Source organism: Hydrogenibacillus schlegelii, from assembly GCF_001653195.1.
In the GTDB taxonomy this organism is placed as follows: Bacteria; Bacillota; Bacilli; order Thermicanales; family DSM-22653; genus Hydrogenibacillus; species Hydrogenibacillus schlegelii.
In genome coordinates this window covers 1-230,686 of the sequence record NZ_JXBB01000001.1, presented here as the reverse complement: position 1 = coordinate 230,686, position 230,686 = coordinate 1, and the positions used below count along the sequence as shown (strand labels likewise).

210 protein-coding genes, 3 tRNA genes and 7 pseudogenes (1 of these 220 cut by a window edge) are annotated in these 230,686 nt (G+C 66.4%); 186 read left to right on the top strand and 34 right to left on the bottom strand.

Annotated features, from left to right (window positions below; all coding sequences use genetic code 11):
* The 8 genes from SA87_RS01075 to SA87_RS01040 all read left to right on the top strand — a co-directional run.
* Positions 1-892 carry the 3' portion of a PepSY1/2 domain-containing protein gene (locus SA87_RS01075; RefSeq protein ID WP_066197781.1) on the top strand. Its footprint begins 458 nt before the window's first position, so only the last 892 of its 1,350 coding nucleotides appear in the window; the start codon falls outside the window, past its left edge; the stop codon is at positions 890-892.
* Positions 893-1,090: 198 nt separating this feature from the next.
* Complete coding sequence (locus SA87_RS01070) at positions 1,091-1,765, top strand: flagellar brake protein (protein WP_169816873.1); 675 nt, start codon at positions 1,091-1,093, stop codon at positions 1,763-1,765.
* Between the two features lie 250 nt (positions 1,766-2,015).
* On the top strand, positions 2,016-2,705 hold the full coding sequence (gene cmk / locus SA87_RS01065; RefSeq protein ID WP_066197775.1) for a (d)CMP kinase: 690 nt from the start codon (positions 2,016-2,018) through the stop codon (positions 2,703-2,705).
* Between the two features lie 14 nt (positions 2,706-2,719).
* Entirely contained in the window at positions 2,720-3,880 is a 1,161-nt protein-coding gene (gene rpsA, locus SA87_RS01060) for a 30S ribosomal protein S1 (protein WP_066441596.1), read from the top strand.
* Between the two features lie 215 nt (positions 3,881-4,095).
* Positions 4,096-4,812 carry a hypothetical protein gene (locus SA87_RS01055; protein WP_066197773.1) on the top strand — a complete coding sequence of 239 codons (717 nt, stop codon included), beginning with the start codon at positions 4,096-4,098 and terminating at the stop codon, positions 4,810-4,812.
* A gap of 112 nt (positions 4,813-4,924) precedes the next feature.
* Positions 4,925-6,265: a ribosome biogenesis GTPase Der gene (der, locus tag SA87_RS01050; RefSeq protein ID WP_066198052.1), complete on the top strand. Its 1,341-nt coding sequence runs from the start codon at positions 4,925-4,927 to the stop codon at positions 6,263-6,265.
* Between the two features lie 196 nt (positions 6,266-6,461).
* Positions 6,462-7,586, top strand: coding sequence for an NAD(P)H-dependent glycerol-3-phosphate dehydrogenase (locus SA87_RS01045; RefSeq protein ID WP_066197771.1), 1,125 nt, complete (start codon positions 6,462-6,464; stop codon positions 7,584-7,586).
* A gap of 85 nt (positions 7,587-7,671) precedes the next feature.
* Entirely contained in the window at positions 7,672-8,010 is a 339-nt protein-coding gene (locus SA87_RS01040) for a stage VI sporulation protein F (RefSeq protein ID WP_066197769.1), read from the top strand.
* 7 nt (positions 8,011-8,017) lie between these two features.
* On the opposite strand, the gene SA87_RS01035 is transcribed toward SA87_RS01040, so the two are convergent.
* Positions 8,018-8,410, bottom strand: coding sequence for a hypothetical protein (locus tag SA87_RS01035; RefSeq protein WP_066197766.1), 393 nt, complete (start codon positions 8,408-8,410; stop codon positions 8,018-8,020).
* 232 nt (positions 8,411-8,642) lie between these two features.
* Here SA87_RS01035 and SA87_RS01030 point away from each other — a divergent pair, with 232 nt between their 5' ends.
* The 17 genes from SA87_RS01030 (at position 8,643) to SA87_RS00950 (ending at position 23,913) form a co-directional block, all read left to right on the top strand.
* Positions 8,643-9,575, top strand: a complete 933-nt coding sequence (locus SA87_RS01030; protein ID WP_066197762.1) for a hypothetical protein — start codon at positions 8,643-8,645, stop codon at positions 9,573-9,575.
* Between the two features lie 137 nt (positions 9,576-9,712).
* Positions 9,713-11,191 carry a stage IV sporulation protein A gene (gene spoIVA / locus SA87_RS01025; RefSeq protein WP_066197757.1) on the top strand — a complete coding sequence of 493 codons (1,479 nt, stop codon included), beginning with the start codon at positions 9,713-9,715 and terminating at the stop codon, positions 11,189-11,191.
* 158 nt (positions 11,192-11,349) lie between these two features.
* Positions 11,350-11,922, top strand: a complete 573-nt coding sequence (folE, locus tag SA87_RS01020) for a GTP cyclohydrolase I FolE (RefSeq protein ID WP_066197752.1) — start codon at positions 11,350-11,352, stop codon at positions 11,920-11,922.
* Between the two features lie 246 nt (positions 11,923-12,168).
* The gene (gene mtrB / locus SA87_RS01015) at positions 12,169-12,417 is read left to right on the top strand and encodes a trp RNA-binding attenuation protein MtrB (protein ID WP_066197750.1); all 249 of its coding nucleotides are present in this window, start codon (positions 12,169-12,171) and stop codon (positions 12,415-12,417) included.
* A gap of 152 nt (positions 12,418-12,569) precedes the next feature.
* Entirely contained in the window at positions 12,570-13,055 is a 486-nt protein-coding gene (locus tag SA87_RS01010) for a hypothetical protein (RefSeq protein WP_156423487.1), read from the top strand.
* Between the two features lie 139 nt (positions 13,056-13,194).
* Entirely contained in the window at positions 13,195-13,926 is a 732-nt protein-coding gene (locus tag SA87_RS01005) for a heptaprenyl diphosphate synthase component 1 (RefSeq protein WP_066197744.1), read from the top strand.
* 31 nt (positions 13,927-13,957) lie between these two features.
* Complete coding sequence (locus SA87_RS01000) at positions 13,958-14,725, top strand: demethylmenaquinone methyltransferase (RefSeq protein ID WP_066197741.1); 768 nt, start codon at positions 13,958-13,960, stop codon at positions 14,723-14,725.
* Between the two features lie 3 nt (positions 14,726-14,728).
* Positions 14,729-15,631: a UbiA-like polyprenyltransferase gene (locus SA87_RS00995; protein WP_342669815.1), complete on the top strand. Its 903-nt coding sequence runs from the start codon at positions 14,729-14,731 to the stop codon at positions 15,629-15,631.
* Positions 15,628-16,269: a UbiX family flavin prenyltransferase gene (locus SA87_RS00990; RefSeq protein ID WP_066197738.1), complete on the top strand. Its 642-nt coding sequence runs from the start codon at positions 15,628-15,630 to the stop codon at positions 16,267-16,269. The genes SA87_RS00995 and SA87_RS00990 overlap by 4 nt, the downstream gene beginning before the upstream one ends.
* A complete protein-coding gene (locus SA87_RS00985) occupies positions 16,263-17,117 on the top strand; it encodes a menaquinone biosynthetic enzyme MqnA/MqnD family protein (protein WP_066197733.1) in 855 nt (284 codons plus the stop codon). Before SA87_RS00990 ends, SA87_RS00985 begins: the two co-directional genes overlap by 7 nt.
* Positions 17,117-18,097 carry a polyprenyl synthetase family protein gene (locus SA87_RS00980; RefSeq protein ID WP_066197728.1) on the top strand — a complete coding sequence of 327 codons (981 nt, stop codon included), beginning with the start codon at positions 17,117-17,119 and terminating at the stop codon, positions 18,095-18,097. Before SA87_RS00985 ends, SA87_RS00980 begins: the two co-directional genes overlap by 1 nt.
* Before the next feature lie 21 nt (positions 18,098-18,118).
* A complete protein-coding gene (gene ndk, locus SA87_RS00975) occupies positions 18,119-18,583 on the top strand; it encodes a nucleoside-diphosphate kinase (protein ID WP_082718158.1) in 465 nt (154 codons plus the stop codon).
* A gap of 42 nt (positions 18,584-18,625) precedes the next feature.
* Complete coding sequence (locus SA87_RS00970) at positions 18,626-19,531, top strand: CheR family methyltransferase (RefSeq protein WP_425402518.1); 906 nt, start codon at positions 18,626-18,628, stop codon at positions 19,529-19,531.
* Positions 19,532-19,607: 76 nt separating this feature from the next.
* Positions 19,608-20,837, top strand: coding sequence for a chorismate synthase (gene aroC, locus SA87_RS00965; protein WP_066197723.1), 1,230 nt, complete (start codon positions 19,608-19,610; stop codon positions 20,835-20,837).
* Positions 20,838-20,936: 99 nt separating this feature from the next.
* Positions 20,937-22,307 carry a 3-dehydroquinate synthase gene (gene aroB, locus SA87_RS00960; protein WP_066197720.1) on the top strand — a complete coding sequence of 457 codons (1,371 nt, stop codon included), beginning with the start codon at positions 20,937-20,939 and terminating at the stop codon, positions 22,305-22,307.
* Position 22,308: 1 nt separating this feature from the next.
* Positions 22,309-23,109 (top strand): SOS response-associated peptidase, encoded by an 801-nt coding sequence (locus tag SA87_RS00955; protein ID WP_066197717.1) that lies wholly within the window; start codon positions 22,309-22,311, stop codon positions 23,107-23,109.
* A gap of 48 nt (positions 23,110-23,157) precedes the next feature.
* Positions 23,158-23,913 carry an SIR2 family NAD-dependent protein deacylase gene (locus tag SA87_RS00950; protein WP_066197715.1) on the top strand — a complete coding sequence of 252 codons (756 nt, stop codon included), beginning with the start codon at positions 23,158-23,160 and terminating at the stop codon, positions 23,911-23,913.
* Positions 23,914-23,990: 77 nt separating this feature from the next.
* Here SA87_RS00950 and SA87_RS00945 read toward each other — a convergent pair whose 3' ends face one another.
* Complete coding sequence (locus SA87_RS00945; protein WP_066197711.1) at positions 23,991-24,365, bottom strand: thioredoxin family protein; 375 nt, start codon at positions 24,363-24,365, stop codon at positions 23,991-23,993.
* A gap of 72 nt (positions 24,366-24,437) precedes the next feature.
* The gene (gene cynS / locus SA87_RS00940) at positions 24,438-24,881 is read right to left on the bottom strand and encodes a cyanase (protein ID WP_066198043.1); all 444 of its coding nucleotides are present in this window, start codon (positions 24,879-24,881) and stop codon (positions 24,438-24,440) included.
* A 90-nt stretch (positions 24,882-24,971) separates the two neighbouring features.
* On the opposite strand from cynS, the gene SA87_RS00935 reads away from it, so the two are divergent.
* The 7 genes from SA87_RS00935 to SA87_RS00905 all read left to right on the top strand — a co-directional run bounded on the left by SA87_RS00935 (position 24,972) and on the right by SA87_RS00905 (position 33,659).
* On the top strand, positions 24,972-26,312 hold the full coding sequence (locus SA87_RS00935) for a replication-associated recombination protein A (protein ID WP_066198040.1): 1,341 nt from the start codon (positions 24,972-24,974) through the stop codon (positions 26,310-26,312).
* Between the two features lie 147 nt (positions 26,313-26,459).
* Positions 26,460-27,788, top strand: a complete 1,329-nt coding sequence (hisS, locus tag SA87_RS00930; protein ID WP_066197709.1) for a histidine--tRNA ligase — start codon at positions 26,460-26,462, stop codon at positions 27,786-27,788.
* Entirely contained in the window at positions 27,772-29,535 is a 1,764-nt protein-coding gene (gene aspS / locus SA87_RS00925; protein WP_066198037.1) for an aspartate--tRNA ligase, read from the top strand. Before hisS ends, aspS begins: the two co-directional genes overlap by 17 nt.
* A gap of 463 nt (positions 29,536-29,998) precedes the next feature.
* Complete coding sequence (locus tag SA87_RS00920) at positions 29,999-31,162, top strand: cysteine desulfurase family protein (protein WP_066197706.1); 1,164 nt, start codon at positions 29,999-30,001, stop codon at positions 31,160-31,162.
* 491 nt (positions 31,163-31,653) lie between these two features.
* Positions 31,654-31,890 carry a hypothetical protein gene (locus tag SA87_RS00915; RefSeq protein WP_245637589.1) on the top strand — a complete coding sequence of 79 codons (237 nt, stop codon included), beginning with the start codon at positions 31,654-31,656 and terminating at the stop codon, positions 31,888-31,890.
* Positions 31,891-31,918: 28 nt separating this feature from the next.
* Positions 31,919-32,104: a hypothetical protein gene (locus tag SA87_RS00910; protein WP_066197702.1), complete on the top strand. Its 186-nt coding sequence runs from the start codon at positions 31,919-31,921 to the stop codon at positions 32,102-32,104.
* 151 nt (positions 32,105-32,255) lie between these two features.
* Complete coding sequence (locus SA87_RS00905) at positions 32,256-33,659, top strand: AI-2E family transporter (protein WP_066441859.1); 1,404 nt, start codon at positions 32,256-32,258, stop codon at positions 33,657-33,659.
* 283 nt (positions 33,660-33,942) lie between these two features.
* Here the strand turns inward: SA87_RS00905 and SA87_RS00900 are convergent, their stop codons facing one another.
* Entirely contained in the window at positions 33,943-35,496 is a 1,554-nt protein-coding gene (locus tag SA87_RS00900) for a hypothetical protein (RefSeq protein WP_156423584.1), read from the bottom strand.
* A gap of 238 nt (positions 35,497-35,734) precedes the next feature.
* Here SA87_RS00900 and SA87_RS00895 point away from each other — a divergent pair, with 238 nt between their 5' ends.
* From SA87_RS00895 to SA87_RS00880, 4 genes are read left to right on the top strand one after another with little or no spacing between them, the layout of a single operon-like run.
* Entirely contained in the window at positions 35,735-36,667 is a 933-nt protein-coding gene (locus SA87_RS00895) for an ABC transporter substrate-binding protein (protein WP_066197691.1), read from the top strand.
* A 27-nt stretch (positions 36,668-36,694) separates the two neighbouring features.
* Complete coding sequence (locus SA87_RS00890; protein ID WP_066197689.1) at positions 36,695-37,417, top strand: ABC transporter permease; 723 nt, start codon at positions 36,695-36,697, stop codon at positions 37,415-37,417.
* Positions 37,414-38,223: an energy-coupling factor ABC transporter ATP-binding protein gene (locus tag SA87_RS00885; RefSeq protein ID WP_066197687.1), complete on the top strand. Its 810-nt coding sequence runs from the start codon at positions 37,414-37,416 to the stop codon at positions 38,221-38,223. The genes SA87_RS00890 and SA87_RS00885 overlap by 4 nt, the downstream gene beginning before the upstream one ends.
* A complete protein-coding gene (locus tag SA87_RS00880; RefSeq protein WP_066197685.1) occupies positions 38,220-38,492 on the top strand; it encodes a ubiquitin-like small modifier protein 1 in 273 nt (90 codons plus the stop codon). The genes SA87_RS00885 and SA87_RS00880 overlap by 4 nt, the downstream gene beginning before the upstream one ends.
* Positions 38,493-38,597: 105 nt before the next feature.
* On the opposite strand, the gene SA87_RS00875 is transcribed toward SA87_RS00880, so the two are convergent.
* Positions 38,598-40,409 carry an aldehyde ferredoxin oxidoreductase family protein gene (locus tag SA87_RS00875; RefSeq protein ID WP_066197681.1) on the bottom strand — a complete coding sequence of 604 codons (1,812 nt, stop codon included), beginning with the start codon at positions 40,407-40,409 and terminating at the stop codon, positions 38,598-38,600.
* Positions 40,410-41,009: 600 nt separating this feature from the next.
* Here SA87_RS00875 and thiO point away from each other — a divergent pair.
* From thiO to SA87_RS00840, 8 genes and pseudogenes are all read left to right on the top strand, one after another.
* Positions 41,010-42,215: a glycine oxidase ThiO gene (thiO, locus tag SA87_RS00870; protein ID WP_169793319.1), complete on the top strand. Its 1,206-nt coding sequence runs from the start codon at positions 41,010-41,012 to the stop codon at positions 42,213-42,215.
* A 72-nt stretch (positions 42,216-42,287) separates the two neighbouring features.
* Positions 42,288-42,581 carry an Asp-tRNA(Asn)/Glu-tRNA(Gln) amidotransferase subunit GatC gene (gene gatC, locus SA87_RS00865; RefSeq protein ID WP_066197675.1) on the top strand — a complete coding sequence of 98 codons (294 nt, stop codon included), beginning with the start codon at positions 42,288-42,290 and terminating at the stop codon, positions 42,579-42,581.
* 63 nt (positions 42,582-42,644) lie between these two features.
* Positions 42,645-44,099, top strand: a complete 1,455-nt coding sequence (gene gatA, locus SA87_RS00860) for an Asp-tRNA(Asn)/Glu-tRNA(Gln) amidotransferase subunit GatA (RefSeq protein WP_066197672.1) — start codon at positions 42,645-42,647, stop codon at positions 44,097-44,099.
* Between the two features lie 17 nt (positions 44,100-44,116).
* Positions 44,117-45,550: an Asp-tRNA(Asn)/Glu-tRNA(Gln) amidotransferase subunit GatB gene (gene gatB, locus SA87_RS00855; RefSeq protein WP_066197669.1), complete on the top strand. Its 1,434-nt coding sequence runs from the start codon at positions 44,117-44,119 to the stop codon at positions 45,548-45,550.
* Positions 45,551-45,685: 135 nt separating this feature from the next.
* Positions 45,686-45,892 (top strand): annotated as a pseudogene (locus SA87_RS14310) (EamA family transporter); the annotation flags it as partial.
* A gap of 216 nt (positions 45,893-46,108) precedes the next feature.
* Positions 46,109-46,573, top strand: a pseudogene (locus SA87_RS00850) (IS607 family transposase); the annotation flags it as partial.
* A 28-nt stretch (positions 46,574-46,601) separates the two neighbouring features.
* A complete protein-coding gene (locus SA87_RS00845; protein WP_211264130.1) occupies positions 46,602-47,996 on the top strand; it encodes a hypothetical protein in 1,395 nt (464 codons plus the stop codon).
* 499 nt (positions 47,997-48,495) lie between these two features.
* The gene (locus SA87_RS00840) at positions 48,496-50,085 is read left to right on the top strand and encodes a hypothetical protein (protein WP_066197661.1); all 1,590 of its coding nucleotides are present in this window, start codon (positions 48,496-48,498) and stop codon (positions 50,083-50,085) included.
* A gap of 109 nt (positions 50,086-50,194) precedes the next feature.
* On the opposite strand, the gene SA87_RS00835 is transcribed toward SA87_RS00840, so the two are convergent.
* Positions 50,195-50,782: an ECF transporter S component gene (locus SA87_RS00835; protein WP_066197658.1), complete on the bottom strand. Its 588-nt coding sequence runs from the start codon at positions 50,780-50,782 to the stop codon at positions 50,195-50,197.
* Between the two features lie 309 nt (positions 50,783-51,091).
* On the opposite strand from SA87_RS00835, the gene SA87_RS00830 reads away from it, so the two are divergent.
* A complete protein-coding gene (locus tag SA87_RS00830; protein WP_066197655.1) occupies positions 51,092-53,119 on the top strand; it encodes an acetoacetate--CoA ligase in 2,028 nt (675 codons plus the stop codon).
* A 72-nt stretch (positions 53,120-53,191) separates the two neighbouring features.
* On the opposite strand, the gene nikR is transcribed toward SA87_RS00830, so the two are convergent.
* The gene (gene nikR / locus SA87_RS00825; RefSeq protein ID WP_066197650.1) at positions 53,192-53,671 is read right to left on the bottom strand and encodes a nickel-responsive transcriptional regulator NikR; all 480 of its coding nucleotides are present in this window, start codon (positions 53,669-53,671) and stop codon (positions 53,192-53,194) included.
* 298 nt (positions 53,672-53,969) lie between these two features.
* On the opposite strand from nikR, the gene tatA reads away from it, so the two are divergent.
* The 13 genes from tatA (at position 53,970) to SA87_RS00760 (ending at position 66,230) form a co-directional block, all read left to right on the top strand.
* Entirely contained in the window at positions 53,970-54,152 is a 183-nt protein-coding gene (gene tatA, locus SA87_RS00820) for a twin-arginine translocase TatA/TatE family subunit (protein WP_066197647.1), read from the top strand.
* An 89-nt stretch (positions 54,153-54,241) separates the two neighbouring features.
* The gene (locus SA87_RS00815; RefSeq protein ID WP_066197644.1) at positions 54,242-55,357 is read left to right on the top strand and encodes a hydrogenase small subunit; all 1,116 of its coding nucleotides are present in this window, start codon (positions 54,242-54,244) and stop codon (positions 55,355-55,357) included.
* A gap of 114 nt (positions 55,358-55,471) precedes the next feature.
* The gene (locus SA87_RS00810) at positions 55,472-57,193 is read left to right on the top strand and encodes a nickel-dependent hydrogenase large subunit (RefSeq protein WP_066197641.1); all 1,722 of its coding nucleotides are present in this window, start codon (positions 55,472-55,474) and stop codon (positions 57,191-57,193) included.
* Positions 57,194-57,222: 29 nt separating this feature from the next.
* Positions 57,223-58,020 (top strand): Ni/Fe-hydrogenase, b-type cytochrome subunit, encoded by a 798-nt coding sequence (gene cybH / locus SA87_RS00805; RefSeq protein WP_082718511.1) that lies wholly within the window; start codon positions 57,223-57,225, stop codon positions 58,018-58,020.
* Complete coding sequence (locus SA87_RS00800; RefSeq protein WP_066197638.1) at positions 58,010-58,537, top strand: HyaD/HybD family hydrogenase maturation endopeptidase; 528 nt, start codon at positions 58,010-58,012, stop codon at positions 58,535-58,537. The genes cybH and SA87_RS00800 overlap by 11 nt, the downstream gene beginning before the upstream one ends.
* A gap of 1 nt (position 58,538) precedes the next feature.
* Positions 58,539-58,943, top strand: a complete 405-nt coding sequence (locus SA87_RS00795; protein WP_066197636.1) for a Rieske (2Fe-2S) protein — start codon at positions 58,539-58,541, stop codon at positions 58,941-58,943.
* Positions 58,933-59,286: a hydrogenase maturation nickel metallochaperone HypA/HybF gene (locus tag SA87_RS00790; protein ID WP_066197634.1), complete on the top strand. Its 354-nt coding sequence runs from the start codon at positions 58,933-58,935 to the stop codon at positions 59,284-59,286. Before SA87_RS00795 ends, SA87_RS00790 begins: the two co-directional genes overlap by 11 nt.
* Before the next feature lie 5 nt (positions 59,287-59,291).
* A complete protein-coding gene (gene hypB / locus SA87_RS00785; RefSeq protein WP_066197631.1) occupies positions 59,292-59,960 on the top strand; it encodes a hydrogenase nickel incorporation protein HypB in 669 nt (222 codons plus the stop codon).
* Entirely contained in the window at positions 59,939-62,233 is a 2,295-nt protein-coding gene (gene hypF, locus SA87_RS00780) for a carbamoyltransferase HypF (RefSeq protein WP_066197628.1), read from the top strand. Before hypB ends, hypF begins: the two co-directional genes overlap by 22 nt.
* Before the next feature lie 37 nt (positions 62,234-62,270).
* On the top strand, positions 62,271-62,519 hold the full coding sequence (locus SA87_RS00775; protein ID WP_066197625.1) for a HypC/HybG/HupF family hydrogenase formation chaperone: 249 nt from the start codon (positions 62,271-62,273) through the stop codon (positions 62,517-62,519).
* On the top strand, positions 62,519-63,652 hold the full coding sequence (gene hypD / locus SA87_RS00770) for a hydrogenase formation protein HypD (protein ID WP_066197622.1): 1,134 nt from the start codon (positions 62,519-62,521) through the stop codon (positions 63,650-63,652). Before SA87_RS00775 ends, hypD begins: the two co-directional genes overlap by 1 nt.
* A gap of 57 nt (positions 63,653-63,709) precedes the next feature.
* Positions 63,710-64,717: a hydrogenase expression/formation protein HypE gene (hypE, locus tag SA87_RS00765; RefSeq protein ID WP_066197619.1), complete on the top strand. Its 1,008-nt coding sequence runs from the start codon at positions 63,710-63,712 to the stop codon at positions 64,715-64,717.
* A 118-nt stretch (positions 64,718-64,835) separates the two neighbouring features.
* A complete protein-coding gene (locus tag SA87_RS00760) occupies positions 64,836-66,230 on the top strand; it encodes a thymidine phosphorylase (RefSeq protein ID WP_066197617.1) in 1,395 nt (464 codons plus the stop codon).
* Positions 66,231-66,335: 105 nt separating this feature from the next.
* Here SA87_RS00760 and SA87_RS00755 read toward each other — a convergent pair whose 3' ends face one another.
* Positions 66,336-66,776 (bottom strand): hypothetical protein, encoded by a 441-nt coding sequence (locus SA87_RS00755; RefSeq protein WP_066197615.1) that lies wholly within the window; start codon positions 66,774-66,776, stop codon positions 66,336-66,338.
* Positions 66,777-67,162: 386 nt separating this feature from the next.
* On the opposite strand from SA87_RS00755, the gene SA87_RS00750 reads away from it, so the two are divergent.
* From SA87_RS00750 to SA87_RS00710, 9 genes are all read left to right on the top strand, one after another.
* Positions 67,163-67,561: a DsrE/DsrF/DrsH-like family protein gene (locus SA87_RS00750; protein ID WP_066197613.1), complete on the top strand. Its 399-nt coding sequence runs from the start codon at positions 67,163-67,165 to the stop codon at positions 67,559-67,561.
* Between the two features lie 34 nt (positions 67,562-67,595).
* Positions 67,596-67,829 (top strand): sulfurtransferase TusA family protein, encoded by a 234-nt coding sequence (locus SA87_RS00745; protein ID WP_066198029.1) that lies wholly within the window; start codon positions 67,596-67,598, stop codon positions 67,827-67,829.
* A 34-nt stretch (positions 67,830-67,863) separates the two neighbouring features.
* A complete protein-coding gene (locus SA87_RS00740; protein ID WP_066197610.1) occupies positions 67,864-69,003 on the top strand; it encodes an NAD(P)/FAD-dependent oxidoreductase in 1,140 nt (379 codons plus the stop codon).
* A gap of 27 nt (positions 69,004-69,030) precedes the next feature.
* Positions 69,031-69,570, top strand: coding sequence for a helical membrane plugin domain-containing protein (locus SA87_RS00735; RefSeq protein WP_066197608.1), 540 nt, complete (start codon positions 69,031-69,033; stop codon positions 69,568-69,570).
* Between the two features lie 557 nt (positions 69,571-70,127).
* Positions 70,128-70,745, top strand: a complete 618-nt coding sequence (locus SA87_RS00730; RefSeq protein ID WP_066197606.1) for an energy-coupling factor ABC transporter permease — start codon at positions 70,128-70,130, stop codon at positions 70,743-70,745.
* A gap of 157 nt (positions 70,746-70,902) precedes the next feature.
* Complete coding sequence (locus SA87_RS00725) at positions 70,903-71,202, top strand: PDGLE domain-containing protein (protein ID WP_066197602.1); 300 nt, start codon at positions 70,903-70,905, stop codon at positions 71,200-71,202.
* A gap of 48 nt (positions 71,203-71,250) precedes the next feature.
* On the top strand, positions 71,251-71,943 hold the full coding sequence (locus tag SA87_RS00720) for an energy-coupling factor transporter transmembrane component T family protein (RefSeq protein WP_066197600.1): 693 nt from the start codon (positions 71,251-71,253) through the stop codon (positions 71,941-71,943).
* Between the two features lie 177 nt (positions 71,944-72,120).
* A complete protein-coding gene (locus tag SA87_RS00715) occupies positions 72,121-72,993 on the top strand; it encodes an energy-coupling factor ABC transporter ATP-binding protein (RefSeq protein WP_066197597.1) in 873 nt (290 codons plus the stop codon).
* A gap of 181 nt (positions 72,994-73,174) precedes the next feature.
* Positions 73,175-73,738, top strand: a complete 564-nt coding sequence (locus SA87_RS00710) for a DoxX family protein (RefSeq protein WP_066197592.1) — start codon at positions 73,175-73,177, stop codon at positions 73,736-73,738.
* Positions 73,739-74,375: 637 nt separating this feature from the next.
* On the opposite strand, the gene SA87_RS00705 is transcribed toward SA87_RS00710, so the two are convergent.
* Positions 74,376-75,053 (bottom strand): GNAT family N-acetyltransferase, encoded by a 678-nt coding sequence (locus tag SA87_RS00705; RefSeq protein WP_066197590.1) that lies wholly within the window; start codon positions 75,051-75,053, stop codon positions 74,376-74,378.
* A 34-nt stretch (positions 75,054-75,087) separates the two neighbouring features.
* Positions 75,088-75,945: a carbon-nitrogen hydrolase family protein gene (locus SA87_RS00700; protein ID WP_066197588.1), complete on the bottom strand. Its 858-nt coding sequence runs from the start codon at positions 75,943-75,945 to the stop codon at positions 75,088-75,090.
* 1,029 nt (positions 75,946-76,974) lie between these two features.
* Between SA87_RS00700 and alaS the strand changes: the two genes are divergently transcribed.
* The 16 genes from alaS (at position 76,975) to sigK (ending at position 93,707) form a co-directional block, all read left to right on the top strand.
* Positions 76,975-79,605, top strand: coding sequence for an alanine--tRNA ligase (alaS, locus tag SA87_RS00695; protein ID WP_066197584.1), 2,631 nt, complete (start codon positions 76,975-76,977; stop codon positions 79,603-79,605).
* 48 nt (positions 79,606-79,653) lie between these two features.
* On the top strand, positions 79,654-79,926 hold the full coding sequence (locus SA87_RS00690; protein ID WP_066197583.1) for an IreB family regulatory phosphoprotein: 273 nt from the start codon (positions 79,654-79,656) through the stop codon (positions 79,924-79,926).
* Between the two features lie 44 nt (positions 79,927-79,970).
* Positions 79,971-80,399, top strand: coding sequence for a Holliday junction resolvase RuvX (gene ruvX, locus SA87_RS00685; RefSeq protein WP_066197580.1), 429 nt, complete (start codon positions 79,971-79,973; stop codon positions 80,397-80,399).
* Positions 80,396-80,821: a DUF1292 domain-containing protein gene (locus tag SA87_RS00680; protein ID WP_082718509.1), complete on the top strand. Its 426-nt coding sequence runs from the start codon at positions 80,396-80,398 to the stop codon at positions 80,819-80,821. Before ruvX ends, SA87_RS00680 begins: the two co-directional genes overlap by 4 nt.
* A gap of 156 nt (positions 80,822-80,977) precedes the next feature.
* Positions 80,978-82,021, top strand: coding sequence for an endolytic transglycosylase MltG (mltG, locus tag SA87_RS00675; protein WP_082910420.1), 1,044 nt, complete (start codon positions 80,978-80,980; stop codon positions 82,019-82,021).
* Positions 82,022-82,170: 149 nt separating this feature from the next.
* Positions 82,171-82,986, top strand: coding sequence for a metal ABC transporter ATP-binding protein (locus SA87_RS00670; protein WP_066197574.1), 816 nt, complete (start codon positions 82,171-82,173; stop codon positions 82,984-82,986).
* Positions 82,986-83,996 carry a metal ABC transporter permease gene (locus SA87_RS00665; protein WP_322787504.1) on the top strand — a complete coding sequence of 337 codons (1,011 nt, stop codon included), beginning with the start codon at positions 82,986-82,988 and terminating at the stop codon, positions 83,994-83,996. Before SA87_RS00670 ends, SA87_RS00665 begins: the two co-directional genes overlap by 1 nt.
* A gap of 36 nt (positions 83,997-84,032) precedes the next feature.
* A complete protein-coding gene (locus SA87_RS00660) occupies positions 84,033-84,458 on the top strand; it encodes a Fur family transcriptional regulator (protein ID WP_066197570.1) in 426 nt (141 codons plus the stop codon).
* A 183-nt stretch (positions 84,459-84,641) separates the two neighbouring features.
* Complete coding sequence (locus tag SA87_RS00655) at positions 84,642-85,748, top strand: metal ABC transporter solute-binding protein, Zn/Mn family (protein WP_169816872.1); 1,107 nt, start codon at positions 84,642-84,644, stop codon at positions 85,746-85,748.
* Positions 85,749-86,012: 264 nt separating this feature from the next.
* Positions 86,013-87,044: a c-type cytochrome gene (locus SA87_RS00650; RefSeq protein ID WP_066197564.1), complete on the top strand. Its 1,032-nt coding sequence runs from the start codon at positions 86,013-86,015 to the stop codon at positions 87,042-87,044.
* A 160-nt stretch (positions 87,045-87,204) separates the two neighbouring features.
* Complete coding sequence (locus SA87_RS00645; RefSeq protein ID WP_066197562.1) at positions 87,205-88,608, top strand: c-type cytochrome; 1,404 nt, start codon at positions 87,205-87,207, stop codon at positions 88,606-88,608.
* 78 nt (positions 88,609-88,686) lie between these two features.
* On the top strand, positions 88,687-89,910 hold the full coding sequence (locus tag SA87_RS00640; protein WP_066442227.1) for a hypothetical protein: 1,224 nt from the start codon (positions 88,687-88,689) through the stop codon (positions 89,908-89,910).
* 144 nt (positions 89,911-90,054) lie between these two features.
* Positions 90,055-90,357, top strand: a complete 303-nt coding sequence (locus SA87_RS00635) for a FeoA family protein (protein ID WP_169793361.1) — start codon at positions 90,055-90,057, stop codon at positions 90,355-90,357.
* Positions 90,342-92,468 carry a ferrous iron transport protein B gene (gene feoB, locus SA87_RS00630; RefSeq protein ID WP_066197560.1) on the top strand — a complete coding sequence of 709 codons (2,127 nt, stop codon included), beginning with the start codon at positions 90,342-90,344 and terminating at the stop codon, positions 92,466-92,468. The genes SA87_RS00635 and feoB overlap by 16 nt, the downstream gene beginning before the upstream one ends.
* A gap of 106 nt (positions 92,469-92,574) precedes the next feature.
* Positions 92,575-92,856, top strand: coding sequence for a hypothetical protein (locus tag SA87_RS13630; RefSeq protein ID WP_211258111.1), 282 nt, complete (start codon positions 92,575-92,577; stop codon positions 92,854-92,856).
* Between the two features lie 83 nt (positions 92,857-92,939).
* On the top strand, positions 92,940-93,707 hold the full coding sequence (gene sigK, locus SA87_RS00620) for an RNA polymerase sporulation sigma factor SigK (RefSeq protein ID WP_082910429.1): 768 nt from the start codon (positions 92,940-92,942) through the stop codon (positions 93,705-93,707).
* 12 nt (positions 93,708-93,719) lie between these two features.
* On the opposite strand, the gene SA87_RS00615 is transcribed toward sigK, so the two are convergent.
* On the bottom strand, positions 93,720-94,754 hold the full coding sequence (locus SA87_RS00615; RefSeq protein ID WP_066197551.1) for a ThiF family adenylyltransferase: 1,035 nt from the start codon (positions 94,752-94,754) through the stop codon (positions 93,720-93,722).
* Between the two features lie 249 nt (positions 94,755-95,003).
* Here SA87_RS00615 and moaA point away from each other — a divergent pair, with 249 nt between their 5' ends.
* Positions 95,004-96,047, top strand: a complete 1,044-nt coding sequence (gene moaA / locus SA87_RS00610) for a GTP 3',8-cyclase MoaA (protein ID WP_066197548.1) — start codon at positions 95,004-95,006, stop codon at positions 96,045-96,047.
* A 117-nt stretch (positions 96,048-96,164) separates the two neighbouring features.
* Here moaA and SA87_RS00605 read toward each other — a convergent pair whose 3' ends face one another.
* Positions 96,165-97,061: a YitT family protein gene (locus SA87_RS00605; protein ID WP_066197544.1), complete on the bottom strand. Its 897-nt coding sequence runs from the start codon at positions 97,059-97,061 to the stop codon at positions 96,165-96,167.
* 155 nt (positions 97,062-97,216) lie between these two features.
* Between SA87_RS00605 and SA87_RS00600 the strand changes: the two genes are divergently transcribed.
* The 10 genes from SA87_RS00600 (at position 97,217) to SA87_RS14300 (ending at position 105,880) form a co-directional block, all read left to right on the top strand.
* Positions 97,217-97,627, top strand: a complete 411-nt coding sequence (locus SA87_RS00600; protein WP_066197541.1) for a hypothetical protein — start codon at positions 97,217-97,219, stop codon at positions 97,625-97,627.
* An 82-nt stretch (positions 97,628-97,709) separates the two neighbouring features.
* Positions 97,710-98,891, top strand: a complete 1,182-nt coding sequence (locus SA87_RS00595; RefSeq protein ID WP_156423671.1) for an MFS transporter — start codon at positions 97,710-97,712, stop codon at positions 98,889-98,891.
* Positions 98,892-98,951: 60 nt separating this feature from the next.
* The gene (locus SA87_RS00590; protein ID WP_066197538.1) at positions 98,952-100,205 is read left to right on the top strand and encodes an MGDG synthase family glycosyltransferase; all 1,254 of its coding nucleotides are present in this window, start codon (positions 98,952-98,954) and stop codon (positions 100,203-100,205) included.
* 165 nt (positions 100,206-100,370) lie between these two features.
* On the top strand, positions 100,371-100,859 hold the full coding sequence (locus SA87_RS00585) for a YqeG family HAD IIIA-type phosphatase (protein WP_066198013.1): 489 nt from the start codon (positions 100,371-100,373) through the stop codon (positions 100,857-100,859).
* A 92-nt stretch (positions 100,860-100,951) separates the two neighbouring features.
* Complete coding sequence (yqeH, locus tag SA87_RS00580; protein ID WP_066197535.1) at positions 100,952-102,103, top strand: ribosome biogenesis GTPase YqeH; 1,152 nt, start codon at positions 100,952-100,954, stop codon at positions 102,101-102,103.
* Between the two features lie 90 nt (positions 102,104-102,193).
* A complete protein-coding gene (locus SA87_RS00575; RefSeq protein WP_156423670.1) occupies positions 102,194-102,520 on the top strand; it encodes a hypothetical protein in 327 nt (108 codons plus the stop codon).
* A 26-nt stretch (positions 102,521-102,546) separates the two neighbouring features.
* Positions 102,547-102,915 carry a recombinase family protein gene (locus SA87_RS14305; protein WP_211264125.1) on the top strand — a complete coding sequence of 123 codons (369 nt, stop codon included), beginning with the start codon at positions 102,547-102,549 and terminating at the stop codon, positions 102,913-102,915.
* A 111-nt stretch (positions 102,916-103,026) separates the two neighbouring features.
* On the top strand, positions 103,027-104,421 hold the full coding sequence (locus SA87_RS00565; RefSeq protein ID WP_211264123.1) for a hypothetical protein: 1,395 nt from the start codon (positions 103,027-103,029) through the stop codon (positions 104,419-104,421).
* Positions 104,422-105,097: 676 nt separating this feature from the next.
* Positions 105,098-105,514: a hypothetical protein gene (locus SA87_RS12915; RefSeq protein WP_156423408.1), complete on the top strand. Its 417-nt coding sequence runs from the start codon at positions 105,098-105,100 to the stop codon at positions 105,512-105,514.
* A gap of 96 nt (positions 105,515-105,610) precedes the next feature.
* Positions 105,611-105,880, top strand: coding sequence for a Rossmann-like domain-containing protein (locus SA87_RS14300; RefSeq protein WP_082718050.1), 270 nt, complete (start codon positions 105,611-105,613; stop codon positions 105,878-105,880).
* A gap of 111 nt (positions 105,881-105,991) precedes the next feature.
* On the opposite strand, the gene SA87_RS00560 is transcribed toward SA87_RS14300, so the two are convergent.
* Both SA87_RS00560 and SA87_RS00555 read right to left on the bottom strand, forming a co-directional pair.
* The gene (locus SA87_RS00560; RefSeq protein WP_066197521.1) at positions 105,992-107,068 is read right to left on the bottom strand and encodes an FAD:protein FMN transferase; all 1,077 of its coding nucleotides are present in this window, start codon (positions 107,066-107,068) and stop codon (positions 105,992-105,994) included.
* A 13-nt stretch (positions 107,069-107,081) separates the two neighbouring features.
* Positions 107,082-107,576, bottom strand: coding sequence for a hypothetical protein (locus SA87_RS00555; protein ID WP_066197519.1), 495 nt, complete (start codon positions 107,574-107,576; stop codon positions 107,082-107,084).
* Between the two features lie 114 nt (positions 107,577-107,690).
* Between SA87_RS00555 and SA87_RS13830 the strand changes: the two are divergent.
* Positions 107,691-107,878, top strand: a pseudogene (locus SA87_RS13830) (PaaI family thioesterase); the annotation flags it as partial.
* 40 nt (positions 107,879-107,918) lie between these two features.
* Here the strand turns inward: SA87_RS13830 and SA87_RS00550 are convergent.
* The 7 genes from SA87_RS00550 to SA87_RS00520 form a co-directional block, all read right to left on the bottom strand.
* Positions 107,919-109,409, bottom strand: coding sequence for a sensor histidine kinase (locus SA87_RS00550; protein ID WP_066197515.1), 1,491 nt, complete (start codon positions 109,407-109,409; stop codon positions 107,919-107,921).
* Entirely contained in the window at positions 109,399-110,085 is a 687-nt protein-coding gene (locus SA87_RS00545; RefSeq protein WP_066197512.1) for a response regulator transcription factor, read from the bottom strand. The genes SA87_RS00550 and SA87_RS00545 overlap by 11 nt, the downstream gene beginning before the upstream one ends.
* Positions 110,066-110,701, bottom strand: a complete 636-nt coding sequence (locus SA87_RS00540) for a ferric reductase-like transmembrane domain-containing protein (protein WP_066197510.1) — start codon at positions 110,699-110,701, stop codon at positions 110,066-110,068. The genes SA87_RS00545 and SA87_RS00540 overlap by 20 nt, the downstream gene beginning before the upstream one ends.
* A 118-nt stretch (positions 110,702-110,819) precedes the next feature.
* Positions 110,820-111,221 (bottom strand): hypothetical protein, encoded by a 402-nt coding sequence (locus tag SA87_RS13380; protein WP_066197505.1) that lies wholly within the window; start codon positions 111,219-111,221, stop codon positions 110,820-110,822.
* A 235-nt stretch (positions 111,222-111,456) separates the two neighbouring features.
* Entirely contained in the window at positions 111,457-112,452 is a 996-nt protein-coding gene (nadA, locus tag SA87_RS00530; protein WP_066197504.1) for a quinolinate synthase NadA, read from the bottom strand.
* A 66-nt stretch (positions 112,453-112,518) separates the two neighbouring features.
* Positions 112,519-113,352, bottom strand: a complete 834-nt coding sequence (gene nadC / locus SA87_RS00525; RefSeq protein WP_322787497.1) for a carboxylating nicotinate-nucleotide diphosphorylase — start codon at positions 113,350-113,352, stop codon at positions 112,519-112,521.
* An 84-nt stretch (positions 113,353-113,436) separates the two neighbouring features.
* On the bottom strand, positions 113,437-115,014 hold the full coding sequence (locus SA87_RS00520) for an L-aspartate oxidase (protein WP_066197500.1): 1,578 nt from the start codon (positions 115,012-115,014) through the stop codon (positions 113,437-113,439).
* A 452-nt stretch (positions 115,015-115,466) separates the two neighbouring features.
* Between SA87_RS00520 and mtaB the strand changes: the two genes are divergently transcribed.
* The 4 genes and pseudogenes from mtaB to SA87_RS00505 all read left to right on the top strand — a co-directional run bounded on the left by mtaB (position 115,467) and on the right by SA87_RS00505 (position 119,052).
* Positions 115,467-116,816, top strand: a complete 1,350-nt coding sequence (gene mtaB, locus SA87_RS00515; RefSeq protein ID WP_066197497.1) for a tRNA (N(6)-L-threonylcarbamoyladenosine(37)-C(2))-methylthiotransferase MtaB — start codon at positions 115,467-115,469, stop codon at positions 116,814-116,816.
* A gap of 77 nt (positions 116,817-116,893) precedes the next feature.
* Positions 116,894-117,301, top strand: a pseudogene (locus tag SA87_RS13825) (NUDIX hydrolase); the annotation flags it as partial.
* 63 nt (positions 117,302-117,364) lie between these two features.
* Positions 117,365-118,048 (top strand): deoxyribose-phosphate aldolase, encoded by a 684-nt coding sequence (gene deoC / locus SA87_RS12440; protein ID WP_066198007.1) that lies wholly within the window; start codon positions 117,365-117,367, stop codon positions 118,046-118,048.
* 152 nt (positions 118,049-118,200) lie between these two features.
* Positions 118,201-119,052: a prohibitin family protein gene (locus SA87_RS00505; RefSeq protein WP_082718207.1), complete on the top strand. Its 852-nt coding sequence runs from the start codon at positions 118,201-118,203 to the stop codon at positions 119,050-119,052.
* Between the two features lie 129 nt (positions 119,053-119,181).
* Here SA87_RS00505 and SA87_RS00500 read toward each other — a convergent pair whose 3' ends face one another.
* Positions 119,182-120,105 (bottom strand): Na/Pi symporter, encoded by a 924-nt coding sequence (locus SA87_RS00500; protein ID WP_066197494.1) that lies wholly within the window; start codon positions 120,103-120,105, stop codon positions 119,182-119,184.
* Between the two features lie 316 nt (positions 120,106-120,421).
* Positions 120,422-121,150, bottom strand: coding sequence for a DsbA family protein (locus tag SA87_RS00495; RefSeq protein ID WP_169793370.1), 729 nt, complete (start codon positions 121,148-121,150; stop codon positions 120,422-120,424).
* Between the two features lie 185 nt (positions 121,151-121,335).
* Here SA87_RS00495 and rpsU point away from each other — a divergent pair, with 185 nt between their 5' ends.
* The 28 genes and pseudogenes from rpsU (at position 121,336) to SA87_RS00360 (ending at position 148,566) form a co-directional block, all read left to right on the top strand.
* Positions 121,336-121,515, top strand: a complete 180-nt coding sequence (rpsU, locus tag SA87_RS00490) for a 30S ribosomal protein S21 (protein WP_066197486.1) — start codon at positions 121,336-121,338, stop codon at positions 121,513-121,515.
* Positions 121,516-121,757: 242 nt separating this feature from the next.
* A complete protein-coding gene (gene yqfC / locus SA87_RS00485; RefSeq protein ID WP_066197483.1) occupies positions 121,758-122,039 on the top strand; it encodes a sporulation protein YqfC in 282 nt (93 codons plus the stop codon).
* Between the two features lie 25 nt (positions 122,040-122,064).
* A complete protein-coding gene (locus SA87_RS00480) occupies positions 122,065-123,270 on the top strand; it encodes a sporulation protein YqfD (protein WP_066197480.1) in 1,206 nt (401 codons plus the stop codon).
* Between the two features lie 43 nt (positions 123,271-123,313).
* Positions 123,314-124,264: pseudogene (locus SA87_RS00475) on the top strand (PhoH family protein); the annotation flags it as partial.
* Between the two features lie 219 nt (positions 124,265-124,483).
* Positions 124,484-126,622 (top strand): HD family phosphohydrolase, encoded by a 2,139-nt coding sequence (locus tag SA87_RS00470; protein ID WP_066197474.1) that lies wholly within the window; start codon positions 124,484-124,486, stop codon positions 126,620-126,622.
* 69 nt (positions 126,623-126,691) lie between these two features.
* Positions 126,692-127,135 (top strand): rRNA maturation RNase YbeY, encoded by a 444-nt coding sequence (gene ybeY, locus SA87_RS00465; protein WP_066197471.1) that lies wholly within the window; start codon positions 126,692-126,694, stop codon positions 127,133-127,135.
* 108 nt (positions 127,136-127,243) lie between these two features.
* Entirely contained in the window at positions 127,244-127,939 is a 696-nt protein-coding gene (locus SA87_RS00460; RefSeq protein ID WP_066197468.1) for a diacylglycerol kinase, read from the top strand.
* A gap of 349 nt (positions 127,940-128,288) precedes the next feature.
* Complete coding sequence (gene cdd, locus SA87_RS00455; RefSeq protein ID WP_066198002.1) at positions 128,289-128,714, top strand: cytidine deaminase; 426 nt, start codon at positions 128,289-128,291, stop codon at positions 128,712-128,714.
* Positions 128,695-129,831, top strand: coding sequence for a GTPase Era (gene era, locus SA87_RS00450; protein WP_082718551.1), 1,137 nt, complete (start codon positions 128,695-128,697; stop codon positions 129,829-129,831). Before cdd ends, era begins: the two co-directional genes overlap by 20 nt.
* A gap of 125 nt (positions 129,832-129,956) precedes the next feature.
* Positions 129,957-130,262 (top strand): YqzL family protein, encoded by a 306-nt coding sequence (locus tag SA87_RS00445; protein ID WP_169793369.1) that lies wholly within the window; start codon positions 129,957-129,959, stop codon positions 130,260-130,262.
* The gene (gene recO / locus SA87_RS00440) at positions 130,246-131,124 is read left to right on the top strand and encodes a DNA repair protein RecO (protein WP_066197457.1); all 879 of its coding nucleotides are present in this window, start codon (positions 130,246-130,248) and stop codon (positions 131,122-131,124) included. Before SA87_RS00445 ends, recO begins: the two co-directional genes overlap by 17 nt.
* 32 nt (positions 131,125-131,156) lie before the next feature.
* Complete coding sequence (gene glyQ, locus SA87_RS00435; protein WP_066197995.1) at positions 131,157-132,047, top strand: glycine--tRNA ligase subunit alpha; 891 nt, start codon at positions 131,157-131,159, stop codon at positions 132,045-132,047.
* A complete protein-coding gene (gene glyS, locus SA87_RS00430) occupies positions 132,044-134,308 on the top strand; it encodes a glycine--tRNA ligase subunit beta (protein ID WP_066197455.1) in 2,265 nt (754 codons plus the stop codon). Before glyQ ends, glyS begins: the two co-directional genes overlap by 4 nt.
* A gap of 273 nt (positions 134,309-134,581) precedes the next feature.
* Complete coding sequence (locus tag SA87_RS00425; RefSeq protein WP_066197453.1) at positions 134,582-135,091, top strand: MarR family winged helix-turn-helix transcriptional regulator; 510 nt, start codon at positions 134,582-134,584, stop codon at positions 135,089-135,091.
* A 79-nt stretch (positions 135,092-135,170) separates the two neighbouring features.
* On the top strand, positions 135,171-135,830 hold the full coding sequence (locus SA87_RS00420) for an HlyD family secretion protein (RefSeq protein ID WP_169793368.1): 660 nt from the start codon (positions 135,171-135,173) through the stop codon (positions 135,828-135,830).
* Positions 135,831-135,922: 92 nt separating this feature from the next.
* Positions 135,923-137,470 (top strand): DHA2 family efflux MFS transporter permease subunit, encoded by a 1,548-nt coding sequence (locus SA87_RS00415; RefSeq protein ID WP_082910428.1) that lies wholly within the window; start codon positions 135,923-135,925, stop codon positions 137,468-137,470.
* A gap of 156 nt (positions 137,471-137,626) precedes the next feature.
* Positions 137,627-137,875, top strand: coding sequence for a DUF444 family protein (locus SA87_RS13820; RefSeq protein ID WP_066197444.1), 249 nt, complete (start codon positions 137,627-137,629; stop codon positions 137,873-137,875).
* Positions 137,832-138,125, top strand: coding sequence for a hypothetical protein (locus SA87_RS12905; protein WP_169816871.1), 294 nt, complete (start codon positions 137,832-137,834; stop codon positions 138,123-138,125). The genes SA87_RS13820 and SA87_RS12905 overlap by 44 nt, the downstream gene beginning before the upstream one ends.
* Positions 138,126-138,234: 109 nt before the next feature.
* Positions 138,235-138,924 (top strand): nucleotidyltransferase family protein, encoded by a 690-nt coding sequence (locus SA87_RS12435; protein WP_066442305.1) that lies wholly within the window; start codon positions 138,235-138,237, stop codon positions 138,922-138,924.
* A gap of 16 nt (positions 138,925-138,940) precedes the next feature.
* Positions 138,941-139,798, top strand: coding sequence for a cytochrome c oxidase assembly protein (locus SA87_RS00400; RefSeq protein WP_066197441.1), 858 nt, complete (start codon positions 138,941-138,943; stop codon positions 139,796-139,798).
* 41 nt (positions 139,799-139,839) lie between these two features.
* Positions 139,840-141,114 (top strand): molybdopterin molybdotransferase MoeA, encoded by a 1,275-nt coding sequence (locus SA87_RS00395; RefSeq protein WP_066197439.1) that lies wholly within the window; start codon positions 139,840-139,842, stop codon positions 141,112-141,114.
* Positions 141,115-141,256: 142 nt separating this feature from the next.
* Positions 141,257-142,141, top strand: a complete 885-nt coding sequence (locus tag SA87_RS00390; protein WP_066197436.1) for an FAD binding domain-containing protein — start codon at positions 141,257-141,259, stop codon at positions 142,139-142,141.
* Positions 142,138-142,653, top strand: a complete 516-nt coding sequence (locus SA87_RS00385) for a (2Fe-2S)-binding protein (RefSeq protein WP_066197431.1) — start codon at positions 142,138-142,140, stop codon at positions 142,651-142,653. The genes SA87_RS00390 and SA87_RS00385 overlap by 4 nt, the downstream gene beginning before the upstream one ends.
* Positions 142,634-144,985, top strand: a complete 2,352-nt coding sequence (locus SA87_RS00380) for an aerobic carbon-monoxide dehydrogenase large subunit (RefSeq protein ID WP_066197428.1) — start codon at positions 142,634-142,636, stop codon at positions 144,983-144,985. The genes SA87_RS00385 and SA87_RS00380 overlap by 20 nt, the downstream gene beginning before the upstream one ends.
* A 78-nt stretch (positions 144,986-145,063) precedes the next feature.
* Complete coding sequence (locus tag SA87_RS00375) at positions 145,064-146,110, top strand: XdhC family protein (protein WP_066197425.1); 1,047 nt, start codon at positions 145,064-145,066, stop codon at positions 146,108-146,110.
* 14 nt (positions 146,111-146,124) lie between these two features.
* Positions 146,125-146,571 (top strand): SRPBCC family protein, encoded by a 447-nt coding sequence (locus tag SA87_RS00370; protein ID WP_066197422.1) that lies wholly within the window; start codon positions 146,125-146,127, stop codon positions 146,569-146,571.
* Positions 146,572-146,602: 31 nt separating this feature from the next.
* Positions 146,603-147,463, top strand: a complete 861-nt coding sequence (locus tag SA87_RS00365; RefSeq protein ID WP_066197419.1) for an AAA family ATPase — start codon at positions 146,603-146,605, stop codon at positions 147,461-147,463.
* A complete protein-coding gene (locus SA87_RS00360) occupies positions 147,451-148,566 on the top strand; it encodes a vWA domain-containing protein (protein WP_066197416.1) in 1,116 nt (371 codons plus the stop codon). Before SA87_RS00365 ends, SA87_RS00360 begins: the two co-directional genes overlap by 13 nt.
* 17 nt (positions 148,567-148,583) lie before the next feature.
* Here SA87_RS00360 and SA87_RS00355 read toward each other — a convergent pair whose 3' ends face one another.
* From SA87_RS00355 to SA87_RS13815, 4 genes and pseudogenes are all read right to left on the bottom strand, one after another.
* The gene (locus SA87_RS00355) at positions 148,584-149,633 is read right to left on the bottom strand and encodes an XdhC family protein (protein WP_066197415.1); all 1,050 of its coding nucleotides are present in this window, start codon (positions 149,631-149,633) and stop codon (positions 148,584-148,586) included.
* A 180-nt stretch (positions 149,634-149,813) separates the two neighbouring features.
* Positions 149,814-150,446 (bottom strand): response regulator, encoded by a 633-nt coding sequence (locus SA87_RS00350; protein WP_066197412.1) that lies wholly within the window; start codon positions 150,444-150,446, stop codon positions 149,814-149,816.
* 51 nt (positions 150,447-150,497) lie between these two features.
* Positions 150,498-151,661, bottom strand: a complete 1,164-nt coding sequence (locus SA87_RS00345; protein WP_066197408.1) for a GAF domain-containing sensor histidine kinase — start codon at positions 151,659-151,661, stop codon at positions 150,498-150,500.
* Between the two features lie 443 nt (positions 151,662-152,104).
* Positions 152,105-152,362: pseudogene (locus SA87_RS13815) on the bottom strand (transposase); the annotation flags it as partial.
* Between the two features lie 410 nt (positions 152,363-152,772).
* Between SA87_RS13815 and ccpN the strand changes: the two are divergent.
* From ccpN to SA87_RS00260, 15 genes are all read left to right on the top strand, one after another.
* Positions 152,773-153,456 carry a transcriptional regulator CcpN gene (ccpN, locus tag SA87_RS00335; protein ID WP_066197404.1) on the top strand — a complete coding sequence of 228 codons (684 nt, stop codon included), beginning with the start codon at positions 152,773-152,775 and terminating at the stop codon, positions 153,454-153,456.
* Positions 153,457-153,689: 233 nt separating this feature from the next.
* Positions 153,690-154,487, top strand: coding sequence for a pyruvate, water dikinase regulatory protein (locus tag SA87_RS00330; RefSeq protein ID WP_066197982.1), 798 nt, complete (start codon positions 153,690-153,692; stop codon positions 154,485-154,487).
* Positions 154,484-157,171, top strand: a complete 2,688-nt coding sequence (gene ppdK, locus SA87_RS00325; protein WP_281180911.1) for a pyruvate, phosphate dikinase — start codon at positions 154,484-154,486, stop codon at positions 157,169-157,171. The genes SA87_RS00330 and ppdK overlap by 4 nt, the downstream gene beginning before the upstream one ends.
* A gap of 200 nt (positions 157,172-157,371) precedes the next feature.
* The gene (gene dnaG, locus SA87_RS00320; protein WP_066197402.1) at positions 157,372-159,195 is read left to right on the top strand and encodes a DNA primase; all 1,824 of its coding nucleotides are present in this window, start codon (positions 157,372-157,374) and stop codon (positions 159,193-159,195) included.
* Between the two features lie 57 nt (positions 159,196-159,252).
* On the top strand, positions 159,253-160,389 hold the full coding sequence (gene rpoD, locus SA87_RS00315) for an RNA polymerase sigma factor RpoD (protein ID WP_066197399.1): 1,137 nt from the start codon (positions 159,253-159,255) through the stop codon (positions 160,387-160,389).
* Between the two features lie 127 nt (positions 160,390-160,516).
* The gene (locus SA87_RS00310; RefSeq protein ID WP_066197396.1) at positions 160,517-161,284 is read left to right on the top strand and encodes a hypothetical protein; all 768 of its coding nucleotides are present in this window, start codon (positions 160,517-160,519) and stop codon (positions 161,282-161,284) included.
* A gap of 169 nt (positions 161,285-161,453) precedes the next feature.
* Positions 161,454-162,206 carry a tRNA (adenine(22)-N(1))-methyltransferase gene (locus SA87_RS00305; protein ID WP_066197394.1) on the top strand — a complete coding sequence of 251 codons (753 nt, stop codon included), beginning with the start codon at positions 161,454-161,456 and terminating at the stop codon, positions 162,204-162,206.
* A 66-nt stretch (positions 162,207-162,272) separates the two neighbouring features.
* Positions 162,273-163,505: a Nif3-like dinuclear metal center hexameric protein gene (locus SA87_RS00300; RefSeq protein ID WP_066197391.1), complete on the top strand. Its 1,233-nt coding sequence runs from the start codon at positions 162,273-162,275 to the stop codon at positions 163,503-163,505.
* Between the two features lie 98 nt (positions 163,506-163,603).
* Positions 163,604-164,782 carry a S1C family serine protease gene (locus SA87_RS00295; protein ID WP_082910414.1) on the top strand — a complete coding sequence of 393 codons (1,179 nt, stop codon included), beginning with the start codon at positions 163,604-163,606 and terminating at the stop codon, positions 164,780-164,782.
* A gap of 83 nt (positions 164,783-164,865) precedes the next feature.
* A complete protein-coding gene (gene moaC / locus SA87_RS00290) occupies positions 164,866-165,399 on the top strand; it encodes a cyclic pyranopterin monophosphate synthase MoaC (protein ID WP_066197386.1) in 534 nt (177 codons plus the stop codon).
* A gap of 36 nt (positions 165,400-165,435) precedes the next feature.
* Complete coding sequence (locus tag SA87_RS00285) at positions 165,436-166,782, top strand: molybdopterin molybdotransferase MoeA (RefSeq protein WP_066442293.1); 1,347 nt, start codon at positions 165,436-165,438, stop codon at positions 166,780-166,782.
* A gap of 84 nt (positions 166,783-166,866) precedes the next feature.
* Complete coding sequence (locus tag SA87_RS00280; protein WP_066197383.1) at positions 166,867-167,469, top strand: molybdopterin-guanine dinucleotide biosynthesis protein B; 603 nt, start codon at positions 166,867-166,869, stop codon at positions 167,467-167,469.
* A gap of 84 nt (positions 167,470-167,553) precedes the next feature.
* Complete coding sequence (locus SA87_RS00275; protein WP_066197380.1) at positions 167,554-167,952, top strand: Na-translocating system protein MpsC family protein; 399 nt, start codon at positions 167,554-167,556, stop codon at positions 167,950-167,952.
* 512 nt (positions 167,953-168,464) lie between these two features.
* Positions 168,465-170,189 (top strand): proton-conducting transporter transmembrane domain-containing protein, encoded by a 1,725-nt coding sequence (locus SA87_RS00265; protein ID WP_066197374.1) that lies wholly within the window; start codon positions 168,465-168,467, stop codon positions 170,187-170,189.
* A complete protein-coding gene (locus SA87_RS00260; RefSeq protein WP_066197371.1) occupies positions 170,186-173,026 on the top strand; it encodes a putative inorganic carbon transporter subunit DabA in 2,841 nt (946 codons plus the stop codon). Before SA87_RS00265 ends, SA87_RS00260 begins: the two co-directional genes overlap by 4 nt.
* Here SA87_RS00260 and SA87_RS00255 read toward each other — a convergent pair.
* The gene (locus SA87_RS00255) at positions 172,978-174,003 is read right to left on the bottom strand and encodes a TIGR01777 family oxidoreductase (RefSeq protein ID WP_066197368.1); all 1,026 of its coding nucleotides are present in this window, start codon (positions 174,001-174,003) and stop codon (positions 172,978-172,980) included. The two genes, SA87_RS00260 and SA87_RS00255, sit on opposite strands and share 49 nt — an antisense overlap.
* Positions 174,004-174,107: 104 nt before the next feature.
* Here SA87_RS00255 and SA87_RS00250 point away from each other — a divergent pair, with 104 nt between their 5' ends.
* The 5 genes from SA87_RS00250 to SA87_RS00230 all read left to right on the top strand — a co-directional run bounded on the left by SA87_RS00250 (position 174,108) and on the right by SA87_RS00230 (position 180,174).
* Positions 174,108-175,352, top strand: a complete 1,245-nt coding sequence (locus SA87_RS00250) for an amidohydrolase (RefSeq protein ID WP_156423687.1) — start codon at positions 174,108-174,110, stop codon at positions 175,350-175,352.
* A gap of 157 nt (positions 175,353-175,509) precedes the next feature.
* A complete protein-coding gene (locus SA87_RS00245; RefSeq protein WP_066197361.1) occupies positions 175,510-176,103 on the top strand; it encodes a hypothetical protein in 594 nt (197 codons plus the stop codon).
* Positions 176,093-178,351 carry an ATP-dependent DNA helicase gene (locus tag SA87_RS00240; RefSeq protein WP_066197359.1) on the top strand — a complete coding sequence of 753 codons (2,259 nt, stop codon included), beginning with the start codon at positions 176,093-176,095 and terminating at the stop codon, positions 178,349-178,351. The genes SA87_RS00245 and SA87_RS00240 overlap by 11 nt, the downstream gene beginning before the upstream one ends.
* Before the next feature lie 18 nt (positions 178,352-178,369).
* Complete coding sequence (locus tag SA87_RS00235) at positions 178,370-179,704, top strand: GGDEF domain-containing protein (RefSeq protein ID WP_066197358.1); 1,335 nt, start codon at positions 178,370-178,372, stop codon at positions 179,702-179,704.
* A gap of 17 nt (positions 179,705-179,721) precedes the next feature.
* Positions 179,722-180,174, top strand: coding sequence for a CoA-binding protein (locus SA87_RS00230; RefSeq protein ID WP_066197977.1), 453 nt, complete (start codon positions 179,722-179,724; stop codon positions 180,172-180,174).
* A gap of 174 nt (positions 180,175-180,348) precedes the next feature.
* Here the strand turns inward: SA87_RS00230 and SA87_RS00225 are convergent, their stop codons facing one another.
* The gene (locus SA87_RS00225) at positions 180,349-180,996 is read right to left on the bottom strand and encodes a DUF1614 domain-containing protein (RefSeq protein WP_066197356.1); all 648 of its coding nucleotides are present in this window, start codon (positions 180,994-180,996) and stop codon (positions 180,349-180,351) included.
* A gap of 167 nt (positions 180,997-181,163) precedes the next feature.
* Here SA87_RS00225 and SA87_RS00220 point away from each other — a divergent pair, with 167 nt between their 5' ends.
* The 3 genes from SA87_RS00220 (at position 181,164) to holA (ending at position 184,043) form a co-directional block, all read left to right on the top strand.
* A complete protein-coding gene (locus SA87_RS00220) occupies positions 181,164-181,742 on the top strand; it encodes an RNA polymerase sigma factor (protein ID WP_066197354.1) in 579 nt (192 codons plus the stop codon).
* A 113-nt stretch (positions 181,743-181,855) separates the two neighbouring features.
* Positions 181,856-182,758 carry an anti-sigma factor family protein gene (locus tag SA87_RS00215; protein WP_066197350.1) on the top strand — a complete coding sequence of 301 codons (903 nt, stop codon included), beginning with the start codon at positions 181,856-181,858 and terminating at the stop codon, positions 182,756-182,758.
* Positions 182,759-182,963: 205 nt separating this feature from the next.
* Positions 182,964-184,043: a DNA polymerase III subunit delta gene (gene holA / locus SA87_RS00210; protein ID WP_156423685.1), complete on the top strand. Its 1,080-nt coding sequence runs from the start codon at positions 182,964-182,966 to the stop codon at positions 184,041-184,043.
* Positions 184,044-184,191: 148 nt separating this feature from the next.
* Here the strand turns inward: holA and rpsT are convergent, their stop codons facing one another.
* Positions 184,192-184,515 (bottom strand): 30S ribosomal protein S20, encoded by a 324-nt coding sequence (rpsT, locus tag SA87_RS00205; RefSeq protein ID WP_322787507.1) that lies wholly within the window; start codon positions 184,513-184,515, stop codon positions 184,192-184,194.
* A gap of 204 nt (positions 184,516-184,719) precedes the next feature.
* On the opposite strand from rpsT, the gene gpr reads away from it, so the two are divergent.
* The 10 genes from gpr (at position 184,720) to SA87_RS00155 (ending at position 193,015) form a co-directional block, all read left to right on the top strand.
* Positions 184,720-185,889 (top strand): GPR endopeptidase, encoded by a 1,170-nt coding sequence (gene gpr, locus SA87_RS00200; protein WP_066442286.1) that lies wholly within the window; start codon positions 184,720-184,722, stop codon positions 185,887-185,889.
* Between the two features lie 129 nt (positions 185,890-186,018).
* Positions 186,019-187,401 carry a stage II sporulation protein P gene (gene spoIIP / locus SA87_RS00195; RefSeq protein WP_066197340.1) on the top strand — a complete coding sequence of 461 codons (1,383 nt, stop codon included), beginning with the start codon at positions 186,019-186,021 and terminating at the stop codon, positions 187,399-187,401.
* On the top strand, positions 187,398-187,955 hold the full coding sequence (locus SA87_RS00190) for a hypothetical protein (protein ID WP_066197338.1): 558 nt from the start codon (positions 187,398-187,400) through the stop codon (positions 187,953-187,955). Before spoIIP ends, SA87_RS00190 begins: the two co-directional genes overlap by 4 nt.
* 158 nt (positions 187,956-188,113) lie before the next feature.
* Positions 188,114-188,189, top strand: a tRNA-Pro gene (locus tag SA87_RS00185).
* A 160-nt stretch (positions 188,190-188,349) separates the two neighbouring features.
* Positions 188,350-188,434: transfer RNA gene (locus tag SA87_RS00180), tRNA-Leu, on the top strand.
* Positions 188,435-188,437: 3 nt separating this feature from the next.
* Positions 188,438-188,514: transfer RNA gene (locus SA87_RS00175), tRNA-Val, on the top strand.
* Positions 188,515-188,634: 120 nt separating this feature from the next.
* Positions 188,635-189,897 carry an RtcB family protein gene (locus SA87_RS00170; RefSeq protein ID WP_082718541.1) on the top strand — a complete coding sequence of 421 codons (1,263 nt, stop codon included), beginning with the start codon at positions 188,635-188,637 and terminating at the stop codon, positions 189,895-189,897.
* A gap of 140 nt (positions 189,898-190,037) precedes the next feature.
* On the top strand, positions 190,038-191,279 hold the full coding sequence (locus SA87_RS00165; RefSeq protein ID WP_066197334.1) for a glycosyltransferase family 2 protein: 1,242 nt from the start codon (positions 190,038-190,040) through the stop codon (positions 191,277-191,279).
* A 287-nt stretch (positions 191,280-191,566) separates the two neighbouring features.
* A complete protein-coding gene (gene mobA, locus SA87_RS00160; protein ID WP_066197331.1) occupies positions 191,567-192,199 on the top strand; it encodes a molybdenum cofactor guanylyltransferase in 633 nt (210 codons plus the stop codon).
* A 225-nt stretch (positions 192,200-192,424) separates the two neighbouring features.
* Positions 192,425-193,015 carry a phospholipase D-like domain-containing protein gene (locus SA87_RS00155; protein ID WP_066442059.1) on the top strand — a complete coding sequence of 197 codons (591 nt, stop codon included), beginning with the start codon at positions 192,425-192,427 and terminating at the stop codon, positions 193,013-193,015.
* A 272-nt stretch (positions 193,016-193,287) separates the two neighbouring features.
* On the opposite strand, the gene SA87_RS12895 is transcribed toward SA87_RS00155, so the two are convergent.
* Positions 193,288-193,434 carry a hypothetical protein gene (locus SA87_RS12895; RefSeq protein ID WP_156423628.1) on the bottom strand — a complete coding sequence of 49 codons (147 nt, stop codon included), beginning with the start codon at positions 193,432-193,434 and terminating at the stop codon, positions 193,288-193,290.
* A 430-nt stretch (positions 193,435-193,864) separates the two neighbouring features.
* On the opposite strand from SA87_RS12895, the gene ilvE reads away from it, so the two are divergent.
* The 11 genes from ilvE to SA87_RS00090 all read left to right on the top strand — a co-directional run bounded on the left by ilvE (position 193,865) and on the right by SA87_RS00090 (position 206,788).
* The gene (gene ilvE, locus SA87_RS00140) at positions 193,865-194,770 is read left to right on the top strand and encodes a branched-chain-amino-acid transaminase (protein ID WP_066197327.1); all 906 of its coding nucleotides are present in this window, start codon (positions 193,865-193,867) and stop codon (positions 194,768-194,770) included.
* A gap of 161 nt (positions 194,771-194,931) precedes the next feature.
* The gene (ilvD, locus tag SA87_RS00135) at positions 194,932-196,605 is read left to right on the top strand and encodes a dihydroxy-acid dehydratase (RefSeq protein ID WP_066197323.1); all 1,674 of its coding nucleotides are present in this window, start codon (positions 194,932-194,934) and stop codon (positions 196,603-196,605) included.
* Between the two features lie 212 nt (positions 196,606-196,817).
* Positions 196,818-198,611 carry a biosynthetic-type acetolactate synthase large subunit gene (gene ilvB, locus SA87_RS00130; RefSeq protein ID WP_066197317.1) on the top strand — a complete coding sequence of 598 codons (1,794 nt, stop codon included), beginning with the start codon at positions 196,818-196,820 and terminating at the stop codon, positions 198,609-198,611.
* Positions 198,608-199,129, top strand: coding sequence for an acetolactate synthase small subunit (gene ilvN / locus SA87_RS00125; protein ID WP_066197314.1), 522 nt, complete (start codon positions 198,608-198,610; stop codon positions 199,127-199,129). Before ilvB ends, ilvN begins: the two co-directional genes overlap by 4 nt.
* 132 nt (positions 199,130-199,261) lie before the next feature.
* Positions 199,262-200,257, top strand: coding sequence for a ketol-acid reductoisomerase (ilvC, locus tag SA87_RS00120; RefSeq protein WP_066197312.1), 996 nt, complete (start codon positions 199,262-199,264; stop codon positions 200,255-200,257).
* 249 nt (positions 200,258-200,506) lie between these two features.
* On the top strand, positions 200,507-202,078 hold the full coding sequence (locus SA87_RS00115; RefSeq protein ID WP_066197309.1) for a 2-isopropylmalate synthase: 1,572 nt from the start codon (positions 200,507-200,509) through the stop codon (positions 202,076-202,078).
* On the top strand, positions 202,075-203,184 hold the full coding sequence (gene leuB, locus SA87_RS00110) for a 3-isopropylmalate dehydrogenase (protein ID WP_066197306.1): 1,110 nt from the start codon (positions 202,075-202,077) through the stop codon (positions 203,182-203,184). Before SA87_RS00115 ends, leuB begins: the two co-directional genes overlap by 4 nt.
* A complete protein-coding gene (leuC, locus tag SA87_RS00105; RefSeq protein WP_066197304.1) occupies positions 203,181-204,632 on the top strand; it encodes a 3-isopropylmalate dehydratase large subunit in 1,452 nt (483 codons plus the stop codon). Before leuB ends, leuC begins: the two co-directional genes overlap by 4 nt.
* Positions 204,619-205,221, top strand: coding sequence for a 3-isopropylmalate dehydratase small subunit (gene leuD, locus SA87_RS00100; protein ID WP_066197964.1), 603 nt, complete (start codon positions 204,619-204,621; stop codon positions 205,219-205,221). Before leuC ends, leuD begins: the two co-directional genes overlap by 14 nt.
* A gap of 62 nt (positions 205,222-205,283) precedes the next feature.
* Positions 205,284-206,555, top strand: a complete 1,272-nt coding sequence (gene ilvA / locus SA87_RS00095; RefSeq protein ID WP_066197300.1) for a threonine ammonia-lyase — start codon at positions 205,284-205,286, stop codon at positions 206,553-206,555.
* Between the two features lie 20 nt (positions 206,556-206,575).
* A complete protein-coding gene (locus tag SA87_RS00090) occupies positions 206,576-206,788 on the top strand; it encodes a DUF378 domain-containing protein (RefSeq protein ID WP_066197298.1) in 213 nt (70 codons plus the stop codon).
* A 139-nt stretch (positions 206,789-206,927) separates the two neighbouring features.
* On the opposite strand, the gene SA87_RS00085 is transcribed toward SA87_RS00090, so the two are convergent.
* Positions 206,928-208,085, bottom strand: a complete 1,158-nt coding sequence (locus SA87_RS00085; RefSeq protein ID WP_066197296.1) for a glycosyltransferase family 4 protein — start codon at positions 208,083-208,085, stop codon at positions 206,928-206,930.
* Positions 208,086-208,593: 508 nt separating this feature from the next.
* Between SA87_RS00085 and SA87_RS00080 the strand changes: the two genes are divergently transcribed.
* The 7 genes from SA87_RS00080 (at position 208,594) to SA87_RS00050 (ending at position 216,969) form a co-directional block, all read left to right on the top strand.
* A complete protein-coding gene (locus SA87_RS00080) occupies positions 208,594-208,941 on the top strand; it encodes a histidine triad nucleotide-binding protein (RefSeq protein ID WP_066197294.1) in 348 nt (115 codons plus the stop codon).
* Positions 208,942-209,104: 163 nt separating this feature from the next.
* Positions 209,105-210,019 (top strand): hydroxymethylglutaryl-CoA lyase, encoded by a 915-nt coding sequence (locus SA87_RS00075; protein ID WP_066197292.1) that lies wholly within the window; start codon positions 209,105-209,107, stop codon positions 210,017-210,019.
* A gap of 244 nt (positions 210,020-210,263) precedes the next feature.
* Positions 210,264-211,610 carry an acetyl-CoA carboxylase biotin carboxylase subunit gene (locus SA87_RS00070; protein WP_066197289.1) on the top strand — a complete coding sequence of 449 codons (1,347 nt, stop codon included), beginning with the start codon at positions 210,264-210,266 and terminating at the stop codon, positions 211,608-211,610.
* Positions 211,611-211,708: 98 nt separating this feature from the next.
* Positions 211,709-211,927: an acetyl-CoA carboxylase biotin carboxyl carrier protein subunit gene (locus SA87_RS00065; RefSeq protein WP_066197286.1), complete on the top strand. Its 219-nt coding sequence runs from the start codon at positions 211,709-211,711 to the stop codon at positions 211,925-211,927.
* A 185-nt stretch (positions 211,928-212,112) separates the two neighbouring features.
* Positions 212,113-214,104 carry an acetate--CoA ligase gene (locus tag SA87_RS00060; RefSeq protein ID WP_082718445.1) on the top strand — a complete coding sequence of 664 codons (1,992 nt, stop codon included), beginning with the start codon at positions 212,113-212,115 and terminating at the stop codon, positions 214,102-214,104.
* 30 nt (positions 214,105-214,134) lie between these two features.
* A complete protein-coding gene (locus SA87_RS00055; RefSeq protein ID WP_066197283.1) occupies positions 214,135-215,331 on the top strand; it encodes an acyl-CoA dehydrogenase family protein in 1,197 nt (398 codons plus the stop codon).
* A 111-nt stretch (positions 215,332-215,442) separates the two neighbouring features.
* A complete protein-coding gene (locus SA87_RS00050) occupies positions 215,443-216,969 on the top strand; it encodes an acyl-CoA carboxylase subunit beta (protein WP_066197281.1) in 1,527 nt (508 codons plus the stop codon).
* A gap of 101 nt (positions 216,970-217,070) precedes the next feature.
* Here the strand turns inward: SA87_RS00050 and rpoN are convergent, their stop codons facing one another.
* Both rpoN and SA87_RS00040 read right to left on the bottom strand, forming a co-directional pair.
* A complete protein-coding gene (rpoN, locus tag SA87_RS00045; protein ID WP_066197279.1) occupies positions 217,071-218,444 on the bottom strand; it encodes an RNA polymerase factor sigma-54 in 1,374 nt (457 codons plus the stop codon).
* A 51-nt stretch (positions 218,445-218,495) separates the two neighbouring features.
* Positions 218,496-220,466, bottom strand: coding sequence for a sigma-54-dependent Fis family transcriptional regulator (locus SA87_RS00040; protein WP_066197275.1), 1,971 nt, complete (start codon positions 220,464-220,466; stop codon positions 218,496-218,498).
* Positions 220,467-220,754: 288 nt separating this feature from the next.
* Between SA87_RS00040 and SA87_RS00035 the strand changes: the two genes are divergently transcribed.
* The 8 genes and pseudogenes from SA87_RS00035 to SA87_RS00005 all read left to right on the top strand — a co-directional run.
* Positions 220,755-222,890, top strand: a complete 2,136-nt coding sequence (locus tag SA87_RS00035) for a hydantoinase/oxoprolinase family protein (protein ID WP_066197271.1) — start codon at positions 220,755-220,757, stop codon at positions 222,888-222,890.
* A gap of 31 nt (positions 222,891-222,921) precedes the next feature.
* On the top strand, positions 222,922-225,237 hold the full coding sequence (locus SA87_RS00030; protein WP_211264121.1) for a hydantoinase B/oxoprolinase family protein: 2,316 nt from the start codon (positions 222,922-222,924) through the stop codon (positions 225,235-225,237).
* A gap of 96 nt (positions 225,238-225,333) precedes the next feature.
* Positions 225,334-225,849 carry an acetone carboxylase subunit gamma gene (locus SA87_RS00025; RefSeq protein WP_066197265.1) on the top strand — a complete coding sequence of 172 codons (516 nt, stop codon included), beginning with the start codon at positions 225,334-225,336 and terminating at the stop codon, positions 225,847-225,849.
* A 53-nt stretch (positions 225,850-225,902) separates the two neighbouring features.
* A complete protein-coding gene (locus SA87_RS00020) occupies positions 225,903-227,879 on the top strand; it encodes an AMP-binding protein (protein ID WP_066197262.1) in 1,977 nt (658 codons plus the stop codon).
* A gap of 89 nt (positions 227,880-227,968) precedes the next feature.
* Complete coding sequence (locus SA87_RS00015; RefSeq protein WP_066197259.1) at positions 227,969-228,622, top strand: adenylate kinase; 654 nt, start codon at positions 227,969-227,971, stop codon at positions 228,620-228,622.
* Complete coding sequence (locus tag SA87_RS14190) at positions 228,619-228,744, top strand: hypothetical protein (protein ID WP_281180910.1); 126 nt, start codon at positions 228,619-228,621, stop codon at positions 228,742-228,744. The genes SA87_RS00015 and SA87_RS14190 overlap by 4 nt, the downstream gene beginning before the upstream one ends.
* Positions 228,741-229,940: an acetyl-CoA C-acetyltransferase gene (locus tag SA87_RS00010; RefSeq protein WP_066197254.1), complete on the top strand. Its 1,200-nt coding sequence runs from the start codon at positions 228,741-228,743 to the stop codon at positions 229,938-229,940. Before SA87_RS14190 ends, SA87_RS00010 begins: the two co-directional genes overlap by 4 nt.
* Before the next feature lie 189 nt (positions 229,941-230,129).
* Positions 230,130-230,671 (top strand): annotated as a pseudogene (locus tag SA87_RS00005) (transposase); the annotation flags it as partial.
* Between the last annotated feature and the right edge of the window lie 15 nt (positions 230,672-230,686).

The following is a 230,686-nucleotide window of genomic DNA, read 5'->3' as shown; positions in this document are numbered from 1 at the left end:
GGCCGTCTACACCCGGAAGCTCCGCTGGATGGACGTCGAGCAGGCCCTCGCCCAGGCTGAACTTAAGGAAGACCACGGGCTGATCGACGGCCTCCGCTCCCTCGGCAGCGAATCGGAAACGTTTCTCAACATGGACCTGGGGCCGCTTCCGGCGTCCGGCGCCGAACGACGGGAGGCGGCCCTCCGGCGCCTCGGGCAGGAGATAAAGCCGATCCCGCCGGCGGAGGCGGTGGAACGGGCACGGTCGCTCCTCGGGCTTCCGGACGGCATCCGGGGGGAGGCGGTCGCGGTCCACGATGCGGCGCCCCTCTACGACGTGACCTTTTCCCCGGACAAAGACGTGACCGTCACGGCGGAACTTTTGGGCGACGGGCGGCTCCTCTGGTGGATGAAAAGCCGCCCTTTCGGCCCGGCGCGTTATTCGCCGGAGCAGGGGCGGGTTCGGGCCGAGCGGGCTCTCAGGGCGACCGGCCATCCGGCGATGGTTCTCGTCCGAAGCGAGGTGGAAGACGGGATCGGCACGTACACGTTCGTCCCGACCGCCGGCGCGGTGCGCCTCTATCCGGAGGCCGTCGTCGTCGTCGTCGCGCTGGACGACGGGGAGGTGGTCGGCCTCAACCGGTCGGATTACGTCCTCTTTCACCGGGAGAAACGGCCTCCGCTTCGCCCGATCCTCTCCCGGGAAGCGGCTCAGAAGAAACTGGCGCCGGACTTCCGGGTGGAGGCGTCCGAGCTGGCGCTCATCGTCGGCGAGACGGGGAAAGAAGTCCTCACGTACGCCTTCACCGGCTCCCTCGGCGGAAGCCGCTACCGGATCTTCGTGAACGCCGACACCGGGCTCGAAGAGAGCGTGGAAATCCTTTCGGGATCCGGTGAAGGAGAGGAAAGGTAAGCGGGAAAGCGGTAATCCCAACCGAGCAAGCGGAACGGGGAAAAGCGAAACAAGCGGACGAGGGAAGCGGAACGAGCGGGAGATGGAAAACGGAGAAAGCGGAAGGCGTAGACGGAACAGAACCGTTCGGCTACAATGAAATCGACCGGTCGGACAACGGGGCATGCCAAGACGGCGGCCGGTCGGAAGGCGACGGAGATGGAACCGGATATCGGCCAGGTGGTGACCCTTGAGCCGCTCGACGAGCCGACGCGCCGCTACCGAAGCCGGGTGGCCGACCGGGATGCTTCCGCCCTCTATCTCGACATCCCGCTCGATGAAGCGGAAGGCCGCCTCGTCCATCACTGGCCGCGGGGCCTTCGGCTGACGGTGACATGGGTCGACGCATCCGGCGGGGTGTTCCGTTTTCCCACGACGGTCCTCGGCTTTGCTCGGCGCGGGATCCCGCTTCTTAAGGTGGCGCTGCCCGAAGCCGGCACCGTCCAGCGAACCCAGCGGCGGCAGCACCTTCGCGTGCCGGCGCTCATGCCCCTCGCTCTGGAGCTCGGCGACGGGCGGCGGTTCGTCTTGCGAACCCACGACGTGAGCGCCGGCGGCCTGTCGTTTCCTCTCCCGCCGGGGCTGATGCTTGCCCGCGGAGACCGGCTTCAGGTTTACGTCGCCCTTCAGTTCCGAAACGGCGCGGTGGAGCCCCTGAGCGCCGAAGCCGAGGTCGTCCGGCTGTGGGAAGAAGGGGGCGATCCCGTCCGGCGGTTTGCGTCGGTGAAGTTTCTCGGCTTAAGGCCTCGAGACGAGGCGCGACTCGTGCGCTTTGCGTTCGATCGGCAGATCTTTTTAAGGGAAAAGGGCCTGCTCGACGAGCCGCGGCCGTAAAAGGGCCGAAGCCGGAAAGGCGGCCTTCGATGCCGCCGCCCGGCGGACGGCCGGAGTCGGCGGGGCGGACAACCCCCGTTGAGTTCGGCCTTCGAACGTGGTATAATGCGGTTGGAGCAATTGAGAATTGGATAGGGGCAAGGGCGAGTGCGCGGTGCGGCGGGCGTTGGGGAACGTACATAGGCTCCTCGAACAAAGCAGGACCTGCCCTGCTTTTTCTTATTTTTGTTCTGGCACGGAGTGATGAGCGGTGCGGGCTATCGCCATCGACGGTCCGGCTGGCGCAGGGAAGAGTACGGTCGCCCGGCGCGTCGCCGAACGCCTCGGCGCCAAATACATCGACACCGGCGCTTTTTACCGGGCCCTCGCCTTGAAGGCTCGAGAGGCGGGCGTCTCGGCGGACGACGAGGAAGCGCTGGCCCGCCTCTGGGCCGAAAGCGAGATCGCCCTGGAAGGCGCCGGCGGCGCCGTGCGCATTCGACTGGACGGGAGGGATGTGACGGAAGCGATCCGCCGGCCGGAGATCGGCGCCGCCGCGTCCCGGGTGGCGCGGCACCCGGCGGTACGGGCGGCGGTCGTCGCCCGGCTCCGGCATCTGGCCGAGCGGGAGGCGGTCGTGATGGACGGGCGGGACATCGGGACGGTCGTCCTGCCCGAGGCGAGGATCAAGATTTTTCTCACCGCTTCGCCGGAAGCGCGGGCCCGGCGGCGGCACGCGGAGCTTGCCGCGGCCGGGTATGCGGTCCGGTTTGAGGACGTTCTGGCGGAGCTCGTGGCGCGCGATCGGCAGGATATGACGCGGGAGACGGCGCCCCTTCGGAAGGCCCCCGATGCGATCGAAATCGATACGACGGACAAGTCGATCGAAGAGGTCGTCGGCGCCATCGTCGCCCTGGCCGAAGCGCAGCACCAGGCATTTTTGTCCGTGGAAGGACGCTAAGGAGGAACGCAGGCATGATGGAAGAGCACGAAGCGATGCACGGGGGCGAGCTGGCGATTCCGCAGGTCGGGGACCGGCTCACCGGGAAGGTCGTCAAGATCGAGGACAAACAGGCGCTCGTCGACGTCGGATACAAGTACGAGGCGATCCTCCCGATCAGCGAGGTGTCGGCGCTTCACATCGACCGGATCGACGACGTCCTGTCCGTCGGCGACGAGATCCGGGTGCAGGTGAAAAAGGTCAATGACGAAAAGGAAGAGCTCGTCGTCTCCAAACGCATGGTCGACGCCGAGGAGGCGTGGGCGCGCCTCGCGGGATACCGGGACCGGGGCGAGGCTTTTGAGGTGAAGGTGCACGACATCGTCAAGGGGGGCCTCGTCGCCGACGTCGGCCTGCGCGGCTTTATCCCGGCGTCGCAGGTTTCGACGTCGTTCGTGGAAGATTTCAGCGACTACAAAGGCAAAACGCTCAAGGTCAAGGTGCTGGAGCTCGACCGGGAGCAAAACCGCGTCATCCTCTCGCACCGGGCGGTGCTGGAAGAGGAGGCGGAGGCGAAGAAGGCGGAAGTGCTTTCGCGGCTTCGTCCCGGGGACGTCGTCGAAGGGCGGGTGGCCCGCTTTGCCGATTTCGGCGCCTTCATCGACCTGGGCGGCGTCGACGGGCTCGTCCACATCTCGGAGGTGTCCTGGGAGCACGTCGAGCACCCGAGCGAAAAGCTGAAGATCGGCGACGTCGTCAAGGTGAAGGTGCTCAAGGTCGATCCGGAGAGCGAACGGGTGAGCCTGAGCATCAAGCAGGCCGAAGCGAGTCCGTGGGAGCGGGCGAAGGACGAGATCCGGGTCGGCGAGATCCGGGAGGGCATCGTCCGGCGGCTCGCCTCTTTCGGAGCGTTCGTCGAGCTCATGCCGGGGGTGGAAGGCCTCGTCCACATTTCGCAGCTCGCCCGCCGGCGGGTGGCGACGCCGAGCGAGGTCGTCTCGCCGGGGCAGAAGGTGCGGGTGAAGGTGCTGGCCTTCTCGCCGGAGGAAAAGCGGGTGAGCCTGAGCATCCGGGAAGCGGAAGAGGCCGAACCGGCGCCGCGCCCGGAGCCGGCGGCGAAGGAGGAGGACAAATCCGGCTTCGGCGTGACGATCGGCGATCTTTTGGGCGATCGCCTGCCGGATGCGTGGAAGTGAAGGTCCCATAAAGCCGAACCGGCGCTATCGGGCGCCGGTTTTTCGTTGGTCTTGCCCGCGGCGGCCGGGGGTTCCCGGGCAACCGCGGCGATTTCCGGCGGCGGATCCGGCTTCCCGACGGCGGTTTTCGTGCCTTCCTGCGGGTTAACGCCTTCCTGCGGCGGCTAAAATGGTAAAATCAGCCTTCCAGGACAAAGCCGCAGGAGGAGACGGTCGTGCCGGACGGATACGCCTGGCTTTCGCTTGCCGTCTGGTGGGGGCTCTGGCGAAGCGGCGTCGTCGACGGTCGGGCGGGGGGGTGGTTTCTCGCCGCCGCGTTTCCCCTCGTCCTCGATCTCACCGGCCTTTCAGGCCTGAACGGCGCCGCTTCGGCCCTTTTGGTGCTCGGCGCGCTCCGCCTGGCGCCGGACGTTTGGCGGGCGCCGTTTGCGGCCGTCGGCCGGACGCTTTTGGCCGCCGGCCTTGGGATGGCGCTTCTTGTGGCGCTCGTGGAAAGCCCGGCCCTTCGGATCGTGCCGGAGCCCGCCCTGCCGTGGGCGGCCCTTGCCCTCGTCGTCGCCGCGCTCAGCGATTCGGAGGCCGAAGCGTGGGCGCTCGCCACCCTCGCTTGGGCGGCGCTCGCCCTCGCCGTGTCCGCCCTGCGCGCCGCCTTCCCGCAGACGGTCGATTTGCCGGCGCTTCCGCCCGGCGATCGGGGGATCGGAGCGCTTTTCGCCGTCGTCTGGGCGGCGGTCGCCTGGCGGGCGGCCTTTTCGGCGGCCCGTTCCGCCGTGCACCGCTTCGGCGGCCTCCGGCGGCGGACGGCGCGTGACGCCGGCGGGCGGTGGGCGGACGGCGTGTTCGGCGCGGCGGAGGACGGGGTGGGCGCATCGGACGGTTTTTCGGGCGCCTCCGAGGGTTTATCCGGCGCGGCTCCGCGCCTTCGCCGATGAGCGGGACGAGCCGGATCGGATGGAGGGCCGCTTTTTAAGGCCAGACCGGCGGGCGGCTTTTGACCGCCTCCGGCGCCGATGGTACAATACCGCCGGATGCGAGGTGAGGGGAATGCTACCCGTCGTCGCCATCGTCGGGCGGCCGAACGTCGGCAAGTCGACGCTGTTCAACCGCCTCGTCGGCGAGCGGTGGGCGATCGTCGACGACCGACCGGGGATCACCCGCGACCGGCTTTACCGGGAGATCGAATGGCTGAACCGCCGGCTCGTCGTCGTCGACACCGGCGGCATCGAGCCGTACCCGGCGGATGAGATCGGAAAAAACGTCCGCGCGCAGGCGGAGCTCGCCATCGACGAGGCCGACGTCGTCCTGTTCGTCGTGGACGGCCAGACGGGACCGCTCGCGGACGACGTCGACGTCGCCGAGAAGCTCCGGCGTTCCGGCAAGCCGATCGTCCTCGCCGTCAATAAGATCGACCACCCCAAGCATCTGGAGCGGCGGTACGATTTTTACGCGCTCGGCCTGGGCGAGCCCTACGGCATTTCGGCCGCCCACGGGACGGGGATCGGCGAGCTGATGGACGCCGTGCTCGCCGCCCTTCCGCCGGCGCCGGAGGGGGCGCCTCGGGAGGAGGAGGGGCTTCGGATCGCCATCGTCGGGCGGCCGAACGTCGGCAAATCGTCGCTTTTAAACGCCCTCGCCGGAGAAGAGCGGGCGATCGTGAGCCCCGTCCCCGGGACGACCCGGGACGCCGTCGATACGGTGGTGGAACGGGCGGGAGAGCGGTTTGTCCTCGTCGATACGGCCGGCATCCGCCGACGGGGTCGCATTTACGAGCGGGCGGAAAAGTACAGCGTCCTTCGGGCGGAGCTGGCGATGCGACGGGCGGACGTCGTCTTCGTCGTCCTCGACGCGACGGTTGGGGTCGTCGAGCAGGACAAGCACATCGCCGGCGCGGCGGAGCGGGCCGGGCGGGGGCTTTTGCTCGTCGTCAACAAGTGGGATCTCGTCGACAAAGACGATAAGACGTACGACCGGTTCGTGAAGACGGTGCGGGAGGAACTCGATTTCGTCGCCTATGCGCCGGTGGAGATCGTCTCGGCCCGGACCGGGCAGCGGGTGGGGCGGCTGTTCGATCTGGCGCGGCAGGTGGCGGAAAACCACGCCCTGCGCCTTCCGACGTCCCGCCTGAACGACGTGCTTCAGGAGGCGATCGCCCTCACGCCGCCGCCGTCCCGGGGTGGGGCGCCGCTTCGGATCAAGTACGCGACGCAGGTGGGCACGAAGCCGCCGACGATCGCCCTCTTCGTCAACGATCCGGAACGGCTTCATTTTTCATATGCCCGCTATTTGGAAAATCGGTTCCGGGAGGCGTTTCCCCTCACCGGAACGCCGCTTCGTTTCGTCATCAAGCCGAGCGATCCGGCGCGGGCCCGATCGGAGCGCTCGTAGCGGAGCCGTCCGGTCGGAAGGTGGGGAAGCGCCGAAAGCCCCCGGAAAGGGAGCGCCGAAGATCGTCGGAGGGAGAACGCTGAAGGCGCCCGGTCGGGAGCGCCGAGGATCGCCGCGGGGAGCGAAGGTCGCCGCGCCGAAGGCCGCCGGACGGCGGGCCACCGCCGGGCGGTCGGAGCGGCCAAAGATCAAGCCGATGGGAGAGGAGGCCATGGCGGATTTCCGCCGGGTCGCGGTCGTCGGCGCCGGCAGCTTCGGCACGGCGCTGGCGCAACTCATCTTCAACAACGGACACGAGGTCGTCCTCTGGGGTCGGGATCCGGCGCACGTCCGGGCGCTGGCCGAAACGCGGGAAAACCGCCGCTACCTGCCGGGCGTTTTGCTTCCGCCGTTTGCCGTCACCGCCGACCTCGCGGAGGCGGTATCGGGCGCGTCGGCGGTGCTTTTCGTCGTCCCGTCCCAGGCGATGCGGTCGGTGGCGGCGGCGGCGGCGGCCCATCTTTCGCCGGCGGCCCTCGTCGTGAGCGCCGCTAAGGGGCTCGAGCGAAGGAGCCTGAAGCGGATGTCGGAGGTGCTCCGGGATGTCCTCGGCGCCCGCACGGCCCGGATCGTCGCCCTCTCCGGCCCGTCGCACGCGGAAGAGGTCGCCCGGGAGATGCCGACGTCGGTTGTCGTCGCCGGCGCTCGGGAGGACGCCCGGGAGGCCCAGGGGATCTTGTTCCGGCCGACGTTTCGCGTCTACACGAACGACGATCTCGTCGGGGTGGAGCTGGCCGGCGCGCTCAAGAACGTCATCGCCCTGGCCGCCGGCTTGGCGGAAGGATACGGTTACGGGGACAACGCCCGGGCGGCCCTCATCACCCGGGGGCTTCACGAGATCGCCCGGCTGGGCGTTCACCTCGGCGCCGCGCCGATGACGTTTGCCGGCCTGGCCGGCATCGGCGATCTCGTCGTGACGGCGACGAGCGAGCACAGTCGGAATCGCCGCGCCGGCCGGTTGATCGGCCGGGGGGTGCCGCCGGATGAGGCCCTCCGGTCAATCGGCATGGTCGTCGAAGGCGTCGTGACGACGGAAGCCGCCTACGCGCTCGCCGCCCGGCACGGCGTGAGCATGCCGATCACCGAGGCGCTTTACCGCGTCCTTTTTCGGGGGGAAGCGCCGGCGCAGGCGATCGAGGCGCTTTTGTCCCGGGAGCCGACGGAAGAAGGGGCGATGCCGCTCCTCGAGACGTGGGTTCGAGCCCGGCGGGAGAGCGGTCGGCCGTCCGCCGGCGGCACCCGTCCGGCCGGGAAAAACGCCTCGGACGCCCCCGGACCATAGAAGCGCCGCGCCGTCCGGGAAGAGGGAGCGAGCGCCCGAACCGCCTCCCGCCGGGGCGCATACGCTGGACCGAGGAGGGGAGAGCATGAACCTCGGTCAGCTGCTCGAACTCATCGGACAGGCGGCCAGCCGGCCGGTGGACGGCCGGGCGCTCATGGACGTCGCCAAGGACGTCCGGGCGGGCGACCAGGACGACGAAGCGAAGATGCGGGCGCTCGTCCGGCGGCTTTCGGCCCTCATCGGCCTGAAGCTTTCGCCGGAAAAAGAAGAGCGCATCATGCGCTACCTGCGGGAAAACCGCTTTACCGGGCCCGAGTCGATCCGGAAGCTCCTTGAGCAAAAAAGGAACGATGGACCCGCAGCGGGTGAGCGCGCGCCCTCCGCGGCCAAAAAGAACGCCGCGCCGAAAAAGAACGCCCCGTGACGGGGCGTTATTTTTTGCCGCCTTTTTCACCCGCCGCGTCGTCATCGGGAGACCCGTCGGCGAGGAGCGCCCGCACCGCCGGGTGGGAGAGCCAGCGGCGGATTTTTTCCGCATCGATGGCGGCCAAAACGTCGACGATCCGCTCCAGGCGCTCGAGGGGCGTCTTCGAGTTTTGGCCCCTCATCCAGGCGGCTTTCAGGCGTTCCAGGCCTCCGAGTTCGTTGAGCAGCGTGAGGAGGGCGACGACGCTCTCGAGCGTCTGCTCGAACTTCCGGATCGAACCGCCGAGCTCGCCGACGGTGTCTTGGAGCGGCCGGAGGTGTTCGAGGAGCGCGGCGAGGGCGGCATCGGCTCCGGGCGTCTCCGGCTGAGGCCGGTCGGGTTTTGGCGCCTCCGGCATCCGCCTCCCTCCTTTCGGTCCGCCCTTGATCACCGTATGCGGCGACGGTCGCGGCGTTCGGGCGCCGGCGTCCGGAAGCTGTCCGGTCGAAAGGGTTTGACCGCCCCGATGCCGCGCCTTTCGATCGGGGAGAAAAGCCGGTACAATACGGCTAACCGGATGGGCGGCCGCCGAGCGCCGGCCTCTTTAGTTAAAGTCGGCCGGACGCCGGCGGCCGTCGGGAGGGATCGCGTTGCTGGAAGCCATGACGGTGTTCGCGCTCGTCGCCCTGGCGGGCGTCCTCGTCCCCTGGAGCCGGGAACGCCGGGCCGGCCGGCGGCGCCGGGCGGCGTTCGATCTCCGGGCGCTGGCCCGGGGAGGGGCGTCGGCGGCGGCCCTTTGGGCGCTGGGCGGCTGCCTCTCCCCCGGCGCGCCGGCGGTCGAAGATCTCCCCCGAGACGTGGCCCGGGTTCAGTCGGCGGTCGACGCCTATGGGGCCGCTCGGAATGCCCTCCCGGTCGCGCGGCCTCCGGACGATGCCGATCGGATCACGGGCGTCCCGCTCGACATGAGCGCCCTCTATCCGACGTTTTTGGACCCGATCCCGTCGAGCGCTTTTGAACGGGGAGGCGTCTACCGCTACGTCCTCGTTCCGCTGGGCGACGGGATGGCGGTTCGGCTGGCCGATCTTCGCATCGCCGATGCGGTCGAACGGGTGCAGCGGGCCGTGGCGGCTTTTCACCGGGCGACGGGGCGGCTCCCGGTGGCGGAGGAAAAGGGACCGGACGAACTCGTCATCGACTACGGGGCGCTTCACCTGGCCAAGCCCGCGCTCATCTCTCCCTACAGCGGCCACGCCCTCGGGCTCATGCTGACGCGGGACGGCCGGGTGTACGCCGACTACCTGCTCGATCTCGCCCTCCTCCTGCGGGCGCAAGGCGCCCCGCCGGCCGGTTCGACCGCACCGGCGATCCCGGACAGAGCCGGCGCGCCGGAACCAAGCCCGAACGGGCCGGCCGCTCCGGCGGACGCCGGCACCCCCGGCCCGCCGGCAGAGGCTTCGGGCGGCTCGGGCGATCTCCGGCGGCTGTTCGTCGAGCGGACGCTCTTCGTCCCGGTGGCCTCGGTCCCGTACGGGCTCGAGGGCGGCGAACCGGTGCTCCGGCCCGACGGGGCGCTTCGATAGCCGACGGGCGCTTCGATCGGCGGAGCGCCTCGGCCGCCCCGGTCGGAATCTCCGCTCGCCACGCATAGCCGGCTTCGGCGCGCATATATTGGGGATATCCAAGCCCGTTTCCGGGGATGGGACGAGGAGGGAAGGCCGTGGTGGAGCTGGATGTGTTCAAGGATCTCGCCGAGCAGACGGGAGGGGACGTCTACCTCGGCGTCGTCGGTCCGGTCCGGACGGGGAAGTCGACGTTCATCAAGCGGTTCATGGAGCTCGTCGTCATCCCGCGCATCCTGCATCCGGAAGATCGGGAGCGGGCGATCGACGAGCTGCCGCAGAGCGCCGGCGGCCGCCAGATCATGACCACGGAGCCGAAGTTCATTCCGAATCAGGCGATCGAGATCGAGGTGGCGGACGGGCTTCGGGTGTCGGTGCGCCTCGTCGATTGCGTCGGCTATCCGATCCCGGATGCCCGGGGCTACGAAGATGAAAACGGCCCCCGGCTCGTGCACACGCCGTGGTTTGAAGATCCGATCCCGTTTGAAGAGGCGGCGGAGATCGGGACGCGGAAGGTGATTCAGGATCATTCGACGATCGGCATCGTCGTGACGACCGACGGGACGATCGGCGAGCTTCCCCGTGCGGCCTATGAGGAGGCGGAGGCGCGGGTGATCGAGGAGCTGAAGGCGGTCGGGAAACCCTTCATCGTCATCTTGAACTCGACCCGGCCGCAGGCGCCGGAGACGGAGGCGCTCCGGACGGCCCTCGTCGAGCGGTACGACGTGCCGGTGCTGGCCCTGTCGGCGCTCACGATGGGCGAGTCGGACGTCCTGGGCGTTCTCCGGGAAGCGCTCTACGAATTTCCGGTGCACGAGGTGAAGGTGAACCTGCCGAGCTGGGTGATGGTGCTCGACGCCGATCACTGGCTTCGGAAAGCGTTCGAGCAGGCGGTGGCGGAGACGGTCGAGGCGGTGGAGCGCCTGCGGGACGTCGAGCGAATCGTCGGCCGGTTCGAAGACTACCCGTTCGTCGCCGGCGCGCGGCTGGCGGAGATGCACCTGGGGCAGGGGATCGCCGAGGTCGACCTCGACGCCGCCGAAGGGTTGTTCGAACAGGTCGTGCACGAGGTCGTAGGGCGGGAGATTCGGGGCAAGGATGAGCTTCTGGAGATGCTGATCGAGTTCGCCCACGCGAAGCGGGAGTACGACCATTTTGCTTCGGCGATCGAAATGGTCCGGGCGACCGGCTACGGCGTGGCGCCGCCCCGGATGGAGGAGATGGAGCTCGCGGAGCCGGAGATCATCCGGCAGGGGGCGCGCTTCGGCGTGAGCCTCAAAGCGAAGGCGCCGTCGATCCATCTGATCAAGGTGGACGTTGAAGCGGAGTTTTCGCCGATCATCGGCACGGAAAAGCAGAGCGAGGAGCTGGCCACGTTTTTGATGCAGGATTTTGAAAAAGATCCCCGGTCGATCTGGCAGACGGAGCTCTTCGGCCGGTCCCTGTACGCCATCGTCAACGAGGGCATCCAGGCGAAGCTGCATATGATGCCGGAACAGGCGCGGCACAAGCTCCGGGAGACGCTCACCCGGATCATCAACGAAGGCTCCGGCGGGTTGATCGCGATCCTGCTCTGATCCAGTCCCGCTCTGTTCCGGTCCCGGCGCGGTCCAATCGCCTGTAATGAAAGAAACGCCCGGTCGACCGCCTGCCGGCGGGCCCCCGAGGCCCGGCGGTGTTTTTTTTTGTCCGAAAGAGCTGTTATACTAGGGGCGAGCGAGAAGGAGGCAGAGGGATGGCGGTCGACCACGAAAAGATTGAACACGCCGTCCGCCTCATTCTCGAGGCGATCGGCGAAGATCCGGACCGGGAGGGGCTTCGGGAGACGCCGGCCCGGGTGGCCCGGATGTATGAGGAAATTTTTTCCGGGCTCCACGAAGACCCGGGAAAGCACTTTTCGGCCATTTTCGGCGAAAGCCACGAAGAGATCGTCATCGTCAAGGATATCCCGTTTTATTCGATGTGCGAACACCATCTGGTGCCGTTTTTCGGCAAGGCGCACGTCGGCTACATCCCGCGGGAGGGCCGGGTCGTCGGCCTGAGCAAGCTCGCCCGGGCGGTGGAGACGGTCGCCCGCCGTCCGCAGCTTCAGGAGCGGATGACGGCGGAGATCGCCGATGCGATCATGACGCATCTCGAAGCCCACGGCGCGATCGTCGTCATCGAGGCGGAGCATCTGTGCATGGTGATGCGGGGGGTGAAAAAGCCCGGTTCGAAGACGGTGACGTCGGCCGTCCGAGGGGTGTTCGCCCACGACGCAAAGGCGCGGGCGGAGGCGATGGCCCTCATCACCGGGCGGCTGTCCTAGGCGGCGGTTCGGGCCGGCGGCGGGGCGGAGGGGAGCGCGCCGGCCGGGACGGCCGCCGGTCGGCCGGTCGGCCCGGCCCGTCGACGAAGACGGCCGGCTCCGTCTCCCGCGGCGGCGAAGACCGCCGGTCAGGCCCGTCGCTCTGGCGGAAACGGCCAGCGGTCGGGTTCGCGTCCCGCGGAGACCGTCGGCCGCCGGCGCCCCGGAAGAAGGCGCAAGCCGGTGGGATCGGAAGGGGGGAAGGCGATGGGCGAAGGCGGACGCGTCTCCGACTGGACGTCCCGGGAGTACGTCGTCATCAAGGCGAAGGAAAACGGCGTGCACGTGATCGGACTCACCCGGGGCGATGTGACGCGGTTTCACCACACGGAAAAGCTCGACAAGAACGAGGTCATGATCGCCCAGTTTACCGAGCACACGTCGGCGATCAAGGTGAGAGGCCGGGCGGTCATCTATACCGCCGTCGGCACGATTCACACCGATCGGGACGATTGAACCGTCGCCGGTCGGCCCCGGCGCCGGGGCGACGCGGACATACCCGGCCTCCGGTCCGCATAAAGGTCGGAGAAAGGACGCGCTTCGGGATCGACCGGCCGGCCGGCCGGCCTTCGGTCCGGGGCGATGCGGGCGGCCAGGAGGGGAGGCCGGTGCGGCGGCTGATCAGGGGTTTCATCCGATGGAGCGTGCCTTTGGCGCTGTTTTGGGGGGCGATCGGGCTCTGGATCGGCGTGTCGGGAGAGCGCTCGGTAATGACCGGCGGCGCCGCCGGCGTGCCGGAAGAGGTGCGGATCTTGATCGCCCGGTTGGCGTCGGCGCCTCTCGCCGGGCGGCTCATCGATGTCCGACTGGAGGAGGGCCGCGTGTCGGTCGACCTCGGGGTACCGGCTGGCGCTGCGGAAGCCGTGGTGCTTCGGGATGTGCTTGCCGTCTACCGGGCGGCCGGCGGCGGTGGGCGGGAAATCTGGATCCGGGCCCTCGAGCGGCGGCCGGAGGGGGAGGTCGTCCGGGTGGCGGTGGCGGCGCCGGCTCCGCGGCGAACGCCGCCGCTTCCGGATCGTCCGGATCGGGCGACGTTTGAAGCCGCGTTCGACCCGCCGGCGACGATCTCCTGGGGCGGCGCCGATGCCCCCTGATGTCGGGCCGAGGGGGCGGGCCGGGCGCGCTGGGCAAACGGGACGTTTGACGGCTGCCAAACGTCGGAAAGCCAAGCGTCTCCGCCCTTTTTGTGCTATACTGGGCGAAGTAGCGCTTTTGTCGGAATGAGGGTGGAGCATGCGATTTGAGCCGGAAATCGCCGGGTGGGTGGCCCGCGCCCGGGAGGCCGTGATCGCCGAGTGGCCGGAGGCCGCCTGGCTTCCGGAGGTGCCGGAGTGGCGGATCGCCCTTTTTCATGCGGCGATGCGCGTCGGCGGAATGCGGACCGAGGAGATCGCCGTCGTCGGGCAGGCCGCGCTTTTCGTCGAATGGGGGCTTTGGCTTCACGAGGCGATCGACGATGCGAAGCGCCTTTCCCTCCCGGTGCCGCTCCGGGTCCTGTACGGGGACGTTTTGAGCAGTCGCTATGTGCGGCTGCTCGCGGAGGCGAATCAGGGAGCGATGATCGGCCGCATCGCCCGGGCGCTCGAGACGATCCACGCCGCTCGGGCAATGCGCTACGTCCTTTACCGGGAGCCGGAGGCGGACCGGGAGCAGGTGTTTGAGCTCGAGGTGGACATCCAGTCGGCCCTGCCTCTGGCGCTGGCGTCTCCGGGGTCGCCGATCCGGCCGCTCATCCCGCGGGTGGTCCGGTACATGCTTCTGTGGGACGCGCGGGTCGGCGGGCGAATCTACGGGGGGGAGGCGCGCTTCCTCAAGTTCGGCATGCAGCTTTGGGAGGACCTCGAGGCGCTCCTTCGGGCGGTGATCGACGACGGGGCGCGTCGGTCGCTTCGGGCGCTCGTCCGGCGGCTTCCGTCGATCCGGACGCCGGAACTTTCGTTGTCGGAGCTTTCGGAGGGGCTGTAACGGCGGTCGGAAGGAAGGGCGAAGAGGACGGGTGGAGCGGACGGACAAGCGGGCGTTTGTGTATCGCGTGTTCGAGTCGATCGCGCCGGCGTACGACCGGATGAATACGCTCCTTTCGTTTGGGGCGCATAAGCGCTGGCGCCGGATCATGCTGGAGATGATGGCCGTCCGGCCGGGGAGCCGGGCCCTCGACGTCGCGACGGGGACGGGCGACCTCGCCCTGGCCCTCCGGCGGGCGGTCGGCGCGGCGGGAGAGGTCGTCGGGCTCGATTTTTCGCCGGCGATGCTCGCCCGGGCCCGGGAGAAGGCGGCGCGGGCGGGGCTCGCCGACATCGTCTGGGTGGAAGGGGACGCGCTGGCGCTCCCGTTTCCCGACGGGCGGTTCGACTATGCGACGATCGGGTTCGCGCTCCGGAACGTGCCGGATCTCGACCGGGCGCTCGCCGAGATGGCGCGGGTCGTCCGGCCGGGGGGGCTGGTCGTGTCGCTGGAGCTGTCGAAGCCGGTCGTTCCGGGGTTTCGGGAGATCTATTACGTTTACTTCGAGCGGATGCTGCCTCTTTTGGGCCGCTGGTTCGCCCGCCGGTACGAAGAGTATCGGTGGTTGCCGGAGTCGCTCCGGGGCTTTCCGGATCACAAGGGGCTGGCGGCCCGTTTCGTGCGGGCGGGGCTTACCGACGTCCGGGTGCGGCTTTTGTTCGGCGGGATCGCGGCGGTTCACGTGGGACGAAAGCCGGGCGGCGAGGCGCCCGGCGGCGCCGTGGGCGGCTCGGCCGAAGGGGGCACGGTGCTTTTTTGACCGGTGGGGAAGGCGGTCGAGGAGGGTTTTTTGCGGATGGGGAAGTTCCGGGCCTTTTTGGAGATGATCAAGTTTGAACATACGATCTTTGCGCTGCCGTTTGCCTATCTCGGCCTCATCTTCGGCCGCGTCGAGGCGTACGGCGGCTGGCCGGACCTTTGGCTCTGGTTCTGGACGACGATGGCGATGGTCGGCGCCCGGACGGCGGCGATGGCGCTGAACCGGCTGATCGACCGGGCGATCGACGCCCTGAACCCCCGCACGAAAGACCGGCCCCTCGTGACGGGGAAGGTCACGGTGCGGGAAGCGTGGGGGTATACGCTCCTTTCGCTGGCGCTCCTTTTTGTGAGCGCGGCGATGCTCAACCCGCTGGCGGTCAAGCTCCTGCCGATCGCGGTTTTTTTTCTGGTCTTTTATTCATATACGAAGCGCTTTACGTGGCTTTCGCACCTCGTTCTCGGGGTGACGGACGGCCTCGCGCCGCTCGGCGGCTGGGTCGCGGCGACCGGTCGGCTCGATCACCCGGCGGCGTGGTGGTTGTTTCTTGCGGTCGTCTTCTGGATTGCCGGCTTTGACATCCTGTACGCCACGCAGGACCTCGAGTTCGACCGGCGGCACGGCCTCCATTCGATCCCGGTCCGCTTCGGGCTCCGGCGGGCGCTCGGGATCGCCCGCGGGTTTCACGCCCTGACGGTCGCCTTCCTCGCCGCGACGGGGCTGGCCCTCGGCCTCGGCGGGGTGTTCGGCCTCGGGGTCGTGGTGGCGGCGGGCATCCTGGCGTACGAGCACGCGCTTGTGTCGCCGACGGATTTGAGCCGGCTCAACACGGCTTTCTTTACGATGAACGGGGTGCTCGCCGTCGTCGTGTTCGTCTTTGCGCTCGTCGCCGTCGGGGTGGGGCGATGAGGGGCGGGCGGCGGTTCGTCGTGGCGCTCACCGGGGCGAGCGGCATCCGCTACGGGCTCCGGGCGATGGCGGCGCTGCTTCGTCTCGGCCACGAGGTGCACGCGATGGTGTCGGACGGCGCCCTGCGGGTGGCGGCGGAGGAGGAAGACGTGCATTTCGAGGGGGGCGCCCGGGGGCTTCGGACCCTTTTGGCGGCGGAGGGGGCGGCGGAGCGGCTTTTTGTGTACGACGTCCGGGACATCGGCGCCCGGCCGGCAAGCGGAACCTTCGTCCACGACGGGATGCTCGTCATCCCGTGCTCGATGAATACGCTCGCGGCGATCGCCCACGGCCTCGCCGACAACCTGATCACCCGCTCGGCGGACGCAACGCTCAAGGAGGGCCGTCCGCTCGTCCTCGTGCCGCGGGAAACGCCGCTTTCGGCGGTCCATCTCGAGAATATGCTCAAGCTCGCCCGGCTCGGGGTCCGGATCGTGGCGGCGATGCCGGCCTTTTATCCGCGGCCGAAGACGGTGGACGACATCGTCGACTTTGTCGCCGGCCGGGCGCTGGATGCGGTCGGGGTGACGGACCACGGGCTTTTTCCCCGGTGGAAGGATCTTCCCCGCCAGGGGGAAACGGAGGCGACGGAATGCTGACGGTCGGCCACATCGACTATATGAATACGCTGCCGGTGTTTTATTACTTCGATCCGGCGGCCATCCCCGGGGTGCGGGTCGTCCGGTCGACGCCGGCGGAACTGAACCGCCGGATGCGGGAGGGGACGGTCGACATCGGGCCGATGTCGTCGTTTGCCTACGGGCTGGATGCGGACCGGTACGTTCTTCTGCCGCACCTTTCGGTGAGCGCTTACGGAGCGGTCGGATCGATCTTTTTGTTTTCTCACCGGCCGCTTCACACGCTCGCCCGGCCGCACGTGCTCCTCACGACCCGGTCGGCGACGAGCGTGCAGCTTTTAAAAATTTTGCTTGAGCGCCATCTCGGGCTTCGGCCGACGTATGCGTGGGCGGAGCCGGACCTCGAGGCGATGCTCGGCCGGGGCGATGCGGCGCTTCTCATCGGGGACGAGGCGATGCTCGCCTACCGGGAAAATCGCCGCTATTACGTCGCCGACCTCGGAGAGCTGTGGCGACAGTATACGGGGCAATGGATGACGTTTGCCGTCTGGGGGGTGCGGCGGGAGGCGCTGGCCGAAGATCCGGAGGGGGTGGCCCGGGTGTATCGGGCGTTTCTCCGGAGCAAGGCCCGGACGAAAGCCGACCCGACGCCTCTCGTCCGGGCGGCGAAGGCCCGGCTGGGCGGAAGCGACGCCGAGTGGTACCGATATTTCGCCGGGCTTGCCCATGAGCTCGATCGGCCGCAGCTTGAAGGGCTCCGGCGTTTTTTTGCCGAGGCGGCGGCCATGGGAGCGCTTCCTCGGGTGCCGGAGATCGCCTTTGCGACGCTGCCGCCGGTCTACGGCCGGGCGGCGGGGGAGGGCGGATGATGCGGATCGTCGAGGTGTACGACGCCTTTCAGGACGATCTGGGGGCGGTCGAGGACCGGCTGGAGCTTTTGCTCCGGTCGGAAAGCCCGCTGCTTACGGAGGCGGGCCGGCACCTCCTGGACGCCGGAGGCAAACGCCTCCGGCCGCTTCTCGTGCTCATCGCCGGCCGCTTCGGGGACGGCGGGGCCGAGGCGGCGGAGGCCCTCGTCCGGGCGGCGGCGGCGGTGGAGCTCATCCACATGGCGACGCTCGTCCACGACGACATCGTCGACCGGTCGGATCTCCGGCGCGGCCGGGAGACGGTTCGCGCCCGGTGGGATGATCAGGTGGCGGTGTACGCCGGGGATTTTTTGCTCGCCCGGGCGCTTTCGGAGCTGGCTGCGTTTTCCGATCCGGCGGTGGACCGGGCCCTCGCCCGGACGGTGCACGAGATGAGCCGCGGCGAGGTGGAGCAGCAGGGGGACCTCTTCCGGCCGGACGTGACGATGCTCCGGTATTTTCGGCGCATCCGCCGGAAGACGGCGCTCCTCATCGAGTTTTCGGTGTTCCTGGGTGCGCGGATCGCCGGGACGCCGGAGGCGGTCGTCGGTCGACTCCGGCGGTACGCGTTTTATACGGGCATGGCGTTTCAGGTGACGGACGATCTCCTCGATTTTACCGGGACGCCCGAGGTGCTCGGCAAGCCGTCGGGAAGCGACCTCGCCCAGGGCAACGTGACGCTGCCGGCGATCTTTACCCTCTCCGAAGGCGATCCGGCGGTGCGTTCGGCGCTCCGAGCGGCCCTCGAAGGGCGGAAGACGGAGGCGGAGCGGGAGGCGCTCCTCGAGGGCATCGGCCGGAGCGGGGCGTTTGAGCGGACGCATGCCGTGGCGGAGCGGTTCGTCTGTCGGGCCAAGGCGGTCTTACAGGGGCTTTCGGCGTACCCGGCGGCCCGCTACCTGGAGGCGCTGGTGGCGTTTATTGAAAAACGGACGTTCTAGTGTTACACTGGTCGTGGTCGAATGCGAAGGAGGGGCGCTTTTGTGGAGCGGACATTCGTGATGGTCAAGCCCGACGGCGTCTTGCGGGGCCTCGTCGGGGAGATCCTCGCCCGCTTCGAGCGCCGGGGGCTCAAGCTCGTCGCCGGGAAGCTCATGCAGGTCACCCGGGAGCTGGCCGAGGCGCATTACGCCGAGCACCGGGAAAAGCCGTTTTTCGGCGATCTCGTCGCCTTCATCACGTCGGGCCCGGTGTTTGCCTTCGTCCTGGAAGGGCCGAACGCCATCGGCGTCGTCCGGGAGATGATGGGAAAAACGAATCCGAAGGAGGCCGCGCCGGGGACGATCCGGGGCGACTTTGCGCTCACGATCGATAAAAACGTCATCCACGGTTCGGATTCGCCGGAAAGCGCCGCGCGGGAGATCGCCCTCTGGTTCGGCGAAGAGGCGCTGCTTTCTTACGATCGCCCCGTCGACGCCTGGCTGTGACGAAGGCGCCCGCTTCGGCGGGCGCCTTCGTCGTCGGCACCGGTGCCGGCGACCGAATCGACCGGGGCGAGCCGGGCGGGAGCGTTCGAGGCGCGGCGGGCGGATTCGTCCGGGACGGGGCGAAAAAAGAAGCAGGGAAGACGGGGACGGATGGAGCGGCAGGTGGAAGAAGCGTACGACCGGTTCGTTGCCCGGGTGCGGAGTGTGTTCGGCATCGAGCTTGGGCTGTACAAAAAACCGCAGATGATGCGGCGGCTCATGTCCCTGATGCGGCGGCGGGGTTTTGACGATTTCGATCGTTTTCTTGAGGCGCTGATCGCCGATCCGAAGCTCCGGGCGGAGTTCGTCGATCGGGTGACGATCAACGTCTCGGAATTTTTTCGTAATCCGGAGCTCTGGGCGCTGCTCGACCGGGAGGTGCTGGCGTCGCTTTCGGCGCAGCCGAAGCTTCGCCTCTGGAGCGCCGCCTGCTCGACGGGGGAGGAGCCGTACACCCTGCTCATGCTCCTCCGGGAGCGGCGGTCGCTTCGGGGCGTCGATCTTCTGGCCACCGACATCGACGAACCGGCGCTCGAAAAGGCCCGGGCGGCCCGTTACGAGGCGCGGAGTCTCGTTTCGGTCCCGCCGTCGTTCCGGGAACGTTACTTCGTCCGGGACGGGGACGGCTACCGGGTCGTCGACGAGCTCGTCCGGGCCGTTCGGTTCGAGCGGCACGACCTGCTTCGAGATCCCTATCCGCCGGGGCCGTTCGACGTGATCGTCAACCGGAACGTGGCCATCTATTTTACGGAAGACGGCAAAGCGCATCTGTACCGGTCGCTTGCGGCGGTCCTGCGGCCGGGAGGGTACCTGTTCGTCGGCGGGACGGAGCAGATCTTTTCGCCGGAGCGCTACGGGCTCAGGCAGGTGTATCCGTTCATTTATCAGAAGCAGGAGGTCCGGCCGTAGGCGGGCCTGGGGCGCTTTGGGGGCGGCGTGAGGCGACCCGGGGCGGCCGGTCGAGAACTTCCATGGAGGGGTCGGGGTGCGGTATCTGACAGCGGGGGAATCCCACGGCCGGGCGCTCGTCGGCATCCTGGAAGGGGTGCCGAGCGGGCTCGAGCTCCTGCCGGCGGACATCGACCGGGCGCTCGAAAGGCGTAAGAAGGGATACGGCCGCGGCAAGCGAATGAAGATCGAACAGGATCGGGTGGAGATCTTAAGCGGCGTGCGGCACGGCCGGACGACCGGGGCGCCGATCGCTCTTTTCATCGAGAACCGGGATCACATCAGCTGGCAGCACGTGATGAGCGTCCTCCCGGTGGAGGAGCCGGAACGGGGGATGCGGCGGCGGACGCGGCCGCGGCCGGGGCATGCGGATCTCGCCGGCGCGATCAAGTACGGCCACCGGGACGTCCGGGACGTCCTTGAGCGGTCGAGCGCCCGGGAGACGGCGATGCGGGTCGCCGTCGGGGCGGTGGCGAAAAAGCTCCTTCAGGCGGTCGGCATCGACGTCCTCGGCTACGTCCGGGCCCTGGGCGGGGTGTGGGCGGACGGGGATCCGCTCGCGGAAACGTGGCCGGCGTACGAGGTGGCGGAGGAGGACCGGGCGGCGGAAGACGCGCTCCGGGCGGCCCTTCAAGCCCTGGCGGCAAAGACGGAGGCCTCGCCCGTCCGGACGTTCGATCCGGCGGCGGAGGCGGCGATGATCGCGGCGATCGACCGGGCCCGGGAAGCGGGAGATACGCTCGGCGGCGTCGTCGAGGTCGTCGCCGTCGGGGTGCCGGTCGGGCTCGGCAGCCACGTCCACTGGGACCGAAAGCTGGACGGCCGGCTGGCGCAGGCGGTGATGAGCATCCAGGCGATCAAAGGGGTGGAGATCGGCCTCGGCTTCCGGGCGGCGGACGTGCCGGGTTCGGCCGCCCACGACGAAATTTTTTACGCGCCCGGCCGGGGCTTTTTCCGCCGGACGAACCGCGCCGGCGGCCTGGAGGGCGGGATGACGACGGGGATGCCCCTCGTCGTCCGGGCGGCGATGAAGCCGATTCCGACGCTCTACCGGCCGCTTCGAAGCGTCGATCTTGTGACGAAGGCACCGGAGGAGGCGTCGGTCGAGCGGTCGGACACGACGGCGGTGCCGGCGGCGGCCGTCGTCGCCGAATACGTCGTCGCCTTCGAGCTCGCCCGGGCGCTCCTCGAGACGTTTCCGGCAGACCGGATGGCGGCGCTCGTCCGGGCGGTGGCCGAACACCGGGCGTATGCCCGGGATTTCTGATGCCGGGCCGTCCGAAGGAACCGGCGCCGCCCGCACCGCCCCGGTGCGCGGACGGCGGTGCCGGCCGGGGGGCGGCGCCCGGAAAAGGAGGCGGGACGGATGACGACGCTCTGGGTGGCGTATGAAGGCGTCCGCTATCCGGTCGTCGTTCGGGCGGGGCTTTTTCAGGAGCTCGGCCGGGAACTCGACGCCCTCGGCGTCGATCGGGCACGGCCGCTTTTTGTGCTGTCGGACGAGGCGGTCGGGGCGCTCTACGGCGCTCGGGTGGAAGCGGCGCTCCGGTCGGCGGGCTACGCCGTCGCCCGGTACGACGTGCCGGCCGGCGAGCGGTCGAAGTCGCTCGCGACGCTGAAGGCGGTGACCGGGGCGATGCTTAGGGCGGGCATCGACCGGCGGGGGGTGCTCCTTGCCCTGGGCGGCGGCGTCGTCGGCGACCTCGGCGGTTTTGCCGCGGCGGTTTATATGCGGGGGATCGAGTATGTGCAGCTTCCGACGACGATCCTCGCCCACGACGCGAGCGTCGGCGGAAAGGTGGCGGTGAACCACCCGCTGGCGAAAAACATCCTCGGGGCGTTTTACCCGCCCCTGGCGGTCCTCTACGACGTCGCCGCCCTCCGGACGCTTCCCCCGCGAGAGGTCCGGTCCGGGTACGCGGAACTGATCAAACATGCGCTTTTATCGGACGCGGCGTTCGTCGCCTGGCTCCACCAGGCGGCCGGGGCGCTCCTTCGCCTCGATCCGATCGTCACGGCGGAGGCCCTCGTCCGGGGGATCGCGGTGAAAGCGGCGATCGTCGCCGACGATCCGAAAGAGAGCCGCGGGGTGCGGGAGCGGCTCAACGTCGGCCATACGGTGGCCCACGCCCTGGAGGCGGCCGAGGGGTTTGGCGGGCTTTTGCACGGCGAGGCGGTCGCCGTCGGCCTCGTCTGGGAGACGGCGCTGGCCGTCGAGCTCGGCCGGGCGTCCCCGGCGCTCCTTACCGAGGTGGTCCGGCTCGTTCGGGCCTTCGGGCTTCCGGCGACGCCGGCCGAGGCGGCGGCGGCCGGCCTTTTGCGCCGGGCGGCCGATGCGGCGGCGTGGGCGACGTTTATGCGGTACGACAAAAAAAATCGCGGCCGCGGCGTCCGCTTTGCCCTGCTTTCGGCGCCGGGAGCGGTGGCGCTCGTCGACGTATCGCCGGAGGCCCTAACCGACGCGCTCGCGGGGGCCCTTCGGCGGGCGGAGGAAGCCGCCCGGGCCATCCCGGCGCCGGAAGGGGCGGTGCGCCTCGCGCCGCCTCACGGCGGGCCGGATGCGGCCGTCGACGGGACACCGCTTGGCAGCGGCTCGGAGCCGGCCACCGGCCGAATGTCCACGGGCGGCAGTCCGGACGCTGCCGCCGGCCGGACGCCTGCCGCCGGGCCGGGCTCCCCCGCCGGGGCGTCCGCCGAGCGGGCGCCCGCAGGGCCCGTCGCGGAGGAGGAGGGATAGCGTGTGCGGCCGATTCGTCCTCGAAGCCGACGCCGCCGAGATCGCCCGCCGATTTCTGGCGCGCCCGGTGGCGGAGGCGGAAGGCATCCGGCCCCGGTACAACATCGCGCCGGGGACGGCGGTGGCCGCCGTGGCGCCGGGCATGCCGGGGGAGCGGCGGCTCGGGCTTTTGCGCTGGGGATTGAAGCTGAGGACGCGGGACGGCGTTCGGACGCTCATTAATCTCCGCATCGAAACGCTTACCCAAAAGCCCGCGTTCGGGCGCCTCTTGCCCCGGCGGCTCATCGTGCCGGCGACGGGGTTTTACGAGTGGGGGGCGGACCGGCGGCCCCGGCTTTTTTTCCGGCCGGCGGGCGCCGGGGCGCAAGCGGCCGGGGCATCGGACGCCGGGGAGCGGGCGTTTTTGGCGCTGGCGGCCGTCTGGGACGACGATCCGGACGGCGGCGGCCGGGGGCTCGCGCTGCTCACGGCGCCGGCGGCGGGCGCCGTTTTGGCGATCCATTCCCGAATGCCGGTCGTCCTCGCGCCGGGGGATGAAGGGCGCTGGCTCGATCCCGCCGCCGATCCGGGGGTCCTCGCGGCGATCCTCGGGCGGCCGGAGGCGGCATTTTCGGTGCGGTTTGCCAACCGGAAGGTGGGCGACCCGCGGTTTGAGGGACCGGCCTGTCTTACGGCGGACGACGACCGGGAGCGGGGGGCCGAGGACCCTGCCGAAGGAAGCCGGGATGGATCGGAAAGCGGCGTCCGGCCCGGGGGAAAGACGTCCGGAACGAGAGAGGCGCGGGACGTTCACGACGCTTGAGTCGAAGAGAACCGCCCATAGATCGAAATGCGGTAAGGAGGAGAAAAGATGCCGGCAGCGGCGGGGATCGCGGAGGCGGCGGAGCGGCTGGCGGAATGGCTCGTCCGGACGCGGGAGGCCGGTCGGCCGGCCGTCGTGCTCACCGGCGCCGGGGCGAGCACCGAATCGGGGCTGCCGGATTTTCGCTCCGCCGGCGGGCTCTGGCGGGAGGTGCCGGAAAAGCTCGCCTCTGTCGAAACGCTCCTCGACGATCCGGACGCGTTTTACGATTTTTACGACCGGCGCCTCAAGGGGCTTCGGGGCGCCCGGCCGAACCGGGTGCACGAGGTTCTCGCTCGATGGGAGACCGAGGGCTGGATCCAAGCGGTGCTTACTCAGAACGTCGACGGGCTGCACCAGGCGGCCGGAAGCCGGAACGTCGTCGAGCTCCACGGCAGCCTGTCCCGGGTGCGCTGTCACGTCTGCGGCCGCCTTTATCCGCCGGAGGCGCTCGAGGAAAGGCGCTGTCCGGCCTGTGGCGGGCCGCTTCGGCCGGACATCGTCCTCTTCGGCGAGTTTCTGCCGGAGGAAGCGTGGCGGTCTGCCGAAGCGTGGACGGAAGCAGCGCACCTTTTCCTCGTCGTCGGCTCGTCCCTCACCGTCTATCCGGTGGCGGGACTTCCCGAACGGCACGCCCGCCGGGGACGGCCCCTCGTGATCGTGAACCGGGATCCGACGCCCCTCGACGATCGGGCCGCCCTCGTCGTCCGGGAAACGGCCGGAGAGGTGCTCGCGGCGGCCGATCGGATCCTCCAAAGCCGGTAGGTGGCCCGTTCGGCCGAGACGAGTCGCCGGCGACTGCCCCCGGCCGGGGTGTCCCGATCCGGGGAAAGCCCGGGCGGTTACGCCCGGGCATCGGGGGAGCGTTCGGCAAGCGTTTCGTCGAGGGCATGGGCGATCTGGACGACGCGGGCGAGGAAGCGTTCGAGCCCCTCCCGGCTCTTGGGCGTACCGCTTACCCAGCGGGCGATCTCGTATCCCCGGTGAAAGGCGACGAGACTCGGCACGCCGAAGATGCCGAGGCGCCGGACGAGATCGGGGGCGTCGTCGACGTCGACGGGGTAAAAGGCGAGGTCCGGGAAACGGGCTTCCAGCGCCGGGAGAAGGCGGGCGACGGCGGCGCAACCGGAACAGAAGCGCTTTTGGAACACCCAGACCGTCGTCCCTTGCCGAATCCGGGCGTCGAACTCGGTCGGGGGTACGGGACGGCCGCCCATTGAAAGCCTCCTTTCCCCGGCGTGCTTTCGGCGGAACCGGAAGGCCGACGCCTTTCTTATGCCATCATAACCTCAAAACCGCCGGAACGGAAGCCACTTTCCCCGCCAGGTGAGGCTCGCCCAGTCGGCGCCGTCCTGGCGCTCTTTTTGAAGTTCGAGCGTCATATCGACGGCGCTGATGATGCCGTCGCCGAACCATTCGTGGGCGACATCTTTGATCGCCGGGGCGTAGAGGAGGACGATCTCGTACATCCGGGCGACGAAGGGGTCGGTCGGCGGCCAGGGCTGCCGCGGAACCCGGAACGGAACGCGGCGAAACGCCGCGGCGGCTTCTTCCGGCAGGCCGAGCAGCCGGACGAGGGCGTCCGCTTCCTCCCGGGTGGCGGCGGCATAGCCGTAGACGAGAAGCGCCGCACCGACTGGGGTGCGGCCGACGGCGCCGGCGATCGCCTCCCACGTCAGGCCCCGTTCGAGCTTGGCGCGGAGGGCGAGGCGCGCCGCTTCGCGCTTGTTCATCCGCATCACCTCCTGGATCGTCATTCTCGGATGTATTTCGCCCGGCCGGCGGGTATGCCGGAAGTCGGCGAAGAGGAGGCGCGTTCGGCCATGGATCTTTTTGACTTTGCTCGGGAGAAGCGACGGACGGCGTACGAGCCGCTCGCGTCGGCGATGCGGCCGGAGACGCTCGATGAGATCGTCGGCCAGGACCACATCCTCGGGCCGGGGAAGCTCCTCCGGCGGGCGATCGAGACGGATCGCCTGTCGTCGGTCATCTTCTACGGTCCGCCGGGAACGGGGAAGACGACGATCGCCCGGGTGATCGCCCGGACGACCCGGGCGCACTTCGAGGCCTTGAACGCCGTGACCGCCGGCGTGGCGGATCTCCGGCGGATCGTCGAGGAGGCCCGGACGCGCCTCGGCATGGAAGGGCGCCGGACGGTCCTCTTCATCGACGAGATTCACCGCTTCAACAAAGCGCAGCAGGATGCGCTTCTTCCCCACGTCGAAGACGGGACGATCGTCCTCATCGGGGCGACGACGGAAAATCCGTTTTTTGAGGTCAATTCGGCGCTCCTTTCCCGCTCGCTCATCTTTCCGCTGCATCCGCTTTCGCCGGCGGACCTCCGGACGATCGCCGAACGGGCGCTCCGGTCGGAAAAGGGGCTCGGCGCGCTCCGGATCGAGGTGGAGGAGAAAGCCCTGGAGCATCTGATCGCCCAAAGCGACGGGGACGCCCGGCGGCTTTTAAACGCCCTCGAACTCGCGGCAACGTCGACGCCGCCCGACGAAGACGGCGTCATCCGCATCACCCTCGCCGTGGCCGAGGAGTCGATCCAGCGCCGGGCGGTCCGGTACGACAAGACCGGCGACAACCATTACGACACGATCTCCGCCTACATTAAGTCGATCCGCGGCAGCGACCCCGACGCGGCGCTTTACTGGCTCGCCCGGATGCTCGACGCCGGGGAGGATCCGCGGTTCATCGCCCGGCGGCTCGTCATCGCCGCCGCCGAAGACGTCGGGAACGCCGCGCCGGAGGGGCTTTCGCTGGCGATGGCAGCGTACCTCGCCGTGGAGCGGATCGGCCTTCCGGAAGGGCGGATCCCCCTCGCCCAGGCGACGGTCTACCTCGCTCTGGCGCCGAAGTCGAACGCGAGCTACAAGGCGATCGACGCCTACCTGGAGGAAGTGCGGAAAAACGGCCACCGGCCGGTGCCGCCGCCCCTTCGGGACGCCCACTATCGCGGCGCCGAACGCCTCGGCCACGGCGTCGGCTACCTTTACCCGCACGATTTTCCCGGCCACTTTGTCCGGCAGGCGTACCTGCCGGAGGGCGTGCCGCGGCTTTTTGTGCCGACGGAAGAAGGCCGGGAGGTAGAGCTTGCCGCCCGCTACCGCCGGCTCTGGGGCGAGGGCGCCGCGCCGGGGGCGGCGGGAACGACTTGATTTTTGCCGGCCGGCAGGCTATAACTGTCATGAACGGTGAAGGCCGAGCCCCATTCCCGTCCCGGCGGCGGGTCCGGTGGACGGGTTTTTTCGTGGGCCGGCGGTTGGGACGACGTTTTGGAAGACGAAAGACGGTGGAACCAGGCGATGCGCTATCAGGCCCCTCGCGGGACGGCGGACATTTTGCCGGACGAGGCGGCGCGCTGGCAGGCGGTCGAGGCCGCTTTCCGGGAGGCGTGCCGGCGGTTCGGTTACGGCGAAATTCGGACGCCGATCTTCGAACAGACGGAGCTGTTCGCTCGGTCCGTCGGCGCATCGACGGACATCGTGCAAAAAGAAATGTACACCTTTACCGACCGCGGCGGCCGGTCCCTCACCCTCCGGCCGGAGGGGACGGCCCCGGTCGTCCGGGCGGTGATCGAACACAGGCTGTACGGGACGGCGGAGCTTCCGCTTAAGCTCTGTTACCTCGGGCCGATGTTTCGCTACGAGCGGCCCCAGTCCGGCCGCCAGCGGCAGTTTCACCAGTTCGGCGTCGAGGCGATCGGCGTCGAGGCGCCGGAGCTCGACGCGGAAGTGATCGCCCTGGGCTGGACGTTTTTGCAGGATATCGGCCTGAAGGGCGTGACGCTCGTCTTAAACAGCCTCGGTTGCCCGGTCTGCCGGCCGGCCTACCGGGAGGCCCTCGTCGCCTTTCTCCGGCCGCATCGGGAAGCGCTCTGCCCCGACTGCCGGCTCCGGCTCGAACAAAACCCCCTCCGGGTGCTCGACTGCAAAATCGACGGGCCGACGCCCCTCGTCGCGTCGGCCCCTCGGATCACGGATCACTTGTGCGATGCCTGCCGGGCGCACCACGCGGCGGTGAAGGCGGAGCTCGACCGGCTCGGCATCCCGTACGTCGAGGACCCGCACCTCGTCCGGGGGCTGGACTATTATACCCGGACGGTGTTCGAGTTCGTCGCCGAAGGGCTCGGGGCGCAAAACACGGTCCTCGCCGGGGGCCGGTACAACGGCCTCATGGCCGCCCTCGGCGGGCCGGACCTGCCGGGGATCGGTTTTGCCCTCGGGGCGGAGCGACTGCTTCTTTTGCTCGACGAACCGGCCGAAGGGCGCGTTGGGGCGCCGGCGCCGGATGTCTACGTCGTCGCCTTCGGCGCCGGGGCTGAAAAAAAGCTTTCCCTGCTCATGCGGCTTCGGGCCGCCGGCCTTTCGGCCGATGCGGATTTTGCCGGGCGGGGCCTCAAGGCTCAGCTACGGTCCGCCGATCGCCGCGGCGCCCGGTACGCGGTCATCGTCGGCGACGACGAAGCCCGGGCCGGACGGGCGGCGATCAAGCATCTCGCCACCGGCGCGCAGTGGACCGTCGCCGAGGAGGAGCTGGCCGCGTTTCTCGCCGGACGAATCGCCTCTCCGAACGAAAAGGAGGCCGGAGATGGAAACGACGCGCACGTCGGAAACCATGCACCGAACCCATGACGCCGGGACGCTTCGCCGAAGCGACGCCGGCACGCGGGCGACCCTCGTCGGATGGGTCCACCGCCGGCGGGACCTCGGCGGGCTCATCTTCATCGATCTTCGGGACCGGAGCGGCATCGTCCAGCTCGTCGTCACGCCGGAGGCCAAGGAGGCGTTTCGCGTCGCCGAGACGCTCCGGAGCGAATACGTCATCGCCGTCCGGGGGACGGTGAAGGCGCGGGCGCCGGAGACGGTGAACCCGAAGCTTTCGACCGGCGACGTCGAAGTGGCGGTCGAGGCGATCGAAGTGCTCAACACCGCGAAGACGCTTCCGTTCGGCTTGGCCGACGATGCGCCGGTCGATGAGGCCCTTCGACTCAAATACCGCTACCTCGACCTGCGCCGGCCGGCGCTTCAGGAGACGCTCCGGCTTCGGCACGAGGTCACCCGGATCGTCCGGGACGTCCTCTCCCGCCACGGGTTTCTCGAAGTCGAGACGCCGATCCTCTCCAAAAGCACGCCGGAGGGGGCGCGGGACTTTCTCGTCCCAAGCCGCCTTCGGCCCGGGACGTTTTATGCGCTTCCCCAGTCGCCGCAGCTCTACAAGCAGCTTCTCATGGTCGCCGGCGTCGAGCGGTACTTCCAGATCGCCCGCTGTTTCCGGGACGAAGACCTCCGGGCGGACCGGCAGCCGGAGTTTACTCAGATCGACATTGAGATGAGCTTCATGTCGCTTCCGGAGTTCCAGGCGATCGTCGAGGAAATGATCGCCGAAGTGTTTGAAAAGACCCGGGGCATCCGCCTGGAGCGGCCCTTTCCGCGGCTTTCGTACGACGAGGCGATGGACCGCTACGGGACGGACAAGCCCGATCTTCGCTACGGCCTCGAGATCGTCGACGTCGGGGAGATCTTCCGGGAGACGGAGCTTCAGGTCTTCCGGCGGGCTCTCGCCTTGGGCGGCGTGGTGCGGGCGATCCGGGCCGACGGGGCGGCGGCCCTCAGCCGGAAGGACATCGCCGCGTTGGAGGCGGAGGCGAAGGCCCACGGCGCCCAGGGGCTCGCCTGGCTGAAGCTGGAGGCGGACGGGGCCTCCGGGTCGATCGCCCGCTTCGTCCCGGAACCGGTGCTCGCGGCGCTCCGGGCGAAGACCGGCGCCGAACCGGGCGACGTGCTCTTTTTCGTCGCCGACCGGCGCGAGGTGGCCCGGGCGGCCCTGGGGGCGGTCCGGCGGCTCCTCGCCGAGCGGCTCGGGCGAGTGCCGGACGGGGCCTTTCGCATCCTGTGGGTGACGGATTTTCCGCTTCTCGAGTACGATCCCGACGAAAAGCGCTACGTCGCCCTGCACCATCCGTTCACCCGGCCGAAGGCCGAAGACTGGGACAAGCTCGAGACGGAGCCGCTTCAGGTCCGGGCGGAAAGTTACGACCTCGTCCTGAACGGGTACGAGATCGGCGGCGGAAGCCTCCGGATTTACCGGAAGGAAGATCAGCTTCGTCTCTTCCGCCGCCTCGGCCTCGACGAGGCGGAGGTGGCCGAGAAGTTCGGTTTCTTCCTCGAGGCGCTGGAATACGGCGCGCCGCCTCACGGCGGCATCGCCCTCGGCCTCGACCGGATCGTCGCCCTCCTCGCCGGCCGGTCAAACATCCGGGACGTCATCGCTTTCCCGAAGACGCAAAGCGGCGCCGACCTCATGATGGAGGCGCCGTCCCGGGTGCGGCCGGAGCAGCTGGCGGAGCTCGGCATCACGGTCCGAGCCCTTCAGGGGTGAAAAATTCGCGGCGGGTCTTGCGAATTTCACCCCGGTGTGCTAAGATAAAATCACAATTCATCCTGGTGTGTGCGTGCGGCCAGTGTGTTTTGGAACCGAACACCAACGTTCAAGGAGCCTTACATTGCGCCGTCTGACGCTAAGCCGCCGAACGCCGGAGCCGGACCCCGGATCGCGGGTCGTCGCGGGGATGGGGATGGAAGCGGTTCCATCGCTCGGGCGTTCCGGTCGAACGAAGGGCCGCGAGCGGACAGCGGAGGGCGGCGCTGCGGGCACCACCGTAGGAGAGGCGCGGGTTCAAAAACCGCGGAGCACGGCACATCGGGAGCCTGAAACCGCGAATGGGCAGCCGATCGGCTGCTCATTTCTGCTTTTGTATTTTTTTCACCGCATAGGATTCAAAAAAATGTATTTACATTCTGCGCCGTTCGCGGTATAGTGGACATGGAGTGAGGCCCCATCCATGCGGACGATCTATCTCGACCACGCGGCGACGACGCCGCTTATCCCCGAAGTGCGGGCGGCCCTGGCCGCCCTCTGGGAGGAACCGCTCGGCAATCCGTCGAGCGCCCACGCCCTCGGCCGGGCGGCGCGCCGACGGCTGGAGGCGGCCCGGGAGGACGTCGCGGCGCTCACCGGCACCGAGCCGCGCGGGTGGGTGTTTACGAGCGGCGCGACGGAGAGCGTGCACCTCGCCCTGTTCGGCGTGGCGCTTTCCGCTCGAGGGGGGGAAGAAAAGCGGCGGCGGATCGTCGTTTCGGCGGTCGAGCATGCCGCGGTTCGGGAGAACATCCCGCGGCTTCGAGCGCTCGGCTTTGACGTCGTCACCGTCCCCGTCGATGCCGGCGGACACATCGACCCGGAAGCGTTCCGGGCGGCGGTCGACGACGGGACGCTTATGGTGAGCCTCATCTACGGCCAGAATGAAGTCGGCACGCTGCAGGACGTTCGGTCCCTCGGCGCATGGGCGCGGTCAAAGGGGGCGATCATCCACCTCGACGCGGTCCAGGTGCCGGCGTCGTGGCCGTTTGCGCCGGCGGAGCTTCCCGCCGACTTGATCACGCTTTCGGCCCACAAGCTGGGCGGCCCGGTCGGCGCCGGCGCCCTCTACGTCCGTCCCGGGACGCCCGTCGAACCGCTCTTCGCCGGCGGACGGCAGGAGCGGGGGCTTCGGAGCGGAACGGAAAACGTCGCCGGCGCCGTCGGCTTCGCGACGGCGCTCGCCGTCTCCGTCCGGGAGGCGCCGGTGCGCCGGGAGCGGTACGAAGCGTTCCGCGAACGGCTCCTTTCGCGCCTTCGGGAAAGCGGCCTTCCGTTTCGCGAAAACGGGGCGCCGCCGCGCCTGCCGCATATCGTGAACGTGACGTTTCCCGGCGTCGCCGCCGACGTGCTCCTCATGCGGCTGGATCTGGACGGCGTGTGCGCCTCCGCCGGCTCGGCGTGCGCCACCGGCGCCGCCCGCCCGTCGCCGGTGCTCCTTGCGATGGGGCGGACGCCGGAGGAGGCGCGGTCGAGCATCCGGTTGAGCTTTGGCCCCGGCCTGGCGGAGGCGGACATCGACGAGGCGGCGGAACGCCTCGTCCGGGCGGTCCGGTCCTTCCTGCACGCCGATCGGTCCGCCCGATGAAGAAAAGGCATGCCGGCACGGGGCGGGAAGAATGCGCCGGGAAGATCATGACGGCGGAAACCTCCGGGGGCGCCGGTGCCCTCGACAGACGGCGCCGAGCGGAGTTGAAGCAGGCTCGTTTGGGATTGAGCGCCGCCGGCCGGTTGGCTCGGACGGGCTTCAAGCCGGGCCCCGATGCCGGCGAATGCCGAGGGAAATCGAAGGAACCGGGATCATGCGATGCCGGACGGAAGGCGGCCGACGTCTTTTCCAGGGTAGCCGGCGGGCGTTCGGCGCATGCTAAAGGCGGAAAGGGGTCGACCCGACGCGCCCGCTCGATCGGCCCAGCGCCGGTGCCGCCGGGCTGCGCTTGAAAAAGACGCCGGCTTCCCTTCCGCATCCCTCCGGCGCGGTTTTATGCCGGGCGTTTATCCCTGGCAGCGGTCGGTTAAGCTATACGCGGGGAAGATCGGATCACGAGACCTGAAGAGGTCAGGAGCCGGAAGGGTGCCATGAGCAAGAGGAAGGGAAACGGGATGTCCATCGTCTGTCCCAACTGTAAGGGGAAAAACATCGGCAAGATCGGCACCAACCAGTATTTTTGCTGGGACTGCCTGATTGAGTTGAGCGTGAAGGGCGACCACCTTTCCGTGTACGAGATCGAGGAGGACGGCACGCTGAGCTCCCTCGACGACCTGTTCACGGAAGAGGAGATGCGCATCGAGCCGGCGGCCGGCAACTCGGCGTGACGGAGGTCCCGACGAAAGGGGCGAAACGATGCGGTCCAACGCGCTCAGGCTGGTGCTTTTGGGCGGCGCCCTGGCGATCGCCGGCGCGATCATCGCCCAAAACGAAGTGCGGCGGCGCTACGGCGTGTTGACGCCGGTGGTCCGCTTTTTCCGCGAGGGGCGCCTTGTGCGCTGGCTTCGGGACGGCCGGCGGCTTCTCGGCCGCTGGGCGTAAGGCGCTGCCGGATACACCGCACGACCGAAGGCGCTGCTTCAAAACCGCTCTCGCCGCCCCCGCCGCCCCCCAGGAGGGGGGCTTTTTTGTCTTCGGGCCGTTCGAACTGCATGCCGCCCGGGCGGCGGTCGCACACTAAGGCGGTGAGGAGGTGCACCGCACGGTGGAACACCGCCCCCTGGAGCGACGGGCCGGGATCGGGCTCCTGTGGATCGTCGGCGTGCTTGTCATTCTGTGGCTCTGGCAGCACGTCGGCGCGGGGGTCTTTGAGCTGCTCGGCTTTGTCGGCCGGCTCCTTTTGCCGCTCTGGTTTGCCCTCATCCTCACGTATCTCATCCACCCGATCGTGCGCCGGCTGGAGGGGTGGGGGCTCGGGCGGAGCGCCGCCCTGCGCCTGACGTTTTTGCTCGTTCTGCTCGGCGGCGCCGTCTCCGTCGCCGCCGCGGCGCCGGCCGTTATCCGGCAGGTGGAGCTCTTTGAGCGGGCCCTTCCGACGGTCTTTACCACCCTGTTTGAGGAGCTCGAGAAACTCGAGACCCGGTTTGACGACGGCTGGCCGACGGGGGTGCGTCGGGGCTTCGAGCGACTTCAGGGGCTCGTCAACCGGGCGGTCGAGCGGGGCATCGTCCATCTTTCGACGCTCACCGACGATGCGTTCGAATGGCTGATGACGTTTAGCCTCTCGCCGTTTATCGCGTACTACCTGCTGAAAGATTCCCGCGGCTTTCTCGAGCTCGTCGCTTCGCTCTTTCCCCGACGCCTTCGGCCCCGCGTTGTCGAGATGCTGGTGGCCGTCGACCGGGACATCGGCGACTACGTCGCCGGACAGCTCCTGATTTCGTTTTTGCTCGGCGCTTTGACGCTCATCGGCTACCTCATCATCGGCTTTCCGTATCCGCTCGTCTTCGCGGCGATCAACATGATCGCCAATCTCATTCCGTTCATCGGCCCCTTTCTCGGGGCGCTCCCGGCCCTCGTCATCGCCGCCACGGTCGGCTGGCCGATGGTGGTCTGGGTCCTCGTGGTGAACGTCGTCGCCCAGTTCGCGGAAAACAACGTCCTTTCTCCCCTCATCACCGGCCGGGCGACGGAGATGCACCCGCTTGTCGTCATTTTCGCCGTCCTCATCGGCGGGGAGGTCGCCGGCATCCTCGGGATGATCTTTGCCGTGCCGGTGGCGGTCATCGTCCGGCACGTCGTGCGGGCGTTTTGGCCCCTTTTGGTCGGAGAGGCCGAGGCGCGAGAGGCGGCCGAGGGCGGGAGGGTGGCCGAAGGGGATGGGCCGGCCCGGGCGGCCGCAGGCAGAGCCGCCGGGGCGGCGGGGTCGGATTGGGGGAAAAAGGCGGCCGGTGCACCGGATGCCTCCGCATGGGCGGACGCCCGGCTTCCGGGGCGGTTTTCCGGCCCTGCCTTTACGCCGGCCGCGGCGGGCGCCGGCATCGAGGCGGCGACCGAGTTTATCGTCCGGGAAAACCGGCTTTCGGGGCGCCCGTTCAGCCGCTCCGATGTTCCGGGGAACCCGGATGCGAAACCGGATTCTCCTGACGGCTCCTGACTTCGGGCCCTCGGGAGGACCGGGCCCGGCGTCGGGCCGGGGAGGAGCGTCTCCCGAAGCGGAGACGGCCGCCGTTCGGAGGAGCGGTCGCCCGTGGGATGGTCGATCGCGCGGCGCCTCGCCCCCATGGCCGGGCAAAACGGTCATGGCCGAGCCAAAAGGAAAAAGCCGTGAAGGCGGCCATCGGCGGACCTGGGGCGGCCGCTCCGGCCGGTTGGCGAACGCAACGGTCGTTTGGCGGTCGTTACGTCGTTTGGCCGCTGCTCCGGACGTTGGGCGGCCGCTACGGCCGGATGCCCCGGCGCGCCAGATACGATTCTTTCTGTTCGATGAGGGCGGCGAGCGCGGCGCTCGGCCGCCCGGTGATCCGGGTGACGATCGCCTGCGACAGGCGCAGGTCCTTGAGCGTGAGCGTCGGGTAGTCTTCAAGGCCGAAGGAGCCGTCCGGCAGCCGGGCGTAGTGGAGGTCGCCGTTCGCCTTCGGCCAGCGGTCGGCGGTGTCCTCGACGGCCCGAAGGAGCCGGTCGGCGGCGGATCGAGCGTCCGCCCGCCCGGCGGCCTCAAAGAGCAGATAGAGAAAATTCATCTCCGCGAGCAGGTGGTTGAGCGACGTGTGGGTGCGCACTTCCGGCCGGTCCGGATGGCCGTAGTCGTAGACCAGGGCGCCGCCGGACGGCGTCGGGTCGTGATGCTCCCGAACGAAGTCGATGAGAAAGTTGCCGTAGCGCTCCGCCGCCTGAAGATACGCTTCATCGCCGAAAGTCCGGTAGCCTTCGAGGAGAAAGAGGGCGGCGTCGGTGCTCCAGCGGGTGTCGTAGTAGCCGGGGCCGATGCCGTAGTCCCGATACAGCCATTCGGAGCGGGTGGTGATCGGCCAGTAGCCGGCGGCGTTTTGCGTCCGGACGGCGTTGTCGAGGGCGAGGAGGACGACGTCGCGGAAAAACGTGCCGCGGTCCATCAGCTGCAATAATTTTTCGCCGATGTGCTGCGCCGGGTTGACGTAATAGCATCGGTCGCAGTGGGGGGTGTAACCGTCCGGCGTTCGGTAGCGGGGGCCTTCGATCGTCCACGGCCGCTCCCGGTCGAAATCCGCCAACCGAAGAATCTCCCGCGCGTCACCGTCCGCCCAGTCGACAAACGGGGCGGCCGCCGCTTTCGTCCGGAGAAGCGCCCAGGCGTCCAGCCGTTCCCCGGCCGAAAGCCGGGCGGTGGTGTAAACCCCGCCCTCCATGGGCGCCCAGGTCGGCCGCGCCTCCGGGGGATCGACCGCTTCCAGCACGCCGTTTTCCCGCACGCGGGTGCGCTCGACGGGAGCGAAAAAGGCGGCCCGCTGCCCGCCCTCCGGCGCGTCCGCCTCCAGCCAGACCGGCGCCGGCGGAAGCGGCGTCCCGTTCCAGACGCGCTCGCCGAAGGCCTTCCCGGTCCCGCCGGAAGCCCTCGACGCCGGCGTTCTCAGCGTGGCGCCGTCAAAGCCGGGGGCGGAGAGGGCGAGCCGAAGGTCGACCGGGCGCTCGACGAGGACGGCGATCTGAAGCGCCTGTTCGCCGTCCGGAAACGTCCACCAGAGCCACGTCACCCGTCCGATCGGCCCTCCTCCGATCTCCAGCCGTTCCCGGACGAGGCGCCGGACGCCGCCGCGGTAGCGGGCGGTTTCGTCGTCGACCGGCACCCTTTGCACTTGCGCCGGCCCGGAGCCGTCCGGCGTCTGGAAGGTCAGGTCAAACGGCCTGCCTGGGTCGGGAACCGGCCACATCCCCCGGGCCGCTCCGGCGACGGCCCAGAGAAAGAGCGCCATGCCGGCGGCGAAGAGCGCCGCCAGGCCCGCGCCGATCGTCATCCGGGTCAATCCGGTGGGCCGTTTTTGGGGGGTCATGCCAAACCTCTTCTCTCCGTATTCGCGGGGGATTCGACCGGGACCGATCGGCCGGTCGCGGGAGAACGTCCGAAGCCAAGGGACGTCCGGCATCGATGAGGGACTACCGCGATTATGGCATGAACGGCGCTGCATTGCAAATGCGCCGTGATCTCTGTAAAGTAGAATAAAGCCTATCACGAGAAGACGGGGGGAGTCGGGCATGTTCCTCGCGCAGCGCTTATTCCGGCGGCGCGGCCGGGCGTTCCGCCATACGGCGGGGGTGGCGTTACTGGCGCTTTTTATGGGGCTTTCCGGTTGCGGAGCCAGGCCGGATCAGGGCGCCGACGCGACCGCCGGGACGACCGGAGCGCCGGAGGAGGCGAAACCGGACGCGCTGGCGGCGGGCGTCACCGACGTCATCCTGGCGACGACGACGAGCACCCAGGATTCGGGGCTCCTGGACGTTCTCATCCCCCGCTTTGAACAAAGTGCGCCCTACCGCGTCAAGACGGTCGCCGTCGGCACCGGGCAGGCGCTCAAGATGGGCGAGCAGGGCGAAGCGGACGTGCTCCTCACCCACGCGCCGGAGGCGGAAAAGCCCCTCGTTGAAGCCGGCGTTGTGACGAACTACCACCGGGTGATGTACAACGACTTCATCCTCGTCGGGCCCCCGGACGATCCCGCCGGCGTCGGCCGGGCGGACGATCTGGCGGCGGCGTTTCGGGCGATCGCCGGCGGAAAGACGCCGTTCGTCTCCCGGGGCGACGATTCGGGAACGCACAAAAAGGAGCTTGCCCTCTGGAAAGGGGCCGGAATCGACCCCCACGGTGCCGACTGGTACATCGAGAGTGGGACGGGGATGGGCCAGACGCTCCTCATCGCGAGCGAAAAGGGAGCGTACACGCTCACCGACCGCGGCACCTACCTCGCCTACCGGGATAAACTCCATCTTGCCGTCGTCCGGGAGAAGGATCCGGAACTCCTCAACGTTTATCACGTGATGCAGGTGAACCCCGAGCGCTTCCCGCAGGTGAACGCGAAAGGCGCGGCGGCATTCGTGCAGTTTTTGATCGCTCCGGAGACGCAGGCGCTGATCGGCGACTTCGGCAAGGACCGCTTCGGGGAGCCGCTCTTTTTCCCGGATGCTGACTGACGTGCGGGTCGGGTCGGCCGAGACGGCATGGATCTGATCGGGATCGCGCTTCGAGAGGCGTGGGGACTCGTCCGGTCGGGCGACGCGGAGCTGTGGGAGATCGTGGCGCTGTCGCTCCGCCTGGCCGGCTGGACGATGGGCCTGACGCTCCTTTTGGGGCTTCCGGCAGGGCTTTTTCTCGGCTTCGGCCGCTTTCCGGGGCGAAGGCCGCTCCTTTTTCTCGCCCACGTCGGCATGGGGCTTCCGCCGACGGTGGTGGGGCTTTGGGTGGCGCTTCTTTTCTGGCGGAGCGGGCCTCTGGGGGAACTGCGGTGGATTTATACCCCCCGGGCGATGGTCGTCGCGGAAGTGATCCTGACGCTCCCGATCGTCGTCGCCCTGGTGGCGACGGCGATCGAAAGCCGGCGGGCAAAGTTGTTACCGCTTCTTCTTTCGCTGGGCGCAACGCCGCTGCAGATGTTGTGGCTGACGCTCCGGGAGATCCGGCTGTCGCTTTTGACCGCGGTGATGGCGGGTTTTGGGCGGGTGTTTTCCGAGGTGGGGGCGGCGATGATGGTCGGCGGCAACATTAAGGGCGAGACGCGGACGATGACGACGGCGATCGTGCTCGAGGTCTCCAAAGGACAGTTCGACCGGGCGCTCGCGCTGAGCTTCGTCCTCCTCGGGGTCTCGCTCGCGATCACCCTTTTACTCACCGCCGTCCAGCGGGCCGGCGGCGGAGAGGGCGAAGGGGGAGGCGGGATGGGATGAAGGCGGATTCCCCGGTGGTCGTCGCGGAAGGGGTGGGCCGGGCGGTCCGGGGCCGGTCGATTCTCGACGGCATCGATCTCGTCGTCCGCGCCGGCGAGCGGTGGGGGATCGTCGGGCCGAACGGCGCGGGGAAGACGACGCTTCTTCACCTTCTTGCGCTCCTCGTCCCGCCGACCGCGGGGCGACTCGCCGTCTTCGGCCTGCCGGCCGGCGGGCGGATCCCCGTCGCCGTCCGCCGCCGGCTTTCGGTCGTCTTCCAGGACGGCCGCCTTTTAAGCGGTTCGGTGCTTCGAAATGTCGCCCTCCCCCTTCGCCTTCGGGGGGTGCCGCGCCGGGAAGCGCGGCGGCGGGCGGAGCGGTGGCTGGAGGCATTCGGGCTTCTCGCCCTCGCCGGCCGGCGGGCGGGAAGCCTCTCTGGCGGCGAGCGGGCCCGGCTCAACCTCGCCCGGGCCCTCGCCGTCGAACCGGAGCTCCTGCTTCTGGACGAACCGTTTGCCGCGGTGGACGCGTCGTCGCGAAAGCCGCTTCAGACGCTCCTCCGGTCGATCGTCGAGCGGGAAGGGACGACCCTCGTCCTCATCAGCCACGACTACCGGGATCTTCTGGCGCTCACGGATCAGGTGCTCGTCCTCGCCGGCGGCCGGGCGGTCGATCGGGGGCCGACGGCCGCCCTCTGGGCGCGCTCGTCCCGGGTGCAGGCGCTCTTTCCCGACGGCTTCGGGTCGATCGCAAAAGCGGGCGGGCCGGGACCGGCGACGGATGCGGCCGCCGGAGTCATCGATGAAGGAGATGAAGGGGGCCGATGAAGGTCAGACTTTTTGCCACGCTCCGAGACGTAAGCGACGTCGCCGAGGTGGACGTCGCACCGGCCGGGGAGCGGGTGCGGGACGTCCTTCAGGCGCTCGTCGAGCGGCACCCGGCGCTTCAGGCGGAGCTTTTTCTGCCGGACGGAAGCTTAAAACCCCTCGTGCAGGTGTTCGTCAACGGACGTAACATCCATTTCACCGGCGGGCTGGAGACTCCGGTGGGGGAAGGGGATGCCATCGCCGTCTTTCCGCCGGTCGCGGGGGGATAGCGGGGGAGAGGGGCACGTCGGGATCCGTCACGGTGCGATCCCCGGTCTTTCCGCTCGGCACAAAAGGCCGCCGGAATCGATCATTCCGGCGGCCTTTTCGCGGCCTCAGGCGATGATGCCGAGCTCCCGGAGCTTTTCTTCCGGAACGACGCCGTCTTTCCAGCCCCGGACGCGGTAGTATTCGTCGAGCATTTCGCTCAGGTGGCTCACCGCGCCGCTCGAGTGACCGGTGCCCGGCTCTTTGAGGAAGCGTTCCGGCAGCAGGTCGTCTTCCCGGCGGTTGAAGCCGGCGAGGTTGTTGTAGTAGCGCTCAAGGTTGTAGATCCGTTCGCCGGCCTTGAGCAGTTCGTCCACGGTCATCGGAATCCCGGTCATCGCCGAATACTGTTCGGCATAGTGCTCGGCGCTCTCGGCAAAAGCCGAGAACTTGCAGATGTCCATCGAGTCGGAGAAGGCGTGGAGGTCCTGGAACATCTTGAGGAGGGCGCCCTTCCCCGCCACGGCGAGGCGATCGACCGGCTCGGGGATGCCCATGATCTCCGCCGCGACGCTGTAACCCCGCAGGTGGCAGGCGCCCCGGTTGCTCGTCGCATAACCAAGGCCGATGCCCTGGATCCCGCGGGGATCGTAGGCGGGAATCGACTGGCCCTTGACGGACATGGAGATCTCCGGCGCCCCGATTTCCCGGGCGAAGCGGGCCGGTCCTTCGGCGAGCCGGTCGCCGAGGCCCCGGCGGAAGGCGATGTCGTCGATGAGGGCGATCATCTTGTCGGCATCGCCCCAGCGGACCTCTTCGTCGATGAGGCCTCGTTCGTACGCTTCCATCGCCGTCGAAAGCGCGTGCCCGACTTCGATCGTGTCGATGCCGTAGTCGTTGCAGCGGTCGATCATATAGGCGATCGCCTCGGCGTCGCTCAGGCCGCAGTTGGCGCCGAGGGCCCATCCGGATTCGTATTCGAAGCTTTCCGTGCGGGTCCTGTACTTGCCGGATTTGACTTCGACTTCTTTCTTGCAGGCGACCGGACAGGCGTGGCACGTGTTGTCGGCGACGAGGATCGTCGCATTGACCCGCTCGCCGCTGTGGCCTTCAGCGCCGTCGAAGTGGGTGTAACGGGAATTCATGGTCGGCAGAGCGCCGACTTCGTTGATGATGTTCGTGAGGACGTTCGTCCCGTAGACGGACAGGCCGCCTTTCCGGGGGGCGGTGACGGGGCTTTGGACGATCGCCTTCATCGCCCGCTGGGCGGTCCGGCGGCTCGCTTCGGGATCGGCCGGGCGGGGGAGGTTCCCCTTTTCCGACGCCTTGATGACGATCGCCTTCAGGCGCTTGTAGCCGGCGACGGCGCCGGTGCCGCCGCGGCCGGCGGCCCGGTCGTGTTCGTTGATCCAGCCGGCATAGCGGACGAGGTTTTCCCCAGCGGGGCCGATCGCCATGACGCTCAGGTCGTCCGCCCCGTGGCGATCCTTGAGCCGCCGGATCGTCTCCCGGACGCCAAGGCCCCAGAGGTCGGAAGCGTCCCGAAGCTCCGCCCGACCGGCTTCGATGTAGAGGTAGACGGGATGAGGGCTTTGGCCTTTGATGAGGATGTTGTCAAAGCCGGCCCACTTGAGCCGCGCCGCGGTCCAGCCGCCCATGTGGGAGTCGGTGACCGTGCCGGTGAGCGGCGATTTGGTCACGACAGCGAGCCGGCCGCTCATCGGGTGAAGGGAGCCGGTGACGGGCCCGGTCATGATGCAGAGGAGGTTGTCCGGGGAAAACGGTTCCACCTGCGGGCCGTTGTCAAAGACGTATTTGACGCCGAGGCCCCGGCCGCCGATGTACGTGCGGGCCAGGTCTTCGTCGAGGGGCCGGACGTCGACGCGGCCGGCGGTGAGGTCGACGACGAGCTCCCGATGGGTGAATCCGCCGAGGGGCATCGTTCTTCCTCCCAAAATGAAACATTTTTCTTGCTGGATTTATTATACGCTTGAAGCAAGAGTAACGCTAGACGAAAGATGTTGCAGCCGTTCGGAGGCCGCGGGACGAGGGCTCCGTCTCGCGAGGCCAAAAGGGGCGCCGTCGCTCGATGGTCGGCCGGGCCGGGAAGTCGGAAAGGGGCGTCTCCACCGGGACGATGCGACCGAAGGCCAGGTCTGCCGAGACACGCGGCGCCGGTACACGGCGTCGTTTTCCAGGCGGATGCTTCGTCGGGTCGTCATCAGCCCGACGACGTGGTGCGGTGGGCGGCGTCGAAGCCAGAGGTCGGCGGCCTCCAGATGGGCGGCGACGGCGAGGAGGAAGTCGGATTGGGCGCGGAAGGCGGCCATCGTCTCGGCGGCGGCGTCCCGGCGGTTCAGGGCGTCGGCGGGAAGCCGCCGGCCGAGCTGAGCCAGAAGGCGCGCCTTCGGTTCAAAATCCGCCGGGAAGCGGTAATTTCAAGAGATTCCAAAGATAAGGGAGGTCTTCCTTATTGTGATAGGATAGAGGCGTCAACGTGGACAAACCCGATGAACCGTGAGAAAGGAGACAAGAGCCCGATGACGGAGGGGCACCACGGACAGACGCAGACCGGCGGGTCGGTCCCCGACGCGGCGGACGTTCTGGTCGTCGGCGGGGGAATGATCGGCCTCGCCATCGCGCGACAACTGGCGGTCCGAGGGGTTCGGGTGATCGTGGCCGAGCAGGCCGGCGTGGGATCCGGCGCCTCACAAGCGGCCGCAGGAATGCTGGCGGCGCAGGTGGAAACGGAGGAAGACGGCCCCTTTTTCGACCTGCAGGTGGCCAGCCGGAGGCTGTGGCAAAAATGGGCACACGTCCTTCCGGAAGAGACCGGCGTGGCGATCGGCTACCGGAAGACGGGCATGTACCGAATTGCCGGGACGCCGCACGAGGCGGAAATGCTGCAAAAGCGGCTCGAATGGCAAACGCAAAAAGGGCAGAGCGTCACTTGGCTGGACGCCGAGCGCCTTCGTGCGGCCGTGCCAGGGCTCGGCCCGGAGGTCTACGGCGCGCTCTACGCGCCGGAAGATCACCAGGTCGACGCCGTTCTGGCGTTAAGGGCCTTGCGCCTGTCGGCCGTTTGGCACGGGGCGCTTGTGATGGAAGGGACCCCTGTGATCTCGCTCCTAAAAGAGGGCGCGCGGATTTACGGCGTTCGCACCCCGAAGGGCGTCCTCACCGCCGATCGCGTCGTCCTCGCCGGCGGCCTTTCGGTGCCGGCGCTCCTTGAGCCGCTCGGCTTTACCTTCCCGCTGGAACCCGTCCGCGGGGTCGCCTGTGCCCTGCTGGCCGATCGGCCGTTCCTCCGCGAAACCCTTTTCGGCACGGGATGGTATCTGACGCCCAAGGCCGACGGCCGGCTGATCGTCGGCGCCACCGAGGAAGGGGGAGCCGCCGCGGCCTACGTCCCTGCCGAATCCCTCATGCGAATTCTCGAGCGGGCCATGCGGGCGGTTCCGGAGATCGGGCGTTTTCCCTTCCGATCTGCTTGGTCCGGCATCCGCACCCGGACGCCCGACGGTTTGCCGGTGATCGGCCCGGTTCCAGGCGTCGAGGGGCTGTTCGTCGCGACGGGCCACCACCGCAACGGCATCCTGCTGGCGCCTGTGACCGGCGAAACGATCGCCGAGTGGATCGTGGGCCAAAAGCCGCCGGCGGTCGCCATGGCCTTTCTGCCCGAGCGATTTCTCAAAAGCGGAAGCGATCCGACCGAACGCCGGGAACGGGACGTTCAATCCCGCTAGCGCTCAGTCTATGGTATCATAAGAGCCATGTGCGGGCGGCGGACATCGCGAAACCGCGAGGAGGGATGGTGGATGGTGGCGATTACCCGCGAGCAGGTGGAGCACGTCGCCGACCTGGCGCGCCTTTCGCTGACGCCGGAGGAGGCGGAGCGGCTCACGGAGCAGCTCAACCAGATTCTCGCCTTCGCCCATAAGCTGAACGAACTCGACACCAGCGGCGTGGAGCCGACGAGCCACGTCCTGCCGCTGGCCAACGTGATGCGCGACGACGAGGTGCGGCCGTCGATTCCGCGCGAAGAGGCGCTGAAAAACGCGCCCGACCACGCAGACGGCCTGTTCCGCGTGCCGAAGGCGATCGAAGGCTAGCCGGGCGGCAGGAAAGGCCACGCGCCCGCCGGGCGAGGCATGGGCAGCAAAGGGGGATGTGGCGTGTCGCTGTTGGACCGGCCGATTCAGGAGATCCACGACGGCCTGCGCAAAAAGGATTTTTCCGTTCGCGAACTGGTGGAAGCGTCGCTCCAGCGCATTCGCGCCGTGGACGAACAGGTCAAGGCCTTCCTCACCTTGGACGAGGAAGGGGCGTTGAAGAAAGCCAACGCGCTGGACCGGCGCCTGGCCGCCGGAGAGGCCGGGGGGCTTCTTTTCGGCATTCCGGCGGGCATCAAGGACAACATCGTCACGAAGGGCGTGCGCACCACCTGCGCGTCGAAGATCCTGGCCCACTACGAGCCGATCTACAACGCCACGGTCATGGACAAGCTCGACGCCGCCGATGCGGTGATGGTCGGCAAGACGAACATGGACGAGTTTGCCATGGGATCGTCGACGGAAAACTCCGCTTTCTTCCCCACGCGCAACCCGTGGGACCTCGAGCGCGTTCCCGGGGGTTCGAGCGGGGGATCGGCGGCGGCGGTGGCGGCCGGGGAGGTCGTCTTCGCCCTCGGCTCCGACACCGGCGGCTCCATTCGCCAGCCGGCGGCCTACTGCGGCGTCGTTGGCCTCAAACCCACGTACGGCCGCGTGTCCCGCTTTGGCCTCGTGGCCTTCGCCTCGTCCCTCGATCAGATCGGCCCCATCACGCGCACCGTGGCCGACGCCGCCTACGTGCTGCAGGCGATCGCCGGCCATGACCCCTACGACTCCACGTCGGCCGACGTCGAGGTGCCGGACTACACGGCGGCCCTCACCGGCGACGTGAAGGGGCTGAAGATCGCCGTGCCGAAGGAGTATCTCGGCGACGGCATCGACGAGGGCGTTCGCCGGCGGGTGCTGGAGGCGCTGGAGGTGTTCGCGTCGCTGGGCGCCGAATGGGAGGAGGTCTCCCTGCCGCACAGCGACTACGCCGTGGCCTGCTACTACCTGATCGCCCCGTCGGAGGCGTCGTCCAACCTGGCCCGCTATGACGGCGTGCGCTACGGCGTGCGCGCCGAGGCCGACAATCTCCTCGACATGTACAAGCAGACGCGCAGCCAGGGCTTCGGCCCGGAGGTGAAGCGCCGCATCATGCTCGGCACCTTCGCCCTCAGTTCGGGCTACTACGACGCCTACTACCTGAAGGCGCAGAAGGTGCGCACGCTGATCAAGCGGGATTTCGAGCGGCTCTTCGAACGCTACGACGTGGTGATCGGCCCGACGGCGCCGACGCCGGCCTTCAAGCTCGGCGAAAAGGTGGACGACCCGCTGACGATGTACCTCAACGACATCTGCACCATTCCGGTCAACCTGGCCGGCCTGCCGGCGATCAGCATCCCGTGCGGCTTTTCCGACGGCCTGCCGGTGGGGCTGCAGATCATCGGCAAGCCTTTCGACGAACTGACCGTGCTGCGCGCCGCGTACGCCTTTGAAGTGCACACCGACCACCACAAGGCGCGCCCGGCGCTGTGAGGGAAAGGGAACGGACGATGAACTTCGAGACGGTCATCGGGCTGGAAGTGCACGTCGAGCTGGCGACGAAGTCGAAGATCTTCTGCGGCTGTTCCACGGCCTTCGGCGCCCCGCCCAACACCAACGTCTGCCCGGTCTGCCTCGGCCATCCGGGTGTTTTGCCCGTGCTCAACCGTCAGGCGGTGGAGTACGCGATGAAAGCGGCGCTGGCCTTGAACTGCGAGATCGCCGAAGTGTGCAAATTTGACCGCAAAAACTACTTCTACCCTGACCTGCCCAAGGCGTATCAGATTTCCCAGTACGACCAGCCCTTGGCCAAAAACGGGTGGGTGGACATCGAGGTGGGCGGGCGTAAAAAGCGCGTCGGCATTGCCCGCCTGCACCTCGAGGAGGACGCCGGGAAGTCGTTCCACGCCGAGGGCGGCCACCATACCCTCGTCGACTTCAACCGCGTCGGCGTGCCGCTCATCGAGATCGTCACCGAGCCGGACCTGCGCTCGCCGGAAGAGGCGCGGATCTTTCTCGAAACGCTGCGCCTGATTCTCCTTTACACCGGTGTCTCCGACGTGAAGATGGAAGAGGGCTCGCTGCGCTGCGACGCCAACATCTCCCTGCGTCCCGTCGGCGCCGACGCCTTCGGCACGAAGACGGAGCTGAAAAACCTCAACTCCTTCCGCTTCGTCCAGAAAGGGCTGGAGTATGAGGAGAGGCGCCAGCGGGAGATTCTCACCGCCGGCGGTGTCGTGGAGCAGGAGACGCGGCGCTGGGACGAGCAGAAGGAGATCACCGTGCCCATGCGCGGGAAGGAGGAGGCCCACGACTACCGCTACTTCCCCGAGCCGGACCTCGTGCGCCTCGTCATCGACCGCGCGTGGGTGGAGCAGGTGAAGGCCGAGCTGCCGGAGCTGCCCGACGCGCGGCGCGAACGGTACATGCGCGACTACGGCCTGTCGGCGTATGACGCGGGGGTGCTGACAGCCTCGAAGGACCTGTCCGATTACTACGAGAAGGTGGTCGAGCACTGCCGGGATCCGAAGGCGGCGGCCAACTGGGTGATGGTCGAGCTCATGGGCCACGTCAACGCCCAAGGCATCGAGGTGCGCGACGTCAAGCTGTCGCCGGCCAACCTCGGCAAGCTGATCACCCTGATCCACAAGGGGACCATCAGCGGGAAGATCGCCAAAGAGATCTTCAAGGAACTCTTGGAGACGGACCGAGACCCCGAGGCGATCGTCCAGGAGAAAGGGCTGGTACAGATCGCCGATCCCGAGGCGCTGCGGCCGATCGTCCTCCAGGTGCTCGACGCCAACGCGCAGTCGGTCCTCGATTACAAGAACGGTAAAGACCGCGCCCTAGGCTTCCTCGTCGGCCAGGTGATGAAGGCGACGAAGGGGAAGGCCAATCCCGAGCTCGTCAACCGGCTCCTCCTGGAAGAGATCGCCGTACGGTGAGGGCCCGTTCGTCCAAATCAATCCCTTCACTCCCGCCGGCGCTAATGACCTTGGGGCTCGTCCAGACGACGGCCGTCTACGACTGGTCAACGCCGCGATGCTCAAGCTTCCGGCCGAGCAAACCTCGCTGGGTTTTCTCTCTGGTTTTGGCTCCTCGATCGCCTCAATATGGCGACCGCCCCCCGATCGGTGCCTTACGTCCCGGTTCCCGGTCTTTTCTTCGGCGCGCTTTTCCTCGGGGAATGGCTGACGGCGCCGCTTTGGGTCGGAAGCGCGTTGATCCTTGTCGGCGTCGGACTGGCCCACGCGGCTCTGACGGATCCACGTAACGGCTTCGCGTAAAATGGCCGGGTCCGAGTGAAGTGCCGAGAAGGACGTCATTCGGGCGGGGCGTGTAGGCCGGCAAAGGGACTGTCTTGTTCTGATCCAACCAGCAGTTGCCTCTTTTCCTAATCAATGCTATTCTTAAGCCATGAGACGTGATCCGGAAGAACACTATCCGCTCCGCAAAGCCGCCGAAATCCTGGGTGTGCACCCCATCACTTTGTATCTTCGGCCAGGCAGGCCGGAGCGGGTAACCTGGAACGCCAGAGGCAGCGCCTGGAGGAACACTGCCGGGCCAGGGGTTATGAAGTGGTCGCCGTCATCGCCGAACAGGGCTCCGGACTCAATGAAAAACGCAAAGGATTGGCCCGGCTTTTCAAAATGGCCCGCGAAGGCCAGATGGACCGGGTGGTGGTCGAATTCAAAGACCGCCTGGCCAGGTTCGGCTTTTCCTACATCGAACGCTACCTCAATGCCTTCGGCGTGAAGGTCGAAGTGGTGAACGGAGACGAAGCAAAGTCCCCGCAGGAAGAACTGGTGCAGGACATGCTCTCCATCCTCACCGTTTTTTCGGCCAAACTGTACGGCTCACGCAGCAAGGAGTTTCGCCAAAGGGTGCGGGAGGCCATGACGGATGCGGCTGAAGCCAAGAAAACCCGCCGACATGGTGACAATCCCGGGCCGGATATACCCGAATGAGACGGCAAAAGCCGAGCTCATTTCCTTCATGAGTCGATACCAGACGGCCCGGCGCACCGCCTACCAGGCGCTGAGGCGGGGAAAGAAGACGGGCGAAATCGTCAAGGACCTCTATCAAAAGTTCTTCCCCAACGCCCGCTGGTGCCAGTGGGCCGTGGAGGACGCAAAGGCCACCCTCGAGAGTCAGAAAGATCAGGTGGACATGCACGTTTCGGACCTGGAGGCCAAGATCGAAAAGGCCGCGGAGAAGCTGGAGCGTACGAAGGATAAACTCCGCCGCCGGGGCATCCAGATGCGGCTCGATCGGCTCCGGGCCAGACTCGCCTCCTGGAAAGCTTTTCAGGACCGCGGTGAAGTTCCGCCTGCCGTCTTCGGCGGCAAGAAGAACCTGCTCAAGCTTCAGCGGGGAAAGCTCTCCCGGGAGAAGTGGCGGGAACTGAGATCGAACGCTTTCTACTCCGTGGGCCAGGCCAACCAGAAGGGACTGGAAGGTCAGCACGGCAATGCGAACACCGAAATCGTCCATGATCCGCTGACCGATTCCTTCCGGCTCAACGTCTACCTTCCTCCGCTGCCGGGAAGGAACCCCGGTCGTCGAAGGGATGAGGCGGACTGGGTCACCGTGCCGCTTGAGGTCCCGGCGAGGTATAGATCCCTTCTTCAGAAACACCTGGATGCCGGCGAGGCTTACACCGTTCGGGTCGTGCGGAAAGACGACCGATTCGACTGCTTCATCTCCTTTCCCCTGAAAAGCGATCCGCTCCCTGTCCCGGACAGAAGCCAGGCTCTGGCCGGGATCGATCTGAACCCGGATGTAGTGGCCGTCACCGTGGCCTTGCCGAACGGCAACTTTAAGGTTTCCCGCTGTTTCTGGAGTCCGGATCTGGTGCATGCCTCCCATGAAAAGCGGGAGTGGATCGCCGGCAACCTGGCCGGTGAGGTGGCCGAATGGCTCGCGTCCTTAGGCGTAAGGCAGGTGGCTCTGGAGGAACTTTCCTTCGCCCAGGACCACGATACCAACAAGGTATTCAACCGCATCACCCACAACTTCGCCAAAAAGCTGCTTTTTACCCGTCTCATCGTCGCTTTAAGAAAACGCGGCATCGCCGTATTTACCGTTCCCGCGGCCTACACTTCGCTCATCGGCTTTTTCAAATACGCCGAGACTTACGGACTGAACGCCCACCAGGCGGCGGCCCTGGTCATCGCCCGCCGGGCGCTGGGGTTCAAAGAGAAGGTGCCGAAGGGCTTGCTCCAGAAGCTTCTCGGACGTTCGCCCGGGGAAGGATGGACGCACGGGAAGCTCTGGGGAAAGCTCTACGGGATGTTTAAAGCGACCCGAAAGAAAATTGCCCGTTCCTTCAACATCAAGGGTTTCACCCCTTCCGTCTGGGTCGAAACGATCTTCGTTGAATCGGGTTAAGATTTCTTTCTTAAGCCCGCCGTTCTTCCCTGCCGGGAGCGGCCCGGGTTTCCGGCAACACCAGGGGGTGGGGGCAAAGGGGCGGCGGGTAGGCGGGGTCACTCCCCCTCCCGGTATGAGCCCGATGGCGAAGCGCCTGAGGGACGGAAAACGCCGGGAAGCGGCCCGGCAGCCGTGGGTTCGAACCGGGCAGATATGGCCCTCCCCGCAGCAGAGATGCCGGGCCGGCCAGACGGCAGTGGAGGGAGCCGTCGGCAAAGGCGAAAGGCCTTTGTCTGCACAGCGAGTACCTGGTACAAAGCTAGAGTTTGTTTAGCTTTGTATAGGGAAAGTTGACCTCCGCCCGGCGGCGCTCCAAAAGGCCGGCCCATCGCCGGACGTGAGAGGAAAACGCGGCGCCAGGGCGAATCACGATGGCAGGGGAGACCCCGAAGAGGGGAGAACCTGAAGCAGAAATTGGCAGGACGAAAGGGCGATCGGCCGGACAGGAGGGATCGGGGTGCGAAAAGCGTGGCGGCCGTCCGTGAGGCGCGTCGGGGTTGCGGGGGTGCTCTGGCTGCTGTTTGCGGCGGCTTTCGGTTTGATCGGATGTCAAAAAAGTCCGGCGACCTCCGAGCGGCCGGAGGCATCTTCCGGCGAGGGGATCCGAAACGAGGCTTCGCCAAAAAGGCCGCCCGGCTCGTCCGGCGACTCAGACGGAACGACCGACCGATCGTCGGCAGCGCCCGGCGCCGTCGGGGGAAACGCGGGAGCTCCCGGCGGAAACGAGGCGGCCCGGCCGCCGGAGCGAAGCGATCACGCAGCCGGCGTTCAGGCCGTCGTCCCCGGCATCGAGCGGCTCTTCCTTCCGGGAAGGCTCCTTGCGGCGCCGGCGGCGCCGAGGGACGGCACGCTCGTTCTCGCCGTCGAGCTGGAAGGCGGCGCATCGGCGGTTGGCCTACCGGGGGTAAGGTCAGGGACCGGGGCAGCGACCGCCGCCGATGCGCCGGCCGCCCAGATGCCGGCCGACCCGGAAGAGCGGAAGGCAGCCGAGGAACCCAAGGGCGGATACGCCCTCTTTCGCTACCGGCCGTTTGCTCCGTCCGTGACGGAGGCGTTTGAGCCTCTGGCGTCGTTGTCGCTCGAACCGGCCGCCGTCCGCCCGGACGGTGGGGCGGTCGTCGCCGGCGCGCCGGTGTGCTTCGACAGGGGTCTCGCCCTCGAGAAGGCCTCGGTCGGTGCCAAGGGCGTGAGCGGGCTTTCGTGTTCCCTGGCGTTCATCGACGTCTCGACGGGCGAGCGGCGACCGCTTCTTGAAGCGGTGGCGCCGGTTTTTTCCGTCGTCTTTTCGCCGGACGGCGGTCGGGTGGCCATCGCCCACCTCGCCGGGGTCGACGTCGTCCCGATCGACGACCCGGCCGGCGCCCGACGGGTCTACCGGGCCCGCGGAGACGGCGGTGGCAGCATCGGGCCCTTTCAATACATCATCCACGTTGCGGAACTTGCGTGGCCGGTCGAGGCGGTCCTCTTCGGCCGGGAAGAGGCGAGCGTTTATGCTTCCGAGCCGAGCCGGGGAGGGATCGTTCGCTTCGACCTGAGGCAGTCGGACGGCGCCCCGCAAACCGTCCTCGACGAACCGGTCATCGAGACCGCGTGGGCCGTCGCGCCGGATGGCCGGACGGTGGTGGCGTCGGCATCGCGCGAAATCTACCTCATGGACGTCGGCCCGTCGTCGTTTTCCGTCTGGCGCGCCGAGCTTCCTGCCGACAGGGCAGCAGGGGTTCGGAAAGCGCGGCTTCCCGTGCCCATCGCTCCGGATCGGCTGCCTCTGGTAAAGACGTTTGCTCCGGACAGGACGACTCTCTGGGGCGTGAGCCTCGACGGCCGCTCCCTGCCCGAGCGGCCGCCGGCCCTCTTCCGCCTGCCGCATATCGATTCGACCGATCGCATCACCTGGTTCGCCGCCTCCGGAGAGCTCGGGGAACCCGGGACCTGGTTCGGTGGCCTCTGGGGAAGCGGCGCGGACCTCTTCCTCCACGCCCCGAGCTCCGCCGGCGACGTCTTGTATGCCCTGCGGCCGGATCGGCTCTCTGCTTTCGACGACCGCTGACGGCCGATCCGAAAGTGGACGGGAACGGGGGCCCGAATGGAGATCCGCCGGCGCCGAGGGAGACCCGCCCCGGTGGATCGTCGTGCCGGCGGTGCCGGAGAGGTGGTCGTTATCGCCTTTCCGCCGAAACTTCCGTCGCTCGCCGTTCGCGAATCCATCCGTGCAGCCGGCTGTAGAGGGCGAAGGCGACGATGCCGATGAGCCCGCCTTTGACGAGGTTGAACGGGAAAATGGCGGTCAGGATGAGCGGCAGGATGTCTTCCCGGGCGATCGGATAATGGAGAACGGCGATGTAGAGCGGAAAGAGGAAGAAATAGTTCGCCGCGGCCATGGCGACGGCGGTCAGCAGGGAACCCAGCGCAAGCCCCACCGCAAGACCGGCCGCGTCACTCCGCCGGCCGTACGCCCAGGCGGCGACGGAGACGTACACCGATCCGGCGAGAAAGTTCGCCGCTTGACCGATCGGAAGCCCCGCCTCGCCGCCCCGGATCAAGTAGTGCAAGACGTTTTTGATCCCTTCGATGCCGATCCCGGCCCCGGGGCCGTAGAGGAGGGCGGTCAAGAGGGCGGGAAGATCCCCGGCGTCGACCTTTAAAAACGGCGGAAAGGGCGGAAGCGGCACTTCGAACAGCATGAGGATGAACGAAAGCGCCCCCATCGCGGCGAGGAGCGAAAGGCGCGAAAGGCGCCGGTCCATCGGGCGTCCCCCTTTCGGCCGAGGCCGTTTCGGCGCGTGGTGGCCCCGGTCTGATTATCCGGACGATCTTCCCTTGCCCGCTATCATAGCAAAAACGGCCGCAGGGGCGCATGCGGCCTTTCCTCGATCGCCGAAATATAAAATCCCATTCAGCGCCGGAAGTCCGGCCGCGCCGCGGCGTGTCGCGGTTTTAAGACGGCGGCCGTCTAGGCCGCCAAAGTCGCCGAGCGCCGATCGATGAAAAGTCTGAATGAATAAAAGTCTCGAACGAAGAAAAGCCTTGAATTAAGGTAGACTGGAGGGACGGCGATGACCGTTCAGGAAGGGACGCTCCTTTGGACGCCGCCGACCGAGCGGGTCGAAGCGTCGACCTTGCGCCGTTATATGCGCTGGCTCAAGGAGAGCCGAGGGATGGAGTTTGACGATTATTTCGCCCTCTGGCGGTGGTCGGTCGAGGATCTGGAAGCGTTCTGGGCGTCGGTCTGGGAGTTTTTCGCCGTTCGGGCGCATCGGCCGTACCGGTCGGTCCTCTCCGCCCGGACGATGCCCGGCGCCCGGTGGTTTGAAGGCGCCGAGCTCAACTACGCGGAGCACGCCTTCCGCCACGCCCGAGAGGGGGGGCCGGCGGTCCTCGCCAAGACGGAAGGGCTCCCCCTGGAGACGCTCTCCTGGGAAGAGCTCAAATGGGCGGTCGCCCGGGCGCGGGCCGGCCTCGAGCGCCTCGGCGTCCGGCGGGGAGACCGCGTCGCGGCGGTGGCATCAAACGGCCCGGAAGCGCTCATCGCTTTTCTCGCGGCGGCCTCCCTCGGCGCCGTCTGGTCGTCGAGCTCGCCCGACTTCGGCGCCGAAGGGATCCTCGACCGCTTCGGTCAGATCGAACCGAAGGTGCTCTTTTTTGTTCCCGCCTACCGGTACGGCGGCCGGCGGCATGACCGCCGGGACATCCTCCGGGCGCTTAGACACGCCCTCCCTTCGCTGGAAGCGACGATCCTTTTGCCGGTGCGCCTCGGCGAAGCGGACGACGGCGCCTTTCCGGACGTCGCGCGGCGGGAGGCATTGGCATCCGGCGGCCCCGGCGCCGTGTTCTTGTGGGACGACTGGCTTCGTCTCGGCGGCGACGATCCGCCGCTCCGGTTCGATCCGGTGCCGTTCGACCATCCCCTCTGGATCCTGTTCAGCTCCGGGACGACGGGCCTCCCGAAGCCGATCGTCCAGAGCCACGGCGGCATCCTCCTCGAACACTTGAAGGCGCTCGCCCTTCAGCTCGACGTTCAACCCGGCGATCGGTTTTTCTGGTACACGACGACCGGCTGGATGATGTGGAATTTTCTCATCAGTGGACTTCTCGTCGGCGCGGCGGTTCTCCTCTACGACGGGTCTCCCGCCTTCCCCGACCTCGGGGCCCTCTGGCGCTTTGCCGAAGAGACCCGGATGACGGTCTTCGGCACGAGCGCGCCGTATCTCATGGCTTTGCAAAAAAGCGGTTTTGTTCCCCGGGAGCGGTTCGATCTTTCGGCGCTGAAGACGATCGGTTCGACCGGCGCGCCGCTTCCGCCGGAAGGGTTCGCCTGGGTGTACGCGGCGGTCAAGGACGACGTCTGGCTCGCGTCCGTAAGCGGCGGAACGGACGTCTGCACCGCCTTTCTGGGGGGCGTCCCGCTCCTTCCGGTTCGCGCCGGGGAGCTGCAGGGGCCGGCCCTCGGGGCGGCGGTGGCGGCCTTCGACGAGGCGGGGCGAAGCGTCGTCGGGGAAGTCGGCGAGCTCGTCCTCACGGCGCCGATGCCGTCGATGCCGGTCTTTTTCTGGCACGACCCCGACGGGACGCGCTACCGGGAAAGCTACTTCGACGTCTTCCCCGGCGTCTGGCGCCACGGCGACTGGGTGAAAATCACCGAACGGGGAAGCGCCGTCATCACCGGCCGCTCCGACGCGACGATCAACCGGCAGGGCGTCCGGATGGGAACGAGCGACTTTTACCGCGTCGTCGAAGCGCTGCCGGAAGTGGCCGACAGCCTCGTCATCGACCTCTCCCGGCCGGACGGCACACCGGAACTCGTCCTTTTCGTCGTGCCGGCGGAGGGCGCCGCGGTCGATTCGTCCCTGGAGGAGAAAATCCGGCTGGAGATCCGCCGGCGCCTTTCGCCGCGGCACGTGCCGGATCGGATCGTCGCCGCCCCCGGCGTCCCCCGGACGTTGAACGGCAAAAAGATGGAAGTGCCGGTGAAAAAACTCTTCCTCGGCGTGCCGCCGGAGCGGGCGGTCAATCCCGGGTCGATGCAAAATCCCGAAGTTCTTTCTTTTTACATCGAGACGGCGGCGGCGTGGCGCCGCAGGTGAGGCATGGGCTTGAGATGGCTCGGTGCGCGTTCCGAGCAGCGGGGCACGGACGGTTTGACGCAGGAGGAGCCGTCAGGATGACGGATCGGGCGGCCTTCCATCGCCGGTGCCCCGCTCTTCAAAGTAGGTCACCGACAATTCTGCGTAAAAAACGCCTTTCAACACTTGAATGCGCTGGTGCAGATCGCGGAGATGGGAGATCTTTCCCCGCACGGCGATGACTTCCATGCAGAGGGCGTGGTTTAGGTGGATGTGCATGGTCGCGATGATGTTTTCGTAAAAGCCATGTTGAAGCTCGGTGAGTTTCTTCGGGATCTCGCTCAAATGATGGTCATAAACCATCACAATCGTCCCGGCCACCCGTTGATCGGCGGAAAAGCGCGAAGGTTCAAGGATAGCCCGTCTGGCGAGATCCCGGAACGCTTCTGAACGGTTGGTATACCCTTGTTCCCGAATGTAGCGATCGAATTGCTCAATGAGGATGGAGGGGAAAGAAACTCCGAAGCGCACGAGTTCGTCTTTCTCGGGGGTGGGATGATCGACCTTGTCCATTTTGTGCTCCCGTAAGGGCAGTGTTTTTGGGATTGGCCCAATGATATCACTTCACAAGGACCGCGCTCAAGCGTGTCGAAGGCGGACGCGTGGGCCCGCTTCCGTGCCCTCCGTCCGCCGGCGTGCTTCATGTTATCAATGGATTCAGGTCACAAATGGATTTTCGTTGGATCGTGAATCGTGATCATGATGTTGACACAGAATGTTCGCCGGGTCGAGCGGATTGCCCTCTTGATATCGAGGCCTATTGTAGTAAAATACTTTTCGGATGATGATAAGGGGAAAGGAGGGAAGGGCGATGGGTATTCAAAACATCGGGATTCCCGGCCTTTTGTTGATCCTGTTGTTGGCGTTGATCATTTTCGGTCCGAATAAACTTCCGGAAATCGGGAGAGCGTTCGGCACGACGATCAAGGAATTCAGAAAATCTGCGCAAGAGTTGACCGAGGATCCGTTGAAAAATGAAGGGACCAAAAATTAAGCCTCCTTTAGAAAACGCATTCATGGCGGCGCCGGTCTAAGCGCTTGGAGAGAAAGCGCGATAGAACCTGGAGAAAGGAAAGGGATGCGATGGCGACGGCGGTAAAGCGCAAGACCATTTATGAAGAACTGCGCGAACAGGGCGTCACGCGCCGCGAGTTTTTGAAAATCGCGACGGCCATCACCATGGCGCTCGGCCTGAAACTCAAGATGGTGCCCACGGTCGTCCATGCGATGGAGACGCGGCCGCGCCTGCCGGTGATCTGGATGGACTTTCAAAGCTGCAGCGGTCCGACCGAATCGTTCATCCGCTCATATCAACCGAGCATGCAGAAAGTTTTGTTCGACATGATTTCGCTGGAATACAACGGGGCCTTGATGGCCGGTTCGGGAACGGCGGCGGAGGAGCACATTTTAAAAATCATGAACGAATACCCCGGGGAGTATATTTTGGCGGCGGAAGGAAGCCTTCCGCTTCTTCCGGGAGCGCTTACGATCGCCGGTCGTCCGGCGGAGGAGACGTTTCGCGAAGTGGCCGCCAAGGCGAAGGCGGTCGTGGCGATGGGAAGCTGCGCGACGTGGGGCGGCATTCCGGCGGCGAAGCCCAATCCGACGTTGGCCAGGGCGGTCACCGACTTCGTCCCGCCGGGCGTGCCGTTCATCCGCATCCCCGGTTGCCCGCCGATCGGGGAAGTGATGACGAACACCCTGGCGCACATCGTGATTTTCGGCACGCTCCCGGAAGTCGATGAACTCGCCCGGCCCAAGGCATACTACCGCCACCGGCTGCACGACAAATGCCAGCGCCGCCCGTTTTTCGACGCCGGCCTGTATGCCGAGACGTTTAACGACGAAGGCGCCCGGCAAGGCTATTGCCTGTACAAGCTGGGCTGCCGCGGCCCGACGACGTACAACGCCTGCGCGGAACTGCGCTGGAACGGGGGGTTGAGCTGGCCCATTCAGTCCGGACATCCGTGCATCGGCTGTGCGGCGCCGAATTTCTGGGACGAAGCGCCGTTTTACGCCCGCGTCGTCCAACTCCCGGGCGCGCAGACGACGATCAATCCGGAGCGCGTCGGCGCCGTGATGGCGGGCGCGCTGGCGGCCGGAATCGCCGTGCACGCGGCGGCGACGGTCATCGCCAAAGGGCGGATCGCGAAGAAGCCCGACGTCAAGGCGCTGAAGGACATCGAAATCGGGCAGTAAAGTACAATCGGGCAGTAAAGTACGTTGAAGCAAGCGGACCTCGCCGGGCGCCACCGCGCGCGGCGAGCGCAAATCGCGAATAGGATATCGGGCGGGAAAGCGAGGGGAACTTCATTGGCGGATGAGCGCGTCGTGGTCGATCCGATCACGCGGATTGAAGGACACTTGCGCATCGAAGCGGAAGTGAAGGACAAAACGATTCAAAAAGCATACAGCTCCGGCACGGCCGTAAGGGGCATCGAGCTCATCGTCAGAGACCGCGATCCGCGGGACCTGTGGGCCTATACGCAGCGCATCTGCGGCGTGTGCACCAGCGTCCACGCGCTCGCTTCGGTTCGGGCGGTGGAGGATGCTCTGGGCATCCGCATTCCGCACAACGCCCATTTGATCCGGAGCATCATGGATGCGACGGTGATCGTTCACGATCACGTCGTGCACTTCTATCACCTGCACTCGATGGATTGGGTCGATGTGCTTGCGGCGGCCGGCGCCGATCCGAACGAAGCGGCGCGCATCGCCCAGTCGTATTCGCGCTGGCCCAAATCGACGGCAGGCTACTTCAAAGACATTCAAGACAAGATCAAGAAACTGGTCGACAGCGGCCAGCTCGGCATCTTCGCCACGGGATACTGGGGGCATCCGGCGTACAAGCTGCCGCCGGAAGTCAACCTCATCATGGTCGCCCATTATCTCGAAGCGCTGGACTGGCAAAAAGAAATCGTCCGCATCCACACGATCTTCGGCGGCCGCAACCCGCACCCGAACTATGTCGTCGGCGGCGTGCCGTGGCCGATCGACCCGAACATGGACAACGCCTTAAACACCTCCCGGCTCACGGAAGTCGACCGGCAGATCGACATGGCGCTCGAGTTCGTCGAGCAGGTCTACCTGCCGGACGTGCTCACGCTCGCCAAGTATTACCGGGACTGGACTTTCGGCGGTGGACTGAAAAATTACCTGGCCTACGGCGACTTTTCCCCGACGAGCATCTACGACGTGGATTCGTACCGCTTCCCGCGAGGGGTGGTGCTCGACTTCAACTTAAACGAGGTGCACGACGTCGACCCGCGGGATTTGGCGCAGATCCAGGAGTTCGTCGATCATTCCTGGTATACCTACGACGGCAAACCGGGCGGCATCGGCAAGCACCCGTGGGAAGGGGAGACGACGATCGCTTATGAGGGGCCGAAGACGTTTGCGACGCTCAACGTCGAAGGCAAGTACAGCTGGGTGAAATCGCCGCGCTGGATGGAAAAGCCGATGGAAGTCGGGCCCCTCGCGCGCCTCATCGTCGGCTACGCGAAAAAGAACGACCGCATTCGCGAGGCCGTCGACCGGGCGCTCAAAGAAATCGGCGTGGACATCACCTGGATGCACTCCGCCATCGGACGGACGTTGGCCCGGGCCATCGACGCCTCGTTGGTCGCTCATTTTGCCCGCGAAGACATGGATCAGTTGTTCGCGAACATCCGAAGCGGCAACCTCGCTACGTTTGACAACAGCAAATGGGATCCGAAAACGTGGCCGAAGGAAGCGAAGGGCGTCGGCTGGGCTGAAGTCCCCCGTGGGGCGCTCGGCCACTGGGTGATCGTCAAAGACGGCAAGGTGGAGCGCTTCCAGGCCGTCGTGCCGACGACGTGGAACGCCTCGCCGCGCGACCACAAAGACAACGTCGGCGCCTACGAAGCTTCCCTCGTCGGTGCGCCCCTTGAAGATCCCGCGCGGCCGGTGGAGATCATCCGCATCATCCACTCCTTCGATCCGTGCATGGCGTGCGCGGTTCATCTGACGGATCTCACCGATCAGCGGCAGTACGACGTGTTCTTGGACATGTGAGCCGGAAAAAAGGAAGGGGGGAGCTGCCGATGGCGGAGCCGACCGGCGCCGGCGTTCAGGCGCTGCCGGGAAAGACCGGCAGGAAAAGAAGGCGGGACCCCATTTATCACGCCGCGGAACCGGAGACCGTGAAAGTGTACGTGTGGGAGCTTCCCGTTCGAATCTGGCACTGGGTCAACGCCCTGTCGATCTTCGTGCTTTTCGTCACCGGTATTTACATCGGCAACCCGTTCGTTCATGCGGCGGGCTCAGGCGATGCCGACGCGTTCCTCATGGGATGGGTGCGCATCGTCCATTTCGTCACGGCGTTCGTCTTTACGCTCGGGTGGGTTTTCCGCCTCTACTGGAACTTTTTCGGCAACCGCTACGCGATCGAAAATCCGTTTCGCCGCCGGTTCTGGTCGGGCATGTGGGAGACGGTAAAATATTACCTCTTCCTCCCGAACCGGAAGCCCCATTACGTGGGGCACAATCCGCTGGCCATGCTTTCTTACTGGTTGTTCGGCGTGATGTCGCTCATCGTCATCCTCACCGGCTTTTTCCTGCTCTTCGAACCGCATCTGGATACGGCCTTTGGGCGGCTGGTCTCGTGGATGTTCCTCGTCTTCGGCGACAGCTTTTCGATCCGCTCCTGGCACCACGTCTTCGCCTGGTTGATCATCCTTTTCGTGATCGTCCACGTGTACATGGCCGTGCGTGACGACCTCGTGGAGCGTTCGGGGACGATTTCCTCCATGATTACCGGCTACAAGACGGCAAAGCGCGCGCACCTCATCGAAGCGGACGAGGACGCCGCCGGCGAAAGGAAGACGCTGGATGTCGGATGACCGCGCTGTCCGTCCGCCGGGTCGTCCGCCGCGCATCACGATTCTGGGCTTGGGCAATACGCTGTTTTCGGATGAAGGGGTGGGGGTGCACGCCCTCCCCCTCCTCCGAGAGGCGCTCCTGGGCACGCCCGGCATCGAGTTCATCGACGGCGGCACCGACGGGATCCGGCTCCTCGTCCCGGTTGAAGCGGCGGAGGCGCTCCTCGTCGTCGACGCCGTGGACGCGAAGCGGCCCCCGGGGACGGTGCTCGTGCTGGACGCCGAAGACATCCCGGCGGTGATGACGCCGAAGCTCTCCGTGCATCAGGTGACGTTTTCGGAAATCTTGTTCCTCACGAAGCTGCGCGGGACGACGCCCCGGCGACTCAAGATGATCGGCGTCCAGCCTGAGTCGCTGGAGCTGGGGCTTACGCTTTCGGACGTCGTCCGCGCGCGCCTCGGCGACGTCGTCGCCTTGGCCAAGCGGATCGTCGACGAATGGATGAACGAATATGAATCGACGCGAATTCTGGCATGAGATGGCCAAAAGTCTGCTTGACACCGTGAAAGCCGTGGCTGCTCCCTGGGTGGAGATGTACGCCGAGCGGATTGAAGACACGGTCGACGGACTGAGCGGCCTCACGTGGGTCCCCGTATCCGACCGTCCGGCGCGCTCCCCGGGGGCAGCCGAGCTTGTTTTCGTCGGACGCGAGGCGTATTATCTTTACGTTAACCGGCGCGGAGAGCTGAAGGCGTTCGAAAACCGCTGCAGCCGATGTGGAGAACTTTTGACAAACATCGCGGATGCAAAAAAAGTTAAGTGTTTTACGTGCGGCGCAGAGTGGGACGTCTTGCGCGAGGAAGGAACGCTGAAGCCCCGGGAAGTCCTCGTGAAGGTCGAGAATGGACGGCTGTACCTGGGAGTGAAAGCGCATGAGCCATGAAGTGGCGCTGATGGGGGATATGCTGAATCTCGTCGCCGAAGACATGCAGAAGCGCGGGCTGTCGAAGGTCAAAAAGCTGAAGCTGCGCGTCGGGACGTTCTCGCATTCGGTGCCGGACGCCCTGGAGATGGCGTTTGAGATCCACAAAGCGATGAAGGCCCCCATTTTGACGGAAGAAAGCACGCTGGAGATCGAAGTCGAGGAAGCGCGCGCCCGGTGCGTGATTTGCGGGCACGAGTACGTCCCCGATCATCGCGTCGCGCTTTGCCCGAATTGCGGCGTGCCGGGCGGGAAGCTCATCGCCGGCGATGCGATCCGGATCCTGTCCTACGAGGGGGTGTAGCGTCGGTGGCCGAAATCATCCTGTCGCAAGATGCGCTCGCGAGCAACAACCGCGCCGCCGCGCACAACCGTCGGCTGTTCGAACAGTACGGCGTGCTGGTGATCAATGTGATGAGTTCGCCCGGCGCCGGGAAGACGACGCTTCTGGAAAAAACGATCGAGGCGCTCGGCGATCGATACCGCATCGGCGTCATCCAGGGCGACCTGGCGACGCAGATCGACGCCGACCGCGTCCGCGCGCGGGGGGCCAGGGCCGCGCAGATCAATACGCACGGCGTCTGCCACCTCGAGGCGGCGATGGTGAACAAGGTCCTGCCGCAGCTGGATCTGGAGGCGCTTGATCTCCTCTTTATTGAAAACGTCGGCAACCTGGTCTGCCCCTCGGGCTATGACCTCGGCGAGCACCACCGCATCACCGTGCTGAGCGTCCCGGAAGGGAACGACAAGATCCTCAAGTACCCGGTCATGTTTTTGCGGACGGAACTTGTCCTGCTGAACAAGATCGACGTCCTGCCGTATTTCGACTTTGACGTGGAACAGGCGATCGAAGATCTCCGGACGATCAATCCCAAGTCGCGTCTGATTCCCATTTCCGTCAAAGCAGAGACGAACCTGGACGAATGGTACCGGTGGATCGACGAGGTGTACGCGCGGTGGTCGAAGGCCGGCGCATAACCGTCCGCGGGCGCGTCCAGGGGGTCGGGTTCCGGCCGCACGTCGCGCGGCTTGCCCGGCGACTCGGCATCCGCGGCGGCGTGCAGAACACCATGGACGGGGTGCTGATTCGGGCGGAAGGGACACAAGAAGCCCTTGAGGCCTTCATCCGGGCCATTGTGGCGGAAGCGCCGAAGGCGGCGCGGATCGACGCCATGGAGGTGGCGCCGGATCGGCCGGAAGGGGCGCTCGATTTCCGGATTCTTCCGAGCCGCGCGGCGGGCCGCTCGACGTCCGTCATTCCCGTCGATACGGCGGTGTGCGAGGCGTGTCTGGCGGAGATGCGCGATCCTCACGACCGCCGCTACCGCTATCCGTTCATCACCTGCACCCAGTGCGGGCCGCGGTACACGGTGATCGAGGCCCTTCCGTACGATCGCGAGCAGACGGTGATGCGGGCTTTTTCGCTGTGCCCCGATTGCGCCCGCGAATACGGCGATGCAGAAGACCGCCGGTACCACGCGGAGACGATCGCCTGCCCGGCGTGCGGCCCCGCCGTCCGCCTGATCGACGCCGGAGGCCGGCCGATTCCGGGGGACCCGATCGCCCAGGCGAGCGCGCTCCTTCGGGCGGGGAAGATCGTCGCCGTCAAAGGCCTCGGCGGCTATCATCTGGCGTGCGACGCGACCCGGGAGGAGGCGGTCTTCGAACTTCGCCGGCGAAAAAGGCGGCCGCGGAAGCCGCTGGCCGTGATGGCCGCGTCCGTCGAGGCGGCGCGCGGCGCGGTCCGGCTTTCCCCCGAAGAAGAGGCGCTTCTTGCGTCGCCGGCGGCGCCGATCGTCGTCGCCGAGCGCCGGGACGGCGGGCCCCTTGCGCCGTCCGTCGCCCCGGGGCTCCGGACGGTCGGGGTGATGCTGCCGTATACGCCGCTTCATCATCTCCTCTTCGATGCGGGCGCGCCGGCGCTTTTGGTGATGACGAGCGCCAACCTTTCGGGCCTCCCGATTTTTTATCGTGATGAAGAGGCGCTGGAAGGATTGCGGGAGATCGCCGATGCCTTCCTCGTGCACGATCGGCCGATCGCCCATCCGCTGGACGATTCGGTCGTCCGCCTGGTGGGCGGGGACATCGATTTTCTCCGCCGCTCCCGGGGATACGTCCCGGATCCGCTCCCGAGCCCGTTTGACGTGGACGGCGTCGTCGGCCTCGGCGCTGAGGAGAACAATGCGTTTGCCTTCGGTCGGGGGACCCAGCTCTTTGTCGGCCCGCACATCGGCGACATGGAGACGGTGGAGGTCGAGGAACGGTACATCCGCGAGTTTGAACATTTTCACCGCTGGCTGGGCGTGGACCTTAACATCATCGCCATGGACCGCCATCCGCTGTTTGCCACGCGCCGGATCGCCGAGCGGCTGAAAGCGGCTTTTCCGGACGTCGAAATCGTCGAAGTCCAGCACCATCATGCGCATATGGCGGCCTGCATGGGGGAAAACGGCCTTGAGGGCCCGGCCTTCGGCATCATCCTCGACGGAACGGGCTACGGCACGGACGGCGCCATCTGGGGCTTTGAGGTGCTGTACGGGTCGTACGACGGTTTCCGGCGCGTGGCCCATCTGCGCTATACCCCGCTCCCGGGCGGCGACAAGGCGGTGCGGGAGCCGTGGCGGAACGCTCTGGGGATGCTCGTCCGCCTTTTCGGCCGGGAGGAGGCACTGAGGCTGCTGGAAGCGCGCTTTCCGGAGCGGCGGACGGCGCTTCCGATCCTCGCTTCCCTGGTCGAGCGCCGGGAGCTCGTGGCCGAGGCCGGAACGTGCGGGCGGCTGTTCGATGCGGCAAGCGCCCTTCTCGGTCTCGCGGAAGTCGCCGGGTATGACGGCGAACCGGCGATTTTGCTCTCCGAGCGGGTGGACGCCGACGCCGAATACGCCCCGTATGCGTTCGCAATCGAAGAAGGCGATCCGATGGTCATCGATATGACGCCCATGCTTCGCGCGCTGCTTCACGAGTACGGCGAAGGGCGGCCGATAGAGGCGATCGCCGGCCGGTTCCACGCCACGATCGTCGCGAGCCTGGTGGAGGTGATCCGGCGGGCCCGGATGCGGCATCCGGCGTGGTCTCGGGACGTCGTGCTCTCCGGCGGGAGTTTCCACAACCCGTATTTGCGCGTCCATCTGCGCCGGGCGCTTCGCGCCCTCGGGATGAACGTCTACACCCACCGCCTGTTGCCGCCGGGCGACGGCGGCCTTGCGGCGGGGCAGATCTGGGTGGCCGCCCGGACCAAAAGGGCGCGATGAGGGCATGCGCAAGGTCAGAACAAGGAGGGAGAACGCTATGTGCGTCGGCGTACCGGGTAAAGTGATCGAGCGGGACGAATACACGGCGATCGTCGAAGTGATGGGGTCGCGCATGAAGGTCGGCATCATTCTCGTGCCCGACGTTCAGGTCGGCGACTATGTTCTCGTCCACGCGGGAAAAGCGCTTCAGATCGTCGATGAGGAATATGCCCGGGCGAGCGTGGAAGCGTGGGCGCTGATCGGCGAACTCCGCGAACAAGGCGTCCTCGAGGAGAGTGACCGCTGATGGACACGGCGGTGCGCTCGCCGCTTGCGGCGGCGCTGGCCCAAACGAAGGACCCGGTCCTCGCGCGGAGGCTCCTCGATCGGGTCAAGGACCTGGCCGAACGCTTCATCGCCCGGCACGGCCGGCCGGCGGCGATCATGGAGGTATGCGGATCGCATACCCACGCGCTGGCGGAAACCGGCGTTAAAGACGCCCTCCGCGGGGCGGTCCGGCTGATTTCCGGACCGGGTTGTCCGGTGTGCGTCACCGATCAGGCGGAGATCGACGCGATGATCGCCCTGGCCGAAGGACAGGGCCGCATCATCGCCACGTTCGGCGATATGCTGCGGGTTCCCGGGTCCAGAGGATCGCTCATGAAGGCGAAAGTGGAAAAAGGGGCGGACGTCCGCGTCGTGTACTCGCCTTCGGATGCCGTGCGGATCGCCGCCGAACATCCGGACCGAGAGGTCATTTTTTTGGGCGTCGGGTTCGAGACGACGATTCCCATCCTCGCCGCCGCCGTCGCCGAAGCCGAGGCGCTCGGACTTCGCAATTTTTCCCTGTGGATGTCGACGAACCTCGTCGAGCCGGTGATGCGCCATCTCCTGGAAAGCGGAGAAGTCCGCATCGACGGGTTTTTGCTCCCGGGGCACGTCGCGACGGTGATCGGACGGCAGGGCTTTTTGTTTCTCGCCGAGGAATACCGAAAGCCCGGCGTCATCGCCGGCTTTGAAGTGAACGAGCTTTTGAGTTCGCTCTACCTGCTTCTCGAGTTGCTCCTCGCCGGCCGCGCCGAGGTCCTGAACAATTACCCGAGCGTCGTCCGCGAGGACGGCAATCCGGCGGCGCGCCGCTTGATGGAACGCTATTTTGTCCCCGTCGACCAGCCGTGGCGGGAGATGGGGATCATCCCGCAAAGCGGAATGGACTTTCGGGAAGCATATGCCCGGTTTGACGCCAAGCGGAAGTTTCCCGTCCGGGTGGGCAAGCCGAAACCGACGGCCTGTCGCTGCGGGGAGGTCATTCGAGGGCTCATCGAGCCGGATGCGTGTCCCCTTTTCGGCCGCGCGTGCACGCCCGAACACGCCATCGGGCCCTGCATGGTCTCTTCGGAAGGGGCCTGCGCGGCGCATTACAAATACTTGCGCGCCTGATCGCCGCTCGCGCGGCCGGTATCGAACGGCCGAAGGCGCAAGAAAGGCGGTGGGTCGATGTCGAGCCAACAGGTGAGCCTCGAGCACGGCGAAGGGGGGGAGCTCAGCCATAAGCTCCTCCGGGAGGTGTTCGTCTCTCGTTTCGGTCATGCCGAAGAGAGCAAGTGGGACGCGGCCCGCCTGGCGGTGCCGGAAGGCCGGATCGCGCTCACGACCGATACGTTTACGCTGCAGCCGCTTTTTGTGAACGGATGCAACATCGGTAAGCTCGCCGTCGCCGGCACGGTGAACGATCTTACGGTGAGCGGCGCCGTCCCCCGCTATCTCACGGCGGGGTTTGTGATCGAGGAAGGGTTTCCCGTCCGGGATCTGGTGACGATCGTCGACGCCATGGCGGCCGAGGCCCAAAAAAGCGGCGTGCGCATCGTCGCCGGCGACACGAAGATCGTAAAGCGCGGCACGATCGGCGGCGTGATCATCAATACGGCGGGCGTCGGGGTGATCCCCCCGGAGTTCGACCTTCATCCGGAAGCGATGCGGGAAGGGGACGCCGTCATCGTCAGCGGCCCGATCGGGGACCATGCCGTGGCGGTGCTCGCGGCGCGGGGAGAGCTCGGGGTGATGACGGATCTTCCGAGCGATTGTACGTCGCTTTATCCGATGATCCGCCGGGTGCGGGAGACGGGGGCGGCGATTCGCTTCATGCGCGATCCGACGCGCGGCGGTCTGGCCACCGCGCTGGTCGAGATCGCCGAAGATTTCGGCGCAGAGATCGAGATCGAGCAGGAAGCGGTCCCCATCCGCCCGGAAGTGGAAGGGGTATGCGAGATACTCGGGTATGATCCGCTCTATTTCGCCAGCGAAGGGAAGGCCGTCCTGATCGTCGCCGAGGCCGACGCGCCGCGCGTGCTTCAAGCCTTGCGGGAGACCGAGGAAGGGAAAGAAGCGGCGGTGATCGGCCGTATCGTCGGCCGGGGCGAGGGCAAGGTCCTGCTGAAGAGCGCCCTCGGTTCGCGGCGCCGCGTGTTGAGGCTGCAAGGTATGCAGCTCCCGCGGATCTGTTAGCCGGAGATCCGGAGCCGGGGATCTGCAAGCCCGGGATTTCGGCGGGTTTCTTCCGGGCGCTCCGGCGGGCGCCTTCCCTCGAGGGGCGCCTTACTGAGCGGCGTGAAGGGGGATGCGGATGCATGCCGTAGACGTGGTCCGGAAAAAAGAGCGCGGAGAGACGCTTCAGGTCCACGAGATCCGCCGGATGGTCGAAGGGCTGGTGGACGGCACCCTGCCGGAAGCGGAGACGCGGGCGTTGATCCGGGCCGTATCCAGGCGCGGACTCAGCGAAGACGAAACGCTGGCCCTGGCGCGGGCCATCGCCGAGACGGGAGACACCTTGGACCTGTCTTCCGACCTGTCTTCCGTCCCCGGGGTGAAGGTGGGCAAGATCACGACGGGGGGCGTCGGGGACAAAACATCTTTGGTGGCGCTTCCGGCGGTGGCCGCGCTGGGCCTGCCGGTCGCCCACGTGTCTGCCCGCGGGCTCGGGCCGCATGCCGGGTCGGTCGACAAGCTCGCGGCGATCCCCGGCTTTCGGAGCGCCATCGGCCGGGAAGCGTTCCTCACGCAGGTGCAGGACATCGGCCTTGCCGTGATGGAAAAGCCGGCGTCGATGGCGCCGGCCGCCGACCGCCTGCTTGCGGTCGTCTACGACGCTTTCCTGGAGGAAATCGGTCGGACGTATGGCGCGGAGGGAACGGACGGTGCCGGGCGCAAACCGGATGCCGGTGCCGAGGGCAGCGCGCTCCTTCCGCCGGCGCTGGGCGTGGCCGTTTTCATGGGGCGCCTGCTCGCCGCTGGTTACGAGGCGCTCCTTGTGGACGTCAAGGTCGGCGCGGGGGCGCTCTTCCGTTCGGAAGAAGACGCCCGGTCGTTTGCCGAGCTTTGGGTCCGCTTAAGCCGGCGGCTCGGGAAAAAGGGCGCGGCCGTGATCGTCAATATGAACCAGCCCCACGGCCAGGAGGTCGGCACTGCGAATGAAGTGCGCGAAGCCGTGGAGGTCCTGATGGGCCGCGGCCCGGACGACGTCCTGGGGTTGAGCATGCGCCTGGGGGGCGAGATGCTTCTGCTTTCGGAAACGGCAAAGACCATTGAGGAAGCGGTCAACCGGGTCTATGAGGCGATCCGCTCCGGCGCGGCCCTGCTCAAATTCAAAGAGTGGGTGGAGCGTCAGGGGGCGGACGCGGCGTTTATCGATGAGCCGGCCCTCCTTCCGCAGCCGGAATATGAGGCCGTCATCGGCGCGCAGGCGGAAGGGGTGCTTCTTCCGGTCGATGCCGGCTTGGTCGGCGCGGCGCTCCTGCTCGCCGGCGGCGCTCGGCGTCGGTTGGATGCGCCGCTCGATCCCGCCTGCGGGGCGACCCTTTACTACAAAGAAAGCGAAAAAGTCTCCCGCGGCGAGGCGCTCGCGCGCCTCGTCGCCGGCCGCGACATCCCCGACGAAGCGGCGGAGATGCTCGCTTCGGCTTTTCGGATGACGGATCAAAACATCATGTACAGCCATACGGTCATCGATGTGGTCAAATGAGCGAAAGAGTCGACGAAGCGTCCAAAGGCCCGATGCGGCGGCATCGGGCCTTTTTTGCCGGGCGGGGCCGTCGGTTCCGAACGCGACCGTCGGCGATGAGGCAGGTTACGGCTTTTCGATGCGAAAGGCCAGACGAAGCGCCTGCGCCTCGTCCATCCCACGAAAAGCGGCACCGTAGGCAATCCGCTCGACGGCGTCGATGATGGCCAGCGCTTGGATCTCGGTGAGGCCGCGCAGCTTTTCGATAAGGGCGGCGCCGTCGACGCGGTACACCTCATCCAGCCGACGCTCCAGGATGGCCCCGCGGATGTTGGCCGCAAGCAGCGCGGCCGCATGGACAAGCGGCACTTCCGATGACACGCCTTTGTACGCTTCGTAAATGAGGCGGGCCTCAGGCTCCGTCAGGCCGACCTCGTCTAGGGCGCGCTGGTAAAGCTTGTACAATCGGCCGAGGTCGCGGCTTACGACGAGATGGCCGGGCCCGCGTTCTTCGACCTGGCGCAAGATCGCGGGCGTCAACTGGACGCCGGGCGCTTCGCGGGACACAGGATCACTCCTTTACGCTCACCGGAGACGGTCGAGACGATCGGCTTCGCTCGAACATCCCTGCCGACGAAGATCTTCATTCGATCCGATTCTCACAGGGAAGGATGGTCATAAGTCGATCATATGCGGGCAAACGGCGGGCGTCAAGCAAAAACTACGCGAATCTGGGGTATTCACAAAACGCTCACGGCGCATTCACAGGAAGATCATACCTTTGTATCAACATTGTGAAATACATCACCTGATCCTTGTCGCTCCATGATCGTGGCTTTATGATAAGGGTGCAACTACCCTACCCGGGAGGGTAATAACCTGCGGTTTCGGATCCGCCGTCTGAGCCTCGGGGATCGTCATTGCCGAGCCGCTTGCGAAAGGAGGAAAAGCCCATGACGAAAAACGCGCAAAAGCTCTCGATCGTGCTCGCGTCAGAGGAGCTGGAGAAAGTGCATGCCGCGTCGCTCATCGCCTCGGTCGCGGCGATGTCGGGGATGGAGGTTCACCTGTTCGTGACGATGAACGGGCTCGTCCCGTTCCTCAAATCGACGCAGGCGGAAGGGCGCTTCCGCACCGGGGTCGTCGGCGAAGCGCTGCGGGCAAAAGCGCAGCCGTTTACGGAGCTGATCGCGAACGGAAAGGAACTGGGGACGCTGAAGGTTTACGCTTGTGCCCTGGCGATGGACGTGATGAACTGGTCGAAGGCGGACCTGATCGACGTGTTCGATGACGTGATCGGCGTGAGCGCCTTTTTCAACATCGCCGCCGGCGGCGCGATCGTCACGATGTAATCGGCCGAGATCCATGATTCAGGAGGGATGGAAGATGGCGCAAGCGACGAAGACCATCGATGCTCGGGGATCGTTTTGCCCGGGACCGCTCATGGAGTTGATCAAAGCGACGCGCGCGGCGGAGGTCGGCGACGTGCTCGAAGTGCTTTCCAACGATGCCGGGTCGGCCAAAGACATCCCCGAATGGGCGAAGAAGATGGGCCATACGGTGCTGTACGTCGAAGAAGCCGAGGGATACTGGAAGATCGCGATCAAAAAAGAGCGCTGATGAAGTGCCCGATTGACGATCAGAGGGGGTGGCCATGGCCATGCGCATTGTCGTGCTCGGCGGCGGGACGGCCGGAACGACCGTGGCCAACCGACTGGCGCGGGCGCTTCGCCCGGAAATACGACGCGGCGCCGTCGAAGTGACGGTCGTCACCGATCGCGATCGACATTGGTATCAGCCCGGGTATTTGTTCGTCGTGTTCAACGAGCGGCCCCTTGAAGATTTCGTCCGCCCCGAGCGGGCGCTCCTTCTTCCGGACGTCGGCATGGTGGTGGATGCGATCACGCGCATCGATCTTGAGCGCAAACAACTGATCTCGCCGCACCGGCACTATCCGTATGACGTGCTCGTCATCGCCACCGGTTCCTATCCCGACTTTCAGAGCGTCCCCGGGTTGGCCGAGGTCACCTACAATTTTTATACGCCCGAAGGGGCCGAGCGGCTGCGCGATCGGTTGACGACGTGGACGGGCGGGCGCATCATGATCGTGCAGGACGTTCCGCATAAATGTCCGGCCGCTCCGGTCGAAGTGACGCTCATGTTGGACGATTATTTTCGCCGTCGACGACTGCGCGATCGGGTGGAGATCGTTTACACGTATCCGATCGGCCGGGTGCACGCCGCAGAACCGATTGCCGATTGGGCGAAACAACAGTTCGATGCCCGCGGCATCCGGTACGAAACGTTTTTCAACATGGAAGCGGTCGACCCGAAGCGGCAGGTCGTCTTGACCATGGACGGAGGCGAGCATCCTTTTGATCTTCTGATCTCGATCCCGGCGCACAAAGGCGCCGGGGTGATCCTAAACTCCGGCATCGGCGATGAGTCGGGCTTCATTCCGACCGATCGTCATACGCTCAAGATGATCGGCCAGGATGACGTCTATGTGCTCGGCGATGCGACGAACCTTCCGATCAGCAAGGCGGGGTCGACGGCCCACTATCAGGCGGAGGTGCTGGTGAAAAACCTCGTCGATCGCGTGCGCGGCCTTCCGGAGACGCACCTTTACAACGGAAAGGTGGCTTGCTTTTTGGAAAACAGTTTGGGGGACGCGAGTTTCATCACGTTCGACTACGACCGCCCCCCCAAACCGGCCGCGACGTCCGAGCTCCTCCACTGGTTCAAGGGGATGTATAACGACCTGTACTGGCTGACGGCCCGCGGTCTGATGTAGGGGGGAGAGATGTAGGGGGGAGAGGCGATGGAAGTCGAATGGACGAAGAAAGACGTCGAATGGACGGAGAAAGCAGTCGGCGCGCTTGAAAAGCTGGACGACTGGCTGACGGAAGAACGCCTCGCGCGGCTTGAGGCGCTCTTACGGCGGAGCGAGGAAGCGGCGCCGCTTCTCGATCGACTTCAGGCGATGCACGAGCGGGGCACACTCGATGCGCTCTTCGAGATTGCGGAATTTGTCGCCGTTGCCAAGTCGTCGATGACGCAACCGATGATCCAGGACGTGACGGGGCTTTTCGTGCGGGCGGCGATGGCGCTCGACGATGCGGTCTCGGCCGGCCTCATCGACGACCTCAAGGCGCTGGGCGAGGCGTACCGGACGGTCAAGTTGGGCAAAGAAACGCCTCCGGAGCCGAAGTCGACGCTCGCGCTGCTTCGGGCGCTTTCCGATCCCGAAGTCCGGTCGGCGCTCGGTTTTGGGCTCGCGCTTTTTAAGCACTGGGCGCGCGTGAGGCGCGAGCGGTCAGACGCCCAGGACCGAACAGGCGTACATGAGGCGGGCGTGTGAAGCGGATGATGCGGATCGACACAGATCCTGGCACAACGGCTCATGTCCTATTAAGGCGTCAATGAAATTGACGTATCGTCCGTCATTCCGTCTTGCCGTTTTGCCGAGGACGCCGTCTCGTCAATGGAACGCTCCTGCTTTTCATGGGCTTTCTTCCGTCTTCGCAGGCCCGCCTGGGCAGGGCCGGTGCATCAAGGGAAAAGGCATTGCCCTCGCTGCGCGGCTCCATATCAAGAAGTGTGATCAGCGGATCGCGGCCGGCGCTTTTGCCCGACGCTCGGTGAGGTCTGCTTCGTTTTTGCGAAGCGGCCGGCGGGGAAGACGGTGGCCGGCGCGTCAGACCGAGCGCGTGTCCATAGACGGTTTCATAGGCGGTCAGAGCCTCCTTGGGATGGGGTGTGGTGTTGGGGACGATCCCATGAGCGCTCTGACCGCCTTTTTCCTGCTTGAGCAACCACACTTTTTAGCTTAGAGCCTCGCTGCGCTTGACAAGGTCTTCGTGATACGGTATAGTGAAAACAATCCCGAGTCATGACACGTTTTATGGAGGTTGTGCTATGCATGTGCCGGACGGGCTTTTAAGCCCGCCTGTCGTGATCGGAACGAACGCCGTGAGTCTGGCGGTGCTCGCTCAAAGCGTGCGCGCGGTCAGACGGGACCTCGAACCGGAAAAACTCCCGGCCATGGGCGCCGCCGCCGCGTTTTTGTTTGCGGCTCAGATGGTCAATTTCCCGCTGCTCGGAGCGGCCACCTCGGGGCATCTCATCGGCGGCGCCTTTGCGGCGATCTTGTTTGGTTTTTATCCGGCAACGCTGATCATGGCCGTCATTCTCTTCCTGCAGGCGATTCTTTTTCAGGACGGCGGGATCACGGCGCTTGGACTGAACATCCTGGCGATGGGCATCGTCGCACCGCTGGTCGGGCGGGCCGTCTACGGCGGTCTGTCGCGTCTGCCGGATGCCGTGAGGGCCTTTGTCGCGTCCTGGCTGAGCGTGGAGGCGGGAGCCTTCATCATCGCCCTGATGCTCGGGCTGTCCGGTGTCGTTCCGTATGGGCCGGCCATCGCGACGCTCCTTTTCTGGCATGCCTGGATCGGGATCGGGGAAGGGTTGATCACGGCCGTCATCTTGCCGTTTGCGCGCCGGTCCGCGTACCGGCTGGTCGATGAAGCCTAGCGAACGGCGCTTCGGACGTGGCGCCATGAAGCTCGCATCGGATGCATCGGATGAAGCGAGGGGCGTGTCGGGCCCTTGGGCTGAAGTAACGCGAAGCGTGCTGAAGTGGGAAGCGCCTCTCGGATGAAGGAATGACGGCGGGGAAGGACGATGAAAGGTGAAGCGCATCGCCGTGTGGCTGTTCATCGCGCTTATCGTCGGCGGAGGCTTATCTCTCTGGGCTTCGACGGATCCGGACGGGTTCGAACGGGCGGGCGAGGATCTCGGATATCTGGAACAGGAACGCGTGTGGTATCATGCGCCGTTTGCCGATTATCACGTGCCGGGTCTTCCCGCGTGGCTTTCGCAAAGCCTTGCGGGGATCGTCGGAGTGCTTCTGGCGTTCGCGCTGTTTTGGCTTATCGGCCGGTGGTTGGCGTCGCGGCCGACAAGGCCGGGCGGTTCGTTTCGCCGGTAGATAAAGCGATGACGGACTGGCGCAAAAGAGAGGGGTGTCCGTTCGCCGGTGCGACTTCGTCATCCGCCGCTGAAAGCGGCCTTTTTCTTTGTTTCGGCGTTTTTGGGGGCGTTGCTCGGGCGGCTTGAGTCGATCTTGGTGTCGGACGTGTACGGCCTCATCCTTCTGGCCGCGGCGGCGGTACCGCCGGCGCACGTGTGGCAGCGCCTGCGGTATGCGCTGTGGATCGTGCTTTTGATGTTTCTCTTTTTTCCGCTGATCGCTCCCACGCCAGGCGCGGGGCTCGTCCAGGCGGCGCGGTACGGCGGGCGGCTTCTGTTCATCGGCTTTATGCTGGCCTTCCTGTTTCACGAGCTCCCCCTCGACCATTTTTTTCGGGCGCTTCAGGCGCTGCGCGTGCCCGGCGTGATCGTCTGGCTCCTCCGTTTTACCGTCCGCTTCGGGGAACTGGCCAAAATCGAGGCTGCCCGGATGCGCATGGCCTTGCGCGCCCGCGGATATCGCGAACGGTCGTTCTTTTCGCTTTCCGCGTACCGCGCGCTGTCGCGCCTTTTGGGCGCGCTTTTGCTCCGGACGCTGGCGCGAAGCGAGCGGGTGACCGTTGCCCTCCGCGCGCGCGGTTTTACGGGCGACGAACGGTTGCCGCCTTTTCCGCCCGGTCCGCCGGGGGAGCGGTGGATCGCGGCACTTTGGCTTTTGCCCTTGCTCTTGCTCCTGGGGTGGGAGGGGCTCGTCCGTTGACGCGCTTGGGGGCGTTTGTTCGGTGGTGACCTTGGAGGCGTATCGCGGCCGGATTGATATCGTGAGCACTTGGGCGGTTTTTAGAAACAGCTCGTCCACGGCGGGCTCCGGCAGGTGTCCGTCCGTCGTCGGTCCGGGGCGCGTGCCGGCGATTCAGAGACGTGAAGGAGGCAGGCGATGTCCACACCGCTCTTTCAGCTGGACGGCGTTTGTTACCGGTACCGGCAGGGGGCGCCGTATGCGGTGGAGGCGCTCACGCTGACGATCGAGGCGGGGCAGCGGACGGCGATCGTCGGTGCCAACGGCTCGGGCAAATCGACGACGCTCATGTTGATGAAAGGGCTGTTTCGCCCGGAGTGCGGGAAGGTACGCTACCGCGGTCGGCCCGTCTACGAACGGTCCAAAGCGGACCGACGTGCGCCCGTTCTCCCTGAGGTCGGGATTGCGTTCCAGGAGCCTGATGATCAGCTCATCTCGCTTACGGTGTGGGAAGACGTGCTCTTTACGCCGCTTCAGCTCGGCCTTCCGCTCGAAGAGGCGGAAGAGCGAGCGCGCTGGGCCCTTTCGACGCTGTCCATTTCCCACCTGGCCGATCGGCCGCCGCATGCGTTAAGTTACGGGCAGAAGAAGCTCGTCGCCATCGCGGGGGTGCTCGCCGCCCGGCCAGAGACGATCCTGTTTGATGAGCCGACGGCTTTTCTCGATCCGGCCGGGAGGCGACGCATCCATGCGGTGCTTGAGACGCTCGGCGAACAGGGCGTCCAGCTCATCGTTGCCACCCACGACATGCAGTTCGTTGCCGACTGGGCCGACCGCGTTGTCGTGCTCAAGGAGGGCCGATTGCTCGGGCATTGGACCCCGGAGGCGTTTTTTGCCGACGGGGAAAAAGTCGAAGCGGCCTCCCTCGAGCGGCCGCCGGTGGCCGAGCTCATCGCCGATCTCTACGACGGCGATTCCGGGTCGCTTCCGATTCGCACCGACGCGGCCCGGGAATGGCTGCGCGCAAAGCTTTCCGCGTCCAAACGCACGTCGATCGAACCGTCCTGGTGAGCCGGCGGTGGTTGGGGGAAGCGGCGGCTTCTTTGGGCCGCGATGTCAGGGGGAAGGTGCCTCTTCGCAGCCCGCTCCTTTCCTTGTTGACAGCTTTGTGAAACATTTCACTTTCCGCTTGTGATGCCGTCTCCGGCGCTGTTATACTGGAGATGGAAAAAGACGAAAGGAGGGAAAGAAGATGGGATTTGACGAACGCTGGACGCGGGGCGTGGCGGCGGCGCAACCGGTCGCTCCCGTCGTCCTCTGGCTTCGGGAGAATTTTTACGCGTCCCTGGGGCTTTTCGTCATCCGGCTCTATCTGGGATGGACGTGGTTGATGGCAGGGGTGCATAAGCTGAGCGGCTTTGATGCGTCGGGCTACCTCAAGGGCGCTCTGGCGAAGGCCACCGGCGACCACCCCGACGTCCAGTGGTGGTGGGCCCGTTTTCTCGAGGGTTTCGCCATCCCCAATGTCGGGCTCTTCAATTTCCTTGTGCCGTGGGGGGAGGTGCTCGTCGGCATCGGACTGCTTCTTGGGTGTTTTACGACGGCAGCGGTCTTTTTTGGAGCGGTGATGAACTTCTCCTTCATGTTCAGTGGCACGGTGAGCACCAACCCGCAGATGATCCTGCTCAGCATCTTCCTCCTCATCGCCGGCGCCAACGCGGGACGCATCGGCCTCGACCGTTGGATCGTGCCGTACATCCGGGACGCCTGGGCGAAAGCGCGACGGAGCGGAAAAAGCGTTCCGGTCGGCAATTAAAGCGCTTTCGGGCGGGAGGCACGTTGGCCGGGACCGCGAATTGCCGGCTTGCCGGATGCCGCCGCGGCCGGTGGCGCACCGCGGTCGATGGCGGAGATCAAGGTTCGGAATCCGCGGACGCGTCGGCGCCTTCGGACGAAGCGCTCAACACCGGCGATCTCGCCCGTTCGCTTTTCCGCCGGGACGGGGGATGACGACGGGGAACGCCGTCGGAAAAGGCCGCGGTCGGAAACGGCGGGAAGGGGGCCTTGGACGACGCGTTTGAAAGCGCTTTATACGGGCGCCCGAAAGGGTGAAGGCGGCAGGACCGACCGCATCGGACGACCGCCGGGGTGAACGGCCGCCGGCGGTCGTCCGCGTGCGAAAACCGAGGACGGAAGAAGCGTGGTGGGGGCATCTTTAGCGCTGCGGGCGCATCTACTGGAGCGGGTCGAAGCCGAACAGCGGCAGATCGCCGCCCTCCTTCGATGTTCGTCCAAGAGACGATCGGTCGCCGTTCGGCTTGCTCGATGGGGCGGAATAATAACGCATCCATAATTTCCTTCGTGAACAATGCTCGGATCTTCTTCAGGAGAGAATACGTATGGCATCAACGGGTGCATTTGTTTAAGCAAGGGATCCTGAATACTCGTACTCCTTATAAAGAATCGGCGGCGAAAAAGGGATTTTTCCATTCCATAAGCACTGCATAATTGCATGATTCTTCATCTTCAAGATAGTTCGCGATCACTTTTACGGGCGTTCGGCCACAGCGAAGCAGGAAGGTGATCACCGGGTCCTTCAATTCCCCTTTGACGACCGCTTCGAGGTATTGTTCCGCGGTCATCTCCGCCGCTTTTTTATGATAGCCGGGCATTCTGCCTCCGCCCAGCAGCCGTTTAAGCCCTTTGTGAATCACGACGTCATACATGGAAAACATCAACCATTTTCCCAATCCTAATTTGCGATAGGCGGGGCGCACGGAAATGTCGACGACGTAAAGGGTATCCCCGTTGGGCCGATGGTTGCGAATATATCCGTTATCGGTGATCTCTTCCCATGTATGATCCGGATGATCGGGATCAAAGTCCACGATCATCCCCGTCATCGATCCCGCGATTTCACCGTTCACCTCCACGCACAAGGCGCCCTCCGGAAACAGCGTCACATGGTTTTTGAGCTGTTCCGTGTTCCACCATAACTCGGACGGGAACGGCGGAGGAAAGCTTTCCTGTTGAATGCGGATTAAATCCGGGAAGTCCCGTTCCGTATAATTTCGGATGACCGCCGGGACCGGCCGGTCCCGGTCAAAAACGTAAAATGTTTTCCGGTACAATTTTCTCTCTCCTTCAAACCGCGGGGTTTTTCACTTATGCCCAGTCCGGGTAGAGATCCGTCCGCCGGTCGCGCCATGTGGTGACGGACCCGCTTTGGCGAACTCGGTCTAACAGTTCCAAATCGAGGTCCGCGGTCACCACCATATCCTCATTGATTTCCCCCTCCGCCAGGATACCCCGGGGCGGAAACGGAATATCGTTGGGCGTGATCACCGCCGCTTGCCCAAAATTAGCCCGCATAAAGTCGACCGTGGGAAGGGAACCGACGGTCCCCGTCGTCACGACATAGACCTGGTTTTCAATCGTTCTCGCATGGCAGCTGTAACGGACCCGGTGGAATCCGTGCCGATCATCGGTACAGGACGGGCAGAAAATCACATCCGCGCCTTTGGCTCTGGCCATGCGAGCGATCTCGGGAAATTCGATGTCATAGCAGATTAAAATGGCGACCTTTCCTTTGTCGGTTTCAAACACTTGCAGGCTGTCGCCGGGCGTGATCGTCCATTCTTTCACTTCCGTCGGCGTGAGATGAAGCTTCGGTTGTTCCGCGATCCTTCCGTCCGGATAGAACAGATGCGCGACGTTGTATAACCGGCCCCCTTTGCGAACGACGTGGGTTCCTGCGATAATGTGCATCTTCGTCTCAATTGCCAAGGATGAAAACAAATCCCGATACTGCTCCGTGAAATCGGGCAAATCGTGGATGGTTAAGGCGTTCCCGCGTTCGTCACCGATGGACAGGAGTTGGGTTGTAAAAAATTCGGGGAACAAGACAAACTCGGCGCCGAATTCTGCGGCCGTTTTAATGTAATGCTCCACCTGTCTGGCGAAATCTTCAAATGACCGGATCGTATGCAGGTGATATTGGACCGCCGATACTCTCATTTTCATCCTTTAAGATCCTCCACGTGAGCGCATGCCGGTCGCCGGGACGGAAAAAACGCTTCATGATGCGCTTCTTTATTGGCGGGGAAACAAGTTATAATGGGCGACACGGTCATTATGAGGGATATGATCGGCATGCGCAAGGGGGTGCTTTTTTGTAACTGAGGATGCACACATAAACGAAGGTCAAACAGATCCGTGGAGGCGTTCAAGATCCCATGGGCGATCTGGAATTCAAAGCGGATCAATGCGGTCAATGATCCGGCTTAGCTTAGAGCCCCGGCCGACTTGCACCGCCGCCGCCCGCACGGTATACTACGCTTAAGCGCCGGATGAGCGGCGACGGCGATGGTTGCGCCGGATCGGATCCCTGGCGCGGGAATTCGATAAGGGAAAACGAAAAGAAACGAAAAGGCAAAAACGAACGCGATGACGGACCGAAGCGCGGCGCTCCGCCGCCCAGAGAGGGCCCTCCCGGCATCGCCGGTGGCTGCAAGGGGCCCCGGCGGGACCGCGCAGGCCAGTCCGGAGCGCAGGCGAAGTCCGGTTCGCCGTTGCGGCGGAAGCCGGGGCGTCGATCGGACGCCGGTGGACCCTGTTTGGACCGGACGCCGGTGGGCCCCGGTTTCGGCGGAGATCGATGCCGGTAAAGCCGGTGTCGGCCGAGTGTCGGCTCGGCGACGATCGCCGGTTTTCGTCCGGCGGGATCCATCGGTCCAGAGCCCCCGCTCGCCCGAGGACCGGAGGGAAGCCTGACGGCGGCGGCCGTTATTCGCCGAGAGCGGTTCGGAAGGCGAAGGGCGCGGCACACGGAGAAGGCGAAGCGCGCCGAAGGTCGGCGTGGCGGTGTCGGCCCGGCCGTGCGGCGGTGACCCGTCTCGCCCATTCCGGACAAGCAGGGTGGTACCGCGAGCGAGCGCTCGTCCCTGAGGGACGGGCGCTTTTATGGTGATAAAGATGAATTGGGGATAAAGAATTTGACAAAGAAGGGAGGAGCGGCCCGGCCGGCGACTCTGGCGCGCCGGGCCCGATCGAATGAAAGGTCAGGAGATCCGCGAAAAGTTCCTCTCGTTCTTCGAGGCCAAAGGCCACCTCGTCGTCCCGCCGGCTTCCCTGATCCCGGTCGACGATCCGAGCCTTCTTTTTATCAACTCCGGCGTGGCGACGCTCAAAAAGTACTTCGACGGCCGGGAGGCGCCGCCGAATCCACGGCTCGCGAACGTCCAGAAGTCGATCCGGACGAACGACATCGAAAACGTCGGCAAGACCGCCCGGCACCACACCTTCTTCGAGATGCTGGGGAATTTTTCGATCGGCGACTACTTCAAGCGAGAGGCGATCCGTTGGGCGTGGGAATTCCTCACCGACCGCCGGTGGATCGGCTTTGACCCGGACCGCCTGAGCGTGACGATTCACCCGGAAGACGACGAGGCGTACGCGATCTGGCGGCATGAGATCGGCCTTCCGGAGGAGCGGATCGTCCGGCTGGAGGGGAATTTCTGGGACATCGGGGAAGGGCCGTCAGGACCGAACAGCGAGATTTTCTACGATCGGGGGCCGGCGTTCGGCGACGATCCGAACGATCCGGAGCTATACCCCGGCGGGGAAAACGAGCGCTACCTCGAGATCTGGAACCTCGTCTTCTCCCAGTTCAACCACAATCCCGACGGGACGTACACGCCCCTTCCGAGCAAAAACATCGACACCGGCATGGGCCTCGAGCGGATGGCGTCGATCCTCCAGGACGGCGAGACGAACTTCGACACCGACCTCTTCCTCCCGATCATCCGCCGGACGGAAGCCCTCTCCGGCGTCCGGTACCGCTCGAGCCGGGAAGCGGACGTCGCCTTCCGCGTCATCGCCGACCACATCCGAGCCCTCACCTTCGCCATCGCCGACGGGGCGCTGCCGTCCAACGAAGGTCGGGGTTACGTCCTTCGGCGGCTCCTCCGGCGGGCGGTCCGCTACGGCCGGAAGCTCGGATTCGACACGCCGTTTTTGCACCGGCTGGTCGGCGCCGTCGAGGAGATCATGGGGGCGTTCTACCCCGAAATTCCGGCGCGGAAAAGTCACGTCGAAGACGTCATCCGGCGGGAAGAAGAGCGGTTTTACGAGCGGCTCGACGAGGGGATGCGCCTCATCGAGGAGACGATCGCCCGGGCGAAGCGGGAAGGTCGGTCGGCGCTGAGCGGCGAGGAGGCGTTCGTCCTCTACGACACGTACGGCTTTCCGCTCGACCTCACCGTCGACGTCGCCGCCGAACATGGCCTCGCCGTCGATCGAGAAGGCTTCGAACGGGAGATGGAGGTGCAGCGGGAGCGGGCCCGCCGCGCCCGGGCGGCGATCGATTCGATGCAGGTGCAGGGCGGCGAGCTCCGGACGTTCAACGCCGAAAGCCGCTTCGTCGGCTACGACGTCCTCGACGTACCGGCGGCGCGGGTGATCGGCCTCTTCCGGAACGACCGGCGGGTGCCGGCGCTCGAAGCCGGAGATGAAGGCCTCGTCTTCCTCGACGAGACGCCCTTTTACGCCGAAAGCGGCGGTCAGGTGGCCGACCGGGGGACGATCGAAGGCGACGGCGTCGTCCTCGACGTCCTCGACGTGACGAAGGCGCCTCACGGTCAGCACGCCCATCGGGTGCAGGTCCGAAGCGGCGCCGTCCGGGAAGGGGACGTCGTCCGGGCGACCGTCGATCCGGAGGCGCGGGCGGACGTGATCAAAAACCACACCGCGACCCACCTCCTCCATCAGGCGCTCCGGGACGTTCTCGGTCCCCACGTCGCCCAGGCCGGCTCCCTCGTCGCGCCGGACCGGCTCCGGTTCGACTTCTCTCATTACGGTCCGCTTACGCCGGAGGAGCTCCGGGCGATCGAGGCGAGGGTGAACGAACAGATCTGGGCGGCGCTTCCGGTCGACTGGTTCCTGAAACCGCTCGACGAGGCGAAAAAGATGGGCGCGATGGCGCTCTTCGGCGAGAAATACGGCGCGATCGTCCGCGTGGTGAAGGTCGGCGATTACAGCCTGGAACTCTGCGGGGGTTGCCACGTCCGGAACACGCAGGAGATCGGCCTCTTCGTCATCACCTTTGAAGGCGGGATCGGCGCCGGCGTCCGGCGGATCGAGGCGGTGACCGGCCGGCACGCTTATCGCTACGTCCGCGAGCGGCTTGATCTCCTCGCCCGGGCGGCCGACGCCCTTCGGGCGGAGCCGGCGGAGGTCCCGGCGAAGATCGACGCCCTCTGGCAGGAGCTCAAGGCCGCCCTGCGGGAAAGCGACCGGCTCAAAGACAAGCTCGCCACCCACGAAGCCCTCGCCCTCTGGGACCGGGCCCGAACGGTCGCCGGCATGACGGTGCTTGCGGCCAAAGTCGACGCCCCGGACATGGACGCCCTCCGAAAGACGATCGATGCCCTTCGGTCGAGCCCGAAAGGCCAGGCGGGGGCGGTCATCGTGCTCGGCGCGGCGGCGGAGGACAAGGCGCTTTTTGTCGCCGCCGTCTCACCGGACCTTGTGCAAAAAGGCGTGCATGCCGGGGAGATCGTCAAGCGCATCGCGGCGATCGCGGGCGGCGGCGGCGGCGGCCGACCGGAGATGGCCCAGGCCGGCGGAAAGCGGCCGGAAAAGGTCGATGAGGCCCTTCAGACCATCTTTACAATCCTTGGCTGAAGCGGTATGATACGGTTGAAGCGGTCAGGGGAGCGGGGAGGGACGGCCATGAACGACGAGACTCGGAAGTTCGACGCCGCGCCCGGCGGCGACCCCCAGTCGCCGCACGAAGTCCTCGTGGCCGTCTACCGGGCCTTGGAAGAAAAAGGCTATGACCCGATCCGCCAGCTCGTCGGTTACCTCATTTCCGGTGAACCGGCGTACATCCCGCGCCACAACAATGCCCGGGCGATCATCCGGAAAGTGCCGCGGGATGACTTGATCGAACATCTGCTCACGTATTACCTCGAGCGGGAAGGGTTGGGCGAGGCGCGTCGCTAGACGCCCGCCCTACATATTTTTTGCGCGGGGGAACACGTTAAAAGATGAGGATCATGGCCCTCGACGTCGGGACGAAGACGATCGGCGTGGCGCTGTCGGATCCGCTCGGAATCACCGCCCAGGCCCTCGAGACCGTCCGCCGGAGAGGCGGCGGCGAGTTCGACCGCCTGGCAGAGCTCATCGCGCGCCACGGCGTCGAAGCCGTCGTCGTCGGCCTGCCGAAAAACCTCGACAACACCCCGGGGAAAATGGCTGAGCAGGCCCGGGCGGTCGGGCGGCACATCGCCCGTCGGTTCGGCCTCCCGGTGATCTACTGGGATGAACGGCTCACGACGGTCGCCGCCGAGCGGGTGCTCCTCGAGGCGGATTTGAGCCGGAGGCGGCGGAAAGACGTCATCGACGCCCTGGCCGCTCAGTTCATTTTGCAACATTATCTCGATGCCCGCCGGGCACAAGGAGGTCCGCCGCAATGACCGATCACCGGGATGAACACGAGCACGTCCACGCGCACGGCCGCGATCACGCGCATGATCGTGGTCACGACCGCGCCCATGCCCATCTTCACGACCATGATCACGATCACGACCCCGAATTCGACCTCGACTTCGACGACATCGAAGAGAACATCATTTACATTGCCGACGAAGACGGCAACGAGCAGGCGTACGAGATCCTGACGGAGATCGACGACGAAGATTCCGGGAAGCGCTATATCCTCGTCTCGGCCCTCGACGACGGAGAAGACGACGGGGAGGAGGAAGCGGACGAGGTGCTCGCTTTCCGCTACGAAGAAGACGAAGAGGGCGGCATGACCCTTTACCCGATCGAGACGGATGAAGAGTGGGCCCTCGTCGAGGAGGCCTTCCAGACGCTTGTCGACGAAGGCCAAGTGTGACCCGGCGAAGCGCCGGAAGAAATCGAGCCGCCGGCGCCACGGCCGGATCGGCCGCCGGGCGGTCCGCGAGCAAGCGGCCGGGGGCCGCCGGTCGGCAGGCGTCGGATGAAGGGGGCGGGGAGACCGCCCTTTTTTTCGTGGGGGAGGAGAGGCAGGATGAAACGGCGCCGGGTGCTCTGGGGAGGGCTGGGCCTGATCGCCTTCGTCGCGGCCGGGATGGTCGCCGCTTTCGGGTGGGTGCGGGCGGAGTTGCGCCCGCTTCCGCCGGGGCCGGAGGTCGAGGTGACGGTGCCGGCGGGGGCGGACGTCCGCGCCATCGGCCGGGCGCTTCAGAAGGCCGGCCTCATCCGGAACGACATCGTCTTCTGGGCCTACGTCCGCCTGATGCGACCCGACGCGGCCGGTCGCCTTCAGGCGGGGGTGTACCGCTTCCGTCCGGGGATGACGCTTGAGGCGATCGTCGACGCCCTCGCCCGGGGGGACGTCTACCGGGAGACGGTGACGTTTACGATTCCGGAAGGGTTTACGGTGGAGGAGATCGCCGATCGGCTTCAGACGCTCGGCCTCGTCGATCGGGATGTCTTTTTAAGGGAAGTGAAGGAAGGCGACTTCGCGTTTCGCTATCTGGACCGAATTCCCGTCTCGCCGGAGCGCAAGTACCGTCTGGAGGGCTATCTCTTTCCCGACACGTACACAGTGGACAAAAACGCTTCGGCCCATGCCATCATCGAACGGATGCTTCGGCGTTTTGAGGAGATGTTTCCCGAAGCTTGGGCGGAACGGGCGGCGGTGCTCGGCCTTTCGGTCGATCAGGCGGTGACGCTCGCGTCGATCGTCGAACGGGAGGCGGTGCGGGACGATGAACGGGCCCGGATCGCCGGCGTCTTTTATAACCGCATCAAGGCCCGCTGGCGGCTCGAGTCGTGCGCCACGGTCGAATACGTCCTCGACGTGCATAAGGAGCGGCTTACGCTCGAAGACTTGAAGGTGAACGATCCGTACAACACCTACCTTCACGACGGCCTCCCGCCCGGGCCGATCGCCAACCCCGGGAAAAAGTCTCTCGAGGCGGTGCTCTGGCCGGAAGAACACGACTACTTTTTCTTCGTCGCCAAAAACGACGGGAGCGGCGGGCATTATTTCAGCAAAACGTACGAGGAACACCTGAGGCATAACGCCAAAAGCAGCGGAAATTTTTAATCCACTTGGGAGGTTTTAAGCCGCTTGACAGAAGGGGCGGGCAGATCTACAATAAAACGGAATCATTCCGATTCTGAGTGAGGCCGCCAAAAAGAGGGGGGCGCATCCCGGCGCGAAGCCCGACGTCCTGACGGAAAGGAGGGTGGGCGATGGGCGCCTTGTTCGAAAAGGAACGCGTTCTGGAGGCGGAAAACATCACCTTTCGGTATGAGGCGGAACCGGTGCTGAACCATGTCTCACTCACCCTGCACCGGGGAGAGCTTCTCGGCCTCGTCGGTCCGAACGGTTCCGGAAAGTCGACGCTGCTTAAGATCATCCTCGGGCTTTTGCCGCTTCAGGAAGGATCGGTTCGCTGGTTTGGAACGCCCATCGAGCGCTTCCGCGACTGGGGGCGGATCGGCTACGTCTCGCAAAAGGCGGCGAGCTTCAACACCGGCTTTCCGGCGACGGTGGAAGAAGTTGTCCGAATGGGGCTTACGGCGCGCCTCGGACTCTTTCGCCGGCCGGGACGGCGGGAGGCGGAGAAAGTGCTCGAAGCGCTCGATTTTGTCGGCATGGCGGATGTTCGTCACCGGCACATCGGCGCCCTCTCCGGCGGCCAGCAGCAGCGGGTGTTCATCGCCCGGGCGCTCGTCGGCGATCCGGACGTGCTCATCCTCGACGAACCGACGGTCGGCGTCGACGCCCGGTCGGAGGAGCGGTTCTACGCCCTTCTGGAAAAGCTCCACCGGGAGCGGGACCTGTCGATCATCCTCGTCTCTCACGACCTCGGCGTCGTCTCGGAGAAGATGGACACCATCGCCTGCCTCAACCACGAGCTCTTCTACCACGGGAGTGCCGCCGGCTTTCGCGCCGAGCGGGAGGCGATCGTCGGCCGGACGTACGGCCACGGGATGGCGATCCTCTCCCACGGCCACGCATCGGAGGCGCTTCGGGCCGGGGCGCGGGAGGAGGGGAGGGCGTGATGGGCGTATTGGGTGAGATGGTGGCGGCGTTCTGGACTTATCCGTTTTTGCGGCATGCGCTCCTGGCCGGTCTGATTGCCGGTTTCGTGGCCCCGCTCATCGGCGCGTTCGTCGTCGTCCGGCGCCTTTCGATCATCGCCGACGCGCTGGCGCACGTCATGCTGGCCGGCGTGGCCCTCGGCTATCTCCTGGGGGCGACGTATCCGGCCTTAAGCCGCTTTCCGGTTGTCGGCTACGGCACCGCCGTCGCCCTCATCGCGGCGCTCCTCATCGAACGGCTGCGGACGACATACCGTTCGTATTCTGAGCTTGCGATCCCGATCATCATGTCGACGGGGATCGGGCTCAGCATCGTTCTCATCGGCCTCGCCCGGGGGATCAACGTCGACCTCATCGGGCTTCTGTTCGGGAACATCTTGTCGGTCACCGCCGGCGACGTCCTTCGGATCGCCGCCCTCGCGCTCGTCGTCGTCGGGACGGTCGCTCTGTTTTATAAGGAGCTTCTCTTCCTTTCGTTCGACGAGGAGGCGGCCCGCGTCTCCGGCGTGCCGCATCGGGCGCTCAACTTCATCTTCAGCGCTCTCATCGCCCTCGTCATCAGCGTGGCGATGCAGGTGGTCGGGACCCTGCTCATCTCGGCCCTGATCACGCTGCCGGTGGCGGCGGCGCTCCGCCTCGCGAAAAGCTTTCGGGTTCTGATGCTCTTAAGCATCGTCTTCGCCGAGACGAGCGTCCTCGTCGGCTTGACGGCGTCGTACGCCTTTGACCTCGCCACCGGCGGGTCGATCGTCCTCGTCGCCGCCGGAATTCTTCTCGCCGTCCTCGCCGCCGAACGCCTGAGACTCGGTCATCGGCGGAGGGCCGGCGCCCTTCGCCGCCGGCCGATCGGCGTGGAGCGCGGTTCGGCGTCCGCCCGGCCGGATGAGGCCGGTCGGTCCGAGGAGTGCGGGCGCTCGGCGCCGCCCTCGCCGGCGCCGGCGAAGCGGATTTCCGCGCAACGTCTTCGCTGATGCCGTTGGGGGCCACCCAAGAAAGGGGGGAGAGTCGTGACGGTCGAAGAGGCGCTCCGCATCCTGGGAGAGAAGGGCTACAAGTCGACCGGCAAGCGGGAGGCGCTCCTTCGCCTCCTGGCCCGGGAAGATCGGTACCTCACCGCCAAAGAAGCCCTTCGCCTGATGCACCGGGACTATCCGGATTTAAGCTTTGATACGATCTACCGCAACCTGGCGCTCTTTCACGAGCTCGGCATCGTCCACATGACGGAGTTCGACGGCGAACGGCGCTACCGCCTCCGTTGTCCGATCGAGGGCCATCACCATCACCTGATCTGCCTTTCCTGCGGGACGACGCAGGAAATCCTGGCCTGTCCGCTCGACGCGATGTGGAGTCAGCCGGACGGCTTCATCATCGCCGGGCATAAATTTGAAGTCTACGGCTACTGCCGGTCGTGCGCCGAGGCGACGGCCCACTAGGCCGGTCGCCAGCCGACCCCCGCCCGGCAGAATCGGAAGGAAGTCCATCCCGGCCGTCCGGTCGGTCCGGTCTTTGAACGGAGGCCGTTGGGGGTGCTTTCAAAAACCGGAGGGGAGGGATCGCCGCACATGCGTTCGCCCAAAAGCACGCATGCCGTCTTATTCCGCTTGTCCCGGCTGCTGGTGCTTGTTGCGCTGGTGGCGTTCGTCGCCGCCGGATGCGGCACCGGCGCCGGGACGCCGAAAGAGGGCGCCGGAGAAGGAAAAACGAACGCGGCGGATGCGACGCCGAAGGCCGCGGCAAAGCCGATTCGCGCCGTGGCGACGATTTATCCCCTCTATGACCTCGTCAAGCAGATCGGCGGCGACGGCGTTCTGGTGGAGCAGCTCGTGCCGCCGGGGGCCGCGCCCCACGACTTTGAGCCGACGCCGGGAGACATTCGGAAGATCGCCGATGCGGACGTCTATTTTTACGTCGGGGCCGGTTTTGAACGCTGGCTCGATAAAGTGCGGGCCAACGTCGATCCCGCCAAGACGAAGCTCGTCGACGTGAGCGTCGGTCTGGATCTTTTGCCCGGCCATGCCCATGAGGACGGCGACGAGCTCGATCATGGGCACGGCGACGAAGCCGATGCCGCTCAAGGTTCCGGGCCCGCGCCCGGCGACGCCCACGGAATGGCTGCACCGGGCCAGGCGAGCGAGACGACCCAAGAGGCCGGCCATGATCAAAGCGACGAAACGCCGGCCGCAGCTCCGTCGTACGATCCGCACATCTGGCTCAGCATCGCCAACCTCAAGCAGATCGGCCGGACGATGGCCGCGGCGTTGGCGGACCTCCGGCCGGAGGACAAAGCGACGTTTGAGGCGAATTACGACGCCCTCGCCCGGACGCTCGACCGGATCGATCAGGCGTTTCGCGACGGGCTCAAAGCGGCGAAGACGCGGCAGTTCGTCGTCTCTCATCAGGCGTTCGGTTACCTCGCCCGAGATTACGGTCTGGAACAAATTTCCATCAGCGGGCTGATGAACGAAGATCCGACGCCGAAAGAGCTGCAGGCGATCATCGACGAGATCAAGGCCAAGGACATCCGCTACATCGGGTTTGAGTCGCTTACGGAAAACAAAATCGCCCGGCAGGTGCAAAAGGAAACGCAGGCCAGGGCGGTCGAGCTCTCCACGCTGGAGAACATCACGAAGGAACAGCTGGCCCGGGGCGTCCACCTTCAGGACCTCATCGAGCAGAATTTCGACACGCTCCTCGTCATGCTGGGCGCCCGAGAAGGCCGGTGAGCGCCGCGCCATTCGACTTGTATCGCGCCGATGGTTTCAACTCCGAGCGATTGAGCGGCATCGCTCGGTTTTTTTTTATGCTCGGTTTTTTTCATCGTTGAGCTTATCGAATCAGAGTTTCCCCCTAAGACAAAAAGCGGTCAAAATCGTTACCGGGTGTCTTGAATTAACAACGCTTTCACAGTATAATGGGGGTGACCGGTCATGGGGGTACCGGTACTTCCGGAGGGGGTATAGAGAAAAACGGAACGAGGAGGGGAACCGATGGGCAAGTGGGGCAAGGTGGCCCTTTTCCTCGCCATCGCCGGCCTGATCGTCGTCGGCTATGTCGGTTGGAAAGCGGTGGCCAGCTACCCGACGTCCAACGTGATGGCCCAGCTGGCGTCGATGCCCCCCGTGCCGAGCCTGGACGAAGTCCCGCCGGGGCCGGAAGGGGAGTCGATCAAGCGGGGCCATGAGTACTTTGTCAACACCGCCGCGGCGCTCCCGGAGTATGTCGGGAACAAACTCTCCTGTGCGAGCTGCCACGCCGACGGCGGCACGGGCCCGAGCCTCAATCTCGTCGGGATCCAGAACGTCTTCCCGCAGTACAACAGCCGTTCGGGGACGGACATCGTCCTCGAAGACCGCATTCAGCAGTGCTTCGAGCGGAGCATGAACGGCATTGCGCCGGATAAGGACAGCCAGGTCATGAAGGACATGGTCGCTTATCTGGAATTTATTTCTAAGAACGTTCCTAAGGATATGAAAAATCGGCCCTGGGTTCCGAAGCTGGCGCTGTCCGGTCCGCTCCCGACGCCGAACCTCGCCAACGGCGAGAAGCTCTACCAGCAGGCCTGCGCTGCGTGCCACGGCGTAAACGGCGAAGGGAGCGGCTTCGGTCCGACCCAGGGGCCGGCGCTCTGGGGCGACGATTCGTTTAACGTGGGCGCCGGGATGGCCCGCATCCGAACCGCGGCCGGCTTCATCCAGAAGTACATGCCGAAGATCGCCATGGGCACGAAGGCGCCGGGGACGCTCACGACCCAGGAGGCTGTCGACCTGGCGGCGTACATCCTGTCGCATCCGCGGCCGGACAAACCGCAGCCGGGTGCGAAGACGGTCAACGGCGCGCCGACGTGGGAGGTCGACTGGCCGAAGGCGGAGCAGCCGGACGACGTCGCCTACATCACTCAGGCGATGCGGGAAAAAGGCCTCGACAAAGGGCCGCTTCCGTGGTACACCGCCTACGCCGAGCGGATGATCCAGGCGGCGAAGGCCAAGGAAGCCGAGCAGAAGGCCGCCGAAACGCGGTGAGATGCTTGGGGGAGAAGCCTCCGTCCGCCCGGGGAAGCGGCCCGGGCGGACGGGGTTTCCAACCGCTGCGAAGAAGAACGTGCCGTAACCAAAGCCCCCTCTTTACCCTGGCTGGCATATTCGTCCATGAGTTGCGGAACGGACTGAAGGAGGGACGCGCATGGGACAGGATCTGCTGGGCTTTTACCCGCAGTGGTACGTGCCGAACTTCGGCAGCGGCTACGTCGTCGCGGCCATCGCTTCGACGCACGTTCTTTTCTCGCACATCTCCGTCGGGGCGTCATTTTTGCTCGCGTACTTGCTCTATAAGGCGTATAAGGGGAATCACGAGGAGATCTATGCGTATGTCAAGCGGTATTTTCTCGTCCTCCTTCTGACGTCGTATATCGTCGGATCGCTCACGGGGCCCGGGATCTGGTTCTCGACGACCGTCTCGAACCCCCGGGGGATCTCCGCCCTCATCCACAACTTCGTCTGGGCGTGGGCGGCGGAGTGGGTCTGGTTCGTCACGGAAGTAGCGCTTGTCTATATCATCTACTACATTTTTGATAAGATCGACCGTCGAACGCTCATGCACATCTCCTGGGTGTTCGCCGTCGTCTCCTGGGGGACGCTGCTTCTGATCGTCGGCATCCTTTCTTTCATGATGTCGCCGGGAAGCGAAAAGTGGTTCCACACCGGGAACATCATGGACTCGTTCTATAACCCGAACTACTTCCCGCAGGTGGCGGTCCGGACGTCCTTTACCGTGGCGCTGGCGGCCCTCATGGGGCTCGCGATCGCCACCCGCATGCGGGAGTCGAAGCTCCGCCAGGAGCTCGTCCGGGAGGTCTCTCTCATCGGCATCGGCGGCCTCCTTTTGGCCGGCATGTCGATGATCTGGTATCTCGAAACGCTGCCGGATCGGGCGAAGACCACGCTCGACTTTGCCATTCCGGAGGCGTTTAAAAACACGATTTTCATCTCGATCATTCTCGTCGCCCTCGTCTTCGCCTTCTTCTATGCGCTGCCGAAGGCAAACCGGTCGCTCGCTTTCCTCGCCCTTCTGATGGTCGTCGTCCTGGGACTGACGATCTTCCCGCAGGAGCGGATCCGGGAGTGGCTCCGGAAACCGTATATCGCCGGCGATTATCTGTACGTCAACCAGATTGTCGCCCGGGATGTTCCGGCCAAGGGCGTAAAAAGCGAGATTCCGTTCATCGACGAGCACGGCTTTTTGAAGGTCCATCCGTTCGTCCCGGCGAGCGCGAAGACGGTCACGCCGGGGAACATGCTCGAGGCCGGCCGGGCGATGGCGATGATCAGCTGCGCCCACTGCCACAGCCTCGATCCGGCGGGGCCGCGGCCGCTCGTGCAGAAGCTGGAACAGGTGTCGACACGGCCGGACGTGATCTATCAGTTCATCGAGCGGCGGCTTTCCGGCGATCCGCATCAAGGGGCGGCCCCGTACATGCCGCAAATTGCCGGAACGGATGAGGAGATTCGGGCGCTCGCGGCGTACCTCGCGGACATTACGAAGCAGTACGTCGAATCGAAGCGGGCGACGGAGCAGGCGGCCCGCTGAGGCGCCTGTTCCGGGGTCGCCCGGTGAGCGGACCGTCGGTTTCGCGGGTGGGATTTTGGCAAAAAGGAGGGCGTTGCGATGCCCGTCGATACGACCGAACTTCTGAACGTGCTCCGGTCGCCGAGCGGCATCGACTTTTACCCGGTCGTCATCCAGGTGCTGATGGTCCTCACGTGGGCCATGCACATGTTTTTCATCAACATCACGATCGGAAGCCTGCTGATGACGATTGTCGGGTATGTTCAGCGGGATCTGAAATGGCGGAAGCTCAGCCAGAAGACGATCAAGATCGCCATCATCTCCCTTTCGCTCGGTATCGTCTTCGGGGTGGCGCCGCTCCTCTTTACCCAGGTCATCTACGACAACCTCTGGTATACGGCGAACAACCTATCGGCCTGGCTGGTCATTCTGTTCGTCCCGATCGTGATCCTCGCCTACTACGCGGCGTACTTCTTCTACTTCCGGAACCGGGATCGGAGCCCGTCGTGGCTGGTCCTCTTCCCGCTCCTTTCGTTAGCCGGGATCCTTTACGCCGCGGCGGCGATGCACATTTTCTCGTATCAGGAGCTCTTCCCGGATAAGTGGGTCGACTGGTACACGAACGGCGGCACGACGATGAATACGAGCGGGTGGCACGTCTACGCCTTCAGCGTGCCGCGGTACCTGTTCTTCATCTTGCTTTCGCTGTTCGTCTTCGGGATTTACATGAAAGGATACGCCTGGTTCTTCTCCAAGCGGGAGGACATGGATCAGAGCTTTGTCGCCTGGTTTGGCCAGGTCGGGCAGAAGCTCGCCGCCGTGGCCGGCGCGCTCCTCGTCCTCGACGCGATCCTCTACAATGCGCTGCAGGGGACGCTCGGGCACCCGGTCATCTGGGGAACGGTCGGTTTCGTCGCCGTCGTCTGGGCGCTTCTTATGGCCTGGAGCCGGTCGTCGGCGGGCTGGGTGGCGCCGACGCTCGTCGGGCTCGCCTTCTTCTCCGACCTCGCCGTCGGCATCATGCGGGAAGCGATCCGCATGATCGAGCTGGCGAAGTTCAACCACACGATCTACGATTACCCGATGCACCTCAACATCTTCGGTCCGGTCCTCTTTTTCGGCACCCTCGGGGTGGGCATCGCGGTGTTTGCCTTTGTGCTCTACGTTCTGTACAAGGGCGGCCGCCGGGCCGGCGTATACGAGGCCAGCAAAGTCGAGACGGCCAACACCCTCTGGCGCTTTGCTTGGTTTACCGTCGTCATGTGGCTCGTCATCTTCTGGGGCACCGGGGTGATCGTGCTGGCGAATTTGAACAATTACTGATCTTTTCTGGGTGTGGAACGTCCACCCCATCATCCCGTTGCAACCTGGACCTCCTGTCGGAGCCGGCCGAAAGGCCGGTTTCTTTCTTTTGTACTTTTGTATTGACGGCCGCCGGGCGGCGGTGGTAAAATGAAAACGCAAACGATGAGAATGAATATCAATGATAAGGCGGTGGAGGCGATGTTCGCCTCGGATCGTCCGCACCCGCTTTCGGACGTACCGGTCGGGCAGACGGTGCGGGTGGAAGCGCTTTTGAACCTGTCGGCGCCGCTAAAAGCGCGGCTCACGGCGCTCGGCCTCGTCCCCGGAACGGAACTGGTCGTCGAGCGGCGCATGCCGTTTGGGGGACCCGTCGTCGTCCGCTTTGCAGACCAGCGGTTTGCCCTCCGGCGGACGGATGCCGGGGGCATCGTCGTCCGGGGGGAACCGAGATGCGAATTTTGCTGATCGGGCAGCCCAACACCGGGAAAACGACGCTGTTTAACCGGCTGACGGGGCTTCAGGCCGCGGTCGGAAACTGGAGCGGCGTCACGGTGGAAGAAACCGTCGGTCGGATCCGGCGGCTCGGGTATGCGCTCGTCGATCTTCCCGGCATCTACGATCTCGTGCCGATCTCGCACGATGAGGCGATCACCGTCCGGGCGCTCGCTTCCGGAGCGTACGACGGCATCCTCAACATCGTCGATGCATCGCAGCTTCGGCGGAACCTTCAGCTGACGCTGGCGCTTCTTTCGATCGAGCGGCCGATCGTCGTCGCCCTCAACATGGTCGATGTCGCCGAAGCCGAAGGGAAGGCCGTCGATCCCGAGGCGCTGGCCGATCGGCTGGGCGTGCCGGTCGTGCCGGTCGTCGCCCGGACGGGGGCGGGCTTAGACGCGCTCCTCGAGGTTCTGGACGAGACGATGGTCGGGAGGGCGTACGCCGGTCGTCCGGCCGGAGAAGAAAGGGAGGCGGCGTTTGCCGAGGCGGCCGCCGTGGGCGGCGAATCGGCCCATGTCTCCGGCGGGACGGCGGTTCTTCTGAAACGGTCGGATGCCCCGGTCCTGCGGCGCCGGCCCGAAATCGATGTTGGGCCAAAGCTCGAGGCGGCCCTTCAGGCGGTGGAGCCGGCCTTTTCGGACCCGACGCTTCGGCGCTTTCTCGCCGAGCGGTACCTTGAAGGCGTACCGGAGATCGTGAACGACGTCGAACGCCGTCGGCCGGCGCTCCGGTCGGTCCGGGAGCAGCTTGCGTCGGCGCTTCATGCCGGCGGAACGGAAAGCGTGCAGGCGGCCCTCGTCGAGCGGCGGTATGCGTGGATCGATGCGCTCATTCCGGCGGTGGTGCGACAGGCGGCACCGCGGCGCCGGCCGGCCAGCGAGCGGATCGACGACATCGTGACGCATCCGATGGTCGGCATCCCGCTTTTTATCGCTCTGATGCTCTTCATCTTTCAGTGGACGTTCGACTGGCTCGGGACGCCGCTTTCGGAGGCGCTGGATGCGTTTTTTTCCGGTCCGCTTACGGAGGCGGTCGGCCGCGGGCTGGAGGCGATCGGGGCGGCGCCGTTTTTCCGGGCCCTCATCGTCGAGGGGATCATCGCCGGCGTCGGCGCCGTGCTGGTGTTTGTGCCCCAGATTTTTATCCTGTTTTTCTTCATTTCGTTGCTGGAGGATTCGGGGTATCTCGCCCGGGTCGCGGTCTTGATGGACCGGTTGATGGACCGCTTCGGGTTGAGCGGCAAAGCGTTTATCCCGCTCATCATCGGCTTCGGCTGCAACGTCCCGGGGGTGATGGCCGCCCGGACGATCGAATCGTCCCGGGAGCGATGGGCGACCGCGCTCATCACGCCGTTCATGTCGTGTTCGGCGCGGCTCGTCGTGTACGCGCTGTTCGTCGGGGCGTTTTTCAGCCGGGGGCAGGGCCTCGTCATGCTGTCTTTGTATCTCGTCGGCATCGCGATGGCGCTCCTTACGGCGCGGCTCTTGACCCGCACGGTTCTTCGCGGGGCGCCGTCGATGTATCTGGTGGAGCTTCCGCCGTATCGCGTGCCGAACGTCCGGACGCTGCTTCGAGGCACGTGGGAAAAAGGCAAAGGATTCATCATCAAGGCCGGAACGTTCATCTTCGGCGGCAGCGTCGTCATCTGGCTGCTTGGCGCCGTCGGGCCGCACGGAACGGCGGCGTCGATCGAGGAAAGCGTGCTCGCCCTGCTCGGTCGGGCGCTTCAGCCGCTCTTTCAGCCGCTCGGCTTCGGCACCTGGCAGGCGGCGGTCGCCCTCATCACCGGTTTTCTGGCCAAGGAAGTCGTCGTCGCCACCCTCGGCATCGCGTTTTATGCCGGGGAGGGAACGGCGCTCACGGCGGCGCTCAAGTCGGCCTTTACGCCGCTTTCGGCCTACGCGTTTTTGGTGTTCGTCGCCCTGTACGTGCCGTGCCTGGCGACGACGGCGGCGCTCTTTCGGGAGGTGCCGAGGCGGCGGTGGACGGTGCTCATGATGGGGTATTCGTTTGCGCTGGCGTATGTCCTCGCGCTGGTCATCTATCAGGGGGGCCGGTTGCTCGGGATGGGCGGATGAACCGGCTTCGCGGATGGGCCGGTCCGACGGCCGGGCCAATCCGGCGGATGGCGCGTTCCCGGTCGGCGGCCGAGCGTGGGACGTGGGGGGGAAGGAGGCCGGCACGATGGCGTCCCTTGTGATCAACGGGCTTTTGGCCGTGCTCATCTTCGGTTACGCCGGGTTCACGCTCTACCGGGAGGTCCGACGTCGTCGACAGGGGACCTGCGAGGCGTGCGCGCTCCGGACGGCGTGTGACGGTCGAAGCTGCCGCATCGGCGGGGAGCCGGTGTCGTCCGGCGGCCTCTCGGCGCGCCAGACGGTCGCGCTTCAAACGGCCGCGCTTCGGCGCCGGAAGGACGAAGGCTCCGTTTTGGACCCGGACCGCTCGGACCGTCGCCGGCCGTAACCTCGAAGATGCGCGGACTGGCAAGCGCCTCTCCTTCCGGACATAGACTTTAAGACCAGGACCGGGAGGTGGGGCGTTTGTCGCTGCTGGGCCTTTTTGCCTATTTGCTTAAAGAAATCACCGTTCTCATCTCGCATCTGAAAAACAACGCTTTTCCTCAGCCGCTTTCCGAAGAGGAAGAGGCGGAGGCGCTCGAGCGGCTCCGGCAGGGCGACCCGAAAGCACGGGAAAAGCTGATCGTTCACAACCTCCGGCTGGTCGCGCATGTGGTGAAAAAATTTGATTTAAAAGATGAAGAGTACGACGAGCTGATCCAGATCGGCGCGTTCGGCCTCATCAAGGCGATCGACACGTTTCAGCCGGAAAAGGGGACGAAGCTGGCCACGTACGCCTCGAAGGTGGTGGAAAATGAAATTCTCATGTACCTTCGGGCGAAAAAAAAGTCCCGCCGGGACATCTCGCTCAGCGAGCCGGTGGGCGTAGACAAGGAAGGCAACGAAATTGCCCTCATCGACGTCCTGGCCGCCGACGACGTCGACGTGGACGAGAAGGTCGAACAGAGGATCGAACGGGAGCGGATTCGGCGGTATCTGCATCTTCTGGAGGATCGGGAGCAGGAGATCCTCACGCGACGGTTCGGCCTGGACGGCGGTCCGGAGACGACGCAGCGGGAGATCGCCCGCGCCCTCAACATTTCGCGCTCGTACGTCTCCCGGATCGAGAAGCGGGCGCTCAACAAGCTCTACCATGCGATCGCTCGGGAAAGCCGTCGGGGGCGGGCGGGTTCGGAGGAAAAGTGGGATCGGGAAACGGGAGAACGCCGGGAGGATGGGCCCGAAGGGGCGCCCTGATCGGAGGACCGTTCAGCGGCCGACGAGTTCGGCGTAGATCCGCTCCGCCCGGTGGACGTCGGCGGTTCCCTGGACGATCAGCCGACCGTCCCGAAAGAGGGTGAGGACGAGCCCCTCGTATTCAAGGCGGAGGAGGTGCTCCGTCTCTCGGAGTTGTCCGAGGGCGGCCCAGCGGCGGCGCACCGCGTCGAAATCGATCGTCCCGGGCGCTTTGACCTGGACGGCGTTCCGGCCGCAGAGAAAGCTTGCCGTAAGCTCTCCCCGGCGCTCGTCGAGGAATTCGAAGCGTCGCATTCCGCAGGCGGGGCAGTTCGGGTTTTTCGCCCGGGAGATGTCGATGGAGGCGTAGGCGTTTTCCCAGAGGTCGAGGTCGACGAGGGCGGTCGGAATCTTGTCTTCGGCGCCGACGAGCCATTTTAAAGCGGCGGCGGCTTCGAGGGAGGCGATGACGTCGACGACGGGGCCGATGATGCCGACCGTGTCACACGTCTCGCCGCCCTCCGGCGGTTCGGGGAGGAGGCAGCGGTAGCAGGGCGTCTTCGGAGGGCGGAAAAAGGCGTGCATGCCCCGAGCCCGGACGACGGCACCGTGCACCCATGGGATGCCGTATTTGACCGAGACGTCGTTGATGAGGTAGCGGACGTGAAAGTTGTCGGTGCCGTCGAGAATGAGGTCAACGTCGGTGAGGAGCGCCTCGGCATTTTCCGCCGAGAGATGATCGACGACCGCCTCGACGGCGATGGTGCGATTGATCGCCGTGAGCTTTTCCCGGGCGGCGATCGCCTTCGGCAGGAGGCCCTCGGCGTCGGCCTCGTCGAAGAGCATCTGCCGCTGGAGGTTGGAGCGCTCGACGAAGTCCCGGTCGATCAGGCGGATGAAGCCGACGCCGGCCCGGGCGAGATGGTTGGCGACGGCGGTGCCGAGGGCGCCGACGCCGACGACGGCGACGCGGGCCCGGGCCAGTTTTTTTTGGCCTTCGCGGCCGATGCCGGAAAAGAGGATCTGCCGGGAATACCGTTCCCACGGGTCATCGAAGTGAAGCCCCATTAGCTTCCCTCCCTGTTCAGAAGTATTGTAACACGTCGGGCGACCCGCAGAGGGCGACGTCGACCTCGGCTGGGCGGATCGGCGCCGGAAGGCCGGCAGAGGAATGAGCCCGGGGGATCGGAACACCGCCCCGGGGCTTGCGCTCTCGCCAAAATTGTGCGATGATAAGACTATCTTATGGAAGCGTCATCACCACGACGTCTCCGGCGCTCCGGCGCGTCGCGCCGGCGTCTTGCGGAGGGATGGACGATGAGCGGGATCGAGGGGGCCCGAGCGGTCGATCGCCGGGGACGACCGCTCCGGGATCTGAGGATCTCGGTGATCGATCGATGCAATTTTCGCTGTACGTACTGTATGCCGGCCGAGGTGTTTGGCCCGGGATATCCGTTCCTCCCGCCGTCGGCGCTTCTTTCGTTTGCGGAGCTTACGCGCCTCGTGCGGGCGTTCGTCGCCTTAGGCGTCGAGAAGGTGCGGATCACCGGCGGGGAGCCGCTCCTTCGGGCGGGGCTCGAACGGTGGATTGAAGATCTGGCGGCGATCCCGGAGATCCGGGATATTGCGCTCACGACCAACGGCGTGCTCCTCGCGAAAAAGGCGAAGGCGCTGAAGGCGGCCGGGCTTCGGCGGGTGAACGTGAGCTTAGATAGCCTCGATCCGGTCACGTTCGGTCGGATGAACGGCCGCGGGACCGCGCCGGACGTCGTCCTTCGCGGGATCGAGGCGGCCATAGATGCGGGCCTTCAGGTGAAGGTCAACATGGTCGTCAAGCGGGGCGAAAACGAACGGGACATCCTGCCGATGGCCCGCTATTTCAAGGCGCTCGGCGTGACGCTTCGCTTTATCGAATTCATGGACGTCGGCACCGCCAACGGCTGGGAGATGCGCGACGTCGTCCCGAGCCGGGAGATTCTCGAGCGGATCCATGCGGAAATGCCGCTTGAGCCCCTCGAACCGGCGTACTACGGCGAGGTGGCCAAACGGTACCGGTACAAGGACGGAACGGCGGAGGTCGGCTTCATCAGTTCGGTGACGCAGGCGTTTTGCAATACTTGCACACGAGCGCGGCTTTCGGCGGACGGAAAGCTGTACACATGCCTGTTTGCCGCCGACGGCTTTGACCTCCGGCGCCTTCTTCGGGAAGGGGCGGACGACGAAACGCTCCGGGCGGCGATCCGGTCGGTCTGGGCGGGCCGGACGGACCGCTATTCGGAGCTTCGGCTTCAGGCGACCGAAGCCGCTCAAAAGGCCGGCGCGGCCCGGAAAAAGATCGAGATGTTTTACATCGGCGGCTGAAACAGTCAAAACGCGGCCGACGGTCGGGTCGGGACGGCGTCGGACGGCTCATCGCCGTTGAAAAGGCGGCATCCGGCGGAAGGTGCCCTGCCGGGCCGTCCGGGCGCTTTCCGGCCTTCAGGACGGCGGCGCCGGCCCTCGTCGTCCCGGGTCCGGTCGGAGCTCGGCGTCAAGAGGAAGGCGGGTAAAAGCGCCGACGACTTCGACCGTCTGCAGAATGTTGACGAAGGCGTGCGGGTCGGCCTGGCGAATGAGGGATTTGATGAGCGGAAGTTCATAGCGCGTGGCGACGGTCATGAGGACCGTCTTTTTTTCTTTGGAGTAGGCGCCGATTCCTTCGAGGACGGTGATGCCGCGAACGATCTGCCGGAGGAGGGCTTCCCGGACGGCTTCGCCGCGGCCGGTCACGATGAGGAGGGTGAGTTTGATGTGGCGGGTGAAGATGACGTCGACGATCCGGCCTGAAACGTAGATCGACAGCATCGTATAGAGGGCCTGATCCCAGGAAAAAAGAAACCCGGCAACGAAAATGATCAGGGCGTTCGTTGCGCTCATCAGCATGCCCATCGGAAAGTCCATGCGACGGGCGATGAACATGCCGATGATGTCGAGGCCGCCGGTGGAGCCGGAAGCGGAAAAGATCATCCCGGTGGCGAGCCCGACGACGGCGCCGCCGAACACGCTCGAGAGGAGGGCGTCGGTGGCGATCGGTTCGACGGGGAGGACGTTCATCGCCAAAGCAGTGAGGACGACGGACAGAATGGTCCGAAGGATGAACAGGCGTCCGAGGGTGAAGAAGCCGAAGACGAACAGGGGGAGGTTCAGGAGGAAAATCAGCGTCCCCGGGTTCAGCGGGGTGAGAAGGCCGATCATCATCGCGATGCCGGAGACGCCGCCGCTTAACACCTTGTGCGGCAAGAGGAAAAAGTTGTATCCGACGGCGAGGACGACGGAGAAGACGGCGATGAGGCCGAGGTCGAGGGCGGCGCGGACCCGCCGGAAGGCATAAGACATCGAAAACCCCCTTTCGCTTGGGAAAAGGTACGGGCGGGTGGCCGGCGCGCGTTGTCGGAGAGCGTTTTTTTCGGTACAATGTGGACGATCGCGGTAAAGACCCGCGGGCCGCCGGGGTCGGTGGGCCCCGCGGGGCGCTTGAGGAGCGACAGAGGATGACGGAAAGGGCGGTACCGGGCCCCGGTTACTGGCTGTCCCGCCTCGTCCTCGGCCGGGAGGAGTCCCGGGACGATGCGCCGTATCCGGCGCTCAGGACGCGGTATTATCGGGAGCCAAAGCGCCGGACGTTCGAAGCGGCGAAGGTCCTCGTCGAGGCGGGCGTCTTCGGCCTTCGGCCGGTGCACGTCGACGGGGAACGGGGGGAGATCGTCGCCCTGCGGCGGACGCGGTGGGGGACGATCGACGTGACGCTCACCGTCTACGCGCTTCAGCCGTTTGAAAGCGCGGTGGACATGCTGACGGCCCGCCGGGGGGCCCTCGGCGACTTCGGTGCCGGCTATCGGTTGATTGCGGCGATGTTCCGCGCTTTAGACGGCCGCCTTCGGCCGGCGGAGCCACTGAGGTAGACGTGCTTCGGACATTGAGCCGGGTGATGCTCGGAGGCGGTTTTGGAAAAGGGAGATCGGCGTGAGCGAGGGAGAAAGCTCGTTGAGTCGGGACGTTCGGTCGTTGGTTCGACTTCCGCACGGCTTTTTGGAGGTCGTGCTGCTCCTTTTTTTCGTCGAATTTGTCCGCGGGGCGTTCATCTACGCGTACCTCCCCGTCTACGGGGGAGAGGTCCTCGGCCTGGACGTGGGAGTGATCGGCCTGGCGATCACGGCGCATTCGCTCGTCGATCTGTTCGGAAAAAGCCTCGCCGGCTTTCTCCTCGACCACCTGCCGATCCGGGTCGTCATCGGCGGAAGCATGACGCTGGCGCTCGTCGGGCTGATCGGCGCCATGCTGGTGCACGGGCCCGTCGGATTGATCGCGTCGGTCGCTCTCTTCGGCGTCGGCATTTCGCCGGTGTGGCTGGTCGGCATGAGCCGGGTGGAGGAGGGCGCCCGGAGCACCCAGATGGGGTTTCTGTACGCGTTCTGGCTTGTCGGCACCGGCCTGGGCATGATCTTAACGAATCTCGCCCTCGACCACAAGTTGGAACGGCCGATCTTCGGCATCTTCCTCCTCTGGGCGGCGGCAACGGTCTGGGGGTGGATGCTTCGCGGAGCGCCGGGCGGGGAGGGGCATTACCGGACGCCGTCGGTCCGGGCGCAGCTTGCGGCCCTTCGGCAGCAGGTGGTGGCGATGCGCCCTCTCGTTCCGGGGATGCTCCTTCCGACCCTTGCCGCCGGCATGCTCCTCCCGATTTTGCCGAATTTCGTCTCCCGGGAACTCGGCTTTTCGTACACCACCTACTCGTTCATGCTCATCGTCGGGGGGGCGTTGGCGTGGCTCGGCCTCGTGCCGATGGGCCGGCTGGCGGATCGTCACGGGAAAAAAGGGTTTCTCATCGGCGGATTTCTCGCGCTCGGGCTGGCGCTCCTGGCGGCACCGTCGTCCCGGTCGGTGGGGATGGCGGTGGCGCTGGCGGCAATTCTCGGCCTCGGGTATGCGACGATCCTGCCGGCGTGGAATGCGCTTCTGGCGCAGTACGTGCCGCGGGAGTATAAAGGAATCGGCTGGGGGCTTTTTTCCAGCATCGAAGGGATCGGCGTCCTGATCGGGCCGAGCGTCGGGGGGTTTCTGGCCTTACATACGTCGACGTCGTTTACGGTGCGGCTGGCCGGCTTGGCGCTTCTTGTCATCGCGTTTTATTACGCGGTGGCGCCGATTCGCTTCGAAGAGCGCTGAGGCGGGGGTTCTGAAACGCTTTTTTCGTCCCGCGGGCGGCGTTCCGGGAGGGGGCTCGGGATGGAAGAGCGGATTTGGCGGGTGCTTGTCTTTTACAGCGATTACGGCGACGGCCACCGGCATGCCGCTCAGGCGATCGCCGAAGGAATCCGGGCGCGCGACCCGGCGGTGGACGTGGTCGTGCATGATTTTATGCGAGAGACGCATCCTTTTTTGCATCCATTGATGCAGCGGGCGTTTCTCGGAGCGCTGAAGTTTTTTCCGAAGGTGTACCGGCTGGCCTACCGGCGGACGCAGGAGCAGACCGAAGCGCCGCTTCTCGACTGGCTGACGTCCCTGGGGGAAAAGCGGCTTTTGGAACACGTCGCCAAGACGAAACCCGACATCGTCGTCTCGACGCACCCCTTTGCCGCCCGAGGGATGGCGCATCTCGTGCGGGAAGGGTGGGTGGATGTGCCGGCGGTGACGGTGATCACCGACCACAGCGATCACCGGTACTGGCTGGCGGAGGGAACGAGCCTTTATCTTGTCGGGTCGGAGACGCTGAAGCGGCGGCTGGAGGAACTCGGCGTGCCGGAAAGCGAAGTGGCGGCGACGGGAATTCCGGTGAGCCTTCGCTTCGGGGAGGCGCCGTCCCGGACCGCTGCCCGGGCGCATCTCGGCCTTCCTGCCGCTCAGCCGGTGGTGATGGTCATGGGCGGCGGGTTCGGGCTTTTGCACGACGCGCTGAAGCTCCTCCGGGCGCTCCAGGCGACCGGGGCGGAGATCCTGCTCGTCGCCGGGCGGAACGAGCGGCTCAAGAAGGAAGTGGAACGACGGGTCCGCCGCGGCCGGCTCCGGGTGCGGGCATACGGCTATGTGGAACGCATCGAGCGGTTGATGGCCGCCGCGGATGTGCTCGTGACGAAGCCCGGCGGGCTCACGACGGCGGAAGCCCTCGCTCTGGGGCTGCCGATGGTGCTCTACAGCTCGCTTCCCGGCCAGGAAGAGGACAACGCCCGTTTTCTCGTAAGCGGCGGTGCGGCGGTGCGGGCCGAGACGCCGGAGGAAGCGGCGGCGGCGGTCGGTGCCCTGCTCGCGTCGCCGGAGCGCCTCGCGGCCCTTCGCCGGGCGGCGGCGGCCCTCGGCCGGCCGGAAGCGGCCCTGGAGGCGGCCGATAAGATCTTGCAGCTCATGCGGAACCCGCGGTCGGTTCCGGTTCGCCTGCGACCGCGGCGATCGGCGGCGAAGACACCGGTCCGACCGGCCGCGCCGTGGCCGGCGCCGGAGTGGCCGGCGCCGCAGCTTGAGGGGACGCCGCGGTTTGCGCATTAAGGCGGCGGTTTGCCCGTTTGAGCGGCGGTTTGCCCGTCGGGGCGGCGGGTCTTCCCGTTGGGGCTGCGGTTTGCCCCTCGGGATGAAGGAAAGGCCTCGGCCGATAGAGGCCAGAGGGTGCGAGGGAACGGCGGGAGAAAGCGAGGCAAAGGTCAGGAGCAGGCGATGCGAGGATGGCTTCGACCGGACTGGGTGGTCGATTCGTTTTTTGACCTCAAGCCGGAGGGGCTCCGTCGGGCGGGGATCCGGGGACTCATCGTCGATCTCGACAACACGCTCGTCCCCTGGAACAGCGCGGAAGAGACGGCGGAAGCGCTGGACGGCGTCCGGCGGCTGATCGATGCGGGCTTCCGCATCGTGATCGCTTCGAACAACCGCTCGCCCCGGGTCGGGCGGATCGCGGAGCGGCTCGGGGTGCGGGCGGTGTCGTTTGCGAAAAAGCCGCTTCCCCTCGGCCTTCGGCAGGCGTTTCGCTGGCTGGAGCTGCCGAAGGAGGCGGTGGCGGTCGTCGGGGATCAGCTTTTGACGGACGTCCTCGGGGGGAAGCTCCTCGGCGTGCGGACGATTCTCGTGCGGCCGCTCGTCGAGACGGACGGCTGGGCGACGCGGGTGAACCGCCTGATCGAGCGGCGGCTTTTGGGACGGAAGCCGTAGGCGGCGCGGCGGAAGGGGCCGCGTCCGGATGCGGCGTTTTTCGGCCGCCGGTCGAAGCGGGCGGATCTGGGCGAGGAAAAGAGGGACGGCCTTTGGAACGGGAAAACGAAACGGCGTCCGTCGAAGCCGGGAACACGGAAACGGTCCGGACGTGTCCCGGCTGCGGCGCGGTGCTTCAGAAGGACGATCCGAATCGGCAGGGGTATGTGCCGCCGGAACAGTGGGAGCGGAAGGCCCCCCTCTGTCTCCGGTGCCACCGGCTCCTCCATTACGGTGAAGTCGTGCCGGTGAAGCTGGAGGCGGACGAATACCGCCGGCAGGTGGAGGGCCTCGGAGCGACTCACGCGATCCTCCTCGTCGTCGATCTGTTCGACGTCGAGGGAAGCGTGCTGCCCGAGCTCCATCGCTTCGTCGGGACCCGCCGGGTGATCGTCGCGGCGAACAAGGTCGATCTTCTGCCGCAGGCGCACAATCCGGAGCGGATTCGGGCGTGGCTGATCGGTCGGCTCCGGGAGCGGGGGTATGACCCGGAGGAGGTCTTTCTCATCAGCGCAAAATCGGAGACGGGGCTTCCGGAGCTTTTTCGGCGTCTGGAGGCGGAAAGGCGGCCGGTGGCGGTTGTCGGAGCGGCGAACGTCGGGAAATCGTCGCTCTTAAACCGCCTCATCGTCCGCTACGGCGTGAAGGAGCGGGTGCGGCTCACGACGTCTCGCCTTCCGGGGACGACGCTCGCCCGGGTGACGATCGCCCTTCCGAACGGGAAGACGGTCGTCGACACGCCGGGGGTGCTACCGCCGGGGCGGCTTACGCCGCTTCTTTTGCCGGAGGAGCTGAAGATCGTCCTTCCCCGCCGGCGGATCGATCCGCGGATCTACCAGCTTCAGGCCGGGCAGACGCTGTTTTTGGGTGGCCTGGGCCGGGTCGATTTCGTCGAGGGGGAGCGGCAACCTTTCGTCCTCTACGTGTCGAACGAGCTGTACGTGCACCGGACGAAGCGGGAGCGGGCGGAGGCCGTCTACGCCGCCCATCGGGGGCGCCTTCTCCGGCCGCCGGCGGAGGGGCGGGTGCCGCCGCTTCCGGAGTGGCGCCGGCACCGGTTCGTGATCCGCCCGAAAGGCGCTCCGGAGAAGCGCGACCTCGACCTCGGCGGCATCGGTTGGGTCGTCTTAAACGGCGTGCCGGCGGTCGTCGACGTGTATCTCCCCCACGGCGTGGCGCCGGAGTTGCGGCCGGCGATGATCTAGGCCGCCTCGCGGGGCCCGCCGTGCTTAGGGCGTTCGATCGCGCCTGGGTCGGAATTCAGTTGGCCCCGGTCGGTGGTATGGCACGGACTGATGAGCCCCGTGAAGGATGCCCGCATCGTGCGGCGGATGGGGAAGGACGGGTGGCGGTACTACGTTCGGCGGGTTCTGGAAGGCGATGCTTTCCGAAAGCCGCCGGTTCCGGGTTCTGAAGCGATCGGCGGGATGGACCCCGGTCCGAGGCAAATCGCCTGGTTTGACGGCGAAGAAGCCGAGATCACTCCGCTCATCCCCCCGGCGCTGAAAGAACACCGGCGGGAACTTCGGCAACTTCACCGCAAGGCCGATCGCCGGCGCCGGGCGGCGAGTCCGGAAAACGACCTCCCGGACGGTCCAACCAACAGTTGCCTCTTTTCCTAATCAATGCTATTCTTAAGCCATGGGACGTGATTTGGGAAAAGGCGGGCAAAATCCGCTGCATCCGAACGCCTTCCGGCCAGAGGCGCTTCCCCAGGAGCGAAATTCTGCGCCTCCTCGGTGAAGCTCTGCCTTCCGGCCGCAGGGCGGTCCTCTACGCCCGCGTATCTTCGGCTAAACAGGCCGGAGCGGGTAACCTGGAACGCCAGAGGCAGCGCCTGGAGGAACACTGCCGGGCCAGGGGTTATGAAGTGGTCGCCGTCATCGCCGAACAGGGCTCCGGACTCAACGAAAAACGCAAAGGGTTGGCCCGGCTTTTCAAAATGGCCCGCAAAGGCCAGATGGACCTGACGGTCCACGCAGCAGGGCGTTTCGCCAAAGGGTGCGGGAGGCCATGACGGATGCGGATAAAGACAATGCGGATAAAGTCAAGAAAACCCGCCGACATGGTGACAATCCCGGGCCGGATATACCCGAATGAGACGGCAAAAGCCGAGCTCATTTTCTTCATGAGTCGATACCAGACGGCCCGGCGCACCGCCTACCAGGCGCTGAGGCGGGGAAAGAAGACGGGCGAAATTGTCAAGGACCTCTATCAGAAGTTCTTCCCCAACGCCCGCTGGTGCCAGTGGGCCGTGGAGGACGCAAAGGCCACCCTCGAGAGTCAGAAAGCGCAGGTTGACATGCACGTTTCGGACCTGGAGGCCAAGATCGAAAAGGCCGCGGAGAAGCTGGAGCGTACGAAGGACAAACGCCACCGCCGGGGCATCCAGATGCGGCTCGATCGGCTCCGGGCCAGACTCGCCTACTGGAAAGGTTTTCAGGACCGCGGTGAAGTTCCGCCCGCCGTCTTCGGCGGCAAGAAGAACCTGCTCAAGCTTCAGCGGGGAAAGCTCTCCCGGGAGAAGTGGCGGGAACTGAGATCAAACGCTTTCTACTCCGTGGGTCAGGCCAACCAGAAGGGACTGGAAGGTCAGCACGGCAATGCGAACACCGAGATCGTTCATGATCCGCTGACCGATTCCTTCCGGCTCAACGTATACATTCCTCCGATGCCGGGAAGTAAACACGGTCGTCGTAGGAAAGAAACGGATTGGGTCACCGTGCCGCTTGAGGTCCCGGCGAGGTATAGAACCCTTCTTCAGAAACACCTGGATGCCGGAGAGGCTTACACCGTTCGGGTCGTGCGGAAGGACGACCGATTCGACGGTTTCATCTCCTTTCCCCTGAAAAGCGATCCGCTCCCTGTCCCGGACAGAAGCCAAGCTCTGGCCGGGATCGATCTGAATCCGAACGTGGTGGCCGCCACCGTGGCCTTGCCGAACGGCAACTTTAAGGTTTCCCGCTGTTTCTGGAGCCCGGATCTGGTGCACGCCTCCCGCGAAAAGCGGGAGTGGATCGCCGGCAACCTGGCCAATGAAGTGGCCGACTGGCTCGCGTCCTTAGGCGTAAGGCAGGTGGCTCTGGAGGAACTGTTCTTCGCCCAGGACCACGATACCAACAAGGTATTCAATCGCATCACCCACAACTTCACCAAAAAGCTGCTTTTTACCCGTCTCATCGTCGCTTTAAGAAAACACGGCATCGCCGTATTTACCGTTCCCGCGGCCTACACTTCGCTCATCGGCTTTTTCAAATACGCCGAGACTTACGGACTGAACGCCCACCAGGCGGCGGCCCTGGTCATCGCCCGCCGGGCGCTGGGGTTCAAAGAGAAGGTGCCGAAGGGCTTGCTCCAGAAGCTTCTCGGACGTTCGCCCGGGGAAGGATGGACGCACGGGAAGCTCTGGGGAAAGCTCTACGGGATGTTTAAAGCGACCCGAAAGAAAATTGCCCGTTCCTTCAACATCAAGGGTTTCACCCCTTCCGTCTGGGTCGAAACGATCTTCGTTGAATCGGGTTAAGATTTCTTTCTTAAGCCCGCCGTTCTTCCCTGCCGGGAGCGGCCCGGGTTTCCGGCAACACCAGGGGGTGGGGGCAAAGGGGCGGCGGGTAGGCGGGGTCACTCCCCCTCCCGGTATGAGCCCGATGGCGAAGCGCCTGAGGGACGGAAAACGCCGGGAAGCGGTTCGGCAGCCGCAAACCCGACCGGGTCCTGTCGGGTTTTCTCCGCCAGGGGATGCCGGACCGGCCAGACGGCGGCGGAGGGAGCCGTCGGCAAAGGCGAAAGGCCTTTGTCTGCACAGCGAGTACCTGGTACAAAGCCGGAGATCGTTTAGCTTTGTATAGGGAAAGTTGACCTCGCGTCAAACCGGGGCCGAAATTTTGGCGCAAGACAGAGGCCCTTCTCAGGACCGAAGCGCGCATCACGCTCCGGGCTGGGAGCGTTCGTGAGGATTCTGACCCGCAAGGCTGAGAGGGGCGGCGGGTGGGTCTTGCCGTTCGACCCCGGAAAGCCGAAACTGTCGCGGTATTCGTTGATCGCGATCATGCCCTTCACGTGGACGAGGCTCAGAAAGCCTGGCCGGACGCGGGCCTGCGTCTTCTGGCGGCGTGGAGGGCGGCTGGACGGTCGGATTCAATATGAGTTTGCGTATTCAGACTCGTATAAGGAACAGGTAATTTAAGGAGGACTCAGGGATGCCGATCGAAACAATTTACATAAATTTCGCATATAAGCTTTGGGATTTTTGGGATATAGCGGGTCCGTTATCCTTGGTCGTCTATGCAATGGTGATGCTCCTTTCGATTTACGGTTGGAGAAAAGGGAAACCCGCATTGGTTTTTATAGGTTCAACGGTAGGTGCATCTATTTCACTTATTTTTATCTGGTCTATAGGAAAGTATTTAATAATTGCCCCGATTATCCTTGTTGTTCTTTTTTCTATTTATAGTTGGAGAAAAAAAGCGTCGTTATCCCTTTTTTTAAGCGCAATACTGAGTGTGTTAATTTCTTATTTCTTCTTTTGGTCCATAGGGAAATACATAGTCATAGTACCTATTTTACAGTTAATTGCAACAATCTATATCCTAATCATTAATGCTTTTGCAAAGTAGCCATTTGATCCAAATAATAACGGGTTTGCATGACAACAGACGACCCTTGAAGGCCGGTAAAAAAATCTTTGTTACGAAGGAAAACCGGACTCATGGATCGAATTCGTTCAATCTCCGCAAGCCAGCATCCCTTTCTCAAAGGAGATTAAAATCACATCCTGGCTCGTCAACAAAACGCTGCCGCGCCTTCTCGCCCTTTCGCGGAAGGCCCTCGGCATCCTCGTCGGGCCGCCGGCGCCGCTTTCGCCGGCGCTATTTCATTGCGGCGTCGACCCCGACGCTGAGGGACGGGGCGCGGCTCGGGCGAACGATCGAAGAAGGACGGCTCCACGGCGCCGCCGGCGCTTACGACCTGGTCGAGCTTGAGCCGCCGGTTGAGGCGGCGGTGCCCTCGGCCGCCGGTTCGGTTGGGGCCGCCGGTTCGGTTGGGGTCGACGGATCGGGGGGCCGTCCGGCCTGAAGAAACGGAGGCCGGGTTCAGGCGTCACCGGGGGGGCGCCGGTTCGGCGCCGGGGGCGTCGGGGCAAAACGGCGGACGTGCCAGCGGCCGTCGACGGTGAGGAGGACGACGAGGCCGCTTCGGCGGTCGCGCCGGGCGTAGGCTTCGAGCCAGGCGATGCCGTCCTTTGCGCCGAGGACGATCGGGATTTTGGCGAGCGCTTCCGCTTCGACGGGATCGGCGGCCAAGACGGTCGCCTGGAGGACGTCGCTTTCCGCGGGTCGCCCGGTGCTCGGGTCGATGAGGTGGTGCTTGGGACCGTCGGCCGTCCACCGGCGCCGGTGGACGCCGGACGTCGCGGCGGCGCCGCGCCTCAAGCGAAACGGACCGGGGGGCGGATCGCCGTCGAAATCGGCGGGCGGCTCGATCTCGACGGTCCAGGGGAGGTCGTCGGCGTCGTTCCAGACGACGAGGTCGCCGCCGGCGCTCAGGGCGCCGAGGCGGACGCCGGCGCGCCTGAGGCGGAAGGCGACCTCCCGCCCGACCCACCCTTTGGCGATGCCGCCGAGGTCGACGGCGACGTCCGGGCGCCGCTCGATGCGCCGGCGCCGGACGTCGAAGCGGAGGGGCGGCGCCTTCGGGTCGAATGAACCGGGCGCGGGGAGCCGTCCGCCCCTCGTTCGCGGCTCGGAAGCCGGAAACGGGGGCGCCGGCGGCTTGACCTCGCCCGGCGCTTCGCCGGTCGCCGGCGTTTTCGGGCGGCCCGGGGCGCCGGCGGAGGGCCGCATCGCGGGACGGTTTTCCGATCGGAGGGCGTCGAACGGCCGGTCGTAACCGGCGGCGAGAAGGGCCGGAAGGACGTAAGGAGAAAAAATCCCTTCCGTCCGGCGCCACCATCGATCCGCCGCCCAGAGGAGGCGAAAGGCGAGCGAAGAGACGGGCGTCCAGGAATGGCTTTGATTGAGGCGTCCGATGTCGCTCTCCGGCAAAAACCGGGAGAGGCGCCGCTCGGCGGTGCGAAAATATCGTTCGATCGTCGAAAAGATCGGGCGAGCGGATTCCGGGGCGACGAGCTCGTTCTCGGTGCCCATGGCCGCCCACCGGGCGGAAACCATCGGCTCCGCCCCTTCAGTCATGGCGCTTCGCCTCCCGGGAGGGCTCGTCCGGGCGCCAGATTTCGTCCGCTTCTTTTGTTCGTTCGTTTTCGTCTTTTTCGCTCGCGACTTTTTCGCTCGATGCGCGATCGCGTTGGTCGGATTCGGGCTTTTCGTCCGCGTCCGCCCCGGCCTTTTCGCGGTCCTTTTGTTCGCTCTCCCGTTCGTCTTCCCCGGCGGACCGGTCGGCCTCTTCCGGGCGCCAGACGGCGGATCCGACGATCGCCTCGCTCCCTGCCGGCGCTCCGCCCGGGAAAAGGGCCGCTTCTCCCGGAGCTCGCGCGGTGGGCTCCGGAGACGGAACGGGGGCGGGTGCGGCGGCGGGGGGCGCTTCGGAGGGGCTTTCGTTCGGCGGAGGCGGGGGGAGTACGGCGGTGCGGAAGGATGGAGCGTGCTGGACGGCGGCGAACAGGGCGATCGCCGCCGCGACGGCGATGCCGCCACCCAGCCAGCGGATGGGCGCCTTCATGACGCGGTCCTCCTTGATTTCACTTGGTTTCACCTGAATTGAGGGCTGGCGAAAGCCGGTCGGGGATGCAGGCGAAAGGAGCGATCGACGGCGGAACCTCTCCGTTCTCCGTACGTGCAGGACCACCGTCCGGACGACTTTGCGCATTGTTACGGCTGCGGCCGGAACAACGGCGCTTCGCTCGGCTTTCGCGCCCGCTGGGACGGCGAGGAAACCGTGACGGAGCATCCCTCCGCCCGGAACACCTCGCGCTTCCGGGTTTCGTCTACGGCGGCCTCATCGCTTCGCTGATCGACTGTCACAGCGGACGATCCGACCGGGGCGTAGCCGCGTCCGGCCCGATTACGACCGCTCGCCGCTTTCACCGGGCGCCGGCCGCGAGGGGGCCGGGGCCGGATCGGCCCGCGGCAGCCGAACCAGGATGCGGGTCCCCTGCCCCGGAGCGCTGTCGACGTCGATCGTGCCGCCGTGGTCCTGGACGATCGCCCGGACGATATTCATCCCGAGGCCGGATCCGCTTCCGGCGCTGGTGCCGCGGTAAAAGCGGTCGAAAAGCCGTTCCAGGGTCTCCCCGTCCATCCCGGGCCCGGTGTCCCTCACGGTGAGGACGACCGCCTCGGCCGTTTCGGCGAGGTCGACGTCGATGCGGCCCGGGGCGGGCGTGTATTTGATCGCGTTGTCGAGGAGGTTCCCGAAAAGCCGCATCAAATCGTCGCGATCGCCGAGGACCCACGCGCCGCCGGCGGGCGAAACCGCCGGCCGCGCGGCGTCGGGGGCGCTCGCCGTTTCGCGAACCTTTTCGCGAAAAACGAGCTCAAGGCCGCGGGCTTCCGCGAGCGGTCGGAAGCGGCGGATGGCTTCGCGGGCAAGCGTCCGAAGGTCGACCGGCCTCTTTTCCCTCGGCGCCTCCGTCTCCCGCCGGGCGAGCCAGAGAAGCCCGTCGGCCGTCCGCTGGAGCCGGGCCACTTCGTCGCCGAGGTCGCGGAAGACGTCCTGGTAAAACGGCGGCCAGTCGGGGCGAATTTCTTCCAGCACCTCCAGCACGGCGCCGATCACCGCAAGGGGCGTCCGAAGCTCGTGCGCCGCGTCGGCCGTAAAGCGCCGTTCCCGTTCCCGGGCGTCGAGGAGCGGCCGGAGGGCGAGGCCGGCGAGGACGGACCCGACCACCGCGCTCAGAAGCAGAGCGACGAGGGCCAGCCCCCCGGCCCGGCCTTTGAGTTCCCGCAGGAGGAAGTAGTAGTCGCTCGTCTCTTCGCCGACGATGAGCCAGCCGCCGAAGGCCGGGACGGCGAGGGCCGCGTAGACGGCCTGTGGCCGCTCAGCGGTCGGATAAAGGAGCCAGAGGAGCTGCCCGGCCGTCGGCGTCGCGGGAACGGTGCGAAGCACCCACGCGACGTCGGCGCCGCCGGCCGACGGGGCGGTCGGCTCCGGCGCGGCCGGAGACCCGGCCCCGAATTCCGGCCGGCGATCGTTCGCTGCCCGACTCCCTTCGCTTCCGGCCGCCTCCGGCGCGTCCCGGAGAGGGAGGCGGTCGGTCCAGAGATAGAAGTGATGCCGGAGCGCGCCGTAGTCCGTCGCCTCGGTCCGGACGTCGAAAGTCGGCTGTCCGCCGGTTTCGCGCCGGCGGTCGATCCAGTCGGCGGCGAGGCGGGCGAGTTCCGTCGTCTCGTGGCGGACGATCATCCGTTCGACGGCGATCGCGAGGAGGACGACGATCAGGAGGGCGACGGCGCCGACGACGCCGCCGAAGAGGAGGGCGAGCCGCAGGCGGCTTCGCGCCCAGGGCGACGGCCGGCGGCGGAGAAACGGGATGCGGTTTCGATCAGCGCCCATCGCGCGCCTCCCGCAGCCGGTAGCCGACGCCGCGGACGGTTTCGATGGCGGGCGCCTCTTCGCCCAGCGCTTCGAATTTTCTCCGGAGGCGGGCGAGGTACTGGTCGAGGACGTTCGGCGTCACGTCCTCGTTTCCCCACACGCGGGCAAAGAGTTCGTCCCGCGACACCGCCTCGCCGGGGCGGCGAGCGAGGGCGAGCACGATGTCCGCTTCCCGCGGCGTGAGATTCAGGGCGCGGCCTTTCCAGCGGACTGTTTTCGTCCGCCGGTCGATGGTAAGCTCGCCGATCGCCAGCCCGTCTCCTTCCCACCGGGGCGGCCGCCGGAGGAGGGCGTGAAGGCGGGCGGCGAGCTCCGCGAAGGCGAACGGCTTGACCAGGTAATCGTCGGCGCCCGCTTCCAGGCCCGTCACGCGGTCGTCGACGGCGTCCCGGGCGGTGAGCATGAGGATCGGCGGGGCAAAGCCGGCCTGCCGGAGCGACCGGAGGACGTCCAGGCCGCTTCGGCCGGGGAGGCGCCAGTCGAGGATGACGATGTCGAACGGCTCCGCCTGCGCCCAGGCCAGGGCTTCCTCGCCGTCTTTCGCCCACTCGACGCGGAAGCCGTGGTCGCGGGCGAGCTTGTGCACGATGAGCCGCCCGAGTTTTTCGTCGTCTTCAACGAGGAGCACCCGCATGGCTCACCTTCCTTTCCGTCGCGCGTTCCGGAGGACGCCCGCGTCCCTCGGCGCCGCGACGGGAGAGGGCGATGAGGAAAAGAAGCCCGACGATGCCGGCGGAGGCGCCGTAGAGGGCCGAAACCCACGGCGTATGGGCGTCGGTTCCGGCGAGAAGGCCGTGCAGGAGTGAAAGGACGTAAACCGGATAGGCGAGCCGGTGCAGGCGCCGGAAACGGGCGGCGCCGAGGCGGGCGGCCAGATCCGACGTGAGGAGGAGCGCCGCCAGTCCGTACAGGGCGAGGATGCCGAGCCCGTAGGCGACGTCCCGACCGCTTGCAAAAGACGGCAGAAAGAGGCTGAACCACGGAAACGCGACGAACGGGTCGACGATGAGGAAAAGGGCGTGGCCGAAGCCGAAGGCGAGGGCCAGCCACCCGGCCGTACGGTGGACGAGGGCGAGGACGGCTTTTGGGGGGCCGGCGAAGACCGGAAGCGCCGCGAGGAGGCCCGCGCTTACGGCGAGCGAAAGGAGAATAAAGGCGACGAGGCCGGAGGCGCGGATGATCTCCCACGTCGGCAGGGCGACGATCGCCGCCGCCAGCCGATCGACGAGAAAAATGAAAAGGCGGTCCACGACGTTCCTCCTTTCTGGCGGTCGGCGGTCCTCGGACGATCGCCCGGGCCGGCGGATCGGATTTTCCTCAACTTCCAATGAAGGCAGACGGCCCCCTCGGAGGAAAGCGGACGGCCGTCTAGGAGACGCGGGTGCGCACGGTGCGGGAGGCGTTCGGCGCAGGCGTTCGCGAGGGCGCGTCGGTCGGGGCCGCGCTGAGCGCAGGCCGGGGTGCGAGGCGATGAGAGCGGTCGTCCTCGTCGTCCTCATCGTCCTCGTCATGGTCGAAGATCCGGACGAGGGAGGTCGTCCGCCGGTCGGCCTCCGGCTGGGCGGAGGCGACCGGGATGGACGGCCCCCGCTCGCCGGCGTCGGCGGCCGGGGAAGGACCCGGGTCGTCCGAACTCGCCGTTTTTTCGCCCGTCGGCTCGCCTTTTCCGCCCGTCGGCTCGCCGTAAGCGGCGATCGCGGCGAAGATCGCGACGAACAGAAGGAGCGATCCGCCGACGACGATCCGCCGAATGCGGGTCGAAAGGCGCATGGTTTTCCCTCCTCGGGACAAACTGGTGGTTTGGCTCGCCTAAAGTCTAATCGATCCGATCTGAACGCCGCCTGAAAAGCCGCTCGGCAAAAAAGCCGGCAAAAAAAGCCGCCGCATCGTCGGCGGCAGGGCCCTTCGATCCCCAACACGGGCGGCCGGTTCGGAGCGAGGAGGCGGAACGCCGGCCGATCCGCCAAAGCGGACGGCCGGTTCGGACCGAGTGAACAAAACACCGTCACGCGATCGCGAGCATGCGCTCGAGCGCCCGACGGGCCCGGGAGCGGACGGGTTCCGGCACCTCGACGGGATAGCGGAGTTCCCGGAGGGCTTCAAGCGTCGCTTCCAACGTGATCATTTGCATGTAAGGGCAGCGGCGGCATGAGAGGCGCAGAATTTCCTTATCCGGGTTTTCCGCGGCGATGTTGTCGCCCATGGCGCACTCGGTGAGAAGTATCACCCGCCGGGCGGGATGTTCGCGGACGAAGCGGATCATCGCCGCGGTGCTGCCGGAAAAATCGGCGGCGGCGACGACGTCCGGCGGGCATTCCGGATGGGCGAGGACGACGACGTCCGGGAACTGCCGCCGCGCGGCGGTGACGTCCTCCACGGAGAATTGTTCATGCACGATGCAGCGGCCGGTCCAGGCGACGATCGTTTTGTCCGGAACCTCCCGGGCGACGTTGGCGGCGAGGTACTGATCGGGGATGAAGATGACCGTCTCGGCGTCGAGGGAGGCGACGATGCGGGCGGCGTTGGAGGAGGTGCAGCAGATCTCGCTTTCCGCCTTGACTTCGGCGGACGTATTGACGTAGGCGACGACCGGCGCTCCGGGGTAGGCCGCCTTGAGTCGCCGGACGTCGTCGGCGGTCAGGCTTTCGGCAAGAGAGCAGCCGGCCCCGAGGGCGGGGATGAGGACGGTTTTGTCGGGGTTTAAGATTTTGGCCGTTTCGGCCATGAAGTGAACGCCGAGGAAGACGATGATCGGCCGGTCCGTCTCCGCCGCCCGCCGGGCGAGCTCGAGGGAATCGCCGACGAGGTCGGCGACGGCGTGATAGAGGGCCGGTTCCATGTAGTTGTGTCCGAGGATGAGGGCGTTTTTTTCTTTTTTCAGGCGGTTGATCTCGTAGGCGAGTTCCGCCTTCAGAAAAAGCTCGGCGTCCGGATAGACGTCCGCGAGGCGGCGCTTCAGCTGTTCGTACAGCGCGGCGACGCTTTCCGCTTCGATCGCCATCTTCCGTTCCTCCCGGACCGAACGGCCGCCTCCGGGCGGCCGCCCGCGATGATCGGATGGAATTCATCATTCCAGGTCAAAAGCGATGTCGAGCGCACGGACCGAATGGGTCAGCCAGCCCAGGGAGATGAGATCGACCCCCGTTTCGGCGACGGCCCGGACGTTCTCCGGCGTGATGCCGCCGGACGCCTCGACGATCACCCGCCGCCCGGCGCGCCGGACCGCTTCCCGCATTTCGGACAGCGTCATGTTGTCCAAAAGGACGGCGGTGACGCCGGCGGCGACCGCTTCGTCGACGTCTTCCGGCCGCTCCACTTCCACCTCGATCGGCACGAAGGGGCCGACGTGCCGGCGGACCCGGGCCACCGCCTCCCGGATCGAGCCGGCGACGGCGAGGTGGTTGTCCTTGATGAGGACGGCGTCGTCGAGGCCGAAGCGGTGATTGGCGCCGCCGCCGACGCGAACGGCGTATTTGTCGAGCACCCGGAGAAGCGGCATCGTCTTTCGGGTGTCGACGATCCGGACCGGGAGATCGGCGACCTTTCGCACGATCTCCCGCGTGGCGGTGGCGATGCCGGAGAGGCGCATGAGGAGGTTTAAGGCCACCCGCTCGCCGGAAAGGAGCGCCCGGCCGCGGCCGGTGACCCGCATGAGCGCGGTGCCGGATTCGACGTCGTCGCCATCTTTGACCCACAGGGTCGTCTGAACGTCGGGATCGAGCAAAGCCAGCGCCCGAGCGGCGACCGAAAGGCCGGCGATCCGGCCGGACGTTCGGGCGACGAACACGCCGGTGAGCCGGACGTCCGGCGGCACGATCGCGTCGGTCGTCCGGTCGCCCCGGCCGATGTCTTCGGCGAGCGCCCGGCGGAGGAGGTCATCGACGAGCCACGGATCCATCATGCCCCAGCCCCTTTCGCTGCGTTTGAACGGCTGGCCGGTCGGAAACGGTCGGTCCGATCCGGAGTGAAAACCGGCCTCACCGGTTTACCCGGAACCGGATCGGACGTCTTCCAGCACGAGACGGGCGGCGGAGGCGGCGAGAGCGTCAAAGACGGCCTCCGGCGGGAGCGCCTCGGCGAGGGTTGACAGCGCCTGAAGGGCCCGTTCGACCGCCTCCGGGGTTCGGGCAAGGCCGGCGCCGGCGTCCAGAATCGCCCCGAGGGCGGCCAGGGTCTCCGGCGCCGGGGTGAGGCGCACCCGACCGGCGTCGAGGCGCCCGAGCGCCTTGGCGGCGGCCGCCTCCGCCGCCCGCCGTTCGGCCAAAGAGAGCGGCGGTTCGTCCAGAGCCGCTTCCGCCGCCCAGCCGCCGAAGGCCGCCGCTTCGAGAAGACCGTTGCTCGCCAGGCGGTTGTGGCCGTGAAGGCCGGTCCAGGCGACCTCGCCGGCCGCGTACAGCCGCGGCACCGTGGTCCGGCCGGAGGCGTCCGTCACGATCCCGCCCATCGTAAAATGCGCCGCCGGAACGACGGGGACCGGCGTCCGGTCGGGGTCAAACCCTCGCGATCGAAGGGCGATGTCGATGGTCGGAAAACGGTCGGCGAGCCTCCGCACCGGCCGGAGGTCGAGCCAGACGCCGCCGGTTCGCCGTCGCTCCCAAAAGACCGCTCGGGCGACGACGTCTCGCGGCGCGAGCTCCGCCGCCGGATCGTAGCGGGGCATGAACCGTTCGCCGAAGGCGTTTAAAAGCCGGGCGCCTTCCCCCCGAAGGGCTTCCGTGAGCAGGGGAAGCGGTCGCTCCGGGACGTCCAGCGCCGTCGGATGAAACTGAATCCGCCCGAGGTCTCGCACCGTGGCGCCGACGCCGGCGGCCAGCGCGATGCCCTCGCCAAACGCTTCCGGTGGGTGGGTCGTCCGGCCGAACAGGGCGGTGACCCCGCCGGTCGCGAGGAGCGTCGCCCGAGCCCGGACGACGAGCGGGCGCACGGTTCGGGCGCCGGTGCCTTCGCCTGAGCCGGCGGAGCCGTCGGCCCGGAGGGCCACGGCGCCCAGGACGGAGGAGCCGTCATCGAGGAGCGCGAAGGCGGCCGTCCGCTCGAAGACGGAGACGGTCGCGGAGGACCGCACCCGGACGGCCAGCGTGTCGACGATCGCCCGACCGGTCGCGGCGCCGCCGGCGTGGACGATCCGCCGGCGGGTGTGGCCGCCTTCGAGGCTGAGGTGAAAGGCGCCCGCCGTCGTTCGGGCGAAGGGGACGCCGTAGGCGGCGAGGCGCCGGACGATCTCCGGCGCTTCTTGGGTCACCCGCTCCACGATCCGCCGGTCGTTCGCGCCGCGGCCGGCCCGGACGGTGTCTTCGGCGTGCCGGGCCGGAGTGTCGTCCTCGCCGACGGCGGCGGCGAGGCCTCCCTGGGCGAACCGGCTTGCCGAAGCGCCGAGGGCGCCGCGGGTCAGGAGGATGATCCGGGCTGCCTTCGCCCGCTCGGCCGCCCGAAGGGCGGCCATGAGACCGGCGAGGCCGCTTCCTAGGATGAGGAGATCGGCGTCAAGCCGGTCGCCCTGAGCCAAGAAATCGTCCGGTGCGAAGAAGAAAGCGGCATCATGGTTCGCGTCGATCGGTCTCATGCCCGTATTATTACATGTGTCAAGACAAATGTCAACGCCGCGGACCGCTGCCGCCGGCTCCGGCGTCGAAACCACTCATCGAATCGAACCGAAGGGTGAAGCGCCGGAGAGGACCGGCCCAAGGGGCGATCCGCCGGATGCCCTATCATTGAACCGGAGGCTCCGAAGGCCGTTCGTCAAACGGCGGACGGCGGAGCCAAAGACAAACGACCGAGGGCGAGGATGCCGGATCCGGACGGGCGATCGGGCTCGCGCTGCTTCTCGTCGTCGCCGTCTTCGCCGCCGACGGCCGTCGTCAGAAACTGGCCGCCTTCCCTCGGCCGGCGGGTTTTATGTTATAATCGCGCTGTCCGGAGCGCCCCGGGCTCGTGCGCCCGATGGGCGTCGTTTTGCATGAACGTCTTTTGTCTCGCGGACGGGCCGGACCGCCCGGCAGGAACGGAGGGTTGGCGATGCCGACGGTCGCCTTTTACACGCTCGGCTGCAAGGTGAACGCTTACGAGACGGAAGCGATCTGGCGCCTCTTTGAACAGCGCGGCTACACCCGCGTCGACTTCGAGGACGAAGCCGACGTCTACGTCATCAACACGTGCACGGTGACGAACACCGGCGACCAGAAGAGCCGCAAGATCATCCGCCGGGCGGTGCGGAAAAACCCCGACGCCGTCGTCGCCGTGACCGGCTGCTACGCCCAGACGTCGCCGGCAGAGGTGCTCGCCATCCCCGGCGTCGATGTCGTCATCGGCACGACCGGCCGGAACCGGCTCCTCGAGTACATCGAGGAGGCCCGGCGGACCCGCCGTCCGGTAAACGCCGTGACGAACATCATGAAGGTCCGGGAATACGAAAACCTCACGGTGACGAAGTTCGCCGAGCGGACGCGGGCCTTTTTGAAGATCCAGGAAGGGTGCAATAATTTCTGTACTTTTTGCATCATCCCCTGGGCGAAAGGGCTTGCCCGGAGCCGGCGGCCGGAGGACGTGCTGGCGGAAGCCCGGGCGCTGGCGGAGGCCGGCTACCGGGAGATCGTCCTCACCGGCACCCACACCGGGGGATACGGCGAAGATCTCGACGGCTACCGGCTGTCGGACCTGCTTCGGGATCTGAGCCGCATCGATGGGATTGAGCGCATCCGCATCAGCTCCATCGAGGCGAGCCAGCTCACCGACGACGTCTTCGAAGCGATGGCGGCTTCGGAAAAGCTCTGCCGCCACTTTCACGTCCCGCTGCAGGCGGGCGACGACGCCGTCCTCCGGCGGATGCGCCGGAAGTACACGACGGGCGAATACGCCGCCCGCATCGAGCGGCTCCGGGAGATTTTTCCCGAAGCGGCCATCACGACCGACGTCATCGTCGGTTTTCCCGGCGAGACGGAGGCGATGTTTGAGGCCGGCGTCCGGTTCGTCGAACAGATCGGCTTCAGCGAACTCCACGTCTTCCCGTACTCCAAGCGGAGCGGTACCCCGGCGGCCCGCATGCCCGACCAGGTTCCGGAGCCGGAGAAAAAACGCCGCGTGCAGACGATGCTCGCCTTGAATGAACGGCTCAAAGCCGCCTACCGGAGAAAGTTCCTCGGCCGGGTGCTTTCGGTCCTGCCGGAAGCCCGGGAGGCGAAACCGCCGGCGGACGCCGACGCCGGAGAGGTCTGGCTCGCGGGTCTGACCGACAACTACCTCCGGGTGTCTTTCCCCGGCGATCCGTCTCTCATCGGCGAGCTCGTCCGGGTTCGCCTTGACGCCCTCGACGGGGAAGTCCTCCGCGGAACGCCGGTGCGCCTGCTTTCTCCGGTTGCCGGCGCCTGATCAGTTCCTAATCAGCGGAAGGTGGCGTTTCGTGGGCGGAGGATCGCCGTTTCGGCGGGGGTCCGGCGGGGAGACGGGTGGATGAGGGGCGAACCGAGAGCCGAGGCGAAAGGAAAGGAGGCGCGCGGTTGAACGATATCGCGGCCGGCGGTGTCGTCTACACCGTCGAAGGCGGGGCGCTCCGCCTTTTGTTCATCGACGACCGATTTGGCTATCTTTCTCTGCCCAAAGGGCACCCGGAGCCCGGGGAATCGCTGGAGCAAGCGGCGCTTCGGGAAATCGAAGAAGAGACGGGCATCCGGGGGCGCATCGTCGCCCCGCTCGGTGAGGTCGCGTACGCGTTCCAGAGCGGAGACGGCCAGACCGTTCACAAAACGGTCCATTACTATTTGATCGAAAAAACCGGCGGCACCCTCCGGGTGCAAGAAGAGGAAATCGCCGGCGTCCGCTGGATTCCGGCGGACGGCGCGCTCCCGGCGCAGGAAGCGGCCGGCTATCCGAACAACCGGCCGATCCTCGTCCGGGCCCTTCAGGCGCTCCGGCGGGAGATCGCCCGGCGGATCGACCATACGCTTCTCAAACCCGAAGCCACCAAGGACGACATCCTCCGCCTGGTCGAAGATGCCGTCCGGTACGGGTTTGCCGCCGTCTGCGTCCAGCCGTGGTGGGTGCCCCTCGTCGCCGACCGGCTCCGGGGGACCGGCATCCGGCCGTGCGCCGTCGTCGGCTTTCCCCTCGGCGGGACGCTCCCGGAGGCCAAGGCGTACGAGGCGTACCAGGCCGTCCGGGCCGGGGCCGAGGAGATCGACGTCGTCGTCAATCTCGGCGCCCTGAAATCCGGCGACGAAGACGGCGTCCGGCGGGATCTCGAGGCCGTCATCGAGGCGGCCAAACCCCAGGCGGCGGTCAAAGTCATCCTGGAGACGGCCCTCCTCACGGAAGAGGAAAAGCGCCGGGCCGCCGAATGGGCGGTCGCCGCGGGGGCCGACTTTGTGAAGACGTCCACCGGTTTTGGCCCCGGCGGGGCGACGGTGGAGGACGTGCGCCTCCTTCGCTCCGTCGTCGGCGATCGGGCCGGCGTCAAAGCGTCCGGCGGCATCCGGACGCTTTCGGCGGCGCTCGCCTTGCTGGAAGCCGGCGCCGACCGCCTCGGCACCTCGAGCGGTCCGGCGATCGTCCGGGAACTGCCGGCGCCGGAAGACGCGGCGTCCGATGAGAAGGCCGTCCCGTGAGCGGAAGGCGGCCGGTGCCGGTCCGTCCGCCGAAGCCGGCCCGGCCGCCGAGGCCGATGGACCGTCGAAGGCGGTCCGCTTGCCGAGGGCGGCCGCTCTGCCGGCGCCCGGCGCCGGGCGCATGTTTTACACAATTTTCCAAACGCGGAGGGATGACGGTGTTCCAAGAAGCGCGGGAAAACGTCGTCGAAGTGAAGGGGCCGAAGCCCCCGGCCGTCCGGCTGCTCGCCGTCCTCATCGGCATCGTGGCGGTGGCGGCGGGCCTTTTGGCCTTGTCGGTGACCACGGTGCCGGCGGGGCACAAAGGCGTCCTTCTTCAGTTCGGCGCCGTCCGGGGAGTTTGGGACGAAGGGCTGCACTTCAAAATCCCGTTTGCCCAGAACGTCGTCCTCATGGACGTCCGGGTGCAGAAGAGCGAAACCGACGCCGCCGCCTCGAGCAAGGACCTGCAGGTCGTCAAAAGCACCGTCGTCCTGAACTACCACATCGACCCGGAACGGGCGGCGGACGTCTACCAGCGCCTCGGCGTCGACTTCGCGTCCAAGGTCGTGAACCCCTCGGTGCAGGAAGTGTTCAAGGCGATCACCGCCCGCTACACCGCCGAAGAGCTCATCACCCTGCGGCAGAAGGTGAGCGAAGAGACGAAAGCGCTCCTCGCGGAACGGCTTCGGCCGTACGGCATCGTCGTCGACGGCTACAACATCGTCAACTTCGACTTCAGCGACGAGTTCAACAAGGCCGTCGAAGAAAAGCTGACCGCCGAGCAGAAGGCCCTGAAGGCCCAGCGGGACCTCGAACGGGTCAAGGTCGAGGCGCAGCAGAAAATCGAACAGGCCAAGGCGGAGGCCGAAGCCCTTCGCATCCAGCGGGAGCAGATCACGCCGGAGCTGCTTCGCCTCCGGGAGATCGAGGTCCAGCGCATGGCCGTCGAAAAATGGGACGGCAAGCTTCCGAACGTCACCGGCGGCGCCGTGCCGTTCCTTCCGCTGCCGGAGGGGCGCTGACCGTCGGCCGGGAACCGGCCCGCCGGGCGCCCCGCGGGCGGCGAAGCGGGGCGCCGCCCCGTCGCGTTTGGCAAAGCGGGCTTCCGGGCGTCCCGCGTCCGGCGCCCGTCCGCGTCGGCGGCGGTTCGTTCATGCGCGGGGTGGAAAGAGCCGCCGGTCGACGGCCCGAAGCAGGCGGGCGGCCGGGTTCATCAGAGGAAAAAAGGCCGCCGCCGAAAGGGCGTTGAACCAGAACTGCACCGCGGCGACGGCGGCCAGCGGCGACGGCGCCGTCGCCGCGGCCCGGGCCAGAAGATCGACCGCCGGCAAGAAAAGAACCGCTCCGACGGCGTTGACCGCGACGTGCCAGGCGGCTACGAGCCGCCCCTCTCGGGGGCTCAAGAGGCCGGCGGCGGCCGTGTCGAGGGTGGTGCCGACGTTGGCGCCGAGGAGAAAGGCCGTCGCCGCCTGAAGGTCGGCCTGACCGGCCGCGAGCCAGGCGGCGGAAAGACCGCCGGCGACGGTGCTGCTCTGGAGGATCGCCGTGAGGACGACGCCGGCGACGAACGCCCGAAGCGGATGCTCCGCCATGGCCGCCGTCACCGGCGCCCCCACGGCCGCCGCCGCCCGGCCGAGGGCCCGGAGGCCGAAAAGCGCGCCGAGCAGGCCGGCGAGGGCCGCTCCGATGGCCCGGGGCGTCCGGCGGGGAAGGAGGGCGAGCCCGCCGGCGAGCGCAAGAAGCGGCGCCCAGGCCCGATCGAGCGGCAGGGCGAAGACGCCGAGCGTCACGGCGGAACCGACGTTGGCGCCGAGGACCGCCGGCATCGCCGCCTCCAGGCGCAATAGCCCGGCGCCGGCGGCGCCGACGAGGAAGATCGTCGCCGCGCTGGAGCTTTGCAGCGCCGCCGTGACCGCCCCGCCGGCGATCAGCGCGGAAAGCGGCCGGCCGTCGAGGGCTTCGAGGCGCCGGGCCGCCCACGTGCCGGTGAGAGCCTGAAGCCCCCGCCGGAGGACGCTAAGGCCGAGCAGCAAAAGCCCCAAACCGGCGATCAGCCAGGCTCCGGTCTCGCGCACCCTTCCGCCTCCTCCCGTCGCATCCGGATCGCGCGGGCCGGGCCTGTCCCGCCCGCTGCCCGCCGGGCGTCGTCCGGGTCCCCCCGCTTTCCGCCGGCGCCGGGGTTTCCGCGGGTGCGGCCTGGAGCCGGAACGCGGCATCGTACCGGAAACGTCCGGCCCGCACGGCCCGCGTGACGCCCGTCCGGCGGGGCCGTTTCAGCTTACGCTCCGTCCCCCGAACGCTAGAACCGACCGGGGGCGGGCGCTCGGCTCGTCCGCCACGTCAAACGCCGACCGGACCTCCGGTCGGCGTTTGACCTCGAAGCGACGGGCATCACCGGCTTCGGCTTGCTTCGACCGCCGTCCGGATGGCGTTCAGATCGAACGGGTCGACCGCTTTCCCGGCGACCAAAAGGGCCGGCACCCCTTCCACGCCCCAGGCCCGGGCGAGCCGGAAGGCGTCTTCGATCCGGGGATCGTCCCGCTGGGCCGCCTCCATCACCGCCTCTTGGTCGATCGCCGGGTCGGCCGCTTCGGCCAGTTCCGCAAGCCGCGCCGGCGTCGCCCACGCCTCTTGGACCGGTCGCTGGGCCGCATACAATTTCTCGGCGTACGCCCAGAAGGCCTCCGGCTTTTGATCGAACACGAACAGGGCCGCCCGGGCCGCGCTGACCGCATCGCCGCCGAGAACGGGGAGGGGCACGTAAACGAGGCGGGCCTGTCCGCTTTCGATCCACTGCGCCTTCAGCCGGGGAAACACGGTCGTTTCAAAGTCCTTGCAGTGCGGGCATTTAAAGTCGGCAAACAGGACGAGTTCCACCGGGCGCTCCGCCCGCTTCCCGGCCGGAGGCTCAAGGGTCGGAAAGGCGGCGAGCAGGCGCTCCGCCTCTTTGGGCGACACGGCCTCCTTTTCCGTCTGCGACGCCGGACCGGCGGGGCCGGAGGCGCCGTCGGCCGGTCGATCGGTTCCCGCAGACGGTTCCCGATCGCCGGCTCCGGCGCACCCGGCCAGGGCGAGGAGGGCGGCGAGAAGGAGTGCCGCGATCGTTTTGGCGTGTCTCAACATGCATCCCCCTTTTCCATCACCGCGAAGTTTCCCGTCATCGCGAATATATCCGACCGCTTCCGCCCGATCAACGGGACGGCCGCTTTTCCGATCCATTTACATCGACCGGCATTTATGATACGATGGCCCGGAAGACTGGGCGTTCCCGGTGCATCGGGGTTCGCCGGGAGGGAGGGAGAACGATGCCGGAGATCCGGGTGCACGACCACGATTCGCTCGACAGCGCGCTCCGTCGGTTCAAAAAAGATCTGGCGAAGGCCGGTGTGCTGAAAGAGCTGAAAAAGCGCCGTCACTACGAAAAGCCGGGCGTCAAGCGCCGGAAGAAGGCGGAGGCGGCCCGTTCCCGGAAGCGTCGCGGCTGAGAACGCGGCGGCGGGGGCGCTCCCTCCCGACCGGCAGCCCCGGCCTTCGGCGGGCCGGGCGGCCCGGCCCGGTTTTCCGGTTCGCATTCCCCGGATTTGCCGAAAGCCGGATCGCTTTCATCCGGTTCATCGCCGACGAACGATCCGTCCGACGTCGACCGCCTGCAGCAGGGCTGCAGGCGGTTTTATTTTGCCGCCGGACGGCATAGAAGGACAGAAGAACGAGGGGAGGTTCGCCGTGGATGCGAAGGCTTAGGCGCTGGTTCGAGGCCGGCGTGCGGGTGGCCGAACTTCCGCCGGATGTCGTCCTCGACGTGCCCCGGGTCACGGCGATCGGAACGGTCCACCTCTATCTCGAAAACCACCGCGGGCTCGAAGCGTTTTCCGCCACGGAAATCCGATTTCGGACGGCAACGGGCCGGCTTGCCGTCCGGGGGGAAGAGCTCGTTCTGCGGGCGCTCGACCCGAGCGAAGCCCTCGTCGAAGGTCGCATCCGCTCCGTCGACTGGGATCGGAGCGAATAGCACGGATGGCGGAAGGGAGAGCACCATGGAGCGGCGCGATCGGCTGTGGGGAGCGTACGCCGAGGTTCGCCTCATCGGCGACCGGTCGGCCGTCGGGCGGTTTCTCACCCGGGTAGCGGCGGACCTTCCCCTCTGGGACGTTCGAGAAAGCGAAGACGGCCTCCGGATCGTCGTCCGGGCCGGCGACGTCAAGAAACTGAGGCGGCCGGCTCGGGAAGCCGGCGTCCGCGTGCGGATCGTCGGGCGCCGGGGCGGTGCGTTCTGGATCTCCGGCCTCCTCCGGCGGCCGGGGATCATCGCCGGCGTTTTTTTGTTTTTCGCCCTGTTCGCCGTTTTATCCAACCTCATCTGGTTTGTCGACGTCGCCGGGGTGACGGGAGAGGAAGCCGAAGCCGTCCGGGCGGCGGCCGCCGCCCTCGGTCTTAAGCCCGGACGGCCGGCGTCCCACCTTCCGGAACCGGCGGCGATCGAGCGGGCGCTCAAGGCGCGGCTTCCTTGGGCGGCGTGGGTCGGCGTCGAACGCACCGGCGTCCGCGTGACGATCACGGCCGTTCCCCATACCGTCCGGGAAAAAGACGCCGTTCCACCGCCCCGCCACCTCGTCGCCGACCGGAAGGCGGTCATCGTCGACTACGTCGTCGCCCGCGGGCGCCCGGTCGTCCGGCGGGGGGAAGTCGTGGAACCGGGGCAGGTCCTCGTCTCCGGCCTCATCGGTCCGCCGGATCGCGCCCTCGCCGTCGCCGCCGACGGGAAGGTCTACGGCGAAGTCTGGTACGACGTCCAGGTGACCGTGCCGAGAAAACGGGCGCTTTTCACGACCCGGGAACCGGAGCGCCTTGCGGTCGCGGTGGCGCTGGGCGGCCGGCGTTTGCTCCTCTACGGAAAGCCGCCGGCGTCGGGGGACGTCCTCGTCGATCGCCGCCGGTGGCGCCTGGCCTTCGGCCCGTGGTCTCTGCCGGTGGCCCTCGAGATCGATCGCCTTCGGCCCCTCGCCCGAGAAACGATCGACATCTCCGAAGAGGCGGCGCTCCGGGCGGCGCTTCAGGCGGCCCGGGCGGAGCTTTACCGGCGGGGGCGGGACGTGCAGGAAATCCGTGCGGAAACCGTTTTGCAACGGGTCATCGAAGATGATAAAGTGTATGTGAGCGTCCACTACGGCGTGGTGGAGGACATCGCCCGTCCCGCGCCGATTGACGCGGCGGACGGGGCGAGGCCTGGCGGAACGGAGTGACCGATCAAAAGGAGACGCCTTCAAAGGAGACGGATACGACCGGATGCCGACGGTTTCCCGCACGCTGACGCTCCGGACGACGAGCGAAGGGCAGCGCCTTTTCGGCCCGCGCGACCGGTTTTTAAAACGGATCGAAGCCGCCTATCCGGTGGCCATCCACAGCCGCGGCGATGAGCTCGTCGTCGTCGGCGAAGAGGCGGCCGCCGAAGCGGTGATGCGGCTTTTGGACGTGCTTCTGAAACTCATCCGGCGGCAGGAACTCATCAGCGACGTCGATCTCGACTACGCCATCCGCCTGAACGAGGAGGGCGACGTCTACCGCCTCCTCGACCTTTACGACGACGTCGTCGCCCGCACCGTGCGGGGGCAGCCGGTCCGGGCGAAGACGCTCGGGCAGAAACGGTACCTCTCCCTCCTCAAGACGCGGGATGTCGTTTTTGCCGTCGGACCGGCGGGGACGGGGAAGACGTTTCTCGCCGTCGTCTTTGCCGTCCTCGCGCTCAAGAACCAGACCGTCCGGCGGATCGTCCTCACCCGTCCGGCGGTCGAGGCGGGGGAGCGCCTCGGCTTTTTGCCGGGCGATCTCCAGGAAAAGGTCGACCCGTATCTTCGGCCGCTCTACGACGCGCTGTACGAAATGATGGGCGCCGAACAGGTCGCCCGGTCGATGGAGCGCGGGCTCATCGAAATCGCTCCGCTGGCGTACATGCGCGGCCGGACGCTGGACGGCGCCTTCATCATTCTCGACGAGGCGCAGAACACGACGCCGGAGCAGATGAAAATGTTCCTCACCCGCCTCGGCGAGGGATCGAAGATGGTCATCACCGGCGACCTCACGCAGGTCGACCTGCCGCCGGGGCAGAAGTCCGGCCTCCGGGACGCGCTGGAGACCCTGCGGGGGATCGAGGAGATCGGCATGGCCGAGCTCACGGAGACGGACGTCGTGCGGCATCCGCTCGTGCAAAAAATCATTCAGGCCTACGAAAACCGCGGAGCGGGCGGAGAAGGCCGCGGCGCGGCGAAAGGCGGCATCGGCGGCTCCGGCGAGCGGGAGCGGAGCGGACGGGGCGAGCCGGGCGACGGCCCGGCGGAACCGGGCCTCGGGCGATCCGGCGAGGCCGCCTTCGACGCCCCGGCGACGGCCGGCACCGACGGTGGTCGGCCGAACGTCCGGTCGGCGAAGGGGGCCGGGCGGCTGCGGAGGTGAAACGGCGTGGCTAAACGGCGCGTCCGGCCGCCGTTCTGGCGCCGGCTGGCCATCTTCGCGGTCGCGGTGCTCGCCTTTTTGCTGTTCAAGGATGCGGTGCTGCCCCAGAGCTTTCACGACCTCAAGCTCGGCGCCCGCTCCACCGAGCGGATCTATGCGCCAAAGACGGTCTACGATGCGAAGGCGACGGAACGGGCCCGGCAGGAAGCCATGGCGGCCGTGCCGAACGTCTACAAGGTCGACGAGTCGGTGACGAAAATGCAGCTTGCCAATCTCGACCGCATCTTCGAGGATATCGCCGCCGTCGACCGGGATGAGACGCTCACCCGGGAAGAGCGGATCGAAAAGGTAAGACGCCTCATCCCGTACGATCTGACGCCGTCCGTCTACGAGACGCTGGCCTTCCTGCCGCCGGAGACGCTCCGGACCATCCAGTACTGGACGAAGTCGATCGTCGAAGGCATCATGCAGGCCGGCGTCGACGAACGGGAGCTTGCCGCCGCCCGGGCCAAAGTCAACGAACAGCTCATCCTGGCGGAGCTTTCGGCGCCGAACCGGCTCGTCATCCAGGAGCTCGCCCGCCACAGCATCGTGCCGAACGTCAAGCTCGACCGGGAAAAGACCGAAGAAAACAAAAAGGCCGCCGCCGATGCGGTGGAGCCGATCTACATCTATGAAGGGGACATCGTCCTCGACTACAACCAGGTGATCAACGCCGAGGTGCTCCGGAAGCTCGAGCTCCTCGGCCTTATGCAGCAGGACAAGACCCGGCCCTACGCCGGCCTCGCGCTCATCATCGGGATGTTGGCCGTTTCGCTCGACGTCTACCTCGGCCGGAGCCGACTGTTTTTGGCCGCGGGCGGGGAGAAGTTTGCCCTGATGTGGCTCCTCATGCTGGCCTTCGATCTTCTCCTCATCAAGGGCTTCGCCCTTCTCACCGTCGCCGGCGGCTTTCGGGACGGCCTCTACCTCCTCCCGGCAGCGGCGATGCCGCTTATCGCCGCCATCCTCCTTTCGGAGGGGGCGGCGTACACCCTCGCCCTCTACGGGGCCATCGCCGGCGGCATCATGTTCAACGAGCGCATCGGCACGCTGATCGAATTTCGCGCCTTCCTTTATCTTCTCGCCACCGGCCTCGCCGGCGCCTGGGCGATCGGCACCGCTCCGTCCCGCTCCCGCACCCTCCGGGCGGGAACGGTCGCCGCCGGCGCAGGCATCGTCGCCGTCTTTACGGTCGCGCTCCTCGGCGGCGACGACCTCACGCTCCTGAGTGCCGCCCGCTGGACCGGCGAGGCGGTCGTCCAGGGGCTGGCCGCGGCGGTGCTCACCCTCGGCCTCATCCCGCTGTTTGAGGCGGCGTTCGGAATTTTGTCGCCGATGCGCCTTTTGGAGCTCGCGAATCCGAACCAGCCGCTTTTGCGCAAGCTCCTTTTGGAAGCGCCGGGGACGTACCATCACAGCGTGATGGTGGCCAATCTCGCCGAAGCGGCGGCCGAAGCGATCGGCGTCGATGGGCTTTTGGCCCGGGTCGGATCCTATTACCACGACGTCGGAAAGACGAAGCGGCCGCGGTATTTCGTGGAAAACCAGCTGGGCGAAGAGCGTCCGCATGACAGGCTCTCGCCGTGGGAGAGCCGGGACATCATCATCGATCACGTCTTCGATGGCGTGAAGATGTTGCAGGAGATGCGCTTTCCCCAGGCGATCATCGACATTGCCGCCCAGCACCACGGCACGACGGTGATCAAATATTTTTACCACAAGGCGAAGGAACGGAAGCCCGAGACGAAGCCCGAGGAGTTTCGTTATCCCGGGCCGAAGCCGAAAACGAAGGAAGCGGCGATCGTCATGATCGCCGACACCGTCGAGGCGACGCTCCGGGCGATGAAGGCCCCGACACGGGCGGAGATCGCGGCGCTCGTCGAACGGACGATCCGGGAGAAGATCGACGACGGCCAGTTCGACCACTGCGACCTCACGATGCGGGAGCTCGACCGCATCCGGGAGGCGATCCTCGCCACGCTGTCCGGAAGCTTTCACGCCCGGATCGAGTATCCCGAGGAATCCGCATCCGGTGCGGGTTCGACCTCCGGGGGCCCGGAAGGCGAGGGGGTCGAAGCGGAGCGCCGGAGCTCTGCGCAATAAAACCGAACCGCGGTCGAACCGAATTGGAGGGCGAAGCGACCGAATCGACGAGAAAGCGGGGGCAAGAGCGTGGGACTCGTCATCGACATCGATTACCGCGGCACGGATTTTCGCCTGTCAGAATCCGATCGCGCCCGGCTCCAGGCGATGTTTGAGCGGGCGCTCGCCGAAGAGGGGCGGCCGGTGTCGGGAGAAGTGTCGATCGTCCTGACGGACGATGCGGAGATCCACCGGCTGAACCGGACCTTTCGCGGTGTCGACCGCCCGACGGATGTCCTCAGCTTTCCGATGGAGGAGCCGGAGCTTTTGGGCGACATCGTCGTCAGCATCCCCCGCGCCCGGGCGCAGGCTGAAGAATACGGCCATTCCTTTGAGCGGGAGCTCTTTTTCCTCCTCGTGCACGGGTTTTATCACCTGCTCGGCCACGACCACGAGACGGAGGACGAGGCGCGGGTCATGTTTGCCAAGCAGGAGGCCCTGCTTCAGGCGTTTGGCCTGACGCGGGATCCGTAGCGGCGGGCGTAGCGGCGGGCGGGAACCCGGTTCGGACGGGCGCCCGACGCTCGAGAAGGCCGGGCAAACGGCATCGGGCAAAGCAGCAAAAAGGGGGCGCGGACCGCGGTGCGATCTGGGGCCGCCCCTCCGCCGGAGGGACGGCGCTTCATCCAAAGCGTCGGCCACGCCGTGCGGGGGATTTACACCGCGTTTCGGGATGAGCCGAACATGCGCATCCACGGCTGGATGGCCGCCTTTGCCGTCGGCCTCGGAGCGGCGGTCGGCCTCACGCCGGCGCGCTGGCTCCTCCTGGCCGGGACGATCCTGGGGGTGTGGTTTGCGGAACTCATGAACACGGCGGTGGAGCGGGCGGTCGATCACGCCGGTGCCCACCGGTCCGAAGCGGCCCGGACGGCAAAGGACGCCGCTTCGGCGGCGGTCCTCCTTTCGGCGTTGTGGAGCGTCGCCGTCGGCTTTTTTTTGTTTTACGCGCCTCTGATCGACCTCGCGGCGGCGCTCCGCCAGAGCGCCGGAGGGAGGCAGTGGGGGGCGTTTGCCCTTTTGGGCTTCGTCGGGTACGGGCTTTTTGCCCGACTTCGGCCGGCGGCCCGCCTGAGTCCGGCGCTCGGGCTTTTTTTCGCCGCCTCTGCCCTCGCCTTTTGGGGCGCTTGGCTTCCGCCGGTCAATATGCTAACATTTGTGCTACCACCGCTGGCCGCCGTTTTCACCCGTCGAAGCGCCGGCACCTGGGCGGCGCTGGCGGCGTGGGCGACGCTTTTTGGCTTCGCCGGATGGGCCGCTCCCTTTTGGTGGCCCCGGTAAGCGAAGGGGGCGGAAGCTGAAGGCGCTTTTTCGCGGCGGAGGGGCGCCCCCGGCGAAGCCCGCCGGGGGGCGCACCGGCGAAGCCGGCGAGGGTCATAGCCGTCGTGTTTGCGGGACGCCCAGGCCAAAAGGGGCCGGCCCGTCCGGGGGGCGTCGTCCGGCGGCCGTTCGGGAGGCTTTCATGCGCAAGGAGACGTCGAGCGAGGGTCAAAATCCGGCCGATCGTCGGCCGTCCGGACGCGAAGACCGACCGGTCGGGCCGGAGGACGGTTCGCGGGAAGCCGGCGAACTTCCGTCCGGTCCGAAAGCGCGCTCCCCCGACCGCGGCGATCTGCCGGAGGCCCGGTGGATCCGGGAGGCGCCTCCGGCAGCGTGGGCCGAGGCGGCCCGGTCCGCCCGGGATCGCGCCTACGTGCCGTATTCCGGCTTTGCCGTCGGGGCGCTGGTCGTGACGACGGACGGGCGGGCGTTTTTTGGTGCCAACGTGGAAAACGCCGCCTATCCGGCGTCGATCTGCGCCGAGCGGGTCGCGCTCGTCAAGGCGGCGACGGAGGGAGAAACGCCCCCCGCGGCCCTCATCGTCGTCGCCGACTCGGCGGAGCCGGTGACGCCGTGCGGCGTCTGCCGGCAGGTGATGGCGGAGCTTTGTCCGCCGGAGATGCCGGTCTACCTCGGCAACCTGGCCGGCGACTGGATCCGGACGACGGTGACGGCGCTCCTGCCCGGGGCGTTCGGAAAGGAGGCGTTATCCGGCCATGGCGGACGGGCCGAATGAGCGGGAGCTCAAGCGCGAGGCCGCGTCCTTCGCTGCGGAATCGGGCTCGGATGGCTCGGTCGCTCGGGAGGAGGGGGCCCCGCCGAAGATCGGGGCGGAACCGCCGCTTCCTGGAGGGGCCGCGGCCCCGGGGTGGGATGCGCGCGGCACGGCGACGGAGGCCGTCCGCCCGGACGCCGCTTCGGGCGGGCCATCCGAAACGGGTGCCCCGGCGGAAGGCGGGACGCGCGCGTTTCGCTCCGGGTTCGTCGCCATCATCGGCCGGCCGAACGTCGGCAAATCGACGCTCCTCAACGCCTTTCTCGGCGCGAAGGTGGCGATCGTCTCGCCGAAGCCTCAGACGACCCGGAACCGCATCCGGGGGGTGCTGACGGAGGACCGCGGGCAGATCATCTTCATCGACACGCCGGGCATCCACCGCCCCCGGACGGAGCTCGGCCGGCGGATGGTCGACTACGCCTACGGGACGCTTCGGGAAGTGGACGCCGTTCTCGTCGTGATGGACGCTTCCGCCGGCATCCGCCCGGAGGACCGGGAGATCGTCGCGCGGCTGCCCCGGGAGCGGGAACGGGTCTATCTCCTCATCAACAAAGTCGACCTCGTGCGGAAAGCGACCCTCCTTCCCCTGCTCGAGGAGGCCAGGACCCTCTACCCGTTCCGGGAGTTCATTCCCGTCTCGGCGGTGACCGGGGAAAACCTCCGGTCGGTGCTCGACGTTCTCTTCCGGGATCTGCCGGAAGGCCCGGCCTTCTACCCGCCCGACGTGCGGAGCGATCACCCGGAGACGTTTGTGGCGCAGGAGATCATCCGGGAGAAGATCCTCCACCTCACGGAAGAAGAAGTTCCCCACTCGGTGGCGGTCGTCGTCGAAGGGTGGGAGGAGAAGCCCGCCATCATCGTCGTTCGGGCGACGATCGTCGTCGAGCGGGCGTCGCAAAAGGGGATCCTCATCGGCAAGGGCGGACGGATGCTCAAGGAAATCGGTCGCCTCGCCCGGGAAGAGCTGGAGGCGATCTTCGGAACCCGATTTTATCTCGAGTTGTGGGTAAAGGTGCGGGAGGACTGGCGCAACCGACCGGGGCTTTTGCACCACCTCGGCTACCGGCGGGAGCCGTAGGCGCCGGGCCATCCGGCGCCGGCGTCCTTCGGCAACGATTGCTAGGCTGGCGAAGCGTCTGCCCGGTCAGACTAAGCATGCCGCACGCCGGATCCGAGGCCGATCACGGCAGCCGGAGGGGGATCATGCAGCGGATGCGGGATCTTTCGTGGAGGCTGTTTGAGCAAACGGGTTCGGTGGCCTCGTATCTGCTCTACCGGCGTTTTGAGGCCGGCGCGGCATCGCCGCCGCCCACGATCCGCGCCATGCTGGAAGAATTCGGCACGCTTGAGCTTCCGGTGGACGACGATCCGGCCGGGGAAGGCGGTTTTCGACCGGGGGTGGCCGCGGCGGCATCCGGTGTTGAGGGCGGCCGGCGGACCGGCGGACGACCGGCGCCGGAAAGCGTGAACGCCGGGAGGCACGGAAAGGTCGATGGAGCGACCGACTGACGTCCGGGTGGAGGGGATCGTCCTCCGGACGATGGCGTACCGGGAGGCAGACGTCATCGCGACGCTTTATACCCGGGAGCGGGGAAAGATCGGCGTCATCGCTTACGGCGCCCGGAAGCTTCGCTCCCGGGCCAAGTCTGCCGTGCAGCCGTTCCAAAGCGGTACATACATCCTCCGGCCGAGCGGGTCTCTCTATCGGTTCGTCCAGGCGGAGACGGTCGGAGCGGCGGCCCTCTGGGGCGACGTGGAGCGAATGGCCCAGGCCTCGGTCGTTGCCGAGTGGATCGTCAGGGGGGAAGAAGAGGGGCGGCCCGACGAAGCCCTTTATCGGCTCGTCCGCTGGGCGCTCGATCGACTGCTGGCGGGCGACGAAGCGGAGACGGTCGTCCGGACGTTTGAGCTCCTCTATCTCCGGAAGGCCGGGTTCGGTCCGGAATGGGGGCGCTGCGTCCGCTGCGGCCGGGCGGCGGCGCTTACGGATTTTTCTCCGGCCGAGGGGGGCGTCGTCTGCCGGGCGTGCCGGAATGCGGTGCCGGACGCCCGGCCGGTGCCGTCGCCGCTCCTTGCGTTTGTCGGTCGACTGCTCGCGGTGCCGCCGGGTCGCCTCGGGCGGGTGACGCTTCGGCCGCCGCAGCGGCAGGCCCTCTCCCGGCTCCTCGACGCCTTCATCGAGCGGCACGTTGCCCTCGACCTTCTCTCCCGCCGGATCATGGCGGGCCGGGAGGACCTGGCGGCGGCCGCGGCGGCCCTTCGGGAACGCCGGCTTAAGCGGCGCGGAGCGGGCTTGGGCGGCGAAGGGCCGACCGCGGAAGCGCCGGCGGAGGCGTCGCCGGCGGATTCGGACTTCGCCATGGGGAGGTGAAGGCCTGGCCCGGCGTCGGGCCAGGCGGCGTTTTGTTTGATGCGGCCTCGTCGTTTCAGGGCCTCGTCTTCGCCCTGAAGGCGTTCTGGGCGGAGCAGGGCTGCCTCATCGCCGAACCGTACGACGTCGAAAAAGGCGCCGGGACGATGAACCCGCACACGTTCCTGCGCGCCCTCGGCCCCGAACCGTGGCGGGTGGCGTACGTCGAACCGTCCCGGCGGCCGGCGGACGGTCGCTTCGGGGAAAACCCGAACCGGCTCTACCAGCACCACCAGTTTCAGGTGCTCATCAAGCCGTCGCCGGACGACATCATCGACGTCTACTTGAAAAGCCTCCAGGCGCTCGGCATCGATCCCAGACGACACGACATCCGATTTGTCGAGGACAATTGGGAGTCGCCGACCCTCGGCGCCTGGGGGCTCGGCTGGGAAGTGTGGCTGGACGGGATGGAAGTGACGCAGTTTACGTACTTCCAGCAGGTCGGCGGCATCGACGTTCACCCGGTGTCGGTGGAGATCACCTACGGGCTGGAGCGGTTGGCGTCGTATTTGCAGGAAAAGGACAACGTCTTCGACATCGTCTACGCCCCCGGCGTGACGTACCGGGACGTCTTTTTCCAGAACGAGGTCGAGCAGTCCCGCTACGCCCTCGTCGAAAGCGATCCGGCGCTGCTTCGCTCGCTGTTTGACGCCTACGAGGCCGAAGCCGGGCGGCTGCTCGGGCTCGGGCTCGTCCTTCCGGCGTACGACTACGTCTTAAAATGCTCCCACACGTTCAACCTGCTCGACGCCCGGGGCGCGCTTTCCGTCGCCGAGCGGCAGGCGATGATCGGCCGGGTGCGGAAGCTCGCCCGCGCCGTGGCGCAGGCGTATCTCGCCGAACGGACGGAAACCGCGGCCGTCGGAGAGGAGGGGAGCCGGTGAGCCGGACGTTTCTGCTCGAGATCGGCCTGGAGGAGCTTCCGGCCGACTGGGTGGTGCCGGCCCGCGATGCCTTACGGGAGCGGGTCACCGCCCATCTCGAAGCGCACCGCCTTCGGCACGGGGAAATCCGGGCCTATGCGACGCCCCGGCGGCTCGCGGTGCTCGTCGACGCCCTCGCCGAGCGGGGAGAAGATCACGTCGACGTCGTCCGGGGGCCGAGGCGGAAGGCCGCGATCGCGCCCGACGGGTCGTGGACGTCGGCGGCGATCGGCTTTGCCCGGGCCCGAGGGGTCCCGCTCGAGGCGCTTCGGTTTGAAGGAGAAGGGGAGGAGGCGCCCCTCGTCGCCCGGGTGACGACGCCCGGCCGCTCGGCGGAGGACGTCCTCGCCGAACTGGACGCGGTCATCCTCGGCCTCCCCTTCCCGAAGGCGATGCGCTGGGGGAACCTCGACGTCCGCTACGGCCGGCCGATCCGCTGGCTCGTCGCCCTCTACGGCGAGGCGGTCGTCCCGCTCACCGTCGCCGGCGTCCAGAGCGGCCGGCGGACGTTTGGCCACCGGAGCCTCGGCGGGCCGATCGACCTTCCGTCGGCGGACGCCTACGCGGCGGCCCTCGAAAAGGGGTTCGTCCTCGCCGACGTCGAGGCGCGCCGGGCGCGGATCGTCGCCGGCATCCGGGCGGCAGAGGCGGCCTACGGCATCCGGGCGGCGGACGACCCGGACCTCCTCGACGAGGTGACGTCGCTCGTCGAGTACCCGACGGTGTTCGTCGGCCGGTTCGACCCGGCGTACCTTGAGCTTCCGGAAGCGGTCCTCGTGACGACGATGCGGCGCCATCAGCGGTATTTTCCGGCGTACGGGCCGGACGGCCGGCTCCGGCCGTATTTCATCGGCGTGCGGAACGGGACCGACGAAGCGCTGGAGGTCGTCGTCCGGGGGAACGAAAAGGTGCTCGCCGCCCGGCTGGCCGACGCCCGGTTTTTCTACGCGGCGGACCTCGCCCGATCGATCGATGCCTTCAACGCAAAGCTCGCGGAAATCGCCTTCCATGCCGATCTCGGGTCGATGGCGGAGAAAAAAGACCGGCTCGTCCGGCTCGCCGATGCCCTCGCCCGGCGCCTTCAGCTCCCGGAAGCGGATGTCCGGAAGATCCGCCGGGCGGCGGAGATCGCGAAGTTCGACCTGGCGACGCAGATGGTGTACGAATTTACCGAGCTGGAGGGCGTCGTCGGCGAGGCGTACGCCCTTCGCTTCGGCGAAGATCCGGACGTCGCCCGGGCGATTCGGGAGCATCGGCGTCCCCTCGGCCAGGGCGACGGACCGCCGGAAGGGACGGTCGGCGCCGTCGTCGGCCTGGCGGACAAGCTCGACACGCTCGTCGGCTTCTTCGGCCTCGGCCTCATCCCGAGCGGATCGGAAGACCCGTTTGCCCTCCGGCGGGCGGCCCTCGGCGCGATCGCCATCCTCCGGGCGCACCGCTTCCCGTTCGACCTCCGGACGCTCGTCGATCTGGCGCGGGCGGCGTACGGGCCCCGACCCGTCCGGACGGCGGACGGCCAGGCGGCGCCGTTTCCCGTCGACGGGGAAGCGCTCGGCGAGGCCCTCTGGGCGTTTTTCGCCCCGCGGATTCGGGCGCACATGGAAGAGGAGGGCGTGCGCCACGACGTCGCGGCGGCGGTGACGCAAGACGCGGGGGCGCCGATCGTGCGGCTGTTCGAGCGGGCGGCGGCGCTTCAGGCGCTCGCGGCGACGGACGGCTTCAAGCCGGCGGTGGAGGCGTTCGTCCGGACGGCGAACATGGCCCGGAAGGCGGAGCGGGAAGGGCTCCTTGCGGCGGAGGGAGCGCCCGCTCCGGCGGACGGTGGGGTCGCCGACCGGCCTGGCGCGGAGAGTCCTACGGCGTCGACCGGTGCGGCGCCTTCTGCCTTTCGGGCATCGAAGGACGGAGAAGGGGCGGAACGGACGCTTCGGACGGCGTTTTCCGCCCTCGAAGCGGCGCTTCGGGCCGGGCGGCTTTCGGAGCCGGCCGAGCGGGCCCTCGCCGAGGCGGCCCTTCGGGCCCGGGTGGCGTTTCAGGGAGCGGCGGACGGCGCGGCGGAGCTCGAGGCGCTCCTTTTGCTGGTGGAGCCGATCGACCGGTTTTTCACCGACGTCCTCGTCATGGCGGACGACGCCGACGTGCGGGCAGCGCGGCTTACCCTCGTCGCCGCCGTCGATCGCCTCGTCGGGCGGTTTGCCGATTTTCGCCAGATCGCGGTGTGACGGTGGGGGCCTTCGGTCCGAAGCGAGGACGAAGCCGGCGCGATGCGATGGAGGACGCGGAGCACGAGCGGTGCATGATTAAGGTGCATAATTAAGTTGCATCATTCAGTCGAAACCACGCGCGGGCGGCCCCCGCGCGTTTTGGCTGCAGGGAGGCGGCGCCCGCCGGCCTTCCGGCTTTCCCGCGTGTTCGCCGGCGCGTGCATCGCCGGAGGCGATCTCCCTCCTCTTGCACGCAAGCGGTTGGGGCGTTATAATGATCGCTGTTCGCCGATGATTAACCTGGTTAAGCTTCTCGGGCGGGAGGGAGCGGGGATCGACGCGGGGGAAGGGCGGCGGCAGGCCGTCGAGGAGCTCATCCTGCTCATCCGGGAGCTTTCCCGGCGGTTCAAGTACGGCATCCAACTCCCGGAAGGGCTTTCGCTCATGGACGGGTGGTTTCTCCGGATGCTGGCCGACGGGACGCCGAAAAGCGCCGGAGCGCTCGCCCGGCACTTCGGCGTCTCGCAAAGCTACGTGACGAACTGGGCGGAACGGCTCGTGCGCCGGGGGCTCGTGCGCCGGGAGCGGTCGGCGCTCGATCGGCGGATCGTCTACCTTGCGCTCACCGAGGCGGGCCGGCGGACGGTGGACAACTTGGAGGCGGAGCGGCGGCGGCTGGCCGAGGCCCTGTTCGGCCACGTGACGGACGAAGAGCTTTGGGCGCTCGCCGACCTGTTGCGCCGGATGCTCGCGCGTTTGGACGGCGGTTCGGCCGATCGTTTGCCATCCGGGCGGTCTTGAGCCGCATTGTGTTTCATGAGGATCCAGCGGTGATTCAGCGGTTATTGTTCCACGACGGATCTCAGGAGGGATGCGATCGATGAGACGGCGTCGGGTGCTCGGGGTGATCCTCGTTCTCTTCCTCCTCCTCGGCGGGGCCGGCGCGTACGGCGTTCGCGTCTGGAGTGAGGGACAAAAATACATCATCACCGACGATGCCCAGGTGAAGGGCAAGCCGATCCCCGTGAGCGCTCCGGCGTCGGGGAAGCTCGTCGACTGGAAGGCGAAGGTGGGCGAGACGGTCGACAAAGATGTGATCCTCGGCGAGGTGGAGCTTCCGCCCGGGCCGACGGGCGCCGGGGTGACGGTGCCGGTCGTCATGCCGGAGCGGGCGACGATCGTCAGCGATTCGGCGGTTCCCGGGACGATGGTCGGCGCGGGGATGCCGCTTGCCGAGGCGTTCGACTTCGACGATCTGTGGATCGAGGCGATGGTCAAAGAATCGGATCTCGCGGCGGTGAAGATCGGGAGCCGGGCGGAGGTGACGGTCGACGCCTTCCCGGGACGCACGTTCGTCGGCCGGGTGGCGGAAATCGGGCTTTATACGGCGGACGTGTTTTCGCTCCTCCCCGATACGAACCGAACGAGCGGCAACTACACGAAGGTGGAAAAGCGGATCCCGGTGAAGATCCGCCTCGACGGGAAGCCGGGCGTGCGCCTCATCCCGGGCCTCAATGCCGCCGTCCGCATCGCGAGGTGAGGGCCGTGGCGGAAGAAGTCCGCGCCAAGAGAGCGGGCGCCGAAGGGCCGGAAACCGGCCGGCCGGGGGCGTCGGCGTCGCCGCTTCGGATCATGGCGGTCTTTCTCACCGGCGCCTTCGTGGCCATCCTCAACCAGACGCTCATGAACGTGGCGCTGCCGCACATGATGAACGACCTCGGCGTCGATGCGGCGACGATTCAGTGGCTCATCACCGGTTACATGCTCATCAACGGCGTCCTCGTCCCGGTGAGCGCCTACCTCGTGCAGACGATCTCGACGCGACGGCTCTTTTTCTTCACCATGGGGGTGTTTACCGCCGGGTCGCTCATCAGCGCCTTTTCTCATTCCTTCGCGACGCTCCTCGCCGGCCGGCTCGTGCAGGCCGTCGGAGCGGGGATCATCATGCCGCTCATGATGAACGTCATTCTTTTCATCTTCCCGCCGGAAAGTCGCGGCCGGGCGATGGGCATGATGGGGCTCGTGATGATCTTCGCGCCGGCGATCGGGCCGACGCTTTCCGGCTGGATCGTCGAAAATTATCACTGGCGGTATCTTTTCTTCCTGTCGCTCCCCTTTGCGGCGCTGTCGCTTATGCTGGCGTATTTCTGGCTCGGCGACGTCCTGCCGCGGCGATCGCTCCGGCTGGATCAGGGGGGCGCCCTCTTTTCCGTCGTCGGCTTCGGCAGCCTGCTGTACGCCTTAAGCCGGGCGGGTAGCGTCGGCTGGTCGTCCCGGGAAGTCCAGCTCATGCTTTTGATTGGGATCGTCTTCCTGTTTCTTTTCGTCGTGCGGGAGCTTTCGGTCGAGGCGCCGCTTTTGGAGCTCCGGGTGTTCCGCTACGACGTCTTCGCCGTGACGAGCGTTGTGAGCGCCCTCATGACGATGGCGATGTTTGCGGCGATGGTGCTTCTGCCCATCTACCTGCAGAACATCCGGGGCTTTACGCCGGTTGAGGCGGGGCTTCTTCTCCTTCCGGGGGCGCTTCTCATGGGGCTCATGATGCCGATCGCCGGGGCGCTGTTCGATCGCTTCGGCGCCCGGCCGCTCGCCGTCGTCGGGCTTCTCATCACGCTGTTTACGACGTGGTCGTTCACGGGGCTCACGGCGGAGACGACCTACCGGCACATTCTGTTTCTCTACACCGTCCGGAGCCTCGGCATGTCGCTGATGATGATGACGGTGATGACGGAAGGGCTGAACCAGCTTCCGCCGGCCTTAAACAGTCACGGGACGGCGGTGGCGAACACCGTCCGGATGGTCGCCGGCTCTCTCGGGACGGCGCTCCTCGTCACGGTGATGACGAACCGGGCGACGTTCCACGCCGAGGCGATGCGGGCGGCGATGAACACCGCCGATCCGGCGTGGCAGGCGGCCTATGCCCAGGCCAAAAGCGCCCTCGCCGCTTCCGGCGTGACGGACCAGGCGGCGGATCGGGTGCTCGCGCTCCTTCTTTTCGGGACGGTGCAGAAAGAGGCGATCATCCGCGGCATCAACGATGCCTTCGTCTGGGCGACGGCGATCACCGCCCTGGCGCTCGTGGCAAGCTTCTTCATCCGCCGGGCGCGGCGTCCGGCCGTCCGGTCGGTCGGCGCGCCGACCGACCGGACGGGCACTGCGCCGGCCGGGTCGTCGATTTAGTCGTCGATCATGCTGAGGGGGGAGAACCCGGGGACATCGTCGCCTGCGGAGATACCGGCGCCGCCGGCGGGGCGGGCGGCGCCGGCGACGCGCCGGACGCTCCTCAACGCCCTTCGCCGGGCGCAAAAAGCGAAGGCGTTCGGCGGTAGGGCGGCCTTGGCCGGGCCGCTCGCGATCCGTCCGGACGATCTTCGCTTCCGCGCGTGGGGCGAAGACGTCGAAGAAGAGGCGAGGGCGGTCGTCCTGGCGATGACGTCGATGGGACCGTATGAGAAATATATGACGATCGTTTTCTTTTTCTTGATGACGCGCTTTTTAAAACGTTCTACGCCTGCGTCGCGCCTTGCGCAACTAAAATTTATTGAGGAAAGAAATCGCGGAAACGCTCGATTTGTGCGCCTATAATGATTATAATAAAGCAGGGCGACGACTGGCGGGGAAAGAGGACCGACGGAGAGGCGGTGGCGAGGCGCTCATCCGCCGGCGGACAAACGGGGGATCCCCCACGATCGTCGTCGAAGACGGCGACTTTGAGCGGAGGGAGCTTCTCCTGCGCCGCGTCTACGACGCCCTGGAGCTCGCCGTGCGGTACATCGAAAAACGCTACCGTCCGTTCATGCCCTCTGGGACCGTCCGGTGCCCCTGGAGACGGTGATCGACGGCAAGACGAAGCGTTTTTCGTACGACGGGGTGGCGCATCCCCGGGTTCTGGCGGGATAAAAGCGGGGCGATCAAAACGGTTTGGACGAAAGGAAGATGGACCCTTGGCGAACGGCACGTCGCTCCGGATCGGCGGGGTGATCCTCGCCGCCGGGCTGTCCAGCCGCATGGGCCGGCCCAAGCAGTGGCTGCCCCTCGGCGGCAAACCGCTCTTTCGGCACAGCGTCGAGGCCGCGACGCAAGCCGGACTCGATCCGGTGATCCTCGTCGCGGGAGGCGACGCGGAACAAATGGCGCGGGCGGTGGCGGATCTTCCGGTGGAGGTGATCGCAAATCCCGATTTTCGGCTGGGCATGTCCACCTCGCTGAAACGGGGCCTCCGAACGATGCAGGGGCGCGCGGATGCCTGTCTGATCCTTTTGGCGGACCAGCCGCTCGTTTCGCGGCCGTTGATCGAGGCGCTGTGCCACGCGTACCTGGCCCGTCGCGCCCACGGCACCAAAATCGTGCGACCCTTGTTTCAAGGGGTTCCGGGTCATCCGGTGCTGGTGGACGCTTCGCTCTTCCCCTATTATGAGGCGTTGGAGGGGGATGTCGGGGGCAAGGCGATCCTCGAGCGTTTTCGCGAAGCGATGGCGCTCCTCCCCTGGGGCGACCATCGGGCCGGCGTCGACGTGGATACGCCGGAGGATTACCGGACGGTTCGGCGCTGGCTGGCGTCGGAAGAAGGCGAGCGGCCCGACGTTCAAAAAGGGGATCAAAAACACAGAGAAGATCAAAAAGACAGGGAATGAGGAGGGGGGCGTGCGGTTGGGAGGGTGGGAACTTCTGGCCGGAAGCGGCTCGTGGAACCGGCCTCTGCTTTGGCTCACGATGGGGCTCACGGCGGCTTATGTCCTCGCCGTGGGACCGCTCCAACCGGCGGGCGCGGGGGTCGAGCGCGTTCCTTTCATTCGGAAGGTTTCTTTTCTGGCCGGCCTCGGCCTGCTTTACGTTTGCTGGGGAAGTCCTTTGCTCGTCCTCAGCCATGTTTGGTTCAGCGCGCACATGGCCCAAATGAGCTTGAGCTATTTTATCGTTCCGCCTCTTTTGCTCATCGGTCTTCCGCAACGGGCGCTCCGCCCGCTTGTCGGCCGGCGGCGGGGACCGTCCGTTTTCCGGCGCCTGTTCGATCCCAGGGCGGCGCTGTGGTCGTTCAACGGGCTGTTCGTGATCTACCATCTTCCCTCCGTGTTTGACCGTGTCATGACGCATGCCGCGGCCCACATCGCTTTTCTGACCGCGTTGTTCGCCCTGGCCGTTTGGATGTGGTGGCCCCTCGTCGGCCCCATCCCCGAGCAGCGCCTGCCGGAGGCCGGCAGAAAGCGTTACATTGCGGCGAATGAACGCCTGCTGATGCCTGCCTGCCTGCTTTTACTGCTTGCGCCCCTCGCGGTGTTTCGGACGTACGTGGATCCTGTTTATCGGTGGAAGGCGCTTGGGGTTTGCTTTCCCCCTTCTGTGGCCATGGAGGCGGCTTTGTGGCCGGCCTTCGGTTCGCCGCTTCAGGATCAGCGGCTCGGCAGCCTCATCATGCTAGCGCTGCATGCCGCGGCGTTCGCGATGATGCTGAAGTTCGAGCGATATGTGACAAGCAAATCGGAACAAAAAAGGTTTGTCTCGGAATAAGTTTGTCCTGTTCTGATAAATAACGGAGGGGCGTGAGGGACATGGCCGTTCGAGAGGCGGAACCGATCGCGGTCGAGGAAGCCCGGCGGCGGTGTTTCGAGTGGGCTTCTCCCCGCGAAGTCGTCCGCGTACCGCTTGTGGAGGCCGTCGGATGTTACCTCGCCAGGGGACCGGAATTGCCGGAAGATGTGCCGCCCTTCGACCGGTCCCTGAAGGACGGATACGCCGTCAGGGCGGCCGACACGGCCGGGGCGTCCGACGGTACGCCGGTCTCTCTCATCGTCATCGAAGAAGTGGCGGCGGGAGGATGGCCGACCCGAACCGTGGAGCCGGGCACCGCCGTTCGCACCATGACCGGCGCGCCGGTGGCTCCCGGGGCGGATGCCGTCGTTCCGCTGGAAAACGTTCGCCTTCCGGAAGGCTCTGCCGGGCGAGAAGGGGATCGGATCGAACTGGTGATCCCGGCGCGCGCGGGGGACGAGATCCAACGCCGAGGCGACGATCTGCCGAAAGGATCGTCTCCGGTCGGCGCCGGCGAGCGCCTCGGTCCCCGGGAGGCGGCGGTCTTGGCGACGGCCGGCGTCCTGGAGGTCGAGGTCGTGCGGCGCCTTCGCGTCGCCGTCCTTTCGACCGGCGATGAATTGTTAAGCGGCCCGGGGCCTCTCAGGCCGGGACAGATCCGAAATTCGAACGGCCCGATGCTTGCGGCGATGATGCGGATGGAAGGATGGGACGTCCGGGATTTGGGGCAGTGTTCCGATCGGGTCGAGTCGGTCGTTCAGGCGGTGCGTGGCGCTCTGGAGTCCGGTGACGTCGTCGTGACCACGGGAGCGGTCTCGGTCGGCGATTACGATGTCGTTCCGCACGCCATGGAGCGATTGGGGATGAAGCTCCTTTTCCAGAAGGTGGCCATCCGTCCGGGAAAGCCGATGACCGTCGGAGTGAAAGGCGACCGGATATGGTTTGCGCTGCCGGGGAATCCGGCGTCCACGTTTGTGACGGCGCATCTGTTTTTGCTTCCGACCCTGCGCAAGATGGCGGGCGCCCGGGTGTGGGACGCGCTCCGAACGATCGCCGTGCTCAAAGGCCGGCCAAGCGAGGGCCCGATACCGCTTACCCGCTATTGGCGGGCGCGGGTTTGGCTGGAAGCGGGGCGGGCGGTGGTCGACGCCGGACGGGAGCAGCTCTCTGCCGCCATCTCCAGTTTTCTGGGCGCCAACGCGCTGGTGGAAGTGCCTCCCGGGGAAGATCCGCGCGTCGGGGAAGCGGTCGCGGTGTGGTGGCTCGATGTCCCTCCAGCACCGATCGGGTATTGAAAAACACCCGATTTGGTGTATTGCGCTCCTATTGTAGGCATTATACAATCGATTTAGGAAACGGATTGACCGCTGTGCAATCGTTTCCCTTTGCCGAGTCCCCCTTTCCCCACCCACCCTGCTGGTCTAAGGAGGTTAAGCGGTGTTTCCCAATGCGTTCAAGTACGAGGCGCCGGCATCGGTCGACGAGGCCGTCCGTCTGCTGGCCGAGTACGGCTACGACGGAAAGGTGTTGGCGGGCGGGCAGAGCTTGCTCCCGATGATGAAGCTGCGCGTCGCGGCGCCGGCCGTGCTCATCGACATCAACGGCATCGATGCGCTCCAGGGGTGGCGCGAGGTCGACGGGAAACTGCGGGTGGGCGCGATGACGCGCCACGCCGAACTGGAGCATGCCAAAGAGCTCCGCGACACGTATCCGCTGTTTTTCCAGACGGCCCGATGGATCGCCGATCCGCTCATCCGCAACCGCGGGACCATCGGAGGCTCGCTCGCGCACGCCGATCCCGGCTCCGACTGGGGGGCGGCGATGATCGCGCTTCGGGCCGAAGTGGAAGCGCGAGGCCCCCAGGGAAGCCGGCTCATTCCCATCGACGAATTTTTTGTCGATACGTTTGCAACCGCTTTAAATGAAGACGAACTCGCCGTCGCGGTGCACGTGCCGACGCCGAAGGGGCCGGCGGCCTCCCGGTATATGAAGCTGGAGCGCCGGGCGGGCGATTTCGCCATCGCCGCGCTCGCCGTCCACGTCGCCCTCGGAACCGACGGCCGCGTGTCCGAAGCCGGCATCGGCATTTGCGCGTGCGGTCCGATCCCCCTCCGGGCAGCCAAAGCGGAGGCGGCGCTCATCGGCCGGCCGCTGACGGAAGAGGTCATCGTCGAGGCGTCGAGGCTGGTTCCGGAAGATGCCGAGCCCGCCGACGATCTGCGAGGAAGCGCGGAATATAAGCGCGACGTGTTGCGGGTGTTTGCCGCGCGCGCCCTCCGCGACATCGCCAAAGAGCTGCAAGGAAAGGTGGGGATCCAATGAAGATCCGGGTCAAAGTCAACGGGACGCTGTACGAGGCGGACGTGGAACCGCGGACGCTTCTGGCGTACTTTCTGCGCGAGGAATTGAAGTTGACGGGCACGCACATCGGCTGCGACACGACCACCTGCGGAGCTTGCACGGTGCTTTTGGACGGGAAGGCGGTCAAGTCGTGCACGGTCCTCGCGGTGCAGGCGAACGGACGCGAGGTCATGACGGTCGAAGGGCTGGAAAAAGACGGCCAGCTGAATCCTCTGCAAGTCGCGTTCTGGGAAGAACACGCGCTTCATTGCGGATATTGCACGCCCGGTATGTTGATGGCCTCTTACGCGCTGTTGCAAGAAAATCCGATGCCCACCGAGGAAGAGATTCGTTTTGGATTGTCCGGGAACGTCTGCCGTTGCACCGGTTACATGAACATCGTCAAGGCCGTTCAATCCGCGGCGCGCAGGCTTTCCGGCGCGTCTGGCGAAGCCGTTGGGGAGGTGGCGACCAGTGGCACTGCCGCAGACTGAACTGCGCCCGATGGGCAAACCGATTCTCCGCAAGGAGGATCCCCGGCTGATCCGCGGGAAGGGCCGGTTTGTGGACGACATCCTGTTGCCGAATATGCTCCATCTTTGCATCTTGCGGAGCCCGTACGCCCACGCCCGCATTCGCCGCATCGATACGTCGAAAGCAGAAGCCGCGCCGGGCGTCAAGCTGGTGCTCACGGGAGAAGATCTGGCCAAGATGAACCTCGCCTGGATGCCGACCTTGGCGGGGGACGTGCAGATGGTGCTGGCGACGGACAAGGTCCTGTTCCAGTACCAGGAGGTCGCGGCGGTCGTCGCGGAGACGCGCGCCCAGGCCGAGGACGCGATTCAGCTGATCGAGGTCGACTACGAGCCCCTGCCGGTGGTGGTCGATCCGTTCAAGGCGCTGGAGCCGGACGCGCCCATCCTCCGGGAGGACAAGGAGAAAAAGTCCAACCACATCTGGCACTGGGAGGCGGGCGACCGGGAAGAGACCGACGCGATCTTCCGCGAAGCGCCGGTCGTCGTCAAGCAGAATGTGCGTTTTCAGCGCGTCCATCCCTCGCCGCTTGAGCCGTGCGGCTGCGTGGCCGACTACAACCCGGCGACGGGGAAGCTCGTGGTCTACGTCACGTCGCAGGCGCCGCACGTCCACCGGACGGCGATCGCTTTGACGACGGGCTTCCCCGAACACATGATTCAGGTCATTTCGCCCGATGTGGGCGGCGGGTTCGGGAACAAGGTGCCCCTCTACCCCGGCTACGTGGTGGCGATCGTCGCTTCCTTGAAGCTGGGAGTCCCCGTGAAGTGGATCGAGACGCGGACGGAAAACATCGCCAGCACCCACTTCGCCCGCGATTACCACATGACGGCGGAGATCGCGGCGACGGAAGACGGCAAGATGCTGGCGCTCCGCGTGAAGACGATCGCCGACCACGGCGCGTTCGACGCGACCGCCAACCCGACCAAATACCCCGCCGGATTGTACAGCATCGTGACGGGGTCGTACGACTTCAAGGCGGCGTTCGTCGAAGTGGACGGTGTTCATACGAACAAGCCGCCGGGCGGTGTGGCCTACCGCTGCTCGTTCCGGGTCACGGAAGCCTCCTATCTGATTGAACGCGTCGTGGACGTTTTGGCCCGACGGCTCAAGATGGATCCGGCCGAGTTGCGCCTGCGCAATTTCATTCGCAAGGAGCAGTTCCCGTACCGCAGCCCGACGGGATGGGTGTACGACAGCGGGGATTACGAAAAGACGTTCAAGCTCGCGCTGGAGCGCATCGGATATGAAGAGCTGCGCAAGGAGCAGAAGGAGAAGTGGGCCCGGGGAGAATTCATGGGCATCGGCATCTCCACCTTCACGGAGATCGTCGGCGCGGGTCCGGCGCACTCCTTCGATATTCTCGGCATCAAGATGTTCGACAGCGCGGAGATCCGCGTCCATCCGACGGGCAAGGTGATCGCCCGGCTCGGCGTGCGCCATCAGGGACAGGGGCATGAGACGACGTTCGCCCAGATCATCGCCGAGGAGCTGGGGCTCAGCGTCGACGACGTCGTGGTCGAAGAAGGCGATACCGACACGGCCCCCTACGGGTTGGGCACGTACGCCAGCCGTTCCACGCCGACGGCCGGGGCGGCGGCGGCCCTCTGTGCGCGCCGGATCCGGGACAAGGCGCGTAAGATCGCGGCCCATTTGCTGGAGGTCAACGAAGACGACGTCGTCTGGGACGGCGCCGCCTTTTCGGTCAAGGGACTTCCGGGCCGTTCGGTGACGATGAAAGATGTGGCCTTTGCCGCCTACACGAACGTGCCCGACGGCATCGAGCCGGGCTTGGAGGCGTCGTACTACTACAATCCGCCGAACCTCACCTTCCCCTACGGGGCCTACATCGCCGTGGTCGACATCGACAAGGGAACGGGCGCCGTGAAGGTGCGGCGGTTCTTGGCCGTCGACGATTGCGGCAACGTGATCAATCCGATGATCGTCGAAGGTCAGGTGCACGGCGGCCTGACGGAAGGATTTGCGATCGCGTTCATGCAGGACATCCCGTATGACGCCGACGGCAACTGCCTGGCGCCGAACTGGATGGACTACCTGGTTCCCACCGCTTGGGACACGCCCCGCTGGGAGACGGATCGGACGGTCACGCCCTCGCCTCACCATCCGCTTGGCGCCAAAGGGGTCGGCGAGTCGCCCAACGTCGGTTCGCCGGCGGCGTTTGTCAATGCGGTGCTGGACGCGCTGTCGCCGCTCGGCGTAGAACACATCGACATGCCGATCTATCCGTGGAAGGTGTGGAAGATCTTGCGGGAGCACGGCATTACGGAGTGATTCGATGGCCATTCCTGCGTCATTCCAGAGCGCGAGGAGGGAAAAGCCCGGAGGCGGTATAGCCTCCGGGCCCATCAAATGGACAACCTCTGGGAGACAGCGAGGGCGTTGGATGAACGCGCGGAGCCTTACGTCTGGGTGACGGTTGTCCGCCGCGTGCGCCCGAGTTCGGCGACGGTCGGCGATAAGGCGATCGTCACGTCGGATGGGGAGATGATCGGCTTTGTCGGCGGCCACTGCACGCGGGATCTGGTCATCGGCCAGGCCAAGGAATGCCTCAAGACCGGTGAGAGCAAGCTCCTCCTGGTGACGCCCCATCCGCCGGCCCATATCGAAGAGGGCGTCACCGTCGCGTCGATGACGTGCGCCTCGGAAGGAACGGTGGAGCTGTTCTTGGAACCCCGGCACATCGAACCGTTGCTCATCATCGTGGGGAATTCCCCGGTCGCGACGGCGCTGGAAGCGCTGGCGCCGCGGTTTTCCTTCGTGCCCCGCCGGATCGCCGTGGAAGAGATGGACTTGAGCGAGGAGACGGGCGATCCGTTCGAGCGGCTGCGGCACCAGGTGTCCGTTCTCGCCCGCTCGGCGGTGTACGGCGTGGTGGCTACGATGGGGCTGTACGACGCCGAAGGGCTTTTGGCGTTTGCCCCTCTTTCGCTCCGCTATCTCGGGCTGGTCGCGAGCCCGAAACGGTGGAATGCGGTGCGCGCCGAAATGGAAAAGGCGGGGGCACCGGAAGCGTTTCTCGATTTTATTACGGCGCCTGCCGGGTTCGACATCGGCGCCGTGGGGGCCCAGGAGATCGCCCTGAGCATTCTTGCCGAGATCGTCGAGCGCCGTCGCCGGAAGGCGGACGTGCGGTGGGAGGGGCAAGCGACGGAGGCGGCGGTTCCGACCGGTGAGGCCGCCGGGGCTGGCGCAAAGGCTGGCGCGAAGGCGGGCGCCAGGGCCCGCAAGGCGGAAGAACGCCGGTTGGTCATCGATCCGGTCTGCGGGATGACCGTGGACCTGGCGACGACGCCGCACCGCCTGGAATGGAACGGAACGATGTACGGATTTTGCTGCGCCGGATGCAAAAGCGCGTTTGAACGAAATCCGGAAATGTACGTGACGAGTCAGCGGTAGAGGAGGCCGTGTGGATGCGGACGTACGAAGGAGAATTTAAGATCGAACTGCCGCGGGAGAAGGTGTGGAATTTCATCACGGATTCCAACAAAGTGGGGCCTTGCGTCCCTGACTTGATCGAACTGAACGTCGAGAGCCCGAATCGTTTCAACAGCCGCGTGAAGGTCGGCGTAGGCCCGATTCGCGGCAAGTTCGACCTCGCCGTCGAGCTTTCTGTGGTTGAGCCGGGATCGGTGATGGCCATGACCGTCAAGGGCGGGGGCATGGGCAGCGGCGTCGACATGAAGGCCGAAGCGACGCTGAGCGACGTAGAGGGGGGGACCCTCCTGAAATGGCGGGCCGACACGTCGATCAGCGGTCCCATCGCGAGCCTCGGCGGACGGCTCATCGATAACGAGGCGCGCAAGATCATCGAAAAGGTCTTCGCCAACCTCAAATCGGCGTTGGACGCGTCGGCATAAGCAGTCGGCATAAGAGCAGGAGGACCACCGGATGAACGAACAGGTGCGTCGACTGCAGGAAGCCTTGCGTCGCGCCCACTATGTGGCGGAAGAAGGGCTGGCCACTGTCCTGCATCTGGCACAGCGGCTGGCCCGTCCGCTTTTGTTGGAAGGGCCTGCAGGCGTGGGGAAGACGGCGCTGGCCAAGGCGCTGGCCGACGTGCGCGCCGTGAGTCTCGTGCGACTGCAATGTTATGAAGGGCTGGACGCAAGTCAGGCGCTGTACGACTGGGATTATCCCAAACAATTGCTGACCGCCCGGACGGCGTTCGCCGAGGGCCACGTGGACGAGGCGGCGCTGTACAGCGAGCGCTTTCTCATCGAGCGACCGCTGCTCCGCGCCCTGCGTGAAAAGCCGGCGCCCGTTTTGCTCATCGACGAAGTGGATCGCGCCGACGAAGAATTCGAAGCGCTGCTTTTGGAGTTTTTGTCGGAATTTCAAATCACCATTCCCGAGCTGGGGACGTTTCGCGCCGAGGAACCGCCGGTCGTCATCCTGACCTCCAACCGCACGCGCGATCTGTCCGACGCGCTGCGCCGCCGCTGTCTCTATCTCTGGCTGGATTACCCTTCGATGGAGCAGGAGGCGGCCATCATCTCCTTACACGTGCCGCGCATCGCGCCGGAACTGGCGAAGCAGATCGCCCGCGGCGTGCGCCGGCTGCGCAAATTGTCGCTGCTAAAACCCCCGGGGATGGCGGAGTCCATCGATTTCGCCCGCGCGCTGACGGAGCTGGGAGCGGAGCAGCTGGACGAAGGCGTGGTCCGCCGGACCCTCGGGTGTTTGTTGAAGACGCAAGAAGACATCGATTTGGTGCGCGAGAGGGGTCTCGAGTTGTTATGGAACGCCTGACGGCTGACGATCTCGGTCGGTGGACGGGCGACATCGTGAAGCAGGTGAGCGGTTTTGCGCCCTGGCTCCGGGCGCGCGGATTTCGCGTCGGGATTCCCGAAACGCAGGCGGCGTTGAACGCCTTGGTCGAGCTGGACCTCGAACGCATGGAAGACGTCTGTGCCGCCTTCCGGTCGATTTACGCGCGCACGCCGGCGGAATGGGGTCTCTTTCCGAGTCTGTTCGAGCAATATTTCCTCGGACGGAAAGCGGGGCTGGAAGAAAAACGCCCCCTCCCCTCCGAGTCGTCGACAGACGGCCCGGGTGGCGGGGAGCGGGCCGAGCGGCCGCCGCTGGAGGTCGAGCACGGTTTTCTCGCCGGTTATCATCCCGACGACGGGGAGCGGTATGCGCTCCGGGCGGATGAAGCGGCGCTGAAGGAAGTCGTCCAGCTGACCCGGCTGGCGGTCCGGAAGATGGCGGCGCCGCGCGGGCGCAAGTGGCGGTCGCACGGGAAGGAAAAAATCGATCTGCGCCAGACGCTGCGACACGCCTTGCGCCGCGCGGGGGAGCCTTTCGTGCTCAAGCGGCTCAAGCGGCGGAGAGACAAGCCGAGAATCGTTCTTCTGATCGACATCTCCGGGTCGATGAAGCCGTACGCGCCGTTCATCACGGCGCTCGCCTGGTCGTTCACGCGCGTCCGCGCGCGAACGCAAATTTTTCTTTTTTCCACGCGCTTGCTCCGGGTGACGTCGCTCATCGCGCGGAAAGCGATGACGGGCATCCTCTACGCCGATCTGCCGGGACTGCGGGGCGGGACGCGGATCGGGAGATCGCTTCAGCAGTTGCTGGAGCGATACCCCAGCCTTCTCAATCGACACGCGCGCGTCATCATCGTTTCCGACGGGTTTGACGCGGGACACCCGCAGGTCCTCCACTCGGCCATGCGCGACTTGGACGCGCGGGTCGGGCGGATCGTGTGGATCAATCCGTTGCTCGGCGAACCGGGTTACGAGCCGACGGCAAAAGGGATGTCGATGGCGCTTTCGTACATCGACGCGTTCATCGACGTCCACGATGTGCCCACATGGAAAAAGGCCGTCATGAGCGGGGCGCTGCAATAAGCAGCGCCTCGCGTTCGTCAAGTGTGGATTTTTTCTTTCCCGTGGAGTGGTTTTCCCGTTTGGCCGGACCGTACGGCGACCAATTCGGCCACGATCGAGACCGCCACCTCCTCGAACGTTTCGGCGCCGATGCTCAGCCCGACGGGCGCATGGATCGGCCCGCTGCTCAGGTCGGCGCCGATGTTCTCCAGCATCTCGCGCGTTCGCGCGAGGGGGCCGAGCACGCCGATGTATTTCGGCTGCGCACCCAACGCCAGGCGGAGCGCCGCTTCATCGCGCATTTGCAGGTGGTTCATGATCAGCCACCAACTCCCCGCGAGCGGCGCCGGATCCGCCTCATCCGGCTCGACCACCAGATGCTCGGCGCCGGGGAAGCGGGCGCTCGAGTTGAATTCTTTTCGCGGATCGAGCACGGTGACGCGGAACCGGCACTTGGCGGCGAGCGCCGCCACGGGCACGGCGTCGTGGCCGGCGCCGCAGATGATGAGCCGCTCGTTCGGCCGCATCGTGTCGATGTAAAAGCGCCGGCCGTCCACGGTGGCCACCTCCGCCTTGGTGCGGTCGTGAAGGCGGCGTTCAAGCTGCTCTCGGACCGATTCCGGGAGCCGGTCGATGTCTCCGGCGATCGGCGTCGTCCCGTTGAACAGCACGCGAACGCCTTCCGGCAATTCGATGGCCAGGGAAATGAGGCCGTCCCGGGCGACGGCTTCCCGCACGGCCCGCCAGAAGGGATCGTCGGGATGGATCGGAAAGATGGCGACTTCCATCGTCCCTTTGCAGCCGATCCCCAGAGTCCACATCTCGCTTTCGCTGAGGTCGTACTGCACGAGACGGGGTTTTTCTTCTTTGATTGCTTTTTCCGCCCAGCCGTACAGGTCCGACTCGAGGCACCCGCCGCTTAAGGAACCGAGCATCTTTCCGCTTTCCGTCATCATCATTTTGGCACCGGGAAGGCGGTAAGACGAGCCCTTGACCTGGGTGATCGTAAGGAGCGCCGCCCGTTCTCCTTCCGACCAGGCTTCCTCGATGCGCTGAAACACCTGGCGCGCCTCGTCGATGTGGGACATGAAGGATCCCCTCCTTAACAGTCGGTCGTCATCATCACAAGGTCGTCATCATCACAAGACAATTATATCTTTTGAGGACAGAATTTTGATACACCCAATCGGGTGTTTCTGAATACCCGACTGTCCCACATCAGGCGGGCCGCCTTTGGCGGACCGTTCAGAGCGTGAAGGTGGAGGGGTCTACAGGAGTCCGTGACGGTACGCTTCCATCACCGCTTCTACGCGATTTTTGACGCCGAGCCGGCGGTAGATGTCGTTGACGAGAGCCTTGATGGTGTTTTCGGACAAGTGCAGGTACTTTCCGATGGCCTGGTTGCTCCAGCCTTGGGCCATGAGGCGCAGGATCTCCACATCCCGCAAGTCGAGCACTTCTTTTTCGGCTCCGCTCTCTTGCCGCATCTCCAGCCATTTTAAGGCATACCCCGTGACGGTCGGGTCGAGAACCGCTTTGCCGGCCAGGATGTTTTGGATCGCCCGGAGGAGCTCCTCTGCAGGCAAATCTTTCAAAAGATAGCCCTGCACCCCCGTCTGGATACAGGCGTGAACGACGTTTTTGTCCATCAGCGCGGTGAGGACGGCCAGCCGCGTCGCCTCGTCGGTTTTGCGAATCTCCTGGCACACCTGGATGCCGCTCATGTCCGGAAGGCGGATGTCGATCAGGGCAAGATCCGGCTTTAAGGAACGAATCAGGTCCAGGCCTTCCGCGCCGGTTGCGGCCTGGCCCGCCACGTCCAACCCGTGTTCGGTGAGAAGGGCACGGAGGCCGATTTGTACCAGTTCGTGGTCGTCGACGATCACGATGCGTCCTGTCATGGGTTCACCTTCTTTTGCGCCCCTCGACGTTTATGCAACGTCGACGTTGATTCAAAAACGCGGGCCGGCGTGGATCGGGAGGGTGCAGCGCACGGTGGTGCCGCCGTCTTCATTGCGAAAAATTTCAAATTCCCCGTTTAGCCCGGCGACCAAACGCGCCATTGAATGCAGTCCGAAATGGCCGGAAGGATGGCTCACAAAGCGGAGCGCTTCGTCCGATATGCCGATGCCGGCGTCCTGAACGACGACGTGAACCTGCTCTTCGGCGACGAGGACGTGAACGAAGGCGACCGGGCTGTGGGCGTGGCGGTAGATGTTGGTCAGCGATTCCGCGATGATCTTGAGGATGGTCTGGCGGATGGGGAGGCTCAGGCGCTCGAAGGGGCCGCGGATGACGAGTTGGGTGGAAATGCCGCTTAAGCGTTCGAATTTTTGAACGAGATGGGTCAAGGCCGCCGTCCTCGGGTGGACCTCGTCGTTCATGAGGCGGAACAAGATGGCGCGCAGCTCTGACTGGCACCGCACCGCCAATTCGCGCAAACGCGTGATGCGCGCCCGCACGGCGTCTTTTTTCTCCGCCGTCGGCAGCGCCTGCTCCAGGGCGTCGATTTCGCGGGCCACCGCAAACAGCGTTTGCGACAGCGAATCGTGCAGTTCTTCCGCGATTCGCCTCCGCTCTTCCGTTACGATGTGAAAACGTTTGTCCTCCTTCTGATAGATCCAGGAAATTGCAATGGCGCACATGGCGGCAAACCCGTTCATGATCTCCTCGTCATTCTGGGAGAAGGCGCCTTCGCTGGGCGCCTTGCCAAAAAAGACGCAACCGATCGGCCGGCCGCGGTGTTTCAGGGGGATGGACAGCAAGGCTTCGACGGGCGGATGGTTTTGGGGCACGCCGACCGACTTCGGATGCCGGGAAATGGATTCGATTCGAAGCGAACGGCCGGTCTTCGCGGGGAGGATGTATAGACCATGCCCTTTCGGGAGTTCGGAGGCTTTTAACGACCAGCCGGACACCTTAAAATACCGGATGGTGGACGGATCGCCCGGATCCGTGATGACGAGCGCGGCGAAGGAGGCGCCGACCATTTTGCGGGCGTAGTCGACGACGGCTTGCAAGAGAGGTTCCAGCCCTTCCTCCATCCACGGTTCCAAGAGTTCCATCGTTTCGGACACGATCTGCGCGACGTTCAGGTCAGCGGAACCTTCACGCATGTGCGGTCTCCCGTCCTTTCCCCAGCGGTCTGGCAGGAGAACAGCGACATACCGACCGGGTTTTGGAGAAGCGTCTTCCGGTGTAATTTAACAATCGGAAATAGACGGAATTAACCTTTGCGGCGTTTCCCGCCCGGCCTTCTGCTTCGCGGCGATCGTTCCTTCGGTTTCTTTGGCTGAACGTTCTTTGGCTGAACGCCCGCAGCGGGCCGCTTTCGACGATTGAAAGCCCTTACATCTCGTCCCTTCCCGCAGTCGGCACCCGCGTCGATCGACAGGTTCGACGGCCTCTGCAGGAAGAGGTTCGGCGCGACGAGTTGCGGGTACTTTTCGATCTTCTTGTGTCAATTATATTACAAGTCGACGCGGATTTCCACCCTTCGTCGATGAAAGGTATGCGTCAAGCGGTTCTCGGAGGTCCAGTCATCTTAAGGGACGATCAAGTCCGATGCTTCGAGCATCGTCCGTACCCGACCATGGACCTCTTCCTCCAGCGTTTTCGGTGTGGCATCGAGAAGGTTGCGCCCAAAGGGCATCTGGCACCGCTGCCAGGTGGCGCCCTGAACGTGCCGCCGAACGGCGTGTACGCGTCCGCGATGGTCATCCGACACCACCACATCGACGCCGTGCAGCCCGCGGCTTTTCAGCCAGCTGTAAAACTCGCCCCGGCGGGTTTCCGACTCGCCGTCGCCAAGCATTACGGGCCAACCGCTCTTTCGAGAACTTCCCGTGAGCTTGGCGAGCGCATCGTCTTTCGCGCCGCGGAGAAAAAGTGGAGGCAAACGCTGTGCATCTCCGGTGATCTGCTCGTGAGCCATTTCGATCCCCTCTCCCTTTTTGGTCTGTGTTGGTTAAGCTCCATTCCGACCGAATTTTTGAGTCACGGTTTGCGACCTCCTGACCGAATCCCTCGCGGTCAGGGGGGGAGGTCTCCTCTTGCTTGGCAGGGCCGGGAAGAAGATCGTCGCCCGGCAGAAAGCCTGGCGTCTTGGTGCGATGGATCAGGGAGGAGGCGCCTGCCGAACCTTGACCCGTCCTTGCCTCGGGACCCTCTTGCAAACCGACGGCCGGCGTATTAGGATAAACAATATACAGAAGCCGGCAAAGCGGTATGTCACATTGGCCGATCGGGGTGATTTATATCGAGCTCACGCCGCGGCAGAAGCAGATCCTTGCCATCGTCAAGGAAAAGGGGCCGATCACCGGCGAGCAGATTGCGGAGTTTTTGGGCCTCACGCGGGCCACAATCCGTCCCGATCTCGCGATTTTGACCATGTCGGGCTACCTCGAGGCCCGACCGCGGGTCGGCTATTTTTACGCCGGCGATGAAAACCGCTCGCTCTGGCTCAGGCGGCTTCGGGCGATCCCGGTGCGGGCCCATCACGCGCCGCCGGTCGTCGTCGGCGAGGCGGACAGCGTCCGGGAGGCGATCGTCAGGCTTTTTCTCGAGGACGTCGGGACGCTCTACGTCCTCGGCCGGGAGCGCCTGCTCGCCGGCGTCGTCTCCCGCAAGGACCTTCTTCGGGCCGCGATCGGCCGGCAGAACCTCGACGAGGTGCCGGTCGGCGTGATCATGACCCGGATGCCGAACATCGTCACCGTCTCGCCGGACGACTCCGTCTACGACGCGGCGGTGAAGCTCCTCGAGTACCAGGTCGACTCGCTGCCGGTCGTCGTGCCGCGGGGGGAGAACCGGCATGCGCTGGAGGTCGTCGGGCGGTTCACGAAGACGACGGTGACCCGCGTCTTCGTCGCCCTCGGCCGGGATGAGCCGTGGGTAGGAGGCGAGTCATGAGCCCCGAGACGAACAAACATGCCGAAACGCACGCGGGCGCCGAGACGAAAAAAAACGTCCGGACGCCAAACGAAACCGAGCCGGTCGCCGGCGCGGACGACGGCGCCCATCCGCCGGGAGACGCGTCGGACCACGAGGATCCGGACGCCGTCGGTGGCGTAAACGTCGGAAGCGCCGGGGACGAGGCCGCCCCGGGCGCCCGGGCGGCGCCGGGCGACGGGAAAAAGACGGTCATCTACGTCCTGTCCGACTCCCTCGGCGAGACGGCGGAGTACGCCGTCCGGGCGGCGGTGAGCCAGTTCGACTACGACACGATCGACATCCGCCGCATCCCGTTCGTCGACGACATCTCCACCCTCGATGAGGTGCTCGTCTCCGCCAAGGAAAACGAAGCCCTCATCGTCTACACGCTCGTCGTGCCGGAGCTTTCGGCCTATCTCCGGGAAAAGAGCGCCGCCCTCGGCCTCGAGGCGATCGACCTCATGACGCCGCTCCTCGAGCGGATCGCCCGCCGGACCGGCCAACGCCCGAAGCACAAGCCGGGGCTGGTGCACAAGCTCGACGAGGACTACTTCAAACGGGTGGAGGCGATCGAGTTCGCCGTCAAGTACGACGACGGCAAAGACCCCCGGGGGATCCTCCGGGCGGACATCGTCCTCATCGGCGTCTCCCGGACGTCGAAGACGCCCCTTTCGATGTACCTCGCCCACCGGCGGATCAAGGTGGCGAACGTCCCCCTCGTGCCGGAGGTCGCGCCGCCGAAAGAACTCTATCAGGTGTCGGCGAACCGCATCATCGGCCTCACCATCCATCCGGAAGCGCTGCATCAGATCCGGACCGAGCGGCTCAAATCCTTAGGCCTCGGCCTTTCGGCGAGCTATGCCCGCATGGAGCGCATTCTGGAGGAACTCGAGTATGCCGAAAATCTGATGAAGCGCCTCGGCTGTCCGGTGATCGACGTGACGAACAAGGCCGTCGAGGAGACGGCCAGCCTCATCCTACAGATGATCAGGGGAGGACGGATCCGGTGAAACGGGTGTACCACTTCCACGAAGGCGACGGAACGATGAAAGCGCTCCTCGGCGGCAAAGGGGCGGGGTTGGCGGAGATGACCCGGGCGGGGCTTCCGGTGCCCCCCGGCTTTACGATCACGACCGAAGCGTGTCGGGAGTATTTTGCCGCCGGCGGGGTGCTCGCGCCGGATCTTCTCGCCGAGGTCGACGCGGCGATCGCCGACCTCGAGGCCCGGACCGGGAAGCGCTTCGGTGATCCCGCGAACCCGCTCCTCGTCTCGGTCCGAAGCGGGGCGCCGATCTCGATGCCGGGGATGATGGACACGATCTTAAACCTCGGCTTAAACGACGCCGTCGCCGACGGGCTCGCCCGCCTGACCGGCGATGCGCGCTTCGCCTACGACGCCTACCGGCGGTTCATCCAGATGTTCGCCAACGTCGTCCTCGGCCTCGAACACGCGCGTTTCGAGGCGATCATCGAGGACGAAAAACGCCGCCGGGGGGTCGAGACGGATCCGGAGCTTCCGGCGGAAGCCTGGCAGGCGGTCATTCGGGAGTTTCTCGCGCTCGTGGAAAAAGAGACGAAGCGGCCCTTCCCGACCGAACCGCGGGAGCAGCTCGTCCTGGCCATCCGGGCGGTGTTCGACTCGTGGAACAACCTCCGGGCGATCGTCTACCGGAAGCTCCACAAGATCCCGGACACCCTCGGCACCGCGGTGAACGTCCAGATGATGGTGTTCGGCAACATGGGCGACACGTCCGGGACCGGCGTCGCCTTCACCCGCAACCCGTCGACGGGAGAAAACGTCCTCTACGGCGAATTTTTGCTGAACGCCCAGGGCGAAGACGTCGTCGCCGGCATCCGGACGCCGCAGCCGATCGCCGCCCTCCGGGAGGTCATGCCGGAGGTGTACGCCGAGTTCGAGCGGATCGCCCGGCGGCTCGAGGCCCACTACCGGGACATGCAGGACATCGAATTTACCATTGAAAAAGGCAAACTCTATCTCCTTCAGACGCGAAACGGCAAGCGGACGGCCCGGGCGGCGGTGAAGATCGCCGTCGATATGGTGAAGGAAGGGCTCATCGACGAGCGGGAGGCCCTCCGGCGCATCACGCCGGAGATGATCGATCAGCTCCTGCACCGGCGGATCGACCCGAACGCTCCGCGGACCGTCCTCGCCAGGGGCTTGCCGGCGTCGCCGGGTGCCGCGACGGGGATCGTCGTCTTCGACGCCGACGAGGCGGAAGCCCGCGGGAAGCGGGGGGAGGCGGTCATCCTGGTGCGGCCGGAGACGACGCCCGACGACATCCACGGCCTCGCCGTCGCCCAGGGCGTCATCACGAGCCGGGGGGGCATGACGAGCCACGCCGCCGTCGTCGCGCGGGGAATGGGCAAACCCGCCATCGTCGGCGCCGAAGGCCTGAAGATCGACCTCGAGGCGGAGACGTTCCGCGCCGGGGACGTCGTCGTGAAAAAAGGCGACGTGATCTCGATGGACGGGGCGACCGGAGAGATCCTCCTCGGCGCGGTGGCCCTCGTCGAGCCGGAGCCGGATCCGGAGTTTGAGACGCTCCTCGGTTGGGCCGACCGCTTCCGCCGCCTCGGCGTCCGGGCGAATGCCGATACGCCGGAGGACGCCGCCCGGGCCCGGGCCTTCGGCGCCCAGGGGATCGGTCTTTGCCGGACGGAGCACATGTTTATGGCGGCGGACCGGCTGCCGGCGGTCCGGGAGATGATTCTCGCCGAGACGCCGGAGGAGCGGGCGGCGGCGCTGGAGAAGATCCGGCCGATGCAAGAAGAAGATTTTTACGGCATCTTCAAGGCGATGGCGCCGTATCCCGTCACGGTGCGGCTTCTGGACCCGCCGCTGCATGAGTTTTTGCCGAAGTACGAGGAGCTCCTCCTCGAGGTCGACCGCCTCGCCCGGGACCCGCAGGCGGACCCGGCCCGGCTTCAGGAAAAGCAGGCGTTCCTTCGGAAGGTCCGGGCGCTTAAGGAAGAAAACCCGATGCTCGGCCTTCGGGGCTGCCGGCTCGGCATCCTCTATCCGGAAGTGTACGCGATGCAGGCGGAGGCGATCTTCCGGGCCGCCTTCCGGCTCCGGCAGGAGGGCGTGCCGGCGAACGTCGAGATCATGATCCCCCTCGTCGGCCACGCGAACGAACTGGCGCGCCTCCGGGAGGTCGTCGACGCTGCCTACCGGAAGGTCGCCGAAGCCTTCGGCGCCGAGATGCCGTACCTCGTCGGAACGATGATCGAGGTGCCCCGGGCGGCCCTCACCGCCGACGAGATCGGCCGGGTGGCGGACTTTTTCTCCTTCGGCACGAACGACCTCACCCAGACGACGCTCGGCGTCAGCCGCGACGACGCCGAGGGGAAGTTCCTCCACGTCTACGTCGAGGAGAAGATCCTCCCGGACAACCCGTTCGTCACCCTCGACACCGGCGGCGTCGGGAAGCTCGTCGAGATGGGCCTCCGCCTCGGCCGGGAGGCGAACGAGAGGCTCAAAGTCGGCGTCTGCGGTGAGCACGGCGGCGACGCCCGGTCGATCCGCTTCTTCCACGGCGCCGGCCTCGACTACGTGAGCGCCTCGCCGTACCGGGTGCCGCTCGCCCGCCTTGCGGCGGCGCAGGCGGCGATCGAGGCGGAAGACGCCGCCCGGGAGGAAAAGGTGGCCGGCGCCGGCTCGTCCGGCATGTAAGCGCCAAGCGCCGGCGAGCGGCTTTTTCGGGATCGACGAAAGGCGAAAGCGAGGAAAAAAGCCCTCCCCGACGGGGAGGGCTTTTTGTCGAATGCCGAAATCGGAAAACTATGGCTTTCGTTTTCGGACGGTCTCCTTGCAGGAAAACGACAACCTATGTAGAATAAATTTTATGTGCGGGGACGAGGGAGGGGTGGCCCATGGCACGCCTTCCGGAAGAGCTGGTCGAACGGGTGCGGGCGGCGTCGGATATCGTCGACGTCGTCGGCGAGTACGTCGCCCTCAAGAAGCGCGGCCGGTCCTACATGGGCCTCTGCCCGTTTCATCCGGACCGGACGCCGTCGCTTTCGGTCGTCCCGGACCAGCAATTTTTCCACTGTTTCGGCTGCCACGTCGGCGGCGACGTCTTCCGGTTCATCATGGAGATCGAAGGGATGAGCTTTCCGGAAGCCGTCAAACACCTCGCCGATCGGGCAGGAATTCCGCTGCCCGATCTCGAATACGACGATGAGGCCGGGAGGCGAAAAAATCGCCTGAAGGAAGCCCACGCCCTCGCGACGCGCTATTACCATTATGTATTAAACGCCTCGCGGCATGGAGAAACTGCAAAAGAATACGTACACGGTCGGGGTATCCGCCCGGAGACGGTCGAGCGCTACCGGCTCGGCTATGCGCCGGAGACGGGCGATGCCCTCGTCCGGTTTCTCCAAAAGCGGGGCTTCGGCCGGGAAGAGATCGTTGCGGCCGGTCTCGGGGTGGAAGAAGGCGGGCGCCTCGCCGATCGTTTTGTCGGTCGGCTCATGATTCCGCTGGAGGACATCCACGGGGCGGTCGTCGGCTTTAGCGGCCGCCGGCTCGACGGCGGGTCGCCGAAGTACGTGAATTCGCCGGAGACGCCGATCTTTAAAAAGGGCCGTTTTCTCTTTCACCTCGGCCGGGCCAAAGCGGCGATCCGCCGGCTTCGAGAGGTGGTCGTCGTCGAAGGGCCCCTCGATGCCCTTCTCCTCGCCCAGGAAGGGCTGGAAAACGTCGTCGCCGCCCAGGGGACGGCGTTTACGCCGGACATGGCGGAGCTCCTCGGGCGTTATGCCGAGCGGGTCGTCCTCGCCTTCGACGGCGATGAGGCGGGGGAGCGCTCCGCCGAGCGGGCCGCCCCTATTTTACTACAACGGGGCCTCGATGTAAAAGTGGCGCGCCTTCCGGAGGGGCTCGACCCCGATGCGTACGTCCGGGCCTCCGGCATCGACGCCTTCCGCCTGCGGGTGCTTCAGGGGGCGGAAAGCTACGGGGCCTTCCGGCTCGAGCGGCTCAAGCGGGGGCTCGACCTCGGCGACGCCGCGGACCGGGCGCGGTATCTGGAGCAGGCGGCCCGGGCGATCGCGGAGCTTTCGAACCCGTTTGAACGGGAGGCGCACATTGAGGCCATCGTGAAGGCGTACGCCGTACCGAAGGATCTTTTTCAAGCGAGCGTCCGCCGCCACCTGGAGGCTCAGGCGCGAAAAGCGGCCGAGGCGCCGCCGTATGATCGCTTCGCAGGCCGCATACATTCGAGTGACGCCGGCGGGCGAAGGCGCCGGCCGCGAACGGCCTACGAAGCGGCCGAGGCGCGGCTCCTCCAAGAGATGCTGGCCCGGCCGGAGCGCATCTCGGAGATCATGGACGCCGTCGGCGGGGGCTGGATCACGCCGGAGGGGACGGCCCTCGCGGCGGAGCTGTACGCCCTTTTCTACGAGGGGATCACCGGGCGGGAACTCGTGCCGAAGCTCATGACCGCCCTGGAGGATCCGGCGCTCAAAGATTTTTTGACGGAACTTCTCCTCGAGGAGGCGCCGCCGCTTTCACCGGCGGCGCTCGCGGACCTGGTGGCGACGCTTCAGGTGTATCCGAAGGAAAACGAGCTCAAGGCGCTCTACGCCGAACGGTCGAAGGCCCTCGATGCCGGCGATTTTGCCCGGGCGCGGGAGATCGAAGCCCGGGCCCGGGCGGTTCGATCGGAGATCGAGCGGCTACGCCGGCGGGCGTAAGACGGCGCCCCGGCGCGGGAAGACGGTGGCAGGCCCAGGAAGGAGGGCTTCGGATAGATGAGCAAGGTCGATCCGGACGACAAGACGCTGGAACAGGCCAAGGAAGAGGTGATCGAACTCGGCAAAAAGCGGGGGTATCTCACGGTTCAGATGGTGGCGGAGAAGCTTTCGGCCTACGAGATGGAACCGGAGCAGATCGAGGAGTTTTACGACGAGCTGGCGGAGCAGGGGATCGAGCTCCTCGGCGAGGATGAGGAGCCGGAGAAGGTCGGCGGCGAAGCGGCGGACGACGAGGCGTTCGATCCCGAGGCGATCGAAGAAGAGGTGCCGACCGATCTGGACGACCTTTCGCTTCCGCCGGGGATCAAGATCAGCGATCCGGTCCGGATGTACCTGAAGGAGATCGGCCGGGTGCCGCTCCTTACGGCGGAAGAGGAGATCGAACTCGCCAAGCGGATCGAGCAGGGGGACGAAGAGGCGAAAAAACGGCTGACGGAGGCGAACCTCCGCCTCGTCGTCTCGATCGCGAAGCGGTACGTCGGCCGGGGCATGCTCTTTTTGGACCTCATTCAAGAAGGGAACCTCGGGCTCCTCAAGGCGGTTGAGAAGTTCGACTACCGGAAGGGATATAAATTCAGCACCTACGCCACGTGGTGGATCCGCCAGGCGATCACCCGGGCGATTGCCGACCAGGCCCGGACGATCCGCATCCCGGTGCACATGGTCGAGACGATCAACAAGCTCATTCGGGTGCAGCGCCAGCTCCTGCAGGAGCTCGGCCGGGAGCCGACGGCGGAAGAGATCGCCAAAGAGATGGACATGCCGGTGGACAAGGTGCGGGAGATCCAGAAGATCGCCCAGGAGCCGGTGTCGCTGGAGACGCCGATCGGCGAGGAAGACGACTCCCACCTCGGGGACTTTATCGAGGATCAGGAGGCGATGTCGCCGTCGGACGCGGCCGCCTACGAGATGCTCAAGGAGCAGCTCGAGGAGGTGCTCGACACCCTCACCGATCGGGAAGAAAACGTCCTCCGGCTTCGCTTCGGCCTCGACGACGGTCGGACGCGGACGCTGGAGGAGGTCGGCAAGGTCTTCGGCGTGACGCGGGAGCGGATCCGCCAGATCGAGGCGAAGGCGCTCCGGAAGCTCCGGCACCCGAGCCGGAGCAAGCGGCTCCGGGATTTTCTCGACTGAGCGGGCCGGGAAAAGCCGACGTGAGGCCGGGCGCCGTAGGCCGGTCCACCGGGGCGCCCGGCTTAAGCGGTCGGCCCGCCTGGACGCGGGGTCGATGCGGCGCTTGGGCCGGAACGGGGGAGCCGGGATGGACAGACGGCGTTCGATCATCGTGCGGGAGATCGAGGCGTGGCGGGAGCACCGCCTCCTTCCGGAAGCGCAGGCGCTTTTTTTGCTCAGGCTCTACGGCGAAGGCGGACGCCGCCGGCCGTATCGCCGGCGGATGGCGGCTTTTTTCGCCGGCTTTGTGGCCGGCGTTTTGTTTGCGGCGCTCCTTGGGGGACTGTGGTGGGCATGGGGGGGACGGCTGCCGGCCGAGCCCCGTTGGACAGGCGTCGAGTCCGCCCCGGCGGTCGCGGCGGATGGGGAAGGGGCGAAGCCGGCTTACGGACCGGCAGAGGAGGCGGTCGGGCCGCCTGGGCCGTCCTCCCGGCCGGAGCCAAAGGGGCCGCGGCCGCGGTCTCCGACGGGCGGTTCCGAGGGGTTGGCCGGGGCCGGAGGGCCGCCGGGGCTCGTGGGGGAAGCCCTCCGCTCGCCGCCGGTGCTGTTCGGCCTGGCCGTTCTGGCGGCGGCGCTGGCCCACGCCCTCCGCGGGCACCCCGGCGCCGCCGGCCACGTGAGCGCCCTTTTGTTTCCCTTGTTTCTGTTTGCCGGCATCGGCGCGGCGATCCCGGCGGCGAGGGAGCGCTGGCCGTGGACCCCGCCGGTTCTCGTGGCCGGCGGATTTTTCCTGTGGCTTTGGGCGGCCCGGCGCTGGGGGAAGCGGTATCACGGGTGGCTGGCCGCTTTGGCGCTCCTCGCCGGGATCGCGCTTCAGGTCGGGCATCTGTGGGGTCTGTGGGGCGGTTTTCGTTGAAGGGGGGCGGGGGGCCGAGGACGCCCCGCTCCGATCGGGCATCGGGCCGATCGGTGCCCGGTCACGGGGTCCGGCCGATTCGATGCGCTTTTGCGGATTCGGTCGATTCGGTACGCGCCCTTCCGGAAGCGGTCGATTCGATGCGCGTCTTAGGAGAGGACGAGGGACCGTGCCCGATCAAAAAGCGGCTCGGGCGGCGCGCCTCCGAGCGGTGGCCGCGTTCGTCCCGCCCGGACGGACGGTGGCCGACATCGGCACCGACCACGGACAGCTCGCGATCCTGCTCGTCGCTTCGGGAAAAAGCCCGTCCGTCATCGCCACCGACCTTCGCCCCGGGCCGCTGGAAGCGGCGCGGGCCAACGTCGTCCGGCACGGGCTTCTGGATCGGATCGAGCTTCGGTTGGGCGACGGGCTTTCGCCCCTTCGGCCGGGAGAGGTGGACGTCGTCGTCGTTGCCGGCTTGGGAGCGGAGCGGATCGTCGCGATGCTCAAAGCGGCCGGGGAGAAGCGGGCGACCTATCCGCTGTGGGTGTTTCAGCCTCAGACGCCGGCGCGGCCGCTCAGGGCGTTTGGCTACGGGGCGGGGATGGAGCTTTGGGCGGAAGACGTCGTCCGGGCCGGCGGCCGGTCTTACGAAATCGTCGCCTTTCGCCGGGGCGACGGCCGGGCGCCGTACGCCGGTCTGCCGGTGCCGCCGGAGGTGGCCTTCTGGCTCGGACCGCACCTCCTCCGGCGGCCGACGGAGGCGTTCTGCGCTCACTGGCGTCGGGAACTCGCCCGCTGGGAAAGGCTCGCCGCCGCGCTTCGCTCGGCACCGAGCGCGGCGGGACGCGTCAAAGGGGAGTCCCTTGCGGCGCGGATCGCCCGCCTGCAGGCGGCCCTCCGGGTCTGCGGCGGCATCGATGCCGTTTTCGGCCCGTAGACGGTCGGCGCCGCAGGCGATCGCCGATGATCGGCGGGCCAACCGATCGAACGGGGGGATGCCAAGATGGACGTGCGTACGGCCGTGCGACTTTTGGAACGGATCGCGCCTCCGGAGCGGGCGCTTCGGGACGACCCGATCGGGCTTGCTCTCGGCCGGGAGGACCGGCCGGTCCGGCGGGTGATGTTTGCCCTGGAGGCGACGCCGGCGGTGGTGGAGGAGGCGCTCGACCGGGGGATCGACCTTCTCGTCGTGCATCATCATCCCCTCTACCGGCCGACCCGGACGATCCGGACCGACCGGGCCGACGGGCGGGCGCTGGCCCGGCTTCTTCAGGCCGATGTCGCCGTCTACGTGATGCACACGAACGCCGACGCCGCCGACGACGGCCTGAACGACGTGTTTGCGGCGCGGGTCGGCCTGGAGGCGCCGGACGTGCTCGAGGTGACCGGTCGGGAAGCGCTCTTCAAACTCGCCGTCTTCGTCCCGGCGAGTCACCACGAGGCGGTGCTTCAGGCGATCGGCGATGCCGGCGCCGGGTGGATCGGCAATTACAGCCACTGCACGTTCAACACGCCGGGCACCGGGACGTTCTGGGCCCGGGAAGGGGCCGATCCGTTTCTCGGCAAGATCGGCGAACTCACCCGCGCCGACGAGATCCGGCTGGAGACGATCGTGCCGGCGGGGCGGCTCGACGCCGTGCTTCAGGCGATGCTGGCCGTCCACCCTTACGAAGAGGTCGCCTACGATCTGTATCCGCTGGCGAACGAAGGGCGGCCGTACGGCCTCGGGCGGATCGGCCGGCTTCGGTCGCCGATGACGCTGGCGGCGCTGGCGGCGCTGGTCGCGGAGCGGTTCGGCCTGGAGGGCGTGCGGATCGTCGGCGATCCGGAGCGACCGGTGACGCGGGCGGCGGTCTACTCCGGAAGCGGGGCCCGAGCGATTCCGATGGCGGCCGCCCGAGGCGCCGACGTCCTCATCACCGGGGACGTCGGCTATCACGACGCCCGGGAGGCGGAGGCGCTCGGACTGGCGGTCATCGACGGCGGTCACCACATGGAAAAGTGGTTTGCGCCGCATTTTGCCGGGCGTTTTCGGGCGCTCCTCGCCGAGGCGGAGGGGGGCGAATCCGGCCCCCCATCCCGGTCGGGAACGCCGTCCGGCGCAGGGGATCGGGCCGGTGAAGGGCGTTCCGTTCGGACCGATCAAGAAACGGCGGCCCCCGAAAGCGTCGCCGTCGTCGTGGCCGAGGCCGATCGCGATCCGTTTCGCTTTATGGTGCGGTCTTTAGCACCATAGGACCGTTTTGGCGGGATGGCGGGTCACGGCGGGCGGCCTCCGTTTGTCCTCCGCCCGGGCAGATCTGTTATAATGAATTTAAAGTAAAGAGAGGCTGGATGGCGCCGCAGTTGGCGCATGGAGCGGGGCGAGGGTTGGCCATGGGGGAGAAGACCTGGGAACGGCTCTTTGGCGGGGGACGGCGGTCCGGCGGCCGGTGGCTCATCATCGCCGGTGCGGCGGCGATTGCCTTGGTGGCGGGGTTCATCGGTTTTCGGCTGGCGATGATCATTCAGGGCGGCCCCTCGCAGCCTTCGGCGTCGCCGCCGACGGCGCCGCTTTCGACCTCGGAGCAGATCGTCCAGACGGTGGCGGACATCGAGGGTCTCGTGGTGGGGGTGACCGCGTACCGGCACAAGAAAGCCGGTGACGACGGCTCGTCGGGCTCGGCGGTGGTGATCGCCCGGAAAAAAGGGATGGCGTATCTTTTGACGAATCACCACGTCATCGAAGGAGCGGACCGGATCGACGTCACCACCGGCGACGGGGAAACGGTCCCGGCGGAGCGGGTCGGCGTCGATCCCTATACGGATCTCGCGCTTCTGCGCATCCCGCAGCGGTACGTGGACAAGGTCGCCGTCCTGGGGAGTTCCGCCAAAGTGCGAAAAGGGGAGATGGTGATCGTCGCCGGGAACGCCCTGGGGATCTATGCCGACACGGTCAACATCGGCTTCATCTCCAGCCTGCATCAAAAGCTCCCCATCTATTTTGGCGACGGGGCGGAGCCGGACTGGGAGCTCGACGTGCTTCAGGTCGACGCGGCGATGAACTACGGCAACAGCGGTGGCGGCCTGTTTAACCTCCGGGGGGAACTGATCGGCATCAACAATGCCAAGGTCGTCGAGCCGGGGGTGGAGAACATCGGCTTTGCCATTCCGATCGATCTGGCACAGGCGGTGGCAGCGGAGCTGGAGCAGTACGGCAAAGTCCGGCGGCCGGACCTCGGCATCGTTCCGGTCGGCCTGGCCTACGTCGCCGAGGACATCTACCGGAGCTTGAAGCTTCCGCCGACGGTCCACGAAGGAGTCCTCATCCGGGACATGCCGGAAGGGCCGGCGAAGGCGGCAGGACTTTCGGCCTACGACGTCATCGTCGCCCTCGACGACCGGCCGGTGTACGACAAGGTGAGCTTCCGGCAGACGCTCTTTCAGCATAAGATCGGCGACACGGTGAAGGTGACGTACTACCATGCCGGCGAACGAAAGGAGCGGCTGGTGACGCTCGGCGAGGCGCCGTAGGCGGTCTGCGGCGCCCGTGAATCGGTGCCCGAGGGGAGCGCGGGCGGCAAAGCGCGGACAGACCCGTCGCAGGCAAAGGGGGCATGGCGGTGGAACTCACCCATCTCGACGAAAGCGGCCGTCCCCGGATGGTCGACGTTTCGGAAAAGCCCGATACGGACCGCCGGGCGGTGGCGGAGACGACGCTCCGGATGCGGCCGGAGACGCTCGAGGCGATCCTCTCCGGCGGCGGGCCGAAGGGGGCGGTGCTCGAGACGGCGCAGGTGGCGGGGGTGATGGCCGCGAAGCGGACGTGGGAGCTCATCCCGATGTGCCATCCGATCCCGATCACCGGCGTTTCGCTTTCGTTTCTGCCGGAGCCGCCGGATCGGCTCGTCATCCGGGCCGACGTCCGGACGACGGGGAAAACGGGCGTCGAGATGGAGGCGCTCACGGCGGTGTCGGTCGCGGCGCTCACCGTCTACGACATGGTCAAGGCGATCGACCGGGGGATGGAGATCGGCCCGACGCGGCTTTTGCAAAAAAGCGGCGGAAAAAGCGGCGATTTTCGCCGCGAGGATCTCGAAGGGTCCGGAGCCGACGGGGCTCGGTCGCCGGATCGGCGTCCGGGAAGCTGAACGTTCGAGGATGCTGACCGATGAGGAGGGAGGCCGGTGGAACGGACGCCGGTGTCGATGGAGGAAGCTTTGGCGCGCATCCTTCGGCACGTGCCGCCCCCGCTCAAGGAGCGGGTGGGGCTCGCCGAGGCCGCCGGCCGCATTTTGGCGGAGCCGCTCGTGGCGGAGGCCGACGTGCCGTCCTTCCGGCGTGCCGGTGTCGACGGCTATGCCGTGCGGGCGCAGGACGTCTTAGGGGCGGCGGCGGATCGCCCGATCCGGCTTCGGGTCGTCGGGGCGGTGCAGGCCGGCGATCCGCCGCTTGATCGACCCGTCGGCCCCGGGGAGGCGGTTCGGGTGATGACGGGAGCGCCGGTGCCGGACGGCGCCGATGCCGTCGTCATGCTGGAGCACGTCGAGCCGGAAGCGCCGGCGGACGGGGGGGATGAGGCGGGCGGCGCCTCGGAGGCCGGGAAGGCCGGGGTGTTTTTCAAGGCCGAAAGCCGCGGGGCGGGCGGCCGGCGGGCGGAAGCGCCCTCCGCCGTCATCGTCGTTCGCCGACCGATCGAAACGGGGAAAAACGTCATCGAACCGGGGGAAGACGTGCGGCGGGGAGAGCGGCTGCTTTCGCCCGGGGAACGGCTTCGGTCCGGGGCGATCGCGCTTTTCGCGGCGTACGGTTATTCCTCCGTCGCCGTCTTTCGGCCGCCACGGGTGGTCGTCATCTCGACCGGCGACGAGCTGCTCGAGCCGGGCGTGCCGCCGGCGCCGGGGAAGATCTACGATTCGAACGCGCCGATGCTCGTGGCGGCGCTTCGGATGCTCGGCGTTCCGGCGGATCGGTACGGCATCGTCCCGGATCGGCCGGAGGCGCTCGGGGCGGCGTTTCGCCTCCTTGTCGACCGGTACGACGTCCTCATCACGACGGGCGGGGTATCGGACGGGGATTATGACTGGGTGCATCCGCTCATCGCCGAGCTGGGCGGGGAAGTGTTCTTCAGCCGGCTTCAGATGAAGCCGGGGCAGCCGACGTCGGTCGCCCGGCTGGGGCGGGCGATGCTGTTTGCGCTGGCGGGGTACCCCGTGGCGAGTTTTGTCGGCTTTCATTTGTTTGTGCGACCGTTTGTCCTCTCCGCCCTCGGGGTACCGCCGGAGCGGGCCCGCATGCCCGAGGCGGAGGCGACGCTTGAAGTGCCTTTCGGGCGCCCGTCGAAGCTGCCGCGGGTCGTCCCGGTGCGCTATCGCTTCGACGGCCCGCGGCTCGTCGTCCGGCCGACCGGCCGCGGGCGTTCCTCCCACATCGCCGAGCTCGCGCCGGCAAACGGGCTGATGGTGGTGCCGCCGGGAGAGGGGCTTCCGGAAGGGGCGGCGGTGCGTCTTTTTGTGTTGGACGCGCTTGACTGAAAGACCGTGGCCAGATCGGCCCGACGGAGCGGGCCGGATATGTCCGGCGGAGGAGCTGCTGTGGTTCGGAACGGAGCGGAGCGGATGGAGCGCATCGTGCACGTCGCCGGTTTTTCCGGAAGCGGCAAGACGACGCTCATCGCGCGGCTGATCGAGCGGGCCGCGGCTGACGGCATCCGGGCGGCGGTGATCAAGCACCACGCGCATGCGGGGGCGGTGCCGCCCGATCGGCCGAGGAAGGACACCGCCGCGTTCCAGGCGGCCGGGGCGGTGCTCAGGGGGCTTTTGGCGCCGGAAGGGGCGCTTTTGTACTGGACCCCGACCGGAGCGGAGGCGCTCCCGGCGCCGGCGGAAGCGGCGGCGCCCGCCAAGCGGTTCTGGCCTCTGGCGCGGGCGTTTGGAGCGGACTGGCTGTTCGTCGAAGGGTTCAAAACGGCGCCGGGGCCGAAGCTTGCCCTGCTCCGGTCGGCGGACGATCTTCCGGCGGCCCTTACGTGGCCGGACGTGATCGCCCTCGTCGCGCCGGCCGATCACCTTGCGCGGGTTCGGGCGGTCGGCAACGAAGCGGCGGTTCGATTTCCGCTTTTCGCACGGGAAGACGCGGAAAGGATTTACCGCTGGGTGATCGCCGAGAGGCGGTTTCGACCGGAAGCTTCCGTCGAGGGGAAAAGGGAAGCGGAATGTTGATCACGTGCCGGCCTTTGGGCTCGCCCTTCAAAGGGCTCCCCCTCTTGTGGCCTGCCGTTTTTTCCGGTATAATGGCCAACCGAGATGAATCGAACCAAAGGCTGGCTGGAAGCGGAGATCAGCAAGGCGCTCACGCGCTGGGAAAAGGAGTATCTCGGCCGGGGGTCGACGGCGGCGAAGACGGACATCGTGCGGGACATGATCATTGTCTCGCTGAAGGTGACGCTCACGCCGGCGGAACAGGCCCTCTGCGAAACGGAGGAAGGCCGGCAGGCGGTCAAAGTGATGCGCAACCGCCTTCTGGAATCCGGCGCCGAGGCGCTTTGTTCGTTGATCGAGCGGCTGACCGGCATGCCCGTCCGGAGCCTCCATACCGATCTCAGCACCCGAACCGGCGAACGGATCATCGTCTTCCGCCTGAACGACGATTTGGAGCGGCGGCTTATGAACGGCGACGGGTTCGGCGACGAGGCGGGGGCCTGAGATCGGGAGAACGGTTGACCGGCAGGCGGACGGCTCGCCGTTTTGCGGAGGCTGGCGTGACGGCTGAAGCAGGAAGCAACCGGGCAGGGATCTCCTCAGATGGGGTCGTTGCCCATGGGTTGCAGAACGGTTTTGAGGACGGGAAAACAAGCCGTAAGGCGGCCGCTTTTCCCGGTCGCCGTCCGTTTGATCCGGTCGAGGGTTGGACTTTCGCCGCGGCGGACGGGACGGAAACCGGGAAAAGCGCGGTCCGGGAGCCTTCCGATCATCCGCTGGGCGGACGGGTCGGAAGAAAACCGGCGAAGCCGCGCCTTGGTCACACGGTCCGGGGACCGTGGGGCGAGGGCGGTTTCGCCGGTTTTTCTTTTGCGATCGGCGGCGGACCGCTTGGGGCGTTTGCCGCTGGTTCGATCACGCGGAACATGCGGTGGGTTTGGCCCATCGCGTCCGGGTGAGGCGGCAACGAAAAAACAAGCGAGCCGAAAGCAGTAAACCGGAAGGGGAGAGGCCGGTTGAACGGGCTTTGGTTCTGGCTGTGGGTGCTGGCATGGGGGACGTCCGGCGGCTATACGCTTGCCTTTTTGATCAAGATTCGGCGGATCGGCCGCCGGCGCCCTCCCGTGCTCCTGGCTCCCCTGCCGTGGGACGAAGGGGCGGGGCCGGGAGCGGGAACGTTTCCGGAGGAGCGGTGGGCGGCCTGGCAGGTTCGGCTGCAGGCACTCCCCCTGATCGCCGCCCTCGGCGGGGTGGGGAGTGCGCCGGCGGAGGCGGTGACGGTCGGACCGTGGCTTCTGGACCGTCTGGGATGGGTTGCTGCGGCGCATGCCGCCGGGATGAATTTTCTTTTGCAGCGTTATGCCCGGCACCATCTGCGGGGAGACCGGCGCTTTGCGGAACATCTGGCGGGGCTTTCGTTCGTGTCGCTGGCGGTATCGCTCACCTGGCTGGCGGGGGACGGGCGGCTGTTTCTCTTCGGCTGGACGGCGACGGCGGCGGCTGTGCTCGCGCTGATCGCCCTCCGGCGTGAGCGGCCGGATGGGGCCGGGTGGTTCCGGGAGGCGGCGGCCACCTTCGGAATCGCCTGGGCCGCGGTGGTCGCGGCGGTCGTCGGGAGTGCGGATCTGGCGCGATCGTGGTCGTTCGAGGAGATGGCGCGCGTCGCGGCGGCCGGCCCCGGGGCGACGGCGCTTTGGGGGGCGCTGGCCGTCGGGGCGATGGCGATGGCGGGTGCCTATCCGTTTCACCGCTGGCTGCTTGCGTCTCCGGCGGCGCCGACGCCGGTTTCGGCGGTGCTGCACGCAGGGGTGGTCAACGCCGGAGGGCTTTTGTTCGCCCGCTGGAGCGGCCTCGCCTTCGGGGAAGGGGCGACGGCCGTTTCTCCGGGGGTCGAGGCGGTGTGGGACGGGGTCATCGTCTGGGCGTGGGCGTCGGCGATGCTCGGTTTCGGGATGATGGCGGTGGCGGTGGACGTGAAGCGAAAGCTCGCCGCATCGACGATGGCCCAGATGGGGCTCATGATGACGCAGGCGGCGCTCGGGGCGTCGATTGCGGCGGTGCTGCATCTTTTGTTTCACGGCTGGTTTAAAGCGACGCTGTTTCTCCGGGCGGGGGAGGCGGTTCGGCCGCCGGGGGCGGCGGCGTATCCGGAGCGGGCCTCGCTTCCGTTCGGGGAGCACCGGGTTCGGGATGCCCGGCGGCCGGTGGCGGCCGAAAACGGCGGCGCCGGAGACGGATTCGGGCGAACGGCGGCGACGGACGGCCGGCGGGCGGTCGTCGGGCGCTGGACGGCGGTCGTCGCCGGCGCCGTCGTCTTCTGGGCGACCTGGCGCTTCGGGTCGAACGGGCCGGGGGCGCTTTTGGGGGCGTTTTTTCTGGCCGGGACAGCGGTTTTCCTCGTACGGGAAATGAGCGGCCGGCCGGGACGGGCAGCCGTCGCCCTGGGAACGGGGCTTCTTTTCCCGGCGGTCATCTCGGTGCTGGCTCGGGAAGGGCTCGGGCGGGTCCTGGAACCGGCGGTCGGGGAAGGGGCCGTTCGCCCCTTCGCGGAAGGTCTGGCCTTGGTCCTGTACGCCCTAGGCTCGCTGGCCTGGCTCGCGGCGCTTTCGGACGGCGGACGGTGGCTTTCGAATCGTCTCGGGCTTCGGCTGTATGTCGGGCTGGTGCGGCTGGGGGAGCCGCGGCCGGCGTCAATGGCGGTCTGGCCGTACGATCCGTGGCGAAAGGAGGCAAACCAATGAGCGACAAGCGGTCGGCGACGCCGACGGAGGAAGCGATCGGCCGGGTCGGAGCACCGGATTCGGTCGGCGCGTTCGAGACGGTCGAAGCGTTAAAGGACCGAACCGTCTCGGCGAAGGCATCGGTCGCCGAAGCGGGGGATCGAGGCGCGGCGTGGGCCGGGGAAAGGGCCGGCGCGGCAGCGCCGAGGGGGATCGCTTCGGAGGAAGCGGAAGCGCTCGCCGCGCTCGTCCGGGAGGCGGCGGCCTGGATCGCGCCGCTCTGGCCTCTGGCCACCTGGGCGCCCCGGCAACCGCTCGGCGGTCTGGAAGGACGGCCGTTCGCGGAGGTGGTGGCGGAGGCGTTCGAGTGTTACGGCGTCGATCTGCTTCCGCCGGAGGCCGTGCTCCGGGCGGCTTGGGCCGCCGGGGAGGTGGCTCCGGAGGCGCTTTGGGCGGCCTATTCTCGCTATGCGGCTTGGGAGCGTTCCCGGGGGACGCCGCCGGTGGCGCTTCAGGGGCTCTGGGCGTCCCTGCCGTGGTCGGCGGGGGCGGCGTCGGTGGTTCGACCGGCGGCGGATGCCGAAGGGGATGGCGCGGCGAAGGGCGCCGGCACGGCGGTCGAAGCGATTCGTCCAGAGGTGGGTGCCGGCGCGGCATCATCGGGGTGGGCTCGATCGGGGGACGGCCGAAAGCAGGGGCTGAAGCGGCGGCGGGAGCGGCCGGAGGAGCGCCTGGAGCGGCTCGTCATCCGGTGGGCCAAGGCGGTGCTCGGGGCGGATGGGGCCCTTCTCCCCCTCCCCGTCCGGGAGGATTTTTATCGTACCGTGCGGGCGCTTGCGGCGGTCGACCCGGATCTTTCTCCGGAGGCGCGCCGGAGCATCGCCGTGTGGCCGGAGACGGCGCCGTCGGCCCTCGCCTACGGCCTTCGGCGGCTTGGCCTCTGGCCGGATCGGTCGGAGGCGGCCCGGGCGGTGCTCATCCGCCATCTGCTCCGGCTTCCGGGGTGGGCGGGGATGTTCGCCTGGCGGGAGCGTCACGGGGAAGCGGGAGCGCTTCTTCATTACCTCGCCGCCCGGCTCCTCATCGCCGACGCCGTCGGGGCGGCGTCGTTTTTTGTCGCGCCGGATGGGGGAGTCCAAAAGGAAGCGCGGCTTTCGCCGCGGGCGCGGTTTTTCGCCTACGGCCGTCGGCTGGTGTGGCTTTCGGCCTGGGAGGAGACGCTCACGGAGCGAATCGCGGGCCGCCTGACGGTCACCGGTGCCGGACGGGATCGGCGGATGCCGCGGGGAGACGGTGCGGAGGTGCAGCTCTTTTTCTGCCTCGATGCCCGATCGGAGCCCCTCCGCCGGGCGCTCGAGAAGGCGGGCGATGGGAGGATCGAAACGGTGGGGGTGGCGGGGTTTTTCCACCTCCCGCTCTGGGTCGTCACGCCGGAGGGGCCGAACGGCTACTTGGCGGCGCCGCCGGGCGTCGCGCCGATCGGCATCCTTCGGGTCGAGGACGACGGGCCGGCGGCGGCTCGACGGGCGCTTCACCGGGCCGAAGAGGCGATGAAAGGGGATCCGCTGGCGGGGTTTGCCGCTCCCGAGCTGACAGGGCTTGCGTATGCGCTGGAGGCCGCCCGTCGCAGTGTCGGGCCGGTGATTCGGGCGTGGAGCGCCCGGAGACGGGAGTTCGGGAAGGAGGGGTCGTCGGTCGCCGGAGGAGTGGGGTCGGCCGCCTGGGCGTGGAGCGCCCGGCGAAGCGCCGGGCGGGAGAGATCGCCGTTTGCCGGAGGAGGCAGGGCGGCCATCCGGTCGTTTTCGCCGGAAGCCGTTGCCCGCGAGGCGGAGCGGCTGTTCAAAGCGGCCAGCGTGCGGCGGTTTGCGCCGTACGTCGTGTTCGTCGGTCACCGGAGCCGCTCGGTGAACAATCCTCACGCGTCAGCACTGGAATGCGGCGCCTGCGGCGGCACCGGCGGCGGGTGGAACGCGTGGGCGCTCGCGGAGGCGCTCAACGATCCGGCGGTGCGGGCGGCGCTTTCGGCCCGCGGCGTGGCGATTCCGCCGGAGACGGTGTTTGCCGCGGCGGAGCACGAGACGACGACGGACGGCTGGGCGTGGCTGACGGCGCCGCCGGTCTCAGGGCCGGCGCGGAAGGCCCATGAGCGCCTTTCGGCGCATCTTGAGGCGGCCCTTTCAGCCGCCCGGGCCGGCCGGGCCCGCCGCCAGCCGGTTCCCGACCCGGAGGAAGCGTTTCGCCGGGCGGCGGATTTTGCCGAGGTGCGGCCGGAGTGGGGCCTTGCGGGCCATCTCGGCCTCGTCATCGGTCGCCGGACGCTGACGGCGGGAGCGGATTGGGGCGGAACGGTGTTTTTGCTGAGCTACGACTGGGAAACGGATACCACCGGAGCGGCGCTCCAGGCGCTTCTCGCTGGCCCCGGCGGGGTTTTCCGGGCGATCGGGTGGCAGTATTTCCTGTCAACGGCGGCTCCCGGCCGGTTCGGCGGAGGGGATAAGACGACCCTCACGGTGTTGGGCGGGATCGGGGTCATGCAGGGGAACAGAAGCGACCTCCTGCCGGGGCTTCCGTGGCAGTCGGTGGCGCTCGGGGAGGAGCTCGTCCATCGGCCGCTTCGGCCGCTCGTCTTGATCGAGGCGCCGCCGGAGCGGGTTCGAGCGATCCTCGCCGTCGATCCGGAAGTGCGGGCGCCCGTCGAGGGAGGCTGGCTCAGGCTTCGGGTGCTCGATCCCCGGACGGGACGATGGGTGACAGTGAGCGACGGTTTCGGTAAAATGACAGAAGAACGCGGGGAGGCTTCCGCCAACGTTCACGCCGGTGGGCCCGATTCCGCCTTCGGTGGCGAAAGGAGATCCTGAAGCGCCGTTTCGACGGTCGGGAAGCGGAACGCATAGCCGCGAGCGAGGGCTTCTTCCGGGAGGACGCGGTGGCCCCGGATGAGGAGGTCGCTCATCTCGCCGAGGGCGAGCCGGAGCGCGAAGGCCGGCACGGGGAGCCAATGCGGCCGCCGGAGCCGCGCCGCGACGGCGCGCCCGATCGCGTCCATCGTGGCCGGGTTGGGGGCGGTGACGTGAAGCGGACCGACGACGGTGGCGTCCTCCAGGGCGAGGCGGATCAGGCCGACGACGTCGGCGATGTGCACCCACGAGACCCACGCCCAGCCGCCGGCGATCGGTCCGCCGGCAAAGAGGCGGTACGGAAGCACGAGGCGAGGGAAGGCGCCTCCCTCCCTGGCGAAGACGACGCCGAAGCGGGCAAAGACGGTGCGAAGGCCGAGGGCTTCGGCCCGGCCCGCCGCCGTCTCCCAGCGGCGGGTGACGGCGGCGAGAAACGAAAGTCCGCGCTCCCGGAGAACGGCTGCGGTGGGGCCCGTTTCGGCTTCCGGGGGAACGGGGAGGCGGGCTTCGACGGCGGAGGCGCTGATGAGGACGCGAGGTCGCGCTTCGGCGGGGAGGCGCGCGAGGAGTTCGAGGAGCACGGCGGTCGCCCGAAGGCGGCTTTCGAGGATGTGCCGCTTTTTGGCCGGCGTCCAGCGGCCGTCGATCGGGGTTCCGGCGAGGTTGACGGCGGCGTCGAGGGGAGCGTGGCGCTCGAGTTCGTCTTCCGGTCGGGCGTCGGCCGCAAGCCAGGAGACGGGGATCGGTCCGGGGCGTGAGGCGCCCGATCCGGAGAACGAGCGGGTTGTCCGCTCGGCCGGTGGTGGGGCGGCGATCACCGCCCGGTCGGAAAGGCGCGGATTTCGCGTGAGCCACAGGACGGTGTGGCCGTCTTCCAGCAGCGATCGGGTGAGGTTGCGGCCGATGAGGCCGCTTCCTCCGGCGATGACGATGCGCATGTTTGCCCTCCTTTGATTCGATTCGGCGATGGGACGTCCGGGGCGAAGCCGGTCCGCTCCGGCGGAAGGCGGCGGTCGCGGGCGGAGGCGAAAGGGGGACGGCGATGCTGAAAGACCTGTATGCCGCGCTGGACGGGCTGTTCGGTGAAATGGTCGCCTGGCGGCGGCACCTTCATCGGCACCCGGAACTGTCGTTTCACGAAGAGGCGACGCCGGCGTTCGTCGCCGAGACGCTACGCTCGTTCGGGGTATCGGTCCGAACCGGCGTCGGCGGTCGGGGGGTCGTCGGCCGGATCGAAGGGGGACGGCCGGGCCGGACGGTGGCGCTTCGGGCGGACTTTGACGCGCTGCCGATCCAAGATGAAAAGTCGGTCTCCTACCGATCGACGGTCCCGGGGGTGATGCACGCCTGCGGCCACGACGGCCATACGGCGACGCTTCTCGCGGTGGCGAAGGTGCTGGCGGCGCGGCGGGCCGACCTCCCGGGGACGGTCGTCCTCATCCACCAGTTCGCGGAGGAGGTGGCGCCGGGAGGCGCCCGGCCGATGATCGAAGACGGGGCGCTCGACGGCGTCGACGTCATCTTCGGGACGCACCTCTGGGCGGGGCTTCCGATCGGCGTCATCGGCTACCGGGCCGGGTACGCCATGGCCAACGTCGATGCCTTCACGATCGAGATCGTCGGCCGGGGCGGGCACGGGGCCGCGCCGCACCAGACGATCGACAGCCTGCTGATCGGAGCCAATCTTGTGGTCAAACTGCAGCAGATCGTCGCGCGGCGGGTGGATCCGCTGAAAGAAGCGGTCGTCACCGTGGGCACGTTTCACGCCGGAACCGCCTTCAACGTCATCGCCGAACGGGCGGTGCTCATCGGAACGGTGCGGACGTTCGACGAGGCGGTCCGGGCCCAGGTGGAGGCAGAGATCCGGCGCCTGGCGGAAGCGGAGGCGGCGGCCTTCGGCGCCCGGGCGGAGGTGCGCTACGAGCGGGGGTACGACGCCGTCCACAACGATCCGGCGGTGACGGCGCGCTTCGCCGAGGCGATGCGCGCGGTGTACGATCCGGCGCGGGTCGTGGAGGTGCCGCCGAGCATGGGCGGGGAAGATTTTGCTTATTACCTTCAGAAGGTCCCGGGGACGTTTTTCTTTACCGGCGCCGGAAATGCCGGCGTCGGCGCCGAATATCCGCACCATCATCCGCGCTTCGACATCGACGAGCGGGCGATGCTCATCGCGGCGAAGGCGCTCGTGACGGCGGCCGTCGACGCGCTCGACGAGACGGGGGCGGCGGTGGCGGCGGCCCGCGGGGCGCTCCGGCCGGTGGACGCCCTGAAGCACGTCCAGGTTTAGGAGGGTGGACGGAAAAAGCGGCGCGTCCGGATGCGCCGTTCTTTCTTTTTTATGCTAAAATAAATTGAAGTGACGAGCAACGACGCAAGGACGAGCGGCTACGCATGCGACGCATGTAAGGTTGGCAGGTGACGACTGAAGGTTGGCAGGTGACGACATGGCCGACCGCAGCAACCGGAAGGCCAAATGGGAAGCGATCCGCCGCTTTGTCGAGACGGGGGTGCAAGACCCGGGGCGGCTCGCGCTGCTTTCGTTTTTGGCCGGACGGCTGGAACGGGTCCGGTTGATGCATTCGCTGGAGTTTTCCGATATCGGGGTCAAGCTTTCGACGCGCCGAAGCGGCCTCTGGCCCCGGGTGCTTTACGAGGGCTTTATTCGGGGGGTGCCGATCCCCGATCCGATTCTATTCGTCGCCGCCATGGTGGACGACGATGCGCCGATCGACGTCGTGCTTGACTTCGACGGGGTCGAAGAGGCGGAATGGTACGCTCGCGTTGCCTACCGGGACGCCCGGGACCCCCGCCTCGATCCGGAGCGGGCCAAAGTCGAACTTCGGGCGGCGATCGACCGGGCCCTCGACATCTATCAGGCGGCCCGGGAACAGCTCGATTCATCGTTCATCGAGATGGCCCGCCGGGACATCGAGCGCCTGTCGGCCGAGCTTCGAAGTTTGAGCGCGGCCGGGACCGGCCCGGCCGCCGAGGGGAACGCCGGCGCGCCCCGCGAGGAGGGACGGGACGATGGAACGTAAGGTCGCCGGCGAGCGGCCGGAGGTGGGCGCCGCCGGCGAACGGGATGCTTACGAGGCCGCGCGCCGGACGCTTTTGGCGATTTTTGCTCCGGACGGCCCGCTCGGCCGGTTGCTTCCGGGATACGAGCGGCGGAGCGAGCAGGTGGAACTCGCCGAAGCGGTGCTCGAGCATCTGTTCGCCGGTCGGCCGCTTCTGGCGGAGGCGCCGACGGGGACGGGAAAGTCGCTGGCGTATCTCGTCGCCGCGGCCATTTATGCCGTCCAAAGCGGGGAGCTCGTCGTCGTCTCGACGCAGACGCTCACGCTGCAGGGGCAGCTCATCGGAAAAGACCTCCCCCTCGTCGCCCGGGCGCTTCAGGCGGCCGGGGTCGAGGACTTTCGCTATGCGCTTGCCAAGGGACGGAGCCATTACGTCTGCCTTCGGCGGCTCGACCGGTTCGTCGAGCGGGCCGGTCGGGAGGGAGGGGCCCTGCAGGCGGCAGCGGAGCGCCTTCGGTCGGCGGTCCTGGCGGCCCTGGCCGCCGGCGGGGAGGGAGAGCGCCGGACCCTCGGCGTGTCGGTGCCACCGGACGTGTGGGCGGAGGTCGCCGGCGATGCGGAGGACTGCCACCAGAAGCGGTCGCCGCATTATGACCGGTGTTTCATCCAGCAGGCCCGCCGGGCGTGGGGGCGGGTGCATCTTTTGGTCGCCAACCACGCCCTCGTGTTTGCCGATCTCGCCCTCCGGGCGGCCGGGGAAAGCGCCGTGCTGCCGAAGTACGGCCGGCTGGTCCTCGACGAGGGGCACCGCGTGCCGGAGGCGGCGATGCGGTATTTTGCCGCGAGCGTTTCGATCGAACGGGTGGAGGGGTGGTTCCGGGAGATCGAGCGAAGGCGGCAGAGCTGGATGGAGGACGTCTTTTCGGCGGCGGTGTTGGAGGAGGTCCGGGGGCACTTTGACCGGCTCGTCGCGGCGCTGGAGCACGTTTTTCTCGCCCTCGAAGCGGCGCTGTTTCCGCCGTCGCCTTCTCCTACCGGGTTCTCCGGCGGATCGCCGGTTTCGGCGGGGGAACGTCCCGCGGAGCGTCCGGCGGTTTTCGGAGAGGCCCGACCGATTGAGGGGCCGATCGCCGTGCCGCGGGGCGATCGGGCGGCGGCCGAGGCGTTGCTCCAGTACCTCGACCGGCTTCAGGCGGCGGAAGGGTGGGAGGAGCCGACGATTCGGGGCCTTCGGCGCCTCAAGGAAAAGATCGCCGGCGTGGTGGCGCTCCTCGATCGGGCGACGGAGGCGGCGGACGGGACGACGGCCTTTTGGGTCGAGCGGACGATGCCGCCGGGGGCAGCGTGGATCGACGGGGCGATCCCTTCCGCCCGAGCCCGGTGGCTCTCTCTGCACGGGGAGCCGATCGACGCCCGGGAGATCCTCGCGCCGTTTTTTCAGGAGGTGCCGCCGGTCATCGTCTCGGCGACGCTTTTTCCCGACGGCCGAAACGAGGCGGATCGCCGGGCGGTCGCGGACGCTTTCGGTCTGGGGGCGTCGGCGACGGCGCTGGTGCTTCCGAGCCCGTTTGACACGGCGTCGCAGATGTTGTACGTCTTCAGCCGCTCGGGTCCGGATCCCCGGGAAGAGGGAGCGTATCTCGCCTACGTCGCCCGGGCGCTGAAACAGGTGCTGGAAAAAACCGGCGGGCGGACGCTTGCCCTCTTTACGAATTTTGCCCACATCCGCGCCGTCGGGGAGATGCTCCGGCCGTGGGCGGAGGGCGAGGGAATCGATCTCCTTTTGCACACGCCGGAGGCGGACCGGGAGGCGCTCGTCGCCCGCTTCCGGGCGACGCCGCGGGCGGTTTTGTTCGGCAACGAGACGTTCTGGGAGGGGATCGACCTGCCCGGGGACGGGCTGGTGTGCGTCGTGGTGACGAAACTTCCGTTCGCCAATCCGGCAGATCCGCGCGTCCGGGCCCGGGAACGGGCGCTCCGGCGGTCGGGACAGGATCCGTTTACGGCGTTTTTCCTCCCCGAGGCGCTCCTTCGCCTCCGGCAGGGCATCGGCCGGCTGATCCGGACGAAAGACGATCGCGGAGCCGTCGTGTTCCTCGACGGGCGGCTTCTCACAAAACGGTACGGCCGGAGAATGATCGCCGCCCTGCCGCCGGCTCGCGTCGGGTCCCTCGATGCCCTGCGGGCGTATGTCCCGTCGCAGACGGCGGTGACGCCGGAGAGGCAGGGCGCTGAGTCGACGACGGGCGACCCGAGCGAAGGGCGGTAACGGTGGAGGGACCCCCCTGTGACGGAATGGGCGATGTGGCTCGGGCGGCTTCGAGAGGCGCTCAGCCGTCTGCGCCGGACCGGCGATGCGTCGCCGCTCATCGAGTTCGGCCAGGCGTTGCTTCGGGAAACGGCGTTCGAGCCGACGGCGGACGGTCGGGAGGGGATGCGGGAGGCGTTTTTGCCGATTTTATCGGAGCTGCATCTCATTCAGGAGGAGCTCGACCGCCTGAAGGCGCAAAACGCCGTCGCCGACGAGGTCTTCCGGCTTTCGCTCAAGCTGTTCCGCACGTTTGATCCGGAGGCGATCTACGCCGAGGTGCACCGGACGGTGGCGCGGCTTATTCCGGCGGACGTGTTTTTCGTCGCCCTCGTCGACCGAAAAAGGCGGGTGACGGTGCCGTATTTCGTCGAGGGAGGGCGGCGGTACGACCCGGTGACGCTCTGGCCGGGTCAGGGACTGGTCGGGCTGGCGCTTCGGGAAGGCCGGCCGTTTCTGTTCCGCCGGGCGGAGGAGATCGCCGGCACGCCGCACCTCCGCTGGGGAGAGGCGGACAGTCGGATCGAGTCGGCGCTTTTTGTGCCGCTTTATTACAAAGACCGGGCGCAGGCGGTGGTGTCGGTCCAGAGCACCCGGCCGGCCGCGTACGGCGAAGAGAGCATCCGGCTGCTCGAGATCATCGGCGGGCAGATGATCGCGGCGGTGGCATCGGCGGAGCTGTTTCAGGAGGTCGAGCGGCTGTCGTATTACGACGAGCTCACCGGCCTGAAAAACCGCCGGGCGTTCGAACGGGACCTCCGGGCGGCGCTCCGGGACGCGGCGGCCCATCCGGTCGCCCTCGTCATGGTCGACTCGGACGACCTGAAGCGGGTGAACGACCGGTACGGCCATTCGGCCGGCGACCGGCTGCTCATCCTCATCGCGGAGCTCCTCCGGCGGATGGAGGATGAACGGGTGCAGGCCTACCGCTACGGCGGCGATGAATTTTTGCTCATTCTGCGCGGTTTCGATCGGAAGGGGGTGACGGCGCGGCTTCGGGAGCTCCGGCGGCGGCTGGCCCGGGCGACCCTCCTGCTGGAGGACGGGGAGCATCCGCTTTCGGTGTCGATCGGGGCGGCCCTCTTTCCGGACGACGCTCGGAACCTTCAGGAGCTCATCCGGCGGGCGGACGAGGCGCTCTATGCGTCGAAGACGCGGGGGAAAAACTGCGCGACGCTTTATGCGTCGGACGGCGGGATGCCGCGGATGAGGCCCCTGGCGTTATCCGAAGAAGGGGGGGTGAGGGTGGAAGACGAGGGAATCGGAGAGCATGAAGGAGAGAAAGAAGGGGAATGCGGGGACTCCGGATCGTAAAAAGAGGAGGCGAGGTTATGAACCAAACGGGATCGGAAGCGGCGCGGGTCGGGCGGTGGCTTCAGGAAGACGGAGAGATTGAGGCGCTTCTCCGGTCGGCGCGGCGGATTGCCGTCGTCGGCATCTCCGATAAGCCGGAGCGGGACAGCTACCGGGTGGCGCTTTACCTGAAGGATCACGGCTATGAGGTGATCCCGGTCAACCCGCGACTCGAAGCGTGGCTCGGCATCCCGGCGGTGCCCCATCTTCAGGCGATCGACGGGCCGGTGGACATCGTCGACGTCTTCCGTCGGAGCGAGGAGACGCCGCCGATCGCGGAGCAGGCGGTGGCGATCGGGGCACGGGCGCTCTGGCTTCAGCTCGGGGTCCACAACGATGAGACGGTCCGCATCGCGACGGCCGGCGGGCTCGACGTGGTGACGAATCGCTGCATCAAGATCGAACACGGGCGGCTGATTCTCGGCCGGTGAGCGAATGGCTGCGCGCAAAAAGCGGCAGAAAAGGCGCTTTTTGCGCTTGTATTTGGACCTTCGACCGTCGTCGGTGGACATGACCAAACCGCCCGGACCTCGTCCGGGCGGTTTGGATGGTTCGCGCCGGCTTTGTCGTGCCGTTGATCGGTCGCCCCGGTTTTGTCGCGCCGTTTAAGCGAGAAAGGCGGCGATGATGCTCGTGAGGAAGATGCCGTCGAAGACGCCGGCGCCGCCGATGCTCAGGATATGGCCGCCGATGTCCCGGAGGCGGTGGAGGTTTAAGAGGTCGGCGCCGATCAGCGTGCCGAGGACGCCGGAGACATAGGCGATGGCCGCGGCGTGGTTTCGGTCGATGAGGAGGGCGACGGCGGCGGCGACGAGCGGCGGGATGAAGGCGGGAAGAGCGATTCCGACGCCCGGAACGGGCCGGGCAAGGGCCTTGGCGACGGCGGTGACGACGGCGGCGCCGATGAGGGTCGGAAGAAGCGGCGCCCGGGTGAGGAGGAGGTAGAGGCTGAAGAGGAGGGGGATGACGGCACCGCCGACGTTGACGGCGATGATCTGTTCATCCACCTGCGGCGGGTAATAAAAAAAGTACCGGGAAAAAAACGGCGGGGCTTCCGGCCGGTAGACGACCGTCCGCCGGCGGCTGACCGGCAGGTTGATCATGCTGCCGACGACGGAGAGGGTAAGGAGCGTCGTCGCGCCGATCGGGGTCAGGCCGAGCTTCGTGAAGGAAAAGGCGGTCACCTGAAAGAAGAGGGTGACGGCGAGAAACGGCAAAAGGAGAAGCAGCAGAAAAAACGCAAAAATAGGCATCGAAAGGCCTCCTCGGGGGAACTTACTCCGATTATACCGGCTTCGGAAGGCCGAAAAAAGGAGCGATAAAATTTGCCTTTTCCGAACCGATGCTGTAAGATATACATATCCGGAGGTGCAACCGGCGGCATTTGTGCACGTCAAACGGGGCGAGAGGGGTCGGCGAGATGGAGGAGTTCGGAAAACGGGACGGCTCCGGAAAGGTTTCGGCCGAGCTCATCCGGCGGGCCCGGCTGGGGGACGAGGATGCGCTGTACGAACTTTTAAAAACGGTCGAAAAACCGCTGTATCGGCGGGCCTATTACTTTCTCGGCCATCCGGAAGAGGCCCTTGACGCGACGCAGGAGGCGCTCCTTCGCGTGTACCTCAGATTGTCTGAATTTAGAGGCGAATCGGCGTTTGAGACGTGGGCCGTCCGGATTGTGACGAACGTCTGCCTGGACCGGTTGCGGGGGCGGGCGAACCGGCCGAAGGAAGCGGAAGCGGCCTGGGAGGGGATGCGGGATGCCTCGGCGGACGTCGAGGCGGAGGTTCTCGCCCGAGAGGCGGCGGCGACGCTCTCCGAAGCGCTGCGGCGGCTTCCGCCCCATCACCGGGTGCCGCTCCTTCTCAGGCTCTGGGACGGCTGGTCGTACGAGGAGATCGCCGAGGCGCTCGCCGTTCCGGTGGGTACCGTCAAGTCGCATGTGCACCGGGCCCGCCTGCGGCTGAAAGAGGCGCTTCGGCCGCTTTGGACGGGCGGATGAGGGCCGGTCGTCGCTCCGGGGGGATCGGCCCGCCGGCGGTTCTCCGGACAGGTCGGCCGCCGGGCGGATCGGCCGTCGGAACGGACGGATTCGGGGCCGGAAGGGGGAGGGGCATGACGCTTTGCCGGGACGTCGAACCGCTTCTCGTTGCCGGACTGGACGGGACCCTGACGCCGGCGGAAGCGGAGATCGTGACGACGCATCTCGTCGTCTGCGCCGAGTGCCGGCGGACGAAGGCGGCCCTGGAAGCGCTCCACGACCGCCTTCGGGAGCTGCCTGAGGTGCCGATGCCGGTGTCGGCGGTGGACCGGATCTGGCCACGCATCCTGGAAGACCGGGCGACCCGCCGGCGGCACCGCCATCGCCGTCTGCGGCGCCTGATTGCCGGCGGAGCGGTCGCGGCGGCGGTGGTCGGCTTCGCGTGGGGAACGGGGCTGTGGGGCGCGCCGGAAGGCGGCGGTCGAAGCACCGGCGGTCCGGGGGCGGAAGAGCGGGAGGCCGTTCGGGCGTCGACGCTCGCCGCGGCCGCATCGGTGCCGGAGGATCACGCGGAGGCAACCGGCGATCTTACGCCCAAAGCGGTCGGAGATCCTGAGATCGAGGCTTCGGGCACCCGGGCCGGACCGGGTGCGCTTCCGGCCCCGGACGTCGGCGTGCCGTCCGCCCCGGCTTTGGATGCGGCGGGTTCGGGCACCCCTTCCGCCATGAAAACCCTACCGACCGTTCGCCTCGAGGCGGTGGAGAAGGCGCCGGGTTCGGCCGTGCGCCCCTCGGGAAGCTTCGGGGAAACCGCCACTCCGGACAGGGCCCTGATCGCCCGCTTCACGACGACGGCGCTCGTCGTCGTCGGCGACGACGGAAAGACGCGATACCGGATGACCCTGCCGGAGGGGAGCATCGGCCGGGTTCGGTGGGACGGTCGCCGCCTTCTGTTCGAAGTCGGGGGGCGCCGGTACGCGGTCGATTTTTCAAACCCCGACCGCCCGGTGGAGTCGACGGCATCGACGTTGCCGTAGGCCCAAGCGGCGGCGCCGCCGTTCATGCACCAACCATGGCCGTCGGGTATACCCTATGGACGGCACAACGCTTCCCGCTTGAAGGCCGGACCCGGGCCGGGCCCTTTAAGCGTTGAGATAGATGTGAAGCGTTGTCGGCAGGCCGGCCCGCGGCCTGCTTTCCTTTTGTCCGGCCTTCTGCTAAGATGTCGGCGGAGGGGACGACATGCGACGCCGCAAAGGGCAAGGCGGGATGACCGGCGGAGGACGCCTGCCGGTGTACGTCCTTGTCGGCGCCGACGAAGGCGCGCTTTTGCAGCGGGAACAGGCGCTCGTTCAGAAGCTCCTTCCGCCGGACGCCGATCCAACGGTGGCCGTCCTTCCCGTCGACGTCGAGGCGGAAGGGATCGAGCGGGCGCTGGAGGCGTTCGAACTGGGGACGCTGTTCGGCGGGCCGACGGTCGTCGTCGGGCGGCGGGTGCACTTTCTTACGGCCCGGGGCGGCAGTCGGCGGGGGGGAAAGGCCGCCGAAGGAGAGCGGGAGCGCCTCGAGCGGTTTCTCGCCGACCTGGCCGCGTCGGGCGAAGCCGGAACGGCGCCGACCGGCGGAGGGTCGCCGCTCGCCGGCCGGGCCCTCGTCCTCACGGTGCCGGCCGACGGCCTCGACGGTCGGTTGAAGGTCGTCGAGCGGCTGAAAGCGCTGGGGACGATCGAAACGGTGTCGGCACCGACGGCGGACGAACGGCTGAGGCAGGTGCAGGAGGCGCTCCGGGCCCGGGGCCTTTCGCTGCCGCCGGAGCGGCTCGAAGCGCTCGTCGCCCGGCTGCCGGAGGAACCGGCGGCGGCGACTCTGGAGCTGGAAAAGTGGCTCCTCTACACCGAGGCGACCGGCGCGCCGCCGGACGAGGAGGCGGAGGGGTGGCTTTTGAGCGAAGCGCCCGAAGGCGACGCCTTCCGGCTCATCGACGCCCTCATGGCCGGAGAAGGAGCGCAGGCCCGGGCGATCCTCGCCCGGCTGAAGGGAGACGAAGAGCCGCTCCGGCTGATCGGACTCATGCTTCAGCAGGTGCGGCTCATGCTCATCGTTCGAGAGGCGGCCGAGGCCCCGGAGGCGCTGGCGGCGACCCTCGGCGTCCATCCGTTCGCCGTGAAGATGGCCCGGCGCCGGTCGGCCCGCGTCGCCCCGGAACGCCTAACGGCGATTTTTCGCGAACTGGCATGGATCGATCGGGGGCTGAAAACGGGCGCCGTCCCGAGGGAGTCGGCGGTGGAGCGGGCGGTGCTCGCGTTTTTCCTCCCCGCATGATCGGATGCCGGTGGGTCCGGATCCGGCCGACCGGACGCGGCGGTTCGCCGGGTGCCGCTTCGCCGGGTCGAAGCCCCAAAAAAAAAACGACCTCGAAGGAGGTCGTTTTTTTGGCTTTCCGACGCCGTCTGGCCCGGGTTGGAGCGGGTTACGCGTTGTTTTCCGCGCCTTCCGAACCGCCGGTGGCCGCCAGCGCCTTTTTCAGCTCGTTGATTTTTTTCATCAGCCGCGACTTTTTCCGCGCCGCCTTGTTGCGGTGGATGGCCCCTTTCGACGCCGCCTTTTCCAGCGCCTTGGCCGCTTCGTTGTACTGGGCCAGCGCTTCCTCGACGGACTGCCCTTTGAGGGCCCGCTCGACGCGCTTGACCGCAATGCGGACCGTTTTCCGGATGGCGAGGTTCCGGAGCCGGCGCTTTTCGTTTTTCTTGATCCGTTTGATCGCCGACTTGGTGTTGGCCATGCGGGTGTTCACCTCCTCTTCCGACCGGACGGCCGCCGGGCACCCGGCGGCCTGTGTCCCGCGTGCGAGACAACACCCGTCATTCTATCATGATATGGGTTTTTCTGCAACGGATCGAAAGGGGCATGAAACGTCGTCCGCTCGACAGACTAACGCCTGACGGAGCCAAAAGGGACCTTCAGCGGAACCTTCAAGCGACGGAAAGGGGCGCGAAGGGTGCGGCAAAGCGATCGGTCGGATGCGGCGGGGGTCGTGCCGGCTTACGGACGGACGGACCTCGCGCTGGAGGCCCATGAGGCGCTGTTCGGCCGGGCGGGCGCGGTGGGCGCCGAGACGGCGCCGAAGGCGGCGGCGCCGGACGTCGAGGCGGGCCTCCGCAAGGAGACCGAGGAGGCGTTCGGCGGCCGGATGCGGGTCGTCCGCCTGGAGATCGTAAGCGATGCGGCCGCCCAGGCCCTCGGGAAGCCGGTGGGAAAGTACGTCACCTTTGAGCTGCCCGAGCTTCTCACCGGAGAGGCGGCGTACCGGAGCGAAGCGGCGGATCTCTTCAGCCGGGGGCTGGCCCGGTTTTTCAAAGAGATCGGCCTCGGGGACGAGGATCCGGTGCTCGTCGTCGGCCTTGGCAACCGGCAGGTCACGCCGGATGCCCTCGGGCCCGTCGTCGCCGAACGGGTGCGGGTGACGCGGCATTTGTTTCAACACGAGCCGGGTCTTGTGGAAGACGGCGTGCGCTCCGTCGCCGCCCTCGCCCCGGGCGTGATGGGGACGACGGGAGTCGAGACGGGAGACATCGTCGCGGCGGTCGTCGGCGCCATCGGCGTCGCGGCGGTCATCGTCGTCGATGCCCTGGCCGCCCGTTCGCTCGCCCGGCTGTACACGACGGTGCAGATGAGTGACGCCGGCATCCAGCCCGGCTCCGGAATCGGAAACAAGCGCCGGCCCCTTACCCGGGAAACCCTCGGCGTGCCGGTGATCGCGATCGGCGTGCCGACGGTCGTCGAAGCGTCGACGATCGCCGGCGAGGCGATCGATCTTTTGATCAAGCATCTCGGTCGGCAGCTTCACGAGGCGTCGCAACCGAAAGCCCGGGAGAGGCTTGTGCCGCCGGGGGCGCCCCCGTACGACCGGCCGCCCCGGTTCACCGAGGCGGATCTTCCTCCGGAGCCGGCCCGAAAGGTGTTCTTCGGCCTTCTCGGCACGCTGACCGAGGAAGAAAAACAGGCGTTGCTTCGGGAAGTGCTCGAGCCTCTCGGCATGAACTGGATCGTCACGCCGAAAGAGGTGGACGCGTACATCGACGACCTCGGTCAGTTTCTCGCCGCCGGCCTGAACCGGGCGCTTCACGGACGAATCGACCGGGAAAACGTCGCGCACTTCACCCACTGAAGGCCGGGCGGGTTGCGGTTCGTCCGGCAAACTCGGCGAACGGGCGGAACGGGAGATTGGGCCAGACGTTCAGGTTCGGTTCTACTTCCCTGCTGCCGGTCATAGCGTAGAGGCAGGGAGGGAACGCCGATGTCGCGCCGTCTGACCACGCCACCGTTTTGGGCCGCGCTCCTCATGCTCCTCGTCGTCCTCTTAAGCGCCAAAATCATCGCCGAACGCGGAGAACGCGATCCCGCCGGCTTCGGTCCGATTGGCACCGGACAAGCTCTGCGCGACGCCGGGCGCGCCCTCGAGCGCGCTCTTAAGGAGAGCGGACAAGCCCTGATGCGGCAAGTCGAATCGACCCTGGTTCCGGCTCGGGTTAACCCTGTCGCCCCGACGGCCGGGTTGGCGTCGGCTCCGGACGCAAAGGATCCGGAGCGGTTCTGGCTCGTCTCCCGGCTTCTGGCTTATTTCTCCGTCGCCGGTGATGCCGCTTCCCGCGCCGGCGCGCCGGCTTCGCCGAAGCCGGGAGGGCGTTCGGCAGAGACGGGGGGATGGCCGCCGCTTCCCGCACAGGTCCCGGGGAGCGCCGAACGCCTGCCGGACGAATCCGGCGCCCGGTCGCCGGAAGGAGGTTCGGGGTCGCCTGGCGGGGCCGCTCCGGCTCCCGTCGCTACGGCTGCCGCCCCCTCCGCGAAGGGGTCGGGTTCTTCTTCCGCCGACATCCCATACACCGCGGCGGGGCGCCTTCCCGCCGAACGGCCGGAAGCGGCGCGGCCGGTCCTTCTGTCCGGCGCGCTGCCGCCGGAGGCGCCCCGGATGAGCGCGCGGCCGCTCCTTTTTTCCGCGCGGCCGTCGGTCTACGTCTATCACACCCACAATCGGGAGTCGTGGCTTTCCGTCACCGAAGCGAAAGGTCGAAAAGACGCCATGGACGCGGAGATGAACATCACCGCCGTCGGCCGGGCGTTTGCCGAAGCCCTGGAGGCGGCCGGCATCCCCGTCTATCACGAAACGACCGACATCTACGCGCTTCTGCAAAAAGACGGTCTGCCATACAGGGCCTCCTATGATAAATCGAAAACGGTCGCCCTCGCCGCGATGGCCCAACATCCGGACATTCGCTACCTGTTCGATCTGCATCGGGATGCCATGCCGCGCAAGGCGACGACGGCGACGATCGACGGGACGACGTTCGCCCGCATCCTGTTCGTCATCGGCAAGGGCAACCCCCACTGGGAGAAGAACAAAGCCCTTGCGGAAGCGTTGGCGCGGCGCCTGGAGGCCAAAAAACCGGGCCTCGTCCGTCCGATGATCGTGCATGAAAAAAATCGCTGGTACAACGGCGAATACAACCAGTCGCTGGCGGAAAACGCCCTCACGGTCGAGATCGGAGGCCAGGAAAACACGCCGGAAGAGGCGATTCGTTCGGCCCGCGTGCTGGCGGAAGTCGTCGCCGAATACATTCTCGAGGCGCAGCCGGTGTCCGCGCCACCGGATCCCCTTGCCGGCGGAGGGGAAACGCGATGAGCGGCGCGGTTCGGCGGGCCGCCGGCCGAATTCTGGCCGCCTTCGGGCTCATCGCCTTCGGCGCGGTGCTCGGCATGATGGCCGTCGCAACGCCGGCACCGGGGGCGGGAAATTCCCCTTCCCGCCCCACCGCCCTGCCGTCTGATTCCGCTCCGCCGGGAAATAGCGGGGAGCCGCCGACCGGACGGAAACGGGTGATCCTGCGGGTGGAAGACGGCCGTCCCATCTTCGGCGAGCCCAAGGATTACGGGGCCGAACCGACCGCCGACCGGTCCGACGCTCGGTCGGCGGGAGAGGCCGCGGGATCGAACGAGCCCGCCGCCCGCCGCGCGGGCGGCGCTTTTCGCTCCGGGGATTCGGAGCGCAGGGGGATGGACGCGTCTTCCGAAGCGGCCGCAGGCTCCGAAGCGCCGGTCATGGGCGAGGGGGGATGGCTCAACGCTTTCGGCGCCGCTCTCGACGTCCGTCTGACGACGGCCACCCGCGCAGGAGTGGCGCGGCTCATCGGCCGAAGCCGGATTGCGCCGTCCGGCATCGCCGATGCCGAACGCTGACCGACCGCCGGCGCATCGATGGGAGCATTGGCCCGGCGCATCGACCGCCCCATCGGCCGGCACATCCAAGATAGCGCAATAAATATATCAATATCGTCTTGACGTCCTCCGCCCGGGGAGGTATACTTAAGCTTGTCGCTGCACCGACCTGATGCCGTCGGGACGTAGCGCAGATGGTAGCGCGCACCCTTGGGGTGGGTGAGGTCGCGGGTTCAAGTCCCGCCGTTCCGACCATTCGGTTTTATTTCTTCCGCCTGCTTGATCGGCGCGGCTTCTCGGCACCGGAAGCGAAAAACGGAAATGAAAAACTTACCCGATGCTGAGGGCTTGACAAAAGCAACAGGAGACGCTAGGATAAAATGCGTCTCGCTCGACGGAAGGTCGGGCAGCCGATGCGGTGGTGGTGGAATTGGCAGACACGCTATCTTGAGGGGGTAGTGCCGAAAGGCGTGCGAGTTCGAGTCTCGCCCACCGCACCATGTGGATCCTTAGCTCAGCTGGTTAGAGCGCTACCTTGACATGGTAGAGGCCGGGGGTTCGAGTCCCTCAGGGTCCACCATACATACGCAATTACGGCGCGGGGATGACCCGCGCTTTTCTCGTATCTTCGACCATCAGTTCATGAACGTCTGGCTTCGACCCACGTTTTGAAGTTTGTCAGGCGGAAGGAGGGACGCCCATGCCGGCAGTGACGAACGGTGCGGCGGGGGAGGCGCTTGTTCGGACGGTCCGGGCGAATGCCGTCGTCTTCGGGCGCCATGACGAGGCGACGCTCGAACAATTCCGCGACGTCGCCGCCCGGGCCGAACGGGCCGCCCTCATGGCCGACGGGCACCTCGGCTACATCATGCCGATCGGCGGCGTCGCCGCCTACGACGGCAAGGTGTCGGTGGCCGGCGTCGGGTTCGACATCGCCTGCGGCAACGCGGCGATCCGGACGGATCTTGCGCTTCCGTCCATCGCGCCGCATCTCGATGAGATCGCCGATACGATCGCCGAAACGATCTCCTTCGGGCTCGGGCGGACGAACCGGGCGCCTGATGCGCCGGTCGATCATCCGCTTTTTTCCGATCCGGCCTGGGACGCCATTCCGGCCGACCGGAGCGCCCGAGAAGCCCTCAGGGAAAAGGCGCGGGAACAGCTCGGCACGGTCGGCGGCGGCAACCACTACGTCGATCTTTTTGCCGACGAAGAAGACCGGGTCTGGGTCGGCGTCCACTTCGGTTCCCGCGGCCTGGGCTTTGCCATCGCCTCCGGCTTCATGGCGCTCGCGAGCGGCGCCCGCTGGGGGGAGCGGGTCCGGGAGACGGAAGCGCTTCTCGACCTGGGGAGCGACCTCGGCGAGCGCTACTGGGCGCTCATGCACCTCGCCGGCGCTTACGCCTATGCCGGCCGGGAGTGGGTGGCCCGCAAGGTCGTCTCGCTTCTCGGCGCTCGGGAGGTCCAGCTTGTCCACAACCACCACAACTTCGCCTGGAAGGAAATCCACGGCGGCCGGGAGCTCATCGTGGTGCGGAAAGGCGCGACGCCGGCCTTTCCGGGGCAGCTCAGCTTTATCGGCGGGAGCATGGGCGACATCGCCGTCATCGCCCAAGGAAAGGTGACGGACGATCCGATGGTGCGGCGGCTGCAGGAGCAGGCGCTTTTTTCGACGGTACACGGCGCCGGCCGGTTGATGAGCCGGACCGAAGCCCGGGGCCGGCCGGGCGGGAAGCGCCGAAAAGCCGTATCCGGAAAGATCACCCGGCCGATGATGGAAAGCTGGCTCAAAGAGCGGGGCATCCTCCTTCGCGGCGGCGACGTCGACGAAGCGCCGCAGGTGTACCGCCGGCTTTCGGACGTCCTGGCCGCCCAGGGCGATACGATCGAAATCCTGCATACGCTTCGGCCGATCGTCGTCGTCATGGCGGGGCCGGATGTGAGGGATCCGTATAAAGACTGACGGCTCGAGGCGCCGACGTCCCCTGGCCCGGATCGACCGAACCGTTGGAACGAAAAGAACCGGCCCGGAGAGGTGGGCCGACCGAACGACGCGGTCGGCTTCGGCGATGCGGGCCGGCCCAACAGAGAAAGGAGTGCGGGATGCTTCTTGCCGCTTTGGTCGCCGCCTTCTGGACGTTCGTCCTCTGGGACGGATGGCGGGGACGGCGACGCTTTCCCCACCTGTTTCCCTCCTGTGAGCGTGAGGCCGGCGACGGGAGGCAGACGGGCGACGCACCGGATCCGGAGCTTCCGTTCGTCTCCGTCGTCGTTGCCGCCCGGAACGAAGCGGAGACGCTTCGGCGGGCGCTTCCGACGCTTCTTGGGCAGGCGTATCCGGCGTACGAGGTGATCGTCGTCGACGATCGGTCGACCGACGGGACAAGCGCCGTGGCCGCGGCGGTGGCCGCGGCGCTTGGGGCGGCCGCGCCGCCGGTGCGCCTCATCCGCATCGACGCGCTTCCGCCCGGCTGGCTGGGGAAAAACCACGCCCTCGCCCGGGGGGCGGCGGAGGCCCGAGGCTCGCTCCTCCTCTTTACCGATGCCGACGTGCATTTTCAGGAGGAGGCGCTCCGGACGGCCGTTCGTTTCATGCGCGCCCGGCGCCTCGACCATCTGGCGCTCACCCCGCGGCTCGTCGCTCGCCGGGGGGCGGTGCGGCGTTTCAGCCGCTATTTTATGTTTTCATTTATGATTCTCGAGCGGCTGTGGTGGGCCGGCGATCCGGAACGGAAGCATCGCGGAGCCGGCGTCGGGGCGTTCAATCTCGTTCGCCGAAGCGCTTATGAAGCCGTCGGCGGCCATGCGGCGATCGCCCTTCGGCCCGACGACGATCTTGCCCTCGGCCGGCGCCTCAGGGCGGCGGGGTTCCGTCAGGCGTTCGCCGGCGGCGCGGCCCTTCTTTCCGTCGAGTGGTATCCGTCGCTTCGGGCCGCCGCGATCGGGCTGGAAAAAAACGCGCTGGCCGGCGTCGGCTACCGGTACGCGTTCGCCGCGGCGGCCCTCTTGGGCCAGGCGCTCTTTTTTCTCTGGCCCTTCGTCGCCGTATGGATCACAGAAGGATGGGCCCGGGCAGGGTATGCCTTTTCCCTCGCGGCAATGATCGCCCTGTACGTTCGCGTCGTGGCTCCGCTTTCGGCGGAGCGCTGGTCGGAGGTCTTGAAAGACGTCCCCTTCGTACCGCTTACGGCGCTCGGGTTCAATGCGATCTTTCTCCGGGCGGTCGTTTTGACCGCCTGGCGCGGCGGGATCACCTGGCGCGGGACGTTTTATTCGCTGGCCGAGCTTCGCGCCGGAATGGGGAGTCCCGCCGGAGCCTCTTGTCGGGGCGAACGCCGCCGGTGAGCCGGCCGATATCCCGGCGGACCTCGGCTGCCCCGGGAACTTCGGTTCCGGATGCCTTTCCGACGGTCGATGCCTTGTCGCTGATACACGTCGGGAAAATCGACAAAGGGACGCTCCGCCGGACGTTCGGCCTGGAGGGGCAACCGTCCTGAGGACGGCGCCGTTTCCGACCCGATGGGCGCCGGTATCCGAAGGGCGTCAGCGGTACCGGTCTCCGAAATGCGACGACGGGCGGCCCGCGCCCGTCGTTTTGTGCTATAATGGCCACCGGCGAAAGGGGGAGGGCGATGGCGAACCGGGAGCCGGCCGGGAGCGGGCGGGCGGCGTGCATCCTCGCCGGAGGTCGATCGACCCGAATGGGGCGGGACAAGGCGTTTTTGCCGATCGGGGGCCGGCCGGCGATCGAGCGGCTGATCGAGCGGTTTGGGGCGGCCTTTCCGGAGCTTTTTCTTTCGATCCGGGACCCGAAGCCGTTTCGACACCTCGGCGTTCCGCTCGTCGTCGATCCCCTCCCCGACGGCGGCCCGCTCGCCGGCCTCGTCGCCTGCCTCGAGGCGGCCCGCGCCCCGGTCGTCCTGGCCGTCGCCGTCGACCTGCCGCTCGCCCCGCCGGCGTTCGGGGTGAAGCTCGCGGCGGAAGTGATCCGGCGGAACGTGGAGGCGCTCCTTCCGCGCGCCGGCGGGCGGCTGCATCCCCTCTTTGCCGCCTACGCCCGCGCGGCCGGGCCGAAGCTTTCGGCGCGCCTCGCCGCCGGCGAACGGTCGGTTGTCCGGGCGGCCGCGACGCTCCGGCATGCCGTCGTCGGTGCGGACTTTTTCGCCGTCGACGAGCCGACGCTCCTCCGGGCTTTCACGAACGTGAACACGCTGGAAGACTACGCCGCCGCCCGGACGGTTTGGGAGATCGGCGATCTTCCCTGATCGGAGGCGGCCGTTCGGGGGTGCGATGCGCTTCGGGGAGCGTTCCTGCATGAAAAATGCTGCATGAAATAGGCTGAGCCGCGCGCCGACTCGTTCGAACGAGGTCCGCGCAGCCGGGAAAAGGCTGTCCCGAGGGATGGCGACGGGCAGGGCGGCGTCGAACAAGCGCACAGACACGGGCTCATCGAACAAGCGCACAGACAACGGCATGAAGGAGCGAGCCAGGTGGCCAGAAGGCGTTCCTCCGGCGCCCGGCGGCGCGGCCTCGGCATCGCCCTGGGCGCCGTCGTGGCGATTTTTTCCTACCTCGCCGGCATCGCGTCGGCGCCGGCGGTGCCGGCGTTTTTGCCGAAGGCAGACGGCGTCTATTTTACTCGGGCCGGAGAGCATCCGGAGCGGGCGGTGATCGGCCTCATCGACGGAGCGGAAAAAACGCTCGATGTGGCCGTCTACTCGCTCACCCACGACGGCATCGTTCAGGCGATCAGACGGGCGAAGGCCCGCGGCGTCGCCGTTCGCGTCATCACCGATGCCGAACAGGTACAGGGAAAAGCCCAGAACGCCGCCGTCCGGGCGCTTCTTTCCGACGACATCCCGGTCAAGGTGAACGAACACAGCGGCCTGATGCACCTCAAGCTCGCCATCGCCGACGGCCGGCGGGCCGCCGTCGGCTCGTTCAACTATACGAAGGCCGCCAGCACCCAGAACGACGAGATCGTCGTCCTCCTGTCCGACCCGGAGGCCGTACGGCACATGGCCCGGGAATTCGATCGCCTTTGGAACGATCGGGAAGCGTTCCGGCCGTTTCGCCCGTAAGGTCCGGTCGTCGTGGCCGGCGGATCGACCGCCGCTTCGGGCACGACCGTCGCTTCGCCTGACCGGCCGAGCCCGTTGACGAAAGACCGTCGCTTCAGCCGGGAAAGTCGGGCGCCTTGCCGGACGGGACGGCCCGTCTTCCGGCGGTTCGGCCGGGGGGTTAAGATCCTCGAGCGCGCCGCCCGACGGAGCGCACCCCCTGAAGGGTTTTTCGCCCGGCGGATCCGTCGCTCGCCGGACGGAACCGCCGGGCGCTTTTTTGGCCCGCCTTGTCACAAATTTGTCAAAAACGGATGAAACCCAGTTTCCATGTGCATGAAAGCGGTTTCTGGTTTTTCGAGTGCTTGAAAAACATGAAAATCAAAGGCGGATGGGAGTTGCTTTTCCAGGCCGGCGGCATTAGAATATTCGACAAACACCCCTCCCCCCTCGGCGACCGGACAACCGCAAAGCGACCGATCGCAAGGTGCAGAAGGGAATCTAGGGTTCCGCCGCCGGACGGCGTTTGCGAATGTCTTTCACTATCTTTTTCATGGTCGGTCCCGGCGGGCCGGCCCTTCGGGCGGGCAAACGGCGTGCGGCGGGTCTGGACCGAGCGATTCCGGCGGCCCGGCGGGCCGTACACCGTGGGGATAAAAGCCCCGGCGGAAAGTTCTGCCGAACGTCGCAGGCTTTCCGGGGCTTTTTTCTTTAGGCGCACCGGGGGATGCCGGAAGCGCCCCGGCGTTAAAGCGCCGAACGGCGGACGACGTTAAGCGGCGGGCGGCGTGGTGCGGCCGCTTCGGCGATGCGGCACCGGTCGGGCTTTTGGCGGGGCCGGAGCGCGGGGGAAGCAAAGGAGGCATTGCCGTGAATCCGGGTCAGCTGATCTTTCTCAACGGCGCTTTCGTCCCGAAGGAGGCGGCCGTCGTCTCGGTGTACGATCACGGCCTTCTCTACGGCGACGGCGTCTTCGAAGGCATCCGCGCCTACGACGGGAACGTTTTTCGCCTGAAGCCCCACATCGACCGGCTGTACGACTCCGCGAAGGCGATCCTGCTCGAGATCCCGTATTCCCCGGCGGAGATGGAGGAGATCGTCCTCGAGACGCTCCGAAAAAACCGGCTGCATTCGGCCTACATCCGCATCGTCGTAAGCCGCGGCGCCGGCGACCTCGGGCTCGATCCGGCCCGCTGTCCCCGGGCCAACGTCATCGTCATCGCCGAGTCGCTGGCGCTCTATCCGAAAGAATTGTATGAACGGGGCATCCGCCTGGTGACCGTAAGCACCCGCCGGAACCGGAGCGACGTTCTCTCGCCGGCCATCAAATCGCTCAACTACCTGAACAACATCCTCGCCAAGCTCGAGGCGAAAAATGCCGGCGCCGACGAAGGCCTCATGCTGAACGCCGACGGCTACGTCACCGAAGCGACCGGCGAAAACATTTTCATCGTGAAACACGGTGCGCTCATCACGCCGCCGCCGTACGTCGGCATTCTGAAGGGCATCACCCGTCAGGCGGTCATGGAGATCGCCGCGGAAGACGGCATTCCCGTCCGGGAGGACGTCCTGACCCTTCACGATGTCTACACCGCCGACGAAGTTTTCCTCACCGGCACGGCGGCGGAGATCGTCCCCGTCGTCGCCGTCGACGGCCGCACGATCGGCGACGGTCGCCCCGGCGCGATGACCCTTCGCCTCCTCGAGGCGTTCCGGCGCCTGGCGGTGACCGACGGCACGAAGATCTCCCCGGCGGTCGAAGACCGCGTCGGCTGAGGCGCCCTCCGGCTTTCCGACGGGCGGCGAGGATGGAGGGCCTTTCGGCCTTCCGGCCGGCCGCTCATCCGTGCAGCCGTCCGGGCCAAAGCCTCGGACGGCCCGTCGTCTGTGACTCCGAGCCCGACCGTTCGGCCAAAGTGCGAAACGAAGGTGATGGCGTGCGGAGCGATATGATCAAAAAGGGGATCGATCGGGCGCCGCACCGGAGCCTCCTCTACGCCACCGGCGTCGTCCGCCCCCAGGACCTCGACAAACCGTTCATCGGCGTCGCGAACTCGTACATCGACATCATCCCCGGTCATGTCCATCTCCGGGAATTTGCCGCCATCGTCAAAGAAGAGATCCGCGCCGCCGGCGGCATCCCGTTCGAGTTCAACACGATCGGCGTCGACGACGGCATCGCGATGGGCCACATCGGCATGCGGTACTCCCTCCCCAGCCGGGAGCTCATCGCCGACAGCGCCGAGACGGTGATCAACGCCCACTGGTTCGACGGCGTCTTTTACATCCCGAACTGCGACAAAATCACCCCCGGCATGCTCATGGCCGCCGTCCGAACCAACGTCCCGTCGGTGTTCGTCACCGGCGGTCCGATGGAGGCCGGCAAATCGAAGACCGGCGAAAACCTCTCCCTCGTCGACGTCTTCGAGGCCGTCGGCAGCTACCATGCGGGGAAGATCACCGATGATGAGCTCAACGACCTCGAGCAGCACGCCTGTCCGTCCTGCGGCTCTTGTTCCGGCATGTTCACCGCCAACTCGATGAACACGATCCTCGAGATCCTCGGCATGGCCCCCTTCGGGAACGGCACGGTCCTCGCCACCGACACCGAAGGCCGCCGGGCCCTCATCCGCCAGGCGGTGCAGGCGCTCATGCGCCTCATCCGGGAGGACATTCGGCCCCGGGACATCATCACGCCGGAGGCGATCGACGACGCCTTCGCCCTGGACATGGCGATGGGCGGCTCGACGAACACCGTCCTCCACATCCTCGCCGTCGCCCACGAGGCGGAGATCCCCTACGACCTCGAGCGGATCAACGCCGTCGCCGATCGGGTGCCGTATCTCGCGAAGGTGAGCCCCGCCTCCCGCTATTCGATCGAAGACGTCGGCCGGGCCGGCGGCGTCCGGGCGATCGTCAAAGAGCTCCTCAAGGTCGGCGCCGTCCACGGCGACCGGCGGACGATCACCGGACGGACGATCGCCGAGGAGGTGGCGGACGCCGAGATCGTGAACCCGGACGTCATCCGTCCCGTCGAGCGGGCCTACAGCCCGAGAGGAGGGCTCGCCATCCTCTTCGGCAACCTCGCTCCGGACGGGGCGGTGATCAAGGTCGGGGCCGTCGACCCGTCGATCCGGCGCTTCCGGGGTCGGGCGATCGTGTTCAACTCCCAGGACGAGGCGCTGGAGGGGATCCATTCGGGGCGGGTTCAGGAAGGACACGTCGTCGTCATCCGCTACGAAGGACCGAAGGGCGGCCCCGGCATGCCGGAGATGCTCGCCCCGACGTCGGCGATCGTCGGCCGGGGGCTCGGGACGAAGGTCGCCCTCATCACCGACGGCCGTTTCTCCGGCGCCACCCGCGGCATCGCCGTCGGCCACATCTCCCCGGAGGCGGCGGAAGGGGGCCCGATCGCCCTCGTCGAAGACGGCGACTGGATCGACATCGACCTCGATGCCCGGACGATCACGCTCCTCGTCGACGACGCCGTCCTTGCCGCCCGCCGATCGGCGTTCGTCCCGCCGCCGCCGAAGGTGACGAAAGGCTACCTCGCCCGCTACGCCGCCCTCGTCACGTCTGCGAACACCGGCGGGATCATGAAAGTCCGCTGAGGCCCCGATCGCCGAGCCTTACGGCCGGAACCCCGGCGAAACGCGGACGAGGGGAGGATCAAACGAGAGAAAAACCCGGGAGAAGAGAGTGGAGAGAAACCGGCAAGAACGGTCGACCGCGGCGGCCGCGTCGCCGCTTCCAAAGACAAAGACAACGACGACCCGTTCATGACGCGAAGGAAGATAGGAGACCGGAAAGGAGAGACGTGGCGATGGCGAAGACGGCCACCGAACCGATCGAGCCGGAAGGCGCCGGGGCCCAATCCGAAATGACGGGCGCCGAGATCCTCGTCCAGGCGCTCAAAGACGAAGGCGTCGACGTCCTCTTCGGTTACCCGGGCGGCGCCGTGCTGAACGTCTACGACGCGCTGTACGACGCGGGCATCGCCCACATCCTCACCCGCCATGAGCAGGGGGCGATCCACGCCGCCGAAGGGTACGCCCGGGTGACCGGTCGGCCCGGCGTCGTCCTGGTCACCTCTGGTCCCGGCGCGACGAACATCATGACCGGTCTCACCGACGCGATGATCGACTCGCTCCCGGTCGTCGTCATCGCCGGCCAGGTGGGAACCAACGTCATGGGCACCGACGCCTTCCAGGAGGCGCCGATCTTCAGCATGTCGATGCCCGTGACGAAGTACAACTACCAGGTGCGGGACCCGAAGGACCTTCCGCGGATCGTCCAGGAGGCCTTTCACATCGCCACCACCGGCCGGCCGGGGCCGGTGCTCATCGATCTGCCCAAAGACGTGACCGCCCGCACGGCGCCGTACGTCCGGCCGCGGGCGCTTGATCTTCCCGGCTACCAGCCGACGGTCGTGCCGAACGCCCTCCAGCTTCAGAAGCTCGCCGCCGCCATCGCCCGGTCCCGCCGGCCGCTCATCCTCGCCGGCGCCGGCGTCCTTCACGCCCGGGCCGGCGACGCCCTCGTCTCCTTCGCCGAGCGCCTCGGCATCCCCGTCGTCACGACGCTCCTCGGCATCGGCGCCATCCCGGCGAACCATCCCCTTTATCTCGGCATGGGCGGCATGCACGGGACGGCGGTGGCGAACTACGCGCTTCAGGAATGCGACCTTCTGATCAACTTCGGCGCCCGCTTCGACGACCGGCTGACCGGCAATCCCGCCCGCTTCGCCCCGAAGGCCCGGATCGCCCACATCGACATCGATCCGGCGGAGATCGGCAAGATCGTTCCGACGGAGATCCCGATCGTCGGCGATGCCGGCGAGGCGCTCCGGCGCCTCCTCGAGCTCGACCTCGCCCCGCCGGATGCCGCGGCGTGGCGGGAGGCGCTCCGGCAGGTCGCCCGGGAGCGGCCGCTCTGGTACCTTCCCTCCGGCGAGCTGAAACCCCAGCGGGTCGTCGAGCTTTTGAGCGAGATGACGCGCGGCGAGGCGATCGTCGTCACCGACGTCGGCCAGCACCAGATGTGGACCGCCCAGTACTACCGTTTTCAAAAACCCCACCGCTGGGTCACCTCCGGCGGCCTCGGCGCGATGGGCTTCGGCTTTCCGGCGGCGATCGGGGCGAAGATCGCCGCCCGGGACGAGACGGTCCTCGCCGTCGTCGGCGATGCCGGTTTTCAGATGACGATGCAGGAACTCGCGCTCCTTCGGGAGTACGCCCTCGGCGTCAAGATCATCATCCTGAACAACTTCGCCCTCGGCATGGTCCGGCAGTGGCAGGAGCTCTTCTACGAAAAGCGCTACTCCGAATCGCTTCTCCCCTTCCAGCCGGACTACGTCAAGCTCGCCGAGGCGTACGGCATCCCCGGTTACGCCGTCTCCACCGAGGCGGACCTCAGGGCCGTCCTCGAGCGGCACCTCGCCGACGACGAGCCGGTCCTCATCGACTGCCGCATCGCCCCCGGCGAAAACGTCTTTCCGATGATCCCGCCGGGGAAAGCCCTCGACGAAATCGTCGGAGACCGGCCGCCGGACGGGGCGGAAGCGATCCGGAGCCCGGGCACCGTCGGCATCGCCGGAAAGGAGGTCGGCGCGCCGTGAAGCAGCTTCTCTCCCTCCTCGTTCGGGACCAGGCGGGCGTCTTAAACCGCATCAGCGGTCTTTTCCTCCGGCGGGGGTACAACATCGACTCCATCACCGTCGGAAAAAGCGAGCGCCCCGGCCTCTCCCGCATGACGATCGTCCTCGACGTCGAGGACGAGAAGGCGGCGGAGCAGGTGAAAAAGCAGCTCAACAAGCAGATCGACGTGATCAAGGTCGTCGACCTCACGCACCGGTCCGTCGTCGCCCGGGAGCTCGCCCTCATCCGCGTGAACGCCACGATGGCCGAACGGGCGGAGATCGACCACATCATCCAGCCGTTTCGCGCCCGCATCCTCGACGTCGGCCGCGCGAGCGTGACCGTCGAGGTGACCGGCTCCAGCGAAAAGATCGACGCCCTGATCGAACTCCTCCGGCCGTACGGCATCAAAGAGCTGGCCCGGACGGGGCTGACGGCCTTCGCCCGGGAGCTCGACGTCTCTGCCGAGGCCGAAGCGAAAAGCGCCACCGGCGCATAAGCGCCGACCGAAGCCTCGGCGAAGGAAAGCCGGCGCCGCCGGCGCCGACGGCCTGCCCGGTCCATCCGGGTCGGCCTGACGACGCCGCTGGGATTCGCCTCAGCACATCGACCTGCGAAAGGAGCATCGAGCGTGGCCAACCTCTACTTCGACGCCGATCTCGACCTCACGCCGCTTCAGTCGAAGACCGTCGCCATCCTCGGTTACGGCTCCCAGGGCCATGCCCACGCCCAGAACCTCCGGGACAGCGGCATCGCCGTCGTCGTCGGCTTAAGGCCCGGGAAGTCGTGGCAGAAGGCCGAAGAAGACGGATTCACCGTCCTTCCCGTCGCCGAGGCGGTGAAGCGAGCCGACATCGTCATGTTCCTCCTCCCGGATGAGCGGCAGCCGGAAGTCTACCGGAACGAGGTGCTGCCGAGCCTCCGGCCGGGCCAGGCGTTGGCCTTCGCCCACGGCTTCAACATCCACTTCGGTCAGATCAATCCGCCGCCGGACGTCGACGTCTTTCTCGCGGCGCCGAAAGGGCCGGGGCACCTGGTCCGACGGACGTACACCGAAGGCGCCGGCGTCCCGGCCCTTTTCGCCGTGCACCAGGACCATACCGGCCAGGCCCGAGCGCTGGCGATGGCCTACGTCAAGGCGATCGGCGCCGGTCGGGCGGCGGTCATCGAGACGACGTTCAAAGAGGAAACCGAAACCGACCTCTTCGGCGAACAGGCGGTCCTCTGCGGCGGCACGAGCGCCCTCGTCAAGGCCGGCTTCGAGACGCTCGTCGCCGCCGGTTATCAGCCGGAGGTTGCCTATTTTGAGGTGCTCCATGAGCTCAAGCTCATCGTGGACCTCATGTACGAAGGCGGCCTCACGGCGATGCGCCATTCCATCTCCGACACCGCCGAGTGGGGCGACTACCGGAGCGGCCCCCGAATCATCAACGAAGCGACGAGGGCGGAAATGCGCCGCATCCTCGAGGACATCCAGAGCGGCGCCTTCGCCCGAGACTGGATCCTCGAAAACCAGCTCGGCCGGCCGATGATGAACGCCCTCCGGGAGCGGGAGAAAAACCATCCGATCGAAGAGGTCGGCCGGCGCCTCCGGGAGAAGATGCCCTTCATCCGCCGCGGCCGCTGAGGCGGCCTCCGGATCCTGGGCGACCGCTCAGGCGGCCCTTACGCCGATCGTGCCGCCGGCCGCTTTGACCGAGGACGATGTCCGGACCGCCTCGGCGCGTGCCGCCCCCTGGGCCATGCGCTTCGGACTCCGCCGTATCCGGCCTTTCGGCCGGCGCGGCGTTCCGCACGTTCGACACGGCGTTCCGCGGAGGATCGCGCCGCCTAGGCACGCCTTCGCGATCCAAACGCAGCGGGGTGGGGAGAGACCATGCGGAGAATCGAGATTTTCGACACGACGCTCCGGGACGGTGAACAGACCGCCGGGGTAAACCTGCATCTGCACGAAAAGCTGGAAATCGCCCGGGCCCTCGAGCAGTTCGGCGTCGACATCATCGAAGCGGGCTTTCCCGCTTCGTCGCCGGACGAATTCCAGGCCGTCCAAAAAATCGCCGAAACCGTCCGGGGCGTGCGCATCGCCGCCCTGGCCCGCTCTCATCCCGGCGACATCGACCGGGCGTGGGAGGCGATTCGAAACGCCGCAGGGCCCCGCATCCACGTCTTCATCGCTACGAGTCCGATCCACATGCAATACAAGCTTCGCCTGACGCCGGATGAAGTCGTCGAGCGGGCGGTGGAAGGCGTTCGACGGGCGAAGCGCTACACCGCCGACGTCGAATGGTCGGCGGAAGACGCCACCCGGAGCGACTGGGATTTTCTCGTCCGGATCGTCACCGAAGTCATCCGCGCCGGCGCCACGGTCGTCAACCTCCCCGACACCGTCGGCTACACCCAGCCGCAAGAATATGCGGCCATGTTCCGCTACATCCTCGAGCGGGTCCCCGGCATCGAAAAGGTGAAGCTCTCCGCTCACTGCCACGACGACCTCGGTCTGGCCGTCGCCAACTCCCTGGCGGCGATCCAAGCCGGCGTGACCCAGATCGAAGGGACGATCAACGGCATCGGCGAGCGGGCCGGGAACGCCGCCCTGGAAGAGATCGCCCTCGCGCTCAAGGTCCGGCAGGATCACTACCGGGCCGAAACCGGCATCCGGACCGAGCACACCGTCCGGGTGAGCAAGCTCGTGAGCAAGCTCACCGGCATCCCCGTCCCGCCGAACAAGGCGATCGTCGGCGCCAACGCCTTCGCCCACGAGTCCGGCATCCACCAGGACGGCGTTCTGAAGCATGCGGCGACGTACGAGATCATGTCGCCGGAGATGGTCGGGCTTTCGTCCAACCGGATCGTCCTCGGCAAACACTCCGGACGGCACGCCTTCCGGGAAAAGCTCAAGGAGCTCGGCATCGCCGTCCGGTCGGACGAGGAGCTCGACCGGTTGTTTGCCGCCTTTAAGGCCCTCACCGGGAAGAAAAAAGAAATCACCGACGACGACGTCCTGGCGCTTTTCGTCGACATGGCGGCGCCGGCGGAAAAATACGAGCTCCTTTCGCTTCAGTGCGCCATCGGTTCCGGCGTCATCCCGACGACGACGATCGTCCTGCGCCTGCCGACCGGCGAGGTCCGGACCGAGTCGGCGACCGGCGAGGGGAGCGTCGAGTCGGTCTACAAGGCGATCGAGCGGGCCGTCGGTCAGCCGGTCGCCCTCGAAGACTACCGCATCCAGTCGACGAGCGGCGGCCCGGATGCCCTGGCGGAAGTGTACGTCAAGGTCCGCTTTCACGGGCTCACGAGCCGCGGCCGCGGCGTCGACAACGACGTCGTCATCGCCTCGGCGAAGGCGTACATTGACGCGCTGAACCGGATCACCCTCCGGCTCCCGGCGGCGGGGGACGATCGGCCGGCTGCCCTCGGCGCCGCCGACTCCGGAGTGGTCACGGGATGAACCGGAAGATCGTCCTTCTCCCCGGCGACGGCATCGGCCCGGAGGTCATGGGCGTCGCCCGGGCGCTCATCGAGACGCTTTCGGACATTGCCGGCGCCCGCCTCGAACTTCTCGAATACCCGATCGGCGGCGCCGCCGTGGACGCCGCCGGGGAACCGCTGCCGGAGGCGACGCTTCGGGCGGCCCTCGCGGCGGACGCCGTTCTCCTCGGCGCCGTCGGCGGGCCGAAGTGGGACGATCTCCCGCCGGAGCGCCGGCCGGAGGCGGGGCTCCTCGCCCTCCGGAAGGCGCTCGACGCCTACGCGAACCTGCGACCGGTGCGGACGATCCCGGCCCTCCTCGACCGGAGTCCCCTGCGGGACGCCCGGCCCATCGACCTCCTCATCGTCCGGGAGCTCACCGGCGGGCTTTACTTCGGCACGCCCCGGGGCATCACCGAGACGGGGCGAGAACGGGAGGCGGTCGACACCCTCCGTTACACCGAAGGAGAGATCGAGCGGATCGTCCGCCTCGCCTTCCGCCTCGCCGAACGGAGAAGCGGCCGGCTCACCTCCGTCGACAAGGCGAACGTCCTCGCCTCGAGCCGCCTCTGGCGAGACGTCGTCGAGCGGGTGCGGAAAGATCACCCGACGGTCGAGGTGCGGCACGTCCTCGTCGACGCCATGGCGATGGCCCTCGTCGACCGGCCGTGGGCCTTCGACGTCGTCGTCACGGAAAACCTCTTCGGTGACATCCTCTCGGACCTCGGGGGTGCCCTCGTCGGCTCGCTCGGGCTGCTCCCCTCGGCGAGCCTGAGCGAGGCGGGGCCGCACCTGTACGAGCCGGTCCACGGTTCGGCGCCGGACATCGCCGGCCGGGACGTCGCCAACCCAACGGGGATGATCCTTTCGACGGCGATGATGTTCGAGCTTTCGCTCAGCCTTCCGGACGTCGCCCGGGCGATCGTCGCCGCCGTCGACGACGTCTACGCCGACGGCTTCCGGACGGCGGATCTTACGCCCGCGGACGCCCCCGCCGGCGTCCGGACCGTCGGAACCGAGGCGTTCGGCGCGGCGGTCATCGAGCGGGCCGCCCGCCGTCTCAAATCGAAGGGGGTGTACGCGTGAGCCACGGAACGATCGTCGACAAAATCTGGGCCGACCACCTCGTCGCCCGGGGGGAGGGCGGCATGGACCTCCTCTACATCGACCTCCACCTCGTCCACGAGGTGACCTCCCCGCAGGCGTTCGAAGGCCTCCGCCTCGCCGGACGGACGGTTCGCCGCCCGGACCGGACGATCGCGACGATCGACCACAACGTGCCGACGGACGACCCGTTCACCATCGACGACCCGATCGCCCGGAAACAGATCGACGTCCTCCGGGAAAACTGCCGCGCCTTCGGCATCCCGCTGTTTGACCTCGACAGCGACCGGCGGGGGATCGTCCACATCATCGGCCCCGAGCTCGGCCTCACCCAGCCGGGAATGACGATCGTCTGCGGGGATTCCCACACGTCGACCCACGGCGCCTTCGGCGCCCTCGCCTTCGGCATCGGGACGAGCGAAGTCGAGCACGTGCTCGCCACCCAGACGCTCTGGCAGGCGCCGCCCCGGACGATGAAGGTGACCATCGTCGGCCGGCGCCATCCGGCGGTAACGGCCAAAGACATCGTCCTCGGCCTCATTGCCCGCTTTGGCGTCTCCTTCGGGCGCGGCTACATCTTCGAATACGCCGGAGACGTCGTTCGGGCGATGACGATGGAAGAACGGATGACCCTCTGCAACATGTCGATCGAGGCCGGCGCCCGGGCGGGTCTGGTGGCCCCGGACGAGACGACGTTCGCCTATTTGAAAGGCCGTCCGTACGCGCCGAAGGGAGCGGCGTGGGAGGCCGCCGTCCATCGATGGCGGGCGCTTGCCTCGGACCCCGACGCCGAGTACGACGCCGAAGTGACGTTTGACGTGAGCGACTTAAAGCCCGTCGTCACCTGGGGGACGCATCCGGGGATGGCGGCGCCGGTCGACGGCGCCGTGCCGCACCCGGACCACTTTGCCGACCCCGCGGAGCGAAAGAGCGTCGAGCGGGCCCTCGCCTACATGGACCTTCGGCCCGGCACGAAGATTCGGGACATCGAGATCGATCACGTCTTCATCGGTTCGTGCACGAACGGCCGGCTGGAAGACCTCCGGGCGGCGGCGGCCGTCATCCGCCGGGTCGGCCGGCGGGTGCACCCCCGGGTGAAACGGGCTCTCGTCGTCCCCGGCTCGAAGACGGTGAAGCGGCAGGCGGAGGCGGAGGGGCTGCACGAAGTGTTCCTCCAGGCCGGCTTTGAGTGGCGGGAGCCGGGCTGCAGCATGTGCCTCGGGATGAACCCCGACATCGCGCCGCCGGGCGCCCGGGTGGCCTCGACGTCGAACCGAAACTTCGAAGGGCGGCAGGGGGTCGGCGCCCGGACGCACCTCGTGAGCCCGGTGATGGCCGCCTACGCCGCCCTGTTCGGCCGGTTTGCCGACTGGGAGGAAGACGCGGCGCTGCTTTCTGCCGTCGGAGGTGAACACGGTGCAACCGTTTGACGTTCACCGGGGCCTCGTCGTCCCCCTCGACCGGCCGAACGTCGACACCGACCAGATCATCCCGAAGCAGTTTTTGAAGCGAATCGAGCGGACCGGCTTCGGCGATTTTCTGTTTTATCACTGGCGCTTCCGCCCCGACGGCACGCCGGATCCGGCGTTCGTCTTAAACGACCCCGCCTACCGGGGCGCGACGGTGCTTCTCGCCCGGGAAAACTTCGGCAGCGGCTCCTCCCGGGAACACGCCGCCTGGGCCCTTCGGGACTACGGCTTTCGCGCCGTGCTCGCGCCGTCGTTTGCCGATATCTTTTACAACAACGCCGTCAAAAACGGACTCCTTCCGGCGCAGCTTTCCGCCGAGGCCGTCGATGCGCTGTTTGCCCGAGCGGAAGACGGGCCATACTGGGTGACGATCGACCTGGCGGCCCAGACCGTGGCCCTCGACGACGGGACGACCTACGCCTTCCGCATCCATCCGGAGCATCGCCGGCGGCTCCTCGCCGGAGAGGATGACATCGGCGTCACCGAACGATATCTTGCCGCCATCAAAGCGTACGAACGCACCCATCCTCTGCCGCCGCTTGCGCCGTGAGTCCTTTATCGGTATACTGATCCCAAAGAAATGTCTCCGTCGGATGGGCAGCCGGCGGCGGGTTGCCCCCGCGCGGCCGCCGACCGGTACCGGCCGGCGGCGGTCATCCGGAACGATGGGAGCGTGAAGCGGTTGGGGATTCGGCGGTAACGATCAAAGAGATCAAGGCGGCCAAACGCCGCTTAAGCGGCGTCGCTCATGAGACGCCCCTTCAGCGGGCGCGGGCGCTGGAGCCGCTCGTCGAAGGGATGCTCTTTTTAAAGCTTGAAAATTTGCAGCGGACGGGGTCGTACAAAATCCGGGGGGCGTACAACAAAATCGCCCTTCTCCCGGAGGCGGCCCGCCGGCGGGGCGTCATCGCCGCGTCGGCCGGCAATCACGCCCAGGGGGTGGCCTATGCCGCCCGCACCTTCGACATTCCGTGCACGATCGTCATGCCGGAGACGGCGCCCCGGACGAAGATCCAGGGGACGGCGTCGTACGGCGCCCGGGTCATCCTCCACGGCCGGACGTACGACGAAGCGTACGCCTACGCCCGCCGGATGGCGGAGGCGGAGGGGCTGACGTACGTGCACGCGTTTGACGACCCCGACGTCATCGCCGGTCAGGGGACCGTCGGCCTCGAGATCGTCAAGCAGGCGCCGGAGCTCGACCTTGTCGTCGTCCCCGTCGGCGGCGGCGGGCTTCTGTCCGGCGTCGCGACGGCGGTTCGGGCCCTTTCGCCCGAAACGGAAGTCGTCGGCGTTCAGGCGGCCGGCGCGGCCGCCTTCGTCCGCTCTCTCGAACGAGGCGAGCGCGTCACCCTCGATGACGTCCACACGCTTGCCGACGGCATCGCCGTCAAGGCGCCGGGGACGATCACCTTCGACGTCGTCCGGCGCCTCGGCCTCCGGATGGTCACCGTCACCGACGAGGAGATCGTCCGGGCGATCACGCTTCTTCTGGAGCGGGAAAAATTTCTCGTCGAGGGAGCCGGCGCCGCGGCCCTCGCGGCGGTCCTCGCCGGCAAGGTGCCGGCCGCAGGGCGTCGGGTGGCCGCCGTCGTAAGCGGCGGGAACATCGACCTGAAGCGCCTCTCGACGCTCATCGCCGAGCCGGCCGAGGCGCCCGCGCCTGCCTCATTTGGGTCGGAGCCGCCGCCGGAACGCCGTCCGGAACGGTTTTCGGCCGGGGTGTCCTCTTCGGCCGGAGCGGGCGAAGCGGCGCTTCTGCCTTCGGACGCTCCCGCTTCTGGCGCTCCTTATTCTGACGAGCCTTCCGATCGGCCGGCGGGGGCCGCGGCCCTCCCCGGCGCGTTCAGGCGCGATCCGGTGCATAACGCCTCCTCCGGGTGACATCCTAGGAGGGGAAGGAGGTGCATCGGGTGCGCACGCTGGCGCTCATCTTGCTCATCATCGGCGGACTCAATTGGCTTCTCGTCGGGCTGTTTCAGATCGACGTCATCGGAGCGCTGTTCGGCGGGACGTACACCGGCCTGGCCCGAACGGTCTACGTCATCGTCGGCGTGGCGGCGCTCTACGCCTTTACCCTCTTTCCGCTCCTCGGACGCCGGGTAGAAGACGCTTAAGCGGGAGTCCCACAAAAACCGCCGGCCTGGCCGGCGGTTTTTGTGCGTTCGCTGCATTTTTCTTCTTTTCTTCGGTCATTCAGGCTTTGGACCGTTCCGACTTCGGGCGCTCGGACGTCGCCCGTTTCGCCCGCGCCGTTTAGGGGCCGGCGGCGACGCCCGTCTCCTGAAGCACGGCCCGGTACGACGCGATCAGCCGGTCGAAGATGGCGTCCCAGCTCCGGGACCGGGCGATTTTTAAGGCGCCTTCGGCGAGGCGCCTCCGAAGGGCCGGCCGGCGGTGGGCCGTCTCGAGGGCCTGCCGGAAGGCGTTCGGATCCCGGGGCGGGACAAGGAGGGCGTTTTGTCCGTCCTCGAGAAAACTCGTCACGCCGCCGGCGGCGCTCCCGATCACCGGCACGCCGCTGGCGAGAGCTTCAAGGGCGACGTTGCCGAACGTTTCGGTGCTGGACGGAAAGACGAACCAGTCGGCGGCAGCGTACGCCTCGGCGAGGGCCTCTCCCCGAAGAAATCCGGGAAAGACGACGGGCAGGCCCGCAAACCGATTTTTGATCTCCTCGGCGTGGGGGCCGTCGCCGACGAGGACGAACCGGCTCCGGCGAAGGACGTCATCCGAAAGCCCCCGCACGGCATCGGCGAGGACGTCCAGGTCTTTTTCCCGGGCCAGACGGCCGACGTACAGAAAGAGCGTCTCGCCCTCCCGGACGCCAAGCCGGCGCCGGACGGCGTGAACCTGCTCCGGCGGCCGCGGATGGAACCGCCCCGTGTCGACGCCGCGGCTGAAGAGGGCGTTCGGGCCGAGGCCGAGGCGTTCGAGGTGGCGGATCGTCTCCTCGCTCGGCGCGTAAATCATCCGGCACGGTCGGTGAAACCATTTCATGTATTCCGTCAACACCGGAAGGAGCCATCCCAGGCCGTAGTAGTCGAGGTAGCGGTCGAGGTGGGTGTGGTAGGAGGCGACGATCGGGATCTTGCGCCGGAGGCAGTATGCCCGGCCGAAGAGGCCGAGATTTGCCGGCGTGGCGAGGTGGCAGAGGGTCGGCCGGAAAGCGTCCAGCGTTTTTTTGAGGGCAAAGGGGCGCGGTACCGCGAGGCGGATTTCCGGGTAGAGCAAGAAGGGGACGCTCATGTTCCGTTCGACCGACCGGTCGAACGGCGCGTCCGTCGCCGGGTAGTCCGGCGCGACGACGAGGACCGGGATTCCCCGGGCCTCGAGGGCTTCTTTCAAACGCGCCAGCGTCATCGCGACGCCGTTGATCTCCGGCGGGAAAGTGTCGGTAAAGAGGGCGATGCGCACCGGCCCGCCTCCTTCCGCGCAAAACGTGGCCAAAACGGGCCCTCTTCGGGCGGTTTGCCCGGAGGCGGTCTCATGAGGCGGCCACATTTGGCCCGATGGACCGCCGCTTCGGGCCGTTTCGTTCCGCGGGCTTCGTCCGGATCTTTGCCCCGAGCGTACCACGACGACGTCAAGATCCGGTAAAGGTTCGGTAAAGGGAGACCAAAGATTTGGTAAAGATCATGTAAATGGAGGCGCCGGGAAGACCGCCGTTCAATTCGAGTTTTGCGTCCGGCGCGGCGCGGTGACCTTGTGCCGGCAAGGCGGTTTCGCTATACTGATGGCAAATGACTGATGGCAAATGCCTCCGGGTTCGGCGTCGGGTCGATCGGCGATCGGAGGCCGGGGGTCGGCCGAGGGAAGCCGGCGTTCGTCTGCGGGAGCCGGTCGACGAAGGGTGCCGAACGGGAGGCGACGGGTTTGCGGCACGCATCCAGGACGGACCAAAAATCAAACGGAGGGGCGCCCGGTGCACGAAGAAAACTGCGTCTTTTGCAAGATCATCCGTGGGGAACTGCCGTCCAAAAAAGTGTACGAAGACGATGAAACGTTGGCCTTTCATGACATCAACCCGATCGCGCCGGTTCACGTCCTCGTCGTGCCGAAGCGGCACATTTCGAGCGTGATGGCGCTCACCGATGACGATGCGGCTTTGATCGGCCGGATTCACCGGACGATCCGGGAAGTTGCCACGGTGACCGGCGTCGCCGAGACCGGCTTTCGCGTCATCACGAACACCGGTCCCCACGGCCAGCAGACGGTGTTTCACCTTCATTACCACGTCATCGGCGGCCGCCAGCTCAGCTGGACGATGTGACGGCCCGCTCGGACGCCGACGGGAAGCGGGGCGCCGCCCCGCTCGGGCGCCTCTTGGAAGCGGGGCCGGCCGACGTCGAGGCGCTCTAAGCGTTCGGGTCGGCCCGCTCAGCTCGTCGGCTGACGGAGGTCGGGGCGAAGGGGCGTCCGGAAGGAGGGGGACGGTGATCGCGATCCAGGAAGTCGGGCCGCGGGACGGGCTGCAGAACGAACCGGTCCGGCTATCGACGGCGGAGAAGATCGCCTTCATCGAGCGGCTCGCGGCGACGGGGCTTCGGCGGATCGAGGCGGTGTCGTTCGTCCATCCGGAGCGGGTGCCCCAGATGGCCGACGCCGAAGCCGTGTGGGCGGGATTTCGCCGGGCGTCCGGCGTGACGTACGCCGGTCTCGTTTTGAACCGGCGGGGGTTTGAGCGGGCCCGGACCGCCGGCGTGGAAGAGATCCACTTCGCCTTCGGCGTGACGGAAACCTTCAACCGGAAGAACCAGGGGGCGGCGCCGGAAGCAAGCTTTCGCCAGTTTGCCGCCCTCCTCGAAGAGGCGGAGGCGGCAGGAGCGCGGGGGCGCTTTCGGGCGACGCTCACGCTGTCGGTCGCTTTCGGCTGCCCGTACGAAGGACCGGTCGACGAAGGGCGGGTCGTCGACTTCGTGCGGCGGGCGGCGGAGGCGGGGTTCGACGAGATCGTGCTCGCCGATACGATCGGCGTTGGGGTGCCGACGCAGGCGGCCCGCCTCGTGCGCCGGGCGATCGAGGCGACCGGCGGCCGGGTGCCGATCGGCGTCCATTTCCACAACACCCGCAACACCGGCCTGGCCAACGTCTACGCCGCCCTCGAGGCGGGCGCAACCGTCTTCGACGCGTCGGTCGGCGGCCTGGGCGGCTGCCCCTTTGCGCCGAACGCGACCGGCAACATCGCCACAGAAGACCTCGTCTATATGCTGGAAGGGATGGGGGTGGCGACCGGCGTCGACCTCGACGCCCTCATCGGGGTCGCCCGCTGGATTGAGGGCAAAGTCGGCCGCCGGCTGGAAGGGATGGTGATGAAGGCCGGCCCGTTTCGTCCGCTCGGCGCCGGATGAAAGCGTTATACGGTCGTCCCCCGGATGGGGCCGGCAAGGAAGCGCCGGTCCGCAACGCTAGATGCGCTTTCGGCGGAACGTGAGAGCCCAATGGAGCGAATTGCCGGGGAAAATACGGAATAAGCATATCGGAGAACGGGTAAGGGGCAAGGGAAGACGATATGGTCGGAAAGGGCTGAGCCGGTTTTCGCTTGCCGGTTTTTCGAGCGAGTGTTCGTTCGGAAGAGGCGACGGGAGGGAGCCGATGTTCCGCACGCTTCTTATCGCCAATCGCGGCGAGATCGCCCGGCGCATCATCCGCACCGCCCGGTCGATGGGCCTCCGGACGGTCGCCGTCTATTCGGACGCCGACCGGGAGGCGCCGCACGTCCGGGAGGCGGACGAGGCAGTCCGGATCGGGCCGCCGCCGGCCAGGGAAAGCTACCTGAACGTCCCGGCGATCCTCGAAGCGGCGCAAAAGACGGGCGCCGAGGCGATCCATCCCGGGTACGGCTTTTTGTCGGAAAAGGCAGAGTTTGCCTCCGCCGTGGAGGCCGCCGGACTCGTCTTCGTCGGACCGCCCCCGGCCGTCATCCGGGCGATGGGGGATAAGGTGGAAGCGCGGAAGCGGATGGCGGCGTCCGGCGTCCCGGTCGTGCCGGGGACGCCGGACGGGGTCCGATCGGTCGAAGAGGCCCTCGCGGCGGCGGAGGCGATCGGTTATCCCGTCCTGATCAAAGCGGGCGCCGGCGGCGGCGGCATCGGGATGGAGCGGGTCGACGATCCGGCCGCGCTTCGGGAACGGTTCGAGGCGGCGAGCGCCCGGGCGGAGCGGTTTTTCGGCGACGGGACGCTGTTTTTGGAAAAATGGGTCGGCGGGGCGCGGCACGTCGAGGTGCAGCTGGCGGCGGACCGTTTCGGCAACGTCGTCCATCTTTTCGAGCGGGACTGTTCCGTTCAGCGGCGGCATCAGAAGGTCGTCGAGGAGGCGCCGGCGCCGAACCTCGATCCGTCCGTCCGGGCGGCGCTCCTTCGGGCGGCGGTCTTAGGCGCCCGGGCGATCGGGTACCGGAACGTCGGCACGATGGAGTTCATCGTCGATCCCGCCGGGCGGTTTTACTTCATCGAGATGAACACGCGGCTTCAGGTGGAACACCCGGTGACGGAAATGATCACCGGCGTCGACCTCGTCGAGTGGCAGCTTCGGATCGCCGCCGGTGAACCGCTTCCCCGGGCGCAGGAGGCGATCGTGCCGCACGGAGCGGCGATCGAGGTGCGGCTCTATGCCGAAGATCCGGTGACGTTTCTCCCGTCGCCGGGGGCGGTGACGTCTGTTCGCTGGCCGGAGGGGGTGCGGCTCGAGGCGGGGATCGAGGCCGGAACGAAGGTGACACCGTTTTACGATCCGCTGCTCGCGAAGATCGTCGTCCACGGCGCGACGCGGTCGGAAGCGCTCGGGCGGCTGGCCGCCGCCCTGACGGAGACGAGCGTCGAGGGCGTGAAGACGAACCTCCCGCTCCTTCGGGCGATCGTCGCCGCTCGGGCGTTTGTGGAGGGCCGCTACGACACGGGGTTGATCGAGGCGCTGAAGCGGCCGGCGTCGTCTGAATGAAACCCCGGCGCCAAAAGGCATCCGGCGCCGCCGACCGGCAAGCGGGGCGCCAAAAGAAGGCCGGGGCGATCCCGGCCAGACGGTTAGGGGGCTGAGCAATGGACGTGCGGGCACCGATGAGCGGCACGGTGTGGAAAGTCCTCGTTCGTCCCGGAGAACGGGTCGAAACGGGCCAAGAGGTGGTCATCCTCGAGTCGATGAAGATGGAGATCCCGGTCGCGGCGGAATTCGCCGGGACGGTCGAGGCGATCGTGAAGGGCGAAGGGGAGTACGTCGACGAAGGAGAGGTGCTCGTCCGCCTGGCGCCGGCGCCGTAACCGGCACCGGGTTCGGGTCGCCGGAGGAGAGCGAACGGGAAAAGCCGAAGGTGCGCCGGACGCCTGGTTGGCGGCCGACCTGAGCGGGGACGGAAACTTCGGCGATGAAATGACAGAATCGACGCCCGGTATGAAGAAGGCACAACCGCGCGGAAAGGAAAAACCGAGGGAAAGGAGCGACGGGGATGGAGGAGCGGGGGACGGTTCGAGACGGAAACCTTGAGGCGGGCGGGGCGATCTACGTCGGGAAGTCCCTCGAGCCGCCGACGGAGGTCCTTCGCCGGAAGGCGCCGCTTTCCGATTTGGAGGCGGCGGCGCTTCTGGAGGAAGCCCGCCTCGCGCCGGAGCGGTACTGGGCGCGGATCGCCGGGGAGCTCGCCTGGTTTTCTCCCTGGCATACGCTCGTCGAAGGGACGATCGAGCGGTTTCGGTATTTTGTCGGCGGCCTTTCGAACGTCTGTTACAACTGTCTCGATCGGCACCTGCCGGCGCGGAAAAACAAGGTGGCGCTTTTTTACGAGCGGGAAGACGGCCGTCGGGAGGTGTGGACGTACCGGGAGCTGGTCGATGCGGTCGGCCGCTTGGCGGCGGCGCTCCGGCGGGCCGGCGTCGGGACGGGCGACCGGGTCGCCGTGTACATGACGAACGCGCCGGAGACGTTCATTTACATCCACGCCCTGACGCGGATCGGGGCGATCTACACGGTGCTCTTTGCCGGCTTTTCGGAAGAGGCGATTCGGGAGCGGCTTCGGGATTTTCGACCGAAGCTGGTGCTGACCGCCGACTACACCGTCCGGCGGGGACGGAGGGTTCCGCTCAAGGCGACGCTCGACGGGGCGCTTCAGGGCCTGGACGGCATCGAGCGGATCGTCGTCGCCCGGCGGTTTCCGGAGGAACCGGTTCCGATGGGCGGACGGGACGTCGGGTACGACGAATTCGTCGCCGGGATCGCGAAGCCGGCGCCGGTCGTGCCGGTGGAGGCGAACGCGCCGGGGTTCGTCATCTATACGTCCGGGACGACGGCAAAGCCGAAAGGGCTCGTCCATTCGGGCATCGGCTTTCTCGTCGGCGCCTACGCCAACGTCAAGTGGAGCTTAAACCTTCAAGACGACGACGTCTACTGGTGCACGGCGGATGTCGGGTGGTTGACGTTTCCGATTTTTGCCCTCGTCGGGGGGTTGGCCCACGGGGCGACGCTCGTCGTCTACGAGGGGGCGCCGGATCATCCGACGCCGGGGCGGTTTTACGACCTCCTCGCCCGCTATCGGGTCAACAAGGTGTTCACCGCGCCGACGCTGCTTCGCATGCTCCGTCGGGCGGGGGACGACTGGATTCATGGAACCGAGGACCTCGAGCTCGTCGCCCTCGTCGGCGAGCCGCTCGACCCGGAGACGTACCACTGGACGAAGGAACGGCTGGGCGGCGGGCGGATTTTCGTGAACAACACGTACGGCCAGACGGAGACGGGAACGGCGTGGGCGTCGAGCATCGTCGGGCTTTCGCCGACGAAGCCGGGGGCGGCAGGCCATCCGCTGCCGGGCTACGCGGCGGAAGTCGTCGACGAATTCGGGCAGCCGGTGCCGGCGGGGGAGCTCGGCTTCCTCGTCCTCACGCGGCCGTTTCCGTCCCTCGCCCGGACGGTGTGGGGCGATCCGGAGCGGTACCGGGAAATTTACTTCAGCCGCATCCCGGGGAAGTATTTTTCCGGCGACGCGGCCATCCTCGATCCGGACGGGCAGCTCTGGGTGACCGGCCGGGTCGACGACGTGATCAACGTGTCGGGCCACCGGATCGGGACGATGGAGCTCGAGGCGGCGCTCATCAACCACCCGGCCGTCGCCGAGGCGGCGGTGGTCGGCGAACCGGACCCGATCCGGGGGGAGGTGCCGGTCGCGTTCGTCATCCTCCGGAGCGGGGTGGCGGCGACGGATCGGGCGGCCCGGGAGGCCCTCGAGCGAGAGTTCGCCGAGGCGATCGTCCGGGAGATCGGCGCGTACGCCCGGCCGGCACGGGTGTTCATCGTGCCGACGCTCCCCCGGACCCGGAGCGGGAAGATCATGCGGCGGCTGCTCCGGGAACTCCGGCTCAAAGGCGACGTCGCCGGGGATCTGACGACCCTCGACAATCCCGATGCGATCGCCGAGCTCAAGGCGCTTCGGGAGCGAGGCGAGCTGTGATCGGCCGGAAAAAAGAAAGGGTGAGAGACGATGCTTCCACCGGCCGCGTGGAGCGAGACGGAACGGATGGTCGTCGCGGCGGTCGACGTGGCCCTCAAGAAACTCAGGCCGAAGCTGGACGCGTACCACCGAATGATCTACGATGAAGGGACGTACCCGGAAGAACTCTGGGGCGTGCTCGCCGAGCTCGGCCTTTTCGGCGCCCTCGTGCCGGAAGCCTACGGCGGGACCGGCCTCGGCCTGACGGCGATGACCATCGCCATGGAGCGGTTGGCGGCGCACGGACTCGCGAACGTCCTGGCGGTGCTCACGACGATGGATGCCCTCGCGATCGTCCGCGGCGGGACGGAAGCGCAGAAGCGGCGGTTTTTGCCGCCGATCGCCGAGGGCCGCCTCAAGATGGCCTTTGCCATCACCGAACCGGAGGCCGGGACGAACAGCTTCAACATCCGCACGTTCGCCCGCCGGGAAGGGAGCGGCTACCGCCTCGACGGCCACAAGGCGTGGATCACCGGTGCCGACCGGGCGGACTGGATCGTCGTCGTCGCCCGGACGATGCCGGCAGAGGAGGCGGAGCGGTCGTTCGGCAGCCGGCGGCACGGCCTCGGGCTTTTTCTCGTCGAAAACGGGACGCCGGGCCTTTCGCTTCAGCCGATGGAGACCGTCGGCATCGAGGGTTTCGGGCAGTTCGTCGTCTATTTCGACGGGGTCAAAGTGCCGGAAGAGGCCCGGATCGGGCCGGAGCACCGGGGCACGGAGGTCCTTTTTCACGCCCTGAATCCGGAGCGGATTCTCTTTGCGGCCAAAGGGGTCGGCATGGCGGAGCTCGCCCTCATGCGGGCGGCCGCCTATGCCCGGGAGCGGCGGGTGTTCGGCGAGACGCCGATCGGCGCCTATCAGGGGGTACAGCATCCGCTGGCCCGGCTTTTTGCGGAAAAAGAGGCGGCCCGCCTTCTGACATACGAAGCCGCCCGGGCCTACGACCGGGGGGCGCCGGGGCGGGACGTCGGGCTCTGGGCGAGCATGGCCAAGCTCCTCGCTTCGGAAACGGCGTTTCGGGCCGTCGATCAGGCGATTCAGACCCACGGCGGGAACGGCTTCGCCAAGGAATACCGCTTCATTCAGATGCTGGCGCCGGCCCGGCTCATGAAGACGGCGCCCGTCAACAACGAGATGCTCCTCAACTTCATCGCCGAGCGAGCGCTTGATCTCCCGCGATCATACTGAGGCGGGAAGTTCTGAAGCGGGCGGTTTTCGCCCGACCGGCCGTCGGGCGCTTGCCGGCGGCCGCCGGGGCGAACGCGACGATGCGCTTGATTTGGACGAAGGAGGGGGACGATGGGCGAGCGGGAACGGCGCCTGATCGAAGAACGGGAACGCATCCGACAGGGCGGGCCACCCCGGGGGCACGAGCGGCAGCGGGCGGCCGGGAAGCTTTTTGTCCGGGATCGGCTGCGGCTTTTTTTCGACGCCGTCGAAACCGAGACGGGGACGTTCGCCCGCTACGACGATCCGGAGCTCGCCGCCGACGGCGTCGTGACCGGGAGCGGGACGATCGACGGCCGACCGGTCTTTTTCATCGCCAGCGACTATACGGTGAAGGCCGGTTCGGTCGGCGTCCGCCATGCCCAGAAGTTTCTCGCCGCGCAGAAGGCGGCGCTTCGGGCCCGGCGGCCGATCGTCTACCTCGTCGATTCGTCCGGCGCCCGGATCGATGAAACGGGCGGCCACCACGTCGATCCGGGAAGCATCGGCGAGTTTTACTACATGCACAGCCTCCTGTCCGGCGCGGTGCCGCAGATCGGCGTCCTCTACGGGACGTGTTTCGCCGGGACGGCGTACACGCCGGTGTTCACCGATCTGCTCGTGATGATGAAAGATGCGGCGATGGCCATCGCCTCGCCGCGGATGGTCGAGGTGGCGATCGGGCAGAAGGTGACGCCGGAGGCGCTGGGCGGCGTCGAGGTGCACGCCAAAAAAAGCGGCTCGGTCCACTTCGTCGCCGAAAGCGAGGAAGAGGCGGCGGCCCTCGTCCGACGGATCTTGTCCTACCTCCCCGACTCGAGCGACGGCCGGCCGCCGTCCGCACCGCCGGTCGACCCGGCCCGGGACCCGGAGGAAATCGACGCCATCCTCCCGGAGGATCCGAACCGACCGTACGACGTTCGGCACCTCATCGAGGCGATCGTCGACGCCGAAAGCTTTCTCGAAGTGAAGGCGATGTACGCGCCGGAGCTCGTGACCGGCTTTGCCCGCCTCGGCGGCGAGGTGATCGGCATCGTCGCCAACCAGCCGGCGGTCAAAGGCGGGACGATCTTTCCGGAGTCGGCCGACAAGGGGGCGGAGTTCGTCTGGCTGTGCGACGCCTACAACATCCCGCTCCTCTATCTCGTCGACACGCCGGGGTTCATGGTCGGGACCCTGGTCGAGCAAAACGCCATCCTCCGGCGGGGGCGGAAGTTCATCTTCGCCACGGCGAGCGCGACGGTGCCGCGGGTGAGCGTCGTCGTCCGGAAGGCGTACGGGGCGGGGATCTACGCCATGTCGGGGCCGGCGTTCCATCCGGACGTGACGCTGGCGCTCCCGTCGGCGGAGATCGCGGTCATGGGACCGGAGGCGGCGGTGAACGCCGTCTATTACAACAAAATCCAGGCGATCGAAGATCCGGAGGAACGAAAGCGCCTCGTCGAACGGTTGCGGGCGGAATATCGGGCCGGCTACGACATCTACAAGCTCGCCGGGGAGCTCGTCGTCGACGAGCTCATCCCGCCGAAGGAACTGAGAACCCAACTGATGCGTTATTTTGAGCTCTTCCGCGAAAAACACATTGAACTCCCGCGGCGCAAGCATGCGACGATCCTCTGACGGCTTTAAAGACCGCTTCGGGGCGGAGATGCGTCCGACGGGCATCTCCGCCGAAACGCGAACACGGGCCTATTCGCGTCTCGATCTGGAAGCGCCGGAAGCTAAGGAGTCGTTGTAACGGAGCGTCCGTTTCCCGGGCTCCGGCGCTGATGGGACGAAGGGATGCCCGCCATCGCGCGATACTTGGCCACTGTCCGGCGGGAGACGGGGACCCCCTCTTGATGGAGCAGGGCGGCCAGCGCCTCGTCGGACAGTGGATTTGTTTTGTCTTCGGCATCGATATAGGCTTTGATCTTGCGGATGATGGCATCGGATGTCGTCGGCGTGGCTTCATCGCCGCTACCGCCGACCGGCGAAGGGAACAGGCGTTTGAATTCGATGACCCCCCACGGCGTTTCGATGTGCTTTTCGCGCACCGTGCGGGAGATCGTCGAGACGCTGAGCCCGACATCCTCGGCGATGACCTGCATCGTAAGCGGCTTCAGTCGCTCCGGTCCGTGGAGAAAGGCTTCCCGCTGCCGGCGGACGACCGCCTCCAGCACGCGCGCTAAAGTCGCCTTCCGCGCCTCAACCTGATCGATTAGCTTGCAGGCGTGGGCGATTTTTCGGGAGACATAATTGCGCGTGCGGGGATCGAGATCGAGTCGGCGTTCCATTCGGGCAAACGCGGGGTCGATCGAGAGGCGGGGCAACACGTCGTCGTAGAGGATCACCGTGAGCGTCCCCGCGTCGTTTTGGACGGCCGCTTCGGGGATGACGTACACGGGCGCTTCGACGGCGAATTCGCCGCCGGGCCGCGGGTTAAACGTTTTGAGGAGCGCCACGGCTTCGACGACCGCTTCGATCGGGACGCACAGCCGCCGGGCGATGGCCTCAAGCCGTCCCCTGGCGACGTCTTCCAGGTGTTCGTCGATGATGGCGGACAAAACTGGAAGAGGTTCCCCGAGCCGCCGGTGCTGAAGGTGGAGGCATTCGCGCAGGTTCCGGGCGCCGATGCCGGGAGGATCAAGCGACTGGACGATGACGAGGGCGGCTTCAAGACGCGCAAGCGGACGGGCAAAGCGTTCCGCAAGCGCTTCCAGCGGGACGCCAAGGAACCCCCGTTCATCCAGGGCATCGACGATGAGACAGGCATCGCGTAAAAGCCGGGAGTCAAGCGGGCGCATGCGGAGCTCGGCTTTCAGGCGATCGGAGAGCGAGGGTGCCGGCGCCCGGAGGGCGGAGAGCGGGTCATACGGATCGCTTTCGTTCGAGATCCGTCGATTTTTGCTCCGCGGACGGCCGGTCGCCCATCCGGACGTCTGCCAGAGGGGAGGATCGACGTGAAGCGCCGGATTTTCACGCGCGAGTTCGTCGATATACGATGTGAGCTCGGGGAGGCCGAGCATGAGGAGATCCAGCGATTGTTTCAGCTCGGCGGTGATCCGGAGTTCGGTTTTGAGGGACGGTTCGAGACGGACGGCCGGTTCGCTCATCTTTGGCCCCCCTTTCTCCGCCGTTTTCCTTGGGACTTTTGCTTTTTTGCGCTAATCTATATTAGAGTATTTTGAAAGGTTGAGTCCGTACTGTTTAATCTTGCGATATATGGTCGCCCGCGAGCGATTGAGCCGTCGGGCCACTTCGCTCACATTTCCGTTTGCTTTTTGCAACCAGTAATCGATCATTTTTTTCTCTTCGCGCTCCAGCGGGTCGAGCGGGAGCGAATCGGAATCCGGCGCCTTGTTAAGTAAGTAACTCGGTAAGTGGTTGAGTGAAATCACGCTTCCGGTGGAAAAGATGACGGCATGCTCTACAACATTTTGCAGTTCTCTGACATTGCCCGGCCAGGCGTAGCGTTCAAACAAGCGGACGACGTCGGGGTCAAAGGACGCGGCGGGTTTTCCGTATTGCTTGGCGAACTTATCCAAAAAGAATTCGGCAAGCAAGAGGATGTCCTGCGCGCGCTCGCGCAGCGGAGGCAGCGCGATCTCGACGACATTCAGACGGTAAAAAAGATCCAGCCGAAAGGCGCCTTGGGCGATGCGCTCGGCGAGATTATGATTGGTGGCGGCGATGATGCGCACATCGACCGGCCGGGCATTCGAGGAGCCGAGGCGCATGATCTTCTTTTCTTGCAGGACTCTCAGCAAATACACTTGAAGCTCAAGCGGCATGTCGCCGATTTCATCGAGGAACAGCGTGCCGCCATGGGCTTCTTCAAATTTTCCTTTTTTGCCTTTGGGATTCGCTCCCGTAAAGGCGCCGGGTTCATAGCCGAACAGCTCGCTGGCGATCAGCTCACGGGGGATGGCGGCGATGTTTACGGCGACGAACGGGTGCGGATGGCGGGTGCTGGCTTCATGGATCGCCTGGGCAAACCGTTCTTTTCCGGTTCCGCTCTCACCGGTGATCAGCACCGGAACATCGGTCGCGGCTACGATTTTGGCGCGTTGGATGGCATGTTGCATCGCCGGGGAGCTTCCGATGATCGTGTCCCAGGGGGTGTGGAAGACGGGGCGGATGGAGGGAGCAGAAACACGGCGCTGCCGGGAGCGCCGGCGCAAGAAAACGAGAAAACCGATGCGTTCGTTTTTCCGGATCAGGGCGACGGCCGTCGCCTCATAGCCCGTATCCGTCAGCTCAAACGTATATTCGAGCTCGGGGCAGGCGAGGAGGGTTTCGCGGATATCCGCCAATATGGAGCGCGATGAATGCCGTTTTTGAAGTTCTTGGAGCGTGGCTTGCGCTTCCGGGCTCTGGGTGAGCATCTGCAGGGCGCTGTCGAAGAGAAGGATCGGCTCGCCGGGCCAGCGCTTTCGAGCATTCATATATTCGTCATATAAATGTTTCCTCAAATTATCAGATATTCTGGTGTATTCTTTTTGAATTTGCACGGCGATCATTTTGGCGATGCCCAGGGTGTGCGGCTGGGCGTATTCATACGGCGCCGTCAAATCGACGATTCCGAGCACTTGACCGGTATGGGGATCGGTCACCGGTGCGGCGGAGCAGACCCAGTCGTGAGCGGCTTGAGCAAAATGTTCATATGAAAAGATTTGAATCGGTTTTTGCAGATAGAGAGAGGTGCCGATGGCGTTCGTTCCGACCGACGGCTCGCTCCAGTCCGCCCCGAGGACGAAGAGCATGGTTTCCGCCTTTTTGAGGATCGAAGGCTCCCCTTGAAGATAGATGATCCGGCCGCCGGCGTCGGTCAACGTCAGCAAGTGTTTGGTGACGTTGATTTGATCGAAAATATGTTCTAAAACGGGGATCGCCGTCAAAAAAAACTCCGATTGCCTTCTCCATTCGATGACGTCATCGATTTCGTGAAGGTACCGCGCCTTCTTTTGTTCGGGTTGGATCCCGAGCGATTGGCTGCGTTTCCACGATTCAAGGACGGATGCGCGCAACCCGGACTCGACGCGACGGTCGCTCACATACGCTTCCCACGCGCGCCATAGGGCGCGTTTTTTGTCCTGTATTTCTTGCGGAGAGAGAAGGGCCAGTTCTTCCCCCATGGTCCCACCTCCTTCGGGGTGCGGCGTGATGGGGAGGCGAACCGCTCTGGCCGTATTGTAGACCAATCGACATTCGAAAGCAAACGCACAATCGACCCAACCTTGTATCGATTGCGAAACAAGGCTGTCTCATTTTTAAACACCCCCTTCAGCGCCGGGCGCGGTCTTCGGGCGCTTCGACGAGGCATCCGGTTTTGGCACGCGGATTGCTAGCTGAATAAGCGAGCGAACGTCTCGGTTCGCCAGACGTAGGGTGAGGCCAAACGGGAGGGCCAAGGAGGTTGGAGGATGACGCGCCGCATTCAAGTGCTGGGCATCGACGCCGGCGGGACGATGACGGACACCTTTTTCGTGGACACAGACGGGAATTTCGTCGTCGGCAAGGCGCAAAGCACGCCGCACGACGAGTCGGTCGGCCTCATCAACTCCTCGGCCGACGCGCTGGCGCAGTGGAATCTCGCCGTCGAAGACGTCTTTCCGCAGCTGGTGACGGCCGTTTATTCCGGGACGTCCATGCTCAACCGCATCGTCCAGCGGAAAGGCTTACGCGTCGGGTTGATCGTCAACCGAGGGATGGAAGATTTTCACCGCATGGGGCGGTCGATTCAATCGTACCTGGGCTATTCATACGAAGATCGCCTGCACCTCAACACCCATCGCTACGACCCGCCTTTGGTGCCGAGGGAGCTGACCTTCGGGGTCACCGAACGGATCGACCTGTTCGGAAACATCGTTATTCCGCTGCGGGAAAACGAGGCGTACGAGGCGGCGCGAAAGCTTGTGGAGCGGAACGTGGAAGGAATCGTCATCAGCTTGCTCCATTCCTACAAGAATCCCGTCCATGAACGGCGGGTGCGCGACATCGTCCTCGAGGTGTTGCGGGAGGCCGGGCAGGAGATTCCGGTCTTTGCTTCTTCCGACTATTATCCTGTGCGCAAAGAATCGCACCGGACCAATACCACCATCCTCGAAGCGTATGCTGCCGAACCGTCGCGCCGGACGCTGGTCCAGATCAACGAGCGGTTCAAACAGCTCGGCGCCCGGTTTGACTTGCGGGTGATGGCCAGCCACGGCGGAACGATCAGCTGGAAAGCGAAAGAGCTGGCGCGGACGGTCGTATCCGGACCGATCGGCGGCGTAATCGGGGCGCGATCGCTCAGCGAACGGCTCGGCTACCGCAACATCGCGGCCACCGATATCGGCGGCACGAGTTTTGACATGGCGCTGATCGTGCAAGGACAGTTCACCATCCAGCACGATCCGGACATGGCCCGGCTGGTCCTGTCTTTGCCGCTCGTCCAGATGGACAGCGTCGGGTCCGGCGCCGGCAGCTACGTGCGCATCGATCCGTATACGCAGGCGATCAAGATCGGTCCGGACAGCGCGGGGTATCGCGTCGGCGTCTGCTGGCCGGAAAGCGGCGTCGAGACCGTCACCATCTCCGACTGTCACGTCGTGCTCGGCTACATCAATCCGGATCATTTCCTCGGCGGACAGATCAAGCTGGATCCGGAACGGGCCCGAAAGGCGATCGAGGAACAAATCGCCCGTCCGCTGGGGCTTACGGTGGAAGAGGCGGCCGCCGGGGTAATCGAGCTCCTGGATACGCGCCTTCGCGATCATTTGCGGGCGATGATCAGCGGGAAAGGGTATCATCCCTCCGAATTTGTCTGCTTTTCTTACGGCGGCGCCGGCCCGGTCCACACCTACGGGTATACCGAAGGGCTCGATTTCGAGGACGTCATCATCCCCGCCTGGGCGGCCGGTTTTTCCGCCTTCGGTTGCGCCGCGGCGGATTTTGAGTACCGCTACGACAAGAGCCTCGACATCAACGTCGCGCCGGACGCCGGGGCGGCCGAAAAGCTTGAAGCCGTAGCAGTGCTGCAGAGCGCCTGGAATGAACTGGCCGAAAAGGTGATCGAAGAGTTCCGCTTAAACGGTTATTCTCCCGAAAACGTCACGCTGTTTCCGGGGTACCGCATGATGTACCGCGGTCAGCTGAACGACCTCGAGATCAATTCTCCGCTCGCTCGGGTCGAAACGGCCGAGGACTGGGACCGGTTGACGGAAGCGTTTGAAGAGACGTATGCCCGCGTCTACGCCAAAGCCGCCCGCAGTCCCGAATTGGGCTTCACCATTACCGGCGCGATCATGCGCGGCATCGTGCCGAGCGTCAAACCGCGCATTCCCGAAGAACCGCTCGGCGGTGCCACACCGCCGAAAGAGGCGCACCGCGGCCAGAGACCATTTTACTTCCGCAAAAAGTGGGTCAATGCCGACATCTGGGAGATGGACGCTTTAAAGGCGGGCAATCAGATAGAGGGGCCGGCGATCATCGAAGCGCCGGCGACGACGCTGGTCGTGCCCCCGGGCTGGAGCACGACGCTGGACGCGCACCGCCTCTTCCATCTCAAGCACCGCTAAAAAATCGCGATCATGAAGGAGGATGGTCCGAATGGCAAAAACCCGACTGGGCGTAAACTTTAGCCCGCTGAAGCTCGAGGGGCAGACGCTCAAACGGCATCGCGACGAGGTGTTGCGGCTCACGCGGGAGACGGGGCATTATGCCGGTCTTAAGCATCTGGAACTCAAGGAGAGCGACCCGATTCTTTACAACAAAATGTTTTCGCGGCTTCGCGCCGGCGTCGTCCATGCCCGCGAGACGGCGAAGCGCATCGCCGCTTCGCCGATCGTCGAGCAGGAGGGTGAGCTCTGCTTTACGCTGTACAACCCCGCCGGCGATTCGCTGATGACCTCCACGGGCATCATCATCCACGTCGGGACGATGGGGGCGGCCATCAAATACATGATCGAAAACGGGTGGGAAGAAAACCCCGGGATCCGTCCGGGCGACATCTTTACCAACAACGACTGCATGCTGGGCAATGTTCACCCGTGCGATGTGCACACGATCGTCCCCATCTTCTGGGAAGATCAGCTGGTCGGCTGGGTCGGCGGCGTGACGCACGTGATCGATACCGGTGCCCTCGGGCCGGGATCGATGACTATGGGGCCGGTGCAGCGGTTTGGTGACGGCTACCAGATCACCTGCCGGAAAACCGGGGAAAACGACCGGCCGCTCCGCGACTGGCTCCATGAAAGCCAGCGGTCGATCCGCACGACGCGCTACTGGCTGCTCGATGAGCGCACCCGCATCGCCGGCTGTCACATGATCCGCGATCTGGTGCTCGATCTCATTCGGGAAGTCGGCATCGACAACTACATGCGGTTTGCCTACGAGATCGTGGAAGACGGGCGCCGCAGCCTGATCCGCAGGATCAAGTCGATGACGGTGCCGGGGAAGTATCGGGCGGTGGCGTTTGTCGACGTCGGATACAAACATCCGGATGTTCAGGTCCCGCCCTACGCGAAGGTCGACACGATCATGCATGCGCCGCATGAAATCACGATCCATCCGGACGGCACCTGGAAGCTCGATTTTGACGGTTCGAGCCGCTGGGGTTGGCATTCCTTTAACGCGCAACCGGTCTCGTTTACCAGCGGCATCTGGGTCATGATGACGCAGACCTTGATTCCGACGGAACTCGTCAATGACGGCGCTTATTATGCGACGCAATTCCGCTTGCCGAAGGGCACATGGCAAAATCCGGACGACCGGCGCACGGCCCACTCGTATGCCTGGCACTTCCTGGTCTCCGCCTGGAGCGCCATCTGGCGAAGCCTCAGCACGGCCTACTTCGCCCGCGGGTATCTCGAAGAGGTCAACGCCGGCAACGCCAACACGTCCAACTGGCTCCAAGGCGGCGGGTTCAACCAGTACGACGAGATTCACGCCGTCAACAGCTTTGAGGCGGCTTCCGAAGGGACGGGCGCCGGGGCGGTGAAAGACGGCCTGGATCACGCGGCGGCGATCTGGAACCCCGAAGGCGACATGGGCGACATGGAGATTTGGGAGCTGGCGGAGCCGCTGATTTACCTGGGGCGCAACGTCAAGGCCAACACCGGCGGCTACGGCAAGTATCGCGGCGGGTGCGGGTATGAGACGCTCCGCATGGTGTACAACGCCAAGGACTGGACCATGTTCTTCATGGGGAACGGGTATATGGTGAGCGACTGGGGGCTTATGGGCGGCTATCCGTCGGCCGCCGGCTATCGCTTCGAAGCCCACGGCACCGATCTGAAAGAACGGATCGAAAAGGGACTCCCGCTTCCGCTCGGGCCCGATGCCGATCCGGATCACCCCGAGTACGAGAAGCTCATGAAGGCCCGCACCATCAAGCGGGATAAGCAAACCATGACCACGGAGACGATCTTTGAGAACTACGATCTCTACCTGAACTACTTGCGCGGCGGTCCCGGTTTCGGCGATCCGATCGAGCGCGATCCTGCGAAGATCGAAGCGGACCTCAACGGCGGCTACTTGCTCCCCCGCTATGCGGAAAAGGTGTATGGAGCGGTCATCTATCAAGATGAGCAGGGCCGCTGGCATGTGGATCGGGAGGCCACCGAAAAGCGCCGGGCGGAGATCCGCAAAGAGCGCATCGCCCGCGGGAAGCCGACGCGCGAGTGGATGAAGGAGGAGCGGGAGCGCATCTTGCGCAAGGAAGCCTCGGTGCAGGTCCGTCACATGTTCGCGACGAGCTTCCAGCTGAGCCCTCGGTTTTTGGAGGAATTCAAGCGCTTCTGGGATCTCCCGGAGGATTGGAGCTTGACCGAGGAAGAACTGGAGGTTCCGACCTTCGGTGCGAAGCATCGCATGAGCGTGGAACAGCTGCCCGACGTAAAGCGTCTCGTGCTCGTCGAAGAGTAAGGCGCGACAGGGGGCGGCAAGTTCCGCCCTCCTCAAGCCTTCCGAACGTCCACTCAAATTAACGAGGAAGATGACACCCATGAGGAGGTTCATCCAATGGCCTACGATCGAAAAAAAATTGAAGAGCTGATCGACGGGACGATCGATTGGGAGACGCTGCATCGCATGCTCTCGGAGCCCAAAGATCCCGAGCGCTTCCGGTTGTACCTGGAGATCTTGCAGGAACGGGTGCCGTGGGAGGATCGCATCATCCTTCCTTACCAGTATCATCTGTACGTCGTGCAGAAGAAAGACACAAAAGAGTGGGTGATCAAGTGCGACTGCGGTCACGAATTCTGCGACTACCGGGACAATTGGAAGCTGCATGCGCTCATCTACGTGCGGGACACGGAGGAATCGTTGAACGAAATCTATCCTAAGCTGATGGCGCCGGACCCGAACTGGCAGGTGTTCCGGGAGTATTACTGCCCGGGTTGCGGCACGCTGCTGGAGGTGGAAGCGCCGACGCCCTGGTACCCGGTGATCCACAACTGGGAGCCGGATATCGAGACGTTCTACCGCGAATGGCTCGGCCAGCCGGTTCCGGAGCGCGCCGAACCGGTTCGCAAGTAAGCGAAGGCGGATGTGCAGAACCCTGAAGTGCAGAGCAATAAGGAGGCTTGTGCATGGCCGAGCCCGTCTGGCATCCGTCTTTGGCGTTCATCCGCGAGACCCGGCTTTACCGATGGATGAAGTCCTTGGGTTTTGAAGACTACGACACCTTCTACGCCGCGTCCGTTCGCGATGTGGCCTGGTTTTGGGGCGAGGCGGAAAAGGCGCTCGGCATCGCCTGGATGAAGCCGTACGAACGGGTGCTCGATTTACGCCGCGGGCCGATGTGGCCGGAGTGGTTCGTCGGCGGGAAGCTCAACGCCGCTTACGACGCCCTCGGCAAGTGGCTGAAGGACCCTCTCGTTCGCGACCGCCCGGCGCTCATCTGGGAAGGCGAAGAGGGGCAGACGAAGCGCGTTTCTTATGCCGAGCTGGCCGTGCGGGTGGATCGCGTCGCTCAAGGGCTGGTCCGCTTGGGTTTGCAGCCGGGGGATCGGGTGGCCCTGTACCTGCCGATGGTTCCGGAAGCGGTGGTGGCCCTGTTGGCGGCGGCGAAAATCGGCGCCGTCACCGTGCCGATGTTCTCCGGCTACGGCGCGGAAGCCGTCTGGACCCGGCTGGAGAGCGCCAGGCCGAAGATCCTCATCACCGCCGACGGCTTCTTTCGCCGCGGACGGCCGGTGGCGATGAAAGAAGAGGCCGACCGGGCGGTGGAGCGGGCGCCGTACGTGGAGCGGGTCATCGTCGTCCGGCGGGCGGGACGGGAAGGGCTCTTACAGCCCGGGCGCGACGTCGAATGGGAGGCGTTGGAGACGGGCACGCCTCCCTGCGCCCCGGCCGCGAACGAGACGTTCAGGCCGCTGGACAGCGCCCATCCCCTCCTCATCATCTACACCTCCGGCACGACGGGCCGACCGAAGGGGGCGCTTCACACCCACGGCGGATTTCCCCTCAAAAGCGCCTTCGACGCCGGCTTCGGCATGGACGTCAGGCCGGGCGACGTCATGCTGTGGGTCACCGACATGGGCTGGATGATGGGCCCTTTTCTCATCTTCGCCACGCTTGTCAACGCGGCGACGATGGTGCTCTATGACGGCACGCCGGATCACCCGGCCCCCGATCGCCTGTGGGATCTGGTGGCCCGCCACCGGGTGACGCACCTTGGGGTTTCTCCGACCCTCATTCGGGCGCTCATGCCGCACGGTGAAGCGTACCCCGGCCGCCACGATCTAAGCAGTCTGCGCGTCATCGGCTCGACGGGCGAACCGTGGAACCCGGAGCCTTGGAAGTGGCTGTTTGAGAAGGTCGGAAAAAGCCGGATCCCGATCTTCAATTACTCCGGCGGGACGGAAATCTCCGGAGGCATCCTCGGGAACGTCCTCATCAAGCCCATCGCGCCGATCACGTTCAACGCGGCCCTTCCGGGCATGGCGGCGGACGTCTATGACCCGGACGGAAAGCCCGTGCGGGGAACGGTCGGGGAACTCGTCTTAAAGGCGCCGTGGGTCGGGCAGACGCGAGGGTTCTGGGGGGAGCCGGAGCGCTACGAGGAGACGTACTGGAAGCGCTGGCCCGGCATATGGGTCCACGGTGACTGGGTGATTCTGGACGAAGACGGCTTTTGGACGATCACGGGCCGTTCCGACGACACGCTGAACGTCGCCGGAAAGCGTCTTGGTCCGGCTGAGATTGAGTCCATCCTTACCGCTCATCCTGCGATAAAAGAATCTGCGGTGATCGGCGTTCCCGACGATGTTAAAGGCGAAGTGCCGGTGGCCTTTGTCGTCTTAAAACCCGGGCGGGAATGGACACCAGATTTGAGAGCGGAGATTCTCCATTGGGTGGCGGAACGGCTCGGGAAAGCGCTTCGGCCGAAAGCGGTTTATTGCGTTGACGATCTTCCGAAAACCAGGAATGCAAAAATATTACGCAGGGCCATTCGTGCCGCATATCTTGGTCAAGATCCGGGGGATCTATCATCGCTTGAGAATCCGGAGGCGGTCGATGCCATCCGGAAGTTGGCGGCAGGCGACAACTCGGATTTGATTTGAAATGTTCATAAGGAGCGGCGAGGCCGCTCCCTTTAGATTTTCCATTGGCGGTGAGATGGCGCGGCGCTGGGCGGCAAAGGAGGGAGAGCATGAACCTGATCTTGATGGGCCTTCCGGGTGCCGGCAAAGGCACGCAGGCGGAGCGGATCCGGGACGCGTACCGCATCCCCCACATCTCGACCGGCGACATGTTTCGGGCGGCCGTCGCGAAGGGGACGCCCCTCGGGCTGGAGGCCAAACGCTCCATGGACGCCGGCGCCCTCGTCCCCGACGAGGTGACGATCGGCATCGTCCGGGAGCGGCTTTCCGAGCCGGACGCGGCGAAAGGGTTCCTCCTCGACGGCTTTCCCCGGACGATCCCTCAGGCGGAAGCGCTCGAGCGGCTCCTCGCCGATGCCGGCCGGGCGATCGACCGCGTCCTCTACCTCGCCGTCCCGGAAGACGTCCTCATCCGGCGTCTCGCCGGTCGCCGGATCTGCCGCCGGTGCGGGGCGACGTATCACCTCGAGTTCAATCCGCCGAAGGTCCCCGACGTCTGCGACCGGTGCGGCGGGGAACTCTACCAGCGGGACGACGATCGGCCGGAGACGGTTGCCGAACGCCTGCGGGTGAACGTGGCGGCGATGGCGCCGCTGATCGACTTCTACCGTGCCCGGGGCGTTCTCGCCGAGATCGACGGCCTCGGCGCCATCGACGACGTCTTCCGCCGCATCCGGGCGGACCTTGAGAATTGGCCAGCGTGATCGTTTTGAAGTCGCCGGTGGAGCTCGTGAAGATACGGACCGCCGACCGACTCGTCGCTGAAGTGCTCCAGGCGCTTGAACAGAAAATTGAACTGCACTTTTTTGAAGGTGATCTAGGATGACAAAAAGGATGGCCGTCATTGTCAGTGCTGTACGTACGCCCGTCGGAAAATACGGCGGGCGGTTGAAAACCGTATCGGCGGTCGAGCTCGGTGCGACGGCGATTCGGGGCGCGCTGGAACGGGTGGGCCTTCCGCCGGAAGAAGTCGATGAAGTCATCATGGGGAATGTGTTGCAGGCCGGGCAAGGGCAAAATCCCGCCCGACAGGCGGCGGTGCGCGCCGGTCTGTCTTACGACGTCCCGGCGTATACGGTCAATATGGTCTGCGGTTCCGGACTGAAAGCGGTGCAATTAGCGGCCAAAGCGATCGAAACCGGGGAAGCCGAGGTCGTCGTCGCTGGCGGTATGGAAAACATGAGCCGCGCGCCGTATCTTTTGCCGGAGGCGCGGGGCGGTTTTCGTATGGGGCATCAAACGGTCCTTGACAGTATGATCCTGGACGGGCTATGGGATGCTTTCTATGACGTGCATATGGGCATTACGGCGGAAAACATCGCCGAGCGTTATGCGATTACGCGTGAGGAGCAAGATCGATTTGCGCTGTCGAGCCAAACAAAGGCGGCGCGAGCCATGGAGCGCGGTCTCTTTAAGGAAGAGATTGTCCCGGTGGCCGCTCGAAATGAACGTGGAGAAACGGTGTGGGTAGAAAACGACGAACATCCGCGCCCGGATACAACGTTGGAAAAACTCCGCAGCCTTCCTCCGGCTTTTAAGCCGGACGGTACGGTGACGGCCGGCAATGCGTCGGGTTTAAATGATGGCGCGGCCGCGTTGGTGATCATGAGCGATGCCAAAGCAGAGGCGCTCGGCTTAAAGCCGTTGGCCATGCTCTTAACCCATGCCGGTGCCGGCGTCGATCCGTGGTTCATGGGTCTTGGTCCGATTCCGGCAGCGCGTAAAGCGTTAAAGAAAGCGGGATTATCGAAGGATCGTCTTGACCTCGTTGAAGTGAATGAAGCCTTTGCCGCTCAAACGTTGGCCGTGCAGCGGGAACTTGAAATTCCCGACGCGGTGTTAAACGTAAACGGAGGCGCGATCGCGCTGGGACATCCCTTAGGGGCGAGCGGAGCGCGAATTCTGGTCACGCTCATACATGAAATGCGTCGGAGAAACGTGCAATATGGCATGGCGACGCTCTGCATCGGCGGCGGTCAAGGGATTGCCAGCATCGTGTCACGAATCAGATCGAGCGATTGACGAAGCCCGTCATTCATCCGGAGTTCAGTTTTAGACGAGGGAATGTGCTGCAAGCATTAGCGGGGTCCAGGGCGGATTCCGCGTTATAGTCCATTGTAGTGGTGTAAAATTCGTCGTCCTCATTGACGACGAAGCCACCGTTCGTGTCTACTCAGTGTGACCAACACCAAAAGTAGGAGGCACGTAACGATGGCTTCACTCAATAGCTTCGCAGTTCTCGAGTGGATTCGCAAGATGCAAGACGTGGATCAGATCGATTTTTTACGGGAATTGATGCGATTCGTGACGCAGTTCCTCATCGATGCAGAAGCAGCAGAAAAAATCGGCGCCGAGCGTTACGAGCGGACAGAGAGACGCGTCACGCAACGAAATGGGTATCGTTCAAGAGCATGGGACACACGCCTCGGGACGATCGATTTGAAGATCCCGAAGCTCCGTCAGGGCAGCTTCTTCCCTTCGATTCTGGAGCCGAGACGTCGAGCGGAACAAGCGCTGGTCTCTGTCATCCAGGAAGCGTATGTGAAAGGCGTGAGCACTCGCAAGGTCGATGACCGGGTGCGAGCATTGGGGTTGGATGGCATCAGCAAAAGCGAGGTGTCTCTCCTCTGCCGGCGCATCGGTATCCATACGTGTGGTTGGATGCCACGTTCCCGAAGGTGCGGGAGGGCGGCCGCGTGCAGAGCATGGCGCTGGTCATCGCCATTGGGGTGACGGACACTGGAGAGCGCGAGGTGCTCGGATTCGAT

Excerpts from the sequence above, each read along its gene's own strand:
- SA87_RS01070 (WP_169816873.1), top strand. The coding sequence starts at position 1,091 with ATGGAACCGGATATCGGCCAGGTGGTGACCCTTGAGCCGCTCGACGAG.
- rpsA (WP_066441596.1), top strand. The coding sequence starts at position 2,720 with ATGATGGAAGAGCACGAAGCGATGCACGGGGGCGAGCTGGCGATTCCG.
- der (WP_066198052.1), top strand. The coding sequence starts at position 4,925 with ATGCTACCCGTCGTCGCCATCGTCGGGCGGCCGAACGTCGGCAAGTCG.
- SA87_RS01045 (WP_066197771.1), top strand. The coding sequence starts at position 6,462 with ATGGGAGAGGAGGCCATGGCGGATTTCCGCCGGGTCGCGGTCGTCGGC.
- SA87_RS01040 (WP_066197769.1), top strand. The coding sequence starts at position 7,672 with ATGAACCTCGGTCAGCTGCTCGAACTCATCGGACAGGCGGCCAGCCGG.
- SA87_RS01035 (WP_066197766.1), bottom strand. The coding sequence starts at position 8,410 with ATGCCGGAGGCGCCAAAACCCGACCGGCCTCAGCCGGAGACGCCCGGA.
- folE (WP_066197752.1), top strand. The coding sequence starts at position 11,350 with ATGGCGGTCGACCACGAAAAGATTGAACACGCCGTCCGCCTCATTCTC.
- mtrB (WP_066197750.1), top strand. The coding sequence starts at position 12,169 with ATGGGCGAAGGCGGACGCGTCTCCGACTGGACGTCCCGGGAGTACGTC.
- SA87_RS01005 (WP_066197744.1), top strand. The coding sequence starts at position 13,195 with ATGCGATTTGAGCCGGAAATCGCCGGGTGGGTGGCCCGCGCCCGGGAG.
- SA87_RS00990 (WP_066197738.1), top strand. The coding sequence starts at position 15,628 with ATGAGGGGCGGGCGGCGGTTCGTCGTGGCGCTCACCGGGGCGAGCGGC.
- SA87_RS00985 (WP_066197733.1), top strand. The coding sequence starts at position 16,263 with ATGCTGACGGTCGGCCACATCGACTATATGAATACGCTGCCGGTGTTT.
- SA87_RS00980 (WP_066197728.1), top strand. The coding sequence starts at position 17,117 with ATGCGGATCGTCGAGGTGTACGACGCCTTTCAGGACGATCTGGGGGCG.
- ndk (WP_082718158.1), top strand. The coding sequence starts at position 18,119 with ATGCGAAGGAGGGGCGCTTTTGTGGAGCGGACATTCGTGATGGTCAAG.
- aroB (WP_066197720.1), top strand. The coding sequence starts at position 20,937 with ATGACGACGCTCTGGGTGGCGTATGAAGGCGTCCGCTATCCGGTCGTC.
- SA87_RS00950 (WP_066197715.1), top strand. The coding sequence starts at position 23,158 with ATGCCGGCAGCGGCGGGGATCGCGGAGGCGGCGGAGCGGCTGGCGGAA.
- SA87_RS00945 (WP_066197711.1), bottom strand. The coding sequence starts at position 24,365 with ATGGGCGGCCGTCCCGTACCCCCGACCGAGTTCGACGCCCGGATTCGG.
- cynS (WP_066198043.1), bottom strand. The coding sequence starts at position 24,881 with ATGAACAAGCGCGAAGCGGCGCGCCTCGCCCTCCGCGCCAAGCTCGAA.
- SA87_RS00935 (WP_066198040.1), top strand. The coding sequence starts at position 24,972 with ATGGATCTTTTTGACTTTGCTCGGGAGAAGCGACGGACGGCGTACGAG.
- hisS (WP_066197709.1), top strand. The coding sequence starts at position 26,460 with ATGCGCTATCAGGCCCCTCGCGGGACGGCGGACATTTTGCCGGACGAG.
- aspS (WP_066198037.1), top strand. The coding sequence starts at position 27,772 with ATGCACCGAACCCATGACGCCGGGACGCTTCGCCGAAGCGACGCCGGC.
- SA87_RS00920 (WP_066197706.1), top strand. The coding sequence starts at position 29,999 with ATGCGGACGATCTATCTCGACCACGCGGCGACGACGCCGCTTATCCCC.
- SA87_RS00915 (WP_245637589.1), top strand. The coding sequence starts at position 31,654 with ATGAGCAAGAGGAAGGGAAACGGGATGTCCATCGTCTGTCCCAACTGT.
- SA87_RS00910 (WP_066197702.1), top strand. The coding sequence starts at position 31,919 with ATGCGGTCCAACGCGCTCAGGCTGGTGCTTTTGGGCGGCGCCCTGGCG.
- SA87_RS00900 (WP_156423584.1), bottom strand. The coding sequence starts at position 35,496 with ATGACGATCGGCGCGGGCCTGGCGGCGCTCTTCGCCGCCGGCATGGCG.
- SA87_RS00895 (WP_066197691.1), top strand. The coding sequence starts at position 35,735 with ATGTTCCTCGCGCAGCGCTTATTCCGGCGGCGCGGCCGGGCGTTCCGC.
- SA87_RS00890 (WP_066197689.1), top strand. The coding sequence starts at position 36,695 with ATGGATCTGATCGGGATCGCGCTTCGAGAGGCGTGGGGACTCGTCCGG.
- SA87_RS00885 (WP_066197687.1), top strand. The coding sequence starts at position 37,414 with ATGAAGGCGGATTCCCCGGTGGTCGTCGCGGAAGGGGTGGGCCGGGCG.
- SA87_RS00880 (WP_066197685.1), top strand. The coding sequence starts at position 38,220 with ATGAAGGTCAGACTTTTTGCCACGCTCCGAGACGTAAGCGACGTCGCC.
- SA87_RS00875 (WP_066197681.1), bottom strand. The coding sequence starts at position 40,409 with ATGCCCCTCGGCGGATTCACCCATCGGGAGCTCGTCGTCGACCTCACC.
- thiO (WP_169793319.1), top strand. The coding sequence starts at position 41,010 with ATGACGGAGGGGCACCACGGACAGACGCAGACCGGCGGGTCGGTCCCC.
- gatC (WP_066197675.1), top strand. The coding sequence starts at position 42,288 with ATGGTGGCGATTACCCGCGAGCAGGTGGAGCACGTCGCCGACCTGGCG.
- gatB (WP_066197669.1), top strand. The coding sequence starts at position 44,117 with ATGAACTTCGAGACGGTCATCGGGCTGGAAGTGCACGTCGAGCTGGCG.
- SA87_RS00845 (WP_211264130.1), top strand. The coding sequence starts at position 46,602 with ATGAGTCGATACCAGACGGCCCGGCGCACCGCCTACCAGGCGCTGAGG.
- SA87_RS00835 (WP_066197658.1), bottom strand. The coding sequence starts at position 50,782 with ATGGACCGGCGCCTTTCGCGCCTTTCGCTCCTCGCCGCGATGGGGGCG.
- SA87_RS00830 (WP_066197655.1), top strand. The coding sequence starts at position 51,092 with ATGACCGTTCAGGAAGGGACGCTCCTTTGGACGCCGCCGACCGAGCGG.
- nikR (WP_066197650.1), bottom strand. The coding sequence starts at position 53,671 with ATGGACAAGGTCGATCATCCCACCCCCGAGAAAGACGAACTCGTGCGC.
- tatA (WP_066197647.1), top strand. The coding sequence starts at position 53,970 with ATGGGTATTCAAAACATCGGGATTCCCGGCCTTTTGTTGATCCTGTTG.
- SA87_RS00815 (WP_066197644.1), top strand. The coding sequence starts at position 54,242 with ATGGCGACGGCGGTAAAGCGCAAGACCATTTATGAAGAACTGCGCGAA.
- cybH (WP_082718511.1), top strand. The coding sequence starts at position 57,223 with ATGGCGGAGCCGACCGGCGCCGGCGTTCAGGCGCTGCCGGGAAAGACC.
- SA87_RS00800 (WP_066197638.1), top strand. The coding sequence starts at position 58,010 with ATGTCGGATGACCGCGCTGTCCGTCCGCCGGGTCGTCCGCCGCGCATC.
- SA87_RS00795 (WP_066197636.1), top strand. The coding sequence starts at position 58,539 with ATGGCCAAAAGTCTGCTTGACACCGTGAAAGCCGTGGCTGCTCCCTGG.
- SA87_RS00790 (WP_066197634.1), top strand. The coding sequence starts at position 58,933 with ATGAGCCATGAAGTGGCGCTGATGGGGGATATGCTGAATCTCGTCGCC.
- SA87_RS00775 (WP_066197625.1), top strand. The coding sequence starts at position 62,271 with ATGTGCGTCGGCGTACCGGGTAAAGTGATCGAGCGGGACGAATACACG.
- hypD (WP_066197622.1), top strand. The coding sequence starts at position 62,519 with ATGGACACGGCGGTGCGCTCGCCGCTTGCGGCGGCGCTGGCCCAAACG.
- hypE (WP_066197619.1), top strand. The coding sequence starts at position 63,710 with ATGTCGAGCCAACAGGTGAGCCTCGAGCACGGCGAAGGGGGGGAGCTC.
- SA87_RS00760 (WP_066197617.1), top strand. The coding sequence starts at position 64,836 with ATGCATGCCGTAGACGTGGTCCGGAAAAAAGAGCGCGGAGAGACGCTT.
- SA87_RS00750 (WP_066197613.1), top strand. The coding sequence starts at position 67,163 with ATGACGAAAAACGCGCAAAAGCTCTCGATCGTGCTCGCGTCAGAGGAG.
- SA87_RS00745 (WP_066198029.1), top strand. The coding sequence starts at position 67,596 with ATGGCGCAAGCGACGAAGACCATCGATGCTCGGGGATCGTTTTGCCCG.
- SA87_RS00740 (WP_066197610.1), top strand. The coding sequence starts at position 67,864 with ATGGCCATGCGCATTGTCGTGCTCGGCGGCGGGACGGCCGGAACGACC.
- SA87_RS00735 (WP_066197608.1), top strand. The coding sequence starts at position 69,031 with ATGGAAGTCGAATGGACGAAGAAAGACGTCGAATGGACGGAGAAAGCA.
- SA87_RS00730 (WP_066197606.1), top strand. The coding sequence starts at position 70,128 with ATGCATGTGCCGGACGGGCTTTTAAGCCCGCCTGTCGTGATCGGAACG.
- SA87_RS00715 (WP_066197597.1), top strand. The coding sequence starts at position 72,121 with ATGTCCACACCGCTCTTTCAGCTGGACGGCGTTTGTTACCGGTACCGG.
- SA87_RS00710 (WP_066197592.1), top strand. The coding sequence starts at position 73,175 with ATGGGATTTGACGAACGCTGGACGCGGGGCGTGGCGGCGGCGCAACCG.
- SA87_RS00700 (WP_066197588.1), bottom strand. The coding sequence starts at position 75,945 with ATGAAAATGAGAGTATCGGCGGTCCAATATCACCTGCATACGATCCGG.
- alaS (WP_066197584.1), top strand. The coding sequence starts at position 76,975 with ATGAAAGGTCAGGAGATCCGCGAAAAGTTCCTCTCGTTCTTCGAGGCC.
- SA87_RS00690 (WP_066197583.1), top strand. The coding sequence starts at position 79,654 with ATGAACGACGAGACTCGGAAGTTCGACGCCGCGCCCGGCGGCGACCCC.
- ruvX (WP_066197580.1), top strand. The coding sequence starts at position 79,971 with ATGAGGATCATGGCCCTCGACGTCGGGACGAAGACGATCGGCGTGGCG.
- SA87_RS00680 (WP_082718509.1), top strand. The coding sequence starts at position 80,396 with ATGACCGATCACCGGGATGAACACGAGCACGTCCACGCGCACGGCCGC.
- mltG (WP_082910420.1), top strand. The coding sequence starts at position 80,978 with ATGAAACGGCGCCGGGTGCTCTGGGGAGGGCTGGGCCTGATCGCCTTC.
- SA87_RS00670 (WP_066197574.1), top strand. The coding sequence starts at position 82,171 with ATGGGCGCCTTGTTCGAAAAGGAACGCGTTCTGGAGGCGGAAAACATC.
- SA87_RS00665 (WP_322787504.1), top strand. The coding sequence starts at position 82,986 with ATGGGCGTATTGGGTGAGATGGTGGCGGCGTTCTGGACTTATCCGTTT.
- SA87_RS00650 (WP_066197564.1), top strand. The coding sequence starts at position 86,013 with ATGGGCAAGTGGGGCAAGGTGGCCCTTTTCCTCGCCATCGCCGGCCTG.
- SA87_RS00645 (WP_066197562.1), top strand. The coding sequence starts at position 87,205 with ATGGGACAGGATCTGCTGGGCTTTTACCCGCAGTGGTACGTGCCGAAC.
- SA87_RS00640 (WP_066442227.1), top strand. The coding sequence starts at position 88,687 with ATGCCCGTCGATACGACCGAACTTCTGAACGTGCTCCGGTCGCCGAGC.
- SA87_RS00635 (WP_169793361.1), top strand. The coding sequence starts at position 90,055 with ATGAGAATGAATATCAATGATAAGGCGGTGGAGGCGATGTTCGCCTCG.
- feoB (WP_066197560.1), top strand. The coding sequence starts at position 90,342 with ATGCGAATTTTGCTGATCGGGCAGCCCAACACCGGGAAAACGACGCTG.
- SA87_RS13630 (WP_211258111.1), top strand. The coding sequence starts at position 92,575 with ATGGCGTCCCTTGTGATCAACGGGCTTTTGGCCGTGCTCATCTTCGGT.
- SA87_RS00615 (WP_066197551.1), bottom strand. The coding sequence starts at position 94,754 with ATGGGGCTTCACTTCGATGACCCGTGGGAACGGTATTCCCGGCAGATC.
- moaA (WP_066197548.1), top strand. The coding sequence starts at position 95,004 with ATGAGCGGGATCGAGGGGGCCCGAGCGGTCGATCGCCGGGGACGACCG.
- SA87_RS00605 (WP_066197544.1), bottom strand. The coding sequence starts at position 97,061 with ATGTCTTATGCCTTCCGGCGGGTCCGCGCCGCCCTCGACCTCGGCCTC.
- SA87_RS00600 (WP_066197541.1), top strand. The coding sequence starts at position 97,217 with ATGACGGAAAGGGCGGTACCGGGCCCCGGTTACTGGCTGTCCCGCCTC.
- SA87_RS00590 (WP_066197538.1), top strand. The coding sequence starts at position 98,952 with ATGGAAGAGCGGATTTGGCGGGTGCTTGTCTTTTACAGCGATTACGGC.
- SA87_RS00585 (WP_066198013.1), top strand. The coding sequence starts at position 100,371 with ATGCGAGGATGGCTTCGACCGGACTGGGTGGTCGATTCGTTTTTTGAC.
- SA87_RS00575 (WP_156423670.1), top strand. The coding sequence starts at position 102,194 with ATGAGCCCCGTGAAGGATGCCCGCATCGTGCGGCGGATGGGGAAGGAC.
- SA87_RS00565 (WP_211264123.1), top strand. The coding sequence starts at position 103,027 with ATGAGTCGATACCAGACGGCCCGGCGCACCGCCTACCAGGCGCTGAGG.
- SA87_RS12915 (WP_156423408.1), top strand. The coding sequence starts at position 105,098 with ATGCCGATCGAAACAATTTACATAAATTTCGCATATAAGCTTTGGGAT.
- SA87_RS00560 (WP_066197521.1), bottom strand. The coding sequence starts at position 107,068 with ATGGTTTCCGCCCGGTGGGCGGCCATGGGCACCGAGAACGAGCTCGTC.
- SA87_RS00555 (WP_066197519.1), bottom strand. The coding sequence starts at position 107,576 with ATGAAGGCGCCCATCCGCTGGCTGGGTGGCGGCATCGCCGTCGCGGCG.
- SA87_RS00550 (WP_066197515.1), bottom strand. The coding sequence starts at position 109,409 with ATGGGCGCTGATCGAAACCGCATCCCGTTTCTCCGCCGCCGGCCGTCG.
- SA87_RS00545 (WP_066197512.1), bottom strand. The coding sequence starts at position 110,085 with ATGCGGGTGCTCCTCGTTGAAGACGACGAAAAACTCGGGCGGCTCATC.
- SA87_RS13380 (WP_066197505.1), bottom strand. The coding sequence starts at position 111,221 with ATGCGCCTTTCGACCCGCATTCGGCGGATCGTCGTCGGCGGATCGCTC.
- nadA (WP_066197504.1), bottom strand. The coding sequence starts at position 112,452 with ATGGCGATCGAAGCGGAAAGCGTCGCCGCGCTGTACGAACAGCTGAAG.
- nadC (WP_322787497.1), bottom strand. The coding sequence starts at position 113,352 with ATGATGGATCCGTGGCTCGTCGATGACCTCCTCCGCCGGGCGCTCGCC.
- SA87_RS00520 (WP_066197500.1), bottom strand. The coding sequence starts at position 115,014 with ATGAGACCGATCGACGCGAACCATGATGCCGCTTTCTTCTTCGCACCG.
- mtaB (WP_066197497.1), top strand. The coding sequence starts at position 115,467 with ATGCCGACGGTCGCCTTTTACACGCTCGGCTGCAAGGTGAACGCTTAC.
- SA87_RS00505 (WP_082718207.1), top strand. The coding sequence starts at position 118,201 with ATGACGGTGTTCCAAGAAGCGCGGGAAAACGTCGTCGAAGTGAAGGGG.
- rpsU (WP_066197486.1), top strand. The coding sequence starts at position 121,336 with ATGCCGGAGATCCGGGTGCACGACCACGATTCGCTCGACAGCGCGCTC.
- yqfC (WP_066197483.1), top strand. The coding sequence starts at position 121,758 with ATGCGAAGGCTTAGGCGCTGGTTCGAGGCCGGCGTGCGGGTGGCCGAA.
- SA87_RS00480 (WP_066197480.1), top strand. The coding sequence starts at position 122,065 with ATGGAGCGGCGCGATCGGCTGTGGGGAGCGTACGCCGAGGTTCGCCTC.
- era (WP_082718551.1), top strand. The coding sequence starts at position 128,695 with ATGGCGGACGGGCCGAATGAGCGGGAGCTCAAGCGCGAGGCCGCGTCC.
- SA87_RS00445 (WP_169793369.1), top strand. The coding sequence starts at position 129,957 with ATGCAGCGGATGCGGGATCTTTCGTGGAGGCTGTTTGAGCAAACGGGT.
- recO (WP_066197457.1), top strand. The coding sequence starts at position 130,246 with ATGGAGCGACCGACTGACGTCCGGGTGGAGGGGATCGTCCTCCGGACG.
- SA87_RS00425 (WP_066197453.1), top strand. The coding sequence starts at position 134,582 with ATGATTAACCTGGTTAAGCTTCTCGGGCGGGAGGGAGCGGGGATCGAC.
- SA87_RS00420 (WP_169793368.1), top strand. The coding sequence starts at position 135,171 with ATGAGACGGCGTCGGGTGCTCGGGGTGATCCTCGTTCTCTTCCTCCTC.
- SA87_RS00415 (WP_082910428.1), top strand. The coding sequence starts at position 135,923 with ATGGCGGTCTTTCTCACCGGCGCCTTCGTGGCCATCCTCAACCAGACG.
- SA87_RS00395 (WP_066197439.1), top strand. The coding sequence starts at position 139,840 with ATGGCCGTTCGAGAGGCGGAACCGATCGCGGTCGAGGAAGCCCGGCGG.
- SA87_RS00385 (WP_066197431.1), top strand. The coding sequence starts at position 142,138 with ATGAAGATCCGGGTCAAAGTCAACGGGACGCTGTACGAGGCGGACGTG.
- SA87_RS00375 (WP_066197425.1), top strand. The coding sequence starts at position 145,064 with ATGGACAACCTCTGGGAGACAGCGAGGGCGTTGGATGAACGCGCGGAG.
- SA87_RS00370 (WP_066197422.1), top strand. The coding sequence starts at position 146,125 with ATGCGGACGTACGAAGGAGAATTTAAGATCGAACTGCCGCGGGAGAAG.
- SA87_RS00365 (WP_066197419.1), top strand. The coding sequence starts at position 146,603 with ATGAACGAACAGGTGCGTCGACTGCAGGAAGCCTTGCGTCGCGCCCAC.
- SA87_RS00360 (WP_066197416.1), top strand. The coding sequence starts at position 147,451 with ATGGAACGCCTGACGGCTGACGATCTCGGTCGGTGGACGGGCGACATC.
- SA87_RS00355 (WP_066197415.1), bottom strand. The coding sequence starts at position 149,633 with ATGTCCCACATCGACGAGGCGCGCCAGGTGTTTCAGCGCATCGAGGAA.
- SA87_RS00350 (WP_066197412.1), bottom strand. The coding sequence starts at position 150,446 with ATGACAGGACGCATCGTGATCGTCGACGACCACGAACTGGTACAAATC.
- SA87_RS00345 (WP_066197408.1), bottom strand. The coding sequence starts at position 151,661 with ATGCGTGAAGGTTCCGCTGACCTGAACGTCGCGCAGATCGTGTCCGAA.
- ccpN (WP_066197404.1), top strand. The coding sequence starts at position 152,773 with ATGTCACATTGGCCGATCGGGGTGATTTATATCGAGCTCACGCCGCGG.
- dnaG (WP_066197402.1), top strand. The coding sequence starts at position 157,372 with ATGGCACGCCTTCCGGAAGAGCTGGTCGAACGGGTGCGGGCGGCGTCG.
- rpoD (WP_066197399.1), top strand. The coding sequence starts at position 159,253 with ATGAGCAAGGTCGATCCGGACGACAAGACGCTGGAACAGGCCAAGGAA.
- SA87_RS00310 (WP_066197396.1), top strand. The coding sequence starts at position 160,517 with ATGGACAGACGGCGTTCGATCATCGTGCGGGAGATCGAGGCGTGGCGG.
- SA87_RS00300 (WP_066197391.1), top strand. The coding sequence starts at position 162,273 with ATGGACGTGCGTACGGCCGTGCGACTTTTGGAACGGATCGCGCCTCCG.
- SA87_RS00295 (WP_082910414.1), top strand. The coding sequence starts at position 163,604 with ATGGCGCCGCAGTTGGCGCATGGAGCGGGGCGAGGGTTGGCCATGGGG.
- moaC (WP_066197386.1), top strand. The coding sequence starts at position 164,866 with ATGGCGGTGGAACTCACCCATCTCGACGAAAGCGGCCGTCCCCGGATG.
- SA87_RS00280 (WP_066197383.1), top strand. The coding sequence starts at position 166,867 with ATGGAGCGCATCGTGCACGTCGCCGGTTTTTCCGGAAGCGGCAAGACG.
- SA87_RS00275 (WP_066197380.1), top strand. The coding sequence starts at position 167,554 with ATGAATCGAACCAAAGGCTGGCTGGAAGCGGAGATCAGCAAGGCGCTC.
- SA87_RS00260 (WP_066197371.1), top strand. The coding sequence starts at position 170,186 with ATGAGCGACAAGCGGTCGGCGACGCCGACGGAGGAAGCGATCGGCCGG.
- SA87_RS00255 (WP_066197368.1), bottom strand. The coding sequence starts at position 174,003 with ATGCGCATCGTCATCGCCGGAGGAAGCGGCCTCATCGGCCGCAACCTC.
- SA87_RS00250 (WP_156423687.1), top strand. The coding sequence starts at position 174,108 with ATGCTGAAAGACCTGTATGCCGCGCTGGACGGGCTGTTCGGTGAAATG.
- SA87_RS00245 (WP_066197361.1), top strand. The coding sequence starts at position 175,510 with ATGGCCGACCGCAGCAACCGGAAGGCCAAATGGGAAGCGATCCGCCGC.
- SA87_RS00240 (WP_066197359.1), top strand. The coding sequence starts at position 176,093 with ATGGAACGTAAGGTCGCCGGCGAGCGGCCGGAGGTGGGCGCCGCCGGC.
- SA87_RS00230 (WP_066197977.1), top strand. The coding sequence starts at position 179,722 with ATGAACCAAACGGGATCGGAAGCGGCGCGGGTCGGGCGGTGGCTTCAG.
- SA87_RS00225 (WP_066197356.1), bottom strand. The coding sequence starts at position 180,996 with ATGCCTATTTTTGCGTTTTTTCTGCTGCTTCTCCTTTTGCCGTTTCTC.
- SA87_RS00220 (WP_066197354.1), top strand. The coding sequence starts at position 181,164 with ATGGAGGAGTTCGGAAAACGGGACGGCTCCGGAAAGGTTTCGGCCGAG.
- SA87_RS00215 (WP_066197350.1), top strand. The coding sequence starts at position 181,856 with ATGACGCTTTGCCGGGACGTCGAACCGCTTCTCGTTGCCGGACTGGAC.
- holA (WP_156423685.1), top strand. The coding sequence starts at position 182,964 with ATGCGACGCCGCAAAGGGCAAGGCGGGATGACCGGCGGAGGACGCCTG.
- spoIIP (WP_066197340.1), top strand. The coding sequence starts at position 186,019 with ATGTCGCGCCGTCTGACCACGCCACCGTTTTGGGCCGCGCTCCTCATG.
- SA87_RS00190 (WP_066197338.1), top strand. The coding sequence starts at position 187,398 with ATGAGCGGCGCGGTTCGGCGGGCCGCCGGCCGAATTCTGGCCGCCTTC.
- SA87_RS00170 (WP_082718541.1), top strand. The coding sequence starts at position 188,635 with ATGCCGGCAGTGACGAACGGTGCGGCGGGGGAGGCGCTTGTTCGGACG.
- SA87_RS00165 (WP_066197334.1), top strand. The coding sequence starts at position 190,038 with ATGCTTCTTGCCGCTTTGGTCGCCGCCTTCTGGACGTTCGTCCTCTGG.
- mobA (WP_066197331.1), top strand. The coding sequence starts at position 191,567 with ATGGCGAACCGGGAGCCGGCCGGGAGCGGGCGGGCGGCGTGCATCCTC.
- ilvB (WP_066197317.1), top strand. The coding sequence starts at position 196,818 with ATGGCGAAGACGGCCACCGAACCGATCGAGCCGGAAGGCGCCGGGGCC.
- SA87_RS00115 (WP_066197309.1), top strand. The coding sequence starts at position 200,507 with ATGCGGAGAATCGAGATTTTCGACACGACGCTCCGGGACGGTGAACAG.
- leuB (WP_066197306.1), top strand. The coding sequence starts at position 202,075 with ATGAACCGGAAGATCGTCCTTCTCCCCGGCGACGGCATCGGCCCGGAG.
- SA87_RS00070 (WP_066197289.1), top strand. The coding sequence starts at position 210,264 with ATGTTCCGCACGCTTCTTATCGCCAATCGCGGCGAGATCGCCCGGCGC.
- SA87_RS00065 (WP_066197286.1), top strand. The coding sequence starts at position 211,709 with ATGGACGTGCGGGCACCGATGAGCGGCACGGTGTGGAAAGTCCTCGTT.
- SA87_RS00060 (WP_082718445.1), top strand. The coding sequence starts at position 212,113 with ATGGAGGAGCGGGGGACGGTTCGAGACGGAAACCTTGAGGCGGGCGGG.
- SA87_RS00055 (WP_066197283.1), top strand. The coding sequence starts at position 214,135 with ATGCTTCCACCGGCCGCGTGGAGCGAGACGGAACGGATGGTCGTCGCG.
- SA87_RS00050 (WP_066197281.1), top strand. The coding sequence starts at position 215,443 with ATGGGCGAGCGGGAACGGCGCCTGATCGAAGAACGGGAACGCATCCGA.
- rpoN (WP_066197279.1), bottom strand. The coding sequence starts at position 218,444 with ATGAGCGAACCGGCCGTCCGTCTCGAACCGTCCCTCAAAACCGAACTC.
- SA87_RS00040 (WP_066197275.1), bottom strand. The coding sequence starts at position 220,466 with ATGGGGGAAGAACTGGCCCTTCTCTCTCCGCAAGAAATACAGGACAAA.
- SA87_RS00035 (WP_066197271.1), top strand. The coding sequence starts at position 220,755 with ATGACGCGCCGCATTCAAGTGCTGGGCATCGACGCCGGCGGGACGATG.
- SA87_RS00030 (WP_211264121.1), top strand. The coding sequence starts at position 222,922 with ATGGCAAAAACCCGACTGGGCGTAAACTTTAGCCCGCTGAAGCTCGAG.
- SA87_RS00025 (WP_066197265.1), top strand. The coding sequence starts at position 225,334 with ATGGCCTACGATCGAAAAAAAATTGAAGAGCTGATCGACGGGACGATC.
- SA87_RS00020 (WP_066197262.1), top strand. The coding sequence starts at position 225,903 with ATGGCCGAGCCCGTCTGGCATCCGTCTTTGGCGTTCATCCGCGAGACC.
- SA87_RS00015 (WP_066197259.1), top strand. The coding sequence starts at position 227,969 with ATGAACCTGATCTTGATGGGCCTTCCGGGTGCCGGCAAAGGCACGCAG.
- SA87_RS00010 (WP_066197254.1), top strand. The coding sequence starts at position 228,741 with ATGACAAAAAGGATGGCCGTCATTGTCAGTGCTGTACGTACGCCCGTC.